At 56.4% G+C, this 230,686-nt stretch carries 202 protein-coding genes, 7 tRNA genes and 1 riboswitch (2 of these 210 cut by a window edge); of the genes, 132 read left to right on the forward strand and 77 right to left on the reverse strand.

The window, feature by feature from the left end; translation table 11 throughout:
- From ABD982_RS01025 to ABD982_RS01045, 5 genes are all read left to right on the forward strand, one after another.
- Window positions 1-1,641, forward strand: the 3' portion of a protein-coding gene (locus ABD982_RS01025; protein WP_345443611.1) for an ATP-dependent Clp protease ATP-binding subunit. It extends 978 nt beyond the left edge of the window; only the last 1,641 of its 2,619 coding nucleotides appear in the window; the start codon falls outside the window, past its left edge; its stop codon occupies window positions 1,639-1,641.
- 127 nt (window positions 1,642-1,768) lie between these two features.
- Window positions 1,769-2,779 carry a type IV toxin-antitoxin system AbiEi family antitoxin gene (locus ABD982_RS01030; protein WP_345443614.1) on the forward strand — a complete coding sequence of 337 codons (1,011 nt, stop codon included), beginning with the start codon at window positions 1,769-1,771 and terminating at the stop codon, window positions 2,777-2,779.
- Window positions 2,772-3,281: a hypothetical protein gene (locus ABD982_RS01035; protein WP_345443617.1), complete on the forward strand. Its 510-nt coding sequence runs from the start codon at window positions 2,772-2,774 to the stop codon at window positions 3,279-3,281. Before ABD982_RS01030 ends, ABD982_RS01035 begins: the two co-directional genes overlap by 8 nt.
- Window positions 3,282-3,296: 15 nt before the next feature.
- Window positions 3,297-3,635, forward strand: a complete 339-nt coding sequence (locus tag ABD982_RS01040; RefSeq protein ID WP_345443620.1) for a hypothetical protein — start codon at window positions 3,297-3,299, stop codon at window positions 3,633-3,635.
- 274 nt (window positions 3,636-3,909) lie between these two features.
- Window positions 3,910-4,425 (forward strand): amino-acid N-acetyltransferase, encoded by a 516-nt coding sequence (locus ABD982_RS01045; RefSeq protein ID WP_345443623.1) that lies wholly within the window; start codon window positions 3,910-3,912, stop codon window positions 4,423-4,425.
- Between the two features lie 94 nt (window positions 4,426-4,519).
- Here ABD982_RS01045 and ABD982_RS01050 read toward each other — a convergent pair whose 3' ends face one another.
- On the reverse strand, window positions 4,520-5,482 hold the full coding sequence (locus ABD982_RS01050; protein WP_345443626.1) for an HhH-GPD family protein: 963 nt from the start codon (window positions 5,480-5,482) through the stop codon (window positions 4,520-4,522).
- Between the two features lie 87 nt (window positions 5,483-5,569).
- On the opposite strand from ABD982_RS01050, the gene ABD982_RS01055 reads away from it, so the two are divergent.
- The 3 genes from ABD982_RS01055 to radA all read left to right on the forward strand — a co-directional run bounded on the left by ABD982_RS01055 (window position 5,570) and on the right by radA (window position 9,049).
- Window positions 5,570-6,358, forward strand: coding sequence for a hypothetical protein (locus tag ABD982_RS01055; RefSeq protein WP_345443629.1), 789 nt, complete (start codon window positions 5,570-5,572; stop codon window positions 6,356-6,358).
- A 112-nt stretch (window positions 6,359-6,470) separates the two neighbouring features.
- Entirely contained in the window at window positions 6,471-7,538 is a 1,068-nt protein-coding gene (gene disA, locus ABD982_RS01060; RefSeq protein ID WP_345443631.1) for a DNA integrity scanning diadenylate cyclase DisA, read from the forward strand.
- An 89-nt stretch (window positions 7,539-7,627) separates the two neighbouring features.
- Window positions 7,628-9,049, forward strand: coding sequence for a DNA repair protein RadA (radA, locus tag ABD982_RS01065; protein ID WP_251379482.1), 1,422 nt, complete (start codon window positions 7,628-7,630; stop codon window positions 9,047-9,049).
- Between the two features lie 7 nt (window positions 9,050-9,056).
- Here the strand turns inward: radA and ABD982_RS01070 are convergent, their stop codons facing one another.
- Entirely contained in the window at window positions 9,057-10,391 is a 1,335-nt protein-coding gene (locus ABD982_RS01070) for an FUSC family protein (RefSeq protein ID WP_345443636.1), read from the reverse strand.
- A gap of 310 nt (window positions 10,392-10,701) precedes the next feature.
- On the opposite strand from ABD982_RS01070, the gene pstS reads away from it, so the two are divergent.
- The 4 genes from pstS (at window position 10,702) to pstB (ending at window position 14,791) form a co-directional block, all read left to right on the forward strand.
- Complete coding sequence (gene pstS / locus ABD982_RS01075) at window positions 10,702-11,814, forward strand: phosphate ABC transporter substrate-binding protein PstS (RefSeq protein WP_345443639.1); 1,113 nt, start codon at window positions 10,702-10,704, stop codon at window positions 11,812-11,814.
- Window positions 11,815-11,903: 89 nt separating this feature from the next.
- On the forward strand, window positions 11,904-12,872 hold the full coding sequence (pstC, locus tag ABD982_RS01080) for a phosphate ABC transporter permease subunit PstC (RefSeq protein ID WP_425569996.1): 969 nt from the start codon (window positions 11,904-11,906) through the stop codon (window positions 12,870-12,872).
- Complete coding sequence (gene pstA / locus ABD982_RS01085) at window positions 12,872-13,972, forward strand: phosphate ABC transporter permease PstA (RefSeq protein ID WP_345443642.1); 1,101 nt, start codon at window positions 12,872-12,874, stop codon at window positions 13,970-13,972. Before pstC ends, pstA begins: the two co-directional genes overlap by 1 nt.
- A gap of 39 nt (window positions 13,973-14,011) precedes the next feature.
- Entirely contained in the window at window positions 14,012-14,791 is a 780-nt protein-coding gene (gene pstB / locus ABD982_RS01090) for a phosphate ABC transporter ATP-binding protein PstB (protein ID WP_345443645.1), read from the forward strand.
- 209 nt (window positions 14,792-15,000) lie between these two features.
- Here pstB and ABD982_RS01095 read toward each other — a convergent pair whose 3' ends face one another.
- The 3 genes from ABD982_RS01095 to ABD982_RS01105 all read right to left on the reverse strand — a co-directional run bounded on the left by ABD982_RS01095 (window position 15,001) and on the right by ABD982_RS01105 (window position 17,671).
- Window positions 15,001-16,017: an inorganic phosphate transporter gene (locus ABD982_RS01095; RefSeq protein ID WP_345443648.1), complete on the reverse strand. Its 1,017-nt coding sequence runs from the start codon at window positions 16,015-16,017 to the stop codon at window positions 15,001-15,003.
- Window position 16,018: 1 nt separating this feature from the next.
- The gene (locus ABD982_RS01100; protein ID WP_251379475.1) at window positions 16,019-16,636 is read right to left on the reverse strand and encodes a DUF47 domain-containing protein; all 618 of its coding nucleotides are present in this window, start codon (window positions 16,634-16,636) and stop codon (window positions 16,019-16,021) included.
- A gap of 327 nt (window positions 16,637-16,963) precedes the next feature.
- Window positions 16,964-17,671: a hypothetical protein gene (locus ABD982_RS01105; RefSeq protein WP_345443652.1), complete on the reverse strand. Its 708-nt coding sequence runs from the start codon at window positions 17,669-17,671 to the stop codon at window positions 16,964-16,966.
- Between the two features lie 114 nt (window positions 17,672-17,785).
- On the opposite strand from ABD982_RS01105, the gene ABD982_RS01110 reads away from it, so the two are divergent.
- Both ABD982_RS01110 and ABD982_RS01115 read left to right on the forward strand, forming a co-directional pair.
- A tRNA-Lys gene (locus ABD982_RS01110) sits at window positions 17,786-17,858 on the forward strand.
- Between the two features lie 264 nt (window positions 17,859-18,122).
- Window positions 18,123-18,680 carry a hypothetical protein gene (locus ABD982_RS01115; RefSeq protein ID WP_251379469.1) on the forward strand — a complete coding sequence of 186 codons (558 nt, stop codon included), beginning with the start codon at window positions 18,123-18,125 and terminating at the stop codon, window positions 18,678-18,680.
- A gap of 10 nt (window positions 18,681-18,690) precedes the next feature.
- Here the strand turns inward: ABD982_RS01115 and ABD982_RS01120 are convergent, their stop codons facing one another.
- Entirely contained in the window at window positions 18,691-19,542 is an 852-nt protein-coding gene (locus ABD982_RS01120) for a sulfurtransferase (RefSeq protein WP_251379467.1), read from the reverse strand.
- Window positions 19,543-19,769: 227 nt separating this feature from the next.
- Here ABD982_RS01120 and ABD982_RS01125 point away from each other — a divergent pair, with 227 nt between their 5' ends.
- The 8 genes from ABD982_RS01125 to wecB all read left to right on the forward strand — a co-directional run bounded on the left by ABD982_RS01125 (window position 19,770) and on the right by wecB (window position 28,039).
- Window positions 19,770-20,312, forward strand: coding sequence for an NAD(P)H-dependent oxidoreductase (locus ABD982_RS01125; RefSeq protein ID WP_345443658.1), 543 nt, complete (start codon window positions 19,770-19,772; stop codon window positions 20,310-20,312).
- Between the two features lie 54 nt (window positions 20,313-20,366).
- A complete protein-coding gene (locus tag ABD982_RS01130) occupies window positions 20,367-20,873 on the forward strand; it encodes an asparaginase domain-containing protein (RefSeq protein ID WP_345443661.1) in 507 nt (168 codons plus the stop codon).
- 87 nt (window positions 20,874-20,960) lie between these two features.
- Window positions 20,961-21,623: a hypothetical protein gene (locus ABD982_RS01135; protein WP_345443664.1), complete on the forward strand. Its 663-nt coding sequence runs from the start codon at window positions 20,961-20,963 to the stop codon at window positions 21,621-21,623.
- Window positions 21,624-21,801: 178 nt separating this feature from the next.
- Window positions 21,802-23,070 carry a glycosyltransferase family 4 protein gene (locus ABD982_RS01140; protein WP_345443667.1) on the forward strand — a complete coding sequence of 423 codons (1,269 nt, stop codon included), beginning with the start codon at window positions 21,802-21,804 and terminating at the stop codon, window positions 23,068-23,070.
- Window positions 23,063-24,844, forward strand: coding sequence for a glycosyltransferase family 4 protein (locus ABD982_RS01145; RefSeq protein WP_345443670.1), 1,782 nt, complete (start codon window positions 23,063-23,065; stop codon window positions 24,842-24,844). Before ABD982_RS01140 ends, ABD982_RS01145 begins: the two co-directional genes overlap by 8 nt.
- Complete coding sequence (locus ABD982_RS01150) at window positions 24,837-25,742, forward strand: ABC transporter permease (RefSeq protein WP_345443673.1); 906 nt, start codon at window positions 24,837-24,839, stop codon at window positions 25,740-25,742. The genes ABD982_RS01145 and ABD982_RS01150 overlap by 8 nt, the downstream gene beginning before the upstream one ends.
- Window positions 25,729-26,592, forward strand: coding sequence for an ABC transporter ATP-binding protein (locus tag ABD982_RS01155; RefSeq protein WP_345443676.1), 864 nt, complete (start codon window positions 25,729-25,731; stop codon window positions 26,590-26,592). The genes ABD982_RS01150 and ABD982_RS01155 overlap by 14 nt, the downstream gene beginning before the upstream one ends.
- A gap of 304 nt (window positions 26,593-26,896) precedes the next feature.
- Complete coding sequence (gene wecB / locus ABD982_RS01160) at window positions 26,897-28,039, forward strand: non-hydrolyzing UDP-N-acetylglucosamine 2-epimerase (RefSeq protein WP_345443679.1); 1,143 nt, start codon at window positions 26,897-26,899, stop codon at window positions 28,037-28,039.
- A 330-nt stretch (window positions 28,040-28,369) separates the two neighbouring features.
- Here wecB and ABD982_RS01165 read toward each other — a convergent pair whose 3' ends face one another.
- The 5 genes from ABD982_RS01165 to ABD982_RS01185 all read right to left on the reverse strand — a co-directional run bounded on the left by ABD982_RS01165 (window position 28,370) and on the right by ABD982_RS01185 (window position 36,581).
- On the reverse strand, window positions 28,370-29,116 hold the full coding sequence (locus ABD982_RS01165; RefSeq protein WP_345443682.1) for a DUF6270 domain-containing protein: 747 nt from the start codon (window positions 29,114-29,116) through the stop codon (window positions 28,370-28,372).
- A gap of 6 nt (window positions 29,117-29,122) precedes the next feature.
- Window positions 29,123-30,616, reverse strand: a complete 1,494-nt coding sequence (locus ABD982_RS01170) for a hypothetical protein (protein WP_345443685.1) — start codon at window positions 30,614-30,616, stop codon at window positions 29,123-29,125.
- A 23-nt stretch (window positions 30,617-30,639) separates the two neighbouring features.
- A complete protein-coding gene (locus tag ABD982_RS01175; RefSeq protein WP_345443688.1) occupies window positions 30,640-32,931 on the reverse strand; it encodes a glycosyltransferase family protein in 2,292 nt (763 codons plus the stop codon).
- Between the two features lies 1 nt (window position 32,932).
- Window positions 32,933-34,186: a UDP-N-acetyl-D-mannosamine dehydrogenase gene (gene wecC, locus ABD982_RS01180; RefSeq protein WP_345443691.1), complete on the reverse strand. Its 1,254-nt coding sequence runs from the start codon at window positions 34,184-34,186 to the stop codon at window positions 32,933-32,935.
- 397 nt (window positions 34,187-34,583) lie between these two features.
- The gene (locus tag ABD982_RS01185; RefSeq protein ID WP_345443694.1) at window positions 34,584-36,581 is read right to left on the reverse strand and encodes a glycosyltransferase family protein; all 1,998 of its coding nucleotides are present in this window, start codon (window positions 36,579-36,581) and stop codon (window positions 34,584-34,586) included.
- 74 nt (window positions 36,582-36,655) lie between these two features.
- On the opposite strand from ABD982_RS01185, the gene ABD982_RS01190 reads away from it, so the two are divergent.
- From ABD982_RS01190 to ABD982_RS01235, 10 genes are all read left to right on the forward strand, one after another.
- Window positions 36,656-37,390: a DUF6270 domain-containing protein gene (locus ABD982_RS01190; protein WP_345443697.1), complete on the forward strand. Its 735-nt coding sequence runs from the start codon at window positions 36,656-36,658 to the stop codon at window positions 37,388-37,390.
- A 99-nt stretch (window positions 37,391-37,489) separates the two neighbouring features.
- The gene (locus ABD982_RS01195; RefSeq protein ID WP_345443700.1) at window positions 37,490-39,709 is read left to right on the forward strand and encodes a RecQ family ATP-dependent DNA helicase; all 2,220 of its coding nucleotides are present in this window, start codon (window positions 37,490-37,492) and stop codon (window positions 39,707-39,709) included.
- Between the two features lie 13 nt (window positions 39,710-39,722).
- Entirely contained in the window at window positions 39,723-40,235 is a 513-nt protein-coding gene (gene tadA, locus ABD982_RS01200; protein WP_345443703.1) for a tRNA adenosine(34) deaminase TadA, read from the forward strand.
- Between the two features lie 218 nt (window positions 40,236-40,453).
- Window positions 40,454-40,984, forward strand: a complete 531-nt coding sequence (locus ABD982_RS01205; protein ID WP_285835636.1) for a TetR/AcrR family transcriptional regulator — start codon at window positions 40,454-40,456, stop codon at window positions 40,982-40,984.
- 48 nt (window positions 40,985-41,032) lie between these two features.
- Window positions 41,033-41,123 (forward strand) — tRNA-Ser (locus ABD982_RS01210).
- Window positions 41,124-41,223: 100 nt separating this feature from the next.
- Window positions 41,224-41,862, forward strand: a complete 639-nt coding sequence (gene upp, locus ABD982_RS01215; protein WP_345443709.1) for a uracil phosphoribosyltransferase — start codon at window positions 41,224-41,226, stop codon at window positions 41,860-41,862.
- A 420-nt stretch (window positions 41,863-42,282) separates the two neighbouring features.
- Window positions 42,283-43,056, forward strand: coding sequence for a winged helix-turn-helix domain-containing protein (locus tag ABD982_RS01220; protein WP_345443712.1), 774 nt, complete (start codon window positions 42,283-42,285; stop codon window positions 43,054-43,056).
- 124 nt (window positions 43,057-43,180) lie between these two features.
- A complete protein-coding gene (locus ABD982_RS01225) occupies window positions 43,181-43,957 on the forward strand; it encodes an alpha/beta fold hydrolase (protein ID WP_345443714.1) in 777 nt (258 codons plus the stop codon).
- A gap of 134 nt (window positions 43,958-44,091) precedes the next feature.
- Window positions 44,092-46,137 carry a BCCT family transporter gene (locus tag ABD982_RS01230; RefSeq protein WP_345443716.1) on the forward strand — a complete coding sequence of 682 codons (2,046 nt, stop codon included), beginning with the start codon at window positions 44,092-44,094 and terminating at the stop codon, window positions 46,135-46,137.
- 45 nt (window positions 46,138-46,182) lie between these two features.
- The gene (locus tag ABD982_RS01235; RefSeq protein WP_345443719.1) at window positions 46,183-46,710 is read left to right on the forward strand and encodes a SixA phosphatase family protein; all 528 of its coding nucleotides are present in this window, start codon (window positions 46,183-46,185) and stop codon (window positions 46,708-46,710) included.
- Between the two features lie 109 nt (window positions 46,711-46,819).
- On the opposite strand, the gene ABD982_RS01240 is transcribed toward ABD982_RS01235, so the two are convergent.
- Both ABD982_RS01240 and ABD982_RS01245 read right to left on the reverse strand, forming a co-directional pair.
- A tRNA-Ser gene (locus tag ABD982_RS01240) sits at window positions 46,820-46,911 on the reverse strand.
- A 285-nt stretch (window positions 46,912-47,196) separates the two neighbouring features.
- Window positions 47,197-47,284, reverse strand: a tRNA-Ser gene (locus tag ABD982_RS01245).
- 111 nt (window positions 47,285-47,395) lie between these two features.
- Between ABD982_RS01245 and ABD982_RS01250 the strand changes: the two genes are divergently transcribed.
- From ABD982_RS01250 to ABD982_RS01265, 4 genes are all read left to right on the forward strand, one after another.
- Window positions 47,396-48,388 carry an NAD(P)H-quinone oxidoreductase gene (locus ABD982_RS01250; protein WP_345443721.1) on the forward strand — a complete coding sequence of 331 codons (993 nt, stop codon included), beginning with the start codon at window positions 47,396-47,398 and terminating at the stop codon, window positions 48,386-48,388.
- Between the two features lie 115 nt (window positions 48,389-48,503).
- Window positions 48,504-50,786: a carbon starvation CstA family protein gene (locus ABD982_RS01255; RefSeq protein ID WP_425569997.1), complete on the forward strand. Its 2,283-nt coding sequence runs from the start codon at window positions 48,504-48,506 to the stop codon at window positions 50,784-50,786.
- A gap of 14 nt (window positions 50,787-50,800) precedes the next feature.
- Window positions 50,801-50,989, forward strand: a complete 189-nt coding sequence (locus tag ABD982_RS01260) for a YbdD/YjiX family protein (protein ID WP_237202853.1) — start codon at window positions 50,801-50,803, stop codon at window positions 50,987-50,989.
- A 117-nt stretch (window positions 50,990-51,106) separates the two neighbouring features.
- Window positions 51,107-51,595: a dehydrogenase gene (locus ABD982_RS01265; protein ID WP_345443727.1), complete on the forward strand. Its 489-nt coding sequence runs from the start codon at window positions 51,107-51,109 to the stop codon at window positions 51,593-51,595.
- A gap of 37 nt (window positions 51,596-51,632) precedes the next feature.
- Here ABD982_RS01265 and ABD982_RS01270 read toward each other — a convergent pair whose 3' ends face one another.
- Window positions 51,633-52,262 carry a response regulator gene (locus ABD982_RS01270; RefSeq protein WP_345443730.1) on the reverse strand — a complete coding sequence of 210 codons (630 nt, stop codon included), beginning with the start codon at window positions 52,260-52,262 and terminating at the stop codon, window positions 51,633-51,635.
- A complete protein-coding gene (locus ABD982_RS01275; protein WP_345443733.1) occupies window positions 52,259-53,647 on the reverse strand; it encodes a sensor histidine kinase in 1,389 nt (462 codons plus the stop codon). The genes ABD982_RS01270 and ABD982_RS01275 overlap by 4 nt, the downstream gene beginning before the upstream one ends.
- 176 nt (window positions 53,648-53,823) lie before the next feature.
- Here ABD982_RS01275 and ABD982_RS01280 point away from each other — a divergent pair, with 176 nt between their 5' ends.
- The 4 genes from ABD982_RS01280 to ABD982_RS01295 all read left to right on the forward strand — a co-directional run bounded on the left by ABD982_RS01280 (window position 53,824) and on the right by ABD982_RS01295 (window position 56,936).
- Entirely contained in the window at window positions 53,824-54,921 is a 1,098-nt protein-coding gene (locus ABD982_RS01280; protein ID WP_345443736.1) for an ABC transporter permease, read from the forward strand.
- A gap of 63 nt (window positions 54,922-54,984) precedes the next feature.
- On the forward strand, window positions 54,985-55,731 hold the full coding sequence (locus ABD982_RS01285; RefSeq protein WP_345443738.1) for an ABC transporter ATP-binding protein: 747 nt from the start codon (window positions 54,985-54,987) through the stop codon (window positions 55,729-55,731).
- Between the two features lie 83 nt (window positions 55,732-55,814).
- Window positions 55,815-56,669: an HpcH/HpaI aldolase/citrate lyase family protein gene (locus ABD982_RS01290; protein WP_345443741.1), complete on the forward strand. Its 855-nt coding sequence runs from the start codon at window positions 55,815-55,817 to the stop codon at window positions 56,667-56,669.
- A gap of 30 nt (window positions 56,670-56,699) precedes the next feature.
- Window positions 56,700-56,936: a hypothetical protein gene (locus ABD982_RS01295; RefSeq protein WP_251379435.1), complete on the forward strand. Its 237-nt coding sequence runs from the start codon at window positions 56,700-56,702 to the stop codon at window positions 56,934-56,936.
- Between the two features lie 51 nt (window positions 56,937-56,987).
- Here ABD982_RS01295 and ABD982_RS01300 read toward each other — a convergent pair.
- Window positions 56,988-57,062: transfer RNA gene (locus ABD982_RS01300), tRNA-Thr, on the reverse strand.
- 144 nt (window positions 57,063-57,206) lie between these two features.
- Here ABD982_RS01300 and ABD982_RS01305 point away from each other — a divergent pair.
- From ABD982_RS01305 to ABD982_RS01320, 4 genes are all read left to right on the forward strand, one after another.
- On the forward strand, window positions 57,207-58,340 hold the full coding sequence (locus ABD982_RS01305) for a histidinol-phosphate transaminase (RefSeq protein ID WP_345443746.1): 1,134 nt from the start codon (window positions 57,207-57,209) through the stop codon (window positions 58,338-58,340).
- Between the two features lie 145 nt (window positions 58,341-58,485).
- Window positions 58,486-59,658, forward strand: coding sequence for a thiamine pyrophosphate-dependent enzyme (locus tag ABD982_RS01310; RefSeq protein WP_345443749.1), 1,173 nt, complete (start codon window positions 58,486-58,488; stop codon window positions 59,656-59,658).
- 4 nt (window positions 59,659-59,662) lie between these two features.
- Window positions 59,663-60,652, forward strand: coding sequence for an alpha-ketoacid dehydrogenase subunit beta (locus ABD982_RS01315; RefSeq protein WP_345443752.1), 990 nt, complete (start codon window positions 59,663-59,665; stop codon window positions 60,650-60,652).
- Between the two features lie 17 nt (window positions 60,653-60,669).
- Window positions 60,670-62,001, forward strand: a complete 1,332-nt coding sequence (locus ABD982_RS01320) for a dihydrolipoamide acetyltransferase family protein (protein ID WP_345443755.1) — start codon at window positions 60,670-60,672, stop codon at window positions 61,999-62,001.
- Window positions 62,002-62,528: 527 nt separating this feature from the next.
- On the opposite strand, the gene ABD982_RS01325 is transcribed toward ABD982_RS01320, so the two are convergent.
- From ABD982_RS01325 to ABD982_RS01350, 6 genes are all read right to left on the reverse strand, one after another.
- Window positions 62,529-63,545: a hypothetical protein gene (locus tag ABD982_RS01325; protein WP_345443758.1), complete on the reverse strand. Its 1,017-nt coding sequence runs from the start codon at window positions 63,543-63,545 to the stop codon at window positions 62,529-62,531.
- Window positions 63,535-64,758, reverse strand: a complete 1,224-nt coding sequence (locus ABD982_RS01330; RefSeq protein ID WP_345443761.1) for an ATP-binding protein — start codon at window positions 64,756-64,758, stop codon at window positions 63,535-63,537. The genes ABD982_RS01325 and ABD982_RS01330 overlap by 11 nt, the downstream gene beginning before the upstream one ends.
- 164 nt (window positions 64,759-64,922) lie before the next feature.
- The gene (locus ABD982_RS01335) at window positions 64,923-65,636 is read right to left on the reverse strand and encodes a LuxR C-terminal-related transcriptional regulator (protein WP_345443764.1); all 714 of its coding nucleotides are present in this window, start codon (window positions 65,634-65,636) and stop codon (window positions 64,923-64,925) included.
- Between the two features lie 183 nt (window positions 65,637-65,819).
- Window positions 65,820-66,641, reverse strand: coding sequence for a hypothetical protein (locus tag ABD982_RS01340; protein ID WP_345443767.1), 822 nt, complete (start codon window positions 66,639-66,641; stop codon window positions 65,820-65,822).
- 44 nt (window positions 66,642-66,685) lie between these two features.
- A complete protein-coding gene (locus ABD982_RS01345; protein WP_345443769.1) occupies window positions 66,686-67,327 on the reverse strand; it encodes a sugar O-acetyltransferase in 642 nt (213 codons plus the stop codon).
- Window positions 67,320-67,475, reverse strand: a complete 156-nt coding sequence (locus ABD982_RS01350) for a hypothetical protein (RefSeq protein ID WP_251379426.1) — start codon at window positions 67,473-67,475, stop codon at window positions 67,320-67,322. Before ABD982_RS01350 ends, ABD982_RS01345 begins: the two co-directional genes overlap by 8 nt.
- Before the next feature lie 47 nt (window positions 67,476-67,522).
- Between ABD982_RS01350 and ABD982_RS01355 the strand changes: the two genes are divergently transcribed.
- From ABD982_RS01355 to ABD982_RS01370, 4 genes are all read left to right on the forward strand, one after another.
- Entirely contained in the window at window positions 67,523-69,247 is a 1,725-nt protein-coding gene (locus ABD982_RS01355; RefSeq protein ID WP_345443774.1) for a long-chain-fatty-acid--CoA ligase, read from the forward strand.
- Window positions 69,248-69,511: 264 nt separating this feature from the next.
- Window positions 69,512-70,375: a MetQ/NlpA family ABC transporter substrate-binding protein gene (locus tag ABD982_RS01360; protein ID WP_345443777.1), complete on the forward strand. Its 864-nt coding sequence runs from the start codon at window positions 69,512-69,514 to the stop codon at window positions 70,373-70,375.
- A gap of 135 nt (window positions 70,376-70,510) precedes the next feature.
- Entirely contained in the window at window positions 70,511-71,569 is a 1,059-nt protein-coding gene (locus ABD982_RS01365) for a methionine ABC transporter ATP-binding protein (RefSeq protein ID WP_345443780.1), read from the forward strand.
- Window positions 71,569-72,267: a methionine ABC transporter permease gene (locus tag ABD982_RS01370; protein WP_345443783.1), complete on the forward strand. Its 699-nt coding sequence runs from the start codon at window positions 71,569-71,571 to the stop codon at window positions 72,265-72,267. The genes ABD982_RS01365 and ABD982_RS01370 overlap by 1 nt, the downstream gene beginning before the upstream one ends.
- Before the next feature lie 73 nt (window positions 72,268-72,340).
- Here the strand turns inward: ABD982_RS01370 and ABD982_RS01375 are convergent, their stop codons facing one another.
- Window positions 72,341-72,865 (reverse strand): hypothetical protein, encoded by a 525-nt coding sequence (locus ABD982_RS01375; RefSeq protein ID WP_345443786.1) that lies wholly within the window; start codon window positions 72,863-72,865, stop codon window positions 72,341-72,343.
- 42 nt (window positions 72,866-72,907) lie between these two features.
- On the reverse strand, window positions 72,908-73,615 hold the full coding sequence (locus tag ABD982_RS01380) for an HAD family hydrolase (RefSeq protein ID WP_345443789.1): 708 nt from the start codon (window positions 73,613-73,615) through the stop codon (window positions 72,908-72,910).
- A 126-nt stretch (window positions 73,616-73,741) separates the two neighbouring features.
- On the opposite strand from ABD982_RS01380, the gene ABD982_RS01385 reads away from it, so the two are divergent.
- From ABD982_RS01385 to ABD982_RS01435, 11 genes are all read left to right on the forward strand, one after another.
- On the forward strand, window positions 73,742-74,284 hold the full coding sequence (locus tag ABD982_RS01385) for a histidine phosphatase family protein (RefSeq protein ID WP_345443792.1): 543 nt from the start codon (window positions 73,742-73,744) through the stop codon (window positions 74,282-74,284).
- Between the two features lie 38 nt (window positions 74,285-74,322).
- The gene (locus ABD982_RS01390) at window positions 74,323-74,907 is read left to right on the forward strand and encodes a histidine phosphatase family protein (RefSeq protein WP_251379418.1); all 585 of its coding nucleotides are present in this window, start codon (window positions 74,323-74,325) and stop codon (window positions 74,905-74,907) included.
- Window positions 74,908-75,357, forward strand: a complete 450-nt coding sequence (locus ABD982_RS01395; protein ID WP_251379417.1) for a VanZ family protein — start codon at window positions 74,908-74,910, stop codon at window positions 75,355-75,357.
- Between the two features lie 107 nt (window positions 75,358-75,464).
- Complete coding sequence (locus ABD982_RS01400) at window positions 75,465-76,256, forward strand: DeoR/GlpR family DNA-binding transcription regulator (protein WP_345443804.1); 792 nt, start codon at window positions 75,465-75,467, stop codon at window positions 76,254-76,256.
- Entirely contained in the window at window positions 76,253-77,215 is a 963-nt protein-coding gene (locus ABD982_RS01405; RefSeq protein WP_237202814.1) for a 1-phosphofructokinase family hexose kinase, read from the forward strand. The genes ABD982_RS01400 and ABD982_RS01405 overlap by 4 nt, the downstream gene beginning before the upstream one ends.
- A 117-nt stretch (window positions 77,216-77,332) precedes the next feature.
- Window positions 77,333-79,327: a PTS fructose transporter subunit IIABC gene (locus tag ABD982_RS01410; RefSeq protein ID WP_345443809.1), complete on the forward strand. Its 1,995-nt coding sequence runs from the start codon at window positions 77,333-77,335 to the stop codon at window positions 79,325-79,327.
- A 42-nt stretch (window positions 79,328-79,369) separates the two neighbouring features.
- On the forward strand, window positions 79,370-81,067 hold the full coding sequence (gene ptsP, locus ABD982_RS01415; RefSeq protein ID WP_345443812.1) for a phosphoenolpyruvate--protein phosphotransferase: 1,698 nt from the start codon (window positions 79,370-79,372) through the stop codon (window positions 81,065-81,067).
- Window positions 81,068-81,193: 126 nt separating this feature from the next.
- Window positions 81,194-81,472: an HPr family phosphocarrier protein gene (locus ABD982_RS01420; protein ID WP_204878018.1), complete on the forward strand. Its 279-nt coding sequence runs from the start codon at window positions 81,194-81,196 to the stop codon at window positions 81,470-81,472.
- A gap of 354 nt (window positions 81,473-81,826) precedes the next feature.
- On the forward strand, window positions 81,827-82,927 hold the full coding sequence (locus ABD982_RS01425; protein WP_345443817.1) for a lipid II:glycine glycyltransferase FemX: 1,101 nt from the start codon (window positions 81,827-81,829) through the stop codon (window positions 82,925-82,927).
- 244 nt (window positions 82,928-83,171) lie between these two features.
- The gene (locus ABD982_RS01430; RefSeq protein ID WP_345443819.1) at window positions 83,172-85,271 is read left to right on the forward strand and encodes a threonine/serine exporter family protein; all 2,100 of its coding nucleotides are present in this window, start codon (window positions 83,172-83,174) and stop codon (window positions 85,269-85,271) included.
- Between the two features lie 29 nt (window positions 85,272-85,300).
- Window positions 85,301-86,935, forward strand: a complete 1,635-nt coding sequence (locus ABD982_RS01435; protein ID WP_345443821.1) for a threonine/serine exporter family protein — start codon at window positions 85,301-85,303, stop codon at window positions 86,933-86,935.
- On the opposite strand, the gene ABD982_RS01440 is transcribed toward ABD982_RS01435, so the two are convergent.
- Window positions 86,844-87,569: a uracil-DNA glycosylase gene (locus tag ABD982_RS01440; protein WP_345443823.1), complete on the reverse strand. Its 726-nt coding sequence runs from the start codon at window positions 87,567-87,569 to the stop codon at window positions 86,844-86,846. The genes ABD982_RS01435 and ABD982_RS01440 overlap by 92 nt on opposite strands.
- A gap of 84 nt (window positions 87,570-87,653) precedes the next feature.
- On the opposite strand from ABD982_RS01440, the gene ABD982_RS01445 reads away from it, so the two are divergent.
- From ABD982_RS01445 to ABD982_RS01475, 7 genes are all read left to right on the forward strand, one after another.
- The gene (locus tag ABD982_RS01445; RefSeq protein ID WP_345443826.1) at window positions 87,654-87,947 is read left to right on the forward strand and encodes a DUF3263 domain-containing protein; all 294 of its coding nucleotides are present in this window, start codon (window positions 87,654-87,656) and stop codon (window positions 87,945-87,947) included.
- A 55-nt stretch (window positions 87,948-88,002) separates the two neighbouring features.
- Complete coding sequence (locus tag ABD982_RS01450) at window positions 88,003-88,917, forward strand: LytR C-terminal domain-containing protein (RefSeq protein ID WP_345443829.1); 915 nt, start codon at window positions 88,003-88,005, stop codon at window positions 88,915-88,917.
- A 269-nt stretch (window positions 88,918-89,186) separates the two neighbouring features.
- Window positions 89,187-90,812: a chaperonin GroEL gene (gene groL, locus ABD982_RS01455; RefSeq protein WP_345443832.1), complete on the forward strand. Its 1,626-nt coding sequence runs from the start codon at window positions 89,187-89,189 to the stop codon at window positions 90,810-90,812.
- A gap of 210 nt (window positions 90,813-91,022) precedes the next feature.
- On the forward strand, window positions 91,023-91,175 hold the full coding sequence (locus ABD982_RS01460; protein ID WP_345443834.1) for a hypothetical protein: 153 nt from the start codon (window positions 91,023-91,025) through the stop codon (window positions 91,173-91,175).
- 102 nt (window positions 91,176-91,277) lie between these two features.
- On the forward strand, window positions 91,278-92,411 hold the full coding sequence (rlmC, locus tag ABD982_RS01465; protein ID WP_345443836.1) for a 23S rRNA (uracil(747)-C(5))-methyltransferase RlmC: 1,134 nt from the start codon (window positions 91,278-91,280) through the stop codon (window positions 92,409-92,411).
- A 165-nt stretch (window positions 92,412-92,576) separates the two neighbouring features.
- A complete protein-coding gene (locus tag ABD982_RS01470; protein ID WP_345443839.1) occupies window positions 92,577-93,704 on the forward strand; it encodes an isochorismate synthase in 1,128 nt (375 codons plus the stop codon).
- Window positions 93,694-94,626, forward strand: coding sequence for an RNase H family protein (locus ABD982_RS01475; RefSeq protein WP_345443842.1), 933 nt, complete (start codon window positions 93,694-93,696; stop codon window positions 94,624-94,626). The genes ABD982_RS01470 and ABD982_RS01475 overlap by 11 nt, the downstream gene beginning before the upstream one ends.
- Here the strand turns inward: ABD982_RS01475 and ABD982_RS01480 are convergent.
- From ABD982_RS01480 to ABD982_RS01495, 4 genes are all read right to left on the reverse strand, one after another.
- A complete protein-coding gene (locus ABD982_RS01480) occupies window positions 94,610-94,900 on the reverse strand; it encodes a WXG100 family type VII secretion target (protein ID WP_345443845.1) in 291 nt (96 codons plus the stop codon). The genes ABD982_RS01475 and ABD982_RS01480 overlap by 17 nt on opposite strands.
- Window positions 94,901-95,125: 225 nt before the next feature.
- Window positions 95,126-96,544, reverse strand: coding sequence for a sensor histidine kinase (locus ABD982_RS01485; protein WP_345445726.1), 1,419 nt, complete (start codon window positions 96,542-96,544; stop codon window positions 95,126-95,128).
- 90 nt (window positions 96,545-96,634) lie between these two features.
- Window positions 96,635-97,342: a response regulator transcription factor gene (locus tag ABD982_RS01490; protein ID WP_237202798.1), complete on the reverse strand. Its 708-nt coding sequence runs from the start codon at window positions 97,340-97,342 to the stop codon at window positions 96,635-96,637.
- Between the two features lie 99 nt (window positions 97,343-97,441).
- Window positions 97,442-97,678 (reverse strand): hypothetical protein, encoded by a 237-nt coding sequence (locus ABD982_RS01495; protein ID WP_251379402.1) that lies wholly within the window; start codon window positions 97,676-97,678, stop codon window positions 97,442-97,444.
- Between the two features lie 108 nt (window positions 97,679-97,786).
- On the opposite strand from ABD982_RS01495, the gene ABD982_RS01500 reads away from it, so the two are divergent.
- Window positions 97,787-98,311, forward strand: coding sequence for a DUF3027 domain-containing protein (locus ABD982_RS01500; protein ID WP_345443851.1), 525 nt, complete (start codon window positions 97,787-97,789; stop codon window positions 98,309-98,311).
- An 80-nt stretch (window positions 98,312-98,391) separates the two neighbouring features.
- A complete protein-coding gene (locus ABD982_RS01505) occupies window positions 98,392-99,798 on the forward strand; it encodes an MFS transporter (protein WP_345443854.1) in 1,407 nt (468 codons plus the stop codon).
- Between the two features lie 90 nt (window positions 99,799-99,888).
- On the opposite strand, the gene serC is transcribed toward ABD982_RS01505, so the two are convergent.
- On the reverse strand, window positions 99,889-101,013 hold the full coding sequence (serC, locus tag ABD982_RS01510) for a phosphoserine transaminase (RefSeq protein WP_425570025.1): 1,125 nt from the start codon (window positions 101,011-101,013) through the stop codon (window positions 99,889-99,891).
- Window positions 101,014-101,334: 321 nt separating this feature from the next.
- Between serC and ABD982_RS01515 the strand changes: the two genes are divergently transcribed.
- From ABD982_RS01515 to ABD982_RS01525, 3 genes are all read left to right on the forward strand, one after another.
- Window positions 101,335-102,027 carry a metal-dependent transcriptional regulator gene (locus ABD982_RS01515; protein WP_345443860.1) on the forward strand — a complete coding sequence of 231 codons (693 nt, stop codon included), beginning with the start codon at window positions 101,335-101,337 and terminating at the stop codon, window positions 102,025-102,027.
- Between the two features lie 410 nt (window positions 102,028-102,437).
- A riboswitch (cyclic di-AMP (ydaO/yuaA leader) is annotated at window positions 102,438-102,601 on the forward strand.
- Window position 102,602: 1 nt separating this feature from the next.
- Window positions 102,603-103,238 carry a C40 family peptidase gene (locus ABD982_RS01520; protein WP_345443863.1) on the forward strand — a complete coding sequence of 212 codons (636 nt, stop codon included), beginning with the start codon at window positions 102,603-102,605 and terminating at the stop codon, window positions 103,236-103,238.
- Between the two features lie 255 nt (window positions 103,239-103,493).
- On the forward strand, window positions 103,494-103,733 hold the full coding sequence (locus ABD982_RS01525) for a hypothetical protein (RefSeq protein WP_345443866.1): 240 nt from the start codon (window positions 103,494-103,496) through the stop codon (window positions 103,731-103,733).
- Here ABD982_RS01525 and ABD982_RS01530 read toward each other — a convergent pair.
- Window positions 103,675-104,670: a DUF4031 domain-containing protein gene (locus ABD982_RS01530; RefSeq protein ID WP_345443869.1), complete on the reverse strand. Its 996-nt coding sequence runs from the start codon at window positions 104,668-104,670 to the stop codon at window positions 103,675-103,677. The genes ABD982_RS01525 and ABD982_RS01530 overlap by 59 nt on opposite strands.
- A 31-nt stretch (window positions 104,671-104,701) precedes the next feature.
- Here ABD982_RS01530 and ABD982_RS01535 point away from each other — a divergent pair.
- Window positions 104,702-104,774, forward strand: a tRNA-Arg gene (locus ABD982_RS01535).
- An 80-nt stretch (window positions 104,775-104,854) separates the two neighbouring features.
- On the opposite strand, the gene ABD982_RS01540 is transcribed toward ABD982_RS01535, so the two are convergent.
- Complete coding sequence (locus ABD982_RS01540) at window positions 104,855-105,532, reverse strand: hypothetical protein (protein WP_345443872.1); 678 nt, start codon at window positions 105,530-105,532, stop codon at window positions 104,855-104,857.
- Between the two features lie 107 nt (window positions 105,533-105,639).
- Here ABD982_RS01540 and pcrA point away from each other — a divergent pair, with 107 nt between their 5' ends.
- From pcrA to ABD982_RS01565, 5 genes are all read left to right on the forward strand, one after another.
- The gene (gene pcrA / locus ABD982_RS01545) at window positions 105,640-108,327 is read left to right on the forward strand and encodes a DNA helicase PcrA (protein ID WP_425569998.1); all 2,688 of its coding nucleotides are present in this window, start codon (window positions 105,640-105,642) and stop codon (window positions 108,325-108,327) included.
- 64 nt (window positions 108,328-108,391) lie between these two features.
- Window positions 108,392-109,000, forward strand: a complete 609-nt coding sequence (locus tag ABD982_RS01550; RefSeq protein WP_345443875.1) for a sarcosine oxidase subunit gamma family protein — start codon at window positions 108,392-108,394, stop codon at window positions 108,998-109,000.
- A 205-nt stretch (window positions 109,001-109,205) separates the two neighbouring features.
- Window positions 109,206-110,369: an ADP-forming succinate--CoA ligase subunit beta gene (gene sucC, locus ABD982_RS01555; RefSeq protein WP_345443877.1), complete on the forward strand. Its 1,164-nt coding sequence runs from the start codon at window positions 109,206-109,208 to the stop codon at window positions 110,367-110,369.
- A gap of 35 nt (window positions 110,370-110,404) precedes the next feature.
- Window positions 110,405-111,322, forward strand: coding sequence for a succinate--CoA ligase subunit alpha (sucD, locus tag ABD982_RS01560; RefSeq protein ID WP_345443879.1), 918 nt, complete (start codon window positions 110,405-110,407; stop codon window positions 111,320-111,322).
- A 292-nt stretch (window positions 111,323-111,614) separates the two neighbouring features.
- The gene (locus tag ABD982_RS01565) at window positions 111,615-112,118 is read left to right on the forward strand and encodes a Dps family protein (RefSeq protein ID WP_251379391.1); all 504 of its coding nucleotides are present in this window, start codon (window positions 111,615-111,617) and stop codon (window positions 112,116-112,118) included.
- 87 nt (window positions 112,119-112,205) lie between these two features.
- Here ABD982_RS01565 and ABD982_RS01570 read toward each other — a convergent pair whose 3' ends face one another.
- Window positions 112,206-112,859, reverse strand: coding sequence for an HAD family hydrolase (locus ABD982_RS01570; protein WP_251379390.1), 654 nt, complete (start codon window positions 112,857-112,859; stop codon window positions 112,206-112,208).
- A 49-nt stretch (window positions 112,860-112,908) separates the two neighbouring features.
- Here ABD982_RS01570 and ABD982_RS01575 point away from each other — a divergent pair, with 49 nt between their 5' ends.
- Window positions 112,909-113,505, forward strand: a complete 597-nt coding sequence (locus ABD982_RS01575; RefSeq protein ID WP_345443885.1) for a hypothetical protein — start codon at window positions 112,909-112,911, stop codon at window positions 113,503-113,505.
- 4 nt (window positions 113,506-113,509) lie between these two features.
- On the opposite strand, the gene ABD982_RS01580 is transcribed toward ABD982_RS01575, so the two are convergent.
- Complete coding sequence (locus ABD982_RS01580; protein ID WP_345443888.1) at window positions 113,510-114,226, reverse strand: glutamine amidotransferase; 717 nt, start codon at window positions 114,224-114,226, stop codon at window positions 113,510-113,512.
- Window positions 114,227-114,467: 241 nt separating this feature from the next.
- On the opposite strand from ABD982_RS01580, the gene clpB reads away from it, so the two are divergent.
- From clpB to ABD982_RS01595, 3 genes are all read left to right on the forward strand, one after another.
- The gene (clpB, locus tag ABD982_RS01585) at window positions 114,468-117,059 is read left to right on the forward strand and encodes an ATP-dependent chaperone ClpB (protein ID WP_345443891.1); all 2,592 of its coding nucleotides are present in this window, start codon (window positions 114,468-114,470) and stop codon (window positions 117,057-117,059) included.
- A gap of 107 nt (window positions 117,060-117,166) precedes the next feature.
- Entirely contained in the window at window positions 117,167-118,126 is a 960-nt protein-coding gene (locus tag ABD982_RS01590) for a Sir2 family NAD-dependent protein deacetylase (RefSeq protein ID WP_345443894.1), read from the forward strand.
- A gap of 175 nt (window positions 118,127-118,301) precedes the next feature.
- On the forward strand, window positions 118,302-118,511 hold the full coding sequence (locus ABD982_RS01595; protein WP_251379385.1) for a DUF3073 domain-containing protein: 210 nt from the start codon (window positions 118,302-118,304) through the stop codon (window positions 118,509-118,511).
- 173 nt (window positions 118,512-118,684) lie between these two features.
- On the opposite strand, the gene purM is transcribed toward ABD982_RS01595, so the two are convergent.
- The 7 genes from purM to ABD982_RS01630 all read right to left on the reverse strand — a co-directional run bounded on the left by purM (window position 118,685) and on the right by ABD982_RS01630 (window position 127,138).
- Entirely contained in the window at window positions 118,685-119,824 is a 1,140-nt protein-coding gene (purM, locus tag ABD982_RS01600; protein ID WP_251379384.1) for a phosphoribosylformylglycinamidine cyclo-ligase, read from the reverse strand.
- Window positions 119,824-121,551: an amidophosphoribosyltransferase gene (purF, locus tag ABD982_RS01605; protein ID WP_345445730.1), complete on the reverse strand. Its 1,728-nt coding sequence runs from the start codon at window positions 121,549-121,551 to the stop codon at window positions 119,824-119,826. The genes purM and purF overlap by 1 nt, the downstream gene beginning before the upstream one ends.
- Before the next feature lie 161 nt (window positions 121,552-121,712).
- The gene (locus ABD982_RS01610) at window positions 121,713-122,051 is read right to left on the reverse strand and encodes a hypothetical protein (RefSeq protein ID WP_251379383.1); all 339 of its coding nucleotides are present in this window, start codon (window positions 122,049-122,051) and stop codon (window positions 121,713-121,715) included.
- 133 nt (window positions 122,052-122,184) lie between these two features.
- Complete coding sequence (locus ABD982_RS01615) at window positions 122,185-122,568, reverse strand: sterol carrier family protein (protein WP_345443899.1); 384 nt, start codon at window positions 122,566-122,568, stop codon at window positions 122,185-122,187.
- Entirely contained in the window at window positions 122,568-123,566 is a 999-nt protein-coding gene (locus tag ABD982_RS01620) for an asparaginase (RefSeq protein WP_345443902.1), read from the reverse strand. Before ABD982_RS01620 ends, ABD982_RS01615 begins: the two co-directional genes overlap by 1 nt.
- Window positions 123,567-123,685: 119 nt before the next feature.
- On the reverse strand, window positions 123,686-126,397 hold the full coding sequence (locus ABD982_RS01625; protein ID WP_345443905.1) for an MMPL family transporter: 2,712 nt from the start codon (window positions 126,395-126,397) through the stop codon (window positions 123,686-123,688).
- Between the two features lie 63 nt (window positions 126,398-126,460).
- On the reverse strand, window positions 126,461-127,138 hold the full coding sequence (locus ABD982_RS01630; RefSeq protein WP_345443908.1) for a TetR/AcrR family transcriptional regulator: 678 nt from the start codon (window positions 127,136-127,138) through the stop codon (window positions 126,461-126,463).
- Between the two features lie 314 nt (window positions 127,139-127,452).
- Between ABD982_RS01630 and purD the strand changes: the two genes are divergently transcribed.
- Together purD and ABD982_RS01640 are read left to right on the forward strand one after the other, a co-directional pair.
- A complete protein-coding gene (gene purD / locus ABD982_RS01635; RefSeq protein ID WP_345443911.1) occupies window positions 127,453-128,733 on the forward strand; it encodes a phosphoribosylamine--glycine ligase in 1,281 nt (426 codons plus the stop codon).
- Window positions 128,734-128,833: 100 nt separating this feature from the next.
- Window positions 128,834-129,760, forward strand: a complete 927-nt coding sequence (locus tag ABD982_RS01640) for a phosphoribosylaminoimidazolesuccinocarboxamide synthase (RefSeq protein WP_345443914.1) — start codon at window positions 128,834-128,836, stop codon at window positions 129,758-129,760.
- 64 nt (window positions 129,761-129,824) lie between these two features.
- Here ABD982_RS01640 and ABD982_RS01645 read toward each other — a convergent pair whose 3' ends face one another.
- Together ABD982_RS01645 and ABD982_RS01650 are read right to left on the reverse strand one after the other, a co-directional pair.
- On the reverse strand, window positions 129,825-130,586 hold the full coding sequence (locus ABD982_RS01645) for a FadR/GntR family transcriptional regulator (protein ID WP_251379373.1): 762 nt from the start codon (window positions 130,584-130,586) through the stop codon (window positions 129,825-129,827).
- Between the two features lie 104 nt (window positions 130,587-130,690).
- Entirely contained in the window at window positions 130,691-132,406 is a 1,716-nt protein-coding gene (locus ABD982_RS01650; RefSeq protein ID WP_345443917.1) for an L-lactate permease, read from the reverse strand.
- Window positions 132,407-132,875: 469 nt separating this feature from the next.
- Here ABD982_RS01650 and ABD982_RS01655 point away from each other — a divergent pair, with 469 nt between their 5' ends.
- The 5 genes from ABD982_RS01655 to ABD982_RS01675 all read left to right on the forward strand — a co-directional run bounded on the left by ABD982_RS01655 (window position 132,876) and on the right by ABD982_RS01675 (window position 139,437).
- The gene (locus ABD982_RS01655) at window positions 132,876-133,673 is read left to right on the forward strand and encodes a (Fe-S)-binding protein (protein ID WP_345443920.1); all 798 of its coding nucleotides are present in this window, start codon (window positions 132,876-132,878) and stop codon (window positions 133,671-133,673) included.
- A 2-nt stretch (window positions 133,674-133,675) separates the two neighbouring features.
- Entirely contained in the window at window positions 133,676-135,298 is a 1,623-nt protein-coding gene (locus tag ABD982_RS01660; protein ID WP_345443923.1) for a lactate utilization protein B, read from the forward strand.
- On the forward strand, window positions 135,298-135,939 hold the full coding sequence (locus tag ABD982_RS01665; RefSeq protein ID WP_251379369.1) for a LutC/YkgG family protein: 642 nt from the start codon (window positions 135,298-135,300) through the stop codon (window positions 135,937-135,939). The genes ABD982_RS01660 and ABD982_RS01665 overlap by 1 nt, the downstream gene beginning before the upstream one ends.
- 250 nt (window positions 135,940-136,189) lie before the next feature.
- Window positions 136,190-137,206: an acyltransferase family protein gene (locus tag ABD982_RS01670; protein ID WP_345443926.1), complete on the forward strand. Its 1,017-nt coding sequence runs from the start codon at window positions 136,190-136,192 to the stop codon at window positions 137,204-137,206.
- Between the two features lie 98 nt (window positions 137,207-137,304).
- Window positions 137,305-139,437, forward strand: coding sequence for an MMPL family transporter (locus ABD982_RS01675; protein ID WP_345443929.1), 2,133 nt, complete (start codon window positions 137,305-137,307; stop codon window positions 139,435-139,437).
- Window positions 139,438-139,615: 178 nt separating this feature from the next.
- Here ABD982_RS01675 and ABD982_RS01680 read toward each other — a convergent pair.
- The 7 genes from ABD982_RS01680 to ABD982_RS01710 form a co-directional block, all read right to left on the reverse strand.
- A tRNA-Pro gene (locus ABD982_RS01680) sits at window positions 139,616-139,689 on the reverse strand.
- A gap of 121 nt (window positions 139,690-139,810) precedes the next feature.
- On the reverse strand, window positions 139,811-142,717 hold the full coding sequence (locus tag ABD982_RS01685; protein ID WP_425569999.1) for an FAD-binding and (Fe-S)-binding domain-containing protein: 2,907 nt from the start codon (window positions 142,715-142,717) through the stop codon (window positions 139,811-139,813).
- A gap of 202 nt (window positions 142,718-142,919) precedes the next feature.
- Complete coding sequence (locus tag ABD982_RS01690) at window positions 142,920-144,734, reverse strand: ABC transporter ATP-binding protein (protein WP_345443932.1); 1,815 nt, start codon at window positions 144,732-144,734, stop codon at window positions 142,920-142,922.
- Window positions 144,731-146,584 carry an ABC transporter ATP-binding protein gene (locus tag ABD982_RS01695; protein WP_345443935.1) on the reverse strand — a complete coding sequence of 618 codons (1,854 nt, stop codon included), beginning with the start codon at window positions 146,582-146,584 and terminating at the stop codon, window positions 144,731-144,733. Before ABD982_RS01695 ends, ABD982_RS01690 begins: the two co-directional genes overlap by 4 nt.
- Window positions 146,585-146,659: 75 nt before the next feature.
- Complete coding sequence (locus tag ABD982_RS01700) at window positions 146,660-148,015, reverse strand: FAD/NAD(P)-binding protein (protein ID WP_345443937.1); 1,356 nt, start codon at window positions 148,013-148,015, stop codon at window positions 146,660-146,662.
- Between the two features lie 16 nt (window positions 148,016-148,031).
- Window positions 148,032-148,991, reverse strand: a complete 960-nt coding sequence (locus ABD982_RS01705; RefSeq protein ID WP_345443940.1) for a metallophosphoesterase — start codon at window positions 148,989-148,991, stop codon at window positions 148,032-148,034.
- Between the two features lie 10 nt (window positions 148,992-149,001).
- A complete protein-coding gene (locus tag ABD982_RS01710; RefSeq protein WP_345443943.1) occupies window positions 149,002-151,137 on the reverse strand; it encodes a transglycosylase domain-containing protein in 2,136 nt (711 codons plus the stop codon).
- Between the two features lie 242 nt (window positions 151,138-151,379).
- Here ABD982_RS01710 and ABD982_RS01715 point away from each other — a divergent pair, with 242 nt between their 5' ends.
- The 3 genes from ABD982_RS01715 (at window position 151,380) to ABD982_RS01725 (ending at window position 153,204) form a co-directional block, all read left to right on the forward strand.
- Entirely contained in the window at window positions 151,380-151,580 is a 201-nt protein-coding gene (locus ABD982_RS01715) for a DUF4177 domain-containing protein (protein WP_237202408.1), read from the forward strand.
- A gap of 147 nt (window positions 151,581-151,727) precedes the next feature.
- Window positions 151,728-152,204: a RidA family protein gene (locus ABD982_RS01720; RefSeq protein ID WP_251379361.1), complete on the forward strand. Its 477-nt coding sequence runs from the start codon at window positions 151,728-151,730 to the stop codon at window positions 152,202-152,204.
- The gene (locus tag ABD982_RS01725; RefSeq protein ID WP_345443950.1) at window positions 152,197-153,204 is read left to right on the forward strand and encodes an NUDIX hydrolase; all 1,008 of its coding nucleotides are present in this window, start codon (window positions 152,197-152,199) and stop codon (window positions 153,202-153,204) included. Before ABD982_RS01720 ends, ABD982_RS01725 begins: the two co-directional genes overlap by 8 nt.
- 83 nt (window positions 153,205-153,287) lie before the next feature.
- Here ABD982_RS01725 and ABD982_RS01730 read toward each other — a convergent pair whose 3' ends face one another.
- The gene (locus ABD982_RS01730) at window positions 153,288-153,965 is read right to left on the reverse strand and encodes a Crp/Fnr family transcriptional regulator (protein ID WP_083091991.1); all 678 of its coding nucleotides are present in this window, start codon (window positions 153,963-153,965) and stop codon (window positions 153,288-153,290) included.
- A gap of 341 nt (window positions 153,966-154,306) precedes the next feature.
- Here ABD982_RS01730 and ABD982_RS01735 point away from each other — a divergent pair, with 341 nt between their 5' ends.
- A complete protein-coding gene (locus ABD982_RS01735) occupies window positions 154,307-155,485 on the forward strand; it encodes a MarP family serine protease (protein ID WP_251379359.1) in 1,179 nt (392 codons plus the stop codon).
- 13 nt (window positions 155,486-155,498) lie between these two features.
- Here the strand turns inward: ABD982_RS01735 and ABD982_RS01740 are convergent, their stop codons facing one another.
- From ABD982_RS01740 to acs, 3 genes are all read right to left on the reverse strand, one after another.
- On the reverse strand, window positions 155,499-156,752 hold the full coding sequence (locus ABD982_RS01740) for an APC family permease (RefSeq protein WP_345443960.1): 1,254 nt from the start codon (window positions 156,750-156,752) through the stop codon (window positions 155,499-155,501).
- A gap of 39 nt (window positions 156,753-156,791) precedes the next feature.
- Complete coding sequence (aroQ, locus tag ABD982_RS01745; RefSeq protein ID WP_345443963.1) at window positions 156,792-157,256, reverse strand: type II 3-dehydroquinate dehydratase; 465 nt, start codon at window positions 157,254-157,256, stop codon at window positions 156,792-156,794.
- 98 nt (window positions 157,257-157,354) lie between these two features.
- On the reverse strand, window positions 157,355-159,331 hold the full coding sequence (gene acs / locus ABD982_RS01750) for an acetate--CoA ligase (RefSeq protein WP_425570000.1): 1,977 nt from the start codon (window positions 159,329-159,331) through the stop codon (window positions 157,355-157,357).
- A 168-nt stretch (window positions 159,332-159,499) separates the two neighbouring features.
- Here acs and nth point away from each other — a divergent pair, with 168 nt between their 5' ends.
- Together nth and ABD982_RS01760 are read left to right on the forward strand one after the other, a co-directional pair.
- Entirely contained in the window at window positions 159,500-160,405 is a 906-nt protein-coding gene (gene nth, locus ABD982_RS01755; protein WP_345443967.1) for an endonuclease III, read from the forward strand.
- A complete protein-coding gene (locus ABD982_RS01760; RefSeq protein WP_345443970.1) occupies window positions 160,398-161,135 on the forward strand; it encodes an NUDIX hydrolase in 738 nt (245 codons plus the stop codon). The genes nth and ABD982_RS01760 overlap by 8 nt, the downstream gene beginning before the upstream one ends.
- A 59-nt stretch (window positions 161,136-161,194) precedes the next feature.
- On the opposite strand, the gene ABD982_RS01765 is transcribed toward ABD982_RS01760, so the two are convergent.
- Window positions 161,195-162,982: a bifunctional 3'-5' exonuclease/DNA polymerase gene (locus ABD982_RS01765; protein ID WP_345443973.1), complete on the reverse strand. Its 1,788-nt coding sequence runs from the start codon at window positions 162,980-162,982 to the stop codon at window positions 161,195-161,197.
- Window positions 162,983-163,088: 106 nt separating this feature from the next.
- Here ABD982_RS01765 and ABD982_RS01770 point away from each other — a divergent pair, with 106 nt between their 5' ends.
- From ABD982_RS01770 to ABD982_RS01795, 6 genes are all read left to right on the forward strand, one after another.
- A complete protein-coding gene (locus tag ABD982_RS01770) occupies window positions 163,089-164,741 on the forward strand; it encodes a TadA family conjugal transfer-associated ATPase (protein ID WP_345443976.1) in 1,653 nt (550 codons plus the stop codon).
- Entirely contained in the window at window positions 164,738-165,421 is a 684-nt protein-coding gene (locus ABD982_RS01775) for a type II secretion system F family protein (RefSeq protein WP_345443979.1), read from the forward strand. The genes ABD982_RS01770 and ABD982_RS01775 overlap by 4 nt, the downstream gene beginning before the upstream one ends.
- The gene (locus ABD982_RS01780; protein WP_345443982.1) at window positions 165,421-166,005 is read left to right on the forward strand and encodes a type II secretion system F family protein; all 585 of its coding nucleotides are present in this window, start codon (window positions 165,421-165,423) and stop codon (window positions 166,003-166,005) included. Before ABD982_RS01775 ends, ABD982_RS01780 begins: the two co-directional genes overlap by 1 nt.
- A gap of 267 nt (window positions 166,006-166,272) precedes the next feature.
- On the forward strand, window positions 166,273-166,536 hold the full coding sequence (locus ABD982_RS01785) for a DUF4244 domain-containing protein (RefSeq protein WP_345443984.1): 264 nt from the start codon (window positions 166,273-166,275) through the stop codon (window positions 166,534-166,536).
- A complete protein-coding gene (locus ABD982_RS01790; protein ID WP_251379348.1) occupies window positions 166,514-166,942 on the forward strand; it encodes a TadE family type IV pilus minor pilin in 429 nt (142 codons plus the stop codon). Before ABD982_RS01785 ends, ABD982_RS01790 begins: the two co-directional genes overlap by 23 nt.
- Window positions 166,943-166,944: 2 nt before the next feature.
- Window positions 166,945-167,352, forward strand: coding sequence for an Rv3654c family TadE-like protein (locus tag ABD982_RS01795; RefSeq protein WP_345443988.1), 408 nt, complete (start codon window positions 166,945-166,947; stop codon window positions 167,350-167,352).
- 67 nt (window positions 167,353-167,419) lie between these two features.
- On the opposite strand, the gene ABD982_RS01800 is transcribed toward ABD982_RS01795, so the two are convergent.
- The gene (locus ABD982_RS01800) at window positions 167,420-169,945 is read right to left on the reverse strand and encodes a DEAD/DEAH box helicase (protein ID WP_345445736.1); all 2,526 of its coding nucleotides are present in this window, start codon (window positions 169,943-169,945) and stop codon (window positions 167,420-167,422) included.
- Window positions 169,946-170,189: 244 nt separating this feature from the next.
- Between ABD982_RS01800 and ABD982_RS01805 the strand changes: the two genes are divergently transcribed.
- From ABD982_RS01805 to ABD982_RS01815, 3 genes are all read left to right on the forward strand, one after another.
- Window positions 170,190-170,636: a pyridoxamine 5'-phosphate oxidase family protein gene (locus tag ABD982_RS01805; RefSeq protein ID WP_345443991.1), complete on the forward strand. Its 447-nt coding sequence runs from the start codon at window positions 170,190-170,192 to the stop codon at window positions 170,634-170,636.
- A gap of 88 nt (window positions 170,637-170,724) precedes the next feature.
- Window positions 170,725-171,606 carry an oxygen-dependent tRNA uridine(34) hydroxylase TrhO gene (gene trhO, locus ABD982_RS01810; protein ID WP_345443994.1) on the forward strand — a complete coding sequence of 294 codons (882 nt, stop codon included), beginning with the start codon at window positions 170,725-170,727 and terminating at the stop codon, window positions 171,604-171,606.
- A 90-nt stretch (window positions 171,607-171,696) separates the two neighbouring features.
- Window positions 171,697-172,212: a GyrI-like domain-containing protein gene (locus tag ABD982_RS01815; protein ID WP_345443997.1), complete on the forward strand. Its 516-nt coding sequence runs from the start codon at window positions 171,697-171,699 to the stop codon at window positions 172,210-172,212.
- Between the two features lie 70 nt (window positions 172,213-172,282).
- Here ABD982_RS01815 and ABD982_RS01820 read toward each other — a convergent pair whose 3' ends face one another.
- Window positions 172,283-172,732, reverse strand: a complete 450-nt coding sequence (locus ABD982_RS01820; protein WP_345444000.1) for a pyrimidine dimer DNA glycosylase/endonuclease V — start codon at window positions 172,730-172,732, stop codon at window positions 172,283-172,285.
- Window positions 172,733-173,053 (reverse strand): thiamine-binding protein, encoded by a 321-nt coding sequence (locus ABD982_RS01825; RefSeq protein ID WP_345444003.1) that lies wholly within the window; start codon window positions 173,051-173,053, stop codon window positions 172,733-172,735. It abuts the gene before it with no gap.
- A 173-nt stretch (window positions 173,054-173,226) separates the two neighbouring features.
- Here ABD982_RS01825 and ABD982_RS01830 point away from each other — a divergent pair, with 173 nt between their 5' ends.
- The 6 genes from ABD982_RS01830 (at window position 173,227) to proC (ending at window position 181,336) form a co-directional block, all read left to right on the forward strand.
- On the forward strand, window positions 173,227-174,822 hold the full coding sequence (locus ABD982_RS01830) for a DUF7059 domain-containing protein (RefSeq protein WP_345445738.1): 1,596 nt from the start codon (window positions 173,227-173,229) through the stop codon (window positions 174,820-174,822).
- A 16-nt stretch (window positions 174,823-174,838) separates the two neighbouring features.
- The gene (locus ABD982_RS01835; RefSeq protein ID WP_251379341.1) at window positions 174,839-175,270 is read left to right on the forward strand and encodes a pyridoxamine 5'-phosphate oxidase family protein; all 432 of its coding nucleotides are present in this window, start codon (window positions 174,839-174,841) and stop codon (window positions 175,268-175,270) included.
- A gap of 147 nt (window positions 175,271-175,417) precedes the next feature.
- Complete coding sequence (topA, locus tag ABD982_RS01840) at window positions 175,418-178,234, forward strand: type I DNA topoisomerase (RefSeq protein WP_345444007.1); 2,817 nt, start codon at window positions 175,418-175,420, stop codon at window positions 178,232-178,234.
- Window positions 178,235-178,431: 197 nt separating this feature from the next.
- On the forward strand, window positions 178,432-179,415 hold the full coding sequence (locus tag ABD982_RS01845; protein WP_345444009.1) for a Ppx/GppA family phosphatase: 984 nt from the start codon (window positions 178,432-178,434) through the stop codon (window positions 179,413-179,415).
- Between the two features lie 122 nt (window positions 179,416-179,537).
- Window positions 179,538-180,383 carry a sugar phosphate isomerase/epimerase family protein gene (locus ABD982_RS01850; RefSeq protein ID WP_345444012.1) on the forward strand — a complete coding sequence of 282 codons (846 nt, stop codon included), beginning with the start codon at window positions 179,538-179,540 and terminating at the stop codon, window positions 180,381-180,383.
- Between the two features lie 110 nt (window positions 180,384-180,493).
- Window positions 180,494-181,336, forward strand: coding sequence for a pyrroline-5-carboxylate reductase (gene proC / locus ABD982_RS01855; protein WP_345444014.1), 843 nt, complete (start codon window positions 180,494-180,496; stop codon window positions 181,334-181,336).
- 680 nt (window positions 181,337-182,016) lie between these two features.
- Here the strand turns inward: proC and ABD982_RS01860 are convergent.
- On the reverse strand, window positions 182,017-182,694 hold the full coding sequence (locus ABD982_RS01860) for a potassium channel family protein (protein WP_345444017.1): 678 nt from the start codon (window positions 182,692-182,694) through the stop codon (window positions 182,017-182,019).
- Window positions 182,687-184,141 carry a TrkH family potassium uptake protein gene (locus tag ABD982_RS01865; protein ID WP_345444020.1) on the reverse strand — a complete coding sequence of 485 codons (1,455 nt, stop codon included), beginning with the start codon at window positions 184,139-184,141 and terminating at the stop codon, window positions 182,687-182,689. Before ABD982_RS01865 ends, ABD982_RS01860 begins: the two co-directional genes overlap by 8 nt.
- A 132-nt stretch (window positions 184,142-184,273) precedes the next feature.
- Between ABD982_RS01865 and ABD982_RS01870 the strand changes: the two genes are divergently transcribed.
- The 10 genes from ABD982_RS01870 to ccsB all read left to right on the forward strand — a co-directional run bounded on the left by ABD982_RS01870 (window position 184,274) and on the right by ccsB (window position 194,037).
- Window positions 184,274-185,482 carry an acetoin utilization protein AcuC gene (locus ABD982_RS01870; RefSeq protein WP_425570001.1) on the forward strand — a complete coding sequence of 403 codons (1,209 nt, stop codon included), beginning with the start codon at window positions 184,274-184,276 and terminating at the stop codon, window positions 185,480-185,482.
- A 128-nt stretch (window positions 185,483-185,610) separates the two neighbouring features.
- Window positions 185,611-186,471, forward strand: coding sequence for an ArsR/SmtB family transcription factor (locus tag ABD982_RS01875; protein WP_345444023.1), 861 nt, complete (start codon window positions 185,611-185,613; stop codon window positions 186,469-186,471).
- A 46-nt stretch (window positions 186,472-186,517) separates the two neighbouring features.
- Window positions 186,518-188,404: a FadR/GntR family transcriptional regulator gene (locus tag ABD982_RS01880; protein WP_345444026.1), complete on the forward strand. Its 1,887-nt coding sequence runs from the start codon at window positions 186,518-186,520 to the stop codon at window positions 188,402-188,404.
- Window positions 188,405-188,663: 259 nt separating this feature from the next.
- Window positions 188,664-188,762, forward strand: coding sequence for a 30S ribosomal protein bS22 (locus tag ABD982_RS01885; protein WP_005504750.1), 99 nt, complete (start codon window positions 188,664-188,666; stop codon window positions 188,760-188,762).
- 73 nt (window positions 188,763-188,835) lie between these two features.
- The gene (locus tag ABD982_RS01890) at window positions 188,836-189,090 is read left to right on the forward strand and encodes a glutaredoxin family protein (RefSeq protein WP_345444030.1); all 255 of its coding nucleotides are present in this window, start codon (window positions 188,836-188,838) and stop codon (window positions 189,088-189,090) included.
- Between the two features lie 75 nt (window positions 189,091-189,165).
- Entirely contained in the window at window positions 189,166-189,855 is a 690-nt protein-coding gene (locus ABD982_RS01895) for a histidine phosphatase family protein (RefSeq protein WP_345444033.1), read from the forward strand.
- Window positions 189,856-189,907: 52 nt separating this feature from the next.
- Window positions 189,908-190,516 carry a TlpA family protein disulfide reductase gene (locus ABD982_RS01900; RefSeq protein WP_251379330.1) on the forward strand — a complete coding sequence of 203 codons (609 nt, stop codon included), beginning with the start codon at window positions 189,908-189,910 and terminating at the stop codon, window positions 190,514-190,516.
- Complete coding sequence (locus ABD982_RS01905) at window positions 190,509-191,261, forward strand: cytochrome c biogenesis CcdA family protein (RefSeq protein WP_345444039.1); 753 nt, start codon at window positions 190,509-190,511, stop codon at window positions 191,259-191,261. The genes ABD982_RS01900 and ABD982_RS01905 overlap by 8 nt, the downstream gene beginning before the upstream one ends.
- Window positions 191,262-191,293: 32 nt before the next feature.
- Window positions 191,294-192,889 carry a cytochrome c biogenesis protein ResB gene (gene resB, locus ABD982_RS01910; protein WP_345444042.1) on the forward strand — a complete coding sequence of 532 codons (1,596 nt, stop codon included), beginning with the start codon at window positions 191,294-191,296 and terminating at the stop codon, window positions 192,887-192,889.
- 65 nt (window positions 192,890-192,954) lie between these two features.
- Entirely contained in the window at window positions 192,955-194,037 is a 1,083-nt protein-coding gene (ccsB, locus tag ABD982_RS01915) for a c-type cytochrome biogenesis protein CcsB (RefSeq protein WP_345444045.1), read from the forward strand.
- Window positions 194,038-194,418: 381 nt separating this feature from the next.
- Here ccsB and ABD982_RS01920 read toward each other — a convergent pair whose 3' ends face one another.
- On the reverse strand, window positions 194,419-194,829 hold the full coding sequence (locus tag ABD982_RS01920) for a PLD nuclease N-terminal domain-containing protein (RefSeq protein WP_345444048.1): 411 nt from the start codon (window positions 194,827-194,829) through the stop codon (window positions 194,419-194,421).
- A gap of 95 nt (window positions 194,830-194,924) precedes the next feature.
- On the opposite strand from ABD982_RS01920, the gene ABD982_RS01925 reads away from it, so the two are divergent.
- Window positions 194,925-195,209: a DUF4229 domain-containing protein gene (locus ABD982_RS01925; RefSeq protein ID WP_345444051.1), complete on the forward strand. Its 285-nt coding sequence runs from the start codon at window positions 194,925-194,927 to the stop codon at window positions 195,207-195,209.
- Window positions 195,210-195,303: 94 nt separating this feature from the next.
- On the opposite strand, the gene ABD982_RS01930 is transcribed toward ABD982_RS01925, so the two are convergent.
- From ABD982_RS01930 to ABD982_RS01940, 3 genes are all read right to left on the reverse strand, one after another.
- On the reverse strand, window positions 195,304-196,221 hold the full coding sequence (locus tag ABD982_RS01930; protein WP_345444054.1) for a 1,4-dihydroxy-2-naphthoate polyprenyltransferase: 918 nt from the start codon (window positions 196,219-196,221) through the stop codon (window positions 195,304-195,306).
- A 117-nt stretch (window positions 196,222-196,338) separates the two neighbouring features.
- A complete protein-coding gene (locus ABD982_RS01935) occupies window positions 196,339-197,598 on the reverse strand; it encodes an AMP-binding protein (protein ID WP_345444057.1) in 1,260 nt (419 codons plus the stop codon).
- 498 nt (window positions 197,599-198,096) lie between these two features.
- Window positions 198,097-199,296 carry an alcohol dehydrogenase catalytic domain-containing protein gene (locus tag ABD982_RS01940; RefSeq protein ID WP_251379322.1) on the reverse strand — a complete coding sequence of 400 codons (1,200 nt, stop codon included), beginning with the start codon at window positions 199,294-199,296 and terminating at the stop codon, window positions 198,097-198,099.
- A 298-nt stretch (window positions 199,297-199,594) separates the two neighbouring features.
- Here ABD982_RS01940 and ABD982_RS01945 point away from each other — a divergent pair, with 298 nt between their 5' ends.
- Together ABD982_RS01945 and ABD982_RS01950 are read left to right on the forward strand one after the other, a co-directional pair.
- Window positions 199,595-202,267, forward strand: coding sequence for an excinuclease ABC subunit UvrA (locus ABD982_RS01945; protein WP_345444061.1), 2,673 nt, complete (start codon window positions 199,595-199,597; stop codon window positions 202,265-202,267).
- A 303-nt stretch (window positions 202,268-202,570) separates the two neighbouring features.
- On the forward strand, window positions 202,571-203,107 hold the full coding sequence (locus ABD982_RS01950) for a type 1 glutamine amidotransferase domain-containing protein (protein WP_345444064.1): 537 nt from the start codon (window positions 202,571-202,573) through the stop codon (window positions 203,105-203,107).
- A gap of 288 nt (window positions 203,108-203,395) precedes the next feature.
- Here the strand turns inward: ABD982_RS01950 and ABD982_RS01955 are convergent, their stop codons facing one another.
- From ABD982_RS01955 to gluQRS, 4 genes are all read right to left on the reverse strand, one after another.
- The gene (locus tag ABD982_RS01955; protein WP_345444067.1) at window positions 203,396-204,349 is read right to left on the reverse strand and encodes a 1,4-dihydroxy-2-naphthoyl-CoA synthase; all 954 of its coding nucleotides are present in this window, start codon (window positions 204,347-204,349) and stop codon (window positions 203,396-203,398) included.
- A gap of 98 nt (window positions 204,350-204,447) precedes the next feature.
- Entirely contained in the window at window positions 204,448-205,944 is a 1,497-nt protein-coding gene (putP, locus tag ABD982_RS01960; protein ID WP_345444070.1) for a sodium/proline symporter PutP, read from the reverse strand.
- A 202-nt stretch (window positions 205,945-206,146) separates the two neighbouring features.
- Entirely contained in the window at window positions 206,147-207,088 is a 942-nt protein-coding gene (locus ABD982_RS01965) for an EamA family transporter (RefSeq protein ID WP_345444073.1), read from the reverse strand.
- A 22-nt stretch (window positions 207,089-207,110) separates the two neighbouring features.
- On the reverse strand, window positions 207,111-208,079 hold the full coding sequence (gene gluQRS / locus ABD982_RS01970) for a tRNA glutamyl-Q(34) synthetase GluQRS (RefSeq protein WP_425570026.1): 969 nt from the start codon (window positions 208,077-208,079) through the stop codon (window positions 207,111-207,113).
- Between the two features lie 199 nt (window positions 208,080-208,278).
- Between gluQRS and ABD982_RS01975 the strand changes: the two genes are divergently transcribed.
- On the forward strand, window positions 208,279-209,193 hold the full coding sequence (locus ABD982_RS01975; RefSeq protein ID WP_251379316.1) for an MBL fold metallo-hydrolase: 915 nt from the start codon (window positions 208,279-208,281) through the stop codon (window positions 209,191-209,193).
- 83 nt (window positions 209,194-209,276) lie between these two features.
- Here ABD982_RS01975 and ABD982_RS01980 read toward each other — a convergent pair whose 3' ends face one another.
- Window positions 209,277-210,749, reverse strand: coding sequence for a phosphatase PAP2 family protein (locus ABD982_RS01980; protein ID WP_345444080.1), 1,473 nt, complete (start codon window positions 210,747-210,749; stop codon window positions 209,277-209,279).
- 210 nt (window positions 210,750-210,959) lie between these two features.
- On the opposite strand from ABD982_RS01980, the gene ABD982_RS01985 reads away from it, so the two are divergent.
- The 3 genes from ABD982_RS01985 to menD all read left to right on the forward strand — a co-directional run bounded on the left by ABD982_RS01985 (window position 210,960) and on the right by menD (window position 214,349).
- Window positions 210,960-211,988 (forward strand): o-succinylbenzoate synthase, encoded by a 1,029-nt coding sequence (locus ABD982_RS01985; RefSeq protein ID WP_345444082.1) that lies wholly within the window; start codon window positions 210,960-210,962, stop codon window positions 211,986-211,988.
- Between the two features lie 114 nt (window positions 211,989-212,102).
- Window positions 212,103-212,624: a DUF805 domain-containing protein gene (locus ABD982_RS01990; RefSeq protein WP_345444084.1), complete on the forward strand. Its 522-nt coding sequence runs from the start codon at window positions 212,103-212,105 to the stop codon at window positions 212,622-212,624.
- Between the two features lie 42 nt (window positions 212,625-212,666).
- Window positions 212,667-214,349: a 2-succinyl-5-enolpyruvyl-6-hydroxy-3-cyclohexene-1-carboxylic-acid synthase gene (gene menD / locus ABD982_RS01995; RefSeq protein ID WP_345444087.1), complete on the forward strand. Its 1,683-nt coding sequence runs from the start codon at window positions 212,667-212,669 to the stop codon at window positions 214,347-214,349.
- Here the strand turns inward: menD and ABD982_RS02000 are convergent.
- The 5 genes from ABD982_RS02000 to ABD982_RS02020 form a co-directional block, all read right to left on the reverse strand.
- Window positions 214,346-214,726 (reverse strand): cupin domain-containing protein, encoded by a 381-nt coding sequence (locus ABD982_RS02000; protein ID WP_345444090.1) that lies wholly within the window; start codon window positions 214,724-214,726, stop codon window positions 214,346-214,348. The genes menD and ABD982_RS02000 overlap by 4 nt on opposite strands.
- A 121-nt stretch (window positions 214,727-214,847) precedes the next feature.
- Window positions 214,848-215,000 (reverse strand): methionine/alanine import family NSS transporter small subunit, encoded by a 153-nt coding sequence (locus tag ABD982_RS02005; protein ID WP_345444093.1) that lies wholly within the window; start codon window positions 214,998-215,000, stop codon window positions 214,848-214,850.
- Window positions 215,001-215,003: 3 nt separating this feature from the next.
- Window positions 215,004-216,596, reverse strand: a complete 1,593-nt coding sequence (locus ABD982_RS02010; RefSeq protein ID WP_345444096.1) for a sodium-dependent transporter — start codon at window positions 216,594-216,596, stop codon at window positions 215,004-215,006.
- A 308-nt stretch (window positions 216,597-216,904) separates the two neighbouring features.
- The gene (locus ABD982_RS02015; RefSeq protein WP_345445741.1) at window positions 216,905-217,930 is read right to left on the reverse strand and encodes a polyprenyl synthetase family protein; all 1,026 of its coding nucleotides are present in this window, start codon (window positions 217,928-217,930) and stop codon (window positions 216,905-216,907) included.
- Between the two features lie 122 nt (window positions 217,931-218,052).
- Window positions 218,053-218,751 carry a demethylmenaquinone methyltransferase gene (locus tag ABD982_RS02020; protein WP_345444099.1) on the reverse strand — a complete coding sequence of 233 codons (699 nt, stop codon included), beginning with the start codon at window positions 218,749-218,751 and terminating at the stop codon, window positions 218,053-218,055.
- Window positions 218,752-218,980: 229 nt separating this feature from the next.
- Between ABD982_RS02020 and ABD982_RS02025 the strand changes: the two genes are divergently transcribed.
- The 3 genes from ABD982_RS02025 to ABD982_RS02035 all read left to right on the forward strand — a co-directional run bounded on the left by ABD982_RS02025 (window position 218,981) and on the right by ABD982_RS02035 (window position 221,450).
- Complete coding sequence (locus ABD982_RS02025; RefSeq protein WP_251379308.1) at window positions 218,981-219,745, forward strand: ABC transporter substrate-binding protein; 765 nt, start codon at window positions 218,981-218,983, stop codon at window positions 219,743-219,745.
- Between the two features lie 116 nt (window positions 219,746-219,861).
- Window positions 219,862-220,656, forward strand: coding sequence for an amino acid ABC transporter permease (locus ABD982_RS02030; protein ID WP_345444104.1), 795 nt, complete (start codon window positions 219,862-219,864; stop codon window positions 220,654-220,656).
- A gap of 32 nt (window positions 220,657-220,688) precedes the next feature.
- On the forward strand, window positions 220,689-221,450 hold the full coding sequence (locus tag ABD982_RS02035; RefSeq protein WP_345444107.1) for an amino acid ABC transporter ATP-binding protein: 762 nt from the start codon (window positions 220,689-220,691) through the stop codon (window positions 221,448-221,450).
- Between the two features lie 37 nt (window positions 221,451-221,487).
- Here the strand turns inward: ABD982_RS02035 and rarD are convergent, their stop codons facing one another.
- Together rarD and ABD982_RS02045 are read right to left on the reverse strand one after the other, a co-directional pair.
- Window positions 221,488-222,405: an EamA family transporter RarD gene (rarD, locus tag ABD982_RS02040; protein WP_345444110.1), complete on the reverse strand. Its 918-nt coding sequence runs from the start codon at window positions 222,403-222,405 to the stop codon at window positions 221,488-221,490.
- A gap of 78 nt (window positions 222,406-222,483) precedes the next feature.
- Entirely contained in the window at window positions 222,484-223,821 is a 1,338-nt protein-coding gene (locus ABD982_RS02045; RefSeq protein ID WP_345444113.1) for a DUF6882 domain-containing protein, read from the reverse strand.
- Between the two features lie 200 nt (window positions 223,822-224,021).
- Between ABD982_RS02045 and ABD982_RS02050 the strand changes: the two genes are divergently transcribed.
- A complete protein-coding gene (locus ABD982_RS02050) occupies window positions 224,022-225,326 on the forward strand; it encodes an SseB family protein (RefSeq protein WP_345444116.1) in 1,305 nt (434 codons plus the stop codon).
- A 29-nt stretch (window positions 225,327-225,355) separates the two neighbouring features.
- Window positions 225,356-227,815: an MMPL family transporter gene (locus ABD982_RS02055; RefSeq protein WP_345444119.1), complete on the forward strand. Its 2,460-nt coding sequence runs from the start codon at window positions 225,356-225,358 to the stop codon at window positions 227,813-227,815.
- 69 nt (window positions 227,816-227,884) lie between these two features.
- Here ABD982_RS02055 and ABD982_RS02060 read toward each other — a convergent pair whose 3' ends face one another.
- Window positions 227,885-228,412, reverse strand: a complete 528-nt coding sequence (locus tag ABD982_RS02060; RefSeq protein WP_251379301.1) for a Fur family transcriptional regulator — start codon at window positions 228,410-228,412, stop codon at window positions 227,885-227,887.
- An 898-nt stretch (window positions 228,413-229,310) separates the two neighbouring features.
- Here ABD982_RS02060 and ABD982_RS02065 point away from each other — a divergent pair.
- Window positions 229,311-230,686: the 5' portion of an RNA polymerase sigma factor gene (locus tag ABD982_RS02065; RefSeq protein WP_345444123.1), read on the forward strand. It continues 751 nt past the right edge of the window; the window shows 1,376 of its 2,127 coding nt (coding positions 1-1,376); it begins with the start codon at window positions 229,311-229,313; its stop codon lies beyond the right edge, outside the window.

Genomic DNA, 230,686 nt, shown 5'->3' on the forward strand with positions numbered 1-230,686 from the left:
ACCACCCTCGATGAATACCGCAAGCACATTGAGAAAGACCCGGCTCTTGAGCGCCGTTTCCAGCCTATCCAGGTGGACGAACCGGCTCCAGAAATGGCTATTGAAATTCTCAAGGGCCTGCGCGATAAGTACGAGGCGCACCACCGCGTCACTATCTCCGATGAGGCCATTGAGACCGCCGTTAACCTGGCTCACCGCTACATCTCAGACCGCTTCTTGCCCGATAAGGCAGTTGACCTGATTGATGAGGCCGGTGCTCGCCTGCGTATCAAGCGCATGACCACTCCGCCTGAGATTAAGGTGCTTGAAGAGCGTATCGCAAAGATCAAGGGCGAAAAAGAAGAGGCTATCGCCGCTAACGAGTTTGAGAAGGCAGCAGACCTGCGCGATAAAGAGCAGAAGCTGATTGCTGAGAAGGACGAAGCCGAGAAGACCTGGCGCAATGCCGGCGACGCCTTCGGTGAGGTTACCCCCGAAGTTATCGCCGATGTCCTGGCTGCCTCTACCGGTGTGCCCGTCTACAAGATTACCGAGGAAGAGACCAGTCGCCTGCTCAAGATGGAAGACGAGCTACACAAGCGCGTCATCGGTCAGGAGAACGCTATTAAGGCGCTCTCTCGCTCCATCCGCCGCACCCGCGCTGGTCTGAAAGACCCCAAGCGTCCCGGTGGTTCCTTCATCTTCGCCGGCCCCACCGGTGTCGGTAAGACCGAGCTGGCTAAGGCCCTGGCAGAGTTCCTCTTCGGCGATGAAGATGCCCTCATCACCTTGGACATGTCTGAATACCAGGAGAAGCACACCGTTTCTCGTCTCTTCGGTGCCCCTCCCGGGTACGTGGGCTACGAAGAGGGCGGCCAGCTGACCGAAAAGGTGCGCCGCAAGCCCTTCTCCGTGGTGCTCTTCGATGAGGTTGAAAAGGCTCACGCTGACCTCTTCAACTCACTGCTACAGATTCTTGAGGACGGTCGTCTGACCGACTCTCAGGGTCGCGTGGTGGACTTCAAGAACACCGTTATCATCATGACCACCAACTTGGGTTCACGTGAGATGGCGCGCCGTGTGCCTGTCGGCTTCCAGCAGGTGGGCGATGACGCCGGCTCCTACGAGCGCATGCAGGGCCGGGTGATGGAGTCGCTCAAGGAGCACTTCCGCCCCGAGTTCCTCAACCGTGTGGATGATATCATCGTCTTCCCACAGCTCTCAGAAACCGAAATTCTGCAGATCGTTGACCTCTTTGTTGCCCGCCTGGCTGAGCGTCTGCGTGAGCAGGACATGTCCATTGAGCTGACCGATAAGGCCAAGGTTCTTATGGCAACCAAGGGCTATGACCCCTCGATGGGTGCCCGCCCGCTGCGCCGTGAGATGCAGCGCAACCTCGAAGATCCCCTGTCAGAGAAGATTCTCTTCGGCGAGATCAAGCACGGTGAGAAGATTACCGTGGACGTTGAGGGGGAGGGCGAGTTGCAGAAGTTTGTCTTTTCTTCAGCGCCCCTGGGTGAGTTGGACAGCGCCAGCTTTGAGAAGGCTTTCAAGCAGAACGAGGCTGAGGAAGTTCCCGCAGTTCCCGAAGCTGAAATCGCCAACAAGGTTGCCGAGCAGCAGGTTGAGGCTGAGGACGCCCGCGAAGCTGACTCGGAGTAGTCCTGATACATAAAACAGTAGGGCCTTCAAACGCTTGCTCGTTTGAGGGCCCTACTTTTATTAATTTCATTTGTCAAAAATATTCAGCTGAGTAACTATCTTCAGTTATTATGAACTCATGGTCCGAGTGAAGAAAATTGCTAATATCAGTGCTTTCGTAGTATATTTGCGCAGCTTAAATATAGGGTATGTTTCCGTACGGAATTCTCGTGGCGGAGGCGGGGAAATCTTAACCCTCTTACTGGATGGGGCTACAGAGACTGTGATGGTGCCTTTTTCTGGTCTTTCGTATGAAGATGCCCTTGAAGTAAAGAAGCAAAACCCCTATACACTATTCATTATCAACAGGATACTTTCTGACCTGGAGCATGCTCGCTGGGCTTCGTCAGGCCTGAATTTTATTGATATGGCAGGGAATCTATTTATTAGGGCGAAGGGGATTTACCTACGTATTGAAGGTAAACAACAGGTTCTTAAGGCTTTAAAGAGTGGTGGTGAGACCACGCCAGCGCACAATAAATTAGCCGAAATTGGGAGGGCCTTCTCAATTAGCGGCCTAAAGGTCTTGTTTGTGCTTTTGGTAGAGCCGGATTCTCTTAACTGGACGGTTGCGAAAATTGCGACCACAGCGCATACCTCAACTGGAACTGTCTCAACTGTCTTTAAAGCCCTGGAATCTGAAGGATATTTAGCGATTGATGGGCGCTATCGAAAAATGAGGCACCAGCGCGATCTGCAACGGCGGTGGATTGAGCACTATATATCAACCCTCAAACCGTCTCTGAAATCACGTTGGGTGCAGGGGCTTAACCCCCAAGAATGGCGTATCGAGGTGAGCGAAGGCAGGGTTCCCGGTGCAATTATGGGAGGTGAAAACGCTCTTGCTCTGAAGACCGGAATGATTGCACCAATGACTACCCTGTTTTACGGTCAACCGCCGTGGAAAGAAATTACTACCGCCTACCGGTTGAAGACGGCGGAAGAAGGAAATACCGAGTTAAGTGAGATTTTCTGGGAGCCTCATGTTTTGACCCCCGATGGTGTAGTACCCGACCTCCTTATTTACGCTGATTCGTTAGCGACTGGAGATTCCAGGCAAATAGAAATTGCGCAGAATTGGATGGGCGCGTATGGCTAATCAATTTAAGAACTTTAAGGAGCACCCTCCTGCGGAGGTCTTCGCGTACCTTGCTCCGCGTGTTAAGAAATTAGATGAGGTATTAGGGCAGGGTAGTTACATGCTTATTGGGGCTTATGTGCGTGACTACTACCTTCTGAAAGCTAAGCTAGGTGCTTATCGTAGCACTCAGGATATCGACTTCAGTGTTGCGGCTGCTGCGCGAGGAGACTTCCTTCAGCGGCTTGAGCGCATTGGTAAGCAGAGTGGTGTAGGCCCTGGTCAAAGCTCCTCACAGGATAAGTCAGTACTGTGCAGAGTTATGGAGGGAGGTATTGACGTCGATATTCTTCCCTTCGGTGAGCTTGCTCCAAACGGGATTTTTGAGGTTGGTGAAAGGAGCTGGGACGTTACCGGGCACTTAGAGTCTTTTCGGGTAGCTGAGCTATGGGAGCTAGACTCAGATGCTGTCGTTAAAATTCCACCTCTCCACTGCATGCTTGGGTTAAAAATCATTGCATAAGACACTCGGCACGAGATGTATTTCGATAAAGATGCTGAAGATTTCCATAAACTGCTAGAAGCCGGTGTGAGGATAGTGAGGGAAATAATTTTTGATTCAGAGGAAGGCCAATACTGCCTTGAAAAGTGGGACTACGATGACCAAAAAGCTTCAGTAGGTCTTCTTGCTGGTCAGTTAAAAGAAGATTTTAAAGGGGCCTCTCTAGGTCGTTGCCTGGACGTGCTAAACGACAAAGGTAAAGCATCAGAATTTCTCAGGGCCGCAGAAAATAGGGGGCTTTTAAGTGGTAAGGTCTCTGAGACCGAGTATAGGGAGCGTTTTGAGTGCTTTCGGGAAGCTTTCTTGGCTGATTAGTGACTCTGAGAAGAGTCTATTCAGGGCTTCATCTCCAAGAAAGATATCAAACCTTAACCAACCTCTCAGGTAGTGCCCAGCTTCTTTAAACGACAGCCCAAGGGTAGTGCGCCATACTTAAGTCATACGGTTCGAGAGAGCCCCTGGAGAGTTTTAGTGTGTATGGCTCAAAGGGACAAGAAGATTCTTGTGTGTATGTGTGTGTAATGATGTAAATCAGCCCCGCGGCTAAGGCCGCGGGGCTGATTTATTATCTCTGCTCTAGACTGTGATTATGACCCAACTGCTTGTTCGTGCCGCAACCGTAAAGGACGTCCCCGCTATTCAAGAGTTAGTGCGGCCCCTTGCGCTCGATGGGATCCTGCTGGACAAGGAAGCGGTGACCTACTTTGAAGCCATCCAGGAGTTCTTAGTGGCAGAAGTAGACCGCGGCACCGGGCCGGAATTGGTGGGTTGCGGGGCGTTGCACGTGATGTGGGAGAACATCGCAGAGATTAGAACTTTGGCTGCAGCACCGGATGCCCGCGGGCTAGGAGTGGGCCACCAGTTAGTGGCCGCCCTCTTGGATCGGGCGCGTAGGCTCATGGTGAGCAGCGTCTTCTGCTTGACCTTTGAGGTGGACTTCTTCAGGCGCCAGGGTTTTAGAACTATGGAAAATCAGGAGCAGCTAGACCCTGAAACCTATATGGAGCTCCTTCGCTCCCGAGACGAGGGTGTCGCCGAGTTCCTAGATCTTGCGCGGGTTAAGCCCAATACCTTGGGTAATACCCGCATGATTATTGATCTCTAAACACGGCAGTTCTCACTCTGACCTGGGCCACATAAGTCTAGATGCCATCCACAGTACCGCTAGGAGTATAGTTCACAGGACGTGCAGGGGTAGGTTAGAGGGATACCAGCCCGGCTTTTTCTTGTGCCAGTCCGTCCGCCAGAAGCCCGGCGTAACAGCGGTCAATTTGTTCTGAGGGAGAGTTGAGCGCTGCGAGAGCACGGATGGCGGGGGCTAGCTCTGCGGGGTAGGCGACATCAGGTTTGCCACCGGTGGTGAGTAGCGTGCGGTCAACGCCTCCGCTAGCTGCACGGAGCACCGACAACATAGCACCGCGCAATTGGCGGTCAGTGCCAGCCCATGCCTGACCTTTGGGTTGGTAGTCAGCTTCTGGTTTACCTGCGGCCACCCAGGCACAGCGGTCAAACACCGGGCACTGCTCACACGAGGGAGACTTGGCGGTGCAGATGAGGGCGCCCAGCTCCATAACCGAGACGTTCCACAGGTTTGATTCTGCAAGATCTTCTGGCATCAGTGCTTCAGCCAGCCGGGTTTCAGCGGCGGTGAGAGCCTTGGACGGCAGTGCCTTGCCTGAGATAAGCCGGGCGTGCACCCGCCGAATATTGGTATCAATCACCGTGGCCCGGCGTCCAAAAGCAAAAACTGAGATAGCGGCGGCGGTGTAGCTGCCTACCCCGGGCAGAGCCAGTAACTCTTCGTAGCTGGCGGGTACCTTGCCGCCGTGACGCTCCAGGACGGCAACCGCAGCAGCATGCAGACGCTGAGCGCGGCGGGGGTAACCTAGCCTGCCCCAGGCGCGCACTGCTTCACCCGGCTCCTCAGCCGCTAGATCAGCGGGCGTAGGCCAGCGCTCCAGCCAGGTTTCCCAGACCGGCAGCACCCGCTTGACGGGGGTTTGCTGCAGCATAAATTCGCTCACCATCACCTCCCAGGGGGTGTTAGCTCCGGTGCGCCAGGGCAGGTCACGGGCATGCTGCAGGTACCACTGGTTAATACGGTCGTGCAGCAAATCTATATCGCGGGCTGAGGGGAGGGCAGAAATCTGAGAGGAAGGCACCTCAACACTCTAAAACACCTGCTCATAAACCCGCTAATACGGTATATAAATTTTTCTGACCCGTACTAAACCCGGTACTCTAGTCTTATGTCAGAAAACGTTGATTCACATGGGGGCGTAGCTTCGCCCGAGGTTTACCGTCGCCGCCGCATCATTGCGCTTCTTGTCCTAGTCTTGGTGCTTCTGCTGGGCATTAGCCTGGTGAGTTGGCTCGTAGGTCGAGGCGGAGACTCTGAGCCCACGGCCGCTACCTCGTCAACCTCAGCTAGTGCCGAGGCTTTTAGCGATTTCAGCCAGCGCGCTACCGAATCAGCAACTGCCAGCCCCTCAGACAGCGAGAGCGCTGACCCCTCTGCTAGCTCTGATGGATCCGAGAGTGCAGAGCCTACTGAGTCTGCCTCCCAGGAGCCTAGTGAGTCGGCAGAACCCACTGAATCAGCGGAGCCTACTGAAGAGGCTACCCCTGAGCCCACTGAAACTCCCGCCGTAGTTGCTGCCTGCACCCCGGCTGACCTGCAGGTAAGCCTTACCGCTGACCGTACCAGCTATGCTGCCGGCCAGAACCCTGCCCTTGCGGTGGTCTACACCAACGCTTCGGATAACCCCTGCCTGGTCACCGGCGGCGTTGCTAACGTGGATATTAACATTACCTCTGGCCCCGCACAGGTCTTCAACTACGCCCAGTGCCATGCTGCACCCGCAGAGGACGCTCAGGTTGAAGCCGGCGCCACCAACACTACCTCGCTGAGCTGGGATCGTTCACTCAATGTATTGGGTTGCGGCACCAGCGCTAAAATTCAGCCCGGGCATTACTGGGCCACTGCCAGCGTTAACGGTGTGAACTCACAGCCGGTGCGTATCGTCGTTACTGGCTAAGGCGACGCAGTCTTTAGATGGGGAGTGCCCTCTTGTAGGGCGCTCCCTTTTTATATGCGCTGCTGGCCATCGCAGGCTGGGAGGAGTTGCCGGGTAGACTACCATTGAACATGTGCTGACAGCTTATAGTGACTCCCTACTAAAAACCCTTGCCCAAATTGCTCCCGGGACGGAGCTGCGCGAGGGGCTAGAGCGCATCCTGCGTGGCCGCACCGGCGCCCTGATTGTGCTGGGCACTGACAAGACGGTTGCCGCGATGTCCTCCGGTGGCTTCGCTATTAACACCGCTTTTTCAGCCACACGCGTGCGGGAGCTCGCCAAGATGGATGGCGCTATCGTCTGCGATAAGGACGCCTCCACCCTGTTGGCGGCTGGCGTTCAGCTTCTACCTGACCCCAGTATTGAGACCAACGAATCTGGCACCCGCCACCGCACCGCTGAACGCGTAGCCAAGCAGACTGGCTTCCCGGTCATTGCGGTCAGCGCCTCAATGTCCCTCATCTCTGTCTATGCCGAGGGCATCCGCTACACAGTAGAAGACACACAGTCACTGATGAGCCGGGCCAACCAGGCGATTCGTACCCTGGATAGCTACACCGAACGTCTGGAGCAGGTGCTTCAATCCCTCTCGTCCCTAGAGATAGAGGCTAGCGTGACTATGCGCGATGTAGTCAGCACCCTCCAGCGCATGGAAATGGTGCGACGCATCTCCGTCGAGGCCGGGCACTACGTGGTGGAACTGGGCACTGTGGGCCGCCTAGTAGCCCTACAGCTTGAAGAACTCATCGCCAACGACCTTCCCGCCTCCTGGGTGGTCTTGCGCGACTACCTGCCAGCAGAAACCCCCGCTGAGACCCTGCACGGTGCCATAGCAGATCTTGAAGCCTTGGACGACAAAGAAATCGTAGACCTGCACGCCATCGCACAGGCCGTGGGTTTCAAAGATCACTTAGAAGCCCCCATGCACCCCCACGGGCACCGCCTACTGGCCGGAATCCACTCCATGCCCGGTACCGTTGCCGACCGCCTGGTCTACCACTTCGACGGCTTGCAAGCACTGATGGCAGCCAGCCTGGATGACCTCCGTGCGGTTGAGGGCATCGGCGAACAGCGCGCCCGCGTGATCCGCGAATCCCTTTCCCGCATGGCAGAAAGCTCCTTGCTAGAACGCTTCATGTAAAGCCGTGTTCCCTACGTAGGTCTCTGCCGTGTGCCTCGCTGTGAGCTGACGCCGCTAAAAATGTCAGCCCGCGGCTCTATGCTGGTTTTATGGCTACTCGTAAGACTTCTCGCTCCCGCTCCGCTAACGCTTTTCGCTGTACTGAGTGCGGGTGGACGACCGCTAAGTGGGTGGGGCGCTGCGGTGAGTGTCAGCAGTGGGGCACCGTTGAAGAAGTTGGGGGAGCCGTTACCGCTAAAACCACGGTAGCTTCCAGCGTGCAGAACCCGGCTCGGCCGATTGCTGAGGTGGACTCGCGGGTGGCGCAATATATGAGTACCTGCAACCCGGAGTTTGACCGTGTGCTGGGCGGTGGCCTGGTGCCCGGTGCGGTGATTTTGATGGCGGGGGAGCCCGGCGTCGGTAAGTCCACCCTGCTGCTTGATGTGGCGGCTACTTTTGCCCGTGGGCAAGGGGCTACCGGGGGAGCAGCGGCTAAACCCCACAATGTGCTGTACGTGACCGGTGAAGAGTCAGCTGCGCAGGTGAAGTTGCGGGCTGACCGTATCAATGCTGTTGCTGACACCCTTTATTTGACCAGTGAAACTGATTTGGGCACAGCTCTAGCGCATATTGAGCAGGTGAACCCATCCTTACTGGTGGTGGACTCCGTGCAGACTCTGGCTTCTAGCGAGGTGGAGGGCAGCGCCGGTGGTGTCACCCAGGTGCGCGAGGTCGCGGCGTCCATTATTGCAGCAGCCAAGAGCCGCAATATGTGCACCCTATTGGTGGGTCACGTGACCAAAGAGGGCACTATCGCCGGCCCACGCCTCTTGGAACACCTGGTCGATGTGGTCTGCCAGTTTGAGGGTGATAAGCACTCACAGATTCGCATGCTGCGCGCCATTAAGAACCGCTTTGGCCCCACTGATGAGGTGGGCTGCTTTGATATGCATGAGGACGGCATCGCCCCGGTGACTGACCCGTCTGGGCTTTTTGTGTCGCGTACCCCGCACCCGGTGGCAGGCACGTGTGTCACCGTGACCATGGAGGGCCGCCGCCCCCTGCTAGCTGAGGTGCAGGCGCTGCTGGATCAGAGCGCTACTCCGCAGCCGCGCCGTGCCACCAGTGGGTTGGACGGCGCGCGAATTTCTATGTTGCTGGCAGTGTTGCAGAAGCGAGCCGGCTTCAACGTGGGCAAACTGGACTGCTATATCTCAACGGTGGGCGGCGCTAAAATTTCTGAGCCTTCCGCCGATCTTGCCTGCGTGATCGCACTCGCTTCAGCAGCTCAAGATAAACCTCTGCCCCGTAAGCTAGCCGTCTTTGGCGAGGTGGGTCTAGCCGGTGAGGTGCGGGCGGTGCCCGGCATTCGCCAGCGCATTGCCGAGGTAGGCAGGTTAGGCTTCACCCACGTGATCGTGCCAGCCTCGCCTGCCGGGGTGGGTGAGGTACCTGCTGGTGTCTCAGTACGTGAGGTCGCTTCGCTAGCTGATGCTCTTGCCCTGCTGTTCCCCGGAGCAGGCAGCTAAAGACCTACTACCTTTTTTTGGAGCTGAACTCCTCTTCGATGATGGTCAGCTGGGCGGTGTTGAGCTGTCGCTGTTTCTCTACCCGCTCGGCATAAGCAGCCCTACTGGTAGCTGTGGGAGCTTCGCTCATCTGTTGTTGGGGCAGTTTTGAGGTTGCTGTGCTTTTATCTTTAGCGCGCAAAACGGCAGTCAGTTGACGGGTATCAGCCCGGTGCTTATCTGACTGATCAGGCTGCTGGGTGGGGATAGCGCTAGTCTTGGGGGCATGCTCGGTAATGGAGTCGTCCAGCGGCACCAGCATAGAGGCCGCCTCGTCGTGGGTCAGCCCCGAAGCTTCAAGTAAGTCAACCACCAGGGGGCGGAGCATCAGCACCAGCGCCTCAGCTTCAAGGGAGCGAACCCCCATGATGTGGGGCTCCAGGCGGCTTGCGAGCAGGGACAGCTCGCGGCGTGCTTCTGCGCGGCTGGCTCGGCGCACATCGGCTTCGGGCTGAGACATTCCCCGCCCCAGAGCGTCAATAGCGGTGCTCACGGTACGCAGGGCATCGGCCAAGGACTGGGCAGCTTCAGAGGAGATGTGTACGTTGTTGATGGTGGACGCCATGCGCCGGTTGAGCACGCGGGTATTGCGGATCGCGTAGTCAATCTTGGTGAGGGTCTGCTGGTAGCGGTCAAGCTCCTGCATGTGGTTACGCCCCGTCCACGCAAGTTTTGCCATACCCTTTGAGGTGATGATGTCCCGCTCGCAGACGTTGTAGAGGGGTTGTAAGCGGCGGGCGCTAGAGAGCGCGTGCCAGGCTTCCGTGCCGTCATAATGTTCCATGGCAAGGGCGGCATCGCTAAAGACCTTAGCGAAAGATTCCATGAGGGTGCTGGCGTTCTCTCGCGGTGTGCGTCGGGGGTCCTTGGGGAAGAGGAACATGAGCAAGAAAGCAAAGAGGCCGCCGATGATACCGTCCAGACTGCGTGAGAAGACACCATCTGTATTGGGTGGTAGTAGAACCACCAGAGCCGATTGCAGGCCCATTTGGATGGTGAAAAGAATGCCGTTATCGAGGAAGCGTGCCAGCATGATGGAGAGGAACATCACCACTCCGGCTTGCCAAATACCGCGTCCCAGAGCCAGCATCATGAGGTCGCCCATGAGGATGCCCAGGGTCACGCCTAGAGAAACTTCGAGGATGCGGCGGGCATGGGTTGCGCCGGTGATGTAGCCCAGGGAGACGATAGCTGCGGTGGCAGCGAAGATGGGTTCTGTGTGCCCCAGTACCTTCTCGGCAAAGAGGTAGGCGCCGATGCCAGAGACGACGATTTGCAAGGACTGGAAGAAACCGTCCTGCATACGCCTGACACCTTCGTGTACGCGTGTGCGTGCACCGGTTTGTATTTTCTTCACGTTCTGCCCATAACCCATATCTACCAGTTTAGCCGGGTTAGGTAAGTGAGGCCGGCCGGGAGGGGCAGCTTCCTTATGATTGGGCTGCTGGTGGATTTCTCTTATCAATAAGCCGTCAAGTGTTCACCGCTCGTTCACTTGTTTCTAGCCCTTTTAATACCTAGGTTCTCTAGAGTCAGATGCGTTAGACCACGGTTTCCTGCACCGTCCACCACCTCTCCGGTGGGCATACAGGACCTATGAAAAGGACATACATTTGAAGGCTAAGTCATTTACCCGTTTGGGTGCTCTCACATTTGTTGGCGCACTGGCGCTGACTGCTTGCGGTTCAGATAACGCAACCGGCACCGCAGATGGTGGCTCCAACAGTGGTTCTGGCGACTCATCCTTGCCCTCCACCCCGCTGACCGGCGTTGGCGCCTCCTCGCAGCAGGCAGCGATCACCGCTTGGGAATCAGGGTTCTCAGATCTCGGTGGCCAGGTTCAGTACTCACCCGATGGCTCCGGCGCTGGCCGTGAAGCTTTGCTGGCTGGTGGCGCTCAGTTCGCTGGTTCAGACCGTGCGCTTAAGACTGAAGAGTGGGAGCAGTCCAAGGAGGTCTGTGGCCCCGAAGGCGCAATCAACATCCCCGTTTACATTTCCCCGGTAGCCGTTGCCTTCAACCTGCCCGGCATTGATTCACTCAACCTGGATGCTGAGACCATCGCCAAGATTTTCAAGGGTGACATCACCACCTGGAACGATGAAGCTATTGCCTCTCAGAACGATGGCGTGGACCTGCCTGACACCAAGATCACCGTGGTTCACCGTTCAGATGACTCGGGTACTACCGAGAACTTCACCGAATACCTCGAGGCTGCCTCCAACGGCGCTTGGGATGTCGAAGCAGATGGAAACTGGCCTTCACAGTACGCCGGTGAATCCAACAAGGGCACCAGCGGCGTTGTCTCCACCACCTCATCCACCGAGGGCGCTATCACTTATGCAGACGCCTCAGCTATCGGCGACCTGGGCAAGGTCAGCGTCAAGGTAGGCGATGACTACGTTGAGCTTTCAGCAGATGCAGCAGCTAAGGCCGTTGAGCTTTCAGAGCGCACCGGTGGTATGAACGAGAACGACATGGCGATCACGGTCAACCGCACCCCCGAGGACTCCAGCGCCTACCCCGTTGTTCTGGTTTCCTACCACATCGTGTGCTCCGGCTACTCAAGCCAGGACAACGTTGATTTGGTGAAGGCCTACGAAAGCTACGTCGTCAGCAGCGAAGGTCAGCAGGCAGCCGCAGACGCTGCCGGTTCAGCTCCCCTGACCGATACCTTGAGCTCAGATGCCAAGACCGCTATCGACGCCATTGAAGTAACCCAGTAAGAGATCCTGACGCAAGGAAGCGGTGCGGCCGGCACATTGGGCCGGTCGCACCTTCTCTTGCCTAACGTTCAAAGGCAGAAATACTCACCATGTCAATCTCAGCAGACGCGCTTAAGCCTTCCGGCAATAAGCGCACTCAGACAAAAGACCTACCGGATGTTGGTAATCCGGCAGCCGACAAAATTTTTTCCGGCATCTCCCTGGCCGCGGGCATCCTTATCCTGGTGGTGCTCGCTGCCGTAGCTATCTTCCTGGTAGCTCAGGCCCTACCGGTTTTCACAGCAGATTCAGAAGACCTGACCTCCGGTAGCTTTTTCAAATACATCCTGCCGCTAACTATCGGCACCCTGATTGCCTCAACGATAGCCCTTCTCCTGGCAACCCCCATCGGCATTGGTGTGGCACTTTTTATCTCTCACTATGCCCCTGCCCGGCTCTCCAAAGGTATCGGTTACGTCATTGACCTGCTGGCAGCCATCCCCTCCGTCATCTTTGGTGCCTGGGGTGCCTCCGTCCTGGCCCCTAAAATTGTGCCCTTCTATGACTGGCTTGCCACCTACCTAGGCTTCCTGCCCATCTTTGAAGGCCCCGCCTCACAGACCGGCAAGACCATTCTCACCGCCGGCATTGTTCTCGGCATTATGATCCTGCCCATCATCACCTCCATGTGCCGCGAAATTTTCATTCAGACTCCTAAGCTGCAAGAAGAAGCAGCTCTAGGTTTGGGTGCCACCCGTTGGGAAATGATCCGTATGACGGTCTTCCCCTTCGCCCGCGGCGGCATTATCTCAGCCGTGATGCTGGCTCTGGGCCGTGCGCTAGGCGAGACCATGGCGGTGACTCTGGTGCTGGCATCAGGCCCTCTGACCGCTTCACTGATTACTAGCGGTAACCAAACCTTTGCTTCTGAAATTGCTCTCAACTTCCCCGAAGCTTACGGTCTGCGTATGAGCGAGCTTATCGCCGCTGGCCTGGTTCTCTTCGTGATTACCCTCATCGTCAACGTGATAGCCCGCCTTATCGTGTCTCGTTACAAAGAATTCTCAGGAGCCAACTAATGACCGCTACTCCTGCTCACACTTCACGCCTGACCAGCGGGCAAGCACCTAAGTGGCTTCCCCTGGCGATTCTCGCGGTATCACTGATACTGGGAGCGGCTGCCTCCGCTCTTATAGGGTTCTCGATTGCCACCTTCGCCCTCTTCTCCGGCCTCATCTTCATTGTTGCCGGCCCCCTGATTGTTGGTGCTATTGAGGGCCGACGCAAGGGTGCGGATGCCCTAGCCCGTTACATGGTGTACGGAACTTTCCTGATCGCCCTTATCCCCCTGGTATCGGTGCTTTACACAGTGCTAGCTCGCGGTGTGCCCGGTCTTTCGGGTGACTTCCTGATGAACAGCATGAAGGGCGTCACCGGCGTCCACGATAATGCCGCAGCCAGCGGCGAAGGCAACGTGCTCGGCGGTATCTATCACGCAATCATCGGCACCCTGGAAATCACCCTGCTGGCAACCCTTATCTCGGTGCCCATTGGCCTGCTGACCGCCATCTACTTAGTGGAATATGGCGAGGGCAAATGGCTAGCGAAAGCGATTACCTTCTTTGTGGACGTCATGACCGGTATTCCCTCCATCGTGGCGGGTCTATTCGCAGCCTCCTTCTTCGCCCTAGTCACGGGTAACCCCATGAACCGTATGGGCCTAGTCGCCGCAGTGGCTCTGTCTGTGCTCATGATTCCCACTGTGGTCCGTAACGCAGAAGAAATGCTGCGCATCGTACCCAACGAGCTTCGCGAAGCGTCCTACGCCCTGGGCGTGCGCAAGTGGCGCACCATCACCAAGGTCGTTATCCCCACCGCCATCTCGGGTATCGCATCAGGTGTCACCCTAGCCATCGCACGCGTCATCGGTGAAACTGCCCCCATTCTGGTGACTGCAGGCTTCGTTACCTCCATCAACTGGAACGCGTTTAGCGGCTGGATGGCAACCCTGCCCACCTACATCTACTACCAGATTATGACGCCCACCAGCCCCACCGCTGCCGCCGTCTCTGAGACCCGCGCCTGGGCTGCCGCTCTTATCCTGATTCTGATCGTGATGGTGCTCAACCTCATTGCCCGCGCTATCGCCAAGATCTTCGCCCCAAAAACCGGCCGCTAACAGCGCCGCCCACAGACTTTTTAGACAAGGAAACCAACAGTGTCAAAGCGTATCGACGTCGAAAACCTCAACGTATACTACGGCGACTTCCTGGCCGTGGAAGATGTAAACATGGCTATTGAGCCCCGCTCGGTCACCGCCTTCATCGGCCCCTCCGGTTGCGGCAAATCTACCTTCCTGCGCACCCTTAACCGCATGCACGAGGTTATCTCTGGTGCCCGCGTAGAAGGCAAGGTGCTGCTGGACGGCGACGACCTCTACGGCAAGGGCGTAGACCCGGTAGTGGTGCGCTCGCAGATCGGTATGGTCTTCCAGCGTCCCAATCCCTTCCCCACCATGTCCATCCGTGAAAACGTACTGGCGGGCGTGAAGCTGAACAACCGCAAAATCTCAAAGACTGATGCTGACGAACTGGTGGAAAACTCCCTGCGTGGGGCTAATCTCTGGAACGAAGTTAAGGACCGCCTGGATAAGCCAGGCTCAGGTCTTTCCGGTGGTCAGCAGCAGCGCCTGTGCATCGCCCGTTCCATTGCGGTGAAGCCCGACGTGATTCTTATGGACGAGCCCTGCTCGGCTCTTGACCCCATCTCAACCCTGGCGGTCGAAGATCTCATCAATGAGCTCAAAGAGGAATACACTGTGGTGATCGTGACCCACAATATGCAGCAGGCTGCTCGCGTCTCTGACAAGACCGCCTTCTTCAACATTGCTGGTACCGGTAAGCCCGGCAAGCTTATTGAATATGCTCCCACCCAGGAGATTTTTAATAACCCCAGTGAGAAGTCCACCGAGGACTACGTCTCAGGCCGCTTCGGCTAAGAGTCAGCTCACCCCCCATAGTTTCCCCACCCTGAAAAGTACAGGCGTAGGGGCAGCAGGCACGCCGCTCGCTACCTTGCTTTCTCAAGCTGAGATGAGAAAAGTACGGTAAGCGGGCGGTGCCTTTTGTGTGAGCGGGCACTCTCTTAAACCCTGCCGTGGCAAATTCCCTTGGCTGGCGCAGAGCGTCCAGCCAAGGAGTCAGTGGGCTAGGCAGAGAGCAGGGGCGAGAACGCCAAAAAGAGGATGGCTGAGATAGCAAAACTCGCCGGTATGGTGATGACCCAAGTGAGGATAATGCGTAGCACGATTTTGTGCCGCACCGAGGCAAAGCGCTGGTTGACGCCAGAACCTAGAGCCGCTGAAGCGGTGAGGTGAGAGGACGAAACGGGAGTGCCTAAGAGGAACTGCAGGAGCACCAAGGCTAGGGCTGCGGAGCTTTGTGCAACCGCTCCGCGAAAGGGATCTATGCGCACCATTTGGTGGGCGAAGGTGTAGCCGATGCGGGAGCTGCCACATGCCGTGCCTAGTCCTAAAATCAGTGCGAGAAAGATAGTTGCAATTATCTGCGTTGATCCCTGCATGCTGTACTCGGCACTTAGCAACATAACAGCAAAAATGATGACTGCACGCTGACCTGTCTGGATGCCGTGCACCAGGGAAATCAGGGAGTTGGACAGCGAGAGAACGTTGCGGGATGCCTGGTTGACTGTGGAGGGGTAAACGCGGTGTATCAAGCCGAAGAAGGGGAAGACGGCCGCCCAGGAAAACACAAAAAGAAGGAGGGGCGCGATCACCAGGGGGATGACCGCAAAAAGGACAAGTGGTTCGTTGAAGGGGTTGAACTTGCCCAGCCCTACTGCCTGCGCGGCCCAGGCCCCTCCAGCTAGACCGCCGAGCAGGGCATGGGTTGAGGAAGAAGGCATACGATACCACCAGGTCAGCATGCCCCAGATACAGACGGTCAGCAGGCTGACGAGCGCCATACTGAGACCGATATTGTTATGGGGCACGGTGAGCCAACGAGTAGTCACCGGCATCAAAAGGGTGCCTGCAATGAGGAAACCCATAAAATTGAAAAAGGCGCTAGAGCGCAGAGCGATGCGGGGGGTGAGGGCTCTGGTTTTAACCGGGATAGCCGTCCCGTTCGGTGCGTCATGAAACCCGGTGATAAAGGTGAAACCTACGAGGGCAAGGCAGCAAAGGGCAAAGAGGGTTGCGGTCACGCTAGAATTCCTGCACGATGATACGCCCAATTTCTGTGGCAACGGATTTCATTGCCTCGGAGGCTTCAACCAGTTTATGAATAAAGACGGTGGTCTGTAAGTAGCGGGTGTGCTTATAGCGCCCCAGGGCGTCGGCGTCGTACTCCTCTGCGATGCGCACCGCCTGCTTGTTGAGCCGCAGTAGGTTAATCCAATAGTCATCGAAACTCTGTAGCTCGCTTAGACGCGGGATGATGGCGCTGGTGAGTATCGCCTGACGCTGAATAAGGTCAAGTAAGGTGGCGGCCTTGGGCGAGAAACGGACGATGGTGTAAAGGTGCATGATGTTAGCTGCCGAGGCTAACTTCTCAACGGCGGTGTTCAGCTCAACAGCGAGGGTATAGATATCTTCGCGGGGAATGGGGGTAGAGAAGGAGCTGCGCACTGCGGTCATGGTGGTGAAGAGTGTGTCTACGGTTGTTGACTCATGATTGAGCATGCGTTCTAGGAGCTCTGGGTAACGTTCCTCTGGGGAACCAACCATTTCAGAGAGAATAGCTGCTGATTCTGCCACCTGATCTGCTAGACCTGCAAGCGCTTTAAGAGAGCTGTTTTCTTGGGGAAACATGCGCTGAAGCATGGGCTGCCAGTCTCCTGTGTGTTAACGATGGTTGGTGAATTCTCTAACATGGTACAGCCGCAAAGTTAACGAATGGTTCGGTGGGTGCCCTGGCACTTCAGGGTACAAAAAACCGGGCTCCCACTCAGTGCTGATATTTGAGCTGGAAACCCGGATATTTGATGAAGTTTAGCGATGCCAGGCTGGGAGCGCCTCTCGGCGACAGGCCGCTCGAAGCGGCTAAATATTTGGAGCCCGGGGCTACCTATTATCAGCCTGGCATCTGTTACTAATCTTTCTCTTCTTCGTCTGGTCTGTCAACTTTTAGTGAAAAGTTTTTCTCGGTCTCTAGTCAAGGGTACTGGCTCGCCACTTAGCGGCAGAAGTTTCTAGCTCTATGGCTGTATTCAACAGTTTCTTCGCTCCTGCTCTTAGCCGGGTGGCACGAGTGGCAGCCTCAGAGCGAACCTCTTCGGAGGGATTGAACCGGTGGAGGGTTTCGTCTCGGGCATCCGCCTGCATCTTAAGCTGTCCGTGGCGTAGACCCAGTGCAACATCGTCCTGTCCCAGGGAGAGTACTCGGCAGAAGGCCGCGAACCGTTCGAGCGCTATATCGAACTCGCCGGTGAAGGCCCCGGCGAGAATAGTATCCACGGTGGTGCAGATTTCTTCTGCGTTAGGTGGTGAGGGGACGCCGGCGAGCACGTAGGCTGCGTAGTTGGAGTGCATACCCCGCTGGTAGTAGTGGCTGATGAGTGCGGGGTTCTTTCTGATGACGCCGCGCAGCGCGTAAATACGCCAGAGGGAGCCAGGCAGGGTGATAGGTGCTGCTTGTGCCCAAAGCTGCGCAACCGCTTCGAGGCCGAACTCGTCAGTGAAGCGCACCAGGCGTTTAGTGACAGAAGGGTCTGTGCTGGCGCGTCCGCGGTCAAGAATGAGCCGCGCAGAGGTGTGCGCGGCGCGCGTTGTTTCCTCGGGGCTGGTGCCACCGGGGTAATAGTCGAATTGGTCGGGGGAGAACTTCACCGGCCGGTGATACCTTGCCTGAGATGCCATAGCGTTTAGTTTAGCTTGACTGCGATATCGGCGCGGAGGGAGAGGGGGTAGCCTTTTTTGTGCCCAGCAGGGGTTGGGTGTATAGTGGTTTCTGCTGAGTTTTGCTCAGTGGATGCGCCTTTAGCTCAGTTGGTAGAGCATCGGACTTTTAATCCGTGGGTCGTGGGTTCGAGCCCCACAGGGCGCACAGTAAAAGCTCCTCACTTGGTAAAACAGGTGAGGGGCTTTTTTGGTGGGAAAATCTCTACGTGAGAAGTTGCATGGGGTCCGTGCCTTAAATAGTTCTTTACATGCGTTCAATAAAGCTAATGATGAGAAATGAGATCAGGATACGTGTGATAGCGAGGAGGAAAACTGCGCTACTGGTCTGTTACCTCCCGGGGTAGATGTAGTAGAATTTGATTCTAAAAAGATAGTCATATCGATCATTCACTCACTCGCAGAGGATATTATGTCGCAACAATCCCGCCGTAGCATCGTTAAAGGGGCGGCTTGGGCCGCTCCCGCCGTCCTAGCAACAGCCACTATACCCGCCTACGCCGCCTCCATGCCCGCCCTGGATGGTTGGGTGCTAAATACAACTAATTGCTCTCGGTATGGTGGAATGACCTACACCATCAATGGTCAGGGTGCTTACCCCCAACGCGGGCTATGGGTTTCAAACGCCCCAGCTTCAGCACAAATCGGCGCAACCAAAGTAACCCAGTATATTTCCAACGCCGCTGGCCAACCCCAGTTTCAAAAAGGCGGGACCGCGAATGAATGGTCAAACCTCGTCTATGACCCCGCTGCCCCCGCCAAAACCGGCTACCGTGCCTACACCACTACGTTTAATGGAACGTGGAAATACAACGCCACCAATAAGCTGTGGTTCCCCAGCACCCTGCCTTACTTCACAACAACTGTGGGCAAATGTATCACGGCCCTGCAGGTCATTACAGCGCGTTCTGTCACCGTTAACGGCACGGTCTATTCCTTTGAACGTGCGGGTACTCTACAGCCAGCATAACTGTGTCTATCTAGCGCTTTTGCTCGACCGGGCGGACGCCTGCCGGGTCAGTTGCGCCCCACTCCGCCCAGGAGCCGTCATAAACAGCGATTTCAGTGTAACCAGAGACATAGGCCGCAAGTGCCCCAATGCAGGCAGTAACACCTGAACCGCAGCTAAAGACCAGGGTCTGTCTGCCTCCGGCAGCGGCGTCCACTGCCTGACGCAGCTGCTCTGGGGCAACAAATGCACCCTGATCATCCAGTAGAGATGTGAAAGGCAGATTAACCGAACCGGGGATGTGCCCTGCCCGCAAACCCTCCCTGGGTTCGGGCTCAACCCCTGCAAAGCGGCCAGTGCTGCGCACATCAATCACCTGCGCGCTCTCGTGCTGGGCGAGGGCTTTGGTGGTCAGGGCGTCCACAAACAGTTCCCGATCCTCAGCCACAAAAGAGCCGGTGGTAAAAGGCCCACGGTTAAGCGGGAGCTCGTTGAAGCCAGCTTCGAGCCAAGCCGGTAGCCCGCCGTCCAGAATTGCCACATTATCGTGGCCCATCGCCACGAACATGAACCAGCCGCGTGCCGCAGAAAAGAGCCCCTGCCGGTCGTAAATTACGATGGCTGAGTCTCGATTCACTCCCAGTGCACGTACCCGCTGTTCAAAGACGTCCGCCGATAGCATGGTGTGCACCCCTTCATCTGCGCTCAGAGGCCCGTCAATATCAAAGCGGCGAGCGCCGGGAACACCCGTGGTAGCGCCAGAGAACTCGCCCACAGAAGCGTCCAAAATAATCAGGTTGGGCGCCGCAAGGTGAGCGGCTAGCCACTGTGCCCCCACGATGGGGAAGCGAAGGGTAAGTGCTTCTAGCGAGGTGGTCATCATGCTACTTTCTCTCGGGTACGTGCCTCCATGCTACCTCCCTGACCGCGAGCCTCGCAGTTCACCTGTGAGGCTACGCTTTGCCAGGTGAAAAAGTTTGAGCTGGTTGAAGTGGATGTTGCTGACCCGAGACTGATGACTCCCACGCAAAAGCTCAAGCGGGCACTCTTTGCACAGCGATGGTCTAGCGCGGTTGAGCGCATGTACCGCTAGAGCCGCATAATAGAACCATGACAACTCTTAACATTGTGGTGGTAACAGCCGGGGCGGCACGACACTCCGCCTCGGCATTACTCGCTGAGAAGCTACAGCAGAGCGTGAAGGATGCGCTACCGGCGGGAACCTCCATCAAATACTCCACCCATCACCTGGGGCAGTACACCCATGACATCGCTGACTACCTGGAAGGGGACGCCCCCGGCACCCTGGTAGCCCTCTTTGAGCAGTTGCGCGCAGCTGACGCGATTATCACCGTAACCCCCATTTTTAAAGCGAGCTATTCCGGGCTCTTCAAGCTCTTCTGGGATCTAGTGGAACCAGATGACATCAGGGGAAAACCCCTGCTCATGGCTGCTACGGGTGGCAGCCACCGCCACATGCTCGCCTTGGACTACGCCCTGCGTCCGCTCTTCAGCTACCTGGGCGCAGATACCTGTGCTACCGGGGTCTACACCACCCCCGGCACCTTGGATGAGGCGCGAACGCTAGACCGCATCCGCCGGGCAGCCGGTGAGCTAGCCCAAAAATCAGCTAGAGCCCTACCTCACTCCTAACGCCCTAGAATAAAATCCCAGCGCTAAAAAATCTGAGAACAAAAGAGGATTATTATGACCATCAACAATGCCTCCACCGTTACCTTGTTGACCACCGGGGGAACCTTCGACAAGGTCTACTCCGTTGCCGGCGAGCTAGAAATTGGTGAGCCTGCCGCCCCGGAGTTGCTCAGCTTTGTGCGTACCGATACCACATTTGAAATCCAGAGCGTCCTGAAACTCGATAGCCTAGATATGACCGATGCTGACCGGGCAGAACTGGTCAAGGCACTGGACGCCGTGCACAACGACCGTATTATCATTACCCACGGCACCGACACCATGCCTGAAACAGCACGTTACCTTCAAGCCCACGCAGCGCTGGGGCAAAAGGTCGTGGTGCTCACCGGCGCCATGCAGCCTGCCGCGATGCGCGCCTCGGATGCGTCCTTCAACCTGGGGGCGGCGGTGACTGCCCTCAACCTTCTAGAACCAGGCGTGTATATCTCTATGAGCGGGCGAATCTTCCCTGCCTCAGACGTTAAAAAAGATCGCTCTCGCGGCATTTTTGAAGCGAACTAAGGTAAGAGGCAAGGTGCAAATATCTTCTCTCCTGCTAGATTAAAAGGAACATGTCCCACTCCACCAGCTGATCGAGGAAGCAAAGATATGAGCGAGAACAATTACGGCACCTACCCCAACCAGCAGCAACCGCCCAGCTACTCGTCCACTCACAGCGGGGGTGTCTACGAGAACTACGCACAGGTCTATGGCCAGGGGCTCCCTCAGCACATGGAAAAGCCGGCTGTCCCCGGCACCATTAAAATGGCAGCGAACAGCATTTACGCCATTGTGCTGCTCAATATTGTGAGCACCGTGCTGGGCCTTGTGTATTGGAAAGAGCTTCTGCAGTCCTCGATGGACGGCGTGATGGGCATGTTCGGCAGTGTTATCCCTGAAGAAGATAGAGCCACCTTGGAAGCGGAACTGGCTAACGCACCGACGGAGCTCAGCACCTTTGAACTGGTCACCTCCCTCGGTAGCACCGTACTGTTCTCCGCTGCTCTGATCATCCTGGCAATCTTCCTGGTGAAGGGCCATAACTGGGCACGTATCGTTCTGACCGTTTACGCGGCTTTCAAGGTACTGGGTCTGCTCGGCATCTTCTCCTTCTTCCTCTTCTTCCACTGGACCATGCTGGTGGGCCTACTCGCATCAGTCGTCGCGATTGCTCCTCTCGTGTTGATGTGGCTACGTCCCAGTAATGCCTACATTCGTCAGATGCAGGTCTACGGTCAGTGGCTTAAGCAACGCGCTTACATGGGCTCCTAGCTGGTCTATTTTTAGAAGATACCCCCTGGGTCCACCGGCTGTTATTCAAGCCTCTAGGTGACCCGGGGGTATTTGCGTTAAAAGGTGAGAGTCGCAATGTTAGGTGACAAGGGGGTGGGCTAGTAGGCTTAAGCAGGGGCGACTAAGCAAAACAGCCCACACCTCAGCACACTGCACCATGAAAATACTCCTTCTTACACACTATTATGAACCCGAAATAGGGGCACCTCAGCGCCGCTGGTCCGCTTTTATAGAGCATTGGACATCCGCCGGCCATGAGGTGCGCGTGGTGTGCCCTCCTCCGCATTACCCAGACAGGCAAGCTGCCGCCCAGTGGCGCGGCCAGTACAGTTTTTTCAAACCCGCCCCCGGCGCTCTAGGAGAGACCGTGGTGCGCACCCCCTACCTGGTACATGGTTTTTCGGGGACTGTGCGGTTACTTGATCAGCTAGTAGTTGCTACCTGTTCCTTGGTGTGGACGCTGTCAGCCGCAGCTGGCGGGTGGCGCCCGGACGTCATTGTGGCAACAGTGCCGGGTTTGCCGTCCTTACTGGCTGGCAGCGCTGCTAGCAGGGTTATCGACCGCCCATTAATAGCGGAGTTTAGAGATGCCTGGCCCGATGTAGTGACCGGTGACATGAGCACCCAGGTAGCGCGCCAGTCTTTGCCCCGGCACCTGCTAAAAGCCGCAGTTTTTAGAAGCGTCACCGCACTGCAGAAACAGGCTGCTACCTGCATTACTACCACCGAAGGCTTTGCCACCACCTTGAGAGAGCGGGGCATCAAGCACGTTGAAGTGATCTCTAACGGCGCTGAAACAGCGAGCTTTATGGAGCTTGAGCACACTGACCGCGGCGATGGCATCTTGCGGGTTCAGTACCTGGGCACCGTGGGGCGCAGCCAGGGTCTGAGCGTACTGCTTGACGCTCTTGAGGTGCTGTACCAGCGTGGATATAGAGAACAGGTGAAGCTTCGCATAGTAGGCAGCGGAGCAGACCTGCCGGTACTTCAAGCGGAGGCTGCCCGCCGCTCACTGGACGTTGATTTTCAGCCCCCGGTATCTCGTGCTGACTTACAGAAAACCTATCAGTGGGCCGATGTCGAAATTGTCTCGCTAAAAGACACTAAACCTTTTCGGCACACCGTACCCTCCAAAATCTTTGAGTTGCTTTCTACCCAACGCAGAATCATCGGTCTAGTGGCCGGTGAAGCAGCCGACATCTTGAATGACTCGGGGGTTAGCACTTTGGTGCCCCCAGAAGATTGGGGTGCATTGGCTGATACTTTAGAAAATCTGATTCACAATAGGGACGAGTTAGTTGTGGATACGACAGGTCGTTCCTTACTCCATGAAAAATACAATTACACTGCACTTTCACGCCGCTACCTTGCCAAGCTGGAGCGCGCAGTAGACCGTTGGCGGCAGGGGAGGGGCAAGTATGGCTGAGATACAGAAAAAAGTGGGGCGGGCAGCAGGTCTTGCTCGTAACCTTGTGTTGGTAGCCCAGGTTGCGGCTCGTCACACTATTGATGACCCTGCCCTTCTTGCTCTACAGGTCACCCGTAAACTACCGCACCGGGCAGGCATAATGGCTGGCCGGGTGCTCAGCCGGCTACCCGGCGCCGGAACCAGGGCGCTTGGGCAACAGATTATGGGCGCGGCGCAACTACCAGAAACTGCCGTGCGCCTGCTGGCAGAACCGGACCAGAATTTTCTTGGCTCCCTCCAACGTCGTATAGCCGCTGAGGTGGCAGTGGGCTACGGCCTCATTGATCACCAGGATGTATCTCTACCCGCCACCGTGCGTGCACGCGCCGCCTGGGATGCCGGGGCAGTCAGCCAGGCGATAGCCACCGCGCAACAGAGCCCCGGCGCTAGGGCCTACGCTCGTCGTTTATGCGGTGAAGCCACTGCCCTTAACCGCACCTTCTCTCTCACTTCACCAGCACCGAAAGTGCCCTCACCGGCGTCCAACACAGGCGAGTTAGCGGTATTGCATTTGCTGACTAACTCACTGCCCGCCACCCAGTCAGGGTACACACTGCGCTCGCACCGATTACTGGATGCGCTGGTAGATGCCGGGGTGAAGATTACTGCGGTCACCAGGTTGGGGTACCCGGTGATGGTGGGTGGTCTGCTGGCAGAGGGAGCAACCCAGGTAGATAAGATTATCTACCGCCGCCTTTTGCCCTGGCGCTTGGGAGCCACTTTGCCCCAGCGCTTGCAGCAGAGCGTTGCCGCAATTCTTAGAGAGGTTGAGGGGCAGCAGATTGACCTGGTGCACACCACCACTAACTACCAGAACGCCCTAGTGGCGCAGGCAGTGGCACGTAGCCTAGGGGTGCCCTGGGTGTACGAGGTGCGCGGGGTAATGGAAGAAACCTGGGTTTCGGGCAAGAAAACTGAAGCCGCCCGCCAGCAGGCAGAAGCCAGTGAGCGCTTCTCGCTCCTGAGGGCCAGAGAAACACAGTTTTGCATGGAAGCCGATGCCGTGGTGACCCTGTCTCAGACCATGAAAGATCTTTTGGTTGAACGCGGTGTGCCGGCAGAAAAGATTGCGCTGGCTCCTAATGCGGTATCTGAACAGCTCTTTGAGCAGAACCTCACTTCGCAGCAGGCACGTCAGCAGCTGGGGCTGGACGCCAAAGGGCAGTGGGTAGGTAGCGTCACGTCTGTGGTGCCCTATGAGGGGCTTGATACCCTGCTGCGTGCTGTTGCTCTGTTGCGGGCAGCCGGGGCGGACGTCCGAGTGCTCATCGCGGGGGATGGCACGGCTAGAGCCTCCCTAGAGCATCTGGCTGCGGAGCTCAACCTGGGTAAAGCAGCGGTCTTTACCGGTAAGTTGGCACCGGATGATGCCCTCCTTGCCCATCAGAGCTTGGATGTTTTTGCTGTTCCGCGCACGAATGACCGGGTGTGCCGTTCGGTCACCCCTCTTAAACCTATCGAAGCGATGGCGGTGGGGCGCCCTGTGGTGATGAGCGATATCCCACCCCTAGCTGAGTTAGTCCATAACGCTGTGGCACCGGGGGCAGGTAAACTATTTGAAACTGGAAACCCCGAAGATATGGCGCGGGCTCTCACTGAATTTCTGACTGATCCAGAGGCTTGTGCTGAGACGGTGGAACGGGGCCGCCGTTTTGCCCGCACCCGCCTGTGGTCACACAACGCCGAAACTCTCTTAGCCCTGTACCGAAAGACCCTGAGCAACTATGGCTGAAAAAATTTATTATGCCCGTGAAGGGGTCAGCGGCGAGCTCACTGACGTGGTGCCCCACGTGCATTCGGGGCGCCTTGCACCGGTGGGGGTGCGCGTGGGTGCGTGGCGTTACCTCAAAAACGTGTGGGACCGCCGCCAGTACATCTGGTTTGATTCACATACCAAAGTACGCACCCAGAACAGCAACCACCGACTAGGATCTCTCTGGCTCTTGGCTAAGCCGGTTCTTGATATTGCTTTCTACGGCGTTTTGTTTGGGCTGGTGCTGCAAGTATCTCGGGGCATGGATAACTTTCTTGCCTATCTGATCATCGGTATTTTGATGTTCCAGTATATGTCTGGGGTTCTCAACGGCGCGGCTTCGGTCATGATCCAGGGTAAGCCTATGATGCGAGCCTTCTCTTTCCCGCGCATGGCGCTGCCGATTTCGATGATGGTGCGGCAAACTATGCAGATGGGCGCTATTGTGGCCGTCATGCTAGTAGGTATAGCTGTATTACCGCCGCACGTGCTCCCCACCGTCTCCTGGCTGGCTTTTGTGCCAGTTTTCGCTTTGAATGCCCTGTTCTTAACGGGCTTGGCGCTGGTGATTGCTCGGTATGCGTACGTAGTGCCTGATATTCAGCAGCTCTTGAGCTTTGTGACCCGTGTTCTGCTCTATGCTTCTGGGGTTATCTTTCCTATTGAGCGTTTTGTTGAGCATCCGCTGGTCACCCAGATTATTCAGGCTAACCCTTTCTACATTTTTATTGACCTCTACCGTGAGGTGCTCATGAGGGGCAGTTTTGGCAACCTTGAAACTTGGCTAACTGCTGCCGCTTGGGCTGTGGGAGCGGCTGTAGTGGGTTTCTTCATTTTCTGGCGTGCTGAGGAGGTCTTTGGCCGTGAGCTCAACTAAGCGAACGATTATTCCGCGGGTGGCACCAGGTAACCCCCGTATTGACTCGCTCAGCCAGCAACCTAACATTTTGGTTAACCAGGTGTCGGTGGACTACCCCGTTTACACTCAGCGTGGTGTGAGGGGGCGACGCGTGCGCAAGATAGTTCATGCGGTTCAGCCCCTTTCTTTCACTGCCCATGAGGGCGAATTCATTGGTCTAGTGGGGCGCAACGGTTCGGGGAAGAGCTCCCTGTTGCGCGTGATTGCCGGCCTGGAATCGTCCACTACCGGTACGGTCTACGCGTCTGCGCGGCCTTCGCTGGTGGGTGTGGGCGCAGCTCTTAACCAGGAGCTGACTGGCCGCCAGAATATTGCTCTGGGTTGCCTGGCTATGGGGCTGAAAAAGCACCAGTTAGCTGAGGCTGAACATAAGGTCATTGAACTTGCGGGTATCGGTGAGGCGATTGACCGCCCCATGCGTACCTACTCCTCTGGTATGGGAGCCCGCCTGCGGTTTGCTATCTCGCTGGCCGCTAAGCCCCGCATCATGCTGATTGATGAGGCGCTTTCAACCGGCGATGCTGCCTATGCTGAGCGTTCTGCCCAGGCGATGCAGGAGGTGCTGGATGATGCTGGCACGGTGTTCCTGGTAAGCCACGCTGCGCAGACCATTGAGGATCTCTGCAACCGAGCTATCTGGCTGGACTTTGGTGAGTTTGTCATGGATGGGGACGCCCGCGAAGTAGCCCGCAAATACCGCTGGTTTGCCCACAACCTAGCCCAGGGCGATGAGGCTAAAGCTGCCCAGCTACTGGCTGACGCGAAAGCGTTGGGAGCGCAGGGCTACGTACAGGACAGTGGGGCGTGAAATCTGAGACCCAGCAGAAAAGTTCCTCTAGGCTACTGCTTGGTGCGGAACTTATCTTTACACTTCATTACAGGTCAGCAATCTATAAAAAGTATAAAGAGGTAAATTTATAACTGCCCCTCCGTTGCCCCTGTTTAAACTCCCTATATCCCCCTAACAGATGTAAACAAATCAACAGACTTGGGTCATTAAAATGTGCTACGGGTATCTCTGCCAGATGCAACAGCTTCTTGCCGAATACCTGCCCTTATTTGAGACGCTCGTTTGGCCGCATCAGCACACCTAGAAAGAAATATCGCAAGACATGCTAAAAATTATGACTGTCTATGGCACACGTCCGGAAGCTATCAAGGTAGCTCCGATTATTAAGGCTCTAGAAGAGTCAGATAATTTTGAGTCTATCCCTGTTGTAACTGGTCAGCATCGCGAGATGCTTGATTCTGTGAATAGACTCTTCAGTATCGAGCCTGTGCGCGATCTGAATATCATGAGCGCAAAGCAGGGGCTGAATGGAATCGTTGCCAAGGTTATTAATGGTCTTGACGAGATCTACGCTGAACTTGAACCAGATGCTGTCATTGTTCAGGGCGATACTTCAACGGTTATGGGTGCTGCTATTGCTGCTTTTAACCGTCAAATTCCTGTCGTGCATGTCGAAGCCGGGTTGCGGTCGGGTGATATTAATTCGCCCTTTCCTGAAGAAGCTAATCGCAAGCTGACCTCGCAAATTTCTAAGCTTCATTTGGCTCCGACCTCAACCTCTAAAGCAAATCTCTTGCGCGAGGCTCTACCCGAAAAAGAGATTGTAGTCACCGGCAACACAGTGATTGATGCCTTACTTGAGGTGGTTGAGAAGCCTGTAGAGTTCACCGACCAGACTGTAGCTGAGCTCGTTGCCCAGAAAGACGATGCCCCGATTGTTTTGGTGACTACGCATAGGCGTGAAAACCTGGGGGAGTCAATGCAGAATATTGGCCGTGCTGTAGCGACTTTGGCAGGTAAGTACCCCGGTTACCGTTTCTTGCTCCCTGCTCATAGGAACCCGTTGGTGCGTGAGAATGTTCTCCCTCATCTTGAGGGATTGCAGAATGTTTTCGTTACTGAGCCCCTTGCTTATGCGGAGTTCGCGCATATCATTGCAGCGTCTCGTATTGTGCTCACTGACTCAGGCGGGGTACAAGAAGAGGCTCCAAGCCTGGGTAAGCCGGTGCTTGTGATGCGTGAGAATACTGAACGCCCCGAAGCTGTGGATGCAGGTACTGTCCGACTTGTAGGCACTGACTATGATCGCATTGTTGAGGAAGTATCTGCCCTGATTGATGACGAGAAGCACTTTGCCTCAATGGCGAACGCTGTGAATCCTTACGGTGATGGTCGTGCAACAGAACGAACCCTGGCAGCCCTTGAAAAGATGTTTGGGCTGGGGGAGCGTTTGGCTGATTTTTAATATGGTTAATTGCGGTTTGATTGGTTTGATTAGAAATGAATATAGCGATAAATGAGTATACGTAGAGGCTGATTAATGATTTAAGAAAATTATGAATGAATGGCGCAACCACCACAACCTGGCCGTTTCGCCTGGTCCGCTTCACTCATAAGTTGATTCAGGCCAATCCCCAAGCTGTCTTAGCCATATTATGCGCTCCTCTTCACCCTATTGATTAGTCATCCTAGTGGAACTTTTGAATAAAATTCCAAGTATTTAGGCAAAGGATTTCAGACTTATTTTGATGTGTAAATTTTCTTTAAAATCTGATCTCATGAGTGCCTAAGGTTTTTACATCTCTAGTTTTATCTGGTTAGAAATCCAATGGTAGAAAGGATCTGCGTAATGAAATCCAGCGACTCCCCAAAGATGATTTTTATCGCTTAATGTAACTTCAGCAGGTGGATTTAGAGTACGTAGTTTATTATCCTCAATAAAATCGTAGTAGGGAGCGAACTGCTGGTTCCTTTTAGACGGAGAAGGGAGACCCACCGGCTGTATAATTTCATCGCCTTGAATAGTCTTCGTTGCAAATTTGTTTATGATGAAAAATGTATTCTCGAGTAAATCTAGTTCTTCGAGTAGATTGATAAAAAGGAGAAATGAATTTTTCCAATGGAGGAGATGATCTGCGGTGGAAAATTTCAAAATATTTATGTTTGGTATATAGTCAGACCAGCCAGATTTTTTGAATTCATCCGATACGGTGTACCACCCAGCTCCAGAATGTTTAACATCAAACCTTTCATCCATGATATCCACAAGCAAGACTTTGATATTTTTATGGTTGTTTATTAATATGTTTGGCAAATTTGACTGTATGTCAGTGTCTATCATACGTTGCTGAAATTTTGATTCAAGTTTTGAAGGAAACTCAGGTAAAGAAGTAGGAGGGGAGAAGGAGGAGATTAGGGATTGCCGTGCAACATAATTTCCTATAGAAATTGATTCTTTTAAATCAGTTATTCGACCAACATCTCGAGAAACACAAGACCCTATGAACATCATTGTAGAGTCAAGCTTAGGTGTAAGCGACATTATTACCTAGTTTTGCCAAAAAGGACTAGCAATTCGTTGGCTAGCGAGAGAATATAGTTTTTTAAATTTTCGTGATTCAAAAGGCTGACTCAACATTGCATTGAGGAATTTCCTTGAGTTCATAGGTATCGCCGGCATTGTAGTGAGATCAAGTTCTGAGTACCACAAGCTGGCCCACTTTCCTAATCTATGTTCCCAATAAAAAAGATCATACAAATCATAACCTTTACCTTCTGCTTTATCAAATTCAACATAATCGATATATGCAGCAAAATTTTCAAGCAGTTCGGGATTATCCTGAAATTTAGAATGGGTGTACTTTTTAGATAGAGAAATTGGCGAAAGTGGGTTACCGCTTCTGTCTTGGTAAAAGGCATTACCGATTTCACCACCAACTGAAAGAAAAAATTGTGAGTTAAAAGGTAGGGACTCGTAAAAGGACATCGCCTGTGATGGGAAGCGTGCAAAATTCCTAAATGTTTTGTTATATAACTTAGCTGCCTCGCTGTTACCGTCATCTAGTTGATTAATATCTAATATTGCATGCGGCAAACGCGCTAAAAGAGCCCTTTTGTTTGCTTTTTTAAGATCTAGCAGGGTGGATGGAGTGTTTTTATCAAAAAAATGGTAGGTAAGAGCCGTTGTATTTTCTTCTTGAAATCTTTTTAAGCCTGCAGCGAGCACTAGCCCAGAATCTTGCCCAGCAGTCAATCCTAAAATAGGTAACTTTGGAAGGGAGAGCCAGAGGTTGATTTGCCTTGTAAGCTCAGTGACCATCAGTTCGTATGCATCATCAAGAGACAATGAAGGGCAGTCGTTGCGCGGAAAAATCCGAGAATGTTCAACAACGCCCTCTTTAACGGTTAGCATGCAGTTAGGGAATAGCTGCTGAACATTATCATGAGGGGTAAGAATTCCTGGGACAGCTCTACCCTGAGGGCTAATGTAGTCTGGATGTCCTAATACTTTTCTAATTGCATTAGATGATAGACCTCCAACAGTATCACTTATTAGTGCATCATGAGAACTAATTACAATCTGGTTTGAGGAAGTTTTATACCAGAATACACTTATCGTTCCCATAGGATCGCCGATAATATTCAAGGTCTGTTCTTTATATATTAGAGCGACGAACCTTCCCGAAACATTTTCTAGATAATCTAATGATGCTTCAAGACCTCGGTCGCGATAAGTAGTAGCAATTCTGTTCGCGGTTGCAAAAGAGTCTTCACTCTTTGAGGAAATCCCAAAAGCAATGCCCAGAACAACGACCTCTTCGCCAGACTCGGTAAATGACTTTCTAGCTGGTAAATCTGGGGAGAAGTATATTATCCTATCTCCTAGAGTCATTGTATTCCAAGAGGAAACCTCCACAGGTGGTGTAGACAATGAATCTAAAATTAGAAATCCACGGGAGAAAAAATTTAAATACTTTTCAGTTTCCGAAGCTGGTTGCAGAATTTGATTTAATTTATGGGGGTTATCATTAGGTATTTTCATGAAAATCTATAAATTCTTTCGGTTTAAATTAAAATTTGAGTAGGGTCTGAGCCGACAAACTTCATTTGACCCGTTGCAAAAAGTTTCGCATCATCGACCGTCCAAGTATGGGTTGTCTTATCGGACCTGCGCATTACCATTAAGTTGAAACGGTCAGCCGAATAGATCTTTTCCCCAGAACGTTTTACCTGCTCCAAGAACGAGGAATCTTCTGAGCGTTCCAGCTCAGGGAACCGGAAGCGTTTAAAAGTATTTTTCCAGCCGCAGAAGGTAGCTCCACGTACAAAGTCTGTATACCGGTTCTCGTGGCCAGAGTATGTCAGGATAGTGCTGTTCATTTCTTCAAAATAGATATACGAAGCTGCTTTACCCGCTAAGGCGGCACCGCTGAATTTTAGTGCGTTCTCAAGGTCAAGGGCGTAATTTGCACCGTAAAAATCATCATCATCCATACGAAATAAAACATCGCCATTGCATGCATCAGTTAATTGATTAAGGTTTGCTCCTAGAGTTTGAGAAGCTGGAGCAGATAGCAACGTCAGGTTTGAAATTTTATATTTTTTTGAAAGTGATTCAATCTGTAGGTCTGTGGGTTCAAAACCGTGCGTCAAAATAACCAATTCTTTATTTTCGACTACCTGACGCTCAAAATTCTGGAAGATAACTTCCAGGTTCGAAGGACGATTGGTTGTAATAAAGAAGCTTCGCTTCATTTGAGGAACATTCACGTTTATGCCTAATTGTTGCATAACCTGAACTGCTCTTTGGGTGTAGGTGTGGTGTTGAAAAACATGTCGCTGTGCTACATGCACACGGCGTTCACGATATTCGTCTGACCTTAGAAGAGCACGAATTTTATGGTAGGCATCGTCCTCCCCCGAGACCTCCGTTAGCATCTGATCGGGGAAAAAGTTCCTAATAGCGCTGGTGCTTCCAGTCACGACAGCTGCACCACAGGCAGTTGCTTCAAAAATTCTGCGTGCACACATCGTGTTTGAATCCACAACAGAATTTACATTAATGACAGCTTTGTAGGCATGGTAGGCCGTTAGCATTTGAGGGTAAGGGAGGGTTCCTCTTACCTTTTTAATATATTCATCGGGGAATCGATATTTTGAATCTTCCCCTGAGTTGCGAGAGTAAATATCAAGATCAAACTTCACTGCGGCAGGAAGGATCATATCAAGTTGATCACGCCGTTCTGGGTACTTGTCTCGAAAATACATACCCCCAAAAACAATATCGCGGTCTCGGTTAACCATCCCGATACGGGCTGGATTATGAATCTTAGGTTGAGCAGCAAATGGTAGGACATCTATATTGTTATGCCCCAACCGTTTCTTGTACTCATGCACCAGATTTCCATCGGTAGTGAATACATAGTCAAATAGTCGCGCAGTAGGAAGAAATTCCTCAAAATGCGGGGGATCTTCTTTATTCCAGAAGACCGTTGGAATACCCTTAGTTTTGCAATACTCCACCATTTCAACGACTGCAGGGCGTGGAGCTGTCTGCCCTACCAGATGGTACCGCCACGCCCCTGCATTCGCTTCCCACGCGCTCTCTACAAAAAGGAAGTCAGGTTGGAATTCATCAGTAATTGATTTCCAGTTGTCAGGTGTAGGTTCAACCGTTGTCCATTCGTAAGCAAACGCGCGGGCTGTGAACTCATCTGCTACAACCATTACTTTTACGTCACTGAATACAGGCTCTGCCGAGGTAGGTTCAACACCTGGAAAGGAAAATTGTATTTGCGGTCGCTGCTTTCCAGCACTTTGAGAGACTGCTGTTGTAATTGCATGAGATGAAGCTGTTGTCGTTGCATGAGATGAAGGGGAAGAAGTAGCCCTAGCCAGATTATTAACAGTTGATTGAATATCTCTGATAATGGGAGCTGAACGTCCTGTTGAACCAGCTACGTTACCAACAACGATACCGTTCTTTAAGATTCGACGGTCAATTCTTTGTGACAGGGATAAGTTTTTTTCTAATACAGATTCAATACTTTTGATTGAATTGACCGTTGCAGAGGTATTACGTTGTACGGTAGCTGTATCATTCTTAATTTCTTTTATTTTTTTCAGAGATTCATTAGTGCTCGTCTGACCAGCTCGCGCAGCAGTACTAGCAGCGTAAAGTATCTGTCGGTCTACTATACGGTATATTGTAAGCGTAACCCAGGCAAAACCTATGAGAACAGAGAGAAGTGCTATTGGGAGATTATCTAATATTAAACAAATAACAAAAATTACTGATGTAACTGTAATAGGAATTGTTATATGTTTAATAAAATTCTTTGTAGAAGCCGAGCGCATGTTAACCCCAAATCCCCTTAGTATCTACAACCTGTTTTCCCGCTAGCGCTGTAGCGGGCACCGCTTTGAAATCTTCGTGATCCACCAATAGGACCACTACATCTGCGCGCTCAATAGCGCTTTCATAAGTGTCAAACTCAAGATTTCCGATACCCTCAAGTTTTGCCGGTAACGCAGAAACATTAGGTTCAACCGCAAGTACAGTCGCCCCAGGGAGCTCCTGGGCGAGACGTTGCGTGATATCCATAGCAGGTGACTCTCTAAGGTCATCAATATTAGGCTTGAAAGCCAAACCAAGAGCTGCTACTACAGGCTGAGGGGCCGAACCTGCAGCGTCACGCACCTTATTAATTACCCATTCAGGCTTACCATCGTTGACCTCCCGTGCGGTACGAATCAAATTTGAGTTCTCACGGTCAGCCGACACAATAAACCAAGGGTCTACTGCGATGCAGTGCCCACCCACACCAGGACCAGGCTGCAAAATATTCACGCGCGGATGATGATTAGCTAGGCGGATAAGCTCCCAAACATCAATGCCGAGCCTATCGGCAATCAGAGATAGCTCATTAGCGAAGGCAATGTTCACATCGCGGAAGGAGTTCTCGGTCAGCTTCGCCATCTCAGCTGTGACATCATCAGTGGGCAACAGCTCTCCGGTGCAGAAGCTACTATAAACCTCGGTCGCGATTTCGGTGGCCCGAGGAGTCTGGCCGCCAATAATGCGGTCGTTAGTAATTAGCTCCTCCATTGCATAGCCCGGCAAGATGCGCTCGGGGCAGTGCGCGAAGTATAGAACCGGCTTGTTCTCGGGGTTCTCAGCGCCATCAGCAACAAGGTCAGGGCGCAAAGTCAGGATGTGCTGCGCCATCTTCTCCGTGGTCTTTGGGGGAGAAGTGGATTCAAGAATAACAAGTTCGCCGCCCACCAGCTGGGGTGCAATGGTCTCGGCAGCTGCCATGATGTAGGACAGGTCGCCCTCGTAGTCATCTTTGAAGGGCGTGGGCACGGCAAGAATATATACGTCAGCATGTACCATCTCGGTGGTTGCCTTTAAGTTACCCGAATTAATGGCCTTTTGAAGTTGCTCTTCGAGCCCGGGCTCAACGATAGTGACCTCGCCGCGATTGATGCGCTCAACGTTGGCTGCGTTAATGTCGACGCCAGTAACTTGGAGGCCGTGATTAGCCATAACAACAGCAGTGGGTAGACCGATATAACCGAGGCCTATGAAGGCAATAGTGGGGGAGGGCATGCGTTTCCTTAGCTTCTGTGTGTAGCAGTGCGGGGTTCTCTAGTTCACGATAATTCTATATGACGTAAATGAAGATAGAGACTATAGATGGCCTAACTCTCATCATAAAAAGTGTGAGGTTGAGCTGGTTATAAATACACAAAGATGCTTATCTGGCAAATATGTAGAAGTTGATATCTGACCATTCGCTACCCTCAAATTTAGAGTGAATCCCCTTGCTAGATGACGATTTATGGTTAAAGGTAGCGAAGAGGAGCGTTGTTTCATATAGTTGCGCTATAGGGCTCTTTATGGATTTCTTACCTATTTCTCATCATTAAACTGTAGGTTTATCTAATACAGAAGAAGTCATGTCCAGAAAATGGACTCTACAAACCCTCTGAATGTTTATAATCCCCTAAAAGAAAATGTGCTCTTGGCTCAAACCAAAGTGATGTACCTGAGCGTTGGCAAGAATCTCCGCATCACTTACCCGCCAAGTGTGCTCACTGCCCTCTCCTGGTGCACGGCGAACCTGCACAAAATTGAAACGGTCAGCAGCGTAGAGTCGGCCTCCAGTTGCAACCACGTTTTTCAAAAAAGCGGTGTCTTCGCCCGTATTGACCGCCTCAAAAGGGTGCGCTTCAAAGACTTCGCGGCGCGCAGTCAGAGTGGGTCCAGCCAGAAAGTCCGTAAACCGGTGTTCCCTCTCGCCAGCACGCAAGACCGTGGCTTTGCTACCAGCCAAGTGCATGTAGTAGGCCTGTTTGCCCACCACATCAGCGCGGGAAAAATCTAGTGCATGCAACTGATCCTCCAGATAGTGTTGACCATACAAATCATCGTCATCCATCTTCGCAAGAATCTGACCATCAGCCGCAGCCACCAGAAGGTTAAGGCACTCACCCAGAGAGGTTTCTGCGCTGGCACTGAGCTTGCGCGCGTCTACCAGCCCGGCGTCTTCGGTCAGCTTGGCAAAGGCAGTGTCGGTCAGCTCAAAACCGTGGGTCAGCACTACCAGCTGGGCGCGGACAGTCTGTTGAGCCACCTGGCGCATCAGGTGGGGCAACTGCTCTGGGCGGTTAGTGGGAGCCAGGACGCTCACCGTTGGTTGCTGACGCTCACCCACCAGCTGCCTGCCGGTCAGCTGAGCTACTGCGTCCAGTAGCTGCTGCGCCCTGTGGGTATAGGTGTGCTTTCTCCAAATCTCCCGCTGCGCTAGATGTACGCTGCGATCGCGCAATTCACCGCTGCGTAATAATGAGCGCACAGCAATTTCGGCTTCTGCCTTGTTCGCGACAACAGAAATCATACCGGGCGAAAAATAGTTGCCAATCGCTGCTGAAGCGCTGGTCACCACGGGTGTACCACTAGCCAAAATCTCAAAGATGCGGCGGGCACACATGCTGGGGGAATCAACCACTGAGTTCACGTTCAAGAACACCTTATAAGCCTTATAAGCCACCAGCATCTGCTCATAGTTCTGGCTACCCACCACGTGTTCGGCTAACGGTGCGGGGAACTGGTAACGCTCATCCTGCCCCAAAAACCGCGAGAAAATCTCGAAGGGCTCCTTGGTTTTAGCTGCTGCTGAGCGGGCAGCACCCAGAAGAAAGTCCATCTGCTCCCGGCGCTCCGGGTACTTATGAGCAAAGTAGCTACCGGCGAAAGCCACCCCTCGCTCGGCAACCCCGTGGTGAGGGCGCACCGGGTTGTGTACTGCGCTCTGAGCTGCAAAGGCTAGAGGGTAGATACGGTCATGCCCCAGGCGCTGGCGGTAATCAGCAATCTTGTTGGAGTCCGAGGTGAAAACGATGTCGAAGAGGGCAGCTGTATCGATGAAGTCCTCAAAATGCGGGGGGTCCTCCTTATTCCAAAAAACAGAAGGGATGTTCTTTTTTCGGGCGTAATGTAGCATCTCCACTAGCGCTGGGCGTGGGGCGCTCTCGCCCGTTAAGTGGTACTGCCAGGCGCCATCATTACCCGCCCATGCTGATTCAACCAGCAGAAAATCCGGGTGCTCAGCTTCAAGCACCTCCTGCCAGTTTTGCGGAGTCACCGGTAGGCAATTAAACTCATAACCCCAAGCCACCGCAGAAAAATCATCAAGAACGGTAGCTACCTTCAAACCTTCAAACACCGGTGCGTAGTGAGGGTACTCCAGGGGCAGAAAATCTAGCGAATACCCCGCCGGGCTCTTCTTACTTTTAGCCACAGCCGGCACCGCCCCCACTGCCTCCTCGCTGGCTAAACCCACGCCCCGGCGTCCTGCTGTGCCACGCGATGCAAAAGCAGCCCCGCCAAAATGTGAGGACATCAGCTGGCGCCGGCGAAATTTTTTCAACTGTTTAACGCCGCCGTGACGCAGGTGCCAGAATGCTCTGCGTACGTCTGAAGCAGAAAACTGGGGAGGCAAAGGGACTCCTTCGCTAAAATGGAAAAGGGTATACCTAAAGTTACCCCACACCAGCCCACAGGGAAGAGTAACCCATGACCACAGAAACAGAAGTGCACCCAGTCTTTGTGTACGGCTCCTGCGTGGGACGGGACAGCTTCGAGTACTTCCCCAACAGTTACCGCGTCTCCCAGTATGTTGCCCGGCACTCCCTATTAGCTGATGACACCGACGCTAGCTACAAGCTCCCGGCTGACCTCAAACTCGCTAATGCCTTTCAAACCCGCATGCTCCGCGCTGACTGGGGAGCGGGGGCGCTGAATCTCCTGCGCAGCCATGCCAGCCACTTCCACCTCATTCTTTGGGACATCTTCGACGAACGCCACGGAGTGCACTGGTTCAGTAGCGGTGAGGTAGTGACCCGGTCTATTGACCTCGTCAGCTCAGAAACTGCCTTGAGCTTGATTGAACCAGGCACTCACGTACCCTTCGGCGCAGACGAGCACTTTGAGGAATGGGCAGAAAAAGCCATCGACCTGGTGCAAAGTTTCGAGGAGCAGGGTGCCTTGGAACGGGTTCGTCTTCTCAATGTGCCCTGGGCAGAGGTCAATACTGAGGGTCACCCTACCCCTGTGAGCATGGGCGTTACTGCAGCCGAAGCCAACCAGAAAAGCCAGCGCTACTACGCACATCTAGCCGAGCTGGGCGTCCCCACCCTTGCAGTACCCGCAGAACTAGCCGTTGCAGACCCCAACCATCAGTGGGGTGAGGCTCCCTTTCACTACGTGCCAGCTGTCTACGAGTACGTACGCGACGCCCTCACTGACTAGAACTCCCTGATACGGGCACCGTAAGTTCCATGCGTCAATCACTAATACACACCCCATGGAACTCAGACCGCCTAAACTCACCTATGGGAGACTGGAAGCATGACCTCACCCCTGCACCGCGAAGCCCTGGAGCTTCTGCACAAGCTCACAGCTAACCCTGCGGCCCACTTCCATCCCGGTCAGTTTGAATCTATCGAAGCGCTGGTGGAGCACCGCCGCCGCGCTCTCGTTATTCAGCGGACGGGCTGGGGTAAGTCTGCTGTTTACTTTCTCTCCGCCCTTCTGCTGCGACGGCGCGGGGCTGGGCCGGCGCTGATCGTTTCACCCCTACTTGCTCTCATGCGGGATCAGGTAGAAGCTGCCTCCCGTGCAGGTGTGCGGGCGGCGATGGTCAATTCCTCCAACGTGACCGAGTGGGACGAAGTGCGCGAGCGCTTGGCTGCGGGTGAGATTGATGTGCTCCTGGTAGGGCCAGAACGCCTCAACAACCCTGCCTTCCGCGAGGAGTGGCTGCCCACGCTCTTGCGCACCATCGGTCTATTGGTGATTGATGAGGCACACTGCATCTCTGACTGGGGCCACGACTTCCGCCCCGACTACCGCCGTATCCGCGACCTCATCACCCACCTGCCCACCGGTGTGCCGGTTCTGGCTACTACGGCCACAGCTAATGAGCGGGTCGTGCAGGACATCGCCGAACAGCTGGGTGCGAGGTCCCGCGATACCGGCAGTGCTGCTTCTGCCTGGGGAGAGGGAGAGGGCCTTATCCAGAGTGCTGCGTTAGATGATGTCTTTATTCTGCGGGGTCCGCTCTCTCGTGCGTCCTTGCGCTTGGGAGTTTTGAAATTACACGATTCAGAAGCCAGGCTGGCCTGGTTACTGACTCATCTGGGGCAGTTACCGGGTTCGGGCATTATTTATACCCTTACCGTTTCTGCAGCTGAAGATACCGCTGCTGCTCTGCGCTCTGCCGGCTATGATGTGCTACCTTATACGGGCAAAACCGATGCGGACGAACGCCAGGAGGCAGAGGCCGCGTTGAAGGGTAACCGCGTCAAAGCTCTGGTGGCTACCAGCGCCCTGGGCATGGGATTCGATAAACCCGATTTAGGTTTCGTGGTGCACCTGGGTGCCCCCTCCAGCGCTGTTGCCTACTACCAGCAGGTGGGCCGAGCTGGTCGCGGTGCCATTAAGGCTGATGTGCTCCTCCTACCCGGTGCTGAAGACCGGGAAATTTGGCACTATTTCGCCACCGTCTCTATGCCCACCGCAGAGAACACCTCAGCAGTTCTTGCTGCCCTGGCTGAGTCAACAGCGGCAGGCCAGGAGCTATCGGTGCCGGCTCTTGAAACCCGGGTGGACGTGCGGCGCTCTAGCCTGGAGCTATTGCTCAAAGTGCTAGCGGTTGAGGGCGCTACAGAGCGCCGCAGCAAGGGTTGGGTGGCGACCGGCGCCCCCTGGCAGTATGACGCCCCGCGCTACCAGCGGGTGCAACAGGCCAGAGTGCGAGAGCAGGACGCCATGCTGGCCTACCAGAGCACTCAGCAGTGCCGCATGCAGTTTCTGGCCTTTGAACTCGATGACCGTACCGCTGAACCCTGTGGGATGTGCGATGTCTGCGCTGGGCCCTGGTATTCAGCAGATATAGACCCCAAGCTGGTAGAGGGCGCTCGCGGTGCCCTAAGTGGCACCGGGGTGCCCATTGAGCCGCGCGGCATGTGGCCTACCGGCCTTGAACGGGTAGCACCTGGCGCTGTTCACGAGGTAACGGGCAAGCCCCTGCGCGGGCGAATCGCCCCCGAAGAGCGCGCTGAGACTGGCAGGGCACTGGCCCGCCTTACGGACTTAGGCTGGGGCAACCGTCTGCGTGAAATCTTTACCCTGGACGCTAACGGCCAGCCCCAGGATGGACCAGTGCCCGCTGATCTGGGGAGAGCCTGCCTCAAAACTCTTGCTGAGTGGGGGTGGGAGCAGCGGCCGGTGGCACTGATTGCGTTGCCTTCACCGGTACACCCTGTGTTGACTGATTCGCTGGCGCGGGGCCTTGCCCAGGCAGGTAAACTCGCCGATTTAGGGACCTTTGAACTGGTAAAAGAACCAGCACATTTTGGCGGCAACAGTGTTTTCCGGTGCGGTGGTGTGTTGGGTGCCTATCACCTGCCTCAGGCTGCCGCTGACTACCTCGCTACCGATCCCGGCCCGGTTCTACTGGTCGCTGACCGTGTTGACTCCCGCTGGTCCTTTGCCATCGCCGCCCGAACCCTGCGCGCCGCCGGTGCCACCGCCGTCCTGCCCTTTGCCCTGGCAGCTACGCACTAGAAGAAAGGCTCATATGAAGAACTCCCCCTTAGAGCTCGCAAGACGCCAGCCTTTCTCTGACCGGCCCCGCAATCTGTGCCATGAAGAACTCATGCGTCTGGCATTAGAGCAGGCACGTTTAGCCTTGAAGGAGGGGGACGTTCCCATCGGGGCGATTGTAGTGGATGCCCAGGGGCAGGTGATTGGCCGGGGCTACAATCGGCGTGAGGCAGACCATGACCCCACGGCCCACGCCGAAGTGCTGGCGCTGAGGGAGGCAGCCTCCCACCTGGGTAGCTGGCGCCTTGACGGGTGCACCTTGGTGGTTACCCTTGAGCCCTGCCTCATGTGTGCTGGCGCTATGCTTCTGGCACGCTTGCCCTACCTGATAATGGGCGCGTGGGAGGAGAAAACCGGGGCTGCCGGTAGTGTCTACGATGTTTTACGCGACCGCAAACTCAACCACTGGGTAGAAGTGCATGCGGGGGTTTTGGCAGACGAATGTGCCAGCCTTCTCAAGGATTTCTTTCACTCTCACCGACCGTGATAATAGATCCCTCCCAGGACCCGTAGGGTGCACAGACGCGCCCACTTTTGCTGTATCTTTGAAAAAGTAAACAATTTTCTTCAAATAAGAATGGAGTGGGTGTGGTCGGCGAAACTCACAGTTCAGTGATATATGCGCACCAAGTGCCCGTGGTTGAGGCATCAACCAGGCGCCCAGGCCGGACCAACAGAACCCAGCTCAAGTTATTTGAAGCTGCCATGGACATCATGAGCAAGGACGGCCCCACCGCTACCACGGTAGAGGAAATCGCTGAAAAGGCAGGGGTTTCTAAGGGCACCGTCTACTACAATTTCGGGTCGAAGAAGACCATGATTGACCAGCTACTGCAGTACGGTGCCAAGCTTCTTCTAGCTGAAATGTCGGCAGCAGGCGACCACGAAGACCCCAGGGAGGCCCTGAGTAATTCCCTGCACGCCGCGGTGCTCTATCTTGAAGAGCACCCCGGCTTTGCGCGCCTGTGGGTCTCTGAGCTGTGGCGCAGTGATGAGAACTGGTCGAAGACCACCGATGAAATCCGCTCGGATATCATGCGGTTTGTCTGCTCTAAGGTCTCAGCTCTTTCTACCCGCTACGATGTGCGCAAAGAACAAACCATCGAAGGCCTGGCCCTGGTCATTTTTGGGGCCGTCTTCATGCTAGCGATGGACCACACCAGGCACGGTGTTCGCCGCCCCGCCAGCGTCGCTACAGCCACCGCCATGCTAGCTGTTGACGGCTATATTCTCTAGCTTTCCAAGTTGAGATGAACCGCCCCCTAGGGTAGTATTTCGTGAGATGGTGACGTGTCCGAGCGGCCGAAGGTGCAACACTCGAAATGTTGTGTACGGTAACCCCGTACCGAGGGTTCAAATCCCTCCGTCACCGCCAGTTAACCCTGTTTGTCCTAGTGAATCTAGGGTGAGCGGGGTTTTCTTTTTAGATGCGTCTCTTACAGCGGGGCGCAAGGACGACGGAAGGCGCTTTCTCCATGCGTATTAAAGTTCTCAACCACCCCCTGGTGGACCACAAGATCACCGTTCTGCGGGATAAGAGCACCCCCTCACCGATTTTCCGTCAGCTAGTGGATGAGCTAGTTACGCTACTTGCCTACGAAGCGACCCGCGATATTCGTGTGGAATCCCGGGAGGTAGAAACTCCGGTTGCTAAAACTGTAGGATCACATATCGCTAGCCCCCGCCCCCTCATCGTTCCCATTCTGCGCGCCGGTCTGGGCATGCTCGAAGGCATGACCCGTTTGATTCCCACCGCCGAGGTGGGCTTCTTGGGCATGGCGCGTAATGAAGAAACCCTGGATATTGTTACCTACGCCGAGCGTCTGCCAGAAGATCTCACCGGCCGTCAGGTCTACGTACTTGACCCGATGCTCGCCACCGGTGGAACCCTCATTGAGGCTATTAAGTTCCTGCGCGCTCGCGGTGCTGAACACATCACCTGCGTTTGTGTGCTGGGTGCTCCTGAAGGTATTGAAGCCCTTGAAAAGGGCATCGATGGGCTTGAGAACGTTGATCTCTTCTTGGCGGCACAGGATGAGCGCTTGAACGAGAAGTCTTACATCGTGCCCGGTCTGGGCGACGCTGGTGATCGCCTCTACGGAGTAGCCCACTAGTTCTTGATGATGGGCTCCTTCTGGGGTGTAGCTGCTGAGAGCAGTTGCACCCCATTTTGATGCCAGGTAATCTCGCTCCGCGATCCTCTAAAAAAGAATTATTGACTTTTTGCGATGCCTTGTTCTAGTCAGGTTGACCCTGACCGGTAGTAAAAATATTCAGGTTTTTTCACATCACTTATTCTTACTCAAGGTATTAATTGGAAGAATATTCAGAACATAGATATTTTTTGCATAATGAATTCTCCTTGCCGGTGCTATAGTTTAAGAAGAGCCGCATAGATGTCTTAAATGTTACTTGCTTTATCCGCCATATCAGACAAGGATTAAAGGAAAGACGGGCAGCTCACGTTTCACACACATGAACTCGTGCGTCTCTAGAGGTCACACACTCGATGCCCATCGAATAGGGGAGAAAAAATGTCAGGTGCACCGGGATATGTTCACATATCACAGCGAAGCCGCTCCACCGCCCAGCGCCCTCATGTAGCTGGTGTGCAGAATGGCGGTCCGAATAAGCCTCATCCCACTAACCTGCGCCCCATGACTTTCAAACCCGAGCCCCAGCGCACCGTCGCGCAGGAAAACGAAGCTCGCGGCTTCGTGGTCTACGTAGGTTTGAGTGAAGAGGCTGCAGCCTCAAACGGCACCTCCCTGGTGCGCATTGTGCAGGACCTACGAGCTTACGCCCATAACCTGGCACCCGAAGCTGAATCTTACGCCGCCGTTGCCCTGGCTCCTGCCGGCGCAGAAGGTAGCGACCTTGAGGTGGTGCGTAACGCCCTGGGTGATCCCACCGCCGTGCACTACCAGCCTGAGGCACTGCCTACCGCACTGCATCAAGGCTCGGAGGATGTGAAGCCCACCCACTCAGTCGGTGTGCTGATTGATCTTTCCCGCCGCGAGGTCTTTCTGGACGGCGAAATATTGAACCTGACCTACAAAGAATTTGAGCTGCTCAACTACCTGGTAGAAAACGCAGTGCGTACCGTAGCCCGTGAGGAGCTGCTGGTGAGCCTGTGGCGAGATGCTGAAGAAGTGCCTAACGAACGCACCATCGACGTCCATATCCGCCGCTTGCGCTCTAAGCTGGGCCGTCTTTCCAACACCGTGCGCACCGTGCGCGGTCAGGGCTACCGCTTCTACGAGCACCCCGAGGTTGTTGTCTGGGCAGCACCCGAATACTCTATCTAATCCGCTGACGCAAACGATGCGCCACCGTCTGGCTGATGCCCGGCGGTGGCTTTTTCTTGCCCCTGCCTAGGATGTTTTTGGGGTGCTTACCGACGCTTCACACCCTGCCGGTAGAGTAAGGGATATGACTGTTTCACCTCTCTTTACCTCCCTGGTCGGTTCGGGCCCCATCAAAGCGGTGTTTCTGCATGGGTTGCTGGGCCGCGGCAAAAACTTCACCCGTATTGCCAAGGGCCTCGGTGACCAGGCTCAGACCCTGCTCATTGACCTCCCTAATCACGGTGCTTCACCCTGGACGGAGGACTTTGATTACGTGCAGATGGCTGATATCGCTGCGGTGACGGTGGAAGAGTTTGCTGACGGTGAGAAAGTGGTGCTTATGGGTCATTCCATGGGCGGCAAGATTGCTATGCTGCTTGCACTGCGCCACCCCCATTTGGTGGAAAAACTGGTGGTGGTTGATATTGCGCCCGGGGAGTCAAAGGGTAACTTTGAAGTGCTCATGGACGGCATGCTGGCGCTTCCCATTGATACTTACACCACTCGTTCCCAAGCCGGAGCTGACCTTGCCACTAGTGTACCTTCTGAGAGTACCCGCGCTTTCCTGCTACAGAACCTCATCATGGGCAAGGAAGGTAACCGGTGGGAACCTAACCTGGTAATGCTGCGTGAGAATCTGCCCCGCATCATGGCATGGCCGGGAGCTACGGGCACCTTTGATGGCCCGGTGCTCTGGATAGCGGGCGGTGATTCGCCCTATATCACCGATGCTGATACCGCCCCTATGCGTGCGCTTTTCCCCCGCGTCCGCAAAATTTCAATTAAGGGAGCCGGTCACTGGGTGCATGCCCAAAAACCGGAAGAAACGGTTTACTTTCTGCGTCAATTCATAACGGCCTAGGCGCCGCTTACCGCGCTTGCCAGCAGAGTTTGCTAGCCCGTGAACGAGCCAACTGAGCCTCCACATATCGATTCTTGGCCCAAAGAGTAGTACAGTCGATAAGTCAGCAAACTTATAATTAACGGAGCACGTGTATGGACGCCCAGCACCCCAAACCCGCGCATAAAGATCTCACGGTAGAGCCCATTATCTCACCTACCTCAGATAAGGGCCCCACCTTCTCTTACAACAATCCCGCCACGGGAAAGCTACGGCAGGTTGCCCCCGCAGGTTCGCAGAAGGCAAAGGAAACCGCCAAAAAACGCACCACCCCACAGATTTTTCGCGACGTTATTTACCCGCATAACATTCACCCCGCCCTGGTGCCCGGTATTTCTGTTGAAGAGCAGAAAATCAAGTACGGGGTTGATAAGCCCATTCTGGCAACGGTGGGTGCCCTGATCATCGGGTTTGTTATTTGGGGTGTTCTGGCACCTGCTCAGGTGCTGGAAACATCAACCACAGCACTCACCTGGGTCATGAGCAACCTGGGCTGGATTTTTACCTCCCTGGCCGCCGGTCTCATGGTGCTGCTACTTCTCATCGCTTTTTCTCGCTACGGCAAAATACCGTTGGGCGTGGACGGTGAGAAAGCTGAGTTCTCAACAGCGTCCTGGGCCTCTATGCTCTTCGGTGCTGGGATCGGTATCGGCATTATTTTCTTCGGCCCCTATGAGCCCCTGACCTACTACCTCTCACCGCGGCCCGGTGCCTATGATCCCGCTACTGCTGAAGCGATTACCGGTGCCATGGCCCAGGCCGCCCTGCACTGGGGTGTTAATGCTTGGGCCATCTACGCCATCGTAGGTCTAGCAGTCGCCTATGCCTCCTACCGCCGAGGGCGTGTGCCGCTCATGAGTGCCATCCTTGAACCGCTGTTCGGCAATAAGAGCGGATCCTTTGGTTCACGCCTCATTGATGGCATGGCTATTATCGCCACCCTCTTTGGCACCGCCGCCTCCCTGGGTATCGGTGCGCTGCAGATCGCCCACGGTACCAAGCTGGTCACTGGCTGGAGCGCCACCACCAATAACGTTGCCCTCATCATTATCGTGGTGCTGACCTTGGGTACCATCCTTTCTGCGGTATCCGGTGTCTCCAAGGGCATACGCTGGCTCTCCAATATCAACATGGGCCTTGCCGTGCTTCTCGCGGTTTTCGTGTTTATTGCCGGCCCCACCGCCTTTTTGATGAACATCATTCCCGCCACCATTATCGAATACGTTGGCACCATGCCTGACGCACTTTCTGCCAACATGGCAGAGAGCGAAGAAATGCAAGCTTTCCTCTCATCGTGGACCACCTTTTACTGGGCTTGGTGGGTCAGCTGGGCGCCCTTCGTCGGCGTGTTCGTTGCCAAGATTTCGCGCGGACGCACCATCCGCCAGTTCATCTTGGGCGTGCTCTTCATCCCCTCCACCATCATCGTGCTTGCCTTCACCATTATGGGCGGCACCGCCATCTGGATGCAGCGAGAAAGTAACGCGATTGCCCCCGATGGCACTGCGGCAACTATCCCACCGGCCCAAGAAATCTTCTTCGTGGTGCTGGATCAATTGCCCGGTGCGTCCATCATTGCTCCCGTGGTCATTGTGATGCTGGCAATCTTCTTCATCACTACCGCTGACTCTGCTTCGCTCGTGAACTCTCAGCTCTCCCAGCGCGGCAACCCCTCACCGAAACGCCGTATCACCACCTTCTGGGCCCTCTGTATGGCGGGTATCGCCGTGGTTATTCTGATGACCGGCAGCGAAAACGCTCTGCAGGGCCTGCAGAACCTAATCACGGTTACAGCTCTGCCTTTCTCGATTATTCTCATCCTGATCTGCATCGCCTTCCTCAAAGAGCTACGCACCGACCCCATGGCTATCCGCCAGAAGTTCGCCGCAGTCGCTGTTGAAAACGCAGTGCACCAGGGAGTGAGCGAGCATGGGGATAACTTCGCGCTCAAGGTTGAGAAAACTCAGCCCACCAGTGACTACGCCACCGGTGCTGATTTTGATTCAACTGCTAGTGAAGTAACTGACTGGTATGTACGCCGCGATGAAGAGGGCAACGAGGTGGACTACGACTACAAGACGGGTGAATACACCGGGGAAATCCCCATTGTTGAAGCCCCCAATAGCCCCAAGAATAGCTAGGTGCTCTCGCGCCGCCTGCCCTGCCGGCGCGTTACACTGGGGGTTATGAGCGAGTTTTCCCTACCGCGTCACGACGCTAAAACACTGATCATTATGCGCCACGCTGAGGCTGACTGGGGGTTGGACGATTTCAACCGACCCCTGACACGGCGTGGACATGCGCAAGCTTCGAGCGCGGGGCGGTGGCTGGTGCAGCAGGGCTTCGTGCCCGAGATGTTAGTGAGCTCAGCGGCTTTGCGCACCCGCCAGACCACCACCTGGGTTTCTGAAGCGCTGGGGGAGAAAGCCCCCACCGCTAGCTTGGATGAGCGGCTCTATAACGCCCCGTCATCTGCTCTGCTCTCAACCGTTCATCGAGCGCCGCAGGGGGTTCAGGCGCTCATGCTGGTGGCACACTTACCCGGTGTGCAGGACGCTGCCTTGGAACTTGCGCGCCCCGATTCTGACTATGAGGCCCTTATGGATGCCTCCCACGGTTTTTCTCCATCATCGGTAGCTGTTTTTGATGTTTTTGGCGACTGGTCAGAACTCACAACCGCTACCGCCTTCCTCAAAGCCTTCAAAGCCTTCTAATCGGTTGCTCAGTCCCTCACTAAATACCGCGGGGAAAAAAGACCTTGCCCCGGTACAGAAAAACCCCGTCTAACCTAGATTTCACTAGGTCAGACGGGGTTTTTCTGATTGGCGGAGACGGGGGGATTTGAACCCCCGGTCGAGTTTAATCCCGACCCTTCATTAGCAGTGAAGTCCATTCGGCCGCTCTGGCACGTCTCCATGTAGCGTGCGCATCCAGCTCGTCAACGTTGCTTTCAGCATCACAGCTCCCCCAATACTAGCCGCAAAAGGAGCAAGGGTCAAAACGCTGCGTGGTATGTGGTGTCTTCGCCTGGGCTATAGGGCTGAGTATGTTTGCACAGAAATCAGCAGTCACCCGGTTGCTAGTAGCGGGGCAAGGTGTGAACATTTTTTCTGAACATTACTTCGTGATCTGCCGGCCCTGTGTGATCCAGGGGGGGCATACAAAAAGCCCCGCTTCTTTCGAAGCGGGGCTTTAGTTTGCGGATGGTGTGGGATTTGAACCCACGAGACGGGGTTGCCGCCTACTGGTTTTCAAGACCAGCTCCTTCGGCCGCTCGGACAACCATCCAGCGTGCTGAGCACTCAAACAATACTACACACCCAGCATAACTTTGCAAAACATAACCGGTGTGTGCTCACTCTCGTTAGAGTGGGGGTAAGAGAAAACTAAGGAGCAAATATGCGTGCAATACGGGAAATAGACCACGGTGGACCAGAGGTTCTGGTAGTGGGTGACGCACCCCAGCCCGCTGCTGGGCAGGGGCAGGTGGTGCTCAAGGTTGCTGCTAGCGGCATTAACCGGGCGGACGTCATGCAGCGCCGAGGGTTTTATCCACCCCCACCGGGTGAAAGCGATATCTACGGGCTAGAGGTGTCAGGCACCGTGGTTGAAGTGGGTCACGGGGTTCCGGAAGAACTGCTGGGCCAAGAGCGAGTAGCACTGCTGGCTTCCGGAGGCTATGCCGAATATGTTGCCGTGCGCTACGACCATACCCTGCCGGTGCCCAAGGGTGTCAGCCTGGTAGAAGCCGCTGGCTTGCCGGAGGTTGCATCCACCGTCTACTCCAACCTGGTGACAGTCTGCGGTGTGAGCGAGAGCGCTGATGATAACGCCGGGTGCACCCTGTTGATTCACGGCGGGACCGGGGGGATTGGCTCCCACGCTATCCAACTGGCGCAAGCTCTAGGGTTGCGGGTTCTAGCAACTGCTGGCAGCGACAAAAAGTGCGATCGCATTAAGCAGCTAGGTGCTGAGCCCATCAACTACCGCACCCAAAACTTCCGCGAAGCGGCACTAGAGCTTACTGAGGGTAGGGGAGTGCATGTCATCTTGGACGTGGTGGGCGGCTCTTACCTGGATGATAACCTCAAGACCCTGGCTGTAGACGGTTCGCTGGTGATTATTGGCCTGCAAGGTGGGAATAAAGGGAATGTTAATCTGGGCTACATGCTCTCCCGGCGACTCAGCGTCCATGCCACCTCTCTGCGTACGCGTAGCTCGGCGGATAAGGCCGCTATCGTTGCTGGTGTAGGTCGAGTCACCTGGCCCCTGCTGGAAAGCGGGGTCATTTCACCCCACCTGGACCGTACCTTTTCCCTTGATGACGCGGCAGCTGCCCACACCTACTTTGACTCTGGGGAGCATGCCGGCAAAATCCTGCTGGTGCCCTAAAGGTCAGAGCCGAGGAAACTCTTTGTCATACACGGCTTAAATATGGAGAAAAATGTGAGACAGGTCTAATGTGTGAGTACGCACATCATTCTCGGTCACACACCGGGCACACAGTATGGAGATTCTTGTGGAAGTCCACTCCCCATCGACTATTGATAACGAGCGGCCGGCGGCCTACGTCGATCCCGAAAAACTAGAAACAGATCATGTTACGTGGACGCCCAAGAAAATAGCCATTTGGTCAGTTATCGCTATTATTGGTGCGGTCAGCTGGTCCATGATCGCTATCTTCCGCGGCGAAACTGTGAACGCCATTTGGTTTGTTTTCGCAGCGGTCTGTAGCTACCTGATAGGTTACCGTTTTTACGCCCGCTTCATTGAAGCCAAACTGACTCAGCCCGACGACCGCCGCGCAACCCCAGCGGAATACGACGCGGACGGTAAGGACTACGCGGCCACTGACCGCCGGGTGCTCTACGGCCACCACTTCGCAGCTATCGCGGGCGCTGGCCCCCTGGTTGGCCCCGTGCTGGCAGCGCAGATGGGCTTCTTGCCGGGCACTATCTGGATTATTGTGGGCGTTATTTTCGCCGGTGCTGTTCAGGACTACCTGGTTCTCTTCTTCTCCATGCGCCGCGGCGGACGTTCCCTGGGTCAGATGGCTAAGGAAGAACTAGGAACCGTTGGTGGTTACGCCGCTATTCTGGCAACCCTCGCCATCATGATCATCATTACCGCCATCCTGGCCCTGGTCGTGGTGAACGCACTGGGCGAATCGCCCTGGGGTGTTTTCTCCGTGGGTATGACCATCCCCATCGCGCTTTTCATGGGTGTTTACCTGCGCTACATCCGCCCCGGTAAAGTCGGCGAAATCTCTATCCTTGGCTTTATTTTGCTCATGGCAGCCATCATCGGTGGTGGTATGGTGAGCAACACCGAATGGGGCGTGCAGTATCTCACGCTGGACCGCGTCACCCTGGCCTGGGCGGTCATCATCTACGGCTTTATTGCCGCCGTTCTGCCGGTCTGGTTGCTGCTAGCACCCCGTGACTACCTTTCCACCTTCATGAAGGTGGGCACCATCATCCTGTTAGCAGTCGGCATCATCGTGGTCCGCCCCGAAATCACCGTTCCCGCGGTCAGCGAATTCGCCTCCCGCGCTGACGGCCCGGTGTGGTCAGGCTCCCTCTTCCCCTTCCTCTTCGTCACTATCGCCTGTGGCGCCCTGTCAGGCTTCCACGCTCTCATCGCATCGGGCACTACCCCCAAGATGGTTGAAAAAGAACGCCAGACCCGTTTCATCGGTTACGGTGGCATGCTTATGGAGTCCTTCGTGGCCATCATGGCGCTGGTTGCAGCCGTTACCATCGACCGCGGTATCTACTTCGCCATGAACTCGGCAGCCGGCGTTACCGGCGGTACCGTTGAATCGGCTGCGCTCTTCGTCAACTCACTGGGGCTGACCGGGGTGAACGTCACCCCCGAAATCCTGCAGTCCACTGCAGACGCCGTGGGTGAGCAGTCCATTGTTTCGCGTACCGGTGGTGCCCCCACCCTGGCGGTGGGCATGGCGCTAATCCTGAACAAGATGATTCCCTGGTTCGAACTCACCAGCTTCTGGTATCACTTCGCGATTATGTTTGAAGCTCTCTTCATCCTGACCGCTGTGGACGCCGGCACCCGCGTGGCTCGCTTCATGCTCTCAGATACCCTGGGCAACTTCTTCCCTAAGTTCAAGGATCACAACTGGCGTGCCGGTGCCTGGATTACCACCGCCGTGATGGTCGCTGGCTGGGGTAGCATCCTGATTCTTGGTGTTACCGACCCTCTAGGTGGTATCAACACCTTCTACCCGCTCTTCGGTATCGCTAACCAGCTACTAGCTGCGGTCGCTCTGGCGGTCTGCCTGGCTATCGCCGCTAACAAGGGCAAGTTCAAGTACCTCTGGATTATCGCCGTGCCGCTGGTCTTTGACCTGGTCGTCACCGTGGTTGGCTCCTACCAGAAGATCTTCTCATCTAACCCAGCCGTGGGCTACTGGGCTAACCACTTCCGCTACAAGGACGCGATTGCCGCTGGTGAGACCTCACTGGGTGCCGCTGCAACCCCCGAAGCTATGGACGCGGTTGTTCGCAACACCTTCGTGCAGGGCTCCCTCTCCATCCTCTTCGTCGTGCTGACCCTGACCGTGGTGACTACCGCTCTGATTGAGGTATTCAAGGCGAAGAATGGGCATGCCAAGGAGAGCAAGGAGAACCCCTATATCGAATCCAAGATCTACGCACCGGCCGGCATGCTGGCTACAGCTCCCGAGAAGGAACTTGAGCAGGAATGGAAGAGATTCTACGCCAAGTACCCCGATCAAATCTCGGGCTCAACCGGGCACAGTGGGCACTAGCGAAACAGGTGAATATGTCACTGCGTGATTTCTTCTCCCGAGCGCGCTGGCTGGCTAACGGTGTGCTGGGTGCTGACAAGTACCAAAAGTATCTGGCTCACCACCGTGCCACCGGCTGTGAGCACCCGCCTATGACCGAACGCGAGTTCTGGCGTGATCACACCGACCGCATGGAAAAGAACCCGGGTACCCGCTGCTGCTAAGGTGCACAAAGAAAACTGCCGGAGTTGCCTAAAGGGCAGCTCCGGCAGTTTTCTTAGGGTAACCTAAGAAGACACCTGTGAAGACACCTGTTGAGGGACAACGAGAGGAGCTGTGCCTTGGGGATTAAAGATTTTCTGCAGTCACGCCGCGATGACGCCGAGCTCGGCACCGGCCTCTGGCGCAGAGCCCATGACCGCTTTGTGCGCGGGCTAGACCGTTTTCACCAAATCCTTGAGCGCATGCCCGCTACCGATACCCTCGAACACCTCATCCCGGTTGCTAACGACCTGGCAGACCTATTGCCCCGGGTGCGATCTGTTGCGGCACAAGCTCAGAACATCGCACCCAGTAACGGTACCGATGTACCGGCGTCCCCTACCGGGGTTTATTCAGACCTGCACCGCTCTCTTTCTAAGGCGGGTAACTCCCTGGCGCTCTGCGCTGAAGCTCTAGCCATGACACGGTGCGCGGGCACCTGCGAGCAAAGCTGTGACCGTGAAACCGTGGTCTCCCGCAGGGTGCAGACCGTAGTTCAGCATATTGAAACAGCAGAAGAATTACTGGGCCGGGCACTAGCTGAAAAGGCAGAGCTGGCCTCTGCCTAACCCAATTACTGCTGGAGCTCCGGGAAAGGGGCCCGGCCTAGAGCAGGTTCTCAGCGCGGGCAGTAGCCACAGCGGCCGTGCGGTTATCGACGCCCAGCTTGGAGTAAATATGCACCAGGTGGGTTTTAACCGTTGATTCAGAGATAAAAAGCCGTTGCGCCATCTCACGATTGGTTGCCCCCGTTGCCAGCAGCGTAAGAATCTCGGTTTCCCTCTGGGAAAGGGTAATCACCGGCCGGTGCATACGGTCCATGAGAGTAGCTGCGATATCGGGGGAGAGGGTGCGACGGCCTTCTGCTGTTGCCACTACTGCAGCCTGCACTTGCTCGGGCGGGGCGTCCTTCAGCAGGTAGCCCAGCGCCCCAGCCTCAACAGCTGCCACAATATTGGTCTGGGTATCAAAGGTGGTGAGAACCAGCACCGGGGTGCGGAACTGCTCGGTGATAGAACGGGTAGCGATGATGCCGTCCACCGGCTTCATCTGTAGGTCCATGACTACGGCATCCAACGGGTGCCCCTGCTCTGCAAAACGGGCTACTTCAGCCAGCGCTGCACCGCCGTCTGCTGCCTCAGCGACCACCGTGATGTTCTCAAATTCCTCAAACATGGCTCGCAGTCCAGCCCGTACTACGGGATGGTCATCAACCAATAAAACACGTATGGTCATGCTTTCTCCTGAAGGTGTAAAGGAAAGGAGACGGTTAGTGCAGTGCCTCCGGTGCCGCTTTCGAGTTCAAGGGAGCCACCTAGTGCCTGCACCCGGTTGTGCATGGCGGTTAAGCCGAAGCCGGTATGGCCTTCTGTTGATGGGGTGCGGCTCTCAGCAGCTCCGGGGTCAAAGCCCCGCCCATTATCCAGTACATCTAGAATAACTTTCTCAGGCCACAGCGTCAGCGTCAGCGCGCTTCGGGTGGCCTGCGAATGCGCGACCACGTTAGCCAAAGCACCCTGAGCACACCGCATCACCGCAGCCGCCACCTGCGAAGGGAGCTGCCGGGCGGCGTCCTCGTTACCCTCAAAGGTGAAGGTGCAGACAAAGTGCTCAGCGCCCGGCTGGCTCTTGCCCAGCGCTCGCCGAGACTCGGCTGTGGTGGTAGCTAGCCGTTGCAGAGCAGAGACGAGGGAATCGTCCAGGGCGGGGGAAGACAAATCTTTGATGAAACGGCGTGCCTCCGCTAGGTTCTCTGACGCGCTGGCGCTAATGATGCTCAGCTGCTCGGACGCCCGCGCCCGGTCTCCCTCCTGCAGGGAGCGCTCTGCCGCCCGTGATACCAGCACGATGGAAGACAGCCCCTGGGCTAGGGTGTCATGAATTTCTCGTGCCAGACGCTCACGCTCTTCTACCTTGCCAGCACTGTACTGTTGCTGCACCAGCTGCGCCTGAACCGCCCGTAGCCGCTCTGCTAGTCGGTACTGGTGGGCGGCGTCCTCCCGCAGAGCGCGGTAGGTAAAAGAAATGACGATAGCAAGCAGAGCGCCCAAGGTGGGTCCGATTAGGTAGCCCGGGGCAACACCATCATGAAGCACCGCGCTCAGCCCAAAACCGGCAGGGCCCACCAAAGGCAGAGCCACCGCTAGGCAACAGAGCAGAAGCGTGGCCAATACACTTCTGACCGGGCGCAAGAGGTGCAAATAAAGAAACATGATGGGGAAAACAACCCAGGTGAAAGAACTGCTCAGCAGCATTAATACCAGCCAAAGCAGGGTGATGCAGCCCAACCAGAGAGCCACCGGCAGGGGCGTACCGGTCTGTTCAGGCCGGTAGGGGGCGGACGCCTTGGCGCGGCTAAAGACCTGATGCAGGTTAGAGGGCAGACCCAGGCGATTCTCAAAGACGGTGCCCCACAGGTAGATCCCGCCCAGAGCTAGGGAAAGCACCGCTACCGCGGTGTGCTTGGCCGCTGGGGCTTCAGATAAAAGGGTAGCTACTGTGCCAAAAAGTACCAGGAAGGCAAACATGACGTGCAGGCTGATACGCAGCACCATCAGCACCGTCACCGTCTGCACACTCTGGCCGGTGGGCAGAGTCTTAGGCTCCCGCTTACTGCGCATTTATCTCCCCAAGGTAATAGTCAGCACCAGTCTACTCAGGGGGGCAAGCTACTTCCCGGCCGCGCACATCGTCCAAACGGTTGATAAAAAGCTCAACCCTTACCCCGATGTGCAACCTACCCCCTGCCCGGTTGAATGGTAATAGATTAGAAAACCGTGACGCGAAAGGCGGAACAATGTTCGTAGGCTGGCGAGACATCCTCTTTGCTAAAGGCAGGTTCACCCTCATCGGGGCTACCGTAGCCCTCATAACCCTGCTGCTGGTCATGCTGACCGGGCTGACCGGCGGGCTAGGTAACCAGAACACCGACGCTCTTGAAAAACTCCCTGCTGACACCCTGGTTTTTGCGCCCTCCAACGAGGGTGGCGACGCGTCCTTCACCGACTCACAAATCACCGCCGGGTTGCTGAACCAGTGGCAGAGTGCAGAGGGCATGACCTCTGCTGAGCCCTTGGGCGTGAGCACCGGCAGGCTTGAAGCCGGTTCAGCGGTGTCCATGACCCTTTTCTCGCTACCAGAAGGTTCACCAACCGTGGGCGAGGTTTCGCCCCTGCGCGAAGGCTCCCTGCCTGCTGACGGCGAAATCTTGCTCTCCGCCACCACCGCCCAGGACGCCGGGGCACAGGTGGGCGATACTGTCACTTTCAGCGGCACCGACCTGGTGGTCTCCGGTATCGCTGAAGACACCTTCTACTCCCACACCCTGACCGGCTGGGCAACCACCGCCACCTGGCAGAATCTCACCCACCAGCGCACCCTAGAGGGCGATGAAGCAGTTGTGGGCACCGTGATGCTGGCAGAAGGCAACGCCGACGTTGAAGCACTTGCCTCAGAAACCGGTACTCAGGCGATCACACCCCGCGAATCCTTTAACGCTCTGCCCGCTTACACCTCAGAACGAGGCTCTCTGGTCACCATGCAGGGCTTCCTCTATGGCATCTCAGCTCTGGTGATTATCTCCTTCCTGACCGTCTGGACGATCCAGCGCACCCGTGACATCGCCGTTATGCGCGCCCTCGGCGCTTCTCAAGGCTTCCTCACCAAAGACGCTTTGGCACAGACCGCCGTCATCCTAGCAGTGGGTGTGGCTTTCGGCGCTCTCACCGGCTTCGGGCTAGGTGCCTTGGCAGCGAACGCCGTGCCCTTCCAGCTCACCGCCCTAACTGTCCTGGCACCCGCAGCAGGTATCTGGGCACTAGGCATGGCAGGCTCCCTCATCGCCCTGCGAAAGGTAGCCAAGGTAGACCCCATGATCGCCCTGGGCGGTAACTAACCCCGCGCTCTGACCCGATGACCCGATGACCCGATGACCCCGCTTCACGAAAGACCAACCACCATGACTGCGACCCTTATCGCTCCCACCCAGACTGTTACTCCCACCGACAGCGTGCTAGAACTGCGCGACATCGTCCTGGAATACCCAGACGGAGTGGACGCTGACGGCAACCCCACCGTCATGCGTGCTCTAGACAGAGTAAGCCTGACCGCCCACCGCGGCACGCTGACTGCCGTGACCGGAGCCTCCGGCTCCGGTAAATCCTCCCTGCTCTCGGTAGCAGCCGGGCTGATTACCCCCACCAGCGGCGCTCGCATTATTCAGGGCAACCGCACCGAAAATTACAGTGACCGCCAACTTGCCGAGCTTCGCCGCACCACCGTCGGCTTCATCTTCCAGCAACCCAATCTACTGGCCTCCCTCACCGCCGCTGAACAGCTCGAGCTGGTGGCGCGCATTAGCGGCGCTCGCGGTGCTGACCTCAAAGTAGCCCGCCAGCGAGCAACCGAGCTTCTTGACCTGGTGGGGCTCGGTGCTGAGAAGGGCCGTAAGATGCATCAGCTCTCAGGCGGTCAGCGTCAGCGCGTCAATATTGCCCGCGCCCTCATGAATACCCCCGCCCTGCTCCTTGCCGATGAACCCACCAGCGCCCTGGACGCCGAGCGCTCCGCCTCTATCGTGGAACTGCTGGCACAGATCACCCGCGAATTCAACACCGCCACCCTGCTTATTACCCACGACGGGGACCAGTTGGCTCACGCTGACCGAACGGTACACATGACCGATGGGTGCCTTACAGACGCCTAGAGATAGCTCACGTGTCAGCCTCCCGATAGGGTGAGCAAGGTAGGATGAGTTGCAGTCAAAGAAACCATAACAAGGACTTTTTTGTGATTAACTTTCACCGCAACGAACGTGCCGCCTCCCTGCCCGCCCGCCTCTCTCGCTCTTGGCTTTTGGTCAGCGCAGCAGCAACCGAAGAGGTGATTGCTCAAGCCCTTGAATCTGAGGCTGACTCAGTGCTTATCGACCTCGAAGATGGCTGCCCTGAAGATCAAAAGGATGCGGCTCGCGAGCGCGTAGTCGCCGTGCTCAATGGGGGAGCTGCTAGCGCTTGGGTTCGTATTAACGGTATTGAGAGTGATCACTGGGCTAAGGACCTTGAAGCCTTGAACAATGCCGCCGGCCTCAAAGGTGTCATGCTGGCTATGACAGAGCACCCCGACCACGTGACACGCACTGCCATGATGCTACCTGCCGGTACCCCCGTTATTGCTCTCATTGAAACCGCCCTGGGTATGGTGAACGTCGTGCGCATCGCCAAGGCACCGGGCACCTTCCGCCTGGCTTTCGGTCAGGGTGACTACCGCCGTGATACCGGTGTTTCAGATGACCCCATCGCTCTGGCTTTTGCCCGCTCCCAGATGGTACTGGCATCCCGCGTGGGTGGCCTCGCTGGCCCCATTGATGGCCCTTCGGTCGGTAAGTACGGGTCAGACCTCATCAAGGATTGTGCGGTAACCACCAGCCACGGCATGACCGGTAAGCTGACCCTTGACCCGGCCCAGACCGAAACCATCAACCTGGGCCTAGCACCCAGCGCCGATGAAATCGCTTGGGCACGGGAACTGCTGCAAAAGAGCGAGGGGGACTCCGTGCCTAAGGACGGCTCCTACCTGCCCCGCCTGGCACGTGCCCGCAAGGTATCCTCCCTGGCCAAGACCTACGGCCTGTGGCGTAGCTAAATTGTTGGTTAGACACTGAAAGGGGCATGGGTGAAAGATTATTTTCGATTCGAGAGCAGGAGGACACCTTCGGGTGGCTTTTCCCGCGGTTTTATAGCCCTCTTTGCTTTCCTGCTGATTCCCTCACTGGCCCTGTGGTTCTTCTACCGCTGGCTCTTTGCCTCAGACACTATGTTCCTGGTGCCCATTTTTCTAGCGGTGATGACCGCCTGGATCTGGGCCTACCTCATTGGCTACGGCTCCGAGGTTCACCTAGACGAGGACTAAGTGGGTTAAACATAAGACCCGTTCCGCAGTAGCGGAACGGGTCTTATGTTCTGGAGCCCCCAGTCGGATTTGAACCGACGACCTTTTCTTTACGAGGGAAATGCTCTACCCCTGAGCTATGGAGGCCTGTTGGTGCTGAACGTCAGCGCGAACGAAAGAAAACTTTACCAGAGCCCACGCGGGTTCACCACCTGCTGACCCTGCACTGGTTACCAAGCTAACGGCGTCCACCACCTAGAGGGAAAAGTGAGGGGCACTACAATGGTGGGTATGACTACTTCACAGCGTTCCGGGCTTAACCCTCGCCCGGTCTTCTCTCAACTTCCCCAGTACGCAGCGGGTAAACCCCCGGTACCGGTGGAAGGGCTAACCCAGTTTAAGCTTTCGTCTAACGAGAACCCTTTTGGGCCGGTGGAGCCGGTGGCCCGGGTGCTCGCTGAATTTAACACCGTGCACCGCTACCCCGACCCGCTCTCTACTGCCCTGCGCACCCGCTTGGGCGAGCACCTGGGGGTGAACGCTGATGACATCGTAACCGGTGCCGGCAGCCTGGGTGCCCTGAACCAGATCCTGGCAACATTCGCCGGGAGCCACGAGGACGGCGTTCAGGACGAGGTCATTTACGCCTGGCGTTCCTTTGAGGCATACCCCATCTGTGTGGGTTTAGCAGGTGCCAAGAGCGTGCAGGTGCCTAATCTGCCCAACGGTGCCCACGACCTGGACGACATGGCGGCGGCGGTTACCCATCAGACCCGCGTCATCCTGGTCTGCACCCCCAACAACCCTACGGGCCCGGCAGTGACTGAGAATCAAGTCCGGGATTTCCTGGCCAAAGTGCCCAGCGACGTGTTGGTCGTTATTGATGAGGCCTACTTTGAGTTCTGCGCAGCCAGCGAAATTCCCGAGGGGCAGGAGCCCCCGGTCAATGGCCTGGACGTTCTCCCTGACTATGAAAACGTCATTATTTTGCGCACCTTCTCTAAGGCGCAGGGACTTGCAGGGCTGCGGGTTGGCTACTCCATCTCTCACCCCGCTATCACCCAGTACCTGCGTGTGGGTGCCACTCCTTTTGCGGTGACCTCTATTGCTGAGCAGGCTGCCGTTGCTTCCATTAATCACAACGACGCCGTCATGCAGCGGGTAGCCCACCTGGTGGAGCAACGCGAAAAGGTGGTTACCCAGCTAACTAACCTGGGCTACTGGGTGCCCGAGACCCGCGCTAACTTCGTCTGGTTGCCTCTGGGTGAACACTCGGCTGCCTTTGCTGAGCTGGCTGAACGCAACGCCCTGTCGGTCCGCGCGTTTGCCGGTGAGGGTGTGCGTGTCTCTATTGGCGAAGATGAGGCCAATGACCGTTTTCTAGCGCTCGCGGAGCAGTTCGAACACCGCACCAGCGCACCCTAACCCCCTTTACTTCGGGCCCGCGCCAGCTGAGACTTTGCCCATTATTTGCATATTTTCACTAAAAATTGCAAAAACTGGGCAGAATGACGGTGGCGCGGGCGTAGTCTTAATAGATACACCACCCCGGTTATCACGCGGAGATTCCATGCCACAAGCAAACACCCCTGCCACCCCCTGGGGTACACCTGACCTCGTACAACTCATGGATGAGACCGGCACCGTCAGAACCCACCCCACGTTCAGCCCCTATGCTGATGAACTGACTAACACCGACCTCAAAGAGATGTACCGGACCATGGCGCTCACCCGCCGGTTCGACGACGACATGACGGCCTTACAGCGCCAAGGTCAGCTGGCGCTCTGGGTGCCTTCCCGTGGGCAGGAAGCCGCTCAGGTGGCGTCCGCCCGGGCTTTAGCACCTAACGACCACATCTTCCCCTCCTACCGCGATCATGGCGCTCTGCTGGAACGCGGCATCGAACCCTCCGAAATTACTCCGCTCTTCCGCGGGAGCGCAACGCTGGGCTGGGACCCAAAAAAGCACAACGTGCACCCCTACACTCTGGTGCTGGCAGCTCAGGTGCTGCACGCGACCGGTTACGCCATGGGTCTGAACATGGACGCTCAGATTGAGGCGGAGACAGGCGAAAAGCAGACCGGTCAGGGCCAGGCGACAGACCCCAACCAGGACGCCGTGAAGCCGGCCGTGGCGGTCTACTTCGGTGACGGTTCATCCACCGAGGGCGATGTGCATGAGGCTATGGTCTTTGCCGCCAGCTATAACGCCCCGGTTCTATTCTTTGTGCAAAACAATGGCTGGGCTATCTCGGTTCCCTTTGAAACCCAGTCCCGAGTGCCTCTGGCTACCCGTGCAGCTGGCTACGGTTTTGAAGGTCTGCGCGTGGACGGCAACGACGTCCTCTCGGTCTACGCTGCTACTCGTTACGCCATGGATAAGCTACGTGCGGGGGAGGGCCCAGTTATGATCGAGGCTCAAACCTATCGCTTGGGTCCCCACACTACCGCCGATGACCCCACCAAGTACCGCCCGCAAGACCATGAGGCGACCTACACCCCCCTTGACCCTCTTCCCAGGTTAGAAGCCTACCTGCGGTCACGCGGGGTCGAAGAGAGCTTCTTTGAAGAGATCGAAGCAGAGGCCAAACAGGGTGGGCAAACTGTGCGCGACTACGTGCTGAACAGCAAACCCGAAGACTTTGAGACCTACCTTGACCGGGTTTACGCTGAACCCCACCAGCAAGTAGAGGACGACCGCGCCTTCTACCGTGCCTACACTGCAGGCTTTGAAGAGGAATAAGACCGTGACTGAACAGACTCAAGAAACCCTTACCCTCGCCAAGTCCATTACCCGTGCTATGCACGATGAAATGACCACCAACCGCAAGGTGCTCATCCTGGGTGAAGACATCGGCAAGTTGGGCGGGGTCTACCGCGTCACCGAGGGGCTCCAGGCAACCTTTGGCGAGAACCGTGTGCTGGATACCCCCCTGGGCGAAGCAGGCATCATCGGTACCTCTATCGGTATGGCCCTGCGCGGCTACCGACCGGTGGCAGAAATCCAGTTTGACGGCTTTGTCTTTCCCGGCTTCAACCAGATCACCAGTCAGCTGGCCAAAATGCACGGTCGCACCCTGGGTCATTACACCGTCCCTGTCACCGTGCGCATTCCCTATGGGGGCATGATTGGCTCTATCGAGCACCACTCCGAGTCACCCGAAGCCCTCTTCACCCACACCCCGGGCCTACGCGTGGTGACCCCCTCTAACCCGCACGATGCTTATTGGATGCTACGCAAGTCCATTGCCCACCCAGACCCGGTAATCTACTTCGAACCTAAGCGCCGCTACTGGTCCAAGGGAGAAGTAGACTTCACCGACACCGGCTTTGACCCTTTCAAAGCCCAGGTGGTGCGCGAAGGCACTGACCTCACCCTGGTTGCCTATGGGCCCCTAGTTCCGGTTGCGCTAGCCGCAGCTAAGGCAGCAGAAGAGGACGGCCGCAGCATCGAGGTCATTGACCTGCGCTCCCTATCACCCCTGGACTTCCCCACCATCATTGCCTCGGTAGAGAAAACCGGGCGCCTGGTGGTAACCCACGAAGCTCCGGTCTTTGGTGGCATCGGCTCCGATATCGCATCGACCATTTCAGAGCGTTGCTTCTTCCACCTGGAAGCACCCGTGCTACGAGTGGGTGGTTTCCACATGCCCTACCCGGTCTCCCGAGTCGAAGAAGAATACGTGCCCGGCATTGACCGTATGCTCGATGCCGTTGACCGCTCCTTTGCCTACTAGAAACGAAAGGTTAAACCGTGTCCCAGATTTTTAACCTCCCCGATGTAGGCGAAGGCCTCACGGAAGCAGAAATCCTCAGCTGGAAGGTCGCAGTCGGCGATACAGTGGCGGTCAATGATGTCCTCGTTGAGATTGAGACCGCCAAATCAGTGGTTGAGCTGCCCTCACCCTATGCCGGTAGGGTAGAGAAACTCATGGCAGAAGAAGGGCAGACCGTAGAGGTAGAGAGACCCATTATCGCTATCTCGGCGGGGGGCGCAGCCCCTGAGCAGAACGCTAGCCCGGCTACCACTGAACCTGCTTCTCGCGACGCTAAGGACGCTGGCGCACAGCAGGCGGCACTGGTGGGCTCTGGCCCCAAGGCTGACTCGGTTAAGCGCCGTGCTCGCAAGCGCCCTGAGCCCGTCTCTGCTGAGCCCGCGGCGTCCTTCCCGCTACCGTCTAAACATGTTGCTTCCCATGCCCTGGCTAAACCGCCGGTTCGTAAGGCGGCCCAAGACATGGGCATCAATTTGCACGATGTTCCACCCACCGGTGCGCAAGGACAGGTCACCAAGAAAGACCTTCTCAACTACGCCGCACATATGGCTCTGCCGCAGGCCACTCAGCCCGGGGAAAGCCCCAGCAGTTTCTGGCAGGCAACAGAGATCAGCGATGATCGAATTGAGCGTATCCCCGTCAAGGGTGTGCGTAAGGCGACCGCTGCTGCCATGGTGAAGTCTTCCTTCAGTGCACCGCACGTTTCTATTTTCGTAGATGTGGACGCTTCACGCACCATGGAGTTCGTCAAGAGACTCAAGAAGTCACCCCAGTTTGAAGGCATCAGGGTAACTCCGCTGCTCATCTTGGCCAAAGCCGTCATCTGGGCTGCTGCCCGCAACCCCCAGGTCAACGCGACCTGGACGGACAGCGAAATTCAGATCAAGCACTTCATGAACCTGGGCATCGCTGCAGCTACCCCTCGCGGTCTGATGGTGCCCAACATCAAAAATGCCCACGAACTTAACCTGCGGGAGTTGGCTATAGCACTCAACGATCTCACCGCACGCGCCCGCGAGGGCAAAACTCAGCCGGCAGAGATGTCTAACGGCACCATGACCATCACCAATATTGGTTCCCTGGGCATTGATACCGGAACACCGATTATTAACCCGGGTGAAGCTGCCATTATTGCCTTCGGCACCATTAAAGAGAAGCCCTGGGTAGTGAGCGGAGAGGTCATCCCGCGTTGGGTTACCACTCTGGGGGGGTCCTTCGACCACCGTATTCTGGACGGAGATCTCTCTGCCCGGTTCCTGGCCGATGTTGCTTCTATTCTGGAAGAACCGGCTCTCCTCCTAGACATGTAGGGAATGAAGCCTGAGGTTCGGGGCAAATCGGCCCAAAAAAGACCCAGTTTGCGTAAAGCAGACTGGGTCTTTCGGTGCCACCTATGAGCTCAAGTAAGGCGTTACAGGAACAAGCCTGTAAAGCCTTGCTCAAGGGCAAGAGGCGGTACCATGCCAAGGTGTGAAGAGTGTTAAGAATCCCGCATCATCTCCCTAGAAATGCGGGACGTAGGATCAAACCTACCAGCAATCTTCACAAGATACCTGGTTGGGTTATCGGGTGGATAACGCTCCGGGTCAGTCCCCCAACGTCGCCGGTGCTTTGAGTCCCCCGACTCAAGACCACCCATAAACCAATTTCATCATATCCCACTTATTGAATCTCTATTTGTCATCATTTGTGATGACAACAGTTTCTTTTACAAGTTTAGACGCCCGGAAAACCCGCGGAAAATCAAGGTTATAGAAAAGCAGGGGTATTGCTTATAAGAGTTTTCTGAGGGGTAAAGTGATGAAATTTTATTTATGCGGAAACTAAAAAGGCGTGTCTAGAAACGTTCGATGTCACCTGTTTGGGAGATCTCGATGGCGCTTGGTTCATCGTCCTCAGAGTTACCATCGTGCACTAGCATGACGGCACACGGGTCATCACTGGGGAAGGCCCGGATGGTGATGGTTCCACTTGAAGCATTCTCAAACAGGTCCACGGCGCAGTGGGTGAGTGCAGAGGCCACTCTGCCAGGAAGGCTGGAGCCTCGTTCGTCCAAGATATCGACTTTGACTCCGCGCTGGCGTGCAAGCCACGCTGTATCCAGAATCTGTCGATTAACGATATATCGCCCGCGAATCGTATCGCGCAGCTGAGCTTCAGCGAACCTAAAACTGTCCATCTCGTCCTGTGTTACCGGGCTTTGGTTATAGGCGATGCGGTAGAGCATGTCTTCGGTGAGTGCTCGAACTTCTTGAACGCGCTGGGACGACACCACTCCTATGCCGGTCTTTTCAGCACGGTCAGCATCAGCGATAATTCGCATACCGCGTGCCTGCTGGGTCTTAGAATTTGCCTGCTCAATTTGCCGAGGGACGATCATGGCGATGAGCATCAGCAAGACGGGAATAATAAACTCGGTAGCCAGCATGAGCCGGGAATCGAAGCCGCGGGTATGCTTGCTCAGAACCAGGATGCTGAAACCTATGAAGAAAAGCCACCCATAGAAACTGCGGCGCCGTAAAATGAGCCCCAAAGCTAGTGCCGTGTAGGCCATCAGCGGCCAAGAAAGATGCAAGAACGTCAGGCAGTGACTGATAGCGGTCAGGGTCATCTCCACACTGGAAAGCCCCAGGACCACGATGAGTGGGGGGAGATACTCAGGAAGCTCTAATCGGTGGGTGGGAAGAAAAATAGGGCAGATCGCCAGGATGTAGACCCCTAGGACAGCCCCCCAGTGCGGGGCTGTAATGACTGTGTAAAAGTTATACCAGATAGCGAAGGCAGTGAGTATGAGTAAGCTACCCGCAGCAAAGACCTTCAACAGCACGCTGGATTGGTAATACTTAGCCAGCATTGGATTCCTCATTGGGCCACTGCACCACAACCGTGGTTCCCTTATTTGGCGCTGAATTGATAGTGACCTTACCGCCGGCTTCTTCCACGCTGCGTAGCATTGATACCCTCACACCCAAACGGTGAAAATCTAGGTCACTCATCGAAAAACCTTGACCCTTATCTGCGATGGTGCAGAGAATATAGGGGCGCACTTCATCGGATCGGGTGGACTTATAAGGGCGCCTCGTCTCGGTTCGAATACTGATAATGGTGGTGCGAGTCCCTGAATGGCGGGCTGAATTAGACACTGCCTCGGTCACTGCATAGGTGAAGGATCTGGCGGTAGCGTAGGGCATTGTTGAGTCAGAGGACGCTCGGGGGTGCTTCCCAAGGACATCCGGCACGAATCTTAAGCGCTGGTTCCACGGTTCCACTCCTTCCGCTATTTGCTCGGTGAGTTGCTGGAAGGTGATGGGCTGCTGAGGTGGGAGCTTAAGAGTTTCTTCTTCAAGCACAGCGATTGCGCGGCGGGCTAAAAGGCGGGTGCGTTGAGGTAGTTCACCTAAGTTCCGGCTGGCATCGAGCAGAGCGGCCATGACGTTATCGTGAACCAGTTTGTCAAAATCCTGTAGGGCCTTGGCGTAATCCTTCGACCGATTGAGCAGAAGCTGGGCTGAGAGAGTTTCGTAGTAGGTTTTGTCTGATTCCCTCACAGCGTTGAGAGCAAAGCGAGCAAACCCGGCGAGCAGGGCACAAAAGAACCCTAGAAAGGCCACGCGGCTGGCGAGACCTGCGTAATCTAGGGGAGCGCCGGTGAGCCAGTGGGCGGCGAAGGAACTGGCAATGAGGGACGAGGGAATGGCGAAGTTGTGAAGATAACTGCCTCGAGAGGTCTCTTCAAAGGCAGGAACAAGCATGGCGTAGGTCCCGAAAAGCCAGGACCAGGGGATAGCCGATAGTTGGGCTCCTTCGCTAAAGGGCCAGGTTATATAGGCGCTGTAGGCAATAATCAGCATAAAACTCACCGCTTTAGCGCTAATTTCTTTGCGCACTCCTTTGAAAATCAGGAGGGCACCATGAGCTAGGGTGACAGGGATGAGGAAGAGATACCAATGAGAGTCTCGCCCGTACGCCCCTGAGATATTCGCTAAGGATTGGAAGACAAGGGCGGTAGCAATCAGAGCATAGATGATTTCCAGGGAGCAGTAGAGCCCGAAAGAACTAGGCCCCATGAGACTTTGCTGGTCAGAGATTAGTGACAGGGGCTTGAGAAAGAAGGAACGTATGCGCTCGACTCGGGATGGCTGAAGAGCACGGGTTAAATCCCGAGAAGCACCACCGGTAGAGGTAGACAGGGCGTTTCCTTGCTGTAGGGAGGGCGGAAGTGGGTGGTGCCTTAAAGGTACCGCTGGGCGCTCTGAGTATCTTCCATAGAATCAACCAAACCATCTTCGATAGCACGGATGCGCAAATCAATCTTGGTGGGGGCGGGCCGGCCCACACGGGCGTACTTTTCGCGGATACGGTCAATGTTGGTTTTCACAGCAGACTGCTTAATGCCCATGCGGCGGGCTACCTGAACCTGGGCAAAACCGGAAGCGTAGAGACGCAAGGTTTCCTGCTCGCGGGGGGAGAGGCTGGCCCGGGAGAACTCTGGATCACCATCGATAGCTGCTGCTAGTTCTTTGGTCACCACGGCTTTACCGTCGGCAATATTTTTTGCTTCAGCCAGAGCATGCTCCAACGGCTCGGACTTTCGAACCAGTCCTAAAGCACCTGCTTTCAACGCTTCACGAATCAAGCAGGGGTTCTCACCAATGCTAAAGATAAGAACTTTGATGCCAGCGCGCTGAAGGATGTCTACGTTCTCGCTGGGACGTGAACGATCTTGTAGAGAAAGGTCAAGAAGCACGACATCGCAGTCCCTTTTGAGTTTACCCAAATCAGCCGACGACGGGTCATGAAGGTTCCTGCCCAGAGCTACCAGAAGGTCAGAGGCGGTGGGAGCTGCAGCCACTAGTTCAATTTCGCTGGCTCCGGATGCGACCGCTCGCATGCCCTCACGGACAACCTCGTGATCATCTACAATTCCTACCCGTACTACGCTCATACTTACCTACTTCGTTTGTGGCGTGCCTCTGACAGCCTCACCCCTAGCCTCGCCGTGTATTGGTGTCACTAGGGCCATCTTCTATTCTTTACTCTTGAAATACTTTACAGGCAAAAAACAGCGGCGACCCGTTTGGGAACTATAGTGTGAAGGGTCGGTGTCCCCTAGGGCACCATTTATGACTTATTCGCTCCAACTATTCTCTAATTTGCGGTGGTAGGACGTGCCCATAAAGGCCCCTAGCAAGGCTGCAAAGAAAGCGATGGCCAGCACACTGAGTAGGGTGAGTAGCTCAGGTGCAAAGTCTTGCTCCATAAAAAGATGGCCGGCGAAAGACGGCTGCACATCTACGTTTGCTAGGGATGCTAGCCAAGCGATGGCTGAGCCCAGCAGCATGCCCAGCAAGGTCATCATCAGTACTCCTAGAGCTTGTTTCGCCGGAGCTACCACGCTCATACGTGCAGCTGCATAGCCTGCTGCAAGGAAAGCAAATATGTAGCAGATCCCAAGGAAGATGGCCCAGGGAAGGGCTGTCGATCTAGCATCGGCGTTGAAAAGGTCGAGAGCTACAAGGGTTGGGGTGTCATAGCTTTTCAGCCCAGCTGCCACTAAAAGAGGGGCTGCCAACTGAAAGAGCAGGGTGAGCATGCCGTGCGCAATGAGAGCACCCAGGAAAGCGGGGATGAACTGAACTCTTCGGTAGGGGGTCAGCTTGCCTTTGCGACGGGCTGGCGCCTCGACCGTGCTGTAGGCTGCCCTCTGAGCTGGGCCCGAACTCCGCACCTCGGTAGGGGCAGCAGGTGCAGAGTACTCCGCAGCAGAAGGGGCAAGTTCGGGTTGATAACGCACCGCTGAGACCGATGAATCGGCAGTCTGCGGGCTACTTGCGTTAGCACCGTGCTCTGATGAGTAGGGTGGGAGCACTCGGGTGGGATCAGCGTCGTTGAATACTGCCTCCCAGTCGCTGGAACTGTTAGGAGAGGGACGGTTAGAATCTTGGGACATCCTCGAGACTCTTTCTGCTAGATAGGTTGAGGATACAGGAAGGACTAAGCGAGGCGCAGAGCCTGCGGGCTATATTGATGGTTGGGGTCGGTAGGGCGCTCATCCTCAGCCACATACCGCACCACCTTGGCGGGGTTGCCCACCGCTACGGCGTTGGCTGGAATATCTTTAGACACCACGGCTCCAGCGCCAATCACAGCGTTCTCACCGATGGTGACTCCCGGGAGGATAATCGCGCCTCCACTGATCCAGACGTTGCGGCCTACAGTGATGGGTAAACCACCCTCCCACAGTGCCTCACGATCTACCGGGTTAAGAGGGTGGGTGGGTGTCAGAAATTGAACATTAGGCCCAACGAGCACACCATCATTAAAAGTAATGGGGGCTACGTCCAAAAAGATACAACCAAAATTGAAGAAGCAACCAGCTCCAATGTGGGTATTGACGCCGTAATCGAAAGAGACAGCGGGGCGGATCATTGATCCCTCGCCCAGGGACCCCACCATCTCATTGAGTGTTTCAGTCATCATGGGATCTGAGGCGTAGTATTGCTGAGCGTAGACCTGAGTTAGCTGAGTTACTCTCCTGTGAAGGTCAATGCACTCATCATCGGGCCGGTAGGCATAACCTGCCGTCATCTGTTGAAAGACGCTTTTGCCTTCTCGTTTTTGTTGCCAATTAACCATTGGGACCTCCCCAGAGAGCAAGAGCGCCGATGATAAGTAGACCAGCCGTAATCACAATGAGGCCGGCAATAATCATGCGCTTGTTAATTTCACGCATCAGCTCCCTAAACTCCTCGGGGCTGATGTCTTCTTTTCGTCTACGAGCCATACCCCCCAGTATGTCAGTAATAAAGGTGCTGTGGCACAATCGTGTGTATGCAAACAGTCGAAAATTCATACCAGAGCAACGATTTTCCGCTCGCCCACCGTCCCTGGCAAAAGAACTACAGCCCCGGCACCCCCGGCAATGTAGAACTACCAGAGACATCCCTCAGCCACCTGATGGCAGATGCAGTGCGTGAGCACCCCCAGAAGATTGCCCTAGAATTTTTCGGCGCCACCACCACCTACGGTGAACTGGGAGAGAAGGTTTTGCGGGTAGCTGAGGGCCTACGCAAAGCCGGTATCCAACACGGCGACCGGGTGGCCGTCGTCCTCCCTAACTGTCCGCAACATATGGTCGCTTTTTACGCCATCATGCGTCTGGGCGCTGTGGTGGTCGAGCATAATCCTCTCTACACAGCTGCTGAGCTGCGCCACATGTTCGAAGACCACGGCGCTAAGGCAGCTATTGTCTGGGACAAAATCGCAGATAACGTCACCTCTCTGCCCAGCGATATTCGGCCCAAACACATCTTCGCGGTCAACATGATTGAAGAGATGCCTCGTCTGATGCGTACCGCCCTGAAATTGCCGGTAGGTAAGCTCAAAGCCTCCCGCGAGAAGCTGGAGGGCGTAGCTAAGGGTACAACTTCCTGGCGTCAGTTGCTCAAAAACGAGCCTATTGCCGCTGACCATCACCGCCCCACCGCCCACGACTTGGCCCTGCTGCAATACACCTCAGGTACCACGGGCTTGCCCAAGGGGGTTATGCTCACCCACCGCAATCTGGAATCCAACGGACGCATGGGCGAAGCCTACATTCAGCCCCAAGGCGGCGACGTTATCTATGCGGTACTCCCGCTCTTCCACGCCTACGGTATGACTTTGGGTCAGACGGTAGCCGCTGTCTGCCACGCCCGTGTGGTGCTCTTTCCCACCGTCGACATGGATCTCATTTTCAGGGCAATGAAGAAGACCCCGCCCACCGTCCTGCCCGCGGTGCCGCCGGTCTACCGCCGTATTCTAGATGAAGCCAAGAAACGCGGCGTCTCTGTGCGCGGCATCCGCACGTCGGTTTCAGGGGCCATGCACCTGCCCACCGATTTGGTTGCTGAATGGGAAGAAGCTACCGGCGGCATGCTGGTGGAAGGCTACGGTCTGACTGAATGCGCCCCCTTAGTTTCCTGCAATCCGCTCAACGACAGCCGCCGTGCCGGTTCCATCGGCATACCCTTCCCTTCCACTGACATCCGGGTGGTAGACCCCGACACCCTTGAGGACGTCCCCCACGGAGAGGAAGGCGAACTTTGGGTGCGCGGTCCGCAGGTCTTCAAGGGCTACTGGAAGCGCGCCGAAGATACTAGTAACACCCTGGTTGAAGGTGGCTGGCTTCGCACCGGGGATATCGTGAAACTCGATGAGGATTACTTCATCCAAATCGTTGACCGTATCAAAGAAGTCATTATTACTGGCGGCTTCAATGTTTCACCGACCGAGGTTGAAAATGTACTCAAACAGCATGACTCGGTGGCTGACTGCGCTGTGGTGGGCCTGCCCGATGCCTCTGGCGGAGAAACCGTAACCGCGGTCATTATTCCTGCTGAGGGCTACGCTATTGAACCCGAAGAACTCAAAGAGCACTGCCGTGCCCGCCTCACCCGTTACAAAGTGCCCCGTAATTACTACGAGGTCGAGGATCTACCTCGCTCTATGCTGGGGAAAACCCTGCGCCGCAAGGTGCGCGAAAACATCGAAGCAAGACTGGATGGAAAACACTAGATATGACTTCAGGGCTACCGCGGCCGCCCATCGTGCAAAACCACTAAATGTTACCTCGTGTTACTAGGTAACTTTATGTTGCGCACTAAGGCGTGAAATAGACCGCAAAAGTAGGTCAGATAGGGGTGCGGTAGCTCTCTAATGGTCTAATGGAAAAGACGCCGCAGCAGCGGCGGACATTAGGGACCACCTCCGCACCTTAAAGACATTAGACGCTGAGCGTGGCCGCACCTCATATACTTCCCAGCAGAAAGATTCATAGCCGTGAAGAAATTTGTTGCCTCTTTGGCTCTCGTACCCCTAGCATTCGGTCTTGCAGCCTGCGGCTCATCTGACTCAGCATCATCTAGCGACGAAACGGTTCGCATCGGTGTAGTCGGTTCCAGTGATTCCAACAAGAAACTAGTCGAAGTTGCTGCTGAAGAAGGCATTAATGTAGAACTTGTTGAGTTCAGTGACTACAGCCAGCCCAACCCTGCCCTCAATGCCGGGGATATCGACATGAACTGGTTCCAGCACATTGCTTACCTCTCTGACTACAACGTCAAGAACGATGACAACCTGCAAATTGTTGGCCCCACCGTCATCTACCCCATGGCCATGTTCTCCACCACTCACAGCTCAATTAGCGATTTGCCTGACGGCGCCGAAGTTGCAATCCCCAATGACACTGTCAATGAGGCCCGCGCACTGAAACTGCTGGAAGCTAACGGCCTGGTTAGCTTCACCAGCGAAGTTGATACCCCCACCATTGACGATGTAGATTCAGCTGCGTCCAAGGTCAAGGTCACCCCGGTTGACGCTACTCAGACCGTGATTTCAATGGAATCGGTCGATGCTTCAGTTATCAATAACGACTTCCTCATGGACGCGGGTCTTGACCCCAAGAACGCGCTGGCTCAGGATGACCCCGCCAACGAAAGCGCCCGCCCCTACGTCAACCTCTTCGTAGCTCAGGCTGATGACGCTGATAATGAGACCTACAAGAAGATTGTTGAAATCTTCCACACCGATGCTGTGCTGCAGGCTGTGCAAGAAGAAACTCAGGGTACCGCCGTTGAGGTAGATATCGACCTCGAAGAGCTGCGCTCAACTCTGGCAACTCTGGAAGACAAGCTGCGCGGCTAAAACGCCTCGAGACTGTCGCTTTGAGTTAGCTCGCCACGCAGCCGCAGCGGTAGCCCAACTAGGCTACCGCTGCGTTTGCCTGACCGGCATCCAGGGCTTTAGTACCAAGATGCTCCTACCTACTGAAGAGAAACCATGACCGAAGACCACATTGTATCGTCACGTTCGGCAGCTGAACCCATGGTCGTCCTGTCGAACGTCACCAAAGAATTCCGCGTAGGCAAGAAAACTGTTACCGCTGTTGATCACGTCGATTTGACCATCAACCGCGGCGAAATCTTTGCCATCATCGGCTATTCCGGTGCCGGTAAATCCACGCTGGTGCGGCTCATCAATGGGCTTGAATCCATTACGGGTGGCTCCCTGACCGTCAACGGGTTTGAAGTTGCCGGTAAACGTGAGTCCCAGCTGCGTGAAGCCCGTACCAACATTGGCATGATTTTTCAGCAGTTCAACCTGATGAACTCACGCACTGTAGCCGGTAACGTTGAGTTCCCGCTCAAGGTAGCTGGCTGGGATAAGAACAAACGCGCTGCGCGCGTAACCGAGCTACTGGAGTTCGTCGGTCTTGCTGATAAGGCAAAGAACTACCCCGATCAGTTATCAGGCGGTCAGAAACAGCGCGTGGGGATTGCCCGTGCCTTGGCCACCTCACCTTCCCTGCTCCTAGCAGACGAATCCACCAGCGCCCTCGACCCAGAAACCACCGCTGAGGTGCTGGATTTACTCAAAAAAGTCAATCACGAGCTGGGTATCACCGTCATCGTGATTACCCACGAAATGGACGTCGTCTCAAACATTGCAGACCGCGTGGCAGTTATGGAGCTGGGCAAGGTCGTAGAGAGCGGCAACGTTTACGATGTTTTCTCTAACCCCCAGACCGCCACTGCTAAGCGCTTTGTGGGCACGGCCGTCAAAACTACTCCCGTTGGTGGCGAAGCTGCTGAACTCAAAGAACGCCACCGCGGCTATCTGGTCAACATCGAGATCACCGAGGGGAACACCAGCATCGGCAAAGTGCTCTCTTACCTGGGATCCCGCAATGTTTCCTTCAACATTGTGCAAGGTGGTCTAGAAACCCTACAGGGTAAGAGCTACGGTAATCTCACCCTGGAACTAATCGGCGATGTCATCAGCATTGATGCCGCGGTTGCTGAACTCAAAACCGTAACCCGCGTGCAGGAGGTACGCTAATGTACACGAGCGAAGGTAAACTGCTGGCGGCTAATTCGGTCGACTGGGCCTCTTTTATGCCCGATAAGCTGGTCCCCGCCCTGGGTGAAACCCTCTACATGGTCTCCTTCACCATGCTCATTGCCGGTTTCCTGGGCCTGGTGGTGGGGCTTTTGCTCTACACCACACGCCAGGGCAACATCCTGGCCAATCGCTTCGTTAACATCGTGCTTAATGTCGTGGTGAACATCGTTCGACCCATCCCCTTTATCATTTTGTTAGCTGCTCTGGGCCCGCTGACCTCCTTGGTCGTTGGCACCAGGTTGGGTGCTAATGCGGCTATCTTTGCCATGGTTTTCGGTGCGACCTTTGCTATTGCCCGCATTGTTGAGCAGAACATGGTCTCTATTGACCCCGGCGTGATTGAAGCAGCCCGCGCTATGGGTGCCTCAAAGATGCGCATCCTCTTCACCGTTATGATCCCCGAGGCACTCGGCCCGCTGATTCTGGGCTACACTTTCTTGGTGATTGGCGTGGTCGATATGTCTGCTATGGCAGGCTACATCGGCGGCGGTGGCCTGGGTAAGGTGGCTCTGGTGGATGGCTACCAGCGCTTCAACGAGGTCATCACCTGGAGCGTCGTTGCCGTCATTATCATTCTGGTGCAGCTCATCCAGCTGGTGGGCAACGTGTTGGCTCGCAAGGTCATGCGCCGCTAGTCAGGGCTGGTGGGCTTGCCCCGCACGTCTAAGGCCGGTCTCTCTTCTGAGGAGACCGGCCTTTTGTTGGTGGTTAGTCTTTCTTACCGCTGACCCAGGATGAGTCGTAGAAACCGGAATCAGGCAGGTTCCTCTGCGCCCGGGCTATGTCTTTTTCGTAGAGACGCTCGGCATAGTCGGTGGGGCGTACCAGCCGGTCGTCGTCCTCATCATCGTGGTCGGTGAAGCGGGCCAGGGTGAAGATACCGTAGAGCAGAGCTGCGAAGAGTAGGAAGAAGAAGGCAAGCTCAGCCCACATAATTACATAGTTGCGGCGAAGCTCCGGCGACACGTCAGAGTAAACAGCGGGCACCACCGTAAAACTGGCTAGAGCCGTGATAAGGGCAAGCCCGGTCAGAGTATGCGGAAACCAGAACCAGCGGCTCAGCGGCTTCCTAGGTTTCCGAGCAGAGCGCTGCCCGGCCGGATCATCAGCAGTAGGGGTGATGGGAGTAGGAGAGGGCGGCAGGAAGTCCCTGTAATAGGCGCGCTCGTCCTCACTGAGATCCTCAAGGCGCTTACCAAAACGCGATTGATCGCGCTCAGATTCTTCAGGCATCTTTGCCCTCCCTGTCTTTGGCTAGTCTATATAACCTGCTAGCTATGCTTTGCTGGCGAGCCAGCGGTCTACCTGGGCGAGAAGTTCTGCGTCCTCGAAAGAGTCAAAGCGCCCGATTCCCGCCGCTAGAAGTTCTTTTTGTTCCGGTGTTTCGGGAGTAAAAATCAGACAGCGAGTGCCTGCGCCGGTTGCTGCCATCATGCCCGTGACGGAATCTTCCACCGTCAAAGCTTGTTCGGGGCTAAATCCTAAACGGCGTACTGCTTCAAGGTAGATATCGGGTGATGGTTTGGGTGAGGGCACATCGCTGGAAGATACCCAGGTGGTTACGATATCTGCATAGCCAAACTTCTGCATTTTCACGGCCAGTAATTCCCCAGAAGAATTAGAAGCAACCGCTACGGGAATATGAGCCGCTAGTTTCTTGATGAAGTCAAGAGCGCCCGGGATGGGTACAACCCCGCGGTCCAGAATCTCTAGCTCAGTGGATTTCACATGGGCGAGCACCTGATCATAGAAGTTTTCTTTACCTTGTGCCTGGGGTGAAAGGTGGGTAATGACCTTAGCCAAATCTTCTGCCGCCGAACCGATCAGTGATGTTTCGAGCTCTTTGGTCACAGTCACGTCGTAATGGTCAAAGAGCTCAATTTGGACGTCGTTCCAAAGAGTTTCTGAGTCAAGCAGCACGCCATCGCAGTCAAAGACAGCGCAGTGGGGCGCCCAGGTATCAGTGGTATCAAGAGAAAACATATCTTAATGCTCTCATAAGAGCGCTTACCCCGGGCACGATATTACGCAGCAGGCATAGATTGCCTAGAGTAAGCTAACAGTGGCTCTACTCAGCAGGGTAGAGAGAGCGCTGGAATAATGGAGCCTATGCCTATCGTACTTATCAGACACGGCCAGACTGACTGGAACATCGACCGCCGCCTGCAGGGTGCCACCGATATCCCGCTCAACGACACTGGGCGGGGCCAGGCTCTGGAAGCAGCTCATAACCTGCGCACCTTTGCTGAGGACCGCGGTGAGAGCTTCACCTGGGACGCGGTGGTCACCTCCCCGCTGAGCCGAGCGGTAGAAACCGGGCAGATTATTGCCAATGCTCTGAGCCTAGAGATCGGTGGAGTCTATGCCGGACTGGCTGAGAGGTCCTTCAGAAGCCTCGAGGGCACCAAATCTAACCCTGCGATTTGGGCGGCCGTAGTGGCGGAAACCCTGGATATAGAACCCATGGGAGACTTTCTGGCACGCACCGATGACGCCCTAAGGCAGGTCGAAGCTGACTACCCGCAACAGAACATCATTGTGGTTGCTCACGGCATGCTGATTGGCGCCACCTTGCAGGCCCGCACTGGCGGTGAACTGCTCATTCCGGTGAATGGTGCAGTCATTGAATTGCCTGTACACCTCTCTGCCTAAACTGCTTTGTCGCTGATCAACCGCCCAGAAAGAACTCTATGACTACGCATAACACCGGCTCCCTTACCCTTATCCGTCACGGCCAGACTGACTGGAACAAGCAGTGTCTGATGCAGGGCTCCTCCGATATCCCCCTCAATGATGTGGGGCGTCAGCAGGCGCACGATACCGCCGCTGCCCTCAAAGCGCGTGGCCTCAGCTATGACGTGGTCGTTGCCTCCCCGCTAAGCCGGGCTTTAGAGACAGCTCAGATTATTGCCGCAGATTTCGGTCTCACGGTCAGCGCTACCTACGATGGGTTGGTAGAGCGCAGCTATGGTGAAGCGGAAGGGCTAGATATCTCAGAAGAAGCCCGCCGCACCCCCGATGCCTTTTATGCGGGAGTCGAATCGGAGCGATCTGTCTACCTGCGCGGCATTGAGACTCTGCGCAAAATTGTTAGTGATTACCCGAATCAACGGGTCATCGCTGTTTCTCACGGTTCCCTCATTCGGCGGGCTCTTTCAGCTACGCAGGGTGAGGAATTTGGCACGGTCGCCAACGCAGAACCTTTCCAGGTACATCTGCCGGGGCTGGCGTCCTGGTCAGTTGATCATGAACCACTGTTGAGGGGCAAACCCTAGGTGCGATCACCTTTCACACTGCTGGGGTGGGCGGCTCTAGCCTGCTACCTGCTCACCATTGCTGTGATTGTATTCTGGCCAGTGCACGTTGACGCGGGGGAGCCCAGCCGCGTTCTGCAAGAACTTCTACATACCGGTTACGGTTCAGGGCTCTTACCCCGCTGGTTCGGCTACGCCCAGGTGGAATGGCTCTCCAACGTGCTGATATTTGTGCCCGGCGGCTTGCTCTTTACCTTACTTCTGCGCCCTACTCGCTCCTGGTTGGTGCCTCTGGGCGGTCTGGGCGCTACCCTTTTCATTGAAACTACCCAGCACTTTATGCCCGGGCGAACCAGTTCACTGCTGGACGTGCTAGCTAACTCCCTGGGTTGTGCTATCGGTTGGGTTGTGGGTTTAGTGGTTTTACATGTTGTCTTGAAACCCACGCAAACCCTCAAGGAATGCGTGTAATACAACGCTTCCAGGTCTTTGAACATTGACGTACCCAACCAAACCCACATAAAATCAACTGTGTATAGGGTTTACCCCCAAACCAAATTTTTTAAGGTGATGAACACATGTTCGCTGAAGAACGACGTGCCGAGATTGCGAAGCTCGTAGCCTCTGCCCGCCGTGTCAATGGCGCTGACCTGGCTCGCCGCTACGAAGTCACGATGGAAACCGTCCGTCGTGACCTAGCAGCACTTGAAGCCGACGGTAAGTTGCGCCGAGTACACGGCGGCGCGGTGACGGTTGAGCAGTCGACCTCGGTAGAATCCTCCATCGCCCTGCGCCAAAATATGAATACCCCCGAAAAGCAAAAAATCGCTATGCGAGCCTACGAGCTCTTGCGCGATTCGGATGCCGGGGCGGTGGTGCTGGACGCAGGTACGACCATCGAAATCTTGGCAGACCGTATTGCTGCTAGCGACTTCTCCCTCAAATCTGGTGCTGACCGTCTGATTATCACTCACGCCCTTCACATCGCGGTGAAGCTGGCTGAAGCTGATGGTATCGTGCTCGATATGGTGGGTGGGCAGTTGCGCAAGATGACCTGGGCCGCTGTAGGCACTCGGGCCGCTGACCACTTTGCGACCATCCGCCCCGATATCGCTTTCATTGGTGTCAATGGCCTAGACCCGGAGTTCGGCCTCAGCACCCCAGGCCTTAACGAGGCAATCGTTAAAACTGCCATCGTTAAGTCTGTCCGCCGTGTAGTGCTTCTCTGCGACTCAGCCAAGTTTGGCCAGGAATCCCTAGTGCGCTTCGCCGGGCTTGAAGATGTAGACACACTTATTACCGACAGCGCGCCCGAGGGCAAGCTTGCTGAGGCGCTTGAAGAATCTAACGTAGAGGTACTGATCGCATGATCGTCACACTAACCGCTAACCCCAGTATGGACCGCACCGTTGAACTTGAACACGAGATCAAGCGCGGTGCCGTGCAGCGCGCCGTGGCCGCGGCGTCCGATCCCGGCGGCAAAGGCGTCAACATCGCTCGTGCGCTCACTATCTCTGGCTTTGAGACTATAGCTGTGTTGCCCGGAGATAACGAAGACCCCGTGCTGGCCAGCCTCAAAGAGGCCGAGGTTCCCTTCGTAAACATGCCCATCGGCAGCCCTATCCGTTCAAACATCACCGTGGTTGAGCCTGATGGCACCACCACCAAGATCAACGCTCCGGGTGAACCTCTGAACGATGTTGCCCAGCAGCAGCTGACCCGTCTGATGATTAAAGAAACCATTGATGCCAGCTGGCTGGTGCTGGCAGGCTCCCTGCCCGCTGGCGTCCCCGGTGACTACTACGCCGTGGTGGGGCGCTCCATCCGTGAATCCCTGGGTGAAAAAGCTCCCCGTATCGCTGTGGACACCTCAGGTGTAGCCCTGCGCGATGCGCTGGTTGGCCTAGACGGCATGCCTAATCTCATCAAGCCCAACTCAGAAGAACTGGCTGAACTGGTAGGCAAACTTGAGATGGCAGATGAGCTAGAAGATAGCCCCGAACTGACCGCCCGCACCGCCAAGGAACTGGTAGACCGCGGTGTCGAGATGGTGCTGGCAACCCTGGGTGGTAACGGCGCGGTTCTAGTGACCAAGGACGGTGCATGGCACGCAGTGCACGCCCCAGTGAAGGTTCGTTCAACCGTAGGTGCGGGCGACTGCTCTCTGGCCGGCTTCCTGATTGCCCACGAGCAGGGCAAGACCCTGCCCGACTGCCTGGTGCAAGCGGTTGCACATGGTTCCGCCGCGGCGTCCCTGCCGGGAACCCAGGTGCCCACTCTAGAATCCACCACTCCCGACGCGGTTACCCTGCGTCAGTTGGATTTCTAAACTATAAGCTTTAACCTATCAACCACACACCTGCCCTCAACCCGTGATAGGTGCCCGCATAGGTGGGAAACGGGCGGTTGGCGCTTTGAGTATCTTTAGACTCCCAAGGAGGAGCACATGTCTGCTCTTATCACCGCGAATCTCATCACCCTGGATGAGAACCTAGGCGATTCCCGCTTTGATGTTATTAAGCATCTGACGCAGGCGGTTGTCAACGCTGGTCGGGCCACCGACTTTGAAACCCTCTACGCCGCGGCCCGTGCGCGCGAAGAAAAGACCGACACCGGTATTCCCGGAGGCATTGCGATTCCGCACTGCCGCAGCGAGGTCGTTACCGAACCGACCCTGGCGATGGCTCGCCCTGCACCCGGTGTTGACTTCGGTGCTAAGGACGGCGCGGCCGACCTGATTTTCTTCATTGCAGCTCCCGCTGATGGTGATGAGGCGCATCTGAAGATTCTTTCAAAGATGGCTCGCTCTCTCATGAAGAAGAGCTTTACTACCGCTTTGCGCGAAGCTAAGACTCGCGATGAGGTAGTTGTGTTGGTTGAAGAAGCACTGGGTTTGCGCGAGAAGGCTGAGCCTGCTGCTGCAGCTCCTGCCGCCTCAGTGGCAGCTCCTGCTGCCGGAGAGCCCGCCCGCAAGAAGATTGTGGCTGTGACCAACTGCCCCACCGGTATCGCTCACACTTACATGGCAGCTGACGGCCTTAAGTACGCCGCTGAAGAAATGGGCTACGACTTCAAGGTTGAGCCCCAGGGCTCATCCGGTGGAGAGAAGCTCACTCAGGCTGAAATTGATGAAGCCGATGCTGTGGTCTTCGCCGTTGCCCTGCCCGTGCGTGGACGCGAGCGTTTTGCCGGCAAGCCTTACATCGAGTCGTCCGTGAAACGCGGTATTGATGAGCCCAAGGTCATGATTGAAGAAGCCCTGCGCGAGGCCGATAACCCCTCAGGTAAGCGAGTGGTTGCCGGTGCTACCGATTCAGAGGAGACCGCTTCAACGGACGGTTCTTGGGGTTCACGCATCTACAAGGCACTGATGACCGGTGTCTCTTACATGATTCCCTTCGTGGCAGCTGGCGGTATTATTCTTGCCATTGGCTTCATGCTTGAAGCAATCACTATGCCTAACCTGGGTGACGTCAATCCCGCCGCCATCCTTGAAGGTGCCTCACTGACCAACCTGGACGATACCCCGCTCAGCCTCTACCTGGGTGCGGCCCTGCACACCATCGGTGGTTTTGGTCTGGGTGCTATGGTTCCCATCCTTGCTGCCTTCATCGCTTACGGTCTGGCGTCCCGCCCCGGTATTGCTCCCGGCTTTATCGCCGGTTCAGTCGCTGTTCTGGTGGGTGGGGGCTTCTTAGGCGGTATCGTTGCCGGTCTGCTCGCCGGTCTGTGTGCCTACTGGCTCTCACTGCTGAAGCTGCCCCGCTGGTTGGCATCCATGATGCCTGTGGTGGTTACTCCTTTGGTGGCTACCCTCTTTGCCGGTGGCCTCATGTTCTTCCTGCTCGGCGGCCCCCTGGCCTGGGTTACCTCCTCACTGGAGAACTGGCTCAACGGCATGACCGGCACCTCAGCTATCGTTTTGGGCCTCATTCTAGGTGCCATGATGGGCTTTGACCTTGGCGGCCCCGTCAATAAGGCAGCCTACCTCTTTGCGACTGCAGGCCTTGCATCCGGTACTCAGGCAAGCCAGGAAGTCATGGCAACAGTCATCATCTCAGGTATGGTACCCCCGCTCGCTATGGCGCTGGCAACCGCCCTGCGCCCCAAGCTCTTCACCGCCCCCGAACGCGAAAACGGTAAGGCAGCCTGGCTGCTGGGTGCATCCTTCATCTCAGAAGGCGCTATCCCCTTTGCTACAGCTGACCCGCTGCGTGTAATCCCCTCTTCTATGGTGGGTGCCGCGGTTGCCGGTGCTATCGCTATGGGCAGTGGCGTGGCTTCGCCAGCGCCGCACGGTGGCGTCTGGATTATTGCCCTGGTTGACAACCCCGTAATGTTCCTTGTGGCAGCGCTTGCAGGTACGGTAGTGTCAGCTTTCATATACATCATTCTGAAGTCTCTTTCATCAAAGAAGACCGAAGAACCCGTCGCCGCATAAACACATAATCACTCTCTTTTGAGGTCTAACAAAGGAAATCGTATGACCACCTATAACGGTGTTGGCGTCTACGCTGGACGCGTCATCGGCAAAGTACTCCAGATGCCTGATCCCATCAAGGCGCCTTCAACCTCTTTGAAGCTCTCAGCCGATGAGACACCTGAGGCAGCTGCTGAACGTATCAAGGCAGCAGCAGAAGCCGTTAAGAACGGTCTGCTGGAGCGTGCTGAGCATGCTGGCCGCGACGGCAAGGCAGTGCTCAAGTCAACCTCTCAGATGGCAACCGACCGCGCCCTGCTCAAGAGTGCTATCAAGCTCGTTGAGACTCAGGACAAGGCACCTGAGCTGGCCGTGTGGGAAGCTGCCTCCTCATTTGCAGATCAGATGGCAGCCCTGGGTGGCTACATGGCAGAGCGCGTCACCGATATTCACGACGTCCGCGCCCGCATCGTTGCTGAGCTGACCGGCCAGCAGGCACCCGGCATTCCGGTTTCTGCTGAGCCCTTCATCCTGGCAGCTATTGACCTGGCACCGGCCGATACCGCTACCCTGGACCCCAAGCAGGTTATCGCTCTGATTACCTCCGACGGCGGCCCCCAGGCACACACCGCTATTCTGGCGCGCGGTCTTGGTCTGCCCGCTATCGTTGCGGCTAAGGGTGTAACCGAGATTCCAGTGGGTACCGAGGTCTACGTTGACTCCAACGCGGGTCTTGTTGAAACCGAGGTCACCGAAGCTCACCGCGAGTTGGCAGAGAAGTATGCCAATCGTAAAGAACTGCCCGACTTCGACGGTCACGGTGTGATGGCTGACGGCAGCGCCGTTCCCCTCTACGCTAACGTCGGCGACGGCAAGAGCGCTGAGAAGGCAGCCGGCCTTAAGGCAGAAGGCGTTGGCCTGCTACGCACCGAGTTCGGCTTCCTGGGTCACGACAGAGAACCTTCCGTCGAAACTCAGACCGCCAGCTACAAGGCAGTCTTTGACGCTTTCCCCGGCCAGCACATCGTAGTCCGCACCCTGGACGCCGGCGCAGATAAGCCCCTGCCCTTCCTCAACACCAAAGAAGAAGAGAACCCCGCTCTGGGTGTACGCGGTTTCCGCACCGACTGGACCGTTCCCGGCGTCCTCACCCGCCAGCTTGAAGCCATTAAGGCAGCATCTGACGATTCAGACGCTGACATCTGGGTCATGGCACCCATGATCTCAACCACCAGTGAAGCGCGTAACTTCAAGAACATGCTGGATGAGGTAGGTCTGAAGCCCCGCGGCGTCATGGTTGAGACCCCCGCAGCAGCCGTTAACGCTGAAGCGATTCTGGGCGAAGTTGATTTCGTGTCCATCGGTACCAACGACCTGACCCAGTACACCATGGCAGCAGACCGCCTCCTGGGCGATCTGGCGCACCTCAACAACCCCTGGCAGCCCGCCGTCCTCAAGATGATCAAGCTGACCGTTGAAGGCGCCCAGCGCGCATCAACCACCGCTGGCACCAAGAAGTACGTCTCGGTCTGTGGCGAAGCTGCAGCTGATCCTGCCCTGGCGGTTGTTCTGGTCGGTCTGGGTGTTGACACCCTTTCCATGAATGCTGGCGCGATGGCTGCTGTATCAGCAGTTCTCAAGTCAGTAACACGCGAGAAGGCCCAGCAGATTGCTGTCAAGGCACTGTCAGAGATTTCCTCTGCAGAAGCTAAGGCCGCAGCCCGCTCCGAACTGCCCATCCTTGATGAGCTAGGTCTCTAAGAGCTACCGTTTGCTCTGCGATAAATCACGCTGAAACAAGCGGTAAACACGCGAAAACGTGTTTACCCTGTTTTAGACTCAATAGTGGAGAACAATCCACCTTCTTTCCCGTCTAAGGAGAACACCATGGCAGAACGTATTGCCACCATTGCAAGCCGCGTAGGCTTGCACGCACGTCCCGCAGCGATCTTCGCTGAAGCAGCAGGCGACCTCCCCGTTGAGGTCACCATCGCAGCTGAGGGTGAACCCGCAGACGAGGCAATGGACGCAGCGTCAATCCTCTCACTGATGTCACTGGGCGCCAAGCATGGCGACAAGGTTGTTCTGCGTGCAGAGGGCGAAGGCGCTGATGAAGCACTCGAAACCCTGGTCAAGATTCTTGAGACTGACCACGACGCCGAATAAGTAGAGATTTAGCCGTGCGTTGTGGTGGTCGGTAGTGGCAGTTCGCTCCGCTCACCTCACCACATTCGTCAGCTCTTAGGTCACCGCGCGGTGACTCTCTGACTCATCACGACGCCGATTAATCGACGCCAGGTAGATAAGACTTGGGAGTCTTACATGGCTCTCACCGTCTAGTGCGGTGGGAGCCATTTTTATGCCCTTTATGGTCAGGCAGAGCACTGGACTACCCCAGGACGCCGGGTGTGCCGGCGTATCTCACGTAGAGATAGGGTGCATAGGTGGGGGCTAAGTCGATAGACTGTAAAGCTGAAACCCAATTCATGCGCCACCGCGCACCACAGAAAATGAGGGACCTTGCGAGAATTCACAGCACGCTTCGCCACCGAAGCAGAAATCGCAGCCTGGGACGAGCACGTTACCGCTAGCCCCGGTGGCGGTAACCTGTTGCAGTCTGCCTCCTTTGCCTCCGTCAAAGCCAAGCACGGCTGGAAGCCGCTCTACCTCGTCCACGAAGGCACCACCATCATCAACGGTGAGCCTGCCCCCTTCGCCAGCTACAACCTGGTCCTGGAGAAAGCCGTGCCCGCCCTGGGCAAGATCTGGTACATGATCAAGGGCCCCGGTGTGAACAGTGTTGAAGAAATCCCCGCAATCCTTGAAGCTAACGAGGAATTCATCCAGCGCGGAAAGCTAGGCGTTTTTGCCGTCAAAATCGAGCCAGACATCATCGCTAACGATGAAATCAACGCCTACATGGCAAAGAGCGGCCTGGTGAAGTCTTGGAACATTCAGCCCAACGATTCGACCGCCATCCTCGCCACCGACAAGAGCGAAGAAGACGTTCTGAAATCTCTCTCATCCCGCGGCCGTAACGCGGTGCGCCGTTCCCTGCGCGAAGGCTGCAAAGTCGAGCGAGTAGAGCTGACCGATGAGAACATGAAGAAGATGTACGCTCTCATGGACACCGTGGGGCAGGGTAACGCCAAGGTCCACCTGCGTTCCTACGACTACTACCGTGACTTCTGGACCAGCTTCGCCAACGTCGGCCAGGGCCGCCTCTACTTCACCTATGAGGACGGCGAACCCTCCGTGGGCGCATACGTCATTAACTACGGCGATAAGGGCACCTACAAGGACGGCGGCTCCAAACCCCGCCGCAAGCAGTACGGCGACTCCCACCAGGTACAGTGGACCGCTCTGACCGACCTCATGAAGGAACACGGCATCGTCAGCTACGACTTCTGTGGCACCCCGCCCAAGGATCAGCTGAAGAACAAGGACCATCACCACTACGGTCTGGGCCTCTTCAAGACCTCCTTCACCAAGGACGTCATCGACTATGTGGGTGTCTGGGACCAGGTGATCTCACCGGTCAAGTACAAAGCCTGGAACACCTCGGTTGAGAAGGTCATGCGTCAGCTCTGGGTACGCAAGACCGGCCAGCCCTTCTACTAAAGAGAGGTTTAGTAGGGTTTGGGCTGAGACAAGCTCGTAGCTCGCCTGCTGGCTCGTAGCTGGCGTGAATTGCCGGTGCGAGCTCGCGAGCCTGAGCAAGAAGGTCAGCAGCGAGTGCGAGCGTGGCCTCAGCCCACTGGGACCCTCTACGCGCCTCTTTACCCCCCTGCCACTGCGGCGAATCTGTAATCAGCGAATCAGCGAATCAGCGAATCAGCGCAGAGAAGGAAGGAGTAACCTCACGGTGAACCCCACTAACACTGTTTTGCAGCAAAAGGCCTACCCTTCTACCTCTGCCTTTGATGTTAAAGCTGAGCCGGCTGCTCCCGAGGAGAGTGCTTTTGGTGCTACCGGGCTGCTGCCTCGCGTCCCGCAGCAAGAGAAGCCCGCTGATACTAGCCCCCAGGTCGCAGGCGTTGGCAACTGGGGCGAGGGAATCCCCGTAGTTTCCCTTTCTCAGGTGCGTGATCCTAAACTGCGCGATGCCCTCACCCTCCTGGTTCCACCGACCACTGAGGCAACGAATCCTAGCGGGAGCCCTTTTTCCCCGTCCCAGGCAGTAGCCCAGCAGTCAGAAGCACCTGCCGCTGAGGTGGTGAAGAAGGCCCCCTCAGCTTTCGAAGTAGCCACTCCAGCCGAGCACCAGACCCATGATTCGGCCTTTGGCCCGGCTACGACGCTAATCCCCGCGCAAAAACCGGCTGCTCAACCTAATTCTTCTGAGACAGAAGCACGGGCTTTTACCACCGGTTTACAGCAGGCGAGTTACCCATCAGTTGCGGGCACCGGTCAGCTTCCCCTTACTAGCACCACGCCTAAGCGTCCTAGCCGGATGCGTTCTACGCTGCGATCTTTTGTCAGCACCGACCAGTCGCTCACTAAGCCTATGCGTGGGGTGGCGCGTCTTGCACAGCGTCCCTTCGCTCTGGCGACCGCTGCTTCTCGTCGGGCTGAGTTTGTCCGCGAAAAAGAAGAAGCCCGTGAGGTACTGAACTTTTCGCTACGCCTGGCGGAAACCATGTTCCACTACGGCGCTGACACCATAGACGTTGATTCGGCCATTGTTGCTGTCTGTGCCGCCTATGGGCTAGATGATGTTGAAATCGATATCACCAACCAGTCGGTCATCATCAATTACGTCTCTGACATTGATGAAATCGATGATCAGACGCGGGCTCTGAACCTGAATGATCTTGCCAAAGAGCGCTCTGCTCCAAGCAAGGAGCGCTTCAGCCACACCGTGATGCGCGTGGTTCGCTCCTGGTCAGAGAACTACGCCTCCCTTGACGATATTTACAAGCTGATTCACGATATTACTGCTGGCGGTCTGCCCCGTCACAAGGCTGAACGCCGCCTGCACTCGATCAATACAGCCAAAAAACCCTATTCGCCACTGGTTATTATGCTGGCAAATATGGCGGCAGCTTTCAGCCTCGTCCTCGCTCTAGGTGGTTCCTGGGAGGCTGGGGCTGTAGGGGGGCTGGTCTTTTTGGTGATTCACCTGGTGAGCCGCCTCATCTCTAAGCTAAAGATGCCCAGCTTCTTCAACATGGCGGTGGGCGCTGGTACGGTGACTTTTGCGTCCATCTATATTTCTGATGACGCTTCGGTTTTCTCTCATCTGGGTTTTCACCTTAATGCCCCTCACATTGTGGCGGCAGGGCTCATCATGCTGCTGCCCACGGCGCGTTTGGTCTCTACGGTGCAGGACGCACTGAACGGCTTCCCTCTCACGGCTGCCGGCAAATTCGTGTCTACCGGTATGAGTTTTCTGGGTATTGTGGTGGGGCTTGCTTCGGCGGTGGCGGTGCTCTCTGCTTTAGGTGTTGAGGAGCTGGATATTTCCCAAACCCGGTTTGAACCGGCGCCGGTCGTGATTAGTTATGCCTTCTTTATGGTAGCTTCCCTGGCTTTTGCCGTGACCACTCATGCTCGGTGGGATAACCTGTTGTGGGTTTTGGCTATAGCTACTGCCGGGTTCTGGGTCTATCAGGGCTATAGTTATACTTTTGGTGCCGGAACAGGGCGGGCTAATACCGCTATTGCCGCCTTGGTGATTGGTTTGCTGAGCACCTATCTAGCCTACCGCTTACATGCCCCGGCAGCTATATTCTATGTACCTGCTCTTACCTTCCTTTTGCCGGGTCTTTCGGTCTTCCGCGGGCTCTATCTCTTCACCGTTGAGGCTAACTCCGACACCGGGTTGCCTGGCATGGTGGCAGCTATCGCAATCATCTTGTCCATGGCATCGGGCGTTGTTTTGGGTAGCTACCTGATGCAATACTTCATTCAGCAGCGTCTTTCTGACGCCGCCCTTGACGCCAACGAGACACGTGATCGCTAGTTGGTCTGCGAGAGGGTACGCTACAGGCCGTGACTGAGAATTCCCAGGCTCCGCGCTCCGAGCTGCCACAGGCGTCCTACCCTTCCACCTCCGCGCCGAGCGGTCCGGTACTCCCAACACGCTCCACTCCCGCCAGCAAGGCACGCGCTGGCCTCAAAATCCTGGTGAGCTCCCAGCAGGCTATGACCGTGCCTATGCGCGGCGTTGCGCGCGTTGCGCAGCGGCAGTTCGCTCAAGCCGCCTTCAACCGTCAGCGGCAACGAGTGCAGCTTCAAGAAGAAACCCGCAGTGTGCTCAACTTTTCCCTGCGTCTGGCAGAAACCATGTTCCGTTTCGGAGCAGATTCAGCCGATGTGGACGCCGCGGTGGTAGCGGTCTGCGGCACCTACGGCATCCACGATGTAGAAGTTGATATCTCCTATCAGTCCATCAGAATCAACTATGTTTCTGAGTTTGATGAGGCTGCTAGCCGCGGCGACTACTTGGCTCCCGCCGGGTCGGGTGCCGAGAAGTTCAGCCATAACCTAGTGCGCGTCATTCGTTCTAGCGCCGAAAACTATGCTGCCCTGGAAGCCACCTATCGGCTGATTCACCGTATCACTGATGCTCAAATAACCCGCACCCGCGCTGAACGCCAGCTCGCTGAGATTAGCACGGTAAAAAAACCTTATTCGCCCGCTGTGCTACTGGTGTGGAACCTCCTGATGGCCGTTGCATTCACCCTGGGTGTGGGTGGCTCATGGCGGGCTGCTCTTGTCTCTTTTTTCGTTTTTATTGCGGTAAATTTCTCTATGGTCTGGGCGGGAAAGTTTGGTCTACCCAGCTTTTTCACCATGGCCCTGGGATCAGGGGTGGTGACCTTTTTTGCTCTGTGGGTGGGCAGCACGGATTCCTGGTTCTTCCAGCAGGGGTTTGTTGTGTCACCGCCCCACATTGTGGCTGCCGGGCTCATGATGCTGTTGCCCACCTTCCGCCTGGTATCGGCCATGCAGGACGCCCTGCACGGCTTTCCTTTGACGGCTGCCGGTAAGTTCGTGGTCACGGGTGCTAACTTCACCGGGATTATTGCTGGCATTAGTACTGCACTGACCCTGATTAATCTGTTTGACTATGCTTCCCTTGATGTTGACCGAACGGTCTTCAACCCGCCGCCGCTCTGGCTGAATGTGGTTGGCATGGTGGTCGGTTCGGTGATGGTAGCAGCTGCTTGGCAGGGCAGGGGCGCCAACCTAATGCTGAGCGCTCTGGTCTCGTTGGCGGGGCAGGGCGCCTACTATGGCCTGGTTTTTACTACCGGTGCGGAGGCAGGGCGCGTTAGTGTACTGTTAGGAGCTCTTACGGTGGGTGCTGCAGGCGCTTTTCTAGGGCACCGGTTACATACCCCAGCGGCTATATACTATATTCCCGGCATGATGTTCATGTTGCCAGGCCTTACCATTTTCCGTTCCGCATACGCGCTCCTGGAGGGTGAAGACATCACCGCTGGCCTTCACGGTCTAGCTAACGCCAGCACCACGGTGCTGATGCTGGCCACAGGAATTGTGTTCGGCACCTATCTGGTGGACTATCTCGTCAGCCGTTTCGGGGGCTCTGCATCGAAGGAGAGTCCTGAGCAGGCACGTCAGGCAGAGCCCAGTCCACAGGTGCAGCGCCCTGGGCAATGAGAAGATTGTTGACCTTGCTAAAAGGCTTGGAGCCAAAGAACCCTCTGGATGCGGATAGAGGGGATGGGTGCGGGGACTCAACGCAGGGGTAGCCGCCCAATAGGGGGGCGCACCGGCGGGCGTCAGCGCCCCAGAGTAAACCAACCAGGGGAGTGCCCCGCTGGGCAAGCACTTCAATGGCGCGTGTGGTGATGGTTTCCCACCCCAGATTGCGATGGGAGCCAGCATTTCCCGCTCCCACAGAGAGCACTCGGTTGAGTAACATGACTCCCTGGGCGCTCCAGGCTGAAAGGTCCCCATGCGCAGGCGGCGTTACGCCTAGGTCGCTGCTTAGCTCCTTGTAAATGTTCTGCAGGGAACGGGGGATGGGGCGCACATCTGGGTGTACCGAAAAGCTCAGGCCCATAGCGTGACCGGGGGTGGGGTAGGGGTCCTGCCCAATGATAAGGACCTTTACGTCAGCTAGGGGGTAGGTAAAAGCCCTAAAAATATCGTCACCGGCTGGCAGGGTCTTTCTGCCCGCTGCGTGCTCTTCGCGCAGAAAGTTACCCATAGCCCTGACGTTGCTCTCCACCGGGGCTAGCGCCTCGGCCCAATCAGCGGCCATGATTTCTGTCAGTGGTTTGGCAGGCATAGAAGTCCCCTTAGTCCAGTGGCGCAGGTTTACGTGCCTTAAGATTAGTACAGTTACCTATCAGTCCCGAGAGAAGGACGCCGCTTGGCTGCTGCACAGAATACCTCCGCCGGTCACGATGAACCCCTTGAAGAGTCTGCTGCCCGCCAGAAAGTAGCCGCTGACTCGCTCACACCGCTAGAACGAGCTGTGATAGAGCTGGAGAAACGGCGTTTCCGTTACCAGGGCAGCAAGGAACAGGCCATCGAAAAACAGCTGGGCCTTAGTCCTGTGGCCTACTACCAGCAACTCAACTCCATGCTTGATAACCCCAGAGTGGTGGCTGCAGAACCCCTGTTAATGAACCGTCTGCGCCGCCACCGAGATGCCCTGAGCTGACCTGCTGTACCCTAGAAATATCAGGCCTAACCGCTGCTGCCCCGAAAGAGATGCCGTGTCCCCCTACCCTCGCGATGAATTCGATGACATTGATGAAGCAACAGCACGCCGAGGTGCCTACCGGGCGCGTCCCAAAGCCAACACCACCTCAGCTCGAGGGCTAGTGCTTATGGTACTCAGCGGTGTTTTGGCACTCCTCGTAGGTGGGTTCATGTACGTCATCTCTCCCCGCACCGATTCCCCGGAGGCTGCAGTGGAAGCCAGCGCCTCTTCCAGTGCCTCACCCAGCGAAGAGGCGCCGGCTGCTCTTAACATCGAGGGCACCACCGTTGAAATCTATAATTCAAGTGCCCCCGCCGGGTCCGCTGCCGTAGCTGCACGTCTCATCGAGAGCAAGGGATATACCGTGCGTACCACCGGCAACTGGGCTGGCACCTACACCACCGAGTCGACGGTCAATTTTGCTACGGGCACGTCCAGTGAAGCCAACGACATAGCAGACACCCTCTCACTACCTTTCATCGCGCAGGACTACGAGGCCGAGAGCGGTCTGGTCTATGTGGTGCTGGGCGCTGACTTTGACGCTGCATCTTTTGAAGATGCTGCCGAGCCCGCTGAGACTGCCGATTCCACCGAACCTGCAGAAGAGCAGGGCGGGGGTGAAGCTAGCCAAGCCCCCGAGAGCACGCCGGCTGCTTCCAGCCAGACAGGTGCGCAGGGCCTCTATGTCCTCGACCCGGCCACAGGTACTTTCGTAGAAGTAACTGAATCGACCGCTAGTGGCTTAACCCGTTACAGCTATGACCCAGCGACCGATACCTACCAGGAATACAACCCTCAGCAGGGGTATACCCCTTACAATGCACCGGTGGTCACCTACTCTTACCAGCCCGACACGGGAACCTTCGTTCTAGACCCCGCAGGAACCTACATTTTCGACGCGGCTAGCGGCACCTACGTCCTCCGCTAAAGTTTGTGCGCTGTCGGCGATTAAATAGGGGCCACTCGCAACAAGGGTTTGCACACCTTTCGCACTAGTGCCAAGATTGTATTTAGCACTCGATGGCTCTGACTGCTAAATCATGTGCTAGATCTAGATACAGTCAGCTGTTCTTCGGGTAAAACTCTGAAGCGTACCTTCGGTGAGGTGCACCGGCCGGTCCAGACCGTGCCGCACCGTCCGTCGCGGGCACCAAAGAGTACGCGCTCAAACTAATGTTCCAGGAGGAGCGAAGCTACATGGCAAAGCTGATTGCTTTTGATGAAGAAGCACGCCGCGGTCTTGAAAAGGGTCTGAACACCCTGGCAGACGCAGTGAAGGTAACTCTCGGCCCCCGCGGCCGCAATGTCGTGCTTGAAAAGGCATGGGGTGCCCCCACGATCACCAACGACGGTGTATCCATCGCCAAGGAAATCGAACTCGAGGACCCCTACGAGAAGATTGGTGCTGAGCTGGTCAAGGAGGTCGCAAAGAAGACCGACGACATCGCAGGCGATGGCACCACCACCGCAACCGTTCTGGCCCAGGCTCTCGTGCGCGAAGGTCTGCGCAACGTTGCAGCTGGCGCTGACCCCCTCTCCCTCAAACGCGGTATCGAAAAGGCTGTAGAAGCTGTTACTGCCGAGCTGCTGGAGTCAGCTAAGGAAGTTGAAACCGAAGAAGAGATCGCTGCAACTGCGTCTATCTCAGCCGGTGACCCCGAAATCGGCAAGCTCATTGCGCAGGCGATGGAGAAGGTCGGCAAGGAAGGTGTTATCACCGTTGAAGAGTCCAACACCTTTGGTCTCTCCCTCGAACTGACCGAAGGTATGCGCTTTGACAAGGGCTTCCTCTCCGGTTACTTCGTCACTGACGCTGACCGCCAGGAAGCTGTCCTAGAGGACCCTTACATCCTGATTGTCAGCTCCAAGATTTCAAACGTCAAGGACCTCGTTCCCGTTCTCGAGAAGGTCATGCAAGCTGGCAAGCCCCTGCTGATTGTTGCTGAGGACGTCGAGGGCGAAGCTCTGGCCCTGCTGGTGCTCAACAAGATGCGCGGCTCCATCAAGTCCGTTGCTGTTAAGGCACCTGGCTTCGGTGACCGCCGTAAGGCACAGCTGGCTGATATCGCTATCCTGACTGGTGGCCAGGTTATCACCGAAGAGGTCGGCCTCTCCCTGGATCAGGCAACCATCGACCTGCTGGGCACCGCCCGCAAGGTCGTTGTGACCAAGGACGAAACCACCATCATCGAGGGTGCCGGCGACGCTGAAGCCATCGAAGGCCGCGTAGCCCAGATCCGTGGCGAAATCGCTAACTCAGATTCAGACTACGACCGCGAGAAGCTACAGGAGCGCCTGGCTAAGCTGGCTGGTGGCGTTGCAGTGCTCAAGGCAGGTGCAGCAACCGAGGTTGAACTCAAGGAGCGCAAGCACCGCATTGAGGACGCTGTGCGTAACGCTAAGGCAGCAGTTGAAGAAGGCATTGTTGCCGGTGGCGGCGTTGCCCTCATCCAGGCTGGCGCCAAGGCTTTCGAGAAGCTGGAACTGACGGGTGACGAAGCAACCGGTGCAAACATCGTCCGCGTAGCTATTGACGCGCCGCTGAAGCAGATTGCTTTCAACGCTGGCATGGAGCCCGGCGTCGTTGTTGATAAGGTCCGTAACCTGCCCGCAGGTACCGGTCTGAACGCTGCAACCGGTCAGTACGAAGACCTCATGGCAGCTGGCATCAATGACCCTGTCAAGGTCACCCGGTCAGCCCTGCAGAACGCAGCGTCCATCGCTGGTCTCTTCTTGACCACCGAAGCCGTTGTTGCTGATAAGCCTGAGCCTGCTGGTGCAGCTCCCGCCCCCGACATGGGTGGCATGGGCGGCATGATGTAAGACCGGTTCACCGGTTTTTCAGCCCTAGGCTTTAACCCCGCCCCGGCGCCTTCTCGGTGCCGGGGCGGGGTTTTTGACGTATGTAGCTTGCTGGCACTACATCGCCATAAACCCTTGCACACCGAACCAGTATTTGAGTATGCTTTAAATCACTTAAAAGATTTTTTAGGTACTCAGTATCAATGGCGACAACTGAAAGCTGTGAGGCATATGTTCACTATCGTAGACCTAGTTCTGTATACCGTTATCGTTGCTATGCTGGCTATGTTGCTCGTGTGCCATGTAGCGGATGGCTGGTCAAAGCTTGAGAAGAAGAGCTCTGAGGCTCTTCAGCGAGATATCGCTTTTGGCTCGGGTAGCTAAAAACTTTTTGGCGATTATGTTTTTCTAAGGTTGGCGCCCCAAGCGTGGGGTGCCAACCTTTTTTCTACCCGTTGGTTTAGCGACAGGTAGACTGGTTGGGCTATGAATTGCGATTACTTTGACGCCGGCATCTGCCGCTCTTGCACCCTCCTTGAAACCCCTTACGCTGTGCAGCTTGCTCAGAAACAGGAAGAAGCGCGCAGTCTGCTCTCACCTTTTGGTGAAGTGCAGTGGCTCCAGCCGCTGGCTAGTAACGAAGAGAGTTTCCGCAACAAAGCAAAAATCGTGGTGGGAGGTAGCGCTGATCAGCCTACCCTAGGCATCATTGACCGGGCAGGCCGTGGCGTTGATTTGCGACGCTGTAACCTTTATGACCCTGCCATCACAGCCGCCTTACCGGTTCTGGATGAGCTCATTCGCGCGGCGTCCCTCACCCCCTACAACATACCCAAGCGCAAGGGGGAGCTCAAGAATATTTTGGTGACAGTATCAGCTAACGGTGAGCTGATGATTAGGTTTGTGTTGCGCTCTAAGAAGTTGATTGTGCCCATCCGATCACGCCTGCACTGGTTGTACGAGCGTTTACCCAACCTTGCTGTGGTAAGTGTCAACCTTCTCCGCGAGCACGTTGCTCTGGTGGAGGGCCCCGAAGAAATTATTCTCTCTGAACGTACTACCTTGCCCATGCAGGTTAATGACCTCACCTTGCACCTGCGGCCCCAAAGCTTCTTTCAAACTAACACCGAGATAGCCGCTGGGCTCTACCGGCAGGGGCAGGAATGGGTGCGCCAGGCGTCCCCGGCTAGCCTCTGGGATCTCTACTGCGGGGTGGGGGGCTTCGCCCTGCACGCAGCGCAGGTACTGCCTGCATCGTCAGAAGTTACGGGTATTGAATTGAGTAGCGAGGCGATTGAGTCTGCCCGCCGCGCCGTTGCAGAATACAGGCTGGCCAATCTAGAATTTCTTGCTGGGGACGCCACCGAGTTCGCCCTGCAGCAGGCCACTGTGCCCAAGATGGTAGTGGTTAATCCACCGCGCCGCGGCATTGGGCATGAGCTAGCTACCTGGATTGAAGAATCCGGTATTGAGACGTTTATATACTCCAGTTGTAATGCTAAATCGTTGGCCAAAGACCTGGAGTCTATGCCCTCGCTCAAGCCGGTGAAAGCGCGTCTGGTGGATATGTTCCCGCATACCACCCACTATGAGACCATCGTGTTGCTTCAGCGAAGCTAATTGGGGGATGACACTCTCTCACGGAAAATAGTAGAGAGTATTCCCGTAGGAATTTCCAGAGTGGCTAGGCTGTTTTTATTTAGTATTTTATCCCCAGTTTGCCCTGCCCCAGTTTTGGAGTACCGTAAATAGGTGTTGCTCCCGACCCTAGCGAAAGAACAGACTATGACCGCACCCGCCTTGCTCGCGCCCTTCATCCTGGCGCGCGGCCACAGTGCGCTGAGTGCCTCAGGATCAATGACCCCGGTCAGCGAAAGTTCAGCGCTAGAGACGGCAGCACAGAAGAACTCATGCGTAGTGGGCCTGATACCCTTCTCCCCAGAAGAACCCGCCTACCTCGCCGTCCCCGACTCCCTGGTGCCGACAGAAACCCCAAACCTCGCAATCCGTCAGCAGCCTGAACCGGTGCAGCTCAGCGGGCTGGATAACCCAGGCTACCGGCAAGCGGTTGCCCAGGCCGTTGAATCAATGAACCGCGGGGAGTATGACAAGGTAGTGCTGGCTCGCCTACTCACCGCTGACTACAACAACGACCTGAACCTACCTGCCTTGCTAGAAACCCTGCGCGCCCAGCAACAGCGCGCCACCGTCTTTAGCGTGAAGCTCCCCAACGGGGAATACCTGATGGGGGCTTCACCCGAGCTCGTCTTCAAATCGGGTGCAGACGGCTTCAGCACCGGCCCACTGGCCGGATCAGCCACCCGCACCGCACCTATCGGCAGTACCGAGGACGCCCAGATCGGTGAGGCTCTCCTGCGCTCCGCCAAGGATCGCGCAGAACACGCCACCGTGGTCCAAGACATCAAACAGCGCCTTTCTCCGCTGACTTTGGATATGAAAATCCCCGCCACTCCCAGCCTTAAAATGACCCCTCAGCTGTGGCACCTAGGCACCGATATCGCCGGAACTCTCAAACCCGGGCTAAGTTCGCTGGACGGCGCTCGCGCTATCCACCCCACACCGGCAATTTGCGGTACCCCCACAGAGCTAGCGCGCCGTATCATCGAAGAATTAGAACCTTTCGAACGCGGTTTCTTTGGCGGGCTAGTTGGCTACATGGATGCTGAGGGCAACGGGGAATGGCATCTGGTATTAAGGTGTGCCCGGGTGAGCGCTCGCCGCGCTACCTTATTCGCCGGCGCAGGCATCGTTAAGGACTCTGCCCCGGTGAACGAACATGCAGAAACTGCCAGCAAATTCGATACCTTTGCCCGAGCTCTGGGCTGGGACACCGCCAGCTGGGCTGAAAAAACATCCCTGCTAGCAGGGGGAGGTGCCCTCAATGACGCATGAAATAGTAGCCGCAGCCGATGGGTCAGCGCTGGGTAACCCAGGCCCAGCAGGCTGGGCTTGGTATATCGATGCTGACACGTGGGCAGCCGGCGGCTGGGAGCACGGCACCAACAATATGGGTGAGCTCAAAGCGGTGCTGGACCTCTTTGAAGCGACAGCTCATGTACCCGAGCGCCCTCTCAAAGTACTGTGCGATAGTCAGTACGTCGTCAACTCCCTGACCAAGTGGATGCCCGGTTGGAAGAAGAAGGGCTGGAAGAAGTCTGACGGTAAGCCGGTGCTTAACGTCGAGCTCATGAAAGAGCTGGACGCTGCCCTAGAAGGGCGCACGTATACCTTTGAGTGGGTCAAGGGACATTCCGGGCATCCCCTCAACGAGGCTGCCGACTCCCTGGCTAACGCAGCAGCTCAGGCTTTTTCAAAGGGGCAAGCCCCCAAGACTGGCCCTGGATTTGGCAAGACTAAGAACCTGACCGCCCCACATGCTTCTAGCGGCGAAAGCACAGCAACAGCAAAGCTAGAAAAACCTGTGACAGATGGCGTAGAGCTGGATGCCGACCTGCAACTGGCTGCGGTCCGGCAACTCGAACATCAGCTAGCATCGCCCTCAACCTACGGTTCGCGCAGTTTACTCAGCGGTTTGCTGAGTGAAGACCTTACCTGGGTGACCCCTGCCGGTCGTGTTCTAGACCGAACAACTGTCCTAGAGCACCGCGAACGTGCCTTTGCCTTGACAGGGCAGGGAACACCTGTTGAAGCTACGTTGCTGGGTGAGGGGGCGGCGCTGCTGGTCAGTCGGGTTGAAACTGCCCGGGGTGCGGTGCTGCGTTCCAGCGTCTGGCATGTGAACAAAGCTGGTCACTGGAAGTTGCGCTATCGGCAGGAAACCGCCGCCTCATCAGCTACTAGCCCACAAACATAGAGGCATTAGCCATTTCTGTTTCTGAGTAGTTAACCCCGGCGCGTGCAAGGGCTTCGTTAATTTGGGCGATAGAATCTTCTACCTGTCGCTGAGTCTGGCGCCAGGTGGTCAGCACACCCTGAAAGTTGGCGGAGGCTGAACCGGTCCAGGAGCCTTGCAAATCTTGCAAGGAGGCGGTCAGGCCGTTGACCTCAGAAATAATGGTGTCCACCTGTGCGCGCGCCTGAGCTGATTTGGTTGAGATGAGATCTGCATCGACGTTGAACTGTGCCATGGGAATCTCCCTAAGAATAGTAGTAACTCATCAGAGCTGCTTGCTCTGTGCTTCCAACCTTAGGGCGGTAGGGATCTACTGTGCGTGGCGCTGGCAGGCTGTGGATACAGCAACGCCCCCGGACTAGTGTGAATACGGGGGCGATGATAGTTTAAAGGGAATATTGGTGAACGGGTGAGCAATATGAAGATACCTCATGCCCCTATCCACAGGGCTGGTTCCCGATTAGACCGTGGGCATCCCTGCTGTTGTAGGCCTGCTCTGCCCCTGGTCTCTGTAGACGGGTAACTGAATGACGAAAGTAGCTCCGCCACCTTCGGTCTGCTGAACCTCTACCGTGCCGTCATGCTGTCCCACGATGGCAGCAACAATAGCGAGCCCCAAACCGGTGCCACCGGTCTCCCTGGTGCGGGAGGTATCGGCCCGGTAGAACCGCTCGAACACCCGCTGGGCGTCCTCACCCTTAATTCCGGGCCCGTGGTCACGCACTTCAATAATAGATAGCGGCGTCCCATCCGGAGCGGTTTCTGTACCCACAGCAAGTTCTATGGGAGTTCCCTCAGGGGTATAGCGCAGGGCATTGGTCATGAGGTTAGCCAGGACCTGGCGCAGACGTTGCTCATCGCCCCATACAGGGGCAGAAACAGCCTCAGCACCCTCAAGACCGATGACATCGATATCGCGGTCAGGTGCGGTGGCGAAGGCATCATTGGCGGCGTCCTGGGCTAGGCTCAGCAAATCAATACGAGCATTTTCACCGACCCTCCGCTCGTCCAACCGTGCCAGGGTGAGCAGATCCTCAACCAGCTGCCCCATGCGTTTGGACTCAGATTCGATACGGCTCATCGCCATACCGATAGCCTCAGCATTGGGTAAACCCCCCATGCGGTAGAGCTCTGAATAGCCGCGAATAGAGACTAGTGGGGTGCGAAGCTCATGGGAAGCATCGCCCACAAAACGTCGCATCTTGACCTCGGACCGCTTCTGCGCATCAAAGGCCTCTTCAATGTGAGAAAGCATGGTGTTTAGTGAAGTGGTGAGATGCCCCAGCTCGTTATAGGGGCTGTAGTTCTCGATACGCTGTGAGAGGTCGCCGGCGGCAATTTGAGCGGCGGTTTGTTCCACCCGGGCTAGGGGCTCAAAGGCTCGGGTAACAATCACCCAGGTAAGCGCTATGGACGCCAGCAGCAGGGCTCCACCAAAGAAAACTGTCAGTAGCCCTACAATGGCTACTGTTTCATTGATTTGGGTGAGCGGGGCAGCAATCACCAGAGTTTGGTCGGTCGCCTCTACCGGAAAGGCAATGAGACGCCATTCGCTGGGACCGTTGGACGAGCGAACCGTCATGGCGGTCTGGTTGTAGCGTTGCACAACATCTGCGGTGAGCCCTGAAATCACCGGCGAGGATGAACCGTCGGACAGCGTCGCCACCGGACGTATGATGTTACCCTGCTTATCAAGTAGGTAAGCCTCGTAGGGAATGAAAGTGCCCTGGGTGCGTGAAATCTGCTGGTCCGAGTACACGGCGGTCACTAGATAGCTGTAGCTAGCGGTAATTTCATCATCCAGTTGATCCAGCATCTGGGCACGGATGGATGAGATTGCCACCAGAGACATGACCGAAATAGCCAAAGCAATCAGCATGGATGTTAAAAGAACCAACTGGGTGCGCAAGGACAGCGAACCCAGCCGGGACAGTGAGAGACGAGACTTCAACCCGCTATCACCCTTCGTTTAGTTTTTGCTGGTGCGCAAAAGGTAGCCTACGCCGCGTTTGGTATGAATCAGCGGGGGCAGGTCATGATCGTTATCAATCTTGCGGCGCAGGTAGGAGATGTAGGACTCCACAATCGAAGCGTCACCATTGAAGTCGTATTCCCATACGTGGTCAAGAATCTGAGCTTTAGAAAGGACCCTGTTGGGGTTAAGCATCAGGTAGCGCAGCAGCTTGAACTCGGTGGGGGAGAGGTCGATCTCGCGGTCACCGCGGAAAACTTCGTGGGCATCGTCATCGAGCACCAGGTCATCCACGCGCAAACGGGAATCTTCTTCAACGTGGGGCTGCGTGCGGCGCAACACGGCGCGGATACGAGCCACCACTTCATCAAGGCTAAAGGGCTTGGTGACGTAGTCGTCACCACCTACGGTAAGACCGGTGACTTTGTCCTCGGTGTCGTCTTTAGCCGTCAGGAAAAGAACCGGGAAGAGCCGTCCTGAGCTGCGCAACTTCCGGGTGACGGTGAAGCCGTCCATATCGGGCAACATGACGTCGAGTACGGCTAGGTCGGGGGCTTCAGTCTCGGCTTTATCGAGGGCTTCGCGGCCGTTCGTTGCGGTGACAACCTCGAAGCCTGCAAAGCGCAGGGAGGTAGCGAGGAGCTCAAGGATATTGGGCTCATCGTCAACAACAAGGAGTTTAGCTTCAGGTTCTTTAGTGTTCACCCTTCCATTGTGCCCCTCTTCTCTGGGTGTTAGCTGGGCGCTATCTGGTGCATCCCTGATGTGAGCTGCGGGAGTGAGTTGAGCCCATATTTCTCATAGCTAAGAGGCCCGGCGGCGTAAAACGGCGAGGAAGAGGACCGCCACGAGGCAAATAAAAGCGGCGGGGAGTAGGAGCATGGGTAGCACACTGAGAATCTGCGGGGCGCTGTTGTGGTCCCATTTCATAAGGAGCATGGTGACACCGCTGATGGTACCTACCACGGTGAACACCCCGGCTACGATGCTCAGGGTACGAATAAGGGAGCTGTAGGGTAGCTCGGAAATTTCAGATGACATAGCTCTAAGGTATCAAAACAGGGCAAGGGCGCAGGTGTGGGAGCAAAAATCTGTGCTAGCTCTCCTGCCGGGTAGGTAATCGGCGGCCAAAGCCTGTTTAATAGGGGTATGACTGAACAGGTAAAAGAAGAACTCTCCGCCCCCGGTGCCACCGCGCCAGTGACCGAGGTTTTAGATACCACGGCACCCGCCACCTCGGTGGAGCAGCGTAGCGAGCCTCGACTCGGTGAGCGCACGCGCCGCCGTCGTACCGCCAAAGTCGATACCATCTTGGCTGAAGCCAAGGACGTGGCGCTGGCAGCTCTTGCGGATATCGCACCTGAGAGCGCAATGGGGCCGGTGCATCACGTGCGCGGGGAAGAAGAGCGCCTAACCACCCACCTGTTTGAGTGCACCCTGCCCGGTTACCGCGGCTGGTTCTGGTTTGCTACTCTCTCTCGTGCGCCCCGTTCTAAGGTGGCTACGGTATGCGAAATTGGCTTGCTACCCGGCGACGACGCTCTGCTAGCTCCTGCGTGGGTGCCCTGGGCAGATCGCGTTTTGCCTGAAGATCACAAGAGTCCTGAGGATTACGATGGTGACGGCGAGGGCGCCGATGAGTTTGAGGGTGGAGAGCATGAACAAACTCAGTGAGCTTGACGCTTAAGGCGGGGTTACCTCTGGTGCAGTACTGCACATCGTTCTAGGATGGATAGAAGATGAACTAGAGCTGAATGAGCTACGCAACCTGGAAGAGAACACGTTACGTGAGAGTAGAACGCAGCGGCCCGCGCGCCGTCACCGATAAACCCAAGACCTTTCGGTCACTGTGGATCTTAAACTATCGCATTTGGTTTATCGGTGCTCTGGTCTCAAATATTGGCACCTGGATGCAGCGCACCGCTCAGGACTGGTTGGTTTTCAACGATCTTTCTGATCACGATTCCACCCAAATGGGTATCGTCATTGCTCTGCAGTTCGCCCCGCCCCTCTTTCTTGCCCCTTACGCCGGTGTGCTGGCCGACCGAGGAGACCGGCGCAAGATTCTTCTCTGGACGCAGAGCATCATGGCCCTGCTGGCTGTGGGGCTCGGTGCCCTGGTGCTTTCTGGGTTCGTAGAAATCTGGCATGTTTACCTCTTTGCCTTGGCTCTGGGTGTGGTGGGTGCGCTTGATTCGCCGGTGCGCTCCACTTTTGTTTCTGAGCTAGTCTCTGATCGCGATTTGCCCAACGCGGTGGCGCTGAACTCTATGTCCTTTAACACCGCCCGCATGGTAGGCCCAGCAGTGGCTGGCCTACTGGTGGTTTTGGTGGGCACCGGCCCGGTCTTCCTGATCAACACTCTCACCTTTGTCGCTATGATTGCAGCTATCTGCGCTATTCGCGAGAAGGAGCTACGCCAGCTGCCCCGCTCGTCCAAAGCCAATAGCCGTATGCGTGATGGGCTGAGTTACCTCAAGCAGCGGCCAGATATCATGATCGTGATGGTCTCTGCCTTCCTCATCGGCACCTTCGGGCTGAACACCGCACTCAATATTGCTGCTATGGCCACCACCGAATTTGGGCAGGGAGCCGGGGAATTCGGCATCCTGAACTCAGTGGTCGCCATCGGCTCAGTCGCAGGCACCCTGCTGGCAGCCCGGCGGGATGTCCCGCGCATGCGCTTCATGTTCGCCTCCTGCTTCGGCTTCGGCATCACCACTGCGCTCGCCGCCCTAGCACCCAATATCTGGTTCTTTGCCCTTGCTCTGGTTCCTCTGGGGCTCATGGCGCTGACCATTATCACCTCGGCTAATGCCTATGTGCAGGTCACGACAGAGCCCGAGATGCGAGGTCGTGTTATGAGCATTTATATGGCCGTTTTCATCGGTGGTACGCCTATTGGCTCTCCTCTGGTGGGCATGGTCAACGATGTCTTCGGCGCCCGTTGGGGGTTGGGTGTGGCCTCTGCTGCAGGTTTTGCTGCCACACTGCTGGGGCTCATTTGGATTATGAAGTATAAGCACCTGCACGTTGCCTATGACCGCGATTCACGCACCAAACTGGTGCTTCGCCCTCGCCAGCCTCAGCCCGAAGAGCTAGAGGCCGTGGATGAAGCTCCGCCGGTTACCGCTGCTATCGAGATCCAGCAGCCTCGCTAGGGCCATCTCCAATCTATACACCCAAAAAGGGCGCCTTATCAAACTTTTAAGTTCGGTGAGGCGCCCTTTCTAGGTGTTGGCTATTGACCGTTACATATTTTCAACGATGTAGTCGATGCAGCCCAGCAGAGCGGTGACGTCTTCGGGGTCAATAGCGGTGAAGGTGGCAATTCGCAGCTGGTTACGGCCCAGCTTGCGGTAGGGCTCGGTGTCCACTATGCCGTTGGCACGCAGTGCCTTAGCGACAGCTGCGGCATCCACGGAGTCAGCAAAGTCGATAGTAGCAATAACATTGGAGCGCTCATCGGCGTTAGCCACAAAGGGGGTGGCGTAGTCGGAGGCCTCAGCCCAGCTGTAGATACGGCCTGCTGAGTCAGCGGTACGGGCAGCGGCAAAGTCAAGGCCGCCCTGCTCGTTCATCCACTTGATCTGCTCGTTGAGCATAATCATGGTGGCTAAAGCCGGGGTGTTGTAGGTCTGGTTGAGGCGGGAATTATCAATCGCTGTAACCAGGTTGAGGGAGTCAGGCACCCATCGGTCCGAGGCTCCGATACGCTGGGCACGTTCGATAGCGGCCGGCGACCAGAGGCCCAGCCAGAGCCCGCCATCCGAGGCAAAGTTCTTCTGCGGTGAGAAGTAGTAGACATCAGATTCGGCAACATTCACTTCCAGGCCGCCGGCGGCGCTCGTGGCGTCAATCAGCACCAGGGCTTCATCGGCAATACCAGTAGGGCGCGTAACGGGGGCAAAAACACCGGTGGAGGTTTCATTGTGAGGCCAGGCGTAGACATCTACGCCGTCCTCAGCGGACGCTACCGGGCGGGTGCCCGGTGCAGAGGAGATGACGGTCGGTATCTCAAGGAAGGGGGCCGCCTTGGTGGCTGAAGCGAACTTGGAGCCGAATTCACCGAAGGTGAGGTGCTGTGCCTTTTTCTCTACCAACCCGAAGGTAGCGGCGTCCCAGAAGGAGGTTGCTCCGCCGTTGCCGAGAATGACCTCGTAACCCTCGGGTGCGCTGTAGAACTGAGCTAGCCCCTCACGGATCTCACCCACCAAGTTCTTGACCGGCGCCTGACGGTGAGAAGTGCCCATAAGGTTGGAGGCAGCATCCATGACTGCCTGCACCTGCTGCGGGCGCACCTTGGAAGGCCCAGCACCAAACCTGCCGTCAGCGGGCAGAAGGTCGGTGGGGATGGTGAGGAAATCGGTCACAATAACTCCTAGTATCAGGCAGGCTCAGCAAGCGGCGGGCGTGAAAAGGATGAGGGAATGCCGCTAGCGCCCACAGTTTCTATTGTGGCAGGTACACCGGCTCTAGGGGCGCCACTGAGGCTCGGTTGCCGATACATGACACTAAGCAGGTTACATAGTGAGACAGCTTCGTTGGTGGCCCAAGAAGCTGACGGAAGGAAAATTTCAGCTCCTAAAGAGCTGAACGTCTTTTTAGGCGGAAAAAGAATAGAATGAGGGCAGAATTAAAGAAAGTACCTAACGGTCGTAGCTAGGCCCCCAGCAGAGAAGAGACGCGAGAAGTCAATGACAGACTTGATTGATACTACTGAAATGTACCTTCGTACCGTACTTGAGCTCGAAGAAGAGGGTATTACTCCTATGCGAGCTCGTATCGCCGAGCGTCTGGATCACTCTGGTCCCACCGTTTCGCAAACCGTGGCCCGCATGGAGCGCCACGGCTTGCTCACCGTTGAAGTAGACCGCTCCCTCCGCCTCACCGATGACGGGCGCCAGAAGGCGGTTGAGGTGATGCGCAAGCACCGCCTGGCTGAGCGCCTGCTCTCCGACATCATCGGTCTTGATCTCGAATACATCCATGAAGAAGCTTGCCGCTGGGAGCATGTGATGAGCGAGCGGGTCGAGCGCCGCTTGTTAGAACTGCTCAACAACCCCAAGTTCTCCCCGTATGGCAATGCCATTCCGGGTCTGGAGCAGTTGGGTGCTGAAAGCGACCAGAATGATGGACGCACCGTAACCATGTCCATCGCGGGCAAGGACTCTAGTGAGGACGACAGGTTCACCATCTCTCGACTGCCCGAGTTCTTGCAGACCGATATCGACCTATTGAAGATGCTGGGGGACGCTGGCATCATCTACGGGGCAACCGTGTCAATTCTGGGTAACCGTGATGGCTCGGTGGTGGTACACGCTGACGGGGAGGAACGGGCACTTACCCTCAATGCCGAGGTAGCTGAGTCGATTGTCGTGAAGCGATAACAAACTGATCACACTGCAAGGGCACCGGTCATCGCAGGTGCCCTTCTTTGTTACCTCTTCGTTATCAGTACACCTCGCGCTGTGCCGCAAAATAGTCAAGTGACAGGCTTCTCAGCACGTGCGTTAAGCTGGGTGATAGCGCGTAAGGTCAGGTAAGGTGCCCTTTTAAGTGGTGCAGCAAACCAATAAACCCTCTTGTCAGAGGCATTTTTTTAAACTCTCGCAATGTTTGCTGGGAGCCTGCTTGGCATCTCCCAAAAAATAGCCCTGCTTACTTAAAAGCCACGCCCACCCATTTTTCGTGACCAAAACGTGACAATTGGAGTTGCGGCGTGTAATGTTCTATTCCGTGCCAACTACTGGTCGTACGGCACCCATCGACGCAGCATCCGCCTAGTCCTGCCACCGCGTCGGAGGAAATGCAAATAAATCATATGGCAGGAGCGGGGGACCCACCTTACCGGGCTCACTCAAAGAGAGAGTCCTTGGGGTTAAGTCACCTATAAGAAGTGACCGAGCGACCTTCATGCTCGAACCCGACAGCTCACCTCGTGAGGCAATGGAGAAAGAACATCATGACTAAGTCAAACATCGTACGTAACGCAGGTATCGTAGCAGCCTCAGGTGCCCTTCTGGCAGCTTCCGTTGCACCTGCTAACGCTTTTGCTGCAGCTGAAGTTGTTTCAGCTCCCTCCTACTCAGCTCCTTCACTGGCTGACTACTCAGCAACCACCACCTCATGGGACTACTCAGCAACCACCTCATGGGACTACACCCAGAGCTCAACCGCTGTTGAAACCACTTCAACCGTGAACACCCAGTCAAACGACTCCGCAGAGATCCCCGCTAACCTCTCCGGCGCTCGTGCAACCGTTCTCGCAGCAGCTCAGGACGGCATCGGCGGCGCTTACGTTTGGGGCGGCAAGGGCTACAAGGCTTGGGACTGCTCAGGCTTCGTTTCCTACGTCTTCGCTCAGGCCGGTATCTCACTGACCCCCTACACCTTCACCATGGCAACCGAACTGGTCCCCACCTCAAACCCCCAGCCCGGTGACATCGTCTTCGCCAACGGTTACAACCACGTAGGCATCTACGTTGGTAACGGCCAGATGATCAGCGCGCTGAACCCCTCACAGGGCACCCAGCTGACCTCAGTCGATGGTGGCGGCATGATGCCCGTTGACGGTTACTACACCGTTGCAGGTCTCTAGACCTTACCTGTTTAGGGTTGTGCTAGCTCGCTAGTACTCCACGGGTGTTGCCTGGTCGGCTCGCAACGCTCAAGAACTAACCCGCAGACTTCCTCACCACACACAAGGTAGAGGCACCGCAAACTCTAGTTTGCAGATGCGCACCAGACGACCAGCTGGGGCGCATTTTTATACCCTCTAAGGAACCGTGGGCGGTGTTTAGCTCAGCGGTGAAGAAGTTTATGGCCCCCCGTGGACGCCGGTAGGATAGAGGGCATGGCACCACAATTTGAATCACCCACTAGCTCATCAGATCAAGAGTTCACCTACATGGCGATTGGCATGGTAGCCGGGGCGGTTCCTGGCATTATTGCCGGGCTACTGGTGGCGCTTTTTGTGGGTCACGCAGCGATGTGGGTTTCTATCACTGGCGGTATCGGCATCATTTTAGGTCTTGTCATCTCTCGGGTGCTTTACTCTCGCCGGAAAGCTCGCAAGGGCGTTCAGAGTAAGTAAGCTCTTTCAGCTCTGCCGCTATATTCTCCCGTGCTCTCGCCTCCCAGGAACTACGTCCTAGCCGGGTTGTAAAAATGCTGGGGCGTTCTAGCAGCCCTTGCAAGACCTGTGCGCGGCCCTGCCTGAAGTCATCATCACTCACGCGTGAATATTCCTGCCGCACGCCCGTAGTGTAACGCCGGTAACGAGCGGTCTTTGCTGCCAGAATCGCAAGGTCTGCATCAAAGAAAATTTGCCAGTGTTCCTGCCTGATACCTGCCCTCTGCAAGACTTCCTGAGCCTGCGGGGGCTGGTGCGCCGCAGTTGCTTCAATGAGGCAGGCTACTGCTTCTATCTCTCCTTCGCCTGCTACCTGGTGGCGGGCTAGTTGGTGGCGTGCGTAGGTCGCCGATGCCTCTTCGTCTGCCCCCGCTTTCCCTTCATAGATCACATCGTGCAGCCATATCGCCAGAAGGGCGGCGCGGGGTAGCTTATCGTTGCCTGCCAGGTAAGTTGCATGACCCAGCATTTCTAACAGGTGAGCACTGTTATGGTAGGACCGGTGGGGCTCTTGCCAACGATCTAGTATGTCTTCGCCCAGCTGTTCAGCACCCGGTGCAAGTGTTCCCCAGCGAACCAGTAGCCCCTTTCTAATTTTTTCGGGGCGTTCCTTGAGTGGCACTCTCAGGCCACTGGCGTGCAATCTACGAGTTAGTTCGCTGCCGCTGACCGGTTGCGCACCAGCGTCGATGAGTTGCGGGCAAAGGTGGGCTGGCACATCGTAGTGGTCCCGGTCGAAGGCGCGTTCGCTGATTCCCTGAGCGCGGGCAAAGGAATGGAGCTCCTGCAGACTACTATCAGAAATAAGGTGGGAGAAAACAGTGCCGTGGGCTGGCCAGCGGGCAGGGTCAATGAGAAGGGCCATGGTTTTAGTGTAAACTTGGGGAGGTTCTGGCACTAAAAGTTCTAGAGCTAACCTTCAAATACTTGCCCTCGTAGCTCAGGGGATAGAGCACCGCTCTCCTAAAGCGGGTGTCGTACGTTCGAATCGTATCGGGGGCACATAAGAGAAGGCCCGGTGGTCGCTAGCACGACTACCGGGTCTTTTTGTATTCTCCATATTCCAAGTGGACTATGGGTGGTTACTGACCGGGTAGTTCCCCGCGGGAGAAAGCGTCCACCTTGCTGCGCACCAGCCGCACCGCCATGATAGCTAGCTGGGCTAAGCAGAGAATCAATAGCACCCAGCGCGCCGCCACCAACACGGCGGCAAGCCCTGCTGTGCCGCCTAGGGGGTCAGCTAGGGCCGTGTCTATAGCGAAACCACCGGCAATGAAGACCACAGCGTAAGCCACTGGGAGGGTGAGCATGAGCCTGCCTACCAGCAGTTCAAACTGTGATGCCCGCACCATATTCCACCAGGTAAACGCAAAAATTAGAGAAAAGATGAGGCCGGTAGAACGGTGTAAAACTTGGTACTCTCGCAGGCCATCAACTCCCAGACCGGTGGCAACGCGCTGAAGGTGATCAGTGCTAAACCACGTCATGAGTTCAGGGGCGGTGGCGCCTGCCATGTTGCTCACCCCTGGCAGTAGCATCAGGTGATAGTAGAGACCAAAGAGCAGGGTAATCACAAAAGCGACCCCCAAAAAGATGTAGGAGCTACCATTCTCTGGGGTCGCAACAAGCTCACCGCGTGAATAATCGGTGATGACGCGCAGACCCGGCTGCGCCTGAGCTTCCTGTTGGGGTGCGGGGGCTACCTGCGCTGCTGCTTGCTCGCCGTAGAGGCGTTTCTTCTGACCTTTTGAGAGACCCATAGACTCCATTATGGTGCATGCAGCCCTTACCTCTCAGCAGAATGAGCTGACCTTAGAAAGTTTGTTCGCATAAAATGAGTGGTTGACGGTTTATTCGAGGAGGCACCATGTTTAACGATGATTTTATGCCCAAGCTACCTAAGAAAACAGGTTCAGGGCAGGACGCCGGGCAGCAGGAACCTCCTTTTGACCCTTTCTTTGATGACTTCCCAGACCACCTGGCTAATGAGGAACCGGCCTATGAGCCGAACCAGGAACCAGTGCCGGACGGGCAGGTGCCTGTTGACCCTGCCGAATTAGACTTTCTGCCACCCTCCTATCAGATGGGTGGCTTTATGCCTGACTATGCTCAGCCTGAACCCGATCGTACTGACCCGTCTGCCCTGGTGCAGGGGCTCAACGAGAACCAGGCAGAAGCTGTAGTGCATGCCGGGAGACCTCTGCTGATTGTTGCCGGCGCTGGCTCGGGTAAAACCCGGGTGCTCACTCACCGTATTGCCTACCTGCTCGCAACAGGCCGAGCCCTCCAGGGGCAGATCCTTGCTATCACCTTCACCAACAAGGCGGCTGCTGAGATGCGCGAACGCATCACTGCCCTGGTGGGGCCACGAGCCCAAAGCATGTGGATCTCAACCTTCCACAGTTTCTGTGTGCGCGTGCTTCGCCGCGAAGCTAAAGTGCTGGGACTTAAATCGACCTTCTCAATTTACGACTCTGCTGATTCCCAGCGTCTGCTGACCCTCATCATCAAGCAGATGAACCTTGACACCAAGAAATTCACCGCTAAGGCGGTGGGCAATCGTATCTCCAACCTCAAAAATGAACTGGTAGATGCCAAAACCTTCGCAGCGGAAACTAGTACAACCGACCCCTGGGAAGGCACTATCTCCAAGATCTACACGGCCTACACCGAGCGTCTGCGCGCAGCCAACTCCCTAGACTTCGATGATCTCATCTTTGAAACCGTCAACCTGTTGCGCCAGCACCCCCAGGTGGCTGACTACTATCGCCGCCGTTTTCGCCACATCCTGGTCGACGAATACCAGGACACCAACCACGCCCAGTACGCTCTGGTGCGTGCCCTGGTAGGTGGGGCCTCTGCCCCACAGGCAGAGCAGGGCCCCTATCCGGACGCCTACCCACCGGCTGAACTGACCGTGGTGGGCGACTCCGACCAGTCCATCTATGCTTTCCGCGGCGCTGATATTCGCAATATCACCGACTTCGAAGAGGACTACCCGGCTGCCCGCACTATCCTACTGGAGCAAAACTACCGTTCCACCCAGAACATCCTCTCAGCAGCTAATGCCGTAATTGAACGCAACAAGGGGCGCCGCCCCAAGAAGCTGTGGACAGCCAGCGGTGACGGCGCCAAAATTACCGGTTACGTGGCTGAGTCTGAACACGCCGAAGCTCGCTACATTGCTCAAGAAATTGACCGCCTGCGCGATGACCATGACATCGCGCCCGGCGACGTCGCCGTCTTCTACCGCACCAACGCCCAGTCGCGCACCCTGGAAGAAATGCTCATGCGCGTGGGCTTGCCCTACCGCGTGGTCGGCGGCACCCGCTTCTATGAACGCAAGGAAATCAAGGACGCCCTGGCTTACCTGCGTGTGCTGGTCAACCCGGATGATGACATCAACGTCCGCCGTATTCTCAACGAACCCAAGCGCGGTATTGGCGCTAAGTCTGAGAGCGTAGTCGCTGATTTTGCGCGCATTGAACGTATCTCCTTCATGGCAGCCCTGCGCCGCGCTGCCGATGCTCCTGGCTTGGGGGCCGCGGCCGTCAAAAAGATGGCAGAGTTCGCCCGTCTCATTGATGACCTCGCCCAAATTGCAGCCACCGAACCGGCAGCCACCTGCCTTGAGGCAGTCCTGGAACAGACCGGCTACCTCGCAGCCCTGCGCGAATCAAAGGACATCCAGGACGAATCGCGCGTAGAGAACCTCTCAGAGCTGGTAGATGCCGTACGTGAGTTCGAAATCGACCACCCCGGTGCCACCTTAGAAGAGTTCCTAGAACACGTTGCTCTGGTGGCTGATGCCGACCAGATCCCCAACAAGCCCAAGCACGACCAGGAGGGCGGCCCGTCCGCAGCTCAAATCGCTGCTGAAGTGGCTGAAGCGCGCTCGCAGGGAGTGGTAACCCTCATGACCCTGCACACCGCCAAGGGGCTGGAATTCCCGGTGGTTTTCTTGACCGGTATGGAACACGGCCTCTTCCCGCACCAGCGTGCTCTCACCGATGAGGGCGAGATGAGCGAGGAACGCCGCCTTGCCTACGTTGGGCTCACTCGCGCTATGGAACGGCTCTACCTGACCCGCGCCGAGAACCGCTCTATGTGGGGCAAGGGGCAGTACAACCCGCCCTCCCCTTTCTTAGAAGAAATCCCCGAAGACCTCATCGATTGGAAACGTAAGGGTAATAGCTTTGCCGGGGGGGTGGGTAGCTACGGCGGCTACGGCTCTTACGGGGGGTCTACCTACACCTCCCGCTTTGATGCACCGGGCTACCAAAGCCGTCCCGCTTCGTCCCCGTCTGTTGCTGAGATTAATGGGTCAGCTAGCTACGGCTACGCTGCGGCAACTAAAAATGTCTCCCGCGTGCAGCAGAACAAGGAAATCCCTGCCCTTTCGGTAGGAGACCGGGTTGAGCACAAAACCTTCGGTGAAGGCAGGGTTCTAGCCGTGGAAGGGGCTGGCGATAAGACGGTGGCGAAGGTGCGCTTCGCTCAGGAAGAAAAACGACTTCTCCTGCGCTATGCACCCCTGACAAAAATTTCAGACTAAGATAAAACTGTCTTGCTCACAATGAGCTCTCAGTAGTTCTTGCATCTACAAAGGAATACCGCGAATGGACCATGACAGTACAGTCCCCTCAATTGCCGAGGAATTTGTAGAAGCTATGGATGGGGTTACCGACACCCGCGTGCAGCTCCAGGAAATCTCGGATCTCTCGCTCTTCCGCATCGAAATCAGCCCTGATTCGGACGCTGCCCAGCGCATCCAAGCAGTCTTGGGGGTTAAGCTACCCCGCCAACGTGGACAGGTTACTGGTGACTCTCAGGCACTGCAACTGCTGTACGGCACCCGGCAGGTGGTCGCCTGCATGTACGTCAAAGAGGGCGTTTTCCTGGTCGTCACCCGCGTGGACCCGGTCAAACTGGGGAGGGCTCTGAATGCTGCTCTCGGCAGGGACGAGGGGCTGATCTTAGATGTTTCAGCTAACAGAACCGTCATCAACCTCAGCGGCGTCGCAGCAGCCGACGTGATTGACGAGGTAGTACACTTTGACTTCCCGCCGGACAACTTTGTTCCCGGTCGTGCTCTGAGCTGTTCAGTAGCTGAGGCCTGGGTGATGCTGTGGAGAATTGACGAGTTAGAATACCTGCTGGTGCCTCGCGTCTCTGATACTGCCCCCTTCCTTGTTACCCTCATTGACGCCTGTGAGTCGGTAAAGTAAGTCTCCTGCCTTCGTGGCGGGATGAGGCGTCATAAGTTGATATCTAGTTCGCACCGCTTTACAGGATGCGCTAAAGTGACTGTTGAGAAGCCGTAGTGTGCCCTAGCTCTCGCTCAGGCAGATGCTGTACCACTATGCTTCACACCCGTAAAAGCGGGGTAGCCCACGCGCTGCCCAGCATGACTTCGACGAAGAAGGAATACCTGTGGACCTGTTTGAATACCAGGCACGCGATCTCTTTGAGAAGCACGGCGTGCCCGTACTTCAAGGCATCGTAGCGACCACCCCCGAAGAAGCAAAAGCAGCAGCTGAAAAAATTGGCGGCGTCACCGTTGTCAAGGCCCAGGTTAAGGTGGGCGGCCGCGGTAAGGCTGGCGGCGTAAAGGTTGCCAAGACTGCCGATGAGGCGTACGAATATGCACAGCAGATTCTAGGCATGGACATCAAGGGTCACACCGTTCACCGTGTGATGATTGCCCAGGGTGCAGACATTGCCGAGGAATACTACTTCTCCCTGCTACTAGACCGCGCTAACCGTAGCTATCTTGCCATGTGCTCCGTAGAAGGCGGTATGGACATTGAAACCCTGGCTGTAGAGCGCCCCGATGCTCTGGCCAAGGTTGAGGTTAACCCCATCAACGGCATCGATGCTAAGAAGGCAGCAGAAATTGTTGAGGCAGCCGGCTTCGCTGAAGACATCCGCGAGGAAGTTGCAGCGGTTCTCATCAAGCTGGGTGAAGTCTACAAGAAGGAAGACGCAACCCTTGTTGAGGTCAACCCGCTGGTTAAGACCGGCGACGGCAAGATTCTCGCACTGGACGGCAAGGTCTCTCTGGACGACAACGCTGAGTTCCGTCACGCTGACCACGAAGCTCTAGTTGATAAGAGCGCAGAGAACCCCCTTGAAGCTAAGGCTAAAGAAAACGACCTCAACTACGTCAAGCTCGATGGCCAGGTAGGCATCATCGGTAACGGCGCTGGCCTGGTGATGTCCACCCTGGACGTCGTTGCCTACGCCGGTGAAAACCACGGCAACGTCAAGCCCGCTAACTTCCTGGATATCGGCGGCGGCGCCTCGGCTGAGGTTATGGCAGCTGGACTGGACATCATCCTCAACGATGAGCAGGTTAAGTCTGTATTCGTGAATGTCTTCGGAGGCATCACCTCCTGCGACGCTGTAGCTAACGGCATCGTCAAGGCACTAGAGATCCTGGGCGATAAGGCAACCAAGCCCCTGGTTGTACGTCTGGACGGCAACAACGTAGATGAGGGCCGCGCTATTCTGCACGAGGCTGCTCACCCGCTGGTCCACCTGGCTGAGACCATGGACTCGGGTGCTGACAAGGCCGCCGAACTCGCTAACGCTTAAATTCTCCGCTTAGATTTTTTAGAAGGTTTATAGATATGTCTATCTTTTTGAACAAGGACTCGAAGGTCATCGTTCAGGGCATCACCGGCGGCGAAGGCACCAAGCATACCGCTCGCATGCTCGCAGCTGGCACCCAGATTGTAGGCGGCGTCAACGCTCGCAAGGCCGGCACCACCGTCGCTCACAAAGATGCTAACGGGCAGGATGTTGAGCTCAACGTCTACGGCACCGTAGCTGAAGCGGTAGAGGAAACTGGCGCTGATGTCTCCATCGTCTTCGTGCCACCGGCATTCACCAAGGACGCCGTGATCGAAGCGATTGACGCTGAGGTTCCCCTAGTCGTTGTGATCACCGAGGGCATCCCCGTGGGTGACACCGCCGAGTTCTGGGCCTACGCCAAGAGCAAGGTAGATGCTGACGGTAAGCCCGTTACCCGTATCATCGGCCCCAACTGCCCCGGTATCATCACACCCGGTGAGTCACTGGTCGGTATTACACCCGCCAACATCACCGGCAAGGGCAAAATCGGCCTGGTGTCCAAGTCAGGTACCCTGACTTACCAGATGATGTTCGAACTGCGCGATATCGGCTTCACCACCGCTATCGGTATTGGTGGTGACCCCATCATCGGCACCACCCACATTGATGCTCTTGAAGCTTTCGAAGCTGACCCCGAGACCGAAGCTATCGTCATGATTGGTGAAATTGGTGGTGACGCTGAAGAGCGTGCTGCTGACTTCATTAAGGCAAACGTCACCAAGCCCGTTGTTGGCTACGTTGCTGGCTTCACCGCTCCTGAGGGCAAGACCATGGGCCACGCAGGCGCTATCGTCTCCGGCTCATCAGGTACAGCTCAGGCTAAGAAAGAAGCACTGGAAGCAGCTGGCGTGAAGGTTGGTAAGACCCCTTCAGAAGCTGCTGCTCTGATGCGCGAAATCTTCGCTAGCAAGTAAGCCCGAAATTTTTATTTGTAAGACGCCGGTGCTCACACTTTGTGTGAGCACCGGCGTCTTGCAATAACTCTGGTCTTTATATCAAGAACAAAGCGCAGGGAGCCTAGGACGTAGAACCGTAATTGTTATAGGTGGTGCCGCCAAAATATATGGGTCCGGTCGTACTGACGGTCATCTTATTATGATATTTTCATAATAACCTTGCGGTGGTGGATTGTCGGCGGTACAGTAGGGAGCAAAGGGCGGCCCAGTAGGGGGCTCCCGCCCGTCTCCCTCGTAGAAAGGTGTTGGGATGACTAAGCGCGCATCATTCACTGTTCCCGGTCTGACCGAAGAGTCTGGCCACCACGTTGCCGAGGCTTTGCAGCTTCGCCTGCATGCCCTCAATGATTTGCATTTGACCCTCAAGCACGCCCACTGGAATGTTGTGGGCCCCACCTTCATTAGTGTGCACGAAATGCTAGACCCCCAGGTTGATTTGGTGCGTGGCTTTGTCGATGAGCTTGCTGAGCGTATGGCAACCATGGGCGTCTCGCCCAATGGCCTGCCCGGAGACCTGGTAGCTAAGCGTACCTGGGAAGATTACAGCGTCGACCGCGCTGACGCCCAGGCTCACCTATCCGCCCTCGATGAAGTCTACAATGGTGTCATTGAAGACCATCGTGCAGCCATCGCTAAAGTGGGAGATGTTGACCCCATCACCGAAGACTTGCTGATTGGTCAGACCGCTGAGCTCGAAAAATTCCAGTGGTTCATCCGCTCACACCTCTATGACGGCCAGGGCAACGTGAAGTAAGTTCTTGGCTCACTACGCACGTAACATGGTAAAAAATCAGCCTCTTCCCGCGCGGGAAGAGGCTGATTTTTTATTCGGATGAGAGGTTTAGTCTTCGTCAACCAGCGCGCGAATCTTAGCCAGAGAGAGCTCCGAGTGCTCCATACGGGCGTGGCCAAGGTTCTTGGGTACAGAGAGGAGACCCGGCACCACAACTACCTTCATGCCTGCATCCACTGCACTCTGAGTCCCTGAATCTGAGTCCTCAATCGCTACGCAGTTAGCGGGGTCAACGCCCAAATTTTTGGCAGCCAGCAGGTAGGGCTCGGGGTTGGGCTTGGCCTGGGTGACGTGCTCATCGCTCACAATGGTAGAAAACAGTCCTTCAGGCCCTAAGTTTGCTGTGCGCTGGGCGACGGCGGTGGTGGCGTTGGTAACGATTCCGGCAGGTACACCAGCTGCCGCAACTTCGTCCAAGAGTTCGGGGATGCCTTCAAGCAGAGTAATGGTTGCTTCAGACAGCAAAACACCCATTTTCTCTTTAAGGCTTGCATAGAGTTCGTCTGCCGGAGCGTCAATGCCCAGGGCATGCATTCGTTCAAAAGTTACCGTGGCGGGGCGCCCCAGGCATGCCAGCGAATCTTCTTCGGTCCAGGTCTTACCGTAGTCTGCTGCAAGGGCCGCTTTGGCCTCAGCCCACAGGGGCTCGGTATCAACTAGGGTTCCGTCATGGTCAAAGAAAATCGCTTCAAGTCTGCTCATACCTTCAACCCTACCGGTCGGGGAGCGGACGCGTGCATAAAATGGGGGAGTGAGCTTACCGCAAAATTTTTCTGAAAATGACACTGTAACCCCTGGCAGCTCTACTCTACGCCGGCAAGGGTGTGCGTGGACCCGGATTAGTCTCTACCTGATGGGCCCCCTGGGGGTGCTGGCTGCTCTATGGATTACCGCAGGTAGATCACTTTTTGGTGCAGGTGGGTCTCTGGTACCAGTCTTTGCTATCAGCTTCGGCCCAGCCTTAGCTGTTCTTTATCTGCTGGCTACCTACTATGCCTGGCAGGAGGTAAAGCTGCAGCGAGCAGGGGTATCCGCAGGTCTGCCGCTGGTCACCGCCCTGGTGCAGGTAGTTGGCTGGCTACTTGCCGCTGTCTTTGGGTTACTCGTGCCTGACCGTGTCGATGGTGTGACGGTCTCAGCCGCCTCCGCTCTTTTGGGGCACGATCTCGTGGGTCTTTCAGCGGGGTTCGGTAATACCGCCGGCATCCTGACTTTTGCTTTCGCCATAGCTGTGCTGTTGCTGACCCTTGCCAGCCGGCGCAAGGCTAAAGAAGCTGCCCGCGGCATCGATGATGATGTGCGCGAGCAACTGGAGCGCCAAGAGTCGATGTACGACTTCCTGGATTAAGGGCTCAGAGGCCCACCGCGTCCAGCCAACCGTTGAGTACCTGGGTGGACGCTGCCGTCAAATCCTCTGCGTACTGGGACGCTTCGCGCCTGAAGACCGCGATATCCTGGCCCGAGTCAACGATGTCGGCGGTGTAGGCAATGAGCCACTGCTCAACCTTACGGGGGTCAACTTCTAGGTGAAACTGTAGGGCTAGGGCGAAAGGCTTCCCTGCTTCGTCTTCAAGAGTGAAAGCTTGGTTCTCAAAATCAGAGGTGGTTGCCAGTGTTTCTCTGTCGGCGGGAATGCTGAACTGATCCCCGTGCCAGTGCAGAACGGGCGTGTTGCCAAGGGGAGCTAGCACGGAGTTCTTACCAGCTTCGGTGAGTTCCACCGGGGAGTAGCCCAGTTCTAGAACGCCGGAGGCGCTGATCTCGGCGCCAGCTGCCATGGCGATTTGCTGGGCACCTAGGCAGATGCCTAAAACGGGTTTTTGCGACCCTAGACGGTTCTTGATGAGCTCAACCTCCTCAAAGAGGAAGGGGTAGCTCTGGGTGTCGTTCACGCTAATGGGGGCACCTAAAATAATTAAGAGATCGGCCTCTTGAACCTCAGGAATATTGAGAGAATCAATGCCAGCATCGCGGTATTCAACGGTGAAACCACGGTCTTCAAGGAGCTGCTCGTAAATACCGAGATCTTCGAATGCTACATGGCGGATGGCATATGCTGTGCGAGTCATGGATCCTCTTTAGGTAATGGGGTGAGTGCTGCCATGTCAGTCTACTGAGATGTGCCAGAGGTTACTAGTTGATACTCGCTGGTTGAGATGTCTCCAAAAATTACTGAACGATACTAGCGCAAATAAGTTGAGTGAGGTAGACTCAACTTATAGAAAGGATGCAGCTAGGTCGGTTCCACCGGTTGTAGCGAGCGTCCACCACCAACCTTAAATATCAACCTCCTCGTAGAAAGAAGACAACATGAACGCTCAATTCACCACCAAGAGCCAAGAAGTTCTCTCGGCAGCCAATATGAATGCTCAAACTGCGGGCAATCCTAATTTAGACACCGCTCACCTGCTGAAGGCCCTCATGGATCAGCGTGATGGTGTGGCGGTAGCTGTGCTCAAAGCTGCAGGACTGGATGTCGATGTTATCTCGGTTGCTGCCTCCACCCTCATTAAGAAACTGCCCAAGGCGGCCGGCTCATCCGTAGCCCAGGCCCAACCTTCCCGTGCCCTGCTCACTGCCCTGCAAAATGCGCAAAACAAAGCAACAGAGCTGGGTGATACCTATATTTCCACCGAAGTCTTACTGCTGGGCCTTGCCGCAGGAAACGACGACACCGCTCGCGCCCTCGAAGCAGAAGGCGCGACCGCTAATCGTCTAGAAACCACCATTAAAGAAATGAGAGGGGAGCGAACTGTGAACACTCCTGACCCCGAGGGCACCTTTGATGCCCTGACTAAGTACGGCACCGATTTGACCGCCATCGCACGCGAAGGCAAACTAGACCCGGTCATTGGTCGCGACAGCGAAATTCGCCGCGTGGTCCAGGTGCTCTCCCGCCGCACCAAGAACAACCCCGTGCTCATCGGCGAACCCGGCGTCGGTAAAACTGCCGTTGTAGAAGGGCTGGCCCAGCGCATGGTCTCCGGGGACGTACCCGAATCTCTGCGCGGCAAGACCCTCATCTCCCTAGATCTGGGAGCTATGGTGGCAGGTGCCAAGTACCGCGGTGAATTTGAAGAACGCCTCAAAGCAGTGCTTGAAGAAATCAAGGCCTCAGAAGGGCAAATCGTCACCTTCATCGACGAAATCCACACCGTAGTTGGTGCCGGTGCCACCGAAGGTTCTATGGACGCCGGTAACATGCTCAAGCCCATGCTGGCCCGCGGTGAACTGCGCCTGATTGGTGCCACCACCCTGGATGAATACCGCGAGAACATCGAAAAGGACGCTGCTCTTGAGCGTCGTTTCCAGCAGGTCTACGTAGGCGAACCCAGCGTGGAAGACACCATCGCTATTCTGCGCGGCCTCAAGGAACGCTACGAAGCGCATCACAAGGTTGCAATTGCTGACTCGGCCCTAGTTGCCGCAGCTAGCCTGTCTAACCGTTACATTCCTAGCCGCCAGCTACCCGATAAGGCCATTGACCTGATCGACGAGGCAGCTAGTCGCCTGCGCATGGAAATTGATTCGGCCCCCGAAGAAATTGACCAGCTACGCCGTGCTGTTGACCGTCTGACGATGGAAGAACTGGCGCTCGCTAACGAAACTGACCCCGCCTCCGTCGAACGCCTCGAAGCCCTGCGCGCTGACATAGCGGATAAGAAGGAAACTCTGGACGCCCTCAACGCCCGCTGGGAAGCCGAGAAGGCTGGTCTTAACCGGGTGGGTGACCTCAAAACCCAAATCGATGAGCTGCGTTCTAAAGCAGAAGTAGCCCAGCGCGAAGGTAACCTGGGGGAAGCTTCCCGTATTCTTTACGGCGAGATTCCCTCTCTGGAAGCTGAGCTGGTTGCCGCCCAGCAGGCAGAGAGTACCTCTGCTAACACTGAAGCTATGGTGTCTGAGGAAGTCACCGCTGATGACATCGCAGAAGTTATCTCAGCCTGGACCGGCATCCCCGCTGGCCGCATGCTGACCGGCGAAACCGAGAAGCTGCTCAACATGGAAGCCGAACTGGGTAAGCGTCTCATCGGTCAGTCCAAGGCTGTAACCGCTGTTGCGGACGCTGTGCGCCGTTCCCGCGCAGGTATCTCTGACCCCGACCGTCCCATTGGCTCCTTCCTCTTCCTGGGCCCCACGGGCGTCGGTAAGACTGAGCTTGCCAAGGCGCTGGCGGAGTTCCAGTTCGACGATGAACGCGCACTAGTGCGCATCGACATGAGCGAATACTCAGAGAAGCACGCTGTTTCTCGCTTGGTTGGTGCCCCTCCCGGGTACGTCGGCTACGAAGAGGGCGGCCAGCTGACCGAAGCTGTACGCCGCCGCCCCTACTCCGTCGTCCTGCTGGACGAGGTGGAAAAGGCTCACCCAGAGGTCTTCGACATTCTGCTGCAGGTGCTGGACGATGGCCGCCTCACCGACGGTCAGGGGCGTACCGTGGACTTCCGCAACGTCATCCTGATTCTGACCTCCAACCTGGGCTCCCAGTTCCTGATTGATCAGGAACTGGACGAAGATGCCCGCCGCTCTGCGGTGATGGGAGTAGTGAATGCCAGCTTCAAGCCGGAGTTCCTCAACCGCCTGGACGAGGTCATCATCTTTGATCCCCTCTCACCCGATGAGCTGAGCTCCATCGTTGGGCTGCAAATCGCAGCTCTGAGCAAGCGCCTGGAAGACCGCCGCCTGACCTTGGATGTCTCCCCGGCAGCTATTGAATGGCTGGGGCTGGCTGGTTATGACCCCGCCTACGGTGCCCGCCCGCTCCGCCGCCTGGTGCAGCGAGAAATCGGTGACCGCCTGGCTAAGGGAATCTTGGCTGGGGCTATCAAGGACGGCGACACCGTGCGGGTGGACGTTAACCCGGATGTTGCCACCGAGGGTCTAACGGTTACTGCCGCATAAACCTTAACAAAGAGGTGGGTATGTTTATAGCCAGTTGGCGAGAACATACCCACCTCTTTGCCATGCCTGAAGGTAAGCAGGATTCCACCCCTCAGTAAGATAGACCTATGGCCATTGATACCCGATTTGCAGGTGCCGCTGAGAGCATCAGCGCTCATGCCGATATTGCCGCAACCCACCGTGCCGCGCTGCGCTCCATTGAGCGAGTGGTGAGCGAAACCGCAGAGCCCACAGACCCTGCTACTGCTATGGCTGGTATCCGGGCTCTGCTAGATGCCGGCGATGTCCTGGCATTGACCGGCGCGGGTATCTCCACTGGCTCAGGCATACCGGACTACCGAGGCCCTGCGGGCTCTCTTAAAAACCATCGGCCCATGACCTATCAGGAATTCAAATACGACGAGGTTGCCCGGCAGCGCTACTGGGCACGGTCCTTTGTGGGTTGGCGACAGATGAGCCGCGCCCGCCCCAATACTGCCCACTACCTGTTGGCGGATCTTCAAGCGCAGGGGAAGCTGGCTGGCATCATTACCCAGAACGTGGACGGGCTCCACACTAGTGCGGGGGCGAAGGATGTGCTCACCCTGCACGGGGATTTATCCACCATTGAGTGCCTGGACTGTGGTGCACATGAGAGCCGTGAATCGTTGGACTCCCGTATCGACGCCGCCAACCCCGGTTACCTTACCCGCCTGACTGGCACCGACCTGCGAGTCAACCCGGACGGTGACGTTGACCTGGCTGACCGTTTCATTCGTGATTTCAGCATGGTGCACTGCCTTGCCTGCGGCTCCACCAAACTCAAACCGGCGGTAGTCTATTTTGGTGAAGCGGTGCCGGCGGCTCGAAAAGAGGCGGTAAAGCGCTTGGGTGAACAGGCGTCCTCCCTACTGGTGTTGGGTTCGTCCCTAGCCGTGATGAGCTCCTACAAAATTGCCCTCGATTTTATCCGCGCGGACAAGCCTATCGCGGTGGTTAACCAGGGCCCCGGCAGAGCAGATGCCAAGGCTAACTACCTGTGGAGAGCTGATGTGGCGGATGCTCTCTATGTTCTGACTGCTCAGTAAAACGACCGTTCTCTATACATGTGACTACATTCTTACGTCTCAACCGGCAGAGCGAGAGGAAAATGGCCGCAAAAACCTGTACCCTTATATACAGAAAAGACTGAAGGTTTTTCTGGTACCCTTGTGCGTGCATAAGCAGGTGACCAGATACGAGCGATAAAGAGGGGGTCTCGCCATGGGGCGCGGCCGTCAAAAGGCTAAAGCAACACGTCAGGCTCGGGAGATGAAGTACTTCAGCCCCGAGACAGATTACACTGCACTTGAAAAAGAACTCAGCAAAAGCACGGGTTCTAGCAACCGATCATCTGCCCACCCACGGCGCGATGATGAAGAAGACTATTCGCAGTACGCAGATAAATATTCTGACGACTACGACGGTAGATAACCCGCGCCCAGCGCGGGTTCTTCCCGTTATATTAGGCACCTGCCGCGCTGAGCGGCTAGGTGCCTTTTCTTTGACCTACCTCAAAGAAAAAGGGGCCAGATTCTTTTGAAGAGATCCCCATGCTCATGGTCTCTTCTAAAAAATCTGGCCCCTTTGCTGTGGCCTTTAGGGCTTTAGGCGTAGTTGCCCAGCAACACTGCCGCACCGCCGTCCACGCCCTTAGCCCCCTGAACGTAGTCGGCGTTGCTCTGATAGGCGCCGGTATCTGCCTCCACGGTTCCCAGAACCCAGCTAGGTAGACCGCGCTTGTTGAGACGCTCCACGGCAGCATCGGCAACGCTGGGGTCAACCACAGCGATCATGCCAACACCCAGGTTGAGGGTGCGCTCCAAGTCAGCCTGAGGCACAGAGCCCAGCTCGCCGACCAGACGAAAGATGGCGGGGATTTCCCAGCTGGAACGGTCCACTAGGCCCACGGTGCCGCGGGGCAGCACACGTGCCAGGTTAGCGGACAGACCGCCGCCGGTGACGTGAGAGAAACCGCGGATACCGCTACCGGTTTGGCCGTCTTCGCCGTTGACGGGGAAAGCCTCAATCAGATCAAGGCAATCCGCGGTGTAGATGCGGGTGGGTTCCAGCAGTTCTTCGCCCAGGGTGCGGCCCAGCTCATCCACCTGGCGTTCTAGACCCCAGCCCGCAACGTTAATAACCTTGCGCACCAGTGAGTAACCGTTGGAGTGGATGCCGGAGGAGGCCATAGCAATCAGCACATCACCCTCGCGTACCCGCTCAGGGCCCAAAAGCTCATCTGCCTCAACGATACCGGTTGCCGCACCAGCGACGTCGTACTCACCTTCAGCCAGCAGACCGGGGTGCTCAGCGGTTTCACCCCCCACCAGGGCGGTACCAGCCAGGGAGCAGCCCTCAGCGATGCCGCGCACGATATCGGCCACGCGCTCGGGTACCACCTTGCCGGTGGCGATGTAGTCGGTCATAAAGAGAGGGCGAGCACCGGTCACCACGATGTCATCAACCACCATACCCACCAGGTCATGGCCAATGGTGTGGTGAATGTCCAGAGCCTGCGCAATCGCTACCTTGGTGCCCACACCGTCGGTGGAAGTCGCCAGGTAAGGCTTACGGTAATCCTTCAGAACAGAGAGGTCAAAGAGGCCAGCAAAACCGCCGACCCCGCCCACCACACCGGCGGTGTGGGTTGCCTTGACTGCGTCCTTCATCAGCTCTACGGCGCGGTCACCTGCCTCAACGTCCACACCTGCTGAAGCGTAGGTTACTGCCTTATTTGCGGTCATTATGAGCCCTTCTGAGTGATGGGTGAAACTTTGTCTTCGGGGAGGACGAGCGCCTCAAGATCGGCGTCTGGCCCTGGTTCGCACCCGGTCTTAGTGACGGACTGCTGCCCGGGGCTCTGAGGAGCGGAGAACTTCTGCTCGAGGGTCTCGGTGCCTGGACGGGTATCAATCGAAACTGCTGTGGCATGCTCTGGCTTATGGGCAACCTCGCGCTCTACCGTTACCTCAGCAGCGGTACCGGCTAGAGGGCCACCGTTCTTTTCAGCATCGAAAATTGCTTTGCCCCGGCGCTCTTGAGCAGGAAGGGGGATGGGATAGTTGCCCGTGAAACAGGCGGTGCAAAGACGCTCGCGGGGCTGCTCGGTAGCGGCAATCATGCCCTCTTCAGAGATGTATCCCAGAGAATCTGCACCCAGTGACTTGCCGATTTCTTCAATGGTTAGACCGTTAGCCACCAGCTCAGAGCGGGAAGCAAAGTCAATACCGTAAAAGCAGGGCCATTTAACGGGTGGGGAGGAAATCCGCACGTGCACCTCTTTAGCCCCGGCCTCTCGTAGCATACGGACTAGGGCGCGCTGGGTGTTACCGCGCACGATGGAGTCATCAATGACGACTAGACGCTTACCTTCCACCACGCTGCGTAAGGGGTTGAGCTTGAGCCTAATGCCTAACTGGCGGATGGTCTGCGAGGGCTGAATAAAGGTTCTGCCCACGTAGGCATTCTTGACGAGGCCGTTGCCAAAGGGAATGCCCGACTCCTCAGCGTAGCCGATGGCCGCCGGGGTGCCGGATTCTGGGGTAGGCATCACGAGGTCTGCTTCAACCTTATGCTCGCGCGCCAGCTGACGCCCCATTTCAACTCGGGACTCGTACACGCTCCGTCCACTAATAGTGGTGTCGGGGCGGGCCAAGTAAACATACTCGAAGACACACCCTGCTGGCTTGGCCTCAGCGAAGCGCTGGGAGCGTAGGCCGTCGGCATCGATAGTGATGAATTCACCGGGTTCAACCTCGCGCACGAGAGAAGCACCAACGATATCCAGAGCAGCGGTTTCCGAGGCTATGACCCAGCCGCGATCCAGCCTGCCCAAGACGAGCGGACGCACGCCCTGGGGGTCACGCGCCGCATAGAGAGTTTCCTCATCCATGAACACCAGGCAGAAGGCACCAGAGAGCGTCGGCAACAAATCAAGAGCTGCCTCCTCGAGGCTCTCAAAATGATGGTCCTTCAACAGAGCCGTGACCAGCGCGGTGTCGGTCGTATTGCCCTGGGCTAGTTCGCCGCGTTCAGGGCGTTTGCCATCATTCTTCTGTAGCAGACGATCGTAGAGATCTGCTGAGTTGACCAGGTTGCCGTTATGCGCCAGCGCTAGGGTGCCGTGGGGAGTGTCGCCCAAGGTAGGCTGCGCGTTCTGCCATATATTGCCACCGGTGGTTGAGTAGCGGCAATGCCCGATAGCCATATGGCCCGGCAGGGAGTTCAAAGTGGTTTCGTCAAACACCTGGGAAACCAGCCCAATATCCTTATAGACGCTAAGGTGCTTGCCATCGCTGGTTGCGATACCAGCAGACTCCTGGCCGCGGTGCTGTAAGGCATAAAGACCGTAATACGTAAGTTTTGCGACGTCCTCACCGGGAGCCCACACACCAAAGACACCGCATTCGTCTTTGGGGCCGTGGTCTAGGGGATCGAGATCGTGGGTGAGTTTTCCATCGGAACGAGCCAAAGCGCGAGTTTCCATCTCTTCTCGTGTAGTGGTTAGCCTCGTCACTGCCGCGCGGGGTGGGGTGGGTGAGCGAGCGAACAAGCCTAGTTTACCTGTTGCGAAGAGCTTAAAGAAGAAAAGCCCACCAGCGGCGTGTACATTCGCGCTGATGGGCTAATCATCTAGACAACATCTGTGGTGGCGTCATAGACCTTGGGTCGCTTGGACGAGCGGCGATCCAGCAACAGCGCTAATACTATGAACAGTGCGGTGCAGGCAGTTCCAAAAATTACCGCCATAATCCCGTACACCGCACCAAAGGTGTAGTTCTCGTTTTCAGGGCCCAGAAGAGTAACTACAAACGCAACGATTAAGCCAAGAATCAGCCCTGTAATGGCAAAAGCAGGGATGGACGGCGCACGGCGCACGGTCAGTTGCGCGCGTTCTGGTGCAGTAGCAGGGTTAAAGTGCTGGCCCAGGGAATATTGGGTTTCTTCGGTCTTCTCAGAAGGGGTGCTCATGGGGCTTAACTTTACCCGGTTTAGAGCGTGTCTGGGGGAGCAGTCTATCTAGCGCTTAACTGACGCACCAGCCCCACGATGATGAGTTGGCGAGAGGGCGCCCCACCCAGCTAGTGATTAATGCGTCGAATCTTTAGAAGAGCGGCAGGTAGTCGCTTAAATCTGAGCGCAGCCCGGATGCTGAGATGAGTGCAACTTTCTCGCCCCAGGTGGCAAAGCCCAGAGCAACTTGGCACCAGGTCAGCGCGTCTGCTTCCACCACGTTGGGCGGGGTGCCGCGAGTATGTCGAGGCCCCGCCACGCACTGTGTCACACCAAAGGGCGGTACCCGTACTTCCACCGAGTTACCGGGAGCCAAGGTTGCCAGTTCCTCCAGCAGATAACGGACGCCGGTTGCCCGAACGGTGCGGGGCAGAGCAGCAAAATCTGTGGCTGGGTCAGCTGAGCCCAGGGTTTGTTTGATGGCGGCAAGAGCCGCCGCCCCGGCGTCCTCAGATACCTTACGCCGGATCGCCATTAAAGCAGCCCCTCAAAAGCTGCCCCCGGTCTGATAGCGCCCACGGGGGCGCCGCCACCGACGATGGGGAAGGTGGTAGCTGTTACCGCACGGTCAGCTACATCAGCTTCGATGAGCCCGGCCACCTGTAAAGCGCGAACTGCCACCAGAGATGCTGCCCGGTTGGAGCCGTCCAGCATTTTGACAGCTACGGCTGCCCCACCTTGCATGCCAATGGCCAGAACACCCTCGGCACCACGCTTCACCACGGCATCTAGGGTTTCAGACAGGACGGTATCGCTGGCGCCTACCCCGTGCACGTATTCTGGGTAGTCGATCATGGCGGTGGCAACGGTAGCTGCGCGGGCATCCGCCTTAATGTTGTAGGCGGCAGCGCCCAGCGTTGAATACGCGTGGGCTAAGCCGGTCAGGGATGTTGCTGCCAGGGTAGCGCCGCAGCCATCAACGGAAACATGCTGGGCAGTCTCACCGGTGTAGTCCTCAATGGTCTGTAGAACCAGCTGCTGCAAGGGGTGCTGGGGTTCAAGATAGGTGGCGGTGTCCCAGCCTGATTTCACGCAACCCCAGAGAAAAGCTGCGTGCTTACCTGAACAGTTAAAGGCTAGTTTCTGCTTGCCGTGACCTGCCTGCACGAGGGCATGATAGCTAGGCTCATCGGCGGGCCAGGCTGCCGGGCACTGCAGGTCATCAGCGGTCAAACCAGCTTCAGCAAGGACGGCCTGAGTCACCTTCATATGTTCAAAGGAGCCGGTGTGGGAGCCAGAAGCTAGAGCAATCTGCGCTCCTTGCAACTCAGCCCCCGCGTTCATCGAGGCAATGGTTTGCAGGGGCTTGAGAGCTGAGCGGGCATAAATCAACTCATCGGGTGCCCCAGCGGAGAAAGCGACCTGGCCGGCGGCGTCCAACACCACCACCGAACCTACGTGGCGGGATTCGGTAAAGCCTCCGCGGGTGACGACGGCGAGTTCGGCTGCTTGGTCAGCGGTAAAAGTCTGCATGGGCCAAGTCTACTGGGGCCGTTTATCTCTCGTATTTCTCCCGCACAAAGTTTTCGCCCGAAAGGGGTTAAAAACTGGCTGCTTTTAACTCCTTTCGGGCGAAAAGTTTTACCGGGTGCCTAGCGCGCCTTCGTCATTTTAGCTTCGAGCTTGGTGCCCTCAACATCCAGATCAGGTAGCGCCTTATCGAGCCAGCTGGGAATCCACCAGACCCGCTCACCGAGAAGATACATGAGCGCCGGAATCAGCGTCATACGAACCAGGAAGGCGTCAAAGAGGACGCCGGCGGCGAGGATGAAGCCGATAGAAGCAATCATGGGATCACCCGAGAAAACGAAGCCGATAAAGACACCGGCCATAATGAGGGCCGCTGCGGTGACCACCTTGGCCCCGTGATGGTAGCCGATAACCACAGCCTTTTGAGCTCCGCGCCCCCGACTATGGGCCTCTTTCATGCCGGATACTAGGAAGAGCTGGTAGTCCATGGCTAGACCGAAGAGGATGCCGACGGCGAGGATAGGCAAGAAGGAGAGGATGGGCCCGGGCGTAGAAACACCGAAGAGCTCACTAGCCCAGCCCCACTGGAATACCGCCACAGTGGCACCCAACGCTGCCAACAACGAGAAGAGGAAGCCAATGGTTGCGGTGACTGGCACCAGGATGGAACGGAAGACCAGAACGAGCACCAGAAGCGAAAGGCCAATGACGATCCCCACGTAGATGGGTAGCACCCGGTAAAGGTTCTCTGAGATATCGATATTCATGGCGGTTTGGCCGGTAACACCGAAGTTAACCTGCCCCCGGTCGGTATCCAGGGTCAGCGCTCGCAGCTCGTGCACCAGAGCGGTGGTTGACTCTGAGTTGGGGCCCTCGGCGGGAACAACCTGATAGAGCACAGCTGAGTGATCCTCGGCGATGAGTGCTGGAATCACGCTGACGACGTGGTCCTGTTCCAAAATGTCCTGGCCGATATCTACCTGAAGCGCTGCGGCTTCATCCTCAGTGGTGCCTTCGGGGAGGCGCGCCGCCGCGATTACGGTGCCGTTGCGGCCCTCACCGAAGGTATCAGCAATGAGGTTATAGCTAATGTTAGCTGCCGAATCAGTGGGCTGGGAGGAACCGTCGGGCAGCCCTAAACGCATATCCGCTACCGGTAGTGAGAGAGCGCCCAGAGCCAAAACTACTGCAGCGATGGTGAGCAGAGGCTTTTTGAGGACCGTCGCAATCCAGCCGGTTTTCTTCTCTTCGTGAGTTTGAGCCGCTGCGTGTGCTTCTGCACGGACGCTGGCCGCGGCCTCAGAGGGGTCTTCGGACGCGGTCTGCTCAGCGCGCTTCTGGAGGTGGGCGCGGTGCTTCTTGCTGATGAGGCGCCATCCTATCAGAGACAGCACAGCGGGGGAGAAGGTAACTGATACGGCTACCGCTATGAAAACAGCGAAGGCAGCAGCGTTACCCATGGTGGAAAGGAAGGGGATACCCACCACGTTGAGACCCAACAGGGCAATCATCACGGTGATACCGGCGAAGACCACGGCACCACCTGCGGTACCCGTTGCCAGCGCGATGGAAGGTCGAATGCCCATTCCCTGCGCTAGGTTATTGCGGTGTCGGTTGAGAATAAAGAGGGTGTAGTCGATGCCAACGGCCAGGCCCAGCATGGTACCCAGGGTGGGGGTAGTGCTGGTCATGTCGATGACGCCTGAGAGCGCTAGAGTGCCCAGAGCGGAGGCACCTACCCCGATGAGGGCCATGAGAATGGGCAGACCGGCGGCCACAAGGGTGCCCAGCATGATAAAGAGAATGATGAAAGCAATTGCCACACCAATAATCTCGGCCGTCATGTTCATGTGGGTTTCAACGCCCTGCATGGTCTGGTCGAAGGTGACTTTCAACCCGGCGTCCTCTGCGGCAGTGCTCATTTCGCTGCGGACGGTCTCCAGGTCTTCTGATGAGAGCGCTGTGAGCTCCTTGGTGAAGGTAATTCCTGCAATGGCAGTTGAGCCGTCCTCAGAGATGGAGGTCGCGTCGGAGGTCATGTCCAGCAGAGTCGCATTGCGTTCTAGTTCAGCGGTGCCGGTTTCAAGGTCCGTGCGTCCCTGATCAAGTGCAGCCTGGGCGTCATCCAGTGCCTTGATACCCGCTTCAGCTTCGGTGCGGTTGCGATCAATTTCTGCTTGAGCTTCTTCGAGGGGAGCCCGCTGCTGATCAAGTGCAGTCTGCTGGGCTTCGATCTCACCGAAAGCTTCAGCGGGAGCGTTAGACGCTTCAAGCCCGGCGCGTGCCTCATCGAGTTGTCGCTGGGCATCCTCAAGCTGAGCCTTGCCGGCATCCACGTCTGTTTGGGCTGCGTCTAGGGCAGCGATACCTTTTTCTGCTTCGGGGCGGTTGCGATCAATTTCTGCCTGCCCGCTTTCAATGTCGCGAGAACCGCTCTCAAGCTGGGCGCGGCCTTCTTCTATCTTGGCCTGCCCATCTGCGATTTGGGCTGCCGTTTCAAAGGGGTTGGTGACGCTATCAACGGTTTCAAGCTCCCCAACCCGGGTGAGTGAGCTGGCAAGGGCTGCTTTCTGTTCCTCGGTGAACTCGTTGCCGTCCTGAGTCTGAACAATCGCAGAGCCGGTAGCGGCGTTAGTGTTCATGTCGAAGGTGTCAGCCAGCTCTTCTTGAACCAGCTGCGCTTCGGTGCCGGGAATTGTGATTTCGTTGCTCATTTCGCCCTTGAAAGCGGCATAAGACCCACCGATTCCGGCAAGGATGAGGACCCAAATGCCGATAACGGCCCAGGCGCGCCGGGCAGCAAAACCGCCCAGCCTATAGAGGAGTTGAGACATGCTTATTGGTCAGCTTCCTGTGATGAAAAATTGATGTTCTTGGACGATGAATGTTTGAGGCGGTTAATAGCGCGGGGTTCCGCTAGCTACCTGATCGATATTTCGGTGGATGTAGGGCACAATGTCTGCTATTTCTAGGTCTTTGGCCTCTGCCGAAAAGCAAGCGGCGTTCTGCTCAGATTCTTGAGCGAAAGCGGCAAACCCCATGAGGACACCCATCAATAGATTGACGGTGTAGAGGGCATTGGCAAGGCTTTGCTGAACCGTGAGCTGGAGATAGGCATGGTCAATACTGCTACAGAAGCGGTCGCAGATGGTACCTAAGGTCAGCATGATTTCTTGAGTCATACCTTCGAATTCTTCATAGGACAGGGCCGCTGCCAGCACTATAAATTTCTTGAGGTGTTCTTGCACGTGGGGGCTATCCACCGCTGCGTGAAAGTGATTCGTGATAGCGACCGGCACTTGCTTAAGGGTGAGGTCATGAGGGAACGGAGGGCTGTCGATGATGGGTTCTAGGTGCTGAGCAACGCGGAAGGTCAGAGCGTTGTCGATTTTTTTGAAGTGATTGAAAATCGTGCGTTCTGAGACCTTTGCTACCTCGACGAGAGCGCTGGTTGTAAGCCCGCTGCGTCCATTGCGTAAAACCAGCTGCTCAGCTGCTTCAGCAATTTTTTGTTTGGACGCAGTGGAGCGGGCACGACGCTTATCGATAGGTGGCGCATGATGGAGCATGTTCATACAGTAACTGTAATAATGCAGTAACTGCAACAAAACGTTATGTGGGGTTGGGCATAGAGAAGAGGTGCCGCCCATGCTGAGAATCAACAGTATTTATCACGGGAAGAAGTGCTGGACCGGATCCGCACGAGGCAGTCGTGGTCAGGGAAGGGGATAGGGCTTAGGGATGTGTGATGTCGAAAACAAAATGGTGTAGATAAACAGCAGGAAATGCTGTGTTGAATAGCTAATAGAGCGCGAATATACACGTTATCTTTCGCGTCACCTCTGCTGGATAAACTGGTCAAGCTGATGCTATCGGGTAGCCTAAGGGTATGAAGGTTTTGGTACTTGGCCCCGGCGGGCGAGAACACGCAATTATCCGAGCTTTGCAGAGAGATTCATCTGTCACCGAAGTGCATTCTGCACCGGGTAATGCGGGCATAGCCGCTCATGCCCCGGTTCATGCCATTGACGCCAATAACCCCCTGGAGGCCGTCGAACTGGCCCAGGAACTTGCCGTTGATCTAGTGGTAGTTGGCCCCGAAGCCCCTCTGGTCGCCGGGGTATCCGATGCCCTGCGCGATGCTGGCTTCGCGGTCTTTGGTCCCTCCAAGCCCGCTGCCTTACTTGAAGGCTCTAAAGCTTTTGCCAAAGAGGTCATGGCTGCTGCCGGTGTCCCTACCGCTCTGGCTCGTGTGGCTGCTACCAAAGAAGAAGCTGAAAGTGCGCTTGCTGCTTTTGGTGCACCCTATGTGGTCAAAGACGACGGGCTGGCCGCTGGTAAGGGCGTAATAGTCACCGAGGACTACGACGACGCGCTAGCCCACGCCGAAACCTGTTTCGCCGCCGGCGGCACCGTGGTTATCGAGGAATATCTGGATGGCCCCGAAGTTTCCCTTTTTGTGCTTTCTGATGGCACTAACTGTGTACCGCTTTCGCCTGCTCAAGACTTCAAGCGTATTTTTGATGAGGATCGGGGCCCCAACACCGGTGGCATGGGTGCCTACACCCCCTTGCCTTGGCTACCTGAAGGCTTCGTTGAAGAAGTCATTCAGAGGGTAGCTGCCCCCACTATCGCTGAAATGAATCACCGAGGCACCCCCTTTGTCGGAGTGCTCTACTGCGGGTTAGCTGCGACCTCCCGCGGCATCCGCGTCATTGAGTTCAATGCCCGTTTTGGAGACCCTGAAACTCAGGCAGTGCTGACCCGCCTCAAAACCCCCCTGGGAAGGTTGCTCATGGCAGCAGCCAAGGGTGAGCTGCCCGCAGATATAGAACTGGACTGGGACCCCCGCACCGCAGTTGACGTCGTCATGGCAGCGGAAAACTACCCTGACACTCCCCGCAGAGGCGACGTCATCACCGGCATCGAAGCAGCTAACGCTCTTGAAGGGGTGCACGTAGACCACGCTGGTACTGTGTCTACCGACCGCGGCATCGAAACAGCCGGTGGCCGCGTGCTGGCCGTAGTAGCTCTAGGCGAAGACCTCGCAGACGCCCGCGAACGAGCCTATTCTGGTGTTGCTGCCATTAGCTGGGATGGCGCGCAGAACCGCTCAGATATTGCTCTAGCTGCCGCTGAGAACCGCATTACCATTCCTGCCCCTCTCTAACTAAATAGTTCTATGACTGCTCACCCTATGTACGGGTGGGCAGTCACTGTTTTATCATTAGCTCACACCTCACCCTGCATCACATACCAGGAGAACCACAATGACCAACACCCCGGTTGATATTCCCGGCTGGAAGCACGTTTATTCCGGTAAAGTCCGAGACCTCTACATCCCCTTAGAAGATACACAGGACGCGGTAGGGGTGAACCTCAGCGACGATGCTGAACTTCGCGCCGGTTGTGTCATGGTCGTTGCTACGGACCGTATCAGCGCCTTTGACCAAGTGCTCCCCACTGAAATCCCCGATAAAGGCAAGATCCTTACCCAGATGTCTCTCTGGTGGTTCAAGCAGCTCACCGGTGTGCCCAACCACGTGCTCTCCACCGATGTGCCTGAAGTTGTTGCTGGGCGAGCCATGATTTGCAAATCTCTGAATATGTTTCCCGTGGAATGTATCGTGCGTGGTTATCTCACCGGCTCAGGGCTTGTCTCCTACCAAAAGACGGGGATGGTCAATGAACACAAGCTACCGGCCGGTCTTGTGGATGCTTCCCGCCTTGAGAACGCGCTTTTTACCCCTACCGGTAAAGCAGAAGTGGGCGAACACGACGAGCCCATCACCATCGAGGAGCTCAACGAAGAAGTCGGCGAAGCAATCGCAGACCGCCTGGAGGAACTCACCCTCTACGTTTACCAAACCGCAGAGAAAATTGCCCGCGAACGCGGCATTATTCTCGCCGATACCAAAATTGAGTTCGGCACCGACTCTTACCGTGGTGAAATCACCCTGGGTGACGAGGTCCTCACCCCCGATTCCTCCCGATTCTGGGACGCCGAGGACTACGAGCCAGGCCGCCCCCAGTCGTCCTTCGATAAGCAGTACGTGCGCGACTGGCTCAAGAGCGCGGCTTCTGGTTGGGACGGCACCGGCCCTGTGCCGGAACTACCTACCGACGTGGTTGAGAAGACCCGGGCACGCTATGTGGAAGCCTTTGAACGCCTGACCGGGCAGACCTTTAAGGCTTAAGGGCTAAAGAGGCGGGGTGCACCAGGAATCTTCCTGGTGCACCCCGCCTCTTTGTATGCCTAGGTTAGCTGCCCTGCTCTGCGCGTACCTTCTGGTGGTACTCGTAGTGGGTGGCACCAATCTCTGAGAGAGCATAGAACCAGCGGATATGCTCGGCTACCGCTACCTGGGCGCGTTCAGGCTCACCGGTGGTCACCGCTGCGAAAATTTCCCTGTGCTGCCGCTGGAGCTCCTTTTTGGTGCTTTCCCAGTCTTCTAAATAGGGCACTGCTTCTTGTACATAACCCACCGTGGCAAGGTGCAGTGAGTCGATGACGGTTTCCATGACGATGTTGCCGCTTAGTGACGAGATTTCGTAGTGAAAGCGAGTATCGCAGAAGTGGAAACGGTCATCACAGATACCGGCGTGACTCATCTCATCGAGGTAGCTCTCTGCCCTTTGCAGAGCTTCGCTGTGTTCGGGCAGGTGCGCCACCTTAGCTGCTTGGGCGGCAGCGTTACCTTCGAGCAGGACGCGGGTGGTGACGATGTCTGCTACGGGCAGGGTGCGCGTGGCGATGTGCATGCGCAGAGCCCAACCCAGAGCATCCGAGGGCTGGGAGATGACAACAGCCCCTGATTTAGGGCCTGATCCTACGCCCGAGCGAATGAGCCCTACTGCGCTGAGGATGCGCAGAGCTTCGCGTACAGATGGGCGCGAGATGCCGTATTCTTCAGCCAGGGTCCGTTCCCCGGGCAGGCGGTCGCCCACGCGTAGTTGGCCGTGGCGCAGCCTGTATTCCACCGACTCCAGTAGAGCGGTGTAGGTGCGTTCTTTATCTTTCACGTCTTTACTTTCATGAAAGGAATGGGGGTAGCAAGACGGTGCAGCCCCAACGAAGCGAGGGCGCTGCACCGTCTCATATATCTTAGCCGTGAGGCTACAGAGTGTTACTGGTTGCTGGCGAAGTAGGGGTCAACCATGAATCCCAGAATGTTGGACTGCAAGAAGACCAGCACGCAGATAGCAAACAGGAGGATGAAGGACCAGGGCAGGACAGCCTTGAAAATCTCTGATTCCTTGCCTTCCATGTTCACCGAGGTAGCTGCGATAGCCAGGGACTGGGGTGAGATCATCTTGCCCACAACACCACCGGTGGTGTTAGCAGCCAGCATAAGTTCGGGGTGAGCGCCGGGAACACCGTTCGCCTGCAAGTTCTCAGCGGCAGTGACCTGCAGCTTGGAGAAGAGCGCGTTGGCGCTGGTGTCAGAACCGGTAACTGCGGTACCAACCCAACCCAGAACGGGTGAGAGGAAGGCATAAGCCACACCGAGGGAGGCAACGAATTCACCGATGGCAACGGTCTGACCTGAGTAGTTCATGACGAAGGCCAGGGCCAGAACCAGGGCGATGGTGACAGCGGTCCAGCGCATCTTGTAGGCGACAGCGCCGATTTCCTTGAGGACGTCCCCAAGGCCAAGCTTGTAGGCACCCTTCTCGTTGAAGATGGAGTAGATCACGGCAACAATCAGACCCGAGAAGAGCAGGTAGGTGCCGGGGTTAGCCAGCCAGGCCCAGGTGTAGGCGGAATTGACGGGATCGCCAGAAGCGGTGACCAGTCGTTCTGCCAGCAGGGGAATATCGAACTTGATGGACTGCGCTTTGAGCCAGTTAACCAGCGGGGTGTAGAGATTAGCTAGACCGAAGATGATAACAACAATGAGGTAGGGCATGAGTGCCATCCAGATGCGGCGGGCGGGCAGGTGCACTGATTCAGCTGACTCAGTGATGCCGTAGCGCTCGCGGACACCCGCAACTCCGCGAGGCTTGACGAAGCGCATAAAGACTACGGCTGCTGCAATGGAGACAATGCAGGCAATCACGTCGGTGAGCTGGTAGGCGAAGTAAGTAGCTGCCCACCACTGCGCCACTGAGAAGGCCAGACCGATAACTGCGGCGTGCATCCACGCGTCCTTGATGCCCTTTACACCATCTAGGATCCAGAGCAGGATGAAGGGGACGAAGAAGGCGATGAAGGGCGCCTGGTGACCAACAACGGCTGCCACGTTGACGGCAGCCTGGGCACCCTGTTCGTTGGCGCCGTAGGCAACTTCACCGGCGGTGGTGATGGGGATAGCAACTGCGCCGAAGGCAACGGGGGCGGTATTGGCGATAAGGACGGTGGTCGCTGCCTTGAGGGGCTTAACACCGAGTGCCAGGATCATGGTTGCTGTAATAGCAACGGGGGCGCCGAAGCCTGCAAGTGCCTCAAGTAGACCGCCGAAGCAGAAAGCGATGAGGATTGCCTGGATGCGTAGGTCGCCGCCGCCGATGAGGTCGAAGGTGCGTCGGAGGTCTTCAAAGCGGCCTGAGAGCACGGTGATCTGATAGAACCAGATCGCCATGAGGATAACCCAGACGATGGGGAAGAGACCGTAGATACCGCCGCGGAAAGCGCTCATACCGGCAAGATCGAAAGGCATGCCGAAGCCGAAGACGGCTACGAGGATAGCGACAATGAGGGAAACAAGACCCGAGACGTGTGCGCGGGCTTTAAAACCCAGCAGCATAATGAAGAACGCCAGTAGGGGCAGGGCTGAAACCAGTGCGCTGAGCGCAAGGCTGCCACCTACGGCGTCGGTTACAGCGGTAAAAGTATTCTCCACCGTAAACCTCCTTGAATGTGTGCAGAGATGATGACTCTTCTATGAGTTATCAAATATAAAAATTAAGAGACCTGATTGTGTGGTCAGACCATAGTGATGAGGTTTAGACTACATGACTTATAACACTCTGCCAAGTTGTTCAAACCACTTTTTTGGGCTTATCTGTAGGTGTTTTAGATGTTTCCGAAATGCTAGCGCAAGGGCAATGAGGGATGGCTCAACCTGTCGATGCTCCCCTGACAAGCTCAAGGAGTCGAACTGGTCTTGATGTGGTCAGACCATCAGATGATTTGAGTAAAAAAATGTGCCCTTATTAAAAAGGTAAAAGTGACCCAATATCGTGTTAAATGAAGAGTGAAGAAGAGAATCCAGACTAAGGGCCCTCTCTCGCTTCCGGCACCCGCTCAAAGACGGCGGTAGCGCTACGGATGGCGGCAGGGAGCACCGTACGGAAGATTGAGAGATAGACATGCGTGTGGCACTATTTTCAACGTGCATCGTAGACGCTATGTACCCGAAGGTAGCGGCAGCTACCGTTAGCGTCCTAGAGCGTTTGGGGCATGAAGTTGTGTTCCCTCAGGGGCAGACCTGCTGCTCCCAGATGCACGTCAATTCGGGATATTTTGACGATGCTTACCCGGTGGTTAAAACCCACGTGAAGGCCTTCAGCGAGTGGGACTTTGACGTAGCCGTAGCCCCCTCGGGCTCCTGCGTTGCTTCCTTGGGACACCAGCAGCCCATGATTGCTGAGCGAGCCGGTGACACCGCCACCGCCACCGCAGCTGCTGACCTGGCGGCCCGCACCTTTGAGCTATCCCAGTTCTTGATTGATATCTGCGGCATTACTGATGCTGCTGAACAGCTGGGCTCCTACTTCCCTGAGAAGGTTACCTTCCACGCGTCCTGCCATGGCATGCGTCTGCTACGTCTTGGCACTCGCCAGGAAGATTTGGTGCGCACCGTAGGCGGCCTGGAATACACCCAGATTGAAGACCAAGATCAGTGTTGCGGCTTTGGTGGCACCTTCTCCTTTAAGAACGCCGACACCTCAGGCGCTATGGTCGCTGATAAGGTACAGCACATTGAAGAAACCGGTGCCAGCGTGTGCACCGGCGGTGACGCCTCCTGCCTGATGAACATCGGCGGCGCCCTGTCCCGTAAGGAATCACCGGTTCAGACCGTTCACTTCGCTGAAATTCTGGCATCCACTAAAGAAAACCCGCTTAAGGTTTCCGGCCCCGTCTCTGTTACCGCAGGAGGTAAGTAAACATGACTGCAACCGCACTCGGTATGCCCCAGGTCCGCCACGGAGTGGGCAATATCTTTGAACACGAGCCTTTCCCCGAATACGCAGAACGTGAGCTCAAGAACGAGCAACTACGCGCCAACCTGGGCTTTGCGACTCATAAGATCCGTACCAAGCGTGACGCTGTTACCAGCGAACTGCCCGACTGGCAGGATCTACGCACCGCCGGTTCCATGATCAAGCAGCAGGTTATGGCTAACCTGGATACCTACCTCGAAGAATTCGAGCGTAACTTCACTGCCAAGGGCGGTCACGTGCACTGGGCACGCGACGCTCACGAGGCAAATGAGATTGCTCTTAAGCTCATCCAGGCTGAGGGTGTCACAGAGGTCAATAAGATCAAGTCCATGGCTACAGCCGAAACCGGGCTGAACGAGTACCTGGAAGAATTCGGTATTCACGCTATCGAAACTGACCTTGCAGAAGAAATTGTGCAGCTGGGCGATAACGACCGTCCCTCCCACATCCTGGTACCCGCTATCCACCGCAACCGCACCGAGATTCGCGATATCTTCCGCCGCAAGATTGAGGGCGTTAATCCCAACCTGTCGGATGATCCTGCTGAACTCGCCGAGGCATCTCGCTTCCGTCTGCGCGAGAAGTTTCTGACCAACAAGGTGGCTATCTCGGGCGTAAACTTTGGTATCGCCGATACCGGCACCATGACCATCGTTGAGTCAGAAGGCAACGGTCGCATGTGCCTGACCCTGCCCGACACCCTCATTACCTTCATGGGTATTGAGAAGCTACTGCCCACCGTACAGGACCTTGAGGTCTTCACTCAGCTGCTGCCTCGCTCGTCCACCGGTGAGCGCATGAACCCCTACACCTCCATGTGGACCGGTGTCACCCCGGGCGATGGCCCCCAGAACTTGCACGTCATCCTCATGGACAATGGTCGCACCGCTGTCCTAGCCGACCAGGTAGGCCGTCAGGCTCTAAACTGTATCCGCTGCTCCGCCTGCATGAACGTCTGCCCAGTGTACGAGCGCGCCGGTGGTCACGCCTACGGCTCAACCTACCCCGGGCCCATCGGCGCCATTCTCTCACCCCAGCTGGGCGGTATCGAGAACGAGCACAACGCCACCCTGCCCTTCGCGTCCTCCCTCTGCGGTGCTTGCTATGACGCATGCCCCGTAAAGATTAACATCCCTGACGTGCTGGTTCACCTGCGCGGTAAGGCAGTGGACGCCGAGAAGGCACAGGGCGAATTTGCCGGCGGTAAGAAGGACCCCCACTACCAGATGGACGCCATCATGTTTGGCGCTAAGAAGCTCTTTAGCTCCGGTAAGCTCATGGGCCTGGCAACCAAGGGTCTGCCTGTCTCAAAGCTGGTGACCGGTAAGAAGCACAAGATTAGCAAGCTGCCCGGTCTGGTCGGCGGATGGACTGACTACCGAGACATTCCTGAGCCCCCGTCCACCTCCTTCCGTAACCAGTGGAAGAAAGAGCGCGGTGCTGCGCCCAAGCGGGTGGGCGGCTCCCGGGTGGACATTGCTGCCCTCATGGAGGCTAACAAAACTAAGGTAGCTGAGGCTCACGCCAAAGCTGAGGCCGCTAACCCCATCACCAAGGAGGCACAGTAATGACCGATGCTAAGAGCGAGATTCTGGGCCGCATCCGTGCCTCCCTTTGGGATTCACCCCAGCCCGCTGAACCGGTGCGTACCTACCGCCGAGTCAGCGACAAGGGTCAGGAAGAAATCATTGAGATTCTGGTCGACCGTCTGATTGACTACAAGGCCAACGTTTATCATGAAACCGCTGAGACTATCGCCGGTCGCATTGATGAGCTACTGGCTAAGGCATCGCGCTACGTGGTGCCTGCTGGTCTGGATGCCGCTTGGTTGCCTGAGGACACCGCTTCACGTTCAGCGGTCACAGATTCTGGTAACGCTGATAAGCCAGGTGCGCTTTCCGTGCGCGAATTAGACGCTGTGGACGCCGTGGTGACCTCATCGACCGTGTCCTGCGCTGAAACTGGTACCATTGCGCTCAACAGCAACCCTGCTGAGGGACGCCGCGCTATCACCCTGGTCCCTGATCACCACATCTGCGTGGTGCCGGTGGAAACCATTGTGGAGCTGATTCCTGAAACTGTTGCTCGACTGGATATCGAAAAGCCCATCACGTGGATTTCTGGCCCCTCAGCCACCAGTGATATCGAGCTGATTCGTGTGGAGGGCGTGCACGGCCCCCGTACTCTGGATGTCATCATCCTCAAATAGAGCGCTGGCAAATAAAAAGATGGGGTGTGAACTGAAAGTTCACACCCCATCTTTTTATATTTGAGGAGACATCCTTGGCGCTCTAGCTGATTCCTCAGCGAGGATTATGACGGTTACCGATGATCGAGTCTTACCCGTACTGCATGCTTGAACTAAACTCGGGGAGGGTGATCTGGTGCAGGTAATTTGTCACACTCCACTCCCGGAAGGTCGTGGCATAATCGTGAACGGACGTAGAAGTGGAGATTCCATGAAGACAGCAACACCGGGCGCGGGGCGTATTATTGGCGTGGACCTTGCACGCTGCCTGGCACTCACTGCCATGTACGTAGCCCATGTTGCCCCTAGTGCGGGACCAGCTGGCATCCTAAACCTCAGTGAGTTTGTAACCGCCCCCCTCTTCGCGCTGCTGATGGGCGTATCAGCCTACCTCTCCACAGAACGCATGAGCTTCCCGGTACTCTTTGCCTCATCGGTGGTCCGCGGAATCGTGTTGATAGCTATTGGGCTATATATCAATACGTGGGACGCGCAAGTGGATATCGTCCTGCCCTACCTGGGCGTTTTGAGCGTCCTCATCGCCCCGCTGGTCTTCTTACCTGCCTGGCTGCTGGGTGTCATATCTTTACTCTCATGGTGGTTTGCCACTACCGCGCTGACCTTTTTCACACCCGCCTACAATGAGCAGGTACTTTCCGGTAGCTACCTCCAGTACGCCTACCAGTGGTTCTTCGCCGGCACCCACTATCAGGTTTTCACCCTTTTGGTCTATGCCTGTGTTGGTGGCATCCTGGCTCGTGCACTGGGGGAGTGGGGAGCAGTTGGAGATACGGTAACTGCGATAGCCGCTACCGGCGTCGCCGGCCTAATCTACTGGTATGCAACCACCGAACTCAGCGAGTTCTTGCCCTATACCGCCAGTAGGCTTGAAATCGCGTTCGCGCTCTTCTTGAGTATCGCTGTCCTAGGGTGGAGTTGCCTACTAGCACGTATCTTCGCCTCGCGTGCCCAGGTACTTGACCCATTGGTAGCTGCCGGCAGGATGACGCTCTCGCTCTACGTCTTGCAGATAGGCGTGCTGGCTCTCTATATTCGCTACGCCCCGGCCTACGGCTTGCCTTACAACGACGACTCCTGGTGGATGCTCGTGCTTCTCATTGCCCTATCGCTACTTTTTGCCTGGAGTTGGGACCGTCTGCTAGGCAGAACGATCGCTCGACGTGGCCCCCTGGAAAGTCTATTAGCGCTGGTCACCGGCAGGAGTTAATGTTTGTGGGGTTACCTACTCAACAAGGTGCTTTCGCGTTAGGTTGACCCCTCTTTCTGATAGGCTCATCTCACCCCTAGAAGAAAGCTGAGATAGCCATGCCCAAACATATGGCGCCCCCAAAAAATCGCACATGGGTACGAGCCCTGTTTCCTGCCCTTCTGGTGCTGGTCTGGGTGGCTGTTGCAGGTATTGGCGGGCCTTACTTTGGCAAAATCTCAGAAGTCTCAACCAACTCAGCAACCGACTTTCTGCCCCAAAGCGCTGAATCAACCCAGGTGACTGAGCAACAGCGGGACTTCTTCGGGTCAGATTCCATCCCGGCTATTGCTGTCTTCGCTGCCGACGGCGAACTCACCGATGAACACCGCTCCTACCTAGACGGGCTAACCCAATCCATGCGTGATGAGGGTTTTATCAGCGGCGAAACTTCCCCGGTCATCTACTCAGAAGACGGGCAAGCTGCAGAAATTATCATCCCACTAGAAGGCAACGAAGATGTGCTTGAACCGGTCGAAGCGGTACGTAGCTACATCGCTGACCCGCCGGCTGGTCTCACCGGCTACATTACCGGGCCGGCTGGTTTCACCGCTGACCTCGTCGAAGCCTTCGGCGGAATCGACGGTATCCTGCTCGCCGTGGCCCTGATTGTTGTCTTTATCATTCTGCTCATTGTCTACCGTTCACCGGTTCTTCCCATCCTGGTGCTCATCACCTCTATAGTCGCGCTCTCCGGCGCTATCTTCGTCATCTGGCACATGGCTAACATGGGCTGGGTCAAAATCAACGGGCAGGTTCAAGGCATCCTGCTCATTCTGGTGGTCGGTGCTGCCACCGACTACTCCCTGCTCTACGTTGCCCGCTACCGTGAGGCTCTCACCCAGTACGCCTCCCGATTCGACGCCACCAAAGCAGCTCTCAAGGGAAGCTTCGAGCCTATTCTGGCCTCCGGCGGCACCGTCATTGCCGGTCTGCTCTGCTTGCTCCTCTCCGAGCTATCTTCCAACAAGGCGCTGGGCCCGGTGGCTGGCACCGGCATCGTCCTTTCCATGCTGGCCGCCCTTACCTTCCTCCCCGCCACCCTCGCCCTAGCTGGCAGAGCAGCCTTCTGGCCTGCCCGCCCCAAATTACGTGAGGGAACTCAGGACGCTAGCGCGGGTCTCTGGGTCAAAATTGCAGATTTTGTTTCTGCTAAACCCCGTAAGGTCTGGCTAGCTACCGCCTTTGTGCTCGCCATCTTCGCGGCCTTCGCCACGACCTTCCAGGCCAACGGTGTGCGCCAGTCAGACCTAGTGCTCGGTGAATCCCAAGCCCGCGACGGCCAGGCGGTACTCGCCCAGCACTTCCCCGCAGGCTCCGGCTCACCAGCGTCCATCATTCTGCCCGAAAATTCCATGGACACCGCCGTTAGCGCCCTTGAAGCAACCGAGGGCGTGGACTCCCTAGCAGTACTTTCAGAGGAATCACCCTCAGGCACCATACCCCTGGGTGCAGAGGCTGCCAACCTGCCGCCTATGTTTGCCAACGCCGCACCCACCGTGGTCGATGGCAAAGTGCTGATTCAAGCAACCCTCAGCGACCCCGCAGACTCCCGCGAGGCCGAAGAAACCATCAAAACCATCCGAACCGAACTGAACGACACCGGAGCTATCGTCGGCGGTGAAAGCGCTACCAACCTGGACACTAACACCAGCGCCGTACGCGACCTCACCGTCATCATCCCCTCGGTGCTCATCGTCATCACCCTCATCCTCATGCTGCTGCTGCGCTCCATCGCCGCACCCCTGCTACTAGTTGCCGCAACAGTGCTGTCCTACCTCACCGCCATTGGCGTCTCAGCCCTGGTCTTCAACCACATCCTCGGCTTCCCTGGCGCAGACCCCACCGTACCCCTCTACGGCTTCGTCTTCCTCGTAGCCCTGGGCATCGACTACACCATCTTCCTCATGACCCGGGTCCGCGAAGAAGCCCTACAGGTTGGCACCACTCAAGGCATGCGCAAGGGGCTGGTGGTGACCGGTGGTGTCATCACCAGCGCCGGTATCGTACTAGCAGCGACCTTCGCCGCCCTTGCCGTCATCCCCCTCATGTTCCTTGTGCAGCTGGCCTTCATCGTTGCCTTCGGCGTTCTGCTGGATGCCACCGTGGTCCGCGCCCTGCTCATCCCAGCATTGGTTGAGGACATCGGCGCCAAGGTCTGGTGGCCCTCCAAACTGACCAAGAAGCCTTAGGCGTAAGGAGGTAATATAGCGCACGCGTAGACGGCCGACCCTCTTCCTCCTCGCGCGGGCGCTCGTCGGAATTCACGCCAGCCCCGAGCCAGTCGTCTACGCGTGCGCTATTACCTCCCGCTATTGATGTCTAGATACGACAAAGCCCCGGAACTCTGCTGAGTTCCGGGGCTATTTGTCGGGATGACAGGATTTGAACCTGCGACCTCGTCGTCCCGAACGACGCGCGCTACCAAGCTGCGCCACATCCCGATTGTTGCTTCAGCTTTTGAGCCTAGAGCAACTGTTCAATAATAACGCTCCGCCTGCTAGGACGCAAAACCAGGCAAGGCCGATAGCGCGCTTTCTCTGCACTGATCAGCGCGCCATCCCTTTACCGGGTTGCCCGCTCTAATAGCTGCAGGATGTTTTGGTAGCTGTGCCCGGTTGCCTCCGTCATGCCCTGCTCACAGGTGCGGTTGGTTGAGGCATAGGCAGCAAAGGTGCGCTGATTAACCTCAGCAGCCTCAGCAGCGGTAGCACTAGCCGTCAGCTCGGGGTGCAACATACCCCTGTCCCCGGCGTAACCACAGCAACCCCAGGCAGCCGGTACCACGGCATCCGGTGAGATCGCCTCAGCAATCTGCACCATACGGCTCTGCAAGCCCAGATGGGTAATGGAGCAGGTGGGGTGCAGGGCAAGAGAAGCGATGGGGGTTGTAACGGATAACTGGGGAAGTAGACGGTCGGCCGCGAATTCTACCGAGTCAATGAAGACAATACGGGAGAAATCCGGCTCACCTGCCACTCGGCTGCGCCCCTGCTGGCTCTCTACCGCGGCGGCAACTTTCTGCTGCATGGTCAGCAGCCCCTCGGTGCAGGATGAAGCATCACAGATCACCGGTAGGCGCCCGCCATCCGTGGCTTTCCAGAGTGCAGTGAGAACTTTATCGCGCATAATGGCGTATCCACCGGTGTAGCCCTTGGACTTCCAGGGAGTGCCGCAGCAGAGCTCACCGATACCCTCGGGCACCGTGTAGTGTACACCCGCGCGCTCGCAGAGGGCAGTGAAGGCAGCGGTGGCGTTGACGGTGGTGTCAGCGCCGTTCTCATCGATGCCGCCAAACATGGCATTGACGCAGGCGGGGAAGAAAACGATCTCAGCTGCCTCATCTGCATGGGGGTGGCGGCGGGCTCCACCGCCGGAGAGGTGCTTCTTATAGAGAGGCACCATATCTTCGCCCACGAGAGTGCGCGCCACCTTCGTGACGCTTTGGACCGCCGGGAAGGGGAGAGCTTTAGCCAGGTTCAGCGCTTTGCCGGCCCCTGCGTCCACTGCGCCCCAGTTTTTAGCCGCAAGTTTCCAGCCAGTAGCCGCTAGCTTATTCTGGTTTTCACTGCGGAGCCTGCGCACCAGCTCACCGGTATCAATGTTCATAGGGCAGCGGGTCAGACACATGCCGTCTACCGCGCAGGTCTGCACCCCGGCGTAGTCGTAGTCCGCACGCAGTTGCTGCGCCAACTGGCCGTTGCCTTCGGCTTCGGCTGCCTGAATTTCCCGGCGGAGGACGATCCGCTGGCGGGGTGTAAGAGTCAGGTCTTTGGAGGGGCAGACTGGTTCACAGTAGCCGCACTCCACGCAGCGGTCCACTTCTTCTTCAACCGTCTCAGCTACCTTGAGATTCTGCACGTAAGAGGTGGGGTCATCAGAGAGCAGGACGCCGGGGTTGAGCATGCCGCGCGGGTCAACCAGGGCTTTGAGTTCGCACATGATCTCGTAGAGTTCATCGCCAAACTGGCGGCGGACAAAGGGCGCCATGATGCGGCCGGTGCCGTGCTCAGCCTTTAGGGAGCCGCCAGCACCAATGATGAGATCCACCATATCCTCAGTGAAGGCTTCATAGCGTTTCAGCAGAGCAGCGTTGCGGAACTGCTCATTGAGCATGAAGTGGATGTTGCCGTCCTTGGCATGGCCGAAAATCACTGAATCCTGATAGCCATGCTGGTCAAAGAGAGCCGAGAGATCCTGGCAGGTTGAACCCAAGCGTTCGACCGGCACCACCACGTCTTCTAAAAGGGCGTTAGTGCCGCTAGGGCGGTTTCCGGCCACCGTGGTGTAGAGGCCTCGGCGGGCCGCCCAGAGCAGGTCTCGTTCGGCAGCGTCCGTGGTCATGCTGAAGGGTAGAACGGTGCCCAGTGAAGACAGCATGGGGGCAGTTGCCGCCTCCTTGTCTACCAGTTCTTCGCTACTGATGCCCTGGAATTCGACCAGCAAAGTGGCGTGGTCTTTGACGTCAATGGCGGCCAGTGAGGCCGGCACCTGGCCACTGCGCTGGGCTACGCGAATGGAGGTTGCATCAAGGAGCTCTGCCGTTGCCATGCCTGCTGCCACTAGAGCTGGAATGGTGCTGGTGGCGTCGATGAGATTATCAAAGGTCAGCAGACCGGTGGAGACCGCTGGCAGGATGGGCAGGGTGCGGTAGGTGGCTGAAGCAATGAACCCCAGGGTTCCTTCGGAGCCTACGAGCAGGTGTTCCAGAATCTTGACCGGAACCTCATAGTCCACAAAGGAATTAAGACCGTACCCCATGGTGTTCTTCATGGAGAACTGTTGCTCGATTTTCGCCACGGATGCCGGGTTATCCATGATGCGGCGGCGCAGGCGCAGTAGACCCTCATGCAGGTCTGGTTCTTTGGCTGCTAGCTGGGCGTCTGCGTCCGCATCGGCGGTGTCAATGACGGTTCCTGAGGGCAGCACGACAACCAGGGAGTCCAGGGTGTTGTAGGTGTTGAACTCGGTCCCTGAGGACATCCCCGACGAGTTATTGGCGACCACACCACCAATGGTGCAGGCGGTGATGGACGCCGGGTCTGGCCCCAACTTGCGCCCGTAGGGTGACAGGCGGGTGTTGACCGCTTGGACGGTGGCCCCGGGCTGGACGCGCACCCGCTTACCGCCATCCAGTACCTCGATTCCGCGGAAGTTTCTGCGGGTATCTATTAATAGGCCGTCGGTGCTTGCCTGGCCGGAGAGTGAAGTGCCCCCGGAGCGGAAGGTGAGGGGAACACCGTGGCGGGCTGCACCAGTAAAGATTCTGCCAATGTCAGCCGCTGACTCGGGCCGTACAACTGCGCCCGGGACCAGGAGGTAGTGGGAGGCATCATGTGCCATGGCGAGGCGGTCGGTGGTGCTGTCTGAGAAGAAATCTGTTTGCTGCTTGCCCCGCAATGTTTCCGCCAGAGCTTGTAGCTCTGGTGTGTGGGAGTGGGCTAAGGCTTCGGCTGAGGTTATAACGCTCACGGGGACTCCAAGGGCAGGGGTGAAGAGTGTGTGTGATAGCAACGCGGGGCGTAATTGACCAGCGTTGCCCACTTCCTACTGTAACTCAGCTCATAGGGTCAACCAAGGCGGCAGGTCGGTCTGTGACGCGCAGTTTTAGCCAGGGTTAGTTTCATTGGGCGATGACTCGGTGGATACCCATTGAACTACCGTTGACCAAAATCTAGCTCACAGCGTTGCTTTCCTCCCAGGCGCCCACCATGCGGGCAAAGCGTCCACCGTGTGCCACCAGGTCGCTGGGCGAGCCGTCCTCCACCACGTGCCCGGCGTCCACCACCCAGATACGGTCAGCGTTGAGCACCGTTGAAAGCCGGTGGGCAATCACTAGAGAGGTGCGCCCCGCTAGCAGGGTCTCAAGGCCCCGTTGCACCAGCTGTTCCGTTGGGATATCCAGTGATGCGGTTGCCTCGTCCAAAATGAGCACAGCAGGGTCTGCCAAGAAAGCGCGGGCAAAAGAAATCAGTTGTCGCTGACCAGCAGAGACCCTCCCACCGCGCTTGGCCAGATCGGTCGCAAAACCCTGGGGTAGAGACATAATGAAATCGTAGGCCCCCACCGTGCGGGCGGCCTCGTGCACCTGCTCATCAGTGGCGGTGGGATCACCCAAACGGATGTTGTCGGCAACGGTACCCTCAAAGAGGTAGGCCTCCTGGGTTACCATCACTACCTCCCGGCGTAGCTGCGCATCAGACAGCTGCCGCACGTCCACCCCGTCCAGGCTGATAGAACCGGTGGTTACATCGTAAAAACGGGCAACCAGCTTAGCGATAGTTGACTTACCTGCACCCGTGGCGCCCACCAGTGCCAAATGTTGACCGGCAGGCACCTGGGCACTCAGGCGGTGCAGGGCGGGTGTGCCGTCCAAGTACTCGAACTCCACCCCGTCAAAGACCAGGTCGCCCTGGGCAGGGGTGAGACGCTGCGCCGGATGTTCAGGCTCACGAACCTGGGGCTTTTCCGCCAAGAAACCGGAGACCTTCTCAAGAGCAGACACCGCCGATTGGAACATGTTATAAAACTCGGAGAGCATAAAAATCGGCTCGAAAACCCGGTTAGCATAAATAACCAGCGCCAGCAGAGTACCCACCTGCATAGAACCGCCAAGGACCGCGTAGCCACCAATCACCAGCACCGCTGCAACGAAGGTGTTTCCCAGAGCTTGAAGCGTAGGCATGTAGAGGCCGTGAACCTTCACCGATTCCATGACCCGTGCGCGGTAGTCCTCAGCGGCTGCCGCGTAGTCCCGGCGTACCTGTGGTTCAGCGCGGAAAGCCTTGACCGCCCTAATGCCCGTGAAGGTTTCAGCAAAACGGCTGATAATGCGGGCGGAGGCTACCCGCTGAGCGCGGTAGGTAAGAGAGGACGCACGGCGGAACCAGAGGGTAAGCAACCAGACCGGCACGAAAGCGATCGCCAGGGCAACCCCGGCTCGCCAGTCCATCAGGAAGAGCGCAACCACGGTGAAGATAATGCCCAGCAACGTAGATGCCAGCTCAGATAGCCCGGAATCAAGGAACTGGCGGATGGTGTCAAGATCGCTCGTCAGTCGTGAGGTGACCCGCCCGGAAGTATAGGTCTCGTGGAAACCTACGGATAGTTTCTGGGAATGGTCGAACATTCGTTGGCGCAGATCGTAGAGGGCGCTCTGAGAGATCTTGTAGGTCAGCAGAATATTGGTGTAGATGCAGATTGCAGACAGCACACCCGCACCGGCGTAAAGGAGCACCATGCGAGTGGCGGGCCCGGCGTCCCCTGCCATCAGCGGGTTAATGGTGGTGTTGAGAGCCTCAGAAATAATCCAGGGCATGGCGGTTTTGAGCACCATGGACAGAACTACCAGCACCACGGCAAACAGCAGGTGTAGGCGTACCGGCGCTAGAATATCCGCCAGAAGAGCCACCGACCGGCGGCGCACCTGTCGTGCTTCTTCTTTGCTGAGATTGACCTTGTCTTCTTGGATCTCAATGGAGGGTTTCACTGCTCTGCTCCTTGCCTGGTGGTGCTAGGTGCCATCAGATTGCGGTAATCGGCCCTGCTCAAGAGCTGGCTGTGGGTTCCCAAAGCCGCAACCTTACCTTCCTGCAATAGAACCACGCGGTCAGCTAGAGCTACAGTTGAAGGCCGGTGGGCGGTCAGCAAGACGGTGGTGCCGCCTAGCTGGTTTTTGAAGTTGGTGATAACCTGTTCCTCGGTGCTGACGTCCAGGGCAGAGAGAGGATCATCTAAGAGCAGGACGCCGGGGTCAGCTGCGATAGCGCGCGCCAGCGAAAGACGCTGGCGCTGGCCGCCCGATAGACTCATGCCCTCTTCTCCGATGACCGTTTCAACACCCTGGGGTAGCTGCGCCACGAAGTCAGCAGCAGAAATATCCAGAGCGCGTTCTAGTAGCTTATTCTGCTCATTTTCGGTGAGGTCTGAACTGGCGCCAAGGAGGACGTTCTGCCGCACGCTTGCTGAAAAGAGTACGGGCTCTTCAAAAGCGAAAGCAACTCGTGACCGTAGCTGGGGCAACGGCACCCGACGTGCGTCCAGCTCATCTATTCGCAGGGAGCCGGAGGTAGGGGCGTAAAGGCCAGCTGCCAGCTGAAGAACCGTTGACTTGCCTGAGCCAGTTGAACCGACCAAGGCAACAATCTCGCCGGGGTGTACCTTCAGGCTGAAACCTGTGAGAACGGGACGTTCTGACTCACCGTAGCTGAAGTGAACTTGATCGAACTCGATGGACGTTCCACCGAGCTGGGTAGATAGCATTTCAACCTCAGACTCATCAGCGTCAAGGGTTAGCTCCACCTGCTCACCAGCTCCACCCACCATGACCTGGCGGTGACGATCCATAGAGACTTTAGCACCCAGGTACATGGAGAGCAGCATACTGCTCCGCTCCACCTGCGCCATCAAGATAGTCGCGGTCGCAAAATAGCTGCTGAGAGCACCCACACTCATGGTCCCTTCCGCGACGAGATTGAGACCGACCAGAAGCGCAATTGCCAGCGTCAGACCGCTGATGATGCCTACCTGCATCTGCACCATGCCCATGGTGCGGCCGCGCTTGATTTCTAGGTTCTTGAGTTCGCTTGACCCCTTCTCAAACCCGGCAAGTGCGTGCTCACCCCTCCCCAGAGCTTTGAGCACCCTAATACCCTGCACCGATTGCTCTACGGTGGTAGCTAAATCGCCGGTTTTCTCTTGGGAGGCGCGGGTCAGGGTGCGAAAGGAACGCACAAAGCGCCAAATGAAGAAGACAGTGAGGGGCAGGCTCATCAGAAAAATGAGGGCCAACTGCCAGGAGCCTCGAGCCATATAAGCTGTGCCCACGGCGACCTGAACCAGGGTAGTAATCAGCTGAATCAGACCGAAGGCAGTCCACCGGCGAATGGTGCCTAAATCTGACATGGCACGAGTGAGTAGCTGACCGGAGGGCCAGCGGTCATGAAAGCTCAAGGGCGAGCGCAAGAGGCGGTCAAAGAGATCTACGCGCATGGTGTTCTCCACCGTAGACGCCGGTTCCACCACCAGCTGCCTGCGCAAGAGAATAAGACCCGCCTGTGCAAGACCTAGCGCAAATACTAGGGTGCCGCCCAGCCAGACAGATGACGCTACTGGCTGGTTGGTGAGAAGTGAGTCAATAATCCACCCTAGAACCTGGGGAATTGAAATAGCCAGAACAGCAGCTGTCAAGGCTACCAAAAGACCAGCAACCCAGCGTCCTCTCACCGGGCGCGTATAGGCCCACAGGGAGATATCGTCTTCGCTACGCTTGCCGTAGGGCACTGGAGGGGGCGTTGGTAAGGGTTTGACGCGCAGAAGACTAAAAGACATGTAATCCATGTTATATTTCTTAGCCCCTGGTCAAGGTACCGGTTCACAGCTGACGAACGGTGCCAGGTGTAGCTAGGGGCTTGCTTACGAAGCCGCCCGCTGAGAGCCAGCCAGCCTGCCCACCGCTTCAGCCCAAGCGGGGATAATGCTGTGGTTGTGCCGCGAGACCGTGTCGTTGCCGAGAACGTAGGGCTCGGTGACTCTGCCCGCAACTGCCCAGCGCGAGCTAGTCCCCACAAAACCACGTTCATCGGTGCGCAGGTAGCCCTGGGAAATATCGGCATCGGATGCCCGTGCCAGGGTCTCATTGAAGCTACCTTCTGCTAGACCCGCCGGGGATTGCACGGTATCGATGAGGTAATCCGCTTTAATATCTTGTGCGCGATCCATCATGCTGAGGTCCAAGATGCCGGCCTCCACGAGGCCTACCATGCGGTGCATTTGTGCGGCGGGTGTGCCGAAGGTGAGCGGTTTCAGGCGGCTAATGGTGTCGCGTAAGGTGCGATCCAGTGCCAGCCCGCCGAGTGAAACCCGGGTAATAATCTGGGGGTAGAGATTTTTCCAGACCATGCCAAAACTCTGTTGCGGCAGACGCTCGCTCAGCAGGCTCACCCTCATCAGCTCTTCAGTGGGCAAAGTGGATAGTGAATCTTCCCACGTCAGTGGCACACCGTGCAGGGCAGAAGCAGCCTCAATAACCAAGGCACGCAGCTCGGCGCCCGTGGTGACCTGGGCCAGGGGAGCTTTAAACTTCTCTAAGAGATCCAACTCGCTTTCGGTGGGCTGCGGGGGCTTCACCTGAATGAAGCGACCACTGCGTGAGAAGGGCATCATGGTGGCAGGTTCAAAACCGCTGGGCTCGTAGGTTGCTCCGGAGAAGTTGCCGCCCCTGCCCAGCGTCAGAGCCAGCACCGTATCAATACAAGAAAGTGCTGCCCCGCGCAGGGCCACACTGGAGCCGGCAGCTACCGCACTCAAGTCGCCGTATGATCTCAGCACCCCGTCACCGCTAGGCAGGGGGTTATGTCCGGTGACCGACAGCACCGCATCATAATCAGCCAGTTGGCTGATATCGGTAACGCGCTGTTGCACATGGCGCACGGTGAACCCGGTCGGCAGATTTGCCAGAAGATGCTGCCAGGAGAAGTGGAAAAAAAGCCCCACGGTGCGGCGCGGCGGGAAGGTGGTAAGCGGGTCTGTTTCACCCAGCACCTGACGCCGAAATTCATTCAGCAGACCCCAACCGGTAGCAACCCGGCCAGCCTCTACATTAAGCAGGTAGTAGGCGGGCTGGTCCAGGCTGTAGGCGGCGCCCCTGCCCAACTGTTGAGGGTCAAAGATCGTCACCTCACAACTGAGGTTCTGCGCACTTGCAACGCGAGCAAGCTCTTCAACTGCCCATAGACCACGCGGGCCGCCGCCCACGATTGCAACCCGCACAACCCTGCTCACTGGGTTACTGTTGAGCCGAGGTCAGAGTGACCAGCACGGCTTCAGGCGGGCAGAAGAGGCGTACCTGCGCGTACCTGCTGGTGCCCAAGCCGGCTGAAACCTGCACTGGAACACCGCCCTGTAGAGAGACGCCCTTGGCACGTTCCGGGGGCAAATCGCAGTTAGAGACCAGCGCATGCCCGCCGGGAAGGCAGACCTGACCGCCGTGAGTGTGACCCGCAAAAATTGCCTGTGCGCCATCATCCACAAAGCGCTCCAGGGTGCGCATGTAGGGAGCGTGGCAGACGCCTAGCCGGACGCTGGGGTCTTTCCCAGCCTCAAAAGCTGTGGGGGCAAAGCCAGGGTGCTGATCGTAATCCAGGTGCGGGTCATCCACACCAGAAAATTCTAGCCTCAAACCATTGATGGTCAGGGTGTCATGGCGGTTAATGAGACCTACCCAGCCTCGGGCATCGAAGGCATCGTGCATGTCTTGAGTAGGGAGTAGGTTGCGCGGTTCACTGCCAGCCTCATCCCCGGTATTCTTCTTCCAGAGATAGCGGGCGGGGTTCTTTGGGACGGGGGCAAAGTAGCAGTTAGAGCCGGGTACGTAGACACCGGGGAAGTCAAAGAGCGGGCCCAGAGCCTCTAAGAGAGCGGGAAGACCGCTCATGTGGGAGAGATTATCACCGGTATTGATCACTAAATCAGGCTGCAAATCCGCTAGGGAATGCATGAAAGCTGTCTTCTGCTTCTGCCCCGGGATCATATGCATATCTGAAATGTGCAACACCCTAAAATCGGGGCTACCAGCGGGAAGAACGGGCAGAACTTCTTGACGAACCCCAAAATTGTTGAGCTCGTAAAAACGCGCATAAGCTGCCGTAGCGGCTCCCGCAACCGCACCTGCAGCTAGAATCGCCGAAACGGTCTTAGAAGCGAAGCGGATTGAAGCTGCTACATCGAAAGAATTTAAGGAAGTCATGATGTAACCCTTACTGGCTGGTGCCGAGAACAGAACCTGAGGGATTCTCAAACCTGTCCGTATTGTAGTTTTTAGACTCAGCTTGCATGTAACGCTGCCACTGCAGACCCGCGTAGGTAGCGCCGTCCACGTAGTCCAACGACTTACCGTTGATGGAGAGGCCATTGAGTGAACGTGAACCCCAGTTCATGGAGCCTACCCAAGATGCAGTTGACAGGCCGCGGGTATAACCCACAGTCCAGGTCTGGGTGGAGTTATCGGTGGTACCGGTTTTAGCTGCTGAAGCATCGGTAAGACCAATGCCGCGCTGGTAACCGGAGCCATCAACCAGTACCTGTTTCAGCACGTAGTTAACGCCGTTAGCGACGTTCTCTTCGAGAACACGTTCACAGCTAGCCTCATAGGTTTTGATTTCCTCGCCGGTCTTACTGCTTTCCACCTTGTTCAGAGATTTGGGCTCACAGTACATACCGCCGCTTGCAAAGACAGCGTAGGCAGAAGCCATAATCAGGGGAGTGGTACCGTTACGCCAACCACCGATGTAGGCCGAGGGTTGATTGAGGCCGTAAGGCTCATCATTGCCCGCACCGTCAGTGATATGCATGGCTGAACGCAGGTCGTTGAGGGCACAGGCATCGGTCACGGACGCCATCTTCATGGTGTAGGAGTTGATGGAGTTCTTTATGCCGTAGGCTACGGTGCCCCAGGTCTGGGCTCCACCCTCAGCGTTTTGGAACTTATAGCCGTCGGTGTCAGGGGTCTGGGTGAAACCGCCTTCAACACAGGACGCAGGCCAACGGAAGGATTGAGGGTAGCTCAAAGAGGTGCCATCAATGTAGGCGTTGACACCCTTACCATCCTTAATCCACTGGGCAAGCAGAACGGGTTTGAAGGTAGAACCCGGCTGATAACCGGCTGTACCACCGTGGGAGGTGCCGGCGTTAAAGTTGTAGTAGGAGCTCTGGTTGGTCTCGTCTTGCTCACCGTACGCGGAGTTCTGGGCCATAGCCACGATGTTGCCGTTGGAAGGCTCCACCGATACCAGAGAAGAGTTGACATCATCAACGTTGTTGCTGGACGGCTGAGTCGCTTCAACCTGCTTCTTGGCCTCTGCCTGCGCGTCGGGATCAAGAGTGGTAATAATCTTGTAGCCGCCCCGGTAAAGAGAGTTGGCTCGGTCATCCTCGGTTGCACCGAAGGTTTCATCATTCAAGAAGTCAGTGACCGCGTAGTAACAGAAGTGCGCTGAATCGCCAGCAGTAGAGCATCCCATGGGGGTGTTATGAATATCCAGTTCAATGTCTTCGTTGAGAGCGCTGGAGTATTCTTCCTCAGTAATTTTGCCGTCACGAAACATGGTACCTAATACGATATCGCGTCGTTCCCTAGAAAGCTCAGGGTTTACGTCTGGGCGATAAATGTTAGGTGAAACAACCATGCCCGCCAGAATAGCTGACTGAGAAATATCAAGTTCTTTAGCAGAGATACCCCAGTAGTAGTAGGCAGCAGCCTCTACACCGTAGTTGGAGCCGCCGAGGTTGATGATGTTAAGGTAGCCCTCCAGAATGTCATCTTTGGAGAGGTTTTGCTCCATCGAGATTGCAAGTTTAATCTCTTTGATCTTGTCGAGGTAATCCTTGTTGGCACCCAAAGTATCGGCTTCTGTACCGCTCTGCTCAGCCGCGTCGATCAACAGGTTATTGACGTACTGCTGGGTGAGGGTTGAAGCGCCCTGGCGCGCACCGGGGTTAATAATGTTATTAACTACCGCGCGGGCAATACCCAAAGGGGACACCGCACCGTGCTCGTAGAACTTGCGGTCCTCAGATGAGAGAATGGCATCTTTCATGTGCTGAGACATATCATCGAGAGTAATCTCGGTGCGGTTCTGCGAGTAGTAGGAGGCGAGCTCTGTTTTACCGTCCTTGGCATAAATGACCGAAGGCTCAGATAGGGGCCCCTCGCTGAGGGTATCGGGCAAGCCCTTGAACCAGTTCAGCGATGCACTTGCGGTAGCGCTCAGGGCGGTAGTCGGAGGCACAAGAATAAGAGCCGTCACAAAGCCGGCGATGATGCTGAGTGCAATGAATTGCAGAAAATCGCCGGGTGTGCGGTGTCTCTTGCGAAGATTCTTAGATGAAGCCATTGCATCAGTTTATCGGCTGATAGGAAAAAGTACATTGGCTTGCCCCTGTTGACACCGTAGAAGTGTGCTGTCAGCCGGTTAGAAAGACCACATCGCAGAGGTTTATATACGGTGTGTGTAGCTAACCCAGACCCTTCGCCGGTGATCCTTTCACCGTTTACCCAGCTGTAGTGAGCCTTCCGGCACGTAGCTAGTTGCTCTCATCGTTCGTCTTTTAGGGCGGGGTGGTCTAGGCTAGAACTATGGAAAAATGGGAATACGCAACTGTGCCCCTGATGATTCACGCAACCAAGCAGATCCTCGATACCTGGGGTGAAGATGGTTGGGAACTTGTCACTGTACTTCCCGGCGCTGCACCTTCTGGGGCAACTCCTGCCGGTAATATGGTGGCACCGACTCAGGGTAATCCAATCGCCTACTTCAAGCGTAAGAAGTCAAACTAGCGATTCTGTTGAAAGCCGGGTTTGCGGCCTGCACTGTGCAGCGCCTGCAGGCCCGGTTTAATGCTCTATACATACGGAAGCTCGCCCAGCAACCTTTTTAGTTCTTAGGCGTTGTTGAGTGCAGGCTACCCAGTGAAAGGTGATGCGATGTCAACGGTTGAAGACCGCATTAGAGAACTCGGCTATAACCTACCCGAGCTAGCAGCTCCCGTGGCTGCCTACGTCCCCGCCGTCACCAGCGGCAACTACGTTTACACATCTGGCCAATTGCCCTTCGTTAAGGGTGAGCTACCTGCCCGTGGCAAAGTCTCTGCCAGCGGGGACGCCGCTTACGTGAGTCCCGAGAAGGCTCAGGAGCTTGCAGCTCTTAGTCTGCTTAACGCTTTGGCAGCGGTTAAATCTGTTATCGGTGATCTTGATCGGGTGACCAAGGTCGTCAAGGTCGTCGGTTTCGTTGCGTCTGAACCAAACTTCACAGCTCAGCCCGCCGTCATTAATGGTGCTTCTTTGCTGCTGGGTGAAATCTTTGCTGAAGCGGGCCAACACGCGCGCTCGGCGGTAGGGGTGCCTGTGCTTCCGCTTGACTCCCCGGTCGAAATTGAAATTATCGTTGAGTATGTCTAACCAGGGAATGTACACCGGGGCCCTCAAAACCTTGCCTCGCTCAGATGCTCCTACCCCTAGCGCCAGCGTACCTGCCGCCGCGCGCTACTTCAGGGTGCCACGCGCCCTGCAATCGGCAGCACGCTCTTTTGTAGAAAACGGCGCGGTAGCGGGGCGAAGCCTGCGGCAGGCAGCCTCAGTTGTCTTTGTGCGTGATGGCGCAAACGGGCTTGAGGTACTGCTCACTTACCGCACCGGTGCATCGCCTCTGGGCGTTGTGACTTTCCCCGGTGGTCTCATTACCCCTGCAGACGCCGAGCCGGTGCCTTGGGTTGGTCCATCACCAGCACAGTGGCAAGCCGTTCTGCAAACAGAGGACGCCGAAACCGCGCATGCTGCTGTTGCCGGGGCTATCCGTGAAGCGTTTGAGGAAACCGGAATTCTGCTGGCAGGGTCTGACTCAATGAGCGTCACCGAGCACTCTGACGGACTAGAACAGATGGACGCCCGCGAAATGATTGCTGCCGGTGATAAAACCATGGCGGAATACCTGGGCAAACGCGGCTTGAAACTTCGCACCGATCTTCTACGCCCCCTGGCACGCTGGCAGTCCCCAGATTTCAGGCACCAGAGATGCGATATCCACTACTTCGCCTGTGCGGTACCGGTGGGACAAAAGTTTTGTTTACTGGCGAGTAAAGGCTCCTGGGGTGAGTGGCTCAACGTGAGAGAGCTGCTGGCAACCTCAGGACAGACCTGGCTAGGGGACCGCATCGGGGCTGACACCACCCGTTCCCTGCCGCTGGAAGAACTCCTAACCCCTGGCGTCTTTTGCATCTTGGAGAGCCTAGCGCGCTCCTCCAACGCTGTTGCCTTCTTAGCACAGAAGCACAAGGTCGAAATAAAGAAGGCAGAGGTTGTGCAGGTCGACGGTGAATACATGCTTGCCTTTACCTCACCTACTTCACCTGGAATCTGGGAAAAATGCTCAAGCCAGCTTTACCGTTCAAATAATACTTAAAACTTAGCCACGAGTGACGTCAAAAAGGTGGGCACCCCAGTTGGGGTGCCCACCTTTTTATTGACCGATAACGGTTGAAATGTTTAGCGTGAACGCTGACGCAGACGCTGCAGGTCAAGGATGACCACTGCGCGTGCTTCGAGTCGGATCCAGCCGCGTGAAACGAACTCAGCAAGAGCCTTGTTCACGGTTTCGCGGGAAGCGCCAACCAGCTGTGCCAGTTCTTCCTGGGTGAGCTCGTGAGCAACCAGGACGCCGTCCGTAGCGGGGCGACCGAAGCGGTCAGCCAAATCAAGGAGGGCCTTAGCCACGCGACCGGGAACATCTGAGAAAACCAGGTCAGCCAGGTTCTCGTTGGTACGGCGCAGGCGGCGTGCTAGAGCCTGCAGTACCTGAGCTGAGATATTAGGTGACTTTTCCATTGCCTTGCGCAGGGACTCGTGCTTAACACCTGCCAGGCGGGTTTCAGACACAGCGGTCGCGCTGGTGGAACGGGGTGAGGGATCAAAGAGCGCCATCTCGCCGAAGATTTCACCGGGGCCCATGATGGCTACCAAGTTTTCACGGCCGTCAGATGCGGTGCGTCCCAGCTTCATCTTGCCGGAGATGACGAAGTAGAGCTGATCGCCCTGATCGCCTTCGTAAAAAAGGGTAGCGCCGCGGGACAGGTCAACTTCGGTGATGTCTTCGGTCAAAGCTGCAAAAGCCTCATCATCAAGTGATGCAAAGAGGGGGGCGCGGCGTAGTACTTCAATATCCATAGTTCAAAAACTCCTAGAACAGTTCTAAAGTGGAGAGCAAAAGTGCGAGAAGCAGCTTGTATGGTGCTACCGGGCAGAGTACTAAGCATAGTATGAGCTGTTTCAATGCGCGCCACATTTGCTTGTGACATATTTAACTACTAAAGAGACTACATGATATCGGGTGCTTTCAAAACCTTTTTTGAGGTATGCGTGGGAGTTCCCAGAGATTTTTAGGGCCCGGTCATTGGTTATTCTCCCAGGTTCAGACGGTAACCTTTATTCTTCCCACATTGGGGCATCACCCCCGCTGTTGAGCTACATGACCTATCTGAGGGATGGGTACAGAAACGGAGAAGGCCATGAGCGCTGCGACCGTCCTTGATATTGCGGTTTTGGCCGTCATTGGGCTGTATTTTCTGACAGGTCTACGTCAGGGCCTTTTCGTTGCCCTGGGCACACTGGTTGGCTTTGTGATGGGTGCTGCTGCGGCGGTCTATGCCACCCCCTGGATGATTGACCAGGTGGGATCGCAATGGAACCTGCTGGTGGCGCTGGGTACCGTGATGGCGTGCCTGATACTGGGGCAAACTATCGGGATGGCCTTGGGGCGCTCCTTGCGCCGTATCACGGATGCTACTCCTTTGCGCGGCTTAGAACGTCTGGCTGGTGGTGTGCTGAACCTGTTACTCAGCGCTTTGGTGATTGTGACCATCGTGCTTCTGGTGCGCCCGCTGGGGCTGCCAGCTGTTACTGCTGCTACCGCTGAATCTAGGGTCATTTCATGGATGATGTCGGTCACTCCGGCTACCCTGCAAGATAAAGTCACTGAAATTCGTGGGCAGGTCATTGATGCGGCAGCCCTACCTGAGATTTCCAACCTGATCTTTCCTGAGCAGGCTGCCCCCTCTGAGCCACTGTCAAACCCCGTTCTAGAGAACGCGAGCTCCTCAGTAGTGCAGGTAGTGGGAGCTGCCCAAGCTTGTAATTACACTTCGGAAGGCTCTGGCTTCGCTGTGGACGGTGGGCTGGTCGTTACAAACGCTCACGTCCTTGCCGGGGTCACTACCCCCACTCTGCTGGCGCGGGGCGGTGAGGCAGCGACCGGTGAAGTCATCTATTTTGATGAGGCTCTAGATATTGCCATCATTTCATCCCCCGATTTGGGAGTGAACCCCCTGCCTATCGATGGCACCGAAATAGCGGCTGGCACTACTGTCTCCTTTATGGGCTACCCCGGTGGGGGAGGTTTCCAGAGTAAACCTGCCACAGTGCAGGGGCTGGGCATCACGCAGACCGTTGATGCTCAGACTGGCCAGACCAACCCCTCCCGTCTGGTGTACCAGCTGGCAGCTGATGTTCAACAGGGTAACTCCGGTGGCCCTGTGCTGACGGAAGATGGCACGGTTATGGCCATGATTTTTGCTAAAGCAACCCAGGGGCAAAGCGGCTACGCTGTGCCAGCATCAAGCATTATCAACGCGCTGGGTCAGGTAGAGGTCGGGTCACAGGCGGTGGCTACCGGCGCATGTGCAGGCTAGCTCCCAACCGGCGCTAGCGGCTATCACTGGAACCTTGAGCCTGTCGCCGCGCAAAGAGCAAATAGTAGAGCAACCCGCAGGTCAGCAATACTAGCCCACCTGTAATAGACGCGAGCGGTAGCGTCCAAACCACAACGAAGCAGCCAGCTGCCCCTGCTACCTGTAACCAGCGCGGGTAGCGGCGGTGGGTCGGGCCCTGGGTCAATGCGGCGCAGTTCGCCAAGAAATAGTAGAGCAGAATACCGAAGGATGAGAAACCGATCGCCCCGCGCACGTCAAAGAGCAGAATGAGAAGGCAGACGGCTAACGCTACCGTGATTTCTAGGCGGTGAGGTACCCCAAAACGGGGGTGTAGAGGGGCAAAAACTGCTGGTAGATGCTTGCCTACAGCCATAGCGTGGCCGGTGCGTCCGATACCTGTAATGAGCGCTAACAGTGCGCCCAAGGCAGCCAGGCTAGCGGCTAGGGAGAGCACCCCACGGGCAAAAGGCCAACCGCCAACTGCATCTGCCAGAGGAGCTACACTGCCAGCTAGCTGTGCCGGGCTGAACTGTGACAGCACAACAAGGGCAACTGCCAGGTAGAGTGCGCCCACTAAGCTCAGCGCCCAGAGAATGGCCCGCGGTATGGTACGTTCTGGCTGTATAACCTCACCGCCCATGGTTGCAATGCGTGCGTACCCTGCGAAGGCAAAGAAGAGCAGACCGGCACCCTGTAGAACCCCGTAGAGACCAGCGGTTCCTGAGTCAACCGCGTGTAAGGGCGTCGGTGAAGTACCGGTTAAGACCGCAACAAAAAAGACCGCTAAACCTGCTAGCACCAGGGTGACCAAAAGCTTAGTCAGGGCAGCGGTGCGGGTGATACCCCGATAGTTGACGGCAGTGAGTGCAAGAACCGCACCTATGGCAAGAGGCTTTTGCCAGGACGGCGCGGCGTAGGCGGCAAAGGTCATAGCCATAGCCGCGCAGGAGGCTGTCTTGCCCACCACGAAGCACCAACCGGCGAGAAAGCCCCAGATGTCGCCCAGCTGTTTTTTGCCGTAGATATAGGTGCCACCAGACTGGGGGTACTGGGCGGCTAGCTGGGCACTAGAGGTGGCATTAGCAAACGCAAGAAAAGCGGCGATTGCCAGTGATACTAACAGGTAGTCACCTGCTGCGCGGGCTGCCGGGGCGAAAGCGGCGAAGAGCCCGGCGCCAATCATAGAGCCAGCCCCAATGAAGACTGCATCGGCCAAGGTTAGTTTGCGCTGTGGTGTGGTACTCATAGTCTATGACCTCGTGAAATGTAGGACGCTGGTTTGAGTTTAACCGGCAGGTTGAAGCTGGCGAGCAAGATAGGACAGCGCCAGCTCGTAGCCTTGAGCCCCAGCACCAGCAATGACGGCGCTGGCTTGCAAGGAAACGTAGGAGTGGTGGCGAAAGCTCTCGCGGCGGTGCACATTGGAGAGGTGGACTTCAACGATGGGCAGTTCGGCGGCCTCTAAGGCGTCGTGGATTGCAACCGAGGTGTGGGTGTAGGCGGCAGGGTTAATGATGATTGCTGAGCCTTCGGTGCGGGCCCGCTGGATTTCGTCAATGAGCGTACCCTCGTGGTTGGACTGCATAAACTCGATGCTCAGGCCCAGCTCGGCGGCTTGAGCGCGCAGGGTCGCCTGAATGTCTGCCAGAGTGGTGTGCCCGTAGATGTCGGGTTTGCGGATGCCCAGCAAATTAAGGTTGGGGCCGTTGAGAACAAAGATGGGTTTGGGTGCAGTCGCAGTAGTTGCCATGGCTCCTAGTTTTTCACAGTAAAGAGCCCGCCTCCAGTTTTCTGCGGAATCGTGAGAAAACTGGAGGCGGACTATGGATGGATTTACTTACTTAGCCCTTAGCTCTGCTTGAAGTTAGCCTCGATTGACTGCATGACGGTGGGGTCTGCCAGGGTGGTGGTGTCGCCGACCGGGCGGTCTTCTGCGACGTCCTTGAGGAGGCGGCGCATGATTTTGCCGGAGCGAGTCTTGGGCAGGTCGTCCACGATGAGCACGCGCTTGGGCTTAGCGATGGGTGAGATTTCCACACCGACGTGGGCGCGGATTTGCTCTGCCAGCTGGGTAGGGTCATGGTCCTCTGCTTTGGCGCTGTCGTTGAGGATGACGAAGGCCATGACTGCCTGACCGGTGGTTTCGTCAGCAGCGCCCACTACAGCAGCTTCTGCTACGGCGGGGTGCGAGACCAGGGCGGATTCGATCTCGGGGGTGGAGAGGCGGTGGCCGGAGACGTTCATGACGTCGTCCACGCGGCCCAGTACCCAGAGGTCGCCGTCGGCGTCGCGTTTGGCGCCGTCGCCTGCGAAGTACATCTTTTCGAAACGTGACCAGTAGGTGTCGATGAAGCGGTCATCGTCGCCCCAGATGGTGCGCAGCATGGAAGGCCAGGGCTCGCGGATGGTGAGAAAACCTGACTGTTCGTTGGGCAGGGAATCGCCCAGGTCATCGACCACGTCGATGGTGATGCCGGGGATGGGCTGCTGGGCGGAGCCGGGCTTGGCGTGGGTGATGCCGGGGAGCTGAGAGACCATGATGGCGCCGGTTTCGGTCTGCCACCAGGTGTCTACGATGGGGCACTTGCCGCCGCCGATGACGCGGTGGAACCAACGCCAAGCTTCGGGGTTGATGGCTTCGCCCACAGTGCCCAGTACGCGCAGGCTGGTGAGATCGAACTTTGCGGGGATGTCCTCGCCCCACTTCATCATGGTGCGGATGGCGGTGGGGGAGGTGTACATGATGGTCACCCCGTACTTTTCAACGATTTCCCAGAAACGGCCGCGGTGCGGGGCATCGGGGGTGCCTTCGTAGATAACCTGGGTGGAGCCGTTGACCAGGGGGGCGTAGGCGACGTAGGAGTGGCCGGTGACCCAGCCGACGTCGGCGGTGCACCAGTAGACATCGGTCTCGGGCTTGAGGTCAAAGATGTTCTTGTGGGTGAAGGCGCCCTGGGTGAGGTAGCCGCCGGTGGTGTGCAGGATGCCCTTGGGCTTGCCGGTAGTGCCTGAGGTGTAGAGGATGAAGAGGGGGTCTTCGGCGTTTTGTGCTGAAGGGGTGTGGTCAGTGGATTGTTCTGCGGTGAGCTCGTGCCACCAGACGTCACGGCCCTCAACCCAGTTGACGTCTTCGCCGTTGCGCTTGACGACCAGCACCTTCTCGATGGTCTCAGCACCCTTTTCTAGGGCGGTATCAACGGCGGGCTTGAGCATGGAGGGCTTGCCGCGGCGGTAGGAACCGTCAGCGGTGATGACTAGCTTGGCTTCGCCGTCCTCAATGCGGGAGCGCAGAGCGTCGGCTGAGAAGCCGCCGAAGACTACTGAGTGAACGGCGCCTACGCGGGCGCAGGCCAGCATGGCGATGACGGCTTCAGCAATCATGGGCATGTAAATGGCAACCCGGTCGCCCTTGGTGACACCCAGGGATTCGATGCCGTTGGCGACGCGGGAAACTTCGTCTTTGAGTTCGGCGTAGGTATAGGAGGCAGTGTCGCCGGGTTCTCCTTCAAAGAGAATGGCGGTGCGGTCGCCGTTGCCGGCCTCAACATGGCGGTCTACCGCGTTGTAACAAGCGTTGAGTTCGCCATCTGCGAACCACTTGGCGAAGGGAGGGTTAGACCAGTCCAGGGTTTCGGTGAAAGGCTTGGACCAGGTCAGTAGCTCACGAGCCTGCTCTGCCCAGAAATCTACCCCTTTTTCTTTAGCTTCTTCATAGATGCCGGGCTGGGCATTAGCTTGGGCTGAGAATTCTGCGCTGGGAGCAAAGATATTGGTTTCGGTCATGGGCTCTGCCTTTCCTGTGTAAAGGTTTATGGCGTGGCTCATTGATGTGAGTCACACAAATATTTATCTAACACCATAGTGCACTGTGTAGCGGCTGTCACAAAATCACTGTTCGTGTTACATGAAATGTGACGGTAGACCCGGCGTGAATATGACTGGAACTGACGGTGCGCTATGCTCTGACAACCGCTTTTGAGTAGTCTCATTCATATGGTTGAATCACCCTCATCGATAGAGCTAACCCCTGATGAACGCTCTCTGCTTGAAATCCGTACTGTGCCTGCCCCGGTGGCGGAGGCAGCAGCTCGCAAACGCTCACGCGCCGCTGCTAAAGGGGAGAGTGAAAGCCCCCTTTCCCTGGTGCGTCGAGCCCGAAAAATTAACCGAATTTTGGGGGAAACCTACCCTTACGCCGTAGCTGAACTCGATTTCGCGAACCCCTACCAGCTTTTAGTGGCAACGGTGCTCTCAGCCCAGACCACCGACGTCCGTGTCAACGCAGTTACCCCAGAGCTCTTCGCCCGCTACCCGGACGCCGCCGCCCTGGCATCTGCCCGTATTGAAGAGGTCGAAGAAATCGTGAGACCTCTGGGTTTCTACCGCTCCAAGGCAAAGGCAACGGTGGGGCTTGCCGAGCGGCTGGTCGCTGATCACGGTGGAAAAGTGCCGGAAAAATTAGAGCAACTGGTCAAGCTCCCCGGCGTGGGTCGCAAAACCGCTTTCGTGGTGCTGGGTAATGCTTTTGGGCGCCCCGGCATCACCGTGGACACCCACTTTGGGCGTCTAGCCCGCCGCTTCGGTTTTACTGACCTAGAAGACCCCGTCAAGGTGGAACACGCCGTCGCTGCTCTCTTTGAGCCCAAGGACTGGACCAACCTCTCCCACCGTCTGGTCTACCACGGCAGGCGTATCTGCCATGCCCAAAAACCCGCCTGCGGGGTTTGCCCCGTTGCTGACCTTTGCCCCGCCTATGGCGCCGGGGAAACGGAGGAAACAGCTGCTAGGGCTCTCATGAAATATGAGATGGCGCCCGGGCGCGAACGCCTGCACCTGCGTTTTCTGCAGGGTGCCACCCGCCAGGAACTCCGAGCAGAAGGGTACGGCCTCAATGCCTGAGAATATTTCCCACAGTCACCCCACACGCACCCAGCTCCTTGAACTACTGGAACGCAACCCACCGGCAATAGAGGGAGCTGATGCCTGGCGGATTGGGCGCATTGACCCTGAAAAAGCCCGCGATGCTGCCGTGCTGATCCTTTTTGGTGTGCTCGATGATAGCCCCTCAGAAAGTCACTGCGGAGCGGTGGGGGATGACCTTGACCTGCTGATTCTGGTGCGCTCCAATCGGCTGCGTCATCACGCCGGTCAGCCTGCTTTCCCCGGCGGTCGGGTAGACCCAGAAGACTACGACGAGGCAGCCCGTCTAGGTGTTCCGGTTGCCCAGGTGGCTGCTCTGCGCGAAGCTGTTGAAGAAACCGGATTGGATGCCAGTGGAGTTGAAATTCTAGGCCAGTTAGAACCCGTTGCCTTGCCGGTCAGCAATTTTATGGTCACTCCAGTAATTGCCTGGTGGACGCTGCCCACTCCCGTCGCCGCGGTGGACACTGACGAATCCACCCTGGTGGTGCGCGTGCCGGTAGCAGATCTGCTCGACCCGGAAAACCGCCACACCGCCGCCATCAACAGCGCCCATCAGGTGCACAAGTCACCTGCCTTTGATGTGCACGGTGACCACGAAACCTTCACCATCTGGGGCTTTACCGGCTTCATCCTCTCCAATATCTTCAAAGAACTCGGCTGGGAACTGCCCTGGAACCCCCAAAAGATGCGGGACATCGGTGCATAGGCCATAAGAAAAACGGGGGGCCGGCATAGGGGGGTATTCAGCCTGCTGACCCCCTCTTCTTATTTGGCCTGGGAGTAATCGTCGGTGGTTACTACGGTGACCGGGAACTCAACGTCGGTGGGCCCAAAAATTAGTTCAGCGGCTGCCTGGGCGCTTTCTCGTACAATCGTGGCGCACAGTGCCGCCTCGTTCTGCGGGCCGTAAATCATGATTTCATCGTGTAAGAAGTAGACCAGGCGGGACTGTAGACGGTGGCCGAAGCGCCGTTCGGTGCGCAGACGGCGGCGAATCTGCGCCATCCAAATCACCGCCCATTCAGCGGCGGTGCCCTGAATGACGAAGTTACGGGTGAAGCGACTGTGGGAACGGGCGGCCGTTGCAGCAGCTCGCTCTTTTTCTGCTGAGGATCGGTCGCGCTGAGCCTCAAACCAGGCGTGGGATGGGGCGGGGGACGTCCTACCTAAGAAGGTAGTGACCTGACCGCCGCGCAAGCCGATTTCTGCTGCCTTTTCAGTGAAACCGATGGCTTGGGGGAAGAGCTTTTTGAGGTGGGGCATGAGCTGCCCTCCCTCACCGGTGGTGGCACCGTACATGGCAGCTAGCAGGGCAATTTTGGCGTGGGAGCGGTCTGCCAGAGCGCTGCCGGTACGTTTGCCGATTTCTGCGATACCCAGGTAGAGGTCGGTGTCGCGGCCTGCTACAGCTAGAGCTCGGTCCCCACTCATAACCGCCAGAATACGGGGTTCGATTTGGGCGGCATCTGCCACGGTAAGCAACATACCTTCTTCGGCGTGCACGGCGGCACGAACGTCCTTAGGGATCTGCATGGCACCGCCCCCGTGGGCACCCCACCTGCCAGTAGCGGCGCTCGCCACCTCATAAGCAGGATGAAAGCGGTTGTCCGTTACCCAGGCGTCCAGCCATGCCCATCCATTAGCGGTATAGAGCCTTGCCAGGCGTTTGTACTCCAGCAGGGGGCGTACCACCTGCCAGCGGGATTCGCGCAGGTGCGGGGCGGAATTCGCCCATTCGGTGAGCTCCCACTTGCGAGTGCTGGTGACCGAGAAGCCCGCGGACTGAAGTGCTCGCAGCACCTCATGAGGGGAGTCGGGGTTGAGGTTGGGCGCCCCCAATTCTTGGCGCAGACGGGCAGCTAACTGTTCGAGCTTGTAGGGGCGCTGATAGCCTGCCGGGCGGGCACCGAGCTGGTGCTCTAAGATCTTTTCGTGGATAGCCCGGTTCCAGGGCATCCCATAGTGCTTCATTTCTGCGGCAATAATGCCGCCCTGGGATTCGGTGGCTGCCAGTAGGCCTAATCTGCCAGGGTAAGGGGCCGATTTGATGGTGGTGAGCTGGGCCTGCAATTCTTCGAGAAGCAGGGAGGCTGTGGGGGCAGGTTCCTGTTCGTCACGGCTGGCGGTTATGGGCGGGGCATCAAAGAGAGACTCTTGACCCTCAATCTGGCGGCGAGCCGGTAGGGTTCCGGCTGGCTGAGCTTCCTTGCCGAGCTCTAGTACCGGGGTGAAGCTGATACCGTTTTGGGCTCTGGATGCTGCGGTCACTAAGAGGCGCTGAACCAGGCGCAGGTCGTGGCAACTGCTGGGGCTGGCACCGGCCTGCAAAAGCATGGGCATGACCATTCGGGCATCTGCCCAGGTCCAACGGATGGTGCGGTGGGTGTTGTGCTTTTCAACCGTTTGCACAAAGTCCGCTATTTTTCCCAGAGGAAAGGTGCGGTGAGTGCCAGAGCCGGTGTCATTGAGTGTGATGGCCTCCCAGAGCGCATCAACTGCCCCACCGAGGTTCTCCCCGGTAGAGGCGTCTGCGGGCCCGAGCACAATATACATTCTTCTATTATTCCTGTTTTTCTAGCCGCAGGTGTAGACAGGTCACAACTCCTGTGGCACAAAGAGGGGCAGAAAAGGAATTCGCCCGGGACGCTTAAGGACAGTCATGCGCCATGCAAGCCAACCGCCAGCTATCGAGCAAGACGCTGAGGGTCAGCAGATGGATACAGAACAGCTACCGCAGCTCTACCAACTGGCACGGAAGGGCACCCCGAAACTGGGCAGAGCAAGGGAACCAGGTTCTTCGGGCGAAGGCCCCTCCCCTCAGAAGAGTATTGCCGAGACCTCAGTCGAAGATCGTATTGAACTATCAGTGCGTAAGGCTCGCAGCCGATTCTTTGAGTTGCCAGCCGAGGAGGTAGGTGCCAGCGATGTGCAGCTCTCTGGCACCACCACACAACCTAACGTTTCCGCGCACCCCAGTGCTCTGGAGCAACCCACTCTGCCCGCACCGGTCAGGGCCCCGCGCCCCCATACCGTGGCTGCTCTTGCCGGTACCATCACTGATTTCCGGCCCCTTAAGGTAGAGGTAAAAGGGCCTGCTGCGCCCACCTCTAACCCGGTGCACCTGGAGGTAGAGCCACAAACTCAGAAACCTATGACGTCAAAGAGCAAGCACAGCCAGGTGCCTGATGCCCGACTGCTGAACCCCGCAGACCCGGTAAATTTACGCGGCCTTTTGGACGCTATTGACGTCCCTTTGACCCCGGTAGAAGAAGACTCTGCCCAGCGCCGCCTCAGAGCAGAGCTAACCGGGCTGGGCCCCCTTGACCCTCTGCTGGATATCCCTCAACTGAGCGATATTTTTCTCAACGGAACCGAGGTTTGGTACGAGGCGGCGGGGCTATTGCAACGCTCAGATATTTCCCTTACCGATGAGGAGGAAGGTCGTGCCCTCGCTACCCGTCTGCTCAGCGCTGCCGGTGGCAGGCTGGATGACTCCCACCCCATCGCTGATGTCCAAACAGAAAATGGATTGCGCGTGCACGCTGTGCTACCACCGCTCAGCCGGGGCGGCACCCTGCTCTCTATCCGCCTGCGCGCTACCGGCACCCCTACCGTGGCTGACCTGCAAGAACGGGGTATGTTGAGTGAGGAAACTGGCCGCGTACTTGCCTACTTGGTGCGGCAGCGCGCTAACTTTCTGATCAGTGGGGGCACTGGCAGCGGCAAAACCACCCTGCTCTCTGCCCTGCTGGCAACCTGTGGTGCGGACGAGCGGCTGCTGCTAGTTGAGGATACCTCTGAACTCGCCCCAGATCACCCGCACACCGTGAGTCTGCAGGCGCGTGAGGCGAACACCGAGGGCAGGGGAGAGGTCCGTCTCTCTGAGCTCATCCAAGCGGCCTTGCGTATGCGCCCCACCCGCCTGATAGTGGGAGAGTGCCGCGGTGCCGAAATTGCAGATATGCTCTCGGCCATGAACACCGGCCACTCAGGCACTGGCGGCACCGTGCACGCTAACTCTACCGAGGCGGTACCTGCCCGTCTGTACGCTATGGGTGCACTCGCCGGTCTGAGCGAACGGGCGGTGACTTTGCAAGCCGCTACCGCCCTGGACTACATCATTCATATTGATAGGAGTAGCGGTCAGCGCCAGGTGCGGGAGATTGCCAGCCTGAGCCAGCAGTCTGGGACCTTGGTGGTCCGGCCGGTATGCCGTGTCGAGGCAGGGCGCCGGGGTCCCTCTCTTGCCTGGCTACCGGCGGGAGAACAACTGCGTCAAGCAGTCCAGGGTGCTGTGGGTGATAGCTCGTGACACACCTGCCTCCCCGCCATGCCGCCCGCCCGGGAATAGATGAACTCGAACTTTGGCCAGATCTCATGTGGCATCTAGCAGCATTGCTCAAAGCTGGGGTAAGCCCAGCCTTTGCACTGGCAAAAGCTACCGAAGAAGTAGCAGGGCGTCAGCGTCACCTTGAGCAGCAGCCTCAGGGGTTGCTGGCCCGTTGGGATAGGGAGGCGACCGGGCTTTTAGTTGCAGTCGGAGACCTGCACCATCTTCTCAGCTCCTGCCTACTTGCCGCAGAAAGAGGGGCCCCAGTATCGCAGGCCTGCTTACACAGCGTTCAGACGCTGGCTCGCCCCACCTCTCTTGAACGAGCCCTCAGCCTAGCGGCCTGCTGGCAGGTCAGCGAGCGCACCGGTGCCCCCCTTGCTGAGGTGTTGGAACGATTCGCCCGGTATTTGGAGAACGATATTGACCTCTTGCAGATGAGAGAGGCTGCCATGGGCGGACCTAAGGCAACAGGCCGCATTCTCTCCTGGCTGCCCCTGTTGGGGCTGGGCTTGGGTCTCGTCATGGGGGCAGACCCGCTCGGCGTCCTCTTCGGTTCGGTGCTGGGCGCTCTGATCTGCTGCGTTGGCCTTGCCCTTGCCCTAGTGGGTAGCCGCTGGACGGCTCGCCTCATCCTCCGCGCAGAAAAAGGGGAGCTCTAATGGAGGTGCTGGTGCTAGCGGCTAGCTCTTTTGCGCTGGTTGCATCCTTTTTGCTGTGGCTCTTGAAGCGCAGGGATGCCCGCCGAGCTCAGGCGCAAGAGCCTGTTGCCGGCGCTAACCCAGCGCCTGGTTCAGCATCTGACGCTGCCCCTGGTGCCGCTTTGGACGCAGCCCTCTACCTGGATTTAGCCGCATCTATGTTGGCTGCCGGGTTACCTGTTCGTGCCCTACTACATCACTTGGGACAGTTGGATAGCGGGCGCTACCGCTTCTTTCTGGGCGGGGTGGTGCTTAAGCTGGATGCTGGTGCCACCTGGGCCCAGGCCTGGGGCGAGACCGTGCCTAAACCTTTGACCGGTGTTCACTCAGCCCTGGGGCTGAGCCTGGAAACAGGTGCGCCCAGTGCCGATTTCCTGCGTATTCTGGCCGACCGGAAGCGTCGGCACCGTCAACGCTCCTTAGAAAAGGCGGCTGCCAGGCTGGGTGTGCAGCTGGTGGTGCCGCTGGGGCTCTGTTCCTTGCCTGCTTTTATCTGCCTGGGTGTGGTGCCTGTTCTGATCGCTATGATTCCCTCCCTGCTCTAAAAGGCGTGTACACAAACTCTAAACCCAGTAGATTTTTCGGTCACAGTCGCTTCATACTTTCACCCATTACCTGGCAGTCGCACCGGGGTGAAGGAAGTAATCTGAGTAGATTTTCCACAGCTTCCCTCATCCCTGGTCACCATCGGTGACCTGAATGACACTGGTAGTAGCCCGCTGAGGTGGTGGATTCCTTTTCCATCCTTTTCCTCTTACCCTTTCGCCCCGCAGCGGGCTAACACTCACCCTCTGACCTGAAAGGACGGCACCATGTCGTACCCTACAACCACACCCTCTCACTCACTGGTCTCTGCTGAGGACTGGGGAGAAGAAGCCCCGACCGCCCCAGCTCTTATCGGGGAGCTAGTCACCTCTTTGGATGACCCAGAAGCCGGTGCAACCACCGCTGAGTACGGCATCGTCATGCTAGCAGCAGTCGGCTTTGCCGGTCTGCTGGTAGTAATCCTGAAATCTGATGAGGTGCGTGAGCTCCTGCTAGGGATTGTGCGCAATGCGCTCTCGACTGGAGCCTAAACCTCACCCACGGCCTCTCGCCGGTGGCATCTGGCCCTGCGCTCTTCTGGGGCGGAGGGCTAGGTGCCGACAGCGCGGGTCTGTCACCGCTGAATTTGCAGTTACCCTACCCGCCGTGGTGTTCGTGCTGGGTCTGGTACTGGGTGCCGCAGCCCTGGGCATCGTGCAACTCCGCCTTGAAGAGGGCGCCCGAATAGGAGCCCGAGCCGCTGCTCGCGGTGAGGGCGCTGAAACGATCACCCGCATCGTCCAGGAAATTGAGCCTCGGGCAGCCGTATCGGTGAGTACCAGCGGAGAATTCACTCGCGTTGAAGCTAGTCGCACTGCGCCGGGGCTAATTGGTCGGCTCACCGGCTGGCAACTGGTCGCTGATGCTCAAGCGCTCACCGAAGGTGGTGGGCAGTGAGCATGCGGCAACCAAGCTTCTGTCTGCCCCGGGAGGATGCCGAGCGGGGCAGTAATACCGTGACATCTTTGGGATTGGTCTGCGTGCTATTAGTTCTGGGGCTTACCGTGGCAGGGCTGGTCGGTATCGTAAGTGCTAATCATCGGGCCGCTACCGCTGCTGACTTGGCAGCCCTCGCTGGAGCCGATGCCGCCCGAGGGTTAAGCAGTGGGCAGCCCTGCACCGTAGCGGCCGCTGTGGCGGGGCGCAATGGGGCTAGTCTGGCTGGCTGCGCTCTCCCTTCGGAGCTGAGCGGAACGGTGGATGTCCGTGTAACGATTCCTATAGAAGGGCCGTTCGCTTTCTTGGGGTCGGCTGAAGGTCTTTCACGTGCTGGGCCTCCTGCCGTGCCGGTGAACAAGGGTTCCTAGCCCACCCAAGATCACAGCAGCCTACCTTGGCTAACTCTCGCAGCTTGACCGCGAGAAAGCCGGAGGACTAGAAGGGCGCCTCGCTACTGTGCTGACCGGTCAGCGCTTCAACTGCTGAGACCACCGGCTGCGGCGCTCGCCCTGCATCGACTTCCCTTTGAGCCAGGGGCTTGAGGAGGGCTCTGTTCTCGCCCTCCGACACTGCCCCGGCATGAACCAAGAGAGCCCCCAGCAACCGGGCTGCAGCGGTCTTCTCTAGAGGCTCGTTGCGGTTGCCGCACTTGGGGCTCTGGACGCAGGAGGGGCAGCCGCGCTCGCATTCGCAGGCCAGAATGGTGTCAAGGGTAGCTCGCAGCCAGTGCTCGGCTGCCTCGAAACCGCGTTCGGCAAAACCTGCTCCACCCGGGTGACCGTCATAGACAAAGATGGTGGGCTGCTCGGTGTCAACATGCAGGGCAGTAGAAAGCCCTCCAATATCCCACCGGTCGCAGGTAGCGGTGAGGGGTAATAAACCGATGGCGGCGTGCTCGGCGGCGTGGAGGGCGCCGGGTACCTCGCGTTCGTGAATCCCAGCTGAATGCAGAACTGTGGCAGGAATGGTCCACCAAATAGCGCGGGTGTTGAGGCTCTGAGGCTCTAAATCCAGGGGCTCGTCGCCCAGCACTTGTTGGCCAATCAGCGATTTGCGCTGATAACCCACTACCTGCGAGCGCACCCGCACCGACCCAAAGTTCATAGTTACCGGCCCCTGCTCCACCGTCCGATCGGTGGCCAGTACGGTGACTTCGGTGATGTCCCGTGCTTGCGTGTAGTAGTCGGGGGTGGCTCGGCTGACAGCAATGACCCGGTTTTCTTCATCGAGGTCTTCCACCAAAAAAGTTTCACCCTGGTGAGTGTAGATAGCTCCGGGGTGTCCTTGTGCGTGAGCTGAACCGCCGTCCATCGTGCCCACCACAGCTCCGGTTTCTACCTCAATAATCTGCAGTGGTGAACTGCCGCCGCGCAACGAGACCAGGGCGGACGCTGATTCTGGGTGGGTCCAAAACCAGCCGGTGGGGCGGCGGCGCAGGTAGCCCTGTTCTACCAACTTTTCCAGAAGCCTGGGGGCGGTGGCGCCGAAAACAATTAGCTCTTCTGGACGCAGGGGCAGCTCGGCAGCAGCGGCGCAGAGGTGGGGGCTGAGAACATAGGGGTTTTCAGGGTCAAAGACTGTCTTTTCAACTCCGTTCTCAAAGATGTCAGCCGGGTGGTGCACCAGATAGGTATCCAGCGGGTCTTCGCTGGCAACCAGCACCGCGAAACTATCTTGCCCAGCGCGGCCAGCGCGTCCAATCTGTTGGAAGAAGGAGGCCCGGGTGCCTGGCCAGCCAGCCACCAGCACGGCGTCCAGCCCAGCAATATCAATCCCCAGTTCTAGAGCCGATGTTGATGCCACCCCCAGCATCTGCCCGCTGCGCAGGGTACGTTCTAGTTCTCGGCGTTCTTCGGGCAGGTAGCCTGCACGGTAGGCACGAACCCTGGATGATAGGCCGGGCTCGACTTCATCTAGGAAGCGCCCGGCGGTTTGGGCAATAGCTTCTGCCCCGCGCCTCGATTTGATGAAGGCGATGGTGCGGGTTCGGTCGATCACCAGGTCTGTCAGCATTTCGGCGGTTTGAGTGATGACAGACTTGCGCACGGGAGCCCCGTTTTCACCGCCTCCGCTTCCTCCGGGGGAGCGGCTTGTACCCCGACCTGCAGATAGCCGGTCAGTCACCTGCTGGCTCTGGTCAAACTCAGGTTCCCAGAGCACCACATGGGTAGCACCCCGCGGAGCCGTGCTCTCGGTAACGGCGGTGACTGCCTCCGGTCGAGAACCAATTAAGCGGCTGAAGGATGCGGCTGGCTCAGCACTGGTGGCAGAGGCACCAATAAAAACCGGGCTGGCACCGTAGTGCCGGCAGATTCTGCGCAGGCGCCGCAGGAGCGCCGCCACGTGGGCACCGAACACGCCGCGGTAGCTGTGTGCCTCGTCAATAATCACATAGCGTAGCTTGCGCAGAAAAACTGACCAGTGACCGTGGTTGGGCAAGATGGCGTGGTGCAGCATATCCGGGTTACAGAGCACCAGGTTGGCACGCTCACGGATAAAGCGTCGGTCAGCGGGAGGAGTGTCGCCGTCGTAGGTTTCAGGCACCACGCCGGGCAGGTTTAGAGAGCGCAGTGATGCTAGCTGGTCGGCAGCTAGAGCTTTGGTGGGGGAGAGGTAAAGAGCCGTTGCCCTGCCAGAGATAAAGCCTGCTCCGCCCTCGCCGATTTCCCCTCGGTAAATAGCATCTAGCGCCGGTAGCTGGTAGGCAAGGGATTTGCCCGAAGCCGTGCCGGTGGCAAGAATAACGTGCTGGTTGCCCGGTGAGCTGTGGGCGGCATCTGCGGCCTCAACCTGGTGTCGGTAAGGCTGGTCAACGCCCAGGAATTGGTAGGCTTCTACGACGCGGGGGTGTGCCCACTTGGGCCAGGGGGAGGTAACAGCTTCTTGGGCTGTTAAGGTCTGCACATGCGTGATTTGAGGCGGATGGCTACCGTACCCCAGTCTCTGCAGCATCTCCCGCATCGCAACCGGGGCGGCATCCACGGGGTGAGCGCTGGAGGCTGAGCTAGGGGTAACTGGCACGTCACCGGGTGCGGGAGATGGAACAGACATACCTCCCATTATCACCCCTGATCGCAGAGCGCCGTTGCTGGCAACAAACAATCATTCCCTTCACCCAGCAAACTGATGCTGAGCAATGGGCCTAGCTGCTGAAATAAAACGCTCCTTCTGTGACTTAGGCAATAAGGTACGTGATAATGGGAATATGAGTATTCCAATGAACATTCAAGACCAGAATCAGCCCGCTGAGAGGGAACCGGCGATCACCGTACTCGATGATAAGCAGGTGTGGAAGCTCATTGAGAGCACCAGGTTTGCCCGTCTGGGAACACTGGGTGAAGACGGTTTTGTGCACATCACCCCTCTTAACATCGTGACTGATGGGGAAAAGATTTATTTCCGCACAGCAGCGGGCTCAAAACTAACCCAACTGATTCTTGAAGAGAAAGTTACGGTGCAGTTCGACCGCGCTGAAGGCCATCATGCTCACTCAGTCAATGTTTTTGCTACCGCCCGCCTTCTCACAGACTCCCAAGAAATTGATGAGGTGAAGAAGCTCAACCTGGCCCCATGGCTGGATACCGAAAAGCTGGAATTCGTGGAACTAACCCCGCAGAAGGTGACCGGCCGGCGCTTCCGCCTGGGGCACTAAGCCCCTTACCGCCTGCGGCATCACATCTCACTTTAGAAGCTTGCCTGCTGTACCGGTGGGTAACTGGGCAGGGGAGTAGAATGGGGGTGTGGCTCAAGAACGAATTATTCTCTATTACTGCTTTGCACCCGTGACCGACCCCAAGGCTGTCATGCTCTGGCAGCGTGCCCTGTGTGAAAAACTAGGGCTGACCGGTCGCATCATTATCTCTAAGCACGGTATCAACGGCACCCTGGGCGGTGATATCAACGCGCTCAAACAGTATGGTAAGACCACCCGTCAGTACCCCGGTTTTGAAAAGCTAGAACTGAAATGGTCTGACGGCGGCGCTGCTGACTTCCCCCGTCTATCTGTTAAGGCTCGCGACGAAATTGTAGCTTTCGGGATCCCCGAAGAACTGGTCGTGGATGAAAACGGCGTGGTGGGCGGTGGCGTCCACCTCAAGCCCGAAGAGGTCAACCAGCTGGTCGAAGAACGCGGCGACGAAGTGGTCTTTTTTGACGGACGCAACGCTTTTGAAGCCAAGATTGGCAAGTTTAAGAACGCTATTGTTCCTGATGTTCGTACCACCCACGATTTCATCGAAGAAATCGAATCGGGAAAGTACGATGACCTCAAAGACAAGCCCGTGGTTACCTACTGCACCGGCGGTATCCGTTGCGAAATCCTCTCTGCTCTAATGAAGAACCGCGGCTTCAAAGAGATTTACCAGATGGACGGCGGTATTGTCCGTTACGGCGAAAAATTTGGGGATAAGGGTCTCTGGGAAGGCTCCATGTACATCTTCGATAAGCGCATGCACGTGGAATTCTCACCGGACACCGTCACCATCGGCCAGTGCGAGCACTGCGGTGCCCCCTCCAACAAGTTTGAAAACCTGGATGTAGACGGCAAACGCGATCTGGTGTTGCTCTGCGGCGACTGTGCCAAGAAAGCTCTAGCCGAGAGGGACGCGGTGAGCGCCTCATAACCTCAGCGGCAACTAACCGAAAGCCCACCTGTTCTCATGGCAGGTGGACTTTTCTATATTTGAAGCGGCCCTGGGCTAGAGTGGGTGTCTATGAATAGCCCTGCCTCTACCTTTGAAACAGCCCTGATTGAGTACGGAACCTTTATGGTAGCCGGTGTGACTGCACCTGCCAGCGAGCAGAGCGTCTTTAGTGATTGGTGGCAGGAGCTTTATAAAAAACTAGAGCAGGGTGAGAACGGTACTGCAAAGCTGGCTGCGGTGGAAAAATTACAGCGAGTGGGCGTTATTATGCCTGATGCTGATGATGCCGGAGCCACCTATACCGCAGGTTTTATCGTGCCCGGTGGAATTAAGGACGTCGTTGCCCTGGGACTGACCGGTGTGATGGTGCCTGCTGCTATGTACGCCACGGTTCTGGTCCAAGGAGCCGTACTAGCCGGTGAGACCCCCCACCACATCAAAGAAGGCTTCGAACACCTGCACACCGAGTTTCTGCCCTCGAAAAGGCTGGTGCCTACCGGCGTCCACCTGGAGGTGTACGGGCCCGGCGAGATGACCAGCAAGAATTACCGCATGTACCTGTGGACAGCCACTACTTCTGCGTAAATAAAGGTATGGCTCCTGCACCAGTCGGTGCAGGGGCCTTTAGAGTGGTGTGTCCCTCAGACGCTGAGGGTTACTTGGCGGGTGGTAGTTTCTCCCAGGGTTCGATGCCACCAGCAACCTCATAGAAAAGGGGGTGCAGGCGCCGTGCCGGTGAACTGGCAAAACGGTCAAGGTACCACTGGGGGTCTCTGGCCTCTACCTTTTGCTTCAAAAATTCCAGCTCATAATCAACCTGCCCCTGCGTCACAGCAATTGGGGCAACCCGTTCAGACTGTTCCGTGACAATCAGTGAGCGGTTGAAACTGTAGCCGCGCCGGTCAGCCTCATCGGCTAGACCGTGAAGGTAGGCGCAAATAGTAGCTAAAGGGTCTGGGCTTGCCTTGAAACGGTCCAACTGCGGGTGGTTTTTGTATCCCTTGGTGAGGCCCTGCAGAACTTTCTGCGCCAGCAGCGTTTCACGCCAGCAGGCGACCAAACCCTTGGCGTCCAACAGGGAGGGGTCTACTGACCAGATACGCACCTAGGAAGTCTCAACCCGGCGGGCAAGGGCTGCTTCAAGCCGCTCAACTTTTCCCGTGATCTCACCTGAATCGTGGCCGGGGCGGATATCGGCTTTGAGTACCAGTGACACACGGCTACCGTGCTTGCCCACCACTTCGGTGGCTGCCTTAATGACGGCCATGCATTCATCCCAATCACCTTCGATGGTGGTGAACATGGAATCGGTCTGGTGGGGCAGACCAGAGTTTCGGACAATTTCTACGGCTTCTGCAACGGCATCGTGCACTGAACCACTGGGGTCGCCCCCGCCAGTGGGGGCTACGGAGAAAGCAAACAACATAGGGATTAGCCTAGTGCAGTCTGCCCCAGCCGTACAGGGCCACCTGCCGCTGCTCACTTCCTGCGGTTCTGCGGGGCTGGAGGTGAGAAGATAAGCGCCTTCAGAAAAGAAACCCTCCTGATTCCTGAGATAATGGGGGCGTGACTGATTTTTCTCGTATTGATAATGCCCCTATGAGCACCGACACTGCCGCGCTCGCAACCCTCAACGCAGCTTTGAAATCGGTGAATTACACCTATGACGGTGTGCAAGAGCTGCTGGGCGACGGTCCTTTCGACGCCATGGCTCGGGACCAGGTGGTTCCCGGCGTCTACCGCATTGGACAGGTACTGGGCTGGGAGGCAACATCTGAGAGCTTCACCACGGCTGACCGCGCTCTTGCAACCGTGGTCAGCTTCTTTTTGCTGGCTCAGGAATGCGAGGTAGCTGATCTTGATGCTGCCCTCGGCGCGGGCTCTGCGCAGCTTATTTCTGAGCTGGGGTTGGCAGAAGGGACGCCGGGTGGCGTCCTTGCCACGGTGGATTTGCGGCCTCATGCGGCTGATGATGGCACCGAGATTTATGTTGCCAGCGATTTAGGTGCTCATCAGCGCGAAGGCGTGTTGCGCCGTGACCACGTGCTGGGTATCGGGCACGCCTCGCTGACCCTGGCACAGTTGATTGAGCGAATCCCGGTAGATCGTGCTCTAGATGTGGGGACTGGCTGCGGTATCCAGGTCTTTCACTTGCTCGCCCACGCCCAGCATGTGACCGCCACCGATATTTCCGAGAGGGCACTGGCATTTACCCGCTTTAATCTGTTACTCAACGCTGAAGCGCTCCAGGTTGACCCCCACAATGTGGAGGCTCGCGTGAGCCTGCGCCTGGGTTCTCTGCTGGAACCGGTGGCTGGCGAAACCTTTGACTTGGTGGTATCTAACCCTCCCTTTGTGATTACTCCCCGCCGTGAGGGAGAAGTGGCCGCTGATCAGTACACCTACCGGGATGGCGGTATGGCAGGCGACGGTATCGTTTCTACCCTGGTGGAACAGCTCCCCGGGGCGCTTACCCCCGGTGGGCGTGCCCAGATGCTGGGTAACTGGGAAATCCCTGTTGCTGCTGTCGGGCAAGAGCGTGATTGGTCAGCGCGTCCCCGTGCCTGGGTGGGGGAGCAGACCGAAGCCTGGTTTATCCAACGGGAGGTGTTAACCCCTGAACAGTATGCCGAGACCTGGTTACGTGATTCTAGCGAGAACCGTGATGCGGCTGCCTATACCGAGAGCTACACGGCTTACTTGCGAGACTTCGCGGCGCGCGGAGTGGAGTCGGTGGGCTTTGGCATGATCTGGTTGCGCAAGCCTGCTGCGGACCCCACCGGTGAGCGCCTGCATCGCTTTGAAGAAATCACCTACCCCATCCAGCAACCCATCGCCCCTTTTATCACCGAGGCAGTAGCTCACTATGACGCGGTGACGGCCATGACCGATGAGCAACTACTGGCACAGCACCTGGTGGTGGCCGGGGATGTGACTGAGGAGCGACACGCTACGCCGGGTGCAGAGCATCCTTCTGTAATTTTGCTCCGTGCCGGTGCCGGGTTGCGTCGTACGATTTTGGAGACCACGGAAACCAGTGGCTTCGTCTCAGCATGTGACGGTGATTTGTCCGCCGGACAGATTATCGGCGCACTTGAAGCGTTGCTGGCTTGGGAGGATGACCAGCCGCGCCGCGTATTAATAAGTAATATTCGGGAACTCTGTGAGAAAAGTTTCCTGCGGATTGACAGCTGAGAATTAGACTGGGGCAATGAACGAGAATCCCATTAAAACTCTGAATGAAGACCGTTGCTGGGAACTATTGAATCAGCATCAGGTGGGCAGGCTAGCTCTGGCAGCTGGTGGTGAGATTGATATCTATCCCGTGAATTTCGTGGTGCACGAACGCAAGATTTACTTCCGCACCGCGGCTGGCCAGAAACTCTCTGAAGTGGTGATTAGCCGCAAGGCAGCTTTTGAGATTGATGAGATTGTTGATGGGGTGGCACGCTCGGTCGTGGTGCGCGGAAACGCTCACTGGCTGACCAGCGAAGCCGATATGAGCGCCGTTGAATCGCTGAGGCTCAAAGCGTTCGCACCGACCTACAAAACCAACTGGGTGGAGATAGAACCCACCGGGGTTTCCGGTCGTGAGTTTGAAATTGGGGATGAGCCGGACTACGACGAGCTTATCGTTGGCTAAGGTTCCTTGCCCGACCTCGCTCGGAGAGTAACAAGCTAACCTCACACCGGGTGCTGTGTGGGCGGCGGTGGGCAAGTGGGTTATTGTTGTGGGTATACGCGCAAAAACGGCGCTAGGACTGTCTGAACACTAATCCAAGGAGCACAGTTGCCCACTAAGGCTACCTCTGAACACGGCAGGTCACTGCTGATTGTGGAATCCCCCTCGAAGGTAAAAACGATTAGCGGCTATCTTGGTGATGCCTTTATTGTTGAGTCCTCCATGGGGCACATCCGCGATCTGCCTCAGCCTTCAGAACTGCCAGATGAGCTCAAAAAGGGCCCAGTGGGTAAGTTCGCCGTCAACATTGATGAGGGTTTTACACCCTATTACGTGGTGAATTCAGACAAGAAAAAGAAGGTCACCGAGCTCAAGCGCCTGCTCAAAGAATCTGACGCTCTTTACCTAGCAACCGATGGGGACCGTGAGGGTGAAGCTATCGCCTGGCACCTTTTTGAGGTGCTTAAGCCCAAGGTCCCGGTTTACCGTCTGACCTTCCCCGAAATCACCAAAGAGGCCATTGAACGCGGTTTTGAGAACCTGCGTGAAATTGACAATGACCTGGTGGACGCTCAGGAAACCCGCCGTGTACTGGACCGTATTTACGGCTATGAGCTCTCGCCGGTGCTGTGGCGCAAGGTATCCCGCGGTCTCTCAGCGGGCCGCGTGCAGTCGGTAGCAACCCGCCTGGTGGTGGAGCGTGAGCGTGAGCGCATGGCTTTCCGTTCCGCAACCTACTGGGATCTAACCGGTACTTTTGCGACCTCAGACAATCAAGCTTTTACGGCTAAACTTTCAGCGGTTAACGGTTCTCGCGTGGCAACCGGCAAGGATTTTGCTGATAGCGGCGAATTGAAGCCGGCTTCAGCGGGCAAGGTTGCCCACCTGGATGAGGCCGCAGCCAGCTCACTGGCAACCGCCCTGGAGCAGGCAGCCTTTAGTGTCCGCTCCGTTGAAACCAAGCCCTACACCCGTCGTCCTGCCGTACCCTTTACCACCTCTACCCTGCAGCAGGAGGCAGCGCGTAAGTTGCGTTTCTCCTCCCGCTCCACCATGCAGGTGGCTCAGCGGCTCTACGAAAACGGTTACATCACCTACATGCGCACCGACTCGGTAGCCCTGTCTGACCAGGCCACCAAGGCAGCGCGTAAGCAGGCGACCGAGCTCTACGGCCCGGAATTTGTACCTGCATCCCCCCGTACCTACAACTCAAAGTCAAAGAACGCCCAAGAAGCACACGAAGCAATCCGCCCTGCAGGGGATTCCTTCCGCACTCCGGATGCCGTGAAAAATGCTCTAAGCATGGATGAGTTCCGCCTCTACGAGCTGATTTGGAAGCGCACCGTCGCCTCCCAGATGGCCGATGCTAAAGGTTCCACTGCATCCATCCGCCTGGGCGCAACCGCAGCTGATGGGCGCGATGCCGAGTTCTCCGCCTCCGGCACCGTCATCACCTTCCGCGGCTTCTTAGCTGCCTACGAAGAGGGTAAGGATCTAGCCCGCGGCGAAGAGGGAAACGCCAAGGACGGTAGAGAAGATAAACGCCTGCCCAACCTAACCGAAGGCCAGGGCCTGACCGGGAGCGACATTGCAGCCGCCAAGCACACCACTTCACCGCCCCCGCGCTACACAGAAGCCTCCCTCGTCAAGGCAATGGACGAGCTGGGTATCGGCCGCCCTTCCACTTACGCGGCAGTTATCTCAACCATCATGGACCGCGGTTACGTCAATAACCGCGGCGGCACCCTGATCCCCTCCTGGGTTGCCTTCTCAGTGGTGCGCTTGCTCGAAGAATACTTCGCTAAGTACGTAGACTATGAGTTCACCGCAGAGATGGAAGAGGACCTCGACCGCATTGCCCGCGGCGAAGAGTCCCGCACCACCTGGCTGAGTAACTTCTACTTTGGTGGCGACGCCACGCGCGGTCTCAAACCCATCGTGGATAACCTGGGCGATATTGATGCCCGCGCTATCAACTCCATCGAGGTAGCTCCCGGCGTTAATCTGCGCGTGGGTAAGTTCGGTCCCTACCTTGAAGCCGGCGGTGAAATTGATACCGAAACTGGCGAAATCAAAGACCCCGTGCGCGCTAACGTGCCTGCTGATCTTGCCCCCGATGAACTGACTGAAGAAAAAGTCGCTGAGCTTATGGAACAGGGGAAGAACGACGGTCGCGAACTGGGCACAGATCCCGAAACCGGACGCACCGTGGTAGCACGTGATGGCCGCTATGGCCCCTACGTCACTGAGGTCATCCCCGAGATGACCGAAGAGGAAATCGCTGCATGGATGGAAGCGCAGCCCACCGAGTACTACAAGAATGGCCGCGCTAAGCCCAAGAAGAAGCCCAAGGCGGAAAAGCCCCGCACCGGCTCTCTCTTCAAGTCCATGGACCTTGCCACCGTCACCCTTGAGGACGCCCTCAAGCTCATGAGCCTGCCCCGCGTGGTGGGTACTGACGCTGAAGGTGTTGAAATTACCGCGCAGAACGGGCGCTTCGGCCCCTACCTGAAGAAGGGTACTGACTCCCGCTCACTGGAGACCGAGGATCAAATCTTCAACATTACCCTGGAACAGGCGCTCGAGATTTACTCGCAGCCCAAGCAGCGCGGTCGTGGCACAGCTAAGCCGCCCCTGGCTGAGCTGGGCGTTGACCCGGTTTCTGAGAAGAAGATTGTGGTGAAGGATGGTCGCTTTGGTCCCTACATCACCGATGGCGTCACCAACATTACGGTACCCCGCAGCGAGACTATCGAGTCACTGACGCATACCCGCGCGGTTGAACTGCTAGCTGAGAAGCGTGCTAAGGGCCCGGTGAAGCGCAAGACTGCGGCTAAGAAGCCCGCTGCCAAGAAACCGGCAGTTAAGAAAGCAACCGCGAAGAAGGCTCCTGCTAAAAAACCTGCGGCCAAGAAAGCTAGTTAGCATCTTGGGGCTGAACGTGTAGCAACGTGCTACGTGATGTCACACCCGATAGATGAGCCCCCGCCCGCTGACCCTCTTACGGTCTCGTGCGGGGCGCTCGCCCGTCTATGAACGTCCATGTCTGCCTATGTGCGCCCAATCGATCACTGGACCAGTAGACTAGACCTAGCTTTTTTCACTCACCACTGGGGGTTGCCATGCGCTTGGGCGTACTAGACGTTGGATCCAATACTGTTCACCTGCTGCTATTGGACGGTAATGCGGGCATCCGACCCGAGCCCTACGCCTCCCATAAGATGGGGCTGCAACTGGTCCGCTACATCGATGCGGACGGTAATATCAGCGATGAGGGGCGCAATAAGCTCACCGAGTTTGTGGGTAGCGCCCTTGATTTCGCGATTGAGAACAACGCCGAGGATCTGCTGGCTTTTGCCACCAGTGCTATTCGTGAGTCCACTAACGGCGCGGCTGTTTTGCAGTACGTGCAGAATAAGACCGGGGTGACCCTCACCGAAATTTCCGGTGATCAGGAAGCTGCAATTACCTACCACGCTGTGCGTCACTGGCAGGGCTGGGGTGCTGGCCGCATCCTGAACTTTGATATCGGTGGTGGTTCTTTTGAGTTTTCTACCGGTGTGAATGCTTTCCCCGATGACGCTATTTCTGTGCCGCTGGGTGCCACCCGACTGACCGGTGACTGGTTCAGTGACGAAATGCCCACCCCTAAAGAAGTGAAGAAACTGCGCAAGTACACCCGCGAGGTGTTGGAACCCGTTGCGGAAGATCTGCTGGCCTACGGCCAACCCCATATGACGGTGGGAACGTCCAAGACCTTCCGCTCCCTGGCGCGTATTTGTGGTGCTGCCTCCTACTCTGCAGGCCCCCACGTCAAGCGTGAGATGCGTCTGGAAGACCTGCGCCTGTGGTCCCGGCGTATGGAGGCCATGTCACCGGCTGACAGGGTCGATTTACCGGGTGTCTCTGAAATGCGTTCACATCAGATTCTTGCCGGTGCTATCGCTGCTGAGGCCGCTATGGAGGTCTTTGATATTGAGGTGATGCGCGTGAGCCCCTGGGCACTACGTGAGGGGCTCATCCTGCGCCGCCTTAACCACTTCGCAACCCAGGGCACCGCCAATATGATTAGTCCTAAATCGATTGCTGAGGGCGCCCGCCGCTAGCCGGGAGTTCTCTCTATTCCACGACGGTTGTCCCATTCTAATAAGAGGAGGGATTGATTAGTGGCCTTGCTGCCCGTGAGAAGTTCTAGAATGGGTGTAGACACCGTCACGGGGAGGTAACCATGACCGAGCAGAACAGTGCAGATCTGCAGGCAGTTAAGCAGAGCCAAGCTAAAGAGAGCACGCCCCAACAGGTCCCAGTGGCTCTCTCTACCTCCTGCCTCTTTCCTCTGGGTGTGCCAGAGACTTTTGAAACTGCCTTAGAGCTGGGCTATGACAGCGTCGAGGTTATGATTACCCACAACGTGCTGAGCCAGGAACCTCACGACCTGCTGGATTTGATTCAGAAGTACCAGCTACCCATTTCAGCGATCCATGCCCCTACTCTTTTGCTGACCCAGCAGGTTTGGGGCAGGGCCTGGAACAAGATGCAGATGGCCGCTAAGATGACCAGGGCAGTGGGGGCTGATGTGGTGGTAGCTCACCCGCCCTTCCGCTGGCAGAAAACCTACGCTAAGAACTTTGTGGCGGGGGTTCGCGAGATTTCCCAGCTAGAGGGCGTCAAAATCGCGGTGGAGAACATGTACCCCTGGTCAGTGAAGGGTAAGGCCGTAGAGATGTACGCCCCGCACTGGGATCCCTCCAAATTTGATTATGACTGGATGACCTGGGATTTCTCGCATGCTGCTGCCGCTAATGATGACTCGCTAGAGGCCGTTCAACGCATCGGTTCCCGGCTAGGTCACGTGCACCTGACAGATGGATCCGGTGACAAGGTCATGGACGAGCATCTGGTGCCAGGTCACGGCTCGCAGCCGGTTGCTGAAACCCTGCAATTCATTGCAGCCAGTGATTTTGACGGAGTGGTATGCGCTGAAATTTCCACTCGTAAGGCTAAGGGTGCGGCTGCGCGCGATGAGATGCTGGCAGAGACACTTGCCTTTGCCCGCGAACATTTGGCACGCTAGGTTTTTTCTTCGACAGGACGCCGGGCGGCGGCTGAGAGCTGAAATTAGGCAGGGTCTCCCCGTGGCATGAAAAAATGAAACCTGACTCACACTAAGGAGATGAGATTCTAATGACCACGGTAGCTTTTATCGGTACAGGTTCTATGAACGGTGCCATTGCGACTGGCCTTCTGGCGTCCGGCTTTGACCCTGCTAAGGTGCGCGCCACGGTGGGTTCCCATGCCAGTATTGAGAAGTTGCGCGCCAGGCTGGGGGAGGGGTCGGAATCTGTCACGGTTCTGGCGAATGAAGACGATCCCACAGCAAATCTAACAGCAGCCCGCGGCGCAGATATTATTCTGCTGGGGGTTAAACCCTACGATATCTTGGAGCGCGCCCGCGAAATCGCACCGGTACTTTCGCCCAATGCGATCATTGTTTCGGTGGCAGCTGGCATAACGCTCGAAGCATTAGAAAAGGCTCTGCCTGAGGGGCAACCTGCAGTGCGCTGCATGCCCAACACGCCTTCGCAGGTAGGCCGCGGTGTTCTGGCAGTTTCGATAGGCCAGACCGTTACTGAAGAACAGCAGGAAGCTGTAAAGCAGGTGCTGGGGCCGGCCGGTAAGGTGGTTGAAGTGGCTGAACATCAGATGGGTGCTGTCACCGCGGTGTCTGGCTCAGGGCCTGCCTATGCCTTTCTACTGGCGGAGACCATGGCTGCTACCGGGGTCAAGCTAGGGCTGGATGAAAAAACCGCCACCGAGCTCGCTGCCGCAACGGTTGCCGGAGCTGGCTATCTCTTGGAAGCTGACCCCAACCCACAGAAGCTGCGCAAAGCGGTAACAAGTCCCAAGGGAACCACCGATCGGGCTATTAGCACTTTTGTAGACCGTGGAATCTTTGAGCTAACAGAATCTGCCATGCGAGCCTGTGTCCAGCGCAATGAAGAGATGACTGCGGAGTTTAGCCGGTAGCCAGAATCCCCAGGGCTGAGTAAGAGTTAGAGCAAGAAAGAGGCGTGGGAGCCTAAAAGATTAAACGATGAAGGCCAAGCCGTAGGGAATCGGCTTGGCCTTCAGTTCCTTGTTTCTGAAAGAAATCAGAAACAGAGGAGCGCTCTCTACCGGGGCCAGACGGAATTAGGGGGGAACCGTCAGTCTGCCCTGGCTTCGAGCTACTTGAACGGGTTCGCGGACCGTTCAGTAATCACTCGCACCTTTAGAGGTAGTTATAACTATATGGCATATAGGGCAAAAGCGCACACTGAGATTCAAAAAAGTGGTCAAAAACTTAACATAGATAAATATTTTAATTTTTAATGAAAGTTACCGGTTGCACAGTGAATGGTCAGTTATCATTCCGTTACTTGCTATATATAGAAGCTTATTCAAAAGTCCTCCCAGCACTATAAAACACCACCTCTTCCCCACTGAAAATACCCCCGCTGGGCTTGGTGATGATTAATGAGCCTGGTACTTTGAGATTCGCTTCCAACGATTTGGTCAGCGGAGTGCTGGTGGCCTTCCCCCTGGTTTGCTTCAGGCAGTCTGGCTTGAGGTTATTTGGTTGAAGATTTTACTCTGATTGTGCTATTGGTGGGGCCGTTGTTTTATTGGTGGGTGTGAGGCTTGTGAATAAGCCTCATAGAGCCCCACTAGGGTCTTGATGCAAAGCGCTCAATCAGATCAACCTGACCAGAAACAATCAGCAAATCCCGTGACGAGACGCGGGTTTCGGGGGTCGCGTAGGTAATTTCTTCACCGGGAGATTTGACCCCCACAATGGTCACGCCGTATTTAGAACGCACATCAGATTCTGCCAGGGTGAACCCATGAGTTTCCTTGGGTGGGTACATTTTGACGATGGCAAAATCATCATCTAGTTCGATGAAATCTAGCAGCCTTCCTGAGAGAAGGTGGGCAACACGAGCGCCAGCATCCGATTCAGGGTAGACCACCTTGTGTGCACCGATACGGGAAAGGATTTTCCCGTGAGAGGGTGTTATGGCCTTAGCCCAAATTCGTTCAATGTCTAGATCCACCAGGTTCGCGGTAATCAAAACAGAAGCTTCCACCGAGGTGCCGACACCAACTACTGCGGCGGTGAACTCGTGTGCCCCCAGCTGTCTCAGGGCATTCATGTCGGTGGCATCAGCCTCAACAATATGGGTCAGCTCCCCGGACCACTTTTGCACAAGGGCGGGGTCTTTTTCTATAGCGAGAACCTCTTGGTTCTGGCGTACAAGTTGCACTGCTGTGGCTGTACCAAAGCGGCCAAGCCCGATAACGAGCACGGGGGCGCGGTGAGAGCGCTGAGGGTCTTTTCTAGCCAATGATGGGCCTCTCTTCTGGGAACTTGTAGAGCCTGCGGCGAGAACGCATGGCAAGCCCCGTTGCAACGGTAATGGTGCCGACGCGGCCAATGAGCATGAGGACGGAGAGTAGGTACACGCCGCTGTTAGGTAACTCGGCGGAGAGTCCGGTGGACAGGCCGCAGGTTGCGTAGGCCGAAATCACCTCGAACAGAGAACGTTGAAGTGATGCTCCACTCATGAGCATAATTGCTGCTGTGCCGATGAAGACGAAGGTCGCGCTCATCATAATGACCGAAATAGCGATACGTAGAACGGTGTCCGGAATGGTTCTTCCGAAAGCAACAACAAACTGATCACCACGGGCCTCTGCCAAAATGGCGAGGAAGACCACAGTAATAGTGGTGATTTTGATGCCACCGGCAGTGGATGCTGAGCCGCCGCCAATAAACATCAGCAGGTCGGTCAGTAGCGCGGTGACCGGGGTGATATCGTTCATATCAACGAGGTTGAAGCCACCTGAGCGCGTCATGATGGAGGCAAAGGTTGCGTTCAGAACCTTGTCGGCGACGCTCAGTTCGCCAATGGTTTTGTTGTTGTTCCATTCCAATGCTCCCCAGGCGAAGGAGCCGGCCACAAAGAGTACCAGGGTGCCGATGACGGTGAGTTTGGCGTTGAGGTTCCATCGGCTAAAAACTACCAGGTTTTGTTGGAGGACCAGAATGACGGGGAAGCCCACCGAGCCGATAACGACGCCAAGAGAGATGGGTATAAGAATCCACAGGTCATGGCCGTAGGGCACAATTCCGTCTGAGTGGGGGGTGAATCCGGCGTTATTGAAGGAAGAGACGGCGTAGAAGATGCCGTGCCAAACACCTTGACCCAGCGACTCGCCCAGTAGGAGAAATCGGGGTATTAAGACCAGCGCAATGGTGCCCTCAATAACGATTGAGGTAACGGCAACAGTGCGCAGCACGGAGCCTACTTCACCCAGTCGCCCGATATTCATTGACTCCTGCGTGATGATTCTTGACCGCAACCCTAATTTTCTACCAACAGCGAGCGCCAGGATTGAGGTCAGTGTCAGGGTGCCCAGCCCGCCAATTTGGGATCCCAGCAGGATCATGAGTTGTCCGAAGAAGGTCCACTGTTCAGCGGTGGATACCGTAGTAAGGCCGGTAACGGTCACGGCGCTGGTAGCAGTGAATACGGCGTGCTGAAGCTCAACCCGGTGCCCATCCTGAGAAGCGATGGGCAAAGAGAGCATGATTGAGAAAAAAGTGATGACGAGTATGAAAGCCGTTATTGCGGTACGGGAGGACGAAGACCCCACGACCCGGTCTATCAGATCGCGTAGGCTCTCAAAACGCTGGATCAACAGCCTAATCCCGGCTGAGTACCGCGATTCCTTACCCTCTCGAACGAACTGAGGTTGCTTCTTGAGCTCTTCCTGCTGTGGTGTGGACATCTTCTTACCTCCTTCATAGCTCATCGCTTCTAAGCGTAGTCTGCGTGTCATAAAACCGTCGCATCAACGGTTACGAGTTTTATTGTGTTTAATGGTATTTGTGACCCAACTTACCTATAGGGGGTAGAGCCAATGGCGGCCATTGAACGATTGAAGCCCACTGATGTGCGCGTGCTGTGGAGCCCCGCCATGGCCAACTATTTTTTTGGGGACTACCACCCTATGCATCCCAGTAGGCTGGATGCCACTGCATCCCTCGCTAAAGATTTAGGGATTTTTGACCTGCCTCAGGTTCAACTCGAAAAGCCAGAAATCGCCAGCGTTCAACAGCTTATGCTGGCGCATGACTACCCCTACATCGACGCCGTGCAGAAGATTAGCGCTGACCCATCATTGGTCATCGCTAGTTGCGGTTTGGGCACCGAAGACACCCCCGGCTACGAGGGAGTCCACGAGGCTAGTGCTCGCTTAGCGGGCGGAACTTTTCAGGCGGCTCAAGCAATTTTGGATGGCAAGGTTAAGCACGCGGTTAATTTTGGCGGGGGTATGCACCACGCCTCCCGCGACCACGCCAGTGGCTTCTGCATCTACAACGACTGCGCAGTGGGTATTAGCCACTTGTTAGAGCAGGGTGTTTCGCGCGTGGTCTATATTGATGTGGACGCCCACCACGGCGATGGCACACAGAGCATTTTTTGGGATGACCCACGCGTCATGACCATCTCCATTCATGAAACGGGAATGTCCCTCTTCCCTGGCACAGGTTTTTCCAACGAGGTAGGTCCGGAGGGTGAAGCCGCTGGAACGGCAGTGAATATTGCCATGCCACCTACCACTACCGATTCGGGGTGGCTGCGCGCTTTTAACGCTGTGGTTCCCAGCCTTTTGCGGGAGTTCCAACCAGAAGTGATTTTGAGTCAGCACGGTTGCGATACGCATATGAATGATGAGATGTCCCACATGAGCATTAGCATCAACGCTCAGCAGGAAATTGCGGCTCAGATTTCCTTGCTGGCTGATGAACTGTGCGAGGGCCGTTGGATCGCTACTGGCGGAGGTGGTTACTCGGTATACGACGCGGTGCCTCGCTCATGGACCCACCTGATGGCGGTTGCCGCCGGGCAGCCTCTGGATGTCTATCAGCCCACCCCTGCGTCCTGGCAGAAGTACATGCTTGAAACCTACGGAACGAAAGTTCCGGCTGCTATGGGCGACCCCGTTGATTTATGGTGGCGCTCCTGGGAAATAGGCTTTGACCCGGGCGACGATACCGATCGCACCATCATGGCGACCCGCAAAGAAGTTTTTCCGCTATGGGGCCTCGATCCTTGGTATGACTAGTCAGCCTATATATAGCCCGTCGGATATTTTCCAAGAAAATTGAGTCCTGTCTGAGTATTTGGTACAAACCTGAAATATGGTAGCGACAATATGTGAGTAGGGCTATATATGTGTATATGATGATGGGCATGAAGGACGATCTTTTTGCTGTCATTGCTGACCCCACACGGCGCCATATTTTAGAGTTTTTAGCCATCGAGAGACTCTCCGTGGGTGAGTTGGTTGAGGAGTTGGGTATCAGCCAACCTACCGTATCAAAACACCTTAAAGTTCTGCGCACTGCTGGGCTGGTGGAGACCGAAGCTGTTGGGCAAAAGCGTTTTTATTCTTTGGTACCCCAGCCCCTTGAGCGGGTTACCGACTGGTTAACATCTTTGGTGCCGCCGCCATCTGCGGCACAGGACGACGTGCAACGCCCCCCGCTCCCTGCTGCCGGGGAGCAATCGGTAGAGCCAGAAGATAGTCTAAACAAGCCTGCTGAATCGGTGGAAGAGAAGGACAAACCAGAAAATTCGGTGCAACCCCAGCTTACCGAGGAGGTTGTGGAACAGACCGAAGTTAAGGAACCTGCTGAAACTGCTGAAACTGCCGAACCTGCTGAGCTGCTTGAGTCTGTAGAAGCAGATGTGCCCGAAGTAGCAGACCTCGATGCCTCGCATCCTCAGGGGTCGCAGCTTTCTTCCCCGGCGATTACCTTCACCCCCTTTACTCCTTTTACCCCCTCTGCCACCGCAGACGCTCGCCCCACCTCACCTTCAGTGGCAGAAACAGAGACTGTTTCTGCAGCTTCCGAAGACCCCCAAGAGCTTTTATCGGTAAACACCGTAGAGGTCTCAGCGCCCGCTGAGATTGAAGACCAAGAAGTAGCTCAGAGGCAAGAGCACACCCCGCCTCTCTATGCTGAGGATAAGCTAGCCGTGCCCCAAGATGACACCGATGAACGTGGGCTCTTTGCAAAACTAACGCGTCTGCGCCGCCGTTCGCGCTAAACACTTTCCCCCTCACTCACCCTCAGCAGAGAAATAACCCCGAAACATGCCTAAACATCAGAAGTTACTCGACTGGATCGAGAGCGAACTGATTTCACGTACCCTCCACCTTGGGGATCAACTCCCCGATGATAGGGAGCTAGCTCGCGTTATCGGTCTTAGCCAATATCAGATCCGTGAGAGCCTCAAGCACTGCGAAGAGATTGGTCTGCTGCGCCTTTACGTGGGTAAACGCAAAACCATTCTGAGCGAATTATTGCGCGAACCGGCAGTCTCGGCAGGGCCGGCTATCGGTCTTTCTCTAGCTAGCTCTGTTTCACCCCAGCGGGATCTCTTTCAGACCTGTCTGCTGTTGGAGTCACATGCTGTTTCAACAACTCCAGCACACCAGGCGGCCTACCCTGAGCTAGAGAGAATCCTGCAAAGGATGTCAGATCCGGCGACCAGCCTGAGCGATTTCCACGATCTTGAGGCAGATTTTCACATTCAACTCGGTCAGCTTTCTGGCAATACCCTTATCTCAGCGTTACTGGCTACGATGAGGGACTCCATGATAGAAGCGAGATTCGATCTGGTATCGCAGGTTCCGTTGTGGAGTGCCACGGCGACGCGTCTGCGCATGGAATACCGCGCAATTCTTGATGCCGTAAAATCCGAAGACCCGGCCCTGGCCCGCACCTTGCTCATCGCTAACCTCAAAGAGCGATTTGCTGAAGCCCAGGTCCCCTTAGATTTTGAAGCGCCAACCTCTGAGGGGCAGACTCTGAGCAGTAACCTGGTGCCGGTGGATATTGAAGATCAAGACTTAGTTCCTGAACAATGGGGTGGCCCCATTACCCCCGGACTCTTTGATGATTTACAGAATATTCAGCCCAGAGAAGCTGACCGCCATAAGCAACAGACCTTGCCCGAGTTCCGCGAAGAAAAGCCAGAGGGCTTCCCGGACGGTCAGGCAGCACAGGAAGCTCGTCAGGAACCTGAACCTAGAGCAGATTTCGTATCTGAGCCTCAGGCTACATCGACTAGTTCACTACCAGAAACTCTGGAGAACTCTGCCCCGCAACCACCTACCGTGCTGCGGGCTGTTCCCACGGGGAGCGCAACGCGCCGCCGCAAGGGGACAGTGAGCCCGGTAGTTCATGCAACCATCATTACACCCCCGGTCCGGCAACCTCTTGCTACCCGCGAAGAGGAAGGTCGCCAAGATGAGGGGCAGGCAGCGGCAAGCGCTCCCGCTTTTCGCGTGCTAGCTGATCAGCAAGATGAGCTGAACCGCATTGAACGTGCCCAGTCGGCGACAAAAGCCCGCCTGGCCGCTGCCGCTCAAAAACGGCAGGAAGCCCGTGAGCGCGCACAGGCTCAGGCGGCAGAAGAAAAAAGGTTGGCTGAACAGGAGGCCGAGCGTCAGACCCAACAGCGGGCTGAACTGGAGAGGGAAGCGCTGTCTCAGGAGCTTGAAGCTAAACTGCGTGCAGAAGAGCTAAGGCTGGCTGCTCTGTCTGCACAGCCTCAAGAGGCAGAGAATCAGCAGGAAGCAACCCAAGAAGAAGCGGAATCAAGCGAACACCATCAAACTCACGAATCCAAACCCAAGAATCGGCTCCACCCCGAGACTCCTACTCCAAGCAGAAAGCATTTTGCGGTCAGGGAATACTTTGGTTTTCTTTCCGCAGGACGTCGAAAACCACAGCCGGCGAAAGAGCTCCCAGCCTCCGAAGCCGGCCAGGCTGACGAGCACACCGTGCCAGAAGGGTACGAAGTTTTAGAGGAAAACCCTACTAGCTCATCCCAGCATGCGGAGGAGATGGCGTCTGCATCAGATACCGGTAGGAACACTGCTGAATTTGAACTGGCACAGACCGCAAACCCGCCCCAAGGGGGAGCAAACCGGCACCCGATGAAGAAAAAGAGGCAAAAGAGCCGTAAACGCTAGCTCTGCGCCGGCAGTGATTTTAGCCTCTCAAAACGAGAAAATGCTCTCATTCGCAGGTGAACAATGCGCGAAATGTGGGCATACCCTGTACTCTTGACTGAAGAGCGTTTTTTCACGCGCTAGGGTTATGTATGCCCAAAATAGCGTGTATTGGAGCGTTTATACCGGTATAACGCCCGGATAGCTACCGAAAGGCTTGCCGTGCGCGAGCATCGTTCGGCCGGGTATCGACCACTATTTAATAAGTGAGGTGAATCCGATGGGTTCAGTTATCAAGAAGCGCCGCAAGCGTATGTCTAAGAAGAAGCACCGTAAACTTCTTCGCAAGACTCGCCACCAGCGTCGCAACAAGAAGTAAATTCTTCACCGCGAGCCCCGCACAGTTTGTGCGGGGCTCGCGCTGTTTTAGCACCTAACGCTACAGTGGTCCTATGGCCACTCCCACGATTGAACTGTTAACCAAGCCCGGCTGCCACCTCTGCGAAGCTGCGCGGCAGACGACGGGTGAAGTTGCCGCCCGCTTCGGGCTGAGCTTTACCGAAACTAATATTGAAAATGATCCCCAGCTTTTTGAACGGCATCAGAATGAAATCCCGGTCTTGCTCATCGACGGGGAAGTCAAAGACTTTTGGCAGGTTAATGCTCGCCGCCTGACTAAGCTACTGGAAAAGAAACTGGCAGCCTGAAACCTGCTGGAGACGGGAGTAGTGATGAGGACGTCGCCGCTGGCACCGGCGCCTTATCTTTGAGACACTGGTGTGATGACTTCCTCAGAAAAAGCACCGGTTACCGTTCATCTCATGCGCCACGGTGAGGTTCACAACCCCCAGCGCATTGTCTACGGTAGGTTGCCGGGTTACCACCTGTCAGAGGCTGGGCAGAGGATGGTGCGGCTTTCAGCCGAAGAGTTTAAGCGCCGTGCTGATGCCGGTGCCAATATTGTGCATCTGGTCTGCTCTCCATTGACTCGCACTCAGGAGTCAGCTGCCCCTATTGAGGAGCTGCTGGGCTTGACCGCGGTGCACGATGAGCGTGTTATTGAGGCTGACAATTATTTTGAGGGTCTGCACGTCACCAAGGACGAACTGCTAAAGCACCCTGCCCACTGGCCGCACCTGCTCAACCCCCTGCGTCCTTCCTGGGGTGAGCCCTACCGCCAGCAAATGACCCGTATGGTCGAAGCTATTAAGGATGCCGCCCGCACCGCTTATGAGAAGGGTGGAGCCGGTGCTGAGGCGATTATTGTGTCCCACCAGCTACCTATTTGGATGGCACGTACTTCTGTTGAGGGTGGGCTGCTACCCCACGATCCCCGCAAACGCCAGACTAACCTGGCCTCTATTACTTCTTTGCACTTCGATGATATTTTCAGCCCCGGTACGCCGCGTCTGACCTACACTGAGCCTGCCGCTGAGTTGTACTCAGGTGTCATTCAGCTACCCGGGTCATAATAGAGCTTTGGCTAAATACATCGTCTAGTTTCACTGAAGAGAGCACCGCACCATGCCTTCACCGATCTCACCGCGTTTCAGCCGTAAACAGGCACTGAGCCTGGGCCTTTTGGGGGGCGCAGCTTTGCTGACCGCTTGCTCAGCTGATGAAGATTCACTGGCTGCTCAGGCTAATGCAGGAGACTCTAAAGGATATATCGCGGGCGATGGCAGCGTCACCGAATACGCTGAGGCTGAGCGCGGAGAACCGGTTGAGTTCGAAAACGAGCTCTTTGATGGCAGTACCCTGAGCGCAGCAAGCTTGCGCGGCAAGCCCGTAATGCTGAACTTCTGGTATGCAGGGTGCGCTCCTTGTCGTATTGAGGCCCCGGAGCTCAATTCTTTGCACCAAACTTTCGGCGATAAGATCACCTTCCTGGGGGCTAATGTGCGGGATGAAAAGGGTACGGCTGAAGCCTTCGAAAAGAACTTCGGAGTTGAATACCCTTCTTACCGGGACCTCAACGGCAAGGTGCTTCTGGGGTTGAGCAAGTATGTGCCGGCCCAGGCCGTACCCACCACCGTAGTTCTGGACGCTCAGGGTAGGGTTGCTGCACGCATCCTGGGGCAGATCGATCCCTCGATCTTGCGCACCATTCTTGAAGAGCAGGCGAATGCCTAACTTCGGGGACATCGTTCTAGACGGTTCGCTCTGGTTGGCGTTGCCCATTGCAGCGCTTGCCGGGCTGGTGTCTTTCGCTTCTCCCTGCGTCCTGCCTCTGGTCCCCGGGTACTTGGGGTACGTGAGTGGTCTTTCTGGCGCTGAGATGAGCCCGCGAGCCCGTACAGCCCGTACCGTAACCGGTATCGGGCTCTTCGTGTTGGGGTTCTCCTTTATTTTTGTGCTGATGTCAGTGGTATTGGCTCAGCTGGGAGCCGCTCCCTGGCTGCGAGGCCAGAGCTGGGTGAATCTGGTGCTGGGGCTATTGGTCATTCTCATGGGCCTGGTCTTTATGGGCCGCTTCAATTTCTTTCAGCGCGACCGAAAGATTGAGAAAAGACCGCCCGCCGGGCTCTGGGGAGCGCCTATCCTAGGCATCACCTTCGGGCTGGGCTGGGCACCTTGCATCGGCCCCACTTTTGCCGCTGTTCAGACACTTGTCTATACCGGTGGTTCTGATAACACCAAGGCGATTGCGCTCACCCTAGCGTATTGCTTGGGTCTTGGAGTGCCCTTCTTGTTAGTTGCCCTTGCAGTTAGTAGGGGAGTGAACACCCTGGGCTGGTTGCGCAAACATAAGCTAACCCTGCAGCGGCTAGGCGGGCTCATGCTCATCATCATCGGCGTTCTCATAGCTACCGGGGCATGGACCAGCATGATGTCCTGGTTCCAGGCCACAATGCCAGTCTATGAACTGCCCATCTAAACTTCACATTTCACTTACGCTCCAAGGAAACCATGGCTGATACTAAAGACGCTGTAGCGCTCGGGCCTCTCGAAATGCTCCGCTGGGCATGGACCCAGCTGACCAAGATGAACACCGCGCTCTTCTTGCTCTTGTTGCTCGCTATTGCAGCTGTACCCGGCTCCATCTTTCCGCAGCGCATTCAAGATCCCACCAAGGTCAACGACTACATCGAAGCGCACCCTACCTGGGGGCCGATTGCTGATTTTCTCCAGCTCTTTGATGTCTTCTCTTCCGTGTGGTTTGCCTCCATTTACCTCCTCCTTTTCATATCACTGATTGGCTGTGTGCTACCCCGAGCGGCAAAACACTACCGCTCCATGAAAACGCCTCCTGCCAGAACTCCCAAGAATTTTGGCAGACTACCCCAGCACCGAACCCTGACAATCCCAGCAGGTGCTGGAAATCTAGATGCAAAAAGGGCTATCGACGACGCTGCGGCGGTGCTCAAGAAGCGTGGCTACCGCGTAGAAACCCGTGAAGATGCTCCCGGTGTCTTGAGCGTAGGTGCTGAACGCGGTTACCTGCGGGAGTTCGGTAACATCCTCTTCCACGTAGCCATGATTGGTGTGCTGGTGGCCTTCGGCGCGGGCTCCCTCTTTGGTTACAGTGGGCAGAAAGTAGTGGTTGAAGGCGAGACCTTCGTTAACTCCCTTATTAGCTATGACTCCTTTGACCCTGGTACCAACTACAACCCTGACTGGCTCAACCCCTACTCTGCGACCCTAGATAGTTTTGAAGTTGCCTACGACCGGCAGGAGGGGTCACCCACCTACGGGGACGACATTGACTACACTGCTGAAATGACCTTGACGGACAGCAAAGGCGAAAGTAGCACTGAAACCCTGAAGGTGAATGAGCCTATCTATATTGAGGGCACCAGTATTTACCTCTTGGGCAACGGGTATGCCCCCATTGTTCGTGTAACCAATGATGATGGCAGCATCGCCTATGAGGGGCCCGTTGTGGGGTTGACCTCCGGCATGAGCTACCTTTCCTCCATCGTGCTTAAGGTGCCCGATGCTCAGCCCGGTCAACTGGGTTTTGTGGGAATGTTCCTGCCTACCGGTGAAACCGAGTACGGTGCACCCACCTCTATTGACTCAGATCTTTACAACCCCATGCTGGTGCTCCAGTCGTATACCGGCGACCTGGGGCTTGACGACGGAGTTCCACAGAATGTTTATGTGCTTGATGTTGACAGCCTAGAAGACCTCAACACCATGGCTAAGGGCAACGGTATTGTGCTCGATGGCTCTAAACCATCGGTACAACTCCCTGAAGGTCACGGCACCATTGAAATGCTGGGCGTCAAACGGTATGTGGGCCTTGAAATCCGCTCAGACCCCGGTCGCCCCATTGCGCTGGTCTCCTTTATTCTGCTCTTTATCGGTCTCATCATCTCTCTTTTCGTGGCACGACGCCGCGTCTGGGTGCGTGCCCACAGCAGTGGTGAGGGCGCAGACCGCGTGCTCACCGTCGAATATGCCCTGCTCGCCCGCGGTGAAGACCCGCGACTTGCGGACGAAGCCAACCGCTTGACTGACCTTTTTGCATCTGCATGGGGGTTAGAATTTGATGAAGCATAAACTAAACCACCCTGCTCACAGCGCACCGGCGTCCACTGCCTGCCTCCCCAACGAAATGAGTGACTATGCCTGAAATTAGCGAAAACCTTGCCCAATGGAGCGAGCTTTTCATGTACCTCGCCGCCGTTACCTACATGGTTGCATTTATCTCCTTCGCCTGGGACATCGCCTCTAACTCCCGCACCACTCTACGCCTTGAAGAGACACAGGTTAGGGAACGTGAGCTGGTGGGCGCAGGTGCGCTTTCAGGCTCTGCAAAGTCTGCTCGTATCAGCGGTATCGAGCAGGGGACCGGCGAACGAGGAATGAGCTATAAGCGCTCAGCAGCCAAGAAAATTGAGGCCCACGTAGCCGATGCAGATATGCGCTACACCGGTGCCCGCCGCCCGGCTGCCCGCGCCGCTGTGGTGATCCTGGGGTTGGGTGCTGCTATTCACTGTGCGGGTGTGCTGAGCCGTGCTCTTGCCGCTAACCGTGTGCCCTGGGGCAATATGTACGAGTTCTGCACCACCGGCGCTTTCTTGGTCGTCCTGGTCTACCTGATTGCCCTCACGTTCCGTGATTTACGCTTTGTGGGTGTGCTGGTTTCGGGTCTGGCGCTGACCATGATGACCGCAGCGACCATCGGTTTCCCAACGCCCGTGGGCCAACTCAAGCCCGCGTTGCAGTCCTACTGGCTGGTGATTCACGTGTCGATTGCGGTGCTGGCATCAGCAATCTTTACCATCACCTTTGCTATGGCAATTCTGCAGCTGGTGCAGACCTCACGCGAACGTCAGATTATTGCTGACCAGAGCACTCAGCTCACCCGACTTGGCTTTATGCGGCTGATCCCCTCTTCCACTGCCCTGGAGAATTTTGCGTTCCGCCTCAACGCTGTTGGCTTTGTGATGTGGACCTTCACCCTGGCCGCCGGTGCTATCTGGGCTGAAAAGGCTTGGGGACGCTACTGGGGTTGGGACACCAAGGAAGTATGGACCTTCATCATCTGGGTGGTCTACGCAGCCTACCTGCACGCCCGCGCCACCCGCGGTTGGTCCGGCCCTCCCTCAGCCTGGCTGTCTATCGTGGGTTATCTCTGCATTATTTTCAACTTCACGGTGGTGAACGTTTACTTCTCTGGCCTGCATTCTTACTCAGGTCTATAGGCGCTAGCGCTTACTAGAACAGTAAATACCCGCTGACCTTTGGTGAGGTCAGCGGGTATTCTTTCGGCCTGAGATCGGCTTAGGTATCTGGCGCGTTCTCGGGCCAGCCGGGCACGTCCCTTGGGCGTGATGCTGTATTCACGAGGTGCTGGGCCTCCGGTGCCTTCAATCTATTCAGCAGTGACGGCGCCAGCGTCCTCAAGCTTGGAGAGCGACGGGTAGAGTGAACCGTCTTTGAGCCTGCCAAAGCCCAGTTCTTCAAGACGGGCAGCATTTTAGGCTGCCATCGTTGCATAAGGACAGAAAAATACCCGCCTCATACAGCAGGCACCCACTATAGGGATACTTTAAAGACAGGGCGGGTGCTCTCAAACGGAGAAACTAGGGACGCTCACCGGGCTGGCTGCCACTATCTGGCTGCTCGTCGTCATCCTTATCTCGATGCTCTTCACTGTCACCGCGACCTGCTGCGCGATTCTGGCGTTCGCGGTCCTCGCGTTCACGCTTGGCGCGGGCCTCAAGAAAGCGCAGGTACTCGGGGTCATCATCCGGAGCGACCGGGGGCCTTTCAAGCGGTGCGCCAAAGGACCCGAACTTATCTTTGCGGGGCCGCCCAAGCCAGAACCAGAGCGCTGATCCCACCAGCGGGAACAAGAAAGTGATCGCTACCCAAACGCCCTTGGGCAGGGTGCGCACCTTTTGGCTCTCCGCTTGCGCAGCATCAAGAATTGCATAAATCCAGATTGCTAGTAGCAGTGCGCCACCGGTAATAATTAATATAACTCTACCCATACCTACCAGTGTGACACGAGAGCAATGTATAGGGCGGCTTTGTGCGCTCACAGCGTTGCCTGCAACACCCCGGGTGCGTCAGCTAGAATGAAACAGTGAATTTTCTGAAGTACACCATCATCCGTCTTGCCCTAGCTACTGCGGCTTTCTTTGTAGCCTATTATTTCGGTGCAGGGCTTTACCTGTCAATTCTTGGTGGCGCGATTATCGGCTTCGCCATCAGCTATTTGGCTTTCCCCAAACTCCATCTGGCAGCTGCTACCGATTTTAATGGCTGGTTCAAGCGACGCCCAGCCAAGAGCAAGGTTGAAGAAGAAAACCAGGCCTTTGAAGATGGGCTGGATGAGGAAGCCCGCAAACAAGAGGGCATAGATATCTAAGACCCGGGCATTTGTCCAAAGCGTACAGAGCTGTGCGACAACCTCAGAAAAAGGTGTACTGACAGGTGCACCTTTTCTGCTAGTGAATGAGGTTTTAGTAACCGGTGAAGACCGAAATCTGTTCGGTGAATACATCGAGCGGCGCCAGCGCCACAGCTAGGGCAGCAAGCAAGCTGTAAGCAAGCGCTACAAAGCCTGCCTGCTTCAAGATGGGGATTAGGGCAAGGCCGCGGGCACCAGATAGAACCGTTAGTGAGGAATGCAGCACCGGGCCAATCAAGATAAAGACCAGGGCGAACCAGGGGTTGTTGGGCACTAACACCACGATGAGGCCCAGCCCCAGCATCATCTCTGCCGCGTAGGTTCTGCGAGAGATAGTATCTCCCAGGCGGACGGCGAGGGTCCGTTTGCCGGCGTCGATGTCGGTGGGAATATCACGCACGTTATTAGCCATCAGCAACCCGCAAGAGAATAGGCCCATAGAAATTGCCAGCACGATAGATGTCAAGGTCAGGTGGGCTGTCTGGGTGAACATGGTGCCCAGAGTGGCGACCAAACCGAAGTAGATGAAGACAAAAACATCGCCCAGACCCATGTAGCCATAGGGGTGTTTACCTCCGGTGTAACCCCAGGCAGCCAGAACTGCTGAAGCTCCGATAGCAAGGAACCACCACTGCTGAGAAAGGTAGACCAGCCCCAGCCCCGCCAACATCGCTAGACCGAAGCAGATGAAAGCAGCCATCTTGACCGAGCGGGGGGAGGCTACGCCGCTGCCGACCAGGCGCAGAGGACCGACTCGAACCTCGTCTGTGCCCCTAATACCATCTGAGTAGTCGTTGGCGTAATTGACGCCCACCTGCAAGAAGAAGGCAACCAAGAAAGCGAGCAGGGCACGCCAGTGGTGCAGTTCGCCTACCTCGTAGGCGGCGGCTGACCCTGCGATGATGGGGGCAACGGCAAGGGGCAGGGTGCGAAGGCGTGCTCCTTGAATCCACTGTGCAACAGTTGCCACGTTATCTCGCTTCCTTTGATTACTGCCCCGGGTACCCGGGGCAGGCAAATACACACTATTGTCTCATTTTTTGCCTCTGGACGTGCACGATTGGCTGAGTAAGGCAGTTGGGGTCGCTCACTGTTGCCGGTGATACTGCTCAAGGTGGGAGGTGACGGTGGTTGGGTCTGGCTTTCCGGTGGAGAGCGTGGGGAAGTCGGTGTAGACCAGAGTGAGTTTAGGGACGGCAGCTTTGCCCAGGTGCTGGGTCACCAGATCAGAGAGCTGGGTGGCTAGCGGGCCCTGCGGGTCTAGAGGCTCTGGGTTTTCTGCCCCCGGGTGACTGTGGCGCAGGGTTAGAGCTGCTACGAGAGCCTGCCCCCAGCGGGCGTCCGGCAGACCAACAACTAGCGCCTCGCGCACAGAGGAGTGAGTTTCAAGCAGACGAGCCAGCACCCCGGCACTTATTTTAAGGCCTCCGGTGATGATGGTGTCATCAGCTCTTCCTAGCACCGTGAGTGAGCCTGTGAAGGTGCCGCGGTCATCAGTTTTGTACCAGCGGGTGCCATCGGGGCCCGTAAAGAAATGGGCAGTAGTGCGTTGCGGGTCATCGAGGTAACCGGACGCTAGGGTGGGGCCACCCAACCAGATACGGCCGCTACCAGATGCGGCGTCCTCCTCTGTTTCTGGTTCGATCTGCACCTGGACGCCGGGCAGGGGAGCTCCCGAGTAGACACAGCCCCCAGCGGTTTCAGCGCTGCCGTAGGTGGTTAGCACCGGCACTTTTAGGTGCAGCATCTGCTCAAGGAGGGCGGCGCTTGCCGGAGCACCGCCTAACAGCAACGCGTCAAAGCTACGCAGAGCATCCAAAATCTCACTGCTCATCTGGGGGTTTCTCTCCGCTGTCTCCAGTAGCTTATGCAGCTGGGTGGGCACTAGCGATGTCATTCGGTGGTGGGCGGTCAGCGCGCTGGCACTGCTCACAAAGTCTTGCGCGCTAAAAGGTCCACCGCTGCTGATGGATTTAGTAAGTACCGGGGTGGTGCCCGCTAAGGCTGACCGCGCCACAACCTGGGTGCCAGCAACGTAGTGCAATGGCAGAGCCAGGAGCCACTGAGCGTTATCGGTGCTTGTGAAGGCTTCTGTAGCTCGTGCTGAAGCGGCCAGGGCGGCAGTAGTGAGTGCGGTTCGTTTAGGGGCTCCTGTTGAACCGCTGGTGCTCACTACCAGTGCAAAATCGTCCGGCTGGCTATCGAGTTGACTGAAACTGGTGGTGAATTTTCCCAGTAGCTCGTTGGCATCCACATGACCGCTCCCACCAACCACCGCCGTCTGCTCGGTGAAGCGTGCATCAGCGGAGGACGGCGCAGCAACGGAGTTGAACTGAGAGATAAGCATAGGGTCAGTTTACGCTGGCGTCCTTTAGATGCTTGGTGGCTACAGAAATTTATTCACTCAACCAACAAGAGGGATCAACTGTATCCACGTCAGTCATCGTCACCCACGCGTCCCTAGCGGTGTGCCTCAAGTGACTGAGCGAGGTGTTTTCCTCCAAGAAACATTGAACACCATATTCTCGTGACAGAGCAGGCTTGCAAAAAATGACGCAACCTATATGCATGCTGGTGGGGGAGAAGAACTCTTCTTTAACCTTATATACCGTGAAGTTTATTTAACTGTATGGATCAGCGACTGGATTTATTGACCTTGGCTAATAAAGGTTTAAAGTAAGCCGGTCTTGCCACCCCTATCAGGGGCAGCAAGACCGGCAGGGCACCTGCGGATGTGAAGGTGGTAAACGGGTTCATCAATTCACGCAGGGCAGTGGTGGAGAGGGGTGTTTTCAGTGGTGCCAGGGCACCCTTAATGAATACCTCTCCTTCTCACAGAATTTATTTACCGAGCGGCAGGAAGACTGCCGTGGGGGTCAATAACATACTTCAATGCCGAACCCTTATCGAAATCTGCATACGCTTGAGGCGCCTCATCCAGGCTGATGACCTTGATGTTGAGCAAATCTGAAAGATAAGGCATACGATCCCACAAGATTGACATCATCAGATCGTAATTGTAATGCATAACAGGCGCCTGACCACCGGAAATACGAGGTGACTTGATCCAAGCATCGCCGAAGTTGAGGGAGTAAATACCCTCGCGCTCAGCAGGAACTGGAGACTTAGGATTAGCCCCGTAAACACCTACGATACCGGTTGCTCCACCGGGACGAGTCGCATCCAAAACCTGGTTGATAGCATAGGATGATTTGGTCTCTTCAGCCTCTTGACCCAGCCCGTGTGCCTCATTACCTACATAGTCAACTGCGCAGTCAACATAGGGAGTACCAAGGATAGCTTCAATCGCATCGTTGAGTGAGTCAACCTCAGACAAGTTAATGGTTTCACAACCATTACGGCGAACCAGTTCTAGACGATCTTCATAGTAGTCGCCCACGATGATGCAAGATGCGCCCAGCAAACGAGCAGCAGCAGCACCACAGCGACCTACTGGGCCTGCACCTGCAATATAAACAGTTGATCCAGCCTTCACACCAGCCTCCATGAGACCATGGAACGCGGTGGGCAAAATATCGGAAAGTACTGCTAGGTCAAGAATTTTCTCCATCGCCTGATCCTTGTCAGGGAAACGAAGAAGCTGGAAGTCAGCGTAAGGCACAAACATGTATTCTGCCTGACCGCCTACAAAGCCACCGAGGTTGAATCCATATGCGGCACACGAAACCTCGGGATTAGTGGTCTCACATACTTCTGTGCGTCCGTTGCGGCAGTTACGACAACGACCACACGCTACGTTGAAAGGTACAGAGACGATGTCGCCAGGCTTGAGGAACTCAACATCTGAACCGATTTCTACAACTTCACCCGTCATTTCATGACCCATCACCATACCTTCGGGTACAGGGAATGAGCCACGGTAAATATGCAAATCACTGCCACAGATATTGGTAGCAAGTAGCTTCACGATTACACCGTGGGGAGCCTTTTTGCCGTTAGGCATTTCTAGCTTAGGGAATTCAAGGGTATCCACGCGCATATCTTTTACGCCGTGGAATACTACTGCACGGTTTTTATCTGTCATGATTTTTCCTCACTGCTTTTTTCCATAAAAAAGCTCTTAGGGTAAAAGCTAAAGCGTTAGAGGACAATGATCTCTCGGCAGAGCGAGCATCTCATCGGTTCCATATTACTTTTAGCTCTTCAGTAACCTTAGCATAGTGATCCCAGACCAAAAACTTCACCCCCCCCCAGTGAAAGAGAAGAAAAAAGTCGAGGTCTACGAATCCTCTAGGGAGGCAGTAAAGTGGCAAGCGACAAGAAATCATAACGATTTTGAGGCTGCATGTGCCTCCCACAGAAGCGATTGGTCAGATTCATCTATGAGCTATTTACCCGAATCCCCCACAGATAAAGAAACTTATATCCAGCCAAATGTTCAAGTATTGGGCGCACGTCAAAATAACCTGCGTAATGTCGACCTTTCTGTGCCCCGGGACGCTCTCGTAGTCTTTACCGGTGTTTCAGGATCAGGTAAATCTTCCCTTGCCTTTGGAACCCTTTATGCAGAATCGCAACGCCGTTACCTAGAGTCAGTGGCCCCCTATGCCCGCCGTCTGATTGATCAAGCGGGAGTGCCCGACGTCGATTCCATTACAGGGATGCCCCCCGCTGTCGCTCTACAACAACAGCGAGGCGGACAAAACTCACGATCAACCGTTGGTAGCCTCACCACCATCTCAAGCCTGGTTCGTATGTTGTATTCACGCGCCGGCCACTATCCAGAACATCAGAGCATGCTCTACGCAGAAGATTTCTCTGCCAATACCCCGCAGGGTGCATGCCCTGAATGCTATGGAATTGGCAGAGTATATGAAGTGCCCGAAGACCGCATGGTTCCCGATTCCACCAAAACCATCCGCAACCGAGCCATAGATTCTTGGCCTACCGCCTGGCACGGTCATCAGCTTCGAGATGTGTTGGTGGCACTTGGATACGATGTGGATGTCCTCTGGAAAGATCTCCCCAAAAAAGATCGCGACTGGATTCTTTATACGGACGAAACGCCTCATGTGCCGGTCTACTCGCGTATGACACTTGCTGAGGCTCAAGCGGCTAAAAAAGCGCAGGTTGAACCCTCCTACAGCGGCACATATGTGGGCGCAAAACGCTATGTGCTTGACACTTTTGCCAATACTAAAAGTGCCTCCATGAAACGCAAGGTAGCGCAGTTCCTCACATCCATCCCTTGCCCCGCCTGCCACGGCAAACGCATCAAACCAGAGGCCCTCTCCGTAACCTTTGCAGGGTTAGATATTGCTGATTTTTCCCAGATCCCTCTCTATGATCTAACCAATCTTCTTGATAAAGCTGTTGAAGATGCTTCACGCAACATCTCACCGAATGCAGATGAAAAAGAAGCGATGGGGCAAGGGTTGCACCAGACAACGGAAGCAGAAGCTACAGCGTCGGTCAGTCACGCAAGTGAACCTGCTGCTGAGAAAGAACCGGAAGCTTATAAGGCTCCACCCCAGCCTGTTGAAAAACTTGCCGCTACCTCTCGGTTGGCCGCTGGCCTCATTGAGCGGATTCGCCCCATCATTGACCTCGGCTTGGGTTATCTTTCTCTCGATCGGATGACTCCCACCCTCTCCGGTGGTGAACTGCAACGTTTGCGCTTAGCCACTCAGCTGACGTCTGATCTTTTTGGTGTGGTCTACGTATTAGATGAACCTTCTGCTGGACTACATCCTCAAGATACCCGTGCGCTTCTTAGCGTTCTTGACGGACTCAAAGCACGGGGAAATAGTCTGTTTGTGGTGGAACATTCTATGGAAGTAATCCAACATGCTGACTGGATTGTAGATGTAGGACCAGGAGCTGGAGAACATGGGGGTCAAGTCCTTTACAGCGGTGAAGTTGATGGTTTAGCCCGCGTTCAGGAATCCCTTACACGTGGCTATCTCTTCGGAGGCAGTGGGCTACCACCGCATACTCCTCGGAAACCCGAGCAGTGGATAAAACTTTCTGGAGTCAGCCGAAATAATCTTCATAACGTAGATGTAGACATTCCTCTAGGTGTTCTTACAGCAGTCACAGGTGTTTCAGGTTCGGGGAAGTCTAGCTTAATCAGCCAGTGCCTACCTCAGCTGATAGCTGATCGCCTAGGTAAAACGCGCCCGGTAGATGAAACATCCGTCGAGGGAGATGAAATTTTAAGAGCCGAGCAGGCCCCTGAGACGAAGGGAGCTGTTGAAGGCGACTTAAGCGGTATACGCCGTGTGGTTGCCATCGATCAGAAACCTATCGGGCGAACCCCTCGTTCCAATATTGCAACCTATACAGGGTTCTTTGATCAGGTACGACGACGTTTTGCCGAGACTGCAGAAGCCAAACGTCGTGGATATAAACCGGGTAGATTTTCCTTCAATGTAGCTGGTGGACGCTGCCCCACCTGCGAAGGTGAGGGGTCGGTGATGATAGAGCTCCTCTTCTTGCCCTCGGTGTATACAAAGTGTCCAGACTGTCACGGCACTCGTTATCAGTCGAGCACCTTGGAAATTCTCTGGCGTGGTAAGAATGTGTCCCAAATTTTAGAAATGAACGTGGAGGAAGCTCTGGTTTTTTTCGACGGCGAAGTGGATATTAAGCGTTCATTGGCTGCGTTGAGGGATGTCGGCTTGGGGTATCTGCGTTTGGGTCAGTCTGCGACTGAGCTATCTGGTGGGGAGGCTCAGCGCGTTAAACTAGCCACTGAATTGCAGCGGGGACAACGCGGTGACACTGTGTACGTACTTGATGAACCCACTACAGGCTTACATAGTTCTGATGCTGACCGTTTGATGTCTCATCTTCAGACTTTAGTTGATTCTGGTAATACTGTCGTGATGGTCGAGCTTGATATGCGAGTTATTGTAGCTGCGGATTATGTGATTGATATGGGCCCGGGCGCAGGAGAAGAAGGCGGTCACATCGTGGCCGTTGGCACCCCAGCGGAAGTTGCGACTTCAACAGAAAGTGCTTCGGCACAGTTTTTAGCAGCGGCCTTGAAGTAAGAGTGGACTCATGGTGTAGAAAACGTATCGATAAACCTTCTAATTAATAACCCTTTTTAACATAAACCTTCTAATTAATAAACCTTCTAATTAATAAACCTTTTAAACTGAGTACCGCATCGAACGTTATTAGCTGCTTTGCTCTCCCAGATTTATCTGGGGGCCGTGAAGAGAGGTGAGTAACATCTGTTTATTATGTTAGCCAGATGCGCTAACTGCGAAAAAATCTTGTATATATCCCCCTATACGAGTAATGTTAAAAAAATAAGTTTTTAGAGTCTCACTAGATTTAAGGAGCACATCATGGTTGACCTTAGCAACAAAAAAGTACTTATTCTCGCCAGTCAGGGCGTAGAGCAGGTTGAGCTTACCTCACCTCGCGATGCACTTAAAGATGCTGGCGCGCAGGTCTCACTTGCAGCACCCGAGGGTAAAGAGTTTCAGGGCATGAACGGTGACTGGGAGAAGGCAGATACTTTCACCCCCGATCTCGCACTGGCAGACGTCAACGTTGAAGAATTCGACGCACTGGTACTCACCGGCGGCACCCTCAACGCTGATGCAATGCGCATTAACCCTGAGGCTCGCTCCATCACCGTTCAGTTCTTTGAGGCAGAGAAGCCCGTTGCGGCAATATGCCACGCACCCTGGTTGCTCATCGACTCCAACAAGGTAGAAGGCAGGAAGCTCACTTCCTACACTTCCGTCATGCTGGATCTTCAAAATGCTGGCGCCGATTGGGTAGATGAGGAAGTAGTTGTAGACGGCAACCTCATTACTAGCCGTAATCCTGGCGACCTTGAGGCGTTCAATAAAGCAATCATTGGTAAGTTGAGCTAATCCTTTTTGGTATAAGTTTTCATATTACGATACGCAGGTAGGGAAGAGCCCGGTTAGCTTTGCTGGGAGGTTCTCTACTTGCGTATTGTTATATGCTTAGTGCCCCTTACGCATGGCCAAGTCGAACTTATACAGAACCAACTTTCTGAACTGCTAATCGAGAAAATCTGCCGACAACGTCTCACTACATACCCTACGGAACGTAAGCTATCTAAAAAGTGGGCGCCAGTGCCGTTTTCTCACCTGAAAACAGTACTGACGCCCACTTGTTGTGTGAAATCCAATAATCTAGAAGTAGTAGGGGTAGCTCTCCCAGTTGGGGTCGCGCTTCTGCAAGAAAGCGTCGCGGCCCTCTACCGCTTCATCGGTCATGTAGGCCATGCGGGTTGCCTCACCAGCGAAGACCTGCTGGCCCGCTATGCCGTCGTCTGGCAAATTGAAAGCGAACTTGAGCATGCGAATTGCCTGAGGGGACTGGCGGGCAATATGCGCCGCGTACTCTAGGCCCTTGCGCTCTAGCTCCTCGTGGGGAACAACATCGTTCACAGCACCCATCTCGTACATGCGCTGAGCATCATATTCCTTAGCCAGGAAGAAAATTTCGCGGGCAAACTTCTGCCCGGTCTGACGCGCTAGGAGAGCCGAACCGTAACCCGCATCAAAAGACCCCACGGTCGCATCGGTCTGCTTAAACTTGCCGTACTCCGCTGAAGCGATAGTCAGGTCCGCTACCACGTGCAGGGAATGGCCGCCACCCGCGGCCCAGCCCGATACCAGTGCCACAACAACCTTGGGCATGGTGCGAATCAGACGCTGCACCTCAAGAATATGCAGACGACCAGCCTTGGCCGGATCAATGCTATCCGCATTCTCACCCTCGGCATAGCGGTAGCCATCACGGCCTCGAATACGCTGGTCCCCGCCGGAGCAGAACGCCCAGCCACCGTCCTTGGCGGAGGGTCCATTGCCGGTCAGCAACACGGTGCCCACGTTAGAGGTCATACGCGCATGATCCAGCACCCGGTAGAGTTCATCAACGGTGTGGGGGCGGAAGGCGTTGCGCACCTCGGGGCGGTCAAAGGCAACGCGCACGGTGGGTAGGTCGCGCACAACGGCGCCTACCTCATCACGCTCAACCTGGCGGTGGTAGGTGATATCGGTAAGGTCTTCAAAACCTTCCACCAGGCGCCACGAGTAGGGGTCAAAAATGTCAGATACTTTTTCAGGAAGAGCGTTAGTCATGCTCCCTAGTCTAGCTTTCAGAGCATACAAAAGGACGCCGGTGGGCAAGCCGTTTTATTAGCCTGCCCACCGGCGTCCTGTCGGTTTGAGCTCTCAGTCTAGCGGGTGAGTGCCACCGCGCGATCGAATTCTTCGTTGATTTCAGCAGCCTCAACAGAGTTCGCCTTGTAGGTGACCAAAGAGACCACTACAGCGACCACCAGGTTGATGATGAAGCCGGGCACAATCTCGTACATAGCCGAGTACAGTGCTTCGGTGTTGCCCCAGACGAAGACGGTCACTGACGCCGCGATGAGACCTGCGATAGCACCCCAGGCGGTGAGCTTGCGCCAGTAGAGCGAGAGTAGAACAATCGGACCAAAGGCGGCACCAAAGCCGGCCCAGGCGAAGGACACCAGTTCAAGCACCGAGGACTCGGGGTTCATGGCTAGCAACGCTGCAACCAGCGAGACAGCGAGAACGCCAGCCTGGCCCAGACGAAGGGACACTTTGCTAGAGAGAGTCCTGTGCGAAACCACCTTGTAGAGGTCCTCTGCCAGCGCTGATGAACAGACGACCAGCTGGGAGGACAGGGTGGACATAATGGCTGCAAGAACTGCGGCGAGAATAAAGCCAGCAACCAGAGGGTGTAGCAGAATCTGCGCTAGATCCAAGAACACTGATTCTGCTGAGGTGGTGTCGGTGAGGGTGGCTTCGGGGTGGCGGGTGAAGTAAGCCAGGCCGATGAGGCCCACGGACATAGCTCCAACCATGCTCAGGATCATCCAACTGATGCCGATACGGCGGGCAATGGGGGCGTCCTTGGGGGAGCGTAGTGCCATAAAGCGCACGATGACATGTGGCTGCCCAAAGTAGCCCAAGCCCCAAGATGCCGCTGAGATAATACCGAGTGCGGTGGTGCCGGCAAAGAGCGACAGTGCCTGGGGGTTCTGGGCGGTAACGGTGGTGTAGAAGTCGTCCCAGCTCCCTACATAGAAGAAGGCGATGATGGGCATGGAAATCAGTGCGGCAAAAATGAGTAGACCCTGCACGGTGTCGGTGTAGGAGGCGCCCAGGAACCCGCCGAAGAGAGTGTAGAGCACGGTGATGCCGGTGACCAGGAGCATGCCGGTGAGGTAGTCACCACCGAAGGAGGACTGGAAGAACTTGCCGCCAGCTACCATGCCGGAAGAGGCGTAGAAGGTGAAGAAAACCAGAATGATGATGGCTGCAACAATGCGTAGGATGTGGGTTTTGTCGCGTAGGCGGTTGCCGAAGAAGGCTGGGACCGTGACTGAGTTACGGGAAACCTCGGTGTAAGTGCGCAGGCGGGGGGCTACGAGCTTCCAGTTGAGCCAGGCGCCAATGGTTAGACCGATAATGATCCAGGCTTCAGAGAGGCCCACCATGTACATAATGCCCGGGATACCCATGAGTAGCCAGGCAGACATATCGGATGCGCCAGCTGAGAGCGCAGCGACGCCGGGCGTCAGCCCTCGGCCGCCGAGTACGTAGTCGTCAAGGTTGTTGTTTTTGCGGCTTGCCCAGAAGCCGATTGCGATCATGGCTGCAAAATAGATTGCGAGCGCGATGAGTTGGAAGGCTGTATCGCTCATGGGACTCCCTTGTAGACGGTGCGCAGGGTGTGCTCTCTGCTAGTGCACCGGATAAGTGTGTAGAGCTTCTAAAGTACATCATGTAGTTTTTGTAACTCTTTATGCTCTCAATTAATGATATGTGGGTCAGCTTACACGCTTAGGGTTGAGGTGACACTAATACGGTGTAAATGCACCCTTTCGAATGCCCTCCACCTATCGTTCAGCTCTGCTTACCTTTTGGTGGGGTGGACATCACCGGAAGCATTCCGGTGTGCGCTGTGAGGCGGATAGCTGAGCGGTTAGTGCTCCAGACGATGTAAGCCCCAGAGGCGGCAATAAGGGCAATGCCCGCATAAGCCCACCAGGAGAGCACTTCGCCCAGTAGTGCAGTGCCAGCAATAGCGCCAATAACAGGGTCAATGGAGAAGAGCACTCCTATTACCGCGGCGCTGGTGAGCTGACCGGCGATATTATCTGCCGAGTAGGCAAGCGCTACCCCAAAAACCGCTGTCATTGCTAGGATCAGCCAGGCTCCTGCATCCAGCCGGCTCACCGCAGGGATGGCAAGAGGAAGCTGCATCAGGGCTGATACCCCGAGTGCTAGGGTGGTGCCGCGCAACCCGGCTGTCGCTGGCGAGACCGTACCCATACGTGCTGAGTAAAGGGTGTAGCCAGCCATGGACGCTGCTGAACCAAGCGCCCAGAGAAAACCGATAGGAGCAGCGTCCCCCGCCATGGTGGGGGCAGCAATCATGATGACCCCGGCCAACGCAAAAAGGGCGAAAAGCCCGTCTCGCAGCTGACGCACTCCAAGAAGTGCCACCAGAAAAGCCCCTAAATACTCAAAGGTAACGGCCACACCTAGCGGAATGAGAGCAATAGCGTTATAAAAGCAGATGCTCATAAGGGTCAGCACCGCCCCGTAGACCACCACCTGCACCCAATCCTTGCGGCTGAGCTTCAGCGGGTTGGGGCGCACTAAGAGCAGCAGGGTAACGGCGGCCAGTAACGCTCGCAACGCGGCAACTTCGGTCGGTGTAAAGGCCCCGAAGAGGGAGGAAGCCAGGGCGGCAGTACACTGAATACCCAAGGAACCCGCCATAATTAACAACAGCGCGGCAGTGCCCCTGCGGTGCTGGGGAATGCGGTCGGTCAGGTTCACGGGGTACCCCCTTTCGGGTAAGTTAGTGGCTGGTGAGTGGGTCGGCCACAATCCAGGGCTCCTGGCGAATCAGAGCTGGTGAGAATACTTCAAGCATCTGTTCCGCTGTTTCTGGCAGATGGGTCTGACCCTTGTTATCGGTGACCGGGGGCAAGGGAAGAGAGGCTGCCATCATACGCATAATTTGGCGGGTGCTGACTCCTGCCTCCCGGAGATCTGCCAGCGTCACCGCGCCATCGCGCTTAGCAAGGCGCGCACCACTACTGTTAAGCGCCAGGGGTACGTGGGCATAGAGAGGGGCTTCTACACCCAGAAGATGAGCCAAATACGCCTGACGTGGTGCGCTGGGCAGCAGATCATCCCCGCGCACTACCTCGGTAACACCCTGGAAGGCGTCATCGATGACGCAGGTGAGATTATAGGCAAAAACCCCATCGCCCCGAACCAGCACGAAATCATCCACGGTATCGGTGTAGTGCCCGGCAAAGCGGTCGGTCACCTGCCAGGATGACGCTTCGGCTTTGAGTCGAAGTGCCGCCGGTCGCTGCGCTCGACGTGCTTCTCGCTCTGCCTCGGTGAGACTACGGCAGGTGCCGGGGTAGGCCCCCGGAGCGCCGTGCGGTGCCGTTGATGCTGCCTGAATCTCTTTACGGGTGCAGTAGCACTCATAGACCAAACCAGCTTGGTTCAGTTGTTTTACGGCGTCCTCATACGCCCCTAGGCGGCTGGATTGATACAGCACCTCGCCATCCCAGTTCACACCCAACGCGGCGAGGTCAGCCAGTTGGCGCTCGGCTGCCCCCTTTTTGACTCGGTCAAGATCATCCACGCGCATCACAAAACGCCCCTGAGCGCTACGGGCCATCAGCCAGGCCAGAAGAGCAGTGCGCAGGTTACCCAAGTGTAAGTCACCTGAAGGGGAAGGTGCATAGCGGCCGCCATAGGGGCGTGATGCGGGTACTGATAATGGAGAATCTAACACGCTTCCCAGTGTAGTGGAGGGGTGAAAACAGCTAAGCCTATAGGCCCACTTGATGCCGTCTCTAACTATCATCATCGCGTGCTTTTCCCCACCAAAACACGCTGATGAGGGAAAACTCTCCGTTTAGTGATGGTTAGCCTCAAGAAACCGATGCACACAGTGCACTTTTAAGGTAAATAGGGCGAAGATTTCCAGTAACTTTAGAAGTATGGCTAGAACTATTGAAATTGCCGACGGCATTTATCAGATTTCCACTGATAACTACCGTCTCAACTCCGGTCTGATCGTTGGTGCTGAGCGTGCCATGATTGTTGACACCGGTGCTGGCCCGCGCCAGGGTGCCGAAATTCTGCGCGCCATCAGGCGTATTACAGACCTTCCCCTGGTCGCGGTGAACACCCACGCTCATTTTGATCGCTTCATGGGCAACGCTGTTTTCAAAGCAGACGGTGTCACTGATTTTTGGTCCCACCCCCGCGCAGGCCGCGCCATCGAAAAGTACGGGGACGCCCAACGCCCCTACGTCGAGGTGCTAGAACCCGAGATGGCGCATGCTCAGGGCCCCAACACTGAGCTTGTGCCCCCCACCCGCTTCCTGCCCGGTGATGGTACCCGCCCCGCCTTTACCCGCGTCGAACTGGGTGAACGTGCTATCACCCTCATATACCTGGGGCTTGCACACACCGACAATGACATTTTGGTGGGCGTCGATGACGTTCTCTTTACCGGTGACATCGTGGAGCAGGGCTCGGACCCCGCCTTCGATGACTCCTTCCCGGAGCTCTGGGTCAAAACCCTTCAGACGCTAGTGGGGCTGGATCGCTACCGCATCTTCGTGCCCGGCCACGGCACTCCCGTGGAGCGTACCTTCATTGAGCGCATGGCAGAAACTATGCAGGACGCCATCCAGAAAATTTCTGAATCGGCACTCACCCGCGTGAAGGGGGCAACGACTGCCTCGATGTATCAGCTACCCTACTCAGGTGGCTCTACCCGCATTCTGCTTGATCGCTTGCAGAAGCTGCAGAGATTTGAAGAGCAGGGTCAGCCCCTTGCCGCCGTCAACTTTGATGCCACTGAGCCTTCAGGACTCACCGGGCCCATTACCCTGGGCAACGGCTAAAGGCTAGTACAACAATAGAGGGCGCTGGCTCTCCTTCTTGGTAGGGGAGTCAGCGCCCTCATTTTTATGAGTAGGCACAGTTTCTAGTAGACCCAAACCTTGCGGTAGGCACTGCGCTGCTTGTTCTGTGGCCGGAGCAGGGCGATGAGCATGCTGGTGGTCAGCGCCGCTACCGCTGCAATCATGCAGATTGCTGCCACGAAAGAGCTGCCCGGGATGGGGTTGAACCAAGTGACACAGTAGAGCGAGAAAGCGCAGAACCCCACAAAGAAACCCGTGATAGTGAGGAGGGGAACCAGGATAAGCCCCGAGCGCTGGGTATCACTCATGTCTAGCTCTTCAGAGCGCATAAAGCGGAGAATGATGAGCCCCAGGATGCCCCACATCCCGGTGACGAGAATAGCGGCAACGACGTCGGAGGGGCGGTGCCAGCCATTGACCACGGTGGAGTAGCCGGCAGCAACCGTGAATACCATGCTAAAAAGCGCCACCGTGGGCCGGAAACGTTTGGGTGAGGCCAGGAAAAGTGCCAATCCGGCAGCTGCGGCAAAGGTCGTGTGACCGGACGGTGCTGAGTTGATAGTTGCCTCTTGTATACCCAGGTTGGGTTTGACGATGAAATAGTTCTTGAGCAGTTGAGTGGTGATGTTAGCACCTATCGCCATACCCAGGCCCACCAAGGCAGGCACAAAGCGGTGCTTCCAAATCAGCACAAAGAGAATGCCCACGGCTGCAATAACGCCCGCTGCTGCTGGAATCATATCCAGCAGACTAGAGGTCTGCTGGGTGTAGAGCATGAACCGGTAGGAGAACTCCTGGAAGGAGGTTTCATCTAGCTGCTGGCCGGCGGGGGTAGTAATAAAGAAGACCACGGCAGCAATGAGCAGAAAGAGCATCGTGCCGGCAGCAAAGAAGTGCTGCAGTAGCGTCCAGAGGGAAGGGCGAGTCTGGCGGAGATGCGAGGGAGTCAGCATGTGCAGTCTGCCCGAGGGAGAATTCTCGGCAGAGGTAGCCGGGGCAACCTGCGAACTGTAGGAGGGAGACTGCTGGTTGCTCATTCTGCCACCAAACATGAGCTTGCCGAGGTTGTACTGAGCAGCTGGTGGGGTGAACTGCTGGGTGCCGGGCACGATGGGCGCTGAAGCTGATTTGTCACTCATCTTCTGCGCCTTTTCAGCCTTTCGGGCAGATCTTTCTTTTTTGACCCGCTCTGCGGTTCGTTTTCCCTGGGCGGCAACCGATGAGAGCAGGCGGGATCCTGCTGAGGGTGGGCGAGTCGTGGCAAGCGGCTCTGTTGCATCAGTGAGCACTTTAGTATCAGCGGTATGAGAGGTTTTGGCGCTGGCCTTATAGGACGCTTCGGGGCGGCCCTGCCCTGAAACGGGCAGCATAACAGTGGCATCGGTATTCTCAGCGCGATCATAGTGCCGTGTAGGTAGCACAACAGTGGCGTCATGGTCGGCGCCCCGTTGAGGGTATGTGCTAGGGGAAAGCACCTCTGTTGCATCTTCAGACGGAGCGGCATGAGCGCGGTCGGTGCGTTTCTCAAAATTCACAGTGAACCCCAACTACCTTTCTGAAAATGCGAGAACTTCCTTGAGCCTACCAACCGGTAGCCTCGCAAGGAAAACTGCGGGCAAAATCTTGACTGATAGCTATTGTGGCAAACCCACATGAGTCTTTCCTGGGAGCCGCCGGAGTATTTGGTGCACGGTCGCGACATGCGGCGGTCCTCTGCCTTCTCGCAGGTGCGGTAGATTTGAGGCATGCTTGACCCTTTTGACGGTTCCCTGCCGCCGCTTGAAACAGTGCTAGCTCAGACGCGTGTGGTGCACCTGCCTATGCGCGTCAAGTTCCGCGGGGTAACTCTACGCGAAACGGCTCTTATCCAAGGCCCAGCAGGCTGGGGAGAATTCGCTCCCTTTCTGGAATATGAACCCGACGAGGCCGCCGCCTGGCTCGCTTGCGCCCTCGAAGCCGCCTGGCTGGGCTACCCCGCTCCGCTGCGAGAATCAGTGCCCCTCAATGCCACCGTACCCGCTGTCCCACCGGCACAGGTCGCTGGCGTCCTGGCGAGCTACCGAGGAGAAGTCCACGAGGTCAAAGTAAAAGTAGCTGAACCTGGGCTTCCCTTTGCAGAATCGCTGGCACAGGACTGTGCTCGTCTTGCAGAAGTCCGCAAGCACCTGCCGGACGCCCGTCTCAAGATTGACGCCAACATGGGCTGGTCAGAAGACCAGGCAGGGCAGGCACTCACAGCTCTTTCTGACTATGACCTTATATATGCTGAGCAGCCCGTGGAAACGGTGGAAGGACTGGCGAAGGTACGAGAGGTGCTGCGCTCGGCGGGTAATTCCCTGCTCATCGCCGCTGATGAGTCTGTGCGCAAGGCAGAAGACCCCCTACGCGTCGCCCGACTAGGGGCAGCAGACCTGCTCATCATCAAAGCAGCACCGCTGGGTGGAGTGCGTCGAGCACTGAGCATCGTTGAAGCTGCCGGTCTGCCCGCTGTGGTCTCCTCTGCCCTGGAAAGCTCTGTAGGGATCCGCACGGGAGCCGCGCTCGCGGCTGCCCTGCCAGATTTACCCTACGGGTGCGGGCTAGGTACGGTATCTCTGATGAGTAAGGATGTCACCAGCAACCCACTGGTGGCGGTGGACGGACAGCTACCCTTGCGCGATGTGGAACCTGACCCTGCCCTGCTTCAAGAACTTGCAGCACCGGCTGACCGTGTGGCTCACTGGCATCACCGTATCAGGGACTGCTACCGCCTATTAGAGACTCAAAAGCCTTAGTGGTCGCTGGTGGGCCTTTGCTAATAGCGATTCCGTTGATAGTCATAAGCTCTATGATGTAGGTCACTTCTTGCTGTAGACTGTGATGACCGGATGCTCTAGCAAGGAGGGCTTATGACTGACCTGTTCAACCTACAACCCGCTCCTGGCGTTAGCCCCTGCGTCGCCATGAAGAACTTTTTCTCCAAGAGCTTTGAGATGAAAGGGCGCGCCTCCCGCAGTGAATACTGGTGGCCCACCCTCATCCTCACCGGCGGGCTAGCTGCCTGCGACATCGCAGCCCGTCACTACGACCGCGCAAAACACCCCGAAGCTTATGCGGCCAACCCGGGTGCACTGGAACGTCTGGTGCCCATCGTCCGCGTACCTGCCACCGGAGCAGCTGAGACGGAGGCTGAGAAAGAAGCCCGCAAGCAGCACAGTGACCGCCTGGCGGAGACCTCTTTGCTCTTTAGTCTGCCCCTGGTGGTGGCTACCGCAGCCCCTAGTTTCACGGTTAGTGTGCGCCGCTTGCACGATATCAACCTCTCAGGGCACTGGCTTTGGCTCAACGCCATCCCCGTTGCAGGAAACCTGGGTAGCCTGGTGCTCTCAGCCCTACCTGGTAAACCCGAGGGTAGGCGCTTCGATTCCTAGCCACTTAATCTGCCCCAAGCCCAGGCGGAGTAAACTGGTGAGGTGACTTCACCTAGCCCCTCCATTATGACCGCTGTGACCGTGCTCGATACCCTGGTACGCACCGGCATGCGGCACGTTCTCGTTTCGCCGGGGTCCCGTTCGGCCCCACTGACCTACGCTATCGGTGCACTGGTGGACGCCGGAGTGCTAGAAGCGCATGTTCGCATCGATGAGAGGGTAGCTGCTTTCACTGCCCTCGGGATCGCCCGTGCCAGCGGAGCCCCCGTAGGGCTAGTCACCACCAGCGGCACAGCAGTGGGAGAGTGCCTGCCTGCAGTCATGGAGGCATACCATTCAGGGGCGCCCCTGGCGGTTCTTTCGGCTGACCGGCCTGCCCACTTGCAAGGTACTGGAGCTAATCAGACGACTGACCAAAGTGCTCTGCTTGGGCACCATGTGCGTGCCTTTGCTAGCTTAGAAAACTACACAGCAGCTGATGATGACCCCCAAAACACTGCCTTCCACCGTGCCCTTGCAGCGCTCACCGGGCGAGACCCCGAGAGCTGGGGGCAGCCCTCAGACCAGGCCATAGGCCCGGTGCACCTCAATATTGCTTTCGATACTCCGCTGACACCTCATGAAGCTGATGCGCAAATTCTCCAGCGCTGGGCGCAGTCTTTGCGGGAGGGAGTGGCAACTACTGCACCGCCCCACCCCCGCCACCTTGATTTCACCGCTGAAAGCTGGCTGCGCTCCAATGACCTGCCCGCAGGCTCCCATCGCACCGTGGTTGTTGCAGGTGACGGGGCAGGTGCACTTGCTCAGCAGTTTGCCCAGAAACTGGGTCTACCCCTGCTGGCTGAACCCTCCTCGAACGCTCGTTTCTCACCGGTTGCTGTGCCAGCATACCGCCATATATTAGCCGGAGAACTGGGGCAGCAGATTGAACGCGCCGTCATTTTCGGCCACACAACTCTCAGCCGCCCGGTTGCAGCCCTGCTGGCTAATAAGGGCGTTGAACGTGCTATCTACGAGCCCAGCCCGCCCCCCTGGCATCAGCCTGGCGCGCTGGATTACCCCGTGCTAGAGAGCCTGCGCCAGCTAGCAGATTTTGCTGGTAAGGGCGGGAAGACTGACCAAGGGCAGCCCTGGTTGCACGCCTGGGTGCAGGCCGGGGCAGCGCTGCAAGAAACCCTGCGCCAGAAGGTTGCAGATTATCGTACCAACGGAACCTACGACGCCGAGGTTGACCCCCGCGTCCCGGGTTTCTCCCTGGCACTGCGCGCCTGGGAAGCCTGCCTGGAAGATGATGCGGTGCTTCTGTTGGGGTCTTCGAACCTTATCCGTGATCTTGACCTGGTGGCTCCTGCCGCTGCTCGCAGCCCCCAAGTTTTTGCTAACCGAGGCTTAGCCGGTATTGATGGCACTATTGCCACCGCTAGCGGGATTTCACTGGCGCTCAACACAAAGGTGCGAGTGCTCTGCGGAGATTTGACCTTCCTCCACGATCTTGGTGCCCTGAATATTGGTCCCCTAGAGCGCACCCCCGATGTTGAAATTCTCGTGCTGGATGACCGTGGCGGCGGCATCTTTGCCACCCTTGAACATGGTCAGTTGGGGCGCACGCAGCAGTTCGGTGCTACCGTGCAGCGCTTTTTCACCACCCCGCATAGCGCCAATCTCGAAGAGCTGGCGTCAGCCTGGGGTAAGAACGGCATCAGTCTGGAGGTTGTACACCCCTAGAGGGCGTGCACCCCGTCTAGATTGATACGGGCGGAGTCATGACGCTCGCCGGTTAGCATGGTAACCATGACTGTGGCATCCTCAGTGGCGCGTACCTCGTGCAGCAGATAAGCAGTCAAGTGGATGGGCGAGCCGGGCTGAAGCTGCAAGATCTGCCCCTTGACTTCAAAATCAACAGCTCCGGAAAGCACCTGAACTACTACAGGGTGCACCGAATGGTGTTCACGCCATATTTGCCCCTTTTTGAAGCTGAGCAAGACCAGGTTGGCGCCGTCAGCTTCCACCAGTTTTCTCGCTTGGGGCTTGGTGTCAAAAGGCTTGAGTGCCTGGGGTAGGTGGGGGAAGACAAGGGCTGTTCCTTCGTGAGTTCCGGGCATGGCGCTAACCTCTCATAAATTAAGTATCTATTACACCAATTTACCCCTCTATTCAGCAACATAAAAGTGCCCCGGCAGCTATCGCAATAACTGCCGGGGCACTTTCTATGCAGAGAGCTAGCTAGAGCTGGGTGGACGCAGATACTTCGCTGCCATCGTTTGGTTCACTGCCCGCTTCGTCGGGGTGACGGGACATGTGCACCAAAGCGGCGCCTAGCCCGCCCCAGATGAGGGCGATTGAAATAAATAGCATGATGATTGCCGGTGTGCTCATGGCTTATAGACCTTTCTGTGCGGCTGAATCAACGTGGTCGTGCTGCACTTTGCCGCCTGAAACGGGGGGAGCCGGCGGGGTTAGTGATGCGCGTGAGGTCTTAGGCCAGGGGAGCAGAGAAATAATAACCGCTGCGACCAGCAAGACGACAACCATGCCCCAACCAAAGATGTTGAGCATTTCTGCCGGGTAACCTTCGTAGGGCTCATTCATGAGGGTGATGAAGGTGTTAACCAGTGAGTAGCCCAGAATAAGCGGGGTGACGCCTGCCAGCAGGATCATCCAGAGCTTACCCATCTTCCAGGAGGAGCGAGCGTTGATGTGATCGCGCAGGGTGGGAAGGGCTCGTACCAGGTAGGCGACCACAAAGATGGAGACCAAACCTGCGGCGAGAATGCCGAACTGGTTGACGAAGTTATCGAGGATGTCCAGGACGAAGAGGCCCGAAGTGGTTGCCATCAGCAGGGTTGAGATGATGGCGATAGGCAGGACCACTAGCAGGGTTGAACGTACCCGGCCCAGGTTGAACTTGTCCTCAATACCGGCAACGATTACTTCAACAATGGAGATGATGGAGGTGAAACCGGCGAAGAGCAGGGAGCTGAAGAAGAGCACGCCGATGAGGGTGCCTCCCGGTGCCTGAGAGATGATGGTGGGGAAGGCGATGAAGGCGAGGCCGATACCTGAGGTGGCTACCTCCGAGACGCCGATGCCTGCTGCGGTTGCCATGAAGCCCAGAGCTGCGAAGACACCGATGCCTGCCAGCAACTCGAAGCCTGAGTTGGCGAAGCCAACGACAGCGCCGGTTCCGGTGAGGTCGGTTTTCTTCTTAAGGTAAGAGGCGTAGGTGATCATGATGCCAAAGCCGATGGACAGTGAGAAGAAGATCTGACCGTAAGCTGCTACCCATACTTCGGGTCGGGTCAGTGCTGACCAATCAGGGGTGAAGAGGGCGTCAAGGCCGGTCCATGCGCCGTTGAGGGTCAGTGAGTAGGCAACGAGGCCAATAAACATGACGACCAGCAGGGGGATGAAGAAGATGTTGGCAAGGCCAACGCCCTTCTGCACGCCTAGAGACATAACAACGGCCAAGAGAACCCAGATAATCATGATGGGGATCAGGATGCCGGGCACAAAGTCAAAGGTGACTCCGGCTGCGGGGTCTGAGACCTGCAGGAAGTCAGTCATCAGGAAGGTCGCTGGGTCATCGCCCCATTCGTGGGTGAAAGAGTAAATGACGTAGCGGGCGGCCCAGGCCAGGATCGCTGCATAGTAGACAGCGATGATGAAGTTGATGCCCATGTGCCACCAACCGATGAACTCGGTTTTACGGTTTAGGCGGCGGAAGGCGAGTGGGGAGGACGCCCGGGCACGGTGACCGATGACGTAGTCAAAGAAGAGGAAGGGCAGACCGGCAGTCAGCAGGGCGACCAGGTAGGGGATCATAAAGGCACCGCCGCCATTGTCATAGGCAACGTAGGGGAAACGCCAGATGTTGCCAAGACCCACGGCTGAACCGATGGCAGCAAAAATGAAGACCTTGCGGCTTGAGAAGCCTTCGCGCTTTTTGGGTGCGCTGGTTGAGGTAGAACTCATGATGGTAGTTCCTCAGTGTGTGTACATGTAGAAAGGCACCGTGGACGGCGCTTAAGGTGCTGCTGAACCTGGGCACGTAGGTGGTGCTGGTTGTTGGTGCGGGCGCCTGCGGCTGGGTGTGCTGCTGAGCCTGAAGGCCAGGTTACCGGTGGATAACCGACCTTTTGCTGTGTTGAAACATAACTCTCAACGCAGTAATGAAGCTATTCTACACATCAACTCTCATATGGTGGCCTTTGGTTTGTATTATAAACAGCAGTGCCCGCCAGCTATGAGGGCTGACGGGCACTTGAGAAGTGCTTGGTCGACTAGTTATCGCGGTGAACTACGGCGTGTGCAAATGACTTAAGCGCTTCTTTAATGACCGAGGTAGGCAGGGGCTCAATAGCTGCGATGGCATCATCAGCCCAGCGGTAGGCTACCTGCCAGGCTTCTTCGGTGACCGGGTGGGCAGACAGGGCCGCCACAGCCTCTGCGAGTGCCTCATCGCTGTTGAGATCTCCGCGGATTATCTGCTGCACATGTTGGGCTTCTAGGTCACCTGCTGCGGCTGCACGGTCTAGCAGAATGGTGGGCAGGGTCGGTACGCCTTCGCGCAGGTCGGTGCCGGGGGTTTTGCCGGACGCCACGCCAGAGCTGGTGACATCAATGACGTCATCTGCCAGCTGGAAGGCTACGCCTACGAGCTCACCGTAGCGGGCCAGCATCTGCACGGTTGCTTCCGGTGAGTCCGAGAGAATGGTTCCGTAAGATCCGGCGGCTGCAATCAGAGAGCCGGTCTTGCCCTCAATGACCTTTATGTAGTGAGCAAGCAGGTCTTCGTGCTTCTCAGGCCCGGTTGTTTCAAAGAGCTGACCCAAGACCAGTCGCTCAAAGGTCTGAGCCTGCACCGCTAGGGCGCGTCCGCCCAGCTCCGAAACAATCAGGGAAGCCCGCGAGAAGATCAGGTCACCGGTCAAAATAGCCACAGAATTACCCCAAATATTCTGAGCGGTATCCACACCCCGACGCTTGGGGGCATCGTCCATGACATCGTCGTGGTACAGCGTTGCAAGGTGGGTCAGCTCAACCACCACGGCAGCGTCAATGACGCGGTCATTGATGCCGCCACCGGCTTCAGCTGCCAGGAGGGTCAAGAGGGGGCGCACCCGTTTGCCGCCTGCGGAGAGCAGGTGGCGTGAGGCAACATCAGCGAGGTGATTGGTCTGGGCTACAGCGCGCTCCAGTCGTACCTCAACCTCAGTGAGAGCCTCCAGAATCTTGGGCCCTAACACAGGGTCCTGGGCAATGGTGGGATCAAAGCCCTTGGGCAGGTTGAAGTCAGCTTCGGGCATGAGGGCGTCTGCCGCTAGGGGTGAGCCGGTGGGTTCAGTCACGATGTCTTTCACAATCTTGGGGGTGCGCAACGTGCGCGTACAAGAGATGGCCGGTTTCTAGTCTACCGGCATCTTTCGGTTTAGTTTTTGGGTTTGAAACCGCGGTGGAGGGCCACAATACCGCCGGTAAGGTTGCGATACTGCACATCCTGCCAACCGGCCTCACGGAAGTGGCGTGCCAGTTCGTCCTGGTTGGGCCAGGCAAGAATGGATTCAGCGAGGTAGACATAGCTTTCAGGGTTGGATGAAACTGCCCGTGCCACCGGTGGAATCAGCTTCATGATGTAGTTGCGGTAGACCAGGCGGAAGGGAGTGAAGGTGGGGGTTGAGAATTCGTTAATCACGATGCGTCCGCCAGGTTTGGTCACTCGGTAGAGCTCACGAAGTGCCTGAGGGTAGTCAGCCACATTGCGTAGCCCGTAGGACATGGTGACGGCGTCGAATTCCTCGTCGGCAAAGGGTAGGTTGGTGACATCTGCCTGGACAAACTCGATATCGGGGCGGCGGCGCCGGCCCACTGCCAGCATTCCTTCTGATAGGTCAGCAGCAACAACCTTCACTCCAGCGTCGGCAAAAGGCTCGGAGGAAGTGCCGGTGCCGGCTGCGATATCCAATACCTTTTGGCCGGGACGGGCGTCCACGGCGGCGACGGTTTGTTGGCGCCAGTATAGGTGCTGACCCAGCGACATAATGCCATTCATCAGGTCATAGCGTTCAGCTACCTGGTCAAACATTGAAGAGATGTCAGTGGTCTTTTTGTTAAGGTCTGCTCGGTTCACCCTGCTATTCTTTCATGTTTGCCCCTAAAGCTCATGCTGGTTATGGCGGGGGCTTAAAGAATCTTAGGGGTGGTGGGGTGGTCTTTGGTTACTGATGGGTCACATGGTGTGAGGTAGGATACTTAAACATAGCTATGTATATTCATGCATTATCTTGAATTTTTACTCAGCTACAGGCACAATAAGACATCAGATACTGCTTTACGCCCACACTTTTTAAGGACATCCCATGAAGAAAGCACCCTTTGCCCTCGCTGCGGCAGCCCTGATGTTGACTGCTTGCGGAAGCAGTGGCGGTACCACTGAATCCGGCATCTCTCTCATTGCAGAGGGCAAGCTGACTGTCTGCACCAACCCTCCCTACGCCCCCTTCGAATACGAAGAGAACGGCAAGATTGTAGGTCTGGACGCTGACATCGCCGCGGCTATCGCTGAAGACCTCGGCGTCACTTCAGAAATGTTCAGCACCTCTTTTGAGGGTATCCAGTCGGGCGTTGCGCTGTCCTCAGGGCAGTGTGATTTAGCACTTTCAGGTATCACCATCACCGAAGAACGCAAGAGCGTTATGAACTTCACCGAGGCTTATGTCGATGACAACCTCGCTGTGCTGGTTCCGTCAGGTTCATCCATTACCGGTGCTGCTGACTTGTCAGGCGCCAAGGTTGGCGTGCAGCAGGCAACCTCCGGTGAAAAGTACGCCCAGGACGCCGGTGCTAATACCGTGCAGTACGAAGACAACGGTCTTCTGCTGCAGGCTGTGCAGACCGGCCAGGTAGACGCCGTGGTCGGTAACATCACCGTGCTCTCAGAAATGCTGACCAGCGATGAGACCCTCACTGTTGTTGAAGAGATTGAAACCGGTGAGCAGATTGCTGGTGCGGTTGCTACCGAGAATTCAGATCTTCTTGAGGCTGCCAACAAGACCTTGGCAGCTATGGAAGAAGATGGCCGTATGGCGGATCTTCGTGAGAAGTACCTGGGTATTTCTGAGTAAACTGGTTCTCATACTCTGAAGCAAGGACGCCGCAGAACGGGTTTCGCGGGAAACCCGCGCTGCGGCGTCCTGCCCTTTATCCATATTTGACCTGCCAACGAACGGAAAACTTGATCATGGCACTGTCACCCCGGCAGAAACAAAACTACTGGCGCTACTCGCAGTATGCGCTGCTGGCTCTGATTACAATCGTGCTGGTGATTGTCGCGGACTGGGGCACCCTGCGCGATAAAGTCTTCAACCCAGACATTATTGCCCACCAGTTCCCGGGCGTTATCACGGTCGCCCTCAAGAACACCCTTATCTATACCGCGCTGGGTTTCGTAGTGGGGCTCAGCCTGGGTGTGCTGCTGGCGTTGATGAAGATTTCTTCCATTGCACCATACCGCTGGATATCCACACTTTACATTGAGCTTTTCCGCGGTCTACCCGCCCTGCTAGTCTTCATTGCTTTTGGCTACGGTATTCCGTTGGCATTCGGTCTGCGTCTCAACAACTACGTCACGGTTATGCTTGCTTTAGGTATGGTCTCAGCAGCCTACATCGGTGAAGTGCTACGTGCCGGCCTTGAGGCAGTGCCCAAGGGCCAGTATGAGGCTGCCCGCTCATTGGGTATGGGGCACTCCCGCGCTATGATGACCGTTATCATCCCCCAGGCCTTCCGTATTGTTCTGCCCCCGTTGACCAACGAAATCATCCTGCTCACCAAGGATTCCTCCCTGGTCTACCTGCTGGGCATGTCTGTGGCCCAGTACGAACTCACCAAGTTTGGGCGTGAGGGCATTTCAGCTAGCGGCGCTGGTCTAACACCCCTGGTCGTAGCGGGCGCTTGCTATCTTATTATTACCGTTCCATTAGGGCTGCTTGCCCGCCACTTCGAGAAGCGTGCTGGCGCGCGTTCCCGTAAGTAAATTCGGTTCAGCTCTACGTCTAAGGACACCTCATGACATCACATTCTGCTCCCGCCTCAGTCACTATCAAGGATCTGCACAAGTCCTACGGTGAAGTTGAAGTGCTCAAAGGTATTGATATCAACGTCAGCCCCGGTGAAGTGGTCTGTCTCATTGGCCCATCTGGCTCGGGTAAATCCACCCTGCTACGCTGCGTCAATCTTCTGGAGACTCCCAACTCAGGCCTGATCGAAGTTGCGGGTCACTCGGTTACTGACCCGGACGTAAATATCGACAAGATGCGTACTAATGTGGGCATGGTCTTTCAGCAATTCAATCTTTTCTCCCACCTCACTGTGCTTGAAAACTGCACCGTTGCTCAGATCAAGGTGCTGAAACGGTCCAAGGCTGAAGCTCAGAAGATTGCCCTCGAGAACCTCGAAAAGGTGGGCCTGGCTGACAAGTCAGGCCGCCACCCCGATCAGCTCTCGGGCGGTCAGCAGCAGCGCGTGGCTATCGCCCGTGCCCTGTCCATGGACCCCCAACTCATGCTCTTTGACGAACCGACCAGCGCCCTGGACCCCGAAACCGTGGGGGATGTACTCAGCATTATGCGCCAGCTCGCCGCCGAGGGGATGACCATGATTGTGGTGACCCACGAAATGGCCTTCGCCCGCGACGTCGCTGACCGCGTGGTCTTTATGGACGGTGGTGTCGTTGTTGAAGAGGGTCCCGCCCATGAGGTCATCGGCAACCCCCAGCATCAGCGCACTCAGCTTTTCCTCTCGCGCGTACTCAACCCCACCGCCCAGTAAAAAGCGGGGCACACGCCCTGAAACCTCCCAGCGCCGGCTAGATTTTTCTCAGCCGGCGCTGTGCTTTTAGGACCTGTACCGAATCAGCGATAAAGAAGGCGGCAGCCACCCAGATCAGTATGAAGCCAGCCCAGCGGCCAGCATTGAGCGTCTCGTGAGTAACGAAAAGAGCCAGCACGAACTGCATGGTGGGGGTCAGATATTGAACCATGCCAAGCATCGAGAGTGGCACCCGGGAAGCTGCCCCGGCAAACATTAAGAGGGGGACGGCGGTGACCAAGCCTGAGGCTGCAAGAATCCAGAAGTGGGCGGTTCCCTGGGTGAAGAGAGTGAGCTGATCGGTGGCTGCGAAATGCCAGATGATAAAAATGGCAAGGGGTGAGAGCAGTAGAGTCTCAACGGTCAGTGAGACAACCGCTGGAACGTTTCCAGCCTGTTTTTTTAGCAGACCATACAGACCGAAGCTAAAAGCCAGCCCCAATCCCAGCCAGGGCACAGACCCGTAGAAGAAACACATGACGAGCACTGCTAGAGCTGCTATAGCGATACCGGCCCACTGCAACGTCCTCAGCTTTTCGCCTAGAATTACTACCCCCAGAGCTACCGAGACGATGGGGTTGATGTAGTAGCCCAAAGATGCTTCCATGACATTTCCACTGGTGGTTGCAATGATGTAGAGCAACCAGTTAGCAAAAATAAGCAGCCCCGCAATTCCCAGTAAGAGAAGGGTGCGCGGTCTGGCTAGCACCCTGCGAAGCGCTGGGTACTGGCGGGTGAGCGGCACCAAAATTGCGCAGAAAAGCAGGCTAAAGAGCACTCTCTCCGCCACGATTTCAAAGGGTGTGGCTGGGGCAGTCAGTAAGAAATAGAGTGGGAAAACACCCCAAATAAGGTAGCAAAGAAAAACATAGATTACCCCGCGGTTTGCAGGCTCTTTGCTCTCTGGGTGCGTCATGATTCCTGGTCTTTCGCGGGGCAGAGAAGGGGCGGTAACACCTGTGTAGTGCTACCGCCCCATCTGGATGGTGGTGGTTTAGAGACCGAAGAAGCGGCTGAAGAAGCCCTTCTTCTCTTCCTTAGGCTGAGGCTTAGTTGCAGCCTCAGCGCGTTCGGCTTCAAAGTCAGGTGCTGCGCCTGCCAGGCGAATGTCGCCACCTGCCTGCTCCGTAGCCTGATCCTGATTTGTTTCAAGATCGCCAGCAGCCAGCGAACCTGCGGTCTGCTCGGTCTGAACGGACTCTCCCTCGGAAGTCAGCAGCTCATTATCTTCATCTTCGGTTGCGGTGACGATGTCCTCATCAGCAATGGTGCTGGTAGTGACACGGCCGGGCTGAGCATCCTCGGTGGGCTCTTGATCAAAGGGCTGGTCAGCGTTGGGGTAGACGCGGTCGGTTGATACCGTACCCTCCACCTCTTCAGCCTTCGCCTTTTCTGCTGCACGAGCTTCAGCCTCAGCAAGTGCCTGCAGACGAGCTTCTTCAGCTGCCAGTTCCTCAGCCTCGGCTAGACGGACAGCCTCGGCACGGGCCTCGTCTTCACGGGCGGCTTCTTCAGCAGCTGCCTGAGCCTGCGCTTCGCGTGCAGCCATTTGCTCAGCTGCTTCAGCTGCAGCTAGGCGCTCAACCTCGTCACGCTCGGCGACGAGCTGTTCCCTCTGGTCCTGAGCGGCTATAGCCAAGCGAGCCAATTCATCTGCTCCAACGGTAGGCTCGGCAGCTTCAATCCCTGAGATCTTGCCTTGATCAAACCAGAGGCGCAGCGCGCCGTCGGTAGCAGTAATGACAGCAGTTGCTTCGGTGTCCCACGCAATGTGGGCACCGCGTAGCTTGGCATAGGAATCTACGGCGCGCAGGTGGTTCACAGCAGTACCAGTTTGTAGAGCCTGCGCCATGACCTGACCCATACGGTTAACGGTGGGGGCATCGAGTTCTAGCTGTGACCCCTCTAGGAGAATCCAGGCACGCACACCTGCACCGGCGGTAACCGGGTAGTGCGCGTAAGCCCCGGTCAGGGTCTTAGCTGCCAGAGTGAGCTTACGAGCCAGACCCTCGTCCAAGGGGAGCTCATCGGTGGTCAGTTCGGAAATACCGTGTTGTGCGCCGCCAGTACGAGTCTGCACTGCCGCTGAGACCACGCGCTCGGGGAAATGCCCGAGCTCCTGCCAGGACCAAATCCAGGAACCGCGGTTCTCTGACTCTGTGCCGAGCAGATAGGGGGTCAGGGTGACGGAGTCATCAGACTGGAGGGTGAATGACGGTGCAGAGAAATCCACCGTCCATTCTGCGCCTCCTGAAATTTCAGCAAGGCGGGCCTGGTATTCGGTGGAAATAAAGATTGAATCGTCAATCAGATCCTGCAGTGTTGTAGTCATAGCCTTAAGGCTAACAACTGTTGCCGGGTTGGTGCACATTTTCTGCTACAAGACGTCCACTATTTACTACTTTCTTTATCTGCTCCGCAGTGAGCTGTGAGAAGAGCCAAAGACCTGGTGCTTACTTTCTTGGTTTAATGGGAGGTAAGAAGTGAAGAGCGGGCTTCACGAGAACCCCGCAAACCAAGAAACAGGTACTGATGAGTATGTCTGAAACCCGCCCCTGCTATAGACCAGAAGATCGCCCCGCCATGATGCAGGAGGCCTTAAACGGTATTGGTAGCTGGATGCTGGGTGCGGCACGGGTGGAACCGGGCTGGGATGAGCTGACGCTAGATATAAAACCCTTATCTGACGCTATTTTTGTGAGAATCACCGAGTCGAGGGGCGGTCAAGATTACGTAGGGTCTACAGGGCCGGTGAAGCAAGACAGCCCGGTGGTCGCTGATATTGAAAAACTTCAGCATGCTGCTTTCGTTGAGGGGCAGGGCAGCTGGTTCACCGCATCGGTAGTGGTGATTGCTACCGGTTGGCCCTCGCCCCAGTACCAGATTGGGGCCTCCTATGATTACTCCCATGAACCTCAGGACTGGGGCGGTGAAGGAGGCCTGACCGGTAGGGATATTCGTTCCCACCTTAAGACCTTCCCTCGTTCCGAAGGTCAGTTGCCGCAGTGGGCAGCCACCCGTCTAGCCGGACGTCGCGGTTTGGGGATGGCTGATGCCCCCGCTGCATCCGGGGTAGACGGAGTGAACCCTTATCTCAACTCGGCCCTACAAACATTTGCTGCCCAGCGCAGCGAGGCAGCGCTCGCTAACGTGGTAAGGTCCTGCGAGGGCGGCAACGTCGTTATGGATATCTCGCAGAGCACTACGTCGGATAACGGTGCTCTCCAGGTGCGCTACCAGGTATTGAACTTAACGAACGGCTTGAAAGCTCTCACGGCCTACTCCTCACCTGAACAGGCGAAGAACGCTGCTGCAAGATTGGGTGGGAGAGACCTGCGGTTACAGGTAGAGCCTGCCATGAAAGTTTTCTTGCAGGTAGTCCATGATGAGGCCATTGATGTGCTGGTGCTTGACCCCCAAACACCGCAGGAGTGCTTTATTGAAAAAGCTCAGCTCCAGTGGGCAGTGAGCACCCCGCACAACGAGCCGGCCAAGAGGGCGCTGGTTGAAGGTGATATGCGCAGTCTGCTCACCGCTTTAGGGGCCCCTGCCTCAGTTCTTCTCATGGGAGTGCGTCGAGGTGATACCGCTGGCCGCCCCGTGGTGATGCGTAATGATGGCGCTGAAGAAGGAAAAACGGCTTTGGTCTTTACCTCAGCCACCGAAATAGCTGCCTTGGATCCCTCACTTGAAGTGCGCACCGCCCCGGCGATGGAGGTATTGAAACTGCTCGCAGCGGGTGACGCTGATCGGGTGCGCATCAACGCGCTTAACCCGCATGCAACTCTGCCTATGCAGCAGGTTCGAGAACTTATTTCAATACTAGAATCTCAGTAGTTCACGATGATTTTGGTCAGGAGTCTCTCATGACTGGTGCCCTGCGTGCCCTCGGCTTTTTTGTCGCTCGGCATGCCCGAGCGACGGTGTCAGTATGGCTGCTTCTTTTAGTGTTAGCCGGCGTTGGAGCACTGACCCTGTCCAAAGGCGCCACTGCCCAGTACACAATTCCCGGTGCAGCTTTTACAACGGTCCAAGAGGATTTACAGGCTAAGATTCCTGAAAAAGGAGTCGCTAGAGGCCAAATCATCATTGAATCGTCCACAGGCTTTTCACCGAATCAGCGCGAAGCGGTTGCAGAGGCACTTACCTCAGCCGCTGAATTGCCCGATATTGTCGGTGTGCTTGACCCTTTCGCCACTGCTGAGAAAAGGGATGACGTCGAGGAGGGCCTGGAGGTCGCCCGGCCTCAGCTTGCGGAAGCTCGGACCCAGCTAGAGCAGGGTAAGGCTGCTGCTGCCGCAGCTCGCTCAGCATTACCGGAAGGGCTGAGTGAAGAGGCTATCGCAGACATTGCCCCGGAATTGCTGGCCCAGGAAAAGGAACTTGAGCGGGCCGAAGTCAATCTCAAACGGGAAGAAGACAGCCTAGTAACGGGCGAGCGTGAGCTAGCCCTCTCCGGTGAAACAGATACCATCAGCGCTGATGGTACAGCTGCCCTCGTTACCCTCGCTTTGAGTAAGGACCCTAACTCGCTGACTCCCCAAGAGCGAGAAAATATCTTTGCGACCTTTAATGTTCTTGAAGATCAGGGGATGACGGTCAACTACAGCTATGAACTGGCTTCGGATGTTTCTGGTGTGGTTGGAGCCTCAGAAGCACTCGGCCTAACGGTCGCTTTCTTGGTTCTGCTCGTTACACTCGGAACGGTTCTAGCGGCAGGTTTGCCTCTGATTCTCGCGCTTGTAGGTGCGGGCGTGGGAGTTGGGTTCGTCTATGCCAGTACAGCTTTTGTGGGAATGACAGCGACTGACCCGGTGCTAGCTCTGATGCTAGGGCTAGGCGTAGGCATTGACTATGCCCTGCTCATCCTTTACCGCTTCCGCGAGGAACTCATATCGGGCCAGGCCATACAAGAGGCGGTTGCAGATGCCAACTCAACTGCGGGGCACTCGGTACTTTTTGCGGGTCTCACCAACATTATTGCGCTTGCGGCCCTGACCCTTACAGGCCTACCTTTTCTCTCCATCATGGGATTGGCCGGAGCCTTCGCTGTAGCCCTGGTTATTACTTCTTCTCTTACACTCGTTCCCGCTGTACTCTCGCTTCTGGGCTACCGTGTACTCACTAAAAAACAGCGGGAGACCGCGAGCTGTTCCCAACCAGCTCACAAGGACACTCAGCATCTGCCCCAAAATCGTAGGGAGGCAGTCGCCCAGCTAGAGAGTGCCCGCGGTGGCTGGGGAGGCTTCGTCACCCGCCGCCCGGTGAGCATGATTCTGCTATCACTGGCAATCTTGCTCATTGCCATTATTCCCACCGCCTCGCTCCGTTTGGGTCTGCCCGATGGCTCCTACCAAACGCCGGACTCCACTGCCTTTGCCGCCTACAATTCCATCAGCGAGCACTTTGGCGAAGGGGCTAATGGCCCTATCTACGCGAAGGTTACTCTTGCAGTACCCACTGACGAGGATCGCCTGCGGGCTGTCGCCCTTGATGTGGCTGACCGGCTCACGACTAAGGACATCGATAGCATAGCAATTGGGGCAATCAGCAAAGACCAAAGCACCGCCCTCCTAGCCTTCTTCCCGGCAGAGGGACCTAGCGCCGATAGCACTGCTGAGACCGTGCACTCCATGGTAGAGAAAATAGAAGCCACGGAGAAAGCAACTGCTACGACTGTAGGGTTAACAGGTCAAACTGTCGCTAACCTTCAAATTTCAGAGCGCATCTCCAGCTCAGTGCCACTTTACTTGGGTGTAGTTATTAGCCTCTGCCTCGTTCTTATGGCTTTTGTTTTCAGGTCCCTGCTGGTGCCGCTCATGGCAACAATCGGCTTTTTGCTTTCTACCCTGGCGTCTTTTGGCGCTGTGGTGGCTGTCTACCAATGGGGATGGCTGGGGGATTTCTTCGGGGTCACTCAACCCGGCCCCATCCTGGCCTTTCTGCCCATCTTACTGATCGGCATACTCTTCGGGCTGTCGGTGGACTATCAGATTTTTATCGTCTCAGGCATGCGAGACGCTCACAGGGCTGGACATCTTGCGCAGGACGCCGTTTTGCTGGGGTACCGTCAGGGCGGCAGAGTCGTTACCGCCTGTGGGGTGATTATGATTGCCGTATTCGCCGGCTTCATATTCTCTCATCTTACGGCGGTACGGCCCATCGGCTTCGCCCTAGCGCTTGGAGTGGCCATGGACGCATTCCTGATTCGTACCACCTTCATTCCTGCCACCATGTACCTTCTAGGGGAGAAGGCCTGGTACTGGCCTTTCGGCGCAAAAGAAGGAGGCACGCAGGAAGAAAGTCCCAAGCATGTAGCCCAATAGGTTACGGATCCACAGCCTTGAATCAAAGCTCACGGGTGATTCAAAACTGTGTTTGAAATCCGCTGACCCTTAGCGTGCTTGTTGGTCCGCTAGCTCAGCTGCTGATTTGCTCTGACAACTGGTGCAGATACCCTGATAGAGAACGTCCGCGCTCAGCAAAGTCATACCGTTGAGGCTTTGGGGGGCCAGGCAAGGCGCGCTTCCGATGGCGCAATCGACATCCTCAATCCTGCCGCATCTAATACAGACTGCGTGGTGGTGATTATCGCCGGTTCTGGTTTCGAAGAGAGCAGCAGACCCCGGGGGATCAAACTTGCGCAACATATTGATATCCGTTAAATCAGCTAGGACTACGTAGACCGACTGCACGGTGATATGAGGAAGCTCTACTCTTACCGCTTTGACTATGGTATCGGCTGTAGAATGCGGGTGCTCGTGCACCGCTGTGAGAACAGCGAGCCTTTGCTTGGTAACCCGCCTACCTTTGGACCGAAGCTGGGCTGACCATCTTTCGTGATGGGCGCTCGCTGGCGCTGGGGTGTAACCAGGAAGGTGGTGGCAACCGTCTGCTGATGAGGTGTCATTGTAAGAGGTCATCCCCCCACTTTAAGCTTGTTCTGAATATTTCACAATAAGCGGCGTATGTGGATCGAGTTTTGACTTTGGCGGTAGTTTTTCTGTGAATCCCGGCTTTCTGAAGCTATCTCCAGAGAGATTGCTGTGCGTAAGCACTCTTCGTAACATCCCCTAAGATGCTATTTTGCCTTGTCAGATGCTATAAGAAAAAACTTTACAAAAAAATTATTCTTTTTCTGAATTTTCGCGTCATGTTTTACCCTAAAACCACTCTTTATCTATGACAGTACAAAACTGTCACTGAGCAGACCGGTGCTATTACTAGTCAGATGGCCCGGAGGCTCGGTTTCTCTGTGGTCTTGGGAAATCACAGAGATAGTAATAGCGGACAACATATGTGCAAAGGTCATGGAGACCAGCGCACTTGGGGCGGAAGACCTTAGCTGTACTGGGAAGCAGTTAAGGAACGAAGCTTGGTAGCATCCCCCGATGCTACCCGGGAGGCTACCTCCGCTGAAAAGAACGGTAGCCCCCCACACCTGACAGGCATAGTAAGTGCAGGGCCGTTCGCGGGCTCTGCATCGTACATGCTCGCTACAATAGAACTAGAGAAAAAGAGAGCAACAGGTAACACGACCGTTCGCGGGTGGTGATACCAGTAAGCGCTTGTACTGCATACTGAAAAGACCTACAAAGCCTAAGAGGAAAGAGTGCTATCGCAAGCGTTCAGCCCGGAATACCGCGTGGTGTTCTGGCTCTAGGGTCGCAATAGTTTGGCTAAGGCCCGGGGCCTTAGCCAAACTACTTTTTTATCTACATCACTCTTTTGCTGTGACATTTTATTGAGTCTCATTTGTCGATAGACTGAAAGACAGCCCCTTTTTGACTAGGCGGGGCGTGTCTTTGATGGGGAGCTTTTATGCCGCAGCGTAACGCCACTACTACGGCGCATAGCGGGCCGTCTGATGAACTGTTGCTATCTGATATCCGTGAAGGGAAGCTGGATTCCTACGGTATTTTGTACGAGCGCTACGTCAGCATGGCCCGGGCCGTCGCTATCAAACATACTTCTAACCCCACTCTGTCAGAAGATATTGTTTCTGAGGCCTTTGTTCGCATACTCCAGGCGCTCAAAAATGGTAAAGGCCCCAAGACATTTATGGGCGGTTACCTAGCGACCACTATCGCCCACCTGGCAGCTGAAAACGGGCTTATTCGTCAGAAAGAAGTTCCCAGTGAGGATAACTACCTCGAGTCAGCTAGCTCCATAGATGAAACGGTGCTCCACCTGAATGACTCCGATGAGCTTATTGCCGCCTTCACATCCCTGCCCGAACGGTGGCAGACAGTTTTGTGGATGACCGAGGTTGAAGCAAAGAAGCCGCGCGAGGTCGCCATGAGCCTCAACCTTTCAGCCAATGCTGTGTCAGCTTTAGCTACCCGTGCCCGTGAGAGCCTCAGAGAAGAGTTTTTGAAGGCACACCAAAATGCTCCTAAAACCCGTGAATGTGAACAGTACAACCCGCACCTCAGCTCCATGGTTCGTGGGTCTCTCACCAGGAAGCGCACCGAGGCACTTCGGGTTCACCTGGCAGAGTGTAGCTACTGCACCTCTGAATACCTCACGCTATCCGGAATCAACAAGTCAATGCGTGTGTGGGTTTTTCCTGTTTTGGCCGGGCTACTGCCGATAGTTACCGACAGCTCACGCGTGCTAGTGCCCTTCCTTACCGGTGCTACAGCCACCGGCGTAACCGCCGGCGGCAGCGCGTCGCTAGGCGGAATGAATAAGAAGCCTATTCCACGTCACCTAACACTTGCAGGTACCGCCGCCGTTATCACCGCTGTGCTCGCTCTTGTGGGAGGCATCGTGATGGTCGGCAATTCACACGTGGATGATTCTGCCGAATCCACCACAGATTCCCAAGCAGCACAGGGCCTCTCAATACCTCAGACTGAGGAAGTATCAGACTCTGACGGTAATCAAGACAAGGGGGGAGGGGGAGCAGAAAATGACGCTGCCGGTGCCAGTGCTGCTGACAAGGTGCAGAGCCAGAATGCAAGCTCGGATAGATCTGACCGCTCTTTAGCTGATGAAGCAAGCAACCCTGAGATGGCCCCAGCTTCACAAGGACTAGATGGGGCGGTTGGGGCACAATCGCTCGAAGAAGATGTTGTTAGTGAATCCTCTGATGAATCTTCTGTTGGCAGTGCAGATGGTGCTGGGGGAAGCAACAGCACTTCCTCAGAGGAATCCTTGGAGGTTTCCGATTCGTTAGCACCCGGTCCCCAACT

The sequence above is a fragment of the Rothia endophytica genome, assembly GCF_039543885.1.
Classification (GTDB): Bacteria; Actinomycetota; Actinomycetes; order Actinomycetales; family Micrococcaceae; genus Rothia; species Rothia endophytica.

Excerpts from the sequence above, each read along its gene's own strand:
- proC (WP_345444014.1), top strand. The coding sequence starts at position 180,494 with ATGACCACGGTAGCTTTTATCGGTACAGGTTCTATGAACGGTGCCATT.
- ABD982_RS01805 (WP_345443991.1), top strand. The coding sequence starts at position 170,190 with ATGAGTATTCCAATGAACATTCAAGACCAGAATCAGCCCGCTGAGAGG.
- ABD982_RS01480 (WP_345443845.1), bottom strand. The coding sequence starts at position 94,900 with ATGGCACAGTTCAACGTCGATGCAGATCTCATCTCAACCAAATCAGCT.
- ABD982_RS01495 (WP_251379402.1), bottom strand. The coding sequence starts at position 97,678 with ATGTCATCTGAAATTTCCGAGCTACCCTACAGCTCCCTTATTCGTACC.
- ABD982_RS01620 (WP_345443902.1), bottom strand. The coding sequence starts at position 123,566 with ATGCAGACTTTTACCGCTGACCAAGCAGCCGAACTCGCCGTCGTCACC.
- ABD982_RS01830 (WP_345445738.1), top strand. The coding sequence starts at position 173,227 with ATGAGCACCGACACTGCCGCGCTCGCAACCCTCAACGCAGCTTTGAAA.
- ABD982_RS01470 (WP_345443839.1), top strand. The coding sequence starts at position 92,577 with ATGACCGCACCCGCCTTGCTCGCGCCCTTCATCCTGGCGCGCGGCCAC.
- nth (WP_345443967.1), top strand. The coding sequence starts at position 159,500 with ATGGTTGAATCACCCTCATCGATAGAGCTAACCCCTGATGAACGCTCT.
- purD (WP_345443911.1), top strand. The coding sequence starts at position 127,453 with ATGAAGGTTTTGGTACTTGGCCCCGGCGGGCGAGAACACGCAATTATC.
- acs (WP_425570000.1), bottom strand. The coding sequence starts at position 159,331 with ATGAGCCACGCCATAAACCTTTACACAGGAAAGGCAGAGCCCATGACC.
- ABD982_RS01100 (WP_251379475.1), bottom strand. The coding sequence starts at position 16,636 with ATGCTTCAGCGCATGTTTCCCCAAGAAAACAGCTCTCTTAAAGCGCTT.
- ABD982_RS01630 (WP_345443908.1), bottom strand. The coding sequence starts at position 127,138 with ATGAACATGCTCCATCATGCGCCACCTATCGATAAGCGTCGTGCCCGC.
- ABD982_RS01230 (WP_345443716.1), top strand. The coding sequence starts at position 44,092 with ATGGACGCCCAGCACCCCAAACCCGCGCATAAAGATCTCACGGTAGAG.
- ABD982_RS01920 (WP_345444048.1), bottom strand. The coding sequence starts at position 194,829 with ATGGGTAGAGTTATATTAATTATTACCGGTGGCGCACTGCTACTAGCA.
- ABD982_RS02015 (WP_345445741.1), bottom strand. The coding sequence starts at position 217,930 with ATGCCCGAAGCTGACTTCAACCTGCCCAAGGGCTTTGATCCCACCATT.
- pcrA (WP_425569998.1), top strand. The coding sequence starts at position 105,640 with ATGTTTAACGATGATTTTATGCCCAAGCTACCTAAGAAAACAGGTTCA.
- ABD982_RS01520 (WP_345443863.1), top strand. The coding sequence starts at position 102,603 with ATGACTAAGTCAAACATCGTACGTAACGCAGGTATCGTAGCAGCCTCA.
- ABD982_RS01715 (WP_237202408.1), top strand. The coding sequence starts at position 151,380 with ATGGAAAAATGGGAATACGCAACTGTGCCCCTGATGATTCACGCAACC.
- ABD982_RS01285 (WP_345443738.1), top strand. The coding sequence starts at position 54,985 with ATGACTGCGACCCTTATCGCTCCCACCCAGACTGTTACTCCCACCGAC.
- ABD982_RS01895 (WP_345444033.1), top strand. The coding sequence starts at position 189,166 with ATGACTTCCTCAGAAAAAGCACCGGTTACCGTTCATCTCATGCGCCAC.
- ABD982_RS01735 (WP_251379359.1), top strand. The coding sequence starts at position 154,307 with ATGAGCGCTGCGACCGTCCTTGATATTGCGGTTTTGGCCGTCATTGGG.
- ABD982_RS01740 (WP_345443960.1), bottom strand. The coding sequence starts at position 156,752 with ATGAGTACCACACCACAGCGCAAACTAACCTTGGCCGATGCAGTCTTC.
- ABD982_RS01900 (WP_251379330.1), top strand. The coding sequence starts at position 189,908 with ATGCCTTCACCGATCTCACCGCGTTTCAGCCGTAAACAGGCACTGAGC.
- ABD982_RS02045 (WP_345444113.1), bottom strand. The coding sequence starts at position 223,821 with ATGACTACAACACTGCAGGATCTGATTGACGATTCAATCTTTATTTCC.
- radA (WP_251379482.1), top strand. The coding sequence starts at position 7,628 with ATGGCTACTCGTAAGACTTCTCGCTCCCGCTCCGCTAACGCTTTTCGC.
- ABD982_RS01720 (WP_251379361.1), top strand. The coding sequence starts at position 151,728 with ATGTCAACGGTTGAAGACCGCATTAGAGAACTCGGCTATAACCTACCC.
- ABD982_RS01850 (WP_345444012.1), top strand. The coding sequence starts at position 179,538 with ATGACCGAGCAGAACAGTGCAGATCTGCAGGCAGTTAAGCAGAGCCAA.
- ABD982_RS01045 (WP_345443623.1), top strand. The coding sequence starts at position 3,910 with ATGACCCAACTGCTTGTTCGTGCCGCAACCGTAAAGGACGTCCCCGCT.
- ABD982_RS01035 (WP_345443617.1), top strand. The coding sequence starts at position 2,772 with ATGGCTAATCAATTTAAGAACTTTAAGGAGCACCCTCCTGCGGAGGTC.
- clpB (WP_345443891.1), top strand. The coding sequence starts at position 114,468 with ATGAACGCTCAATTCACCACCAAGAGCCAAGAAGTTCTCTCGGCAGCC.
- ABD982_RS01460 (WP_345443834.1), top strand. The coding sequence starts at position 91,023 with ATGTTCACTATCGTAGACCTAGTTCTGTATACCGTTATCGTTGCTATG.
- ABD982_RS01540 (WP_345443872.1), bottom strand. The coding sequence starts at position 105,532 with ATGGGTCTCTCAAAAGGTCAGAAGAAACGCCTCTACGGCGAGCAAGCA.
- rarD (WP_345444110.1), bottom strand. The coding sequence starts at position 222,405 with ATGACGCACCCAGAGAGCAAAGAGCCTGCAAACCGCGGGGTAATCTAT.
- ABD982_RS01115 (WP_251379469.1), top strand. The coding sequence starts at position 18,123 with ATGTCGCAACAATCCCGCCGTAGCATCGTTAAAGGGGCGGCTTGGGCC.
- ptsP (WP_345443812.1), top strand. The coding sequence starts at position 79,370 with ATGACCACCTATAACGGTGTTGGCGTCTACGCTGGACGCGTCATCGGC.
- ABD982_RS01770 (WP_345443976.1), top strand. The coding sequence starts at position 163,089 with ATGCGCCATGCAAGCCAACCGCCAGCTATCGAGCAAGACGCTGAGGGT.
- ABD982_RS01485 (WP_345445726.1), bottom strand. The coding sequence starts at position 96,544 with ATGCTGATTGCTTTGGCTATTTCGGTCATGTCTCTGGTGGCAATCTCA.
- ABD982_RS01400 (WP_345443804.1), top strand. The coding sequence starts at position 75,465 with ATGTTCGCTGAAGAACGACGTGCCGAGATTGCGAAGCTCGTAGCCTCT.
- ABD982_RS01410 (WP_345443809.1), top strand. The coding sequence starts at position 77,333 with ATGTCTGCTCTTATCACCGCGAATCTCATCACCCTGGATGAGAACCTA.
- ABD982_RS01385 (WP_345443792.1), top strand. The coding sequence starts at position 73,742 with ATGCCTATCGTACTTATCAGACACGGCCAGACTGACTGGAACATCGAC.
- ABD982_RS01195 (WP_345443700.1), top strand. The coding sequence starts at position 37,490 with ATGACCTCACCCCTGCACCGCGAAGCCCTGGAGCTTCTGCACAAGCTC.
- ABD982_RS01785 (WP_345443984.1), top strand. The coding sequence starts at position 166,273 with ATGTCGTACCCTACAACCACACCCTCTCACTCACTGGTCTCTGCTGAG.
- ABD982_RS01205 (WP_285835636.1), top strand. The coding sequence starts at position 40,454 with ATGGACATCATGAGCAAGGACGGCCCCACCGCTACCACGGTAGAGGAA.
- ABD982_RS02035 (WP_345444107.1), top strand. The coding sequence starts at position 220,689 with ATGACATCACATTCTGCTCCCGCCTCAGTCACTATCAAGGATCTGCAC.
- ABD982_RS01375 (WP_345443786.1), bottom strand. The coding sequence starts at position 72,865 with ATGCCTGAAGAATCTGAGCGCGATCAATCGCGTTTTGGTAAGCGCCTT.
- rlmC (WP_345443836.1), top strand. The coding sequence starts at position 91,278 with ATGAATTGCGATTACTTTGACGCCGGCATCTGCCGCTCTTGCACCCTC.
- ABD982_RS01625 (WP_345443905.1), bottom strand. The coding sequence starts at position 126,397 with ATGTCTCAACTCCTCTATAGGCTGGGCGGTTTTGCTGCCCGGCGCGCC.
- ABD982_RS01875 (WP_345444023.1), top strand. The coding sequence starts at position 185,611 with ATGAAGGACGATCTTTTTGCTGTCATTGCTGACCCCACACGGCGCCAT.
- ABD982_RS01190 (WP_345443697.1), top strand. The coding sequence starts at position 36,656 with ATGACCACAGAAACAGAAGTGCACCCAGTCTTTGTGTACGGCTCCTGC.
- ABD982_RS01505 (WP_345443854.1), top strand. The coding sequence starts at position 98,392 with ATGAGCTACGCAACCTGGAAGAGAACACGTTACGTGAGAGTAGAACGC.
- ABD982_RS01405 (WP_237202814.1), top strand. The coding sequence starts at position 76,253 with ATGATCGTCACACTAACCGCTAACCCCAGTATGGACCGCACCGTTGAA.
- ABD982_RS01500 (WP_345443851.1), top strand. The coding sequence starts at position 97,787 with ATGACTGAACAGGTAAAAGAAGAACTCTCCGCCCCCGGTGCCACCGCG.
- ABD982_RS01175 (WP_345443688.1), bottom strand. The coding sequence starts at position 32,931 with ATGCGCTCGGCTTCTACAAAGAATTTTATTAAACATATAACAATTCCT.
- ABD982_RS01140 (WP_345443667.1), top strand. The coding sequence starts at position 21,802 with ATGAAAATACTCCTTCTTACACACTATTATGAACCCGAAATAGGGGCA.
- ABD982_RS01670 (WP_345443926.1), top strand. The coding sequence starts at position 136,190 with ATGAAGACAGCAACACCGGGCGCGGGGCGTATTATTGGCGTGGACCTT.
- ABD982_RS02025 (WP_251379308.1), top strand. The coding sequence starts at position 218,981 with ATGAAGAAAGCACCCTTTGCCCTCGCTGCGGCAGCCCTGATGTTGACT.
- ABD982_RS01950 (WP_345444064.1), top strand. The coding sequence starts at position 202,571 with ATGGTTGACCTTAGCAACAAAAAAGTACTTATTCTCGCCAGTCAGGGC.
- ABD982_RS01525 (WP_345443866.1), top strand. The coding sequence starts at position 103,494 with ATGGCACCACAATTTGAATCACCCACTAGCTCATCAGATCAAGAGTTC.
- ABD982_RS01890 (WP_345444030.1), top strand. The coding sequence starts at position 188,836 with ATGGCCACTCCCACGATTGAACTGTTAACCAAGCCCGGCTGCCACCTC.
- ABD982_RS01615 (WP_345443899.1), bottom strand. The coding sequence starts at position 122,568 with ATGGCGATCCGGCGTAAGGTATCTGAGGACGCCGGGGCGGCGGCTCTT.
- tadA (WP_345443703.1), top strand. The coding sequence starts at position 39,723 with ATGAAGAACTCCCCCTTAGAGCTCGCAAGACGCCAGCCTTTCTCTGAC.
- ABD982_RS02030 (WP_345444104.1), top strand. The coding sequence starts at position 219,862 with ATGGCACTGTCACCCCGGCAGAAACAAAACTACTGGCGCTACTCGCAG.
- ABD982_RS01655 (WP_345443920.1), top strand. The coding sequence starts at position 132,876 with ATGCGTGTGGCACTATTTTCAACGTGCATCGTAGACGCTATGTACCCG.
- ABD982_RS01070 (WP_345443636.1), bottom strand. The coding sequence starts at position 10,391 with ATGCAGGACGGTTTCTTCCAGTCCTTGCAAATCGTCGTCTCTGGCATC.
- ABD982_RS01665 (WP_251379369.1), top strand. The coding sequence starts at position 135,298 with ATGACCGATGCTAAGAGCGAGATTCTGGGCCGCATCCGTGCCTCCCTT.
- ABD982_RS01880 (WP_345444026.1), top strand. The coding sequence starts at position 186,518 with ATGCCTAAACATCAGAAGTTACTCGACTGGATCGAGAGCGAACTGATT.
- ABD982_RS01790 (WP_251379348.1), top strand. The coding sequence starts at position 166,514 with ATGCGCTCTCGACTGGAGCCTAAACCTCACCCACGGCCTCTCGCCGGT.
- ABD982_RS01610 (WP_251379383.1), bottom strand. The coding sequence starts at position 122,051 with ATGAGCACCCCTTCTGAGAAGACCGAAGAAACCCAATATTCCCTGGGC.
- ABD982_RS01955 (WP_345444067.1), bottom strand. The coding sequence starts at position 204,349 with ATGACTAACGCTCTTCCTGAAAAAGTATCTGACATTTTTGACCCCTAC.
- ABD982_RS01595 (WP_251379385.1), top strand. The coding sequence starts at position 118,302 with ATGGGGCGCGGCCGTCAAAAGGCTAAAGCAACACGTCAGGCTCGGGAG.
- ABD982_RS01580 (WP_345443888.1), bottom strand. The coding sequence starts at position 114,226 with ATGACTCGCACAGCATATGCCATCCGCCATGTAGCATTCGAAGATCTC.
- upp (WP_345443709.1), top strand. The coding sequence starts at position 41,224 with ATGCGTATTAAAGTTCTCAACCACCCCCTGGTGGACCACAAGATCACC.
- ABD982_RS01220 (WP_345443712.1), top strand. The coding sequence starts at position 42,283 with ATGTCAGGTGCACCGGGATATGTTCACATATCACAGCGAAGCCGCTCC.
- ABD982_RS01280 (WP_345443736.1), top strand. The coding sequence starts at position 53,824 with ATGTTCGTAGGCTGGCGAGACATCCTCTTTGCTAAAGGCAGGTTCACC.
- ABD982_RS01765 (WP_345443973.1), bottom strand. The coding sequence starts at position 162,982 with ATGTATATTGTGCTCGGGCCCGCAGACGCCTCTACCGGGGAGAACCTC.
- ABD982_RS01340 (WP_345443767.1), bottom strand. The coding sequence starts at position 66,641 with ATGTCCCAAGATTCTAACCGTCCCTCTCCTAACAGTTCCAGCGACTGG.
- pstC (WP_425569996.1), top strand. The coding sequence starts at position 11,904 with ATGTCAATCTCAGCAGACGCGCTTAAGCCTTCCGGCAATAAGCGCACT.
- ABD982_RS01975 (WP_251379316.1), top strand. The coding sequence starts at position 208,279 with ATGGCTAGAACTATTGAAATTGCCGACGGCATTTATCAGATTTCCACT.
- ABD982_RS01695 (WP_345443935.1), bottom strand. The coding sequence starts at position 146,584 with ATGGATTACATGTCTTTTAGTCTTCTGCGCGTCAAACCCTTACCAACG.
- ABD982_RS01350 (WP_251379426.1), bottom strand. The coding sequence starts at position 67,475 with ATGGCTCGTAGACGAAAAGAAGACATCAGCCCCGAGGAGTTTAGGGAG.
- ABD982_RS01055 (WP_345443629.1), top strand. The coding sequence starts at position 5,570 with ATGTCAGAAAACGTTGATTCACATGGGGGCGTAGCTTCGCCCGAGGTT.
- ABD982_RS01590 (WP_345443894.1), top strand. The coding sequence starts at position 117,167 with ATGGCCATTGATACCCGATTTGCAGGTGCCGCTGAGAGCATCAGCGCT.
- ABD982_RS01170 (WP_345443685.1), bottom strand. The coding sequence starts at position 30,616 with ATGAAAATACCTAATGATAACCCCCATAAATTAAATCAAATTCTGCAA.
- ABD982_RS02050 (WP_345444116.1), top strand. The coding sequence starts at position 224,022 with ATGAGTATGTCTGAAACCCGCCCCTGCTATAGACCAGAAGATCGCCCC.
- ABD982_RS01355 (WP_345443774.1), top strand. The coding sequence starts at position 67,523 with ATGCAAACAGTCGAAAATTCATACCAGAGCAACGATTTTCCGCTCGCC.
- ABD982_RS01225 (WP_345443714.1), top strand. The coding sequence starts at position 43,181 with ATGACTGTTTCACCTCTCTTTACCTCCCTGGTCGGTTCGGGCCCCATC.
- ABD982_RS01570 (WP_251379390.1), bottom strand. The coding sequence starts at position 112,859 with ATGAGCAGACTTGAAGCGATTTTCTTTGACCATGACGGAACCCTAGTT.
- ABD982_RS01145 (WP_345443670.1), top strand. The coding sequence starts at position 23,063 with ATGGCTGAGATACAGAAAAAAGTGGGGCGGGCAGCAGGTCTTGCTCGT.
- ABD982_RS01800 (WP_345445736.1), bottom strand. The coding sequence starts at position 169,945 with ATGCGGGAGATGCTGCAGAGACTGGGGTACGGTAGCCATCCGCCTCAA.
- ABD982_RS01105 (WP_345443652.1), bottom strand. The coding sequence starts at position 17,671 with ATGGCATCTCAGGCAAGGTATCACCGGCCGGTGAAGTTCTCCCCCGAC.
- ABD982_RS01420 (WP_204878018.1), top strand. The coding sequence starts at position 81,194 with ATGGCAGAACGTATTGCCACCATTGCAAGCCGCGTAGGCTTGCACGCA.
- ABD982_RS01515 (WP_345443860.1), top strand. The coding sequence starts at position 101,335 with ATGACAGACTTGATTGATACTACTGAAATGTACCTTCGTACCGTACTT.
- ABD982_RS02000 (WP_345444090.1), bottom strand. The coding sequence starts at position 214,726 with ATGCCCGGAACTCACGAAGGAACAGCCCTTGTCTTCCCCCACCTACCC.
- ABD982_RS01935 (WP_345444057.1), bottom strand. The coding sequence starts at position 197,598 with ATGCTTATCTCTCAGTTCAACTCCGTTGCTGCGCCGTCCTCCGCTGAT.
- ABD982_RS01120 (WP_251379467.1), bottom strand. The coding sequence starts at position 19,542 with ATGATGACCACCTCGCTAGAAGCACTTACCCTTCGCTTCCCCATCGTG.
- ABD982_RS02060 (WP_251379301.1), bottom strand. The coding sequence starts at position 228,412 with ATGACCTCTTACAATGACACCTCATCAGCAGACGGTTGCCACCACCTT.
- ABD982_RS01870 (WP_425570001.1), top strand. The coding sequence starts at position 184,274 with ATGGCGGCCATTGAACGATTGAAGCCCACTGATGTGCGCGTGCTGTGG.
- purM (WP_251379384.1), bottom strand. The coding sequence starts at position 119,824 with ATGACCGCAAATAAGGCAGTAACCTACGCTTCAGCAGGTGTGGACGTT.
- putP (WP_345444070.1), bottom strand. The coding sequence starts at position 205,944 with ATGAGCGATACAGCCTTCCAACTCATCGCGCTCGCAATCTATTTTGCA.
- ABD982_RS01660 (WP_345443923.1), top strand. The coding sequence starts at position 133,676 with ATGACTGCAACCGCACTCGGTATGCCCCAGGTCCGCCACGGAGTGGGC.
- ABD982_RS01250 (WP_345443721.1), top strand. The coding sequence starts at position 47,396 with ATGCGTGCAATACGGGAAATAGACCACGGTGGACCAGAGGTTCTGGTA.
- ABD982_RS01165 (WP_345443682.1), bottom strand. The coding sequence starts at position 29,116 with ATGTCGCTTACACCTAAGCTTGACTCTACAATGATGTTCATAGGGTCT.
- wecC (WP_345443691.1), bottom strand. The coding sequence starts at position 34,186 with ATGCCCTCCCCCACTATTGCCTTCATAGGCCTCGGTTATATCGGTCTA.
- ABD982_RS01725 (WP_345443950.1), top strand. The coding sequence starts at position 152,197 with ATGTCTAACCAGGGAATGTACACCGGGGCCCTCAAAACCTTGCCTCGC.
- ABD982_RS02005 (WP_345444093.1), bottom strand. The coding sequence starts at position 215,000 with ATGAGCACACCGGCAATCATCATGCTATTTATTTCAATCGCCCTCATC.
- ABD982_RS01130 (WP_345443661.1), top strand. The coding sequence starts at position 20,367 with ATGACCATCAACAATGCCTCCACCGTTACCTTGTTGACCACCGGGGGA.
- ABD982_RS01815 (WP_345443997.1), top strand. The coding sequence starts at position 171,697 with ATGAATAGCCCTGCCTCTACCTTTGAAACAGCCCTGATTGAGTACGGA.
- ABD982_RS01345 (WP_345443769.1), bottom strand. The coding sequence starts at position 67,327 with ATGGTTAATTGGCAACAAAAACGAGAAGGCAAAAGCGTCTTTCAACAG.
- ABD982_RS01475 (WP_345443842.1), top strand. The coding sequence starts at position 93,694 with ATGACGCATGAAATAGTAGCCGCAGCCGATGGGTCAGCGCTGGGTAAC.
- ABD982_RS01565 (WP_251379391.1), top strand. The coding sequence starts at position 111,615 with ATGACTAAGCGCGCATCATTCACTGTTCCCGGTCTGACCGAAGAGTCT.
- ABD982_RS01310 (WP_345443749.1), top strand. The coding sequence starts at position 58,486 with ATGCCACAAGCAAACACCCCTGCCACCCCCTGGGGTACACCTGACCTC.
- ABD982_RS01380 (WP_345443789.1), bottom strand. The coding sequence starts at position 73,615 with ATGTTTTCTCTTGATACCACTGATACCTGGGCGCCCCACTGCGCTGTC.
- ABD982_RS01905 (WP_345444039.1), top strand. The coding sequence starts at position 190,509 with ATGCCTAACTTCGGGGACATCGTTCTAGACGGTTCGCTCTGGTTGGCG.
- ABD982_RS01440 (WP_345443823.1), bottom strand. The coding sequence starts at position 87,569 with ATGCCTGCCAAACCACTGACAGAAATCATGGCCGCTGATTGGGCCGAG.
- ABD982_RS01135 (WP_345443664.1), top strand. The coding sequence starts at position 20,961 with ATGAGCGAGAACAATTACGGCACCTACCCCAACCAGCAGCAACCGCCC.
- sucD (WP_345443879.1), top strand. The coding sequence starts at position 110,405 with ATGTCTATCTTTTTGAACAAGGACTCGAAGGTCATCGTTCAGGGCATC.
- ABD982_RS01885 (WP_005504750.1), top strand. The coding sequence starts at position 188,664 with ATGGGTTCAGTTATCAAGAAGCGCCGCAAGCGTATGTCTAAGAAGAAG.
- ABD982_RS02010 (WP_345444096.1), bottom strand. The coding sequence starts at position 216,596 with ATGAGTTCTACCTCAACCAGCGCACCCAAAAAGCGCGAAGGCTTCTCA.
- resB (WP_345444042.1), top strand. The coding sequence starts at position 191,294 with ATGGCTGATACTAAAGACGCTGTAGCGCTCGGGCCTCTCGAAATGCTC.
- ABD982_RS01990 (WP_345444084.1), top strand. The coding sequence starts at position 212,103 with ATGACTGACCTGTTCAACCTACAACCCGCTCCTGGCGTTAGCCCCTGC.
- pstA (WP_345443642.1), top strand. The coding sequence starts at position 12,872 with ATGACCGCTACTCCTGCTCACACTTCACGCCTGACCAGCGGGCAAGCA.
- ABD982_RS01760 (WP_345443970.1), top strand. The coding sequence starts at position 160,398 with ATGCCTGAGAATATTTCCCACAGTCACCCCACACGCACCCAGCTCCTT.
- ABD982_RS01150 (WP_345443673.1), top strand. The coding sequence starts at position 24,837 with ATGGCTGAAAAAATTTATTATGCCCGTGAAGGGGTCAGCGGCGAGCTC.
- ABD982_RS01235 (WP_345443719.1), top strand. The coding sequence starts at position 46,183 with ATGAGCGAGTTTTCCCTACCGCGTCACGACGCTAAAACACTGATCATT.
- ABD982_RS01270 (WP_345443730.1), bottom strand. The coding sequence starts at position 52,262 with ATGACCATACGTGTTTTATTGGTTGATGACCATCCCGTAGTACGGGCT.
- ABD982_RS01390 (WP_251379418.1), top strand. The coding sequence starts at position 74,323 with ATGACTACGCATAACACCGGCTCCCTTACCCTTATCCGTCACGGCCAG.
- ABD982_RS01305 (WP_345443746.1), top strand. The coding sequence starts at position 57,207 with ATGACTACTTCACAGCGTTCCGGGCTTAACCCTCGCCCGGTCTTCTCT.
- ABD982_RS01255 (WP_425569997.1), top strand. The coding sequence starts at position 48,504 with ATGGAGATTCTTGTGGAAGTCCACTCCCCATCGACTATTGATAACGAG.
- ABD982_RS01260 (WP_237202853.1), top strand. The coding sequence starts at position 50,801 with ATGTCACTGCGTGATTTCTTCTCCCGAGCGCGCTGGCTGGCTAACGGT.
- ABD982_RS01985 (WP_345444082.1), top strand. The coding sequence starts at position 210,960 with ATGCTTGACCCTTTTGACGGTTCCCTGCCGCCGCTTGAAACAGTGCTA.
- wecB (WP_345443679.1), top strand. The coding sequence starts at position 26,897 with ATGCTAAAAATTATGACTGTCTATGGCACACGTCCGGAAGCTATCAAG.
- ABD982_RS01335 (WP_345443764.1), bottom strand. The coding sequence starts at position 65,636 with ATGAGCGTAGTACGGGTAGGAATTGTAGATGATCACGAGGTTGTCCGT.
- ABD982_RS01835 (WP_251379341.1), top strand. The coding sequence starts at position 174,839 with ATGAACGAGAATCCCATTAAAACTCTGAATGAAGACCGTTGCTGGGAA.
- ABD982_RS01675 (WP_345443929.1), top strand. The coding sequence starts at position 137,305 with ATGCCCAAACATATGGCGCCCCCAAAAAATCGCACATGGGTACGAGCC.
- ccsB (WP_345444045.1), top strand. The coding sequence starts at position 192,955 with ATGCCTGAAATTAGCGAAAACCTTGCCCAATGGAGCGAGCTTTTCATG.
- ABD982_RS01640 (WP_345443914.1), top strand. The coding sequence starts at position 128,834 with ATGACCAACACCCCGGTTGATATTCCCGGCTGGAAGCACGTTTATTCC.
- ABD982_RS01780 (WP_345443982.1), top strand. The coding sequence starts at position 165,421 with ATGGAGGTGCTGGTGCTAGCGGCTAGCTCTTTTGCGCTGGTTGCATCC.
- ABD982_RS01325 (WP_345443758.1), bottom strand. The coding sequence starts at position 63,545 with ATGCTGGCTAAGTATTACCAATCCAGCGTGCTGTTGAAGGTCTTTGCT.
- ABD982_RS01330 (WP_345443761.1), bottom strand. The coding sequence starts at position 64,758 with ATGGGGCCTAGTTCTTTCGGGCTCTACTGCTCCCTGGAAATCATCTAT.
- ABD982_RS01275 (WP_345443733.1), bottom strand. The coding sequence starts at position 53,647 with ATGCGCAGTAAGCGGGAGCCTAAGACTCTGCCCACCGGCCAGAGTGTG.
- ABD982_RS01865 (WP_345444020.1), bottom strand. The coding sequence starts at position 184,141 with ATGTCCACACCACAGCAGGAAGAGCTCAAGAAGCAACCTCAGTTCGTT.
- groL (WP_345443832.1), top strand. The coding sequence starts at position 89,187 with ATGGCAAAGCTGATTGCTTTTGATGAAGAAGCACGCCGCGGTCTTGAA.
- ABD982_RS01370 (WP_345443783.1), top strand. The coding sequence starts at position 71,569 with ATGTACACGAGCGAAGGTAAACTGCTGGCGGCTAATTCGGTCGACTGG.
- ABD982_RS01795 (WP_345443988.1), top strand. The coding sequence starts at position 166,945 with ATGCGGCAACCAAGCTTCTGTCTGCCCCGGGAGGATGCCGAGCGGGGC.
- ABD982_RS01705 (WP_345443940.1), bottom strand. The coding sequence starts at position 148,991 with ATGACTTCCTTAAATTCTTTCGATGTAGCAGCTTCAATCCGCTTCGCT.
- ABD982_RS01730 (WP_083091991.1), bottom strand. The coding sequence starts at position 153,965 with ATGGATATTGAAGTACTACGCCGCGCCCCCCTCTTTGCATCACTTGAT.
- ABD982_RS01940 (WP_251379322.1), bottom strand. The coding sequence starts at position 199,296 with ATGACAGATAAAAACCGTGCAGTAGTATTCCACGGCGTAAAAGATATG.
- ABD982_RS01945 (WP_345444061.1), top strand. The coding sequence starts at position 199,595 with ATGAGCTATTTACCCGAATCCCCCACAGATAAAGAAACTTATATCCAG.
- ABD982_RS01825 (WP_345444003.1), bottom strand. The coding sequence starts at position 173,053 with ATGTTGTTTGCTTTCTCCGTAGCCCCCACTGGCGGGGGCGACCCCAGT.
- ABD982_RS01365 (WP_345443780.1), top strand. The coding sequence starts at position 70,511 with ATGACCGAAGACCACATTGTATCGTCACGTTCGGCAGCTGAACCCATG.
- ABD982_RS01550 (WP_345443875.1), top strand. The coding sequence starts at position 108,392 with ATGGACCATGACAGTACAGTCCCCTCAATTGCCGAGGAATTTGTAGAA.
- ABD982_RS01040 (WP_345443620.1), top strand. The coding sequence starts at position 3,297 with ATGTATTTCGATAAAGATGCTGAAGATTTCCATAAACTGCTAGAAGCC.
- ABD982_RS01125 (WP_345443658.1), top strand. The coding sequence starts at position 19,770 with ATGACAACTCTTAACATTGTGGTGGTAACAGCCGGGGCGGCACGACAC.
- ABD982_RS01710 (WP_345443943.1), bottom strand. The coding sequence starts at position 151,137 with ATGGCTTCATCTAAGAATCTTCGCAAGAGACACCGCACACCCGGCGAT.
- ABD982_RS02055 (WP_345444119.1), top strand. The coding sequence starts at position 225,356 with ATGACTGGTGCCCTGCGTGCCCTCGGCTTTTTTGTCGCTCGGCATGCC.
- aroQ (WP_345443963.1), bottom strand. The coding sequence starts at position 157,256 with ATGGCAACTACTGCGACTGCACCCAAACCCATCTTTGTTCTCAACGGC.
- ABD982_RS01845 (WP_345444009.1), top strand. The coding sequence starts at position 178,432 with ATGCGCTTGGGCGTACTAGACGTTGGATCCAATACTGTTCACCTGCTG.